Raw genomic sequence first — 221,874 nt, forward strand, 5'->3', positions numbered from 1 at the left:
GACCGGCAACTGCGAGCTGCCGGAAGGCGTCGAGATGGTAATGCCGGGTGACAACGTCAAGATGACCGTCACCCTGATCGCCCCGATCGCCATGGAAGACGGCCTGCGCTTCGCTATCCGCGAAGGCGGCCGTACCGTTGGCGCCGGCGTGGTTGCCAAGATCATCGAATAATCGATTGATCTTTCCCTCTCAGGCCGGCATAATGGTCGGCCTGACTTTGTTCTAGGCCAGTAGCTCAATTGGCAGAGCGGCGGTCTCCAAAACCGCAGGTTGGGGGTTCGATTCCCTCCTGGCCTGCCAAATTTCTCGACGAAATTTGGCATTTCTTCAACGGGATTCCCAGCAGATGAATGCGAAGGCAGAAGCCAACGAGTCGCGTTTTGACATCTTGAAGTGGCTCTTGGTCGCAGTGGTTGTCGTGGTCGGCGTCGTCGCCAACCAGTATTACTCCGCTCAACCGCTCCTCTATCGCGTGCTCGGTATCCTGGTTCTTGCGGCTGTAGCTGGCTTCGTGGCCCTGCAGACCGTCAAGGGTCGTGCCTTCTTCACCCTGGCGAAAGAGGCGCGTGCCGAGATTCGCAAGGTCGTATGGCCGACTCGCCAAGAAACGACTCAGACCACCATGATCGTGGTCGCTGTAGTGCTGGTTATGGCGCTGCTGCTGTGGGGGCTCGACTCCCTGCTGGGTTGGTTGGTTTCCATGATCGTAGGTTAAGGGTGTTCCGTGGCTAAGCGTTGGTACGTAGTGCATGCCTACTCGGGTTACGAGAAGCATGTCATGCGCTCGCTGATCGAGCGGGTCAAGCTGGCCGGCATGGAAGACGAGTTCGGCGAGATTCTGGTTCCCACGGAAGAAGTCGTGGAAATGCGTAACGGCCAGAAGCGCAAGAGCGAGCGCAAGTTCTTCCCCGGCTATGTGCTGGTCCAGATGGAAATGAACGAGGGTACCTGGCACCTGGTCAAGGACACTCCTCGCGTCATGGGCTTCATCGGCGGTACCGCCGACAAGCCGGCTCCGATCACCGACAAGGAGGCTGAGGCCATCCTGCGTCGTGTCGCCGACAGCGGCGACAAGCCCAAGCCGAAGACGCTCTTCGAGCCGGGTGAAACCGTTCGCGTCATCGACGGTCCCTTCGCGGACTTCAATGGCGTGGTTGAAGAGGTCAACTACGAAAAGAGCCGGATCCAGGTCGCAGTGCTCATTTTCGGTCGCTCTACCCCGGTAGAGCTGGAGTTCAGCCAAGTCGAGAAAGTCTGACTTGCACAATGCATCCCACACCCCGCAGCCATAGGCTGCGGGGTTTTGTCGTCCTTGGGATAAACGCGAAAGCAACCGGGGAGCCCTTGTGGCGCTAGAACCCGTAACTGGAGTAGCACATGGCTAAGAAAATTCAGGCTTACATCAAGCTGCAGGTAAAGGCTGGTCAAGCCAACCCGTCGCCGCCGGTCGGTCCCGCTCTGGGCCAGCACGGCGTGAACATCATGGAGTTCTGCAAGGCGTTCAACGCCAAGACCCAGGGCATGGAGCCCGGTCTGCCGACTCCGGTGATCATCACCGTTTACAGCGACCGCAGCTTCACCTTCGAAACCAAGAGCACCCCGGCTTCGGTACTGCTGAAGAAAGCTGCTGGCATCAGCAGCGGCTCCAGCCGTCCGAACAGCCAGAAAGTGGGCACCGTTACCCGTGCTCAGCTGGAAGAGATCGCCAAGACCAAGCAGGCCGATCTGACCGCAGCTGACATGGATGCGGCCGTGCGTACCATCGCCGGCTCCGCGCGTAGCATGGGCCTCAACGTGGAGGGTGTGTAATGGCTAAGCTGACCAAGCGCCAAAAGGCTATCGCCGAGAAAATCGAAGCCGGCAAGCAATACGGCTTCGAAGACGCCGCCAAACTGCTGGCCGAGCTGTCGACCATCAAGTTCAAGGAGTCCGTGGACATCGCCATCAACCTGGGCGTCGATCCGCGTAAATCCGACCAGGTCGTTCGTGGTGCCACCGTTCTGCCGAACGGCACCGGCAAGAGCGTCCGCGTTGCCGTCTTCACCCAGGGCCCGGCTGCCGAAGCCGCTCTGGCTGCAGGCGCCGACAAGGTCGGTATGGACGAGCTGGCTGCCGAGATGAAGGCCGGCGACCTGAACTACGACGTGGTCATCGCCTCCCCGGACGCGATGCGCGTTGTCGGTCAGCTGGGTCAGGTTCTCGGCCCGCGCGGCCTGATGCCGAACCCGAAAGTCGGTACCGTGACCCCGGACGTAGCCACTGCCGTGAAGAACGCCAAGGCTGGTCAGGTTCGCTTCCGTACCGACAAGAACGGCATCATCCACGCCTCCGTTGGCAAGATCGATTTCGAGCCGGTCAAGCTGAAGCAGAACGTCGAAGCTCTGCTGGCTGACCTGAAGCGCCTGAAGCCCGCCTCCTCGAAGGGCGTGTACGTTCAGCGCGTGACCCTGAGCACCACCATGGGCCCGGGTCTGCAGATCGATCAGGCTTCCCTGGAAGGCTGATAGGACAAAGTCGGGTGGTGGGCCTGGCCCATCACCCGCAGGTATTGGGGTCCCTGCCTGGCGGGGGCTGTCCAAGACCGTAGGCGGCGCAAGCCTTAAACCACAAGCCTACGCAGATGGTGCTCCCGATTCGTTAACCGGATCAGACACCAAAACGCCGTCCGGCTCCGGCTGGACGAAACGGTAACATCCAGGAGTAAACCCGTGGCAATTAAACTCGAAGACAAGAAGGCCATCGTCGCTGAAGTCAACGAGGCTGCCAAAGCCGGTCTGTCCGCTGTCGTGGCTGATGCCCGTGGCGTGACCGTCGGCGCAATGACCGGACTCCGTAAAGAGGCCCGCGCAGCTGGTGTGTACGTGAAAGTCGTACGTAACACCCTGCTCAAGCGCGCCGTTGAAGGCACTCAGTTCGAAGTGCTCAACGACACGTTCAAGGGCCCGACCCTGATTGCTTTCTCCAACGAACATCCGGGCGCTGCCGCCCGTATCTTCAAGGAGTTCGCCAAGGGTCAGGACAAGTTCGAGATCAAGGCGGCCGCGTTCGAGGGTCAATTCCTCGCAGCCAATCAGATCGACGTTCTGGCGACCCTGCCGACCTACAACGAAGCCGTTGCACAGCTGATGAGCGTGATCCAAGGCGCCACCAGCAAGCTGGCTCGTACTCTGGCGGCTATTCGCGACCAGAAAGAAGCCGCCGCTGCCTAAGGCAACCGGTACGCTTTCAAACCTTTTTTGTTTAATCGATGGCGCGAGCGCCGTCACCCAATACAGGAATTAGAGTCATGGCTCTGACCAACGAAGACATCATCAACGCCGTATCCGAAATGTCCGTCATGCAGATCGTTGAACTGATCAAGGCGATGGAAGAGAAGTTCGGCGTTACCGCTGCTGCCGCTGTTGCCGCTGGCCCGGCTGTTGCCGCTGCCGCTGCCGAAGAGCAGACCGAGTTCACCATCGTCCTGGCCGAAGCCGGCGACAAGAAAGTGAACGTGATCAAGGTCGTTCGTGAACTGACCGGCCTGGGCCTGAAAGAAGCCAAGGCTGTCGTTGACGGCGCCCCGGGCGTGGTCAAGGAAGGCGCTTCGAAAGAAGAGGCCGAAGCTGCCAAGAAAGCCCTGGAAGAAGCTGGCGCCAAGGTCGAGCTCAAGTAAGCTCGCCCCTTGCGTCTACAGCCCGAGCGTCAAGCGACAGGCTGATGGCTGGTGGCTTTTTGCCACCGGCCTTTTTCCGTTCTGGGTGAGGTGCCGACAGGCCCCTTCCCATAACGGAAAACTCCCACCCTCAGGGGTGGCGCAAACGCCAGGTTTGCACGATTTTTCGGCTGCTCCCGTGGGAGAGGCCAAACAAGCAGGTGACCAAGCTGGGGAACGCTGATGGCTTACTCATACACTGAGAAAAAACGTATCCGCAAGGACTTTAGCAAGTTGCCGGACGTCATGGATGTGCCGTATTTGCTGGCCATCCAGCTGGATTCCTATCGCGAATTCCTGCAGGCAGGTGCAAGCAAGGATCAGATCCGCGACATCGGTCTGCATGCGGCCTTCAAGTCCGTTTTCCCGATTATCAGCTATTCCGGCAACGCTGCCCTGGAATACGTCGGTTATCGCCTGGGTGAGCCGGCCTTCGACGTCAAGGAGTGCGTGCTGCGCGGCGTGACCTTCGCCGTCCCGCTGCGGGTGAAAGTGCGCCTGATCATCTTCGACAAAGAGTCGTCGAGCAAAGCGATCAAGGACATCAAGGAACAGGAAGTCTACATGGGGGAAATCCCCCTGATGACCGAGAACGGTACCTTCATCATCAACGGTACCGAGCGCGTCATCGTTTCCCAGCTGCACCGTTCCCCGGGTGTGTTCTTCGATCACGACCGTGGCAAGACCCACAGCTCCGGCAAGCTGCTGTACTCCGCGCGCATCATTCCTTACCGCGGTTCCTGGCTGGACTTCGAATTCGATCCGAAGGACTGCGTGTTCGTCCGTATCGACCGTCGCCGCAAGCTGCCGGCGTCCGTCCTGCTGCGCGCGCTGGGCTATAGCACCGAGGAGATCCTCGATGCCTTCTACGCGACCAACGTCTACCACATCAAGGGCGAAGGTCTGCGTCTGGAGCTGGTGCCGCACCGTCTGCGCGGCGAGATCGCCAGCTTCGACATCAAGGATGCCGCCGGCAAGGTCATCGTCGAAGCGGGCCGCCGTATCACCGCGCGCCACATCAACCAGCTGGAAAAGGCTGGCATCACCGAGCTGGAAGTGCCCTTCGACTACCTCATTGGCCGTACCGTGGCCAAGGCTGTCGTGCACCCGGCTACCGGCGAGATCATCGCCGAGTGCAACACCGAGCTGACCGTCGACGTACTGGCGAAGATCGCCAAGGCCCAGGTCGTGCGCCTGGAAACCCTGTACACCAACGACATCGACTGCGGTCCGTTCATCTCCGACACGCTGAAGATCGACTCCACCGGCAACCAGTTGGAAGCCCTGGTCGAGATCTACCGCATGATGCGTCCCGGCGAGCCGCCGACCAAGGAAGCCGCAGAGACCCTGTTCGGCAACCTGTTCTTCAGCGCCGAACGCTACGACCTGTCCGCCGTCGGCCGCATGAAGTTCAACCGCCGCATCGGCCGCAGCGAGATCGAAGGTCCGGGCGTGCTGAGCAAGGAAGACATCGTCGACGTACTGCGCACCCTGGTCGACATCCGTAACGGCAAGGGCATCGTCGACGACATCGACCACCTGGGCAACCGTCGCGTCCGCTGCGTCGGCGAGATGGCCGAGAACCAGTTCCGCGTTGGCCTGGTGCGCGTCGAGCGCGCGGTCAAGGAACGTCTGTCCATGGCCGAAAGCGAAGGCCTGATGCCGCAGGACCTGATCAACGCCAAGCCGGTGGCCGCCGCGATCAAGGAGTTCTTCGGTTCCAGCCAGCTGTCGCAGTTCATGGACCAGAACAACCCGCTCTCCGAGATCACCCACAAGCGCCGTGTCTCCGCACTCGGCCCGGGCGGTCTGACCCGTGAGCGCGCGGGCTTCGAGGTCCGTGACGTACACCCGACCCACTACGGCCGCGTGTGCCCGATCGAAACCCCCGAAGGTCCGAACATCGGTCTGATCAACTCCCTGGCGACCTACGCCCGCACCAACAAGTACGGCTTCCTGGAAAGCCCGTACCGCGTGGTGAAGGAAGGTCTGGTCAGCGACGAGATCGTGTTCCTCTCCGCCATCGAAGAGGCCGACCACGTGATCGCCCAGGCCTCCGCGACCCTGGACGCCAAGGGCCGCCTGATCGACGAGCTGGTCGCCGTACGTCACCTGAACGAATTCACCGTGAAGGCGCCGGAAGACGTCACCCTCATGGACGTATCGCCGAAGCAGGTCGTTTCCGTCGCTGCCTCGCTGATTCCGTTCCTCGAGCACGACGACGCCAACCGTGCGCTCATGGGTTCGAACATGCAGCGTCAGGCCGTTCCGACCCTGCGCGCCGACAAGCCGCTGGTGGGCACCGGCATGGAGCGCAACGTCGCCCGTGACTCCGGCGTCTGCGTGGTGGCTCGCCGCGGCGGTGTGATCGACTCGGTCGACGCCAGCCGTATCGTGGTGCGCGTGGCGGATGACGAGGTCGAGACCGGTGAAGCCGGCGTCGACATCTACAACCTGACCAAGTACACCCGTTCCAACCAGAACACCTGCATCAACCAGCGTCCGCTGGTCAGCAAGGGTGACGTGATCGCCCGCGGCGACATCCTCGCCGACGGTCCGTCCACCGACATGGGTGAACTGGCCCTGGGCCAGAACATGCGCGTCGCGTTCATGCCCTGGAACGGCTTCAACTTCGAAGACTCCATCTGCCTGTCCGAGCGCGTGGTCCAGGAGGATCGTTTCACCACGATCCACATCCAGGAGCTGACCTGCGTCGCCCGTGACACCAAGCTCGGCCCAGAAGAAATCACCGCGGACATCCCGAACGTGGGTGAGGCCGCGCTGAACAAGCTGGACGAAGCTGGCATCGTCTACGTCGGCGCCGAAGTGCAGGCCGGCGACATCCTGGTCGGCAAGGTCACCCCGAAAGGCGAGACCCAGCTGACTCCGGAAGAGAAGCTGCTGCGCGCGATCTTCGGTGAGAAGGCGTCCGACGTTAAGGACACCTCCCTGCGCGTGCCGACCGGCACCAAGGGCACCGTGATCGACGTCCAGGTCTTCACCCGCGACGGCGTGGAGCGCGACAGCCGCGCCCTGTCCATCGAGAAGATGCAGCTCGACGAGATCCGCAAGGACCTCAACGAGGAGTTCCGCATCGTCGAAGGCGCCACCTTCGAGCGTCTGCGTTCGGCCCTGGTCGGCGCCGTCGCCGATGGCGGCCCGGCGCTGAAGAAAGGCACCGAGATCACCGACGAGTACCTCGACGGTCTCGAGCGCGGCCAGTGGTTCAAGCTGCGCATGGCCGAAGACGCCCTGAACGAGCAGTTGGAGAAGGCCCAGGCCTACCTCAGCGACCGCCGTCAGATGCTCGACGACAAGTTCGAGGACAAGAAGCGCAAGCTGCAGCAGGGCGACGACCTGGCTCCGGGCGTGCTGAAGATCGTCAAGGTCTACCTCGCCATCAAGCGCCGCATCCAGCCGGGCGACAAGATGGCCGGCCGCCACGGTAACAAGGGCGTGGTCTCGGTGATCATGCCGGTCGAAGACATGCCGCACGACGCCAACGGCACGCCGGTGGACATCGTTCTGAACCCGCTGGGCGTACCCTCGCGTATGAACGTCGGTCAGATCCTCGAAACCCACCTGGGCCTCGCGGCCAAGGGCCTGGGCGAGAAGATCAACCGCATGCTCGAAGAGCAGCGCAAGATCGCCGAGCTGCGCCAGTTCCTGAACGAGATCTACAACGAGATCGGTGGCCGCCAGGAGAACCTGGAAGAGCTGTCCGATAACGAGATCGTCGCTCTGGCCAACAACCTCAAGGGCGGCGTGCCCATCGCTACCCCGGTGTTCGACGGTGCCAAGGAGCGCGAGATCAAGGCCATGCTGAAGCTGGCCGACCTGCCGGAGAGCGGCCAGATGCGCCTGTTCGACGGCCGCACCGGCAACCAGTTCGAGCGTCCGACCACCGTCGGCTACATGTACATGCTCAAACTGAACCACCTGGTCGATGACAAGATGCACGCACGTTCCACCGGCTCCTACAGCCTGGTCACCCAGCAGCCGCTGGGTGGCAAGGCGCAGTTCGGTGGCCAGCGTTTCGGGGAGATGGAGGTCTGGGCGCTGGAAGCCTACGGCGCCGCCTACACCCTGCAGGAAATGCTGACCGTGAAGTCGGACGACGTGAACGGCCGTACCAAGATGTACAAGAACATCGTGGACGGGGATCACCGCATGGAGGCCGGCATGCCCGAGTCCTTCAACGTGCTGATCAAAGAGATCCGCTCGCTCGGCATCGATATCGAACTGGAAACCGAATAACACGTGACGATAAACGGTGCGGCGGCTAGCCGCCGCACCGGGTCCGTGAGGAGGAAAGGCCTTGAAAGACTTGCTCAATCTGTTGAAAAACCAGGGTCAAATCGAGGAGTTCGATGCCATCCGTATTGGTCTGGCCTCGCCCGAGATGATTCGTTCCTGGTCGTTCGGCGAAGTTAAGAAGCCGGAGACCATCAACTACCGTACCTTCAAGCCGGAGCGCGATGGCCTGTTCTGCGCCAAGATCTTCGGCCCGGTGAAGGACTACGAGTGCCTGTGCGGTAAGTACAAGCGCCTGAAGCACCGCGGTGTGATCTGCGAGAAGTGCGGCGTCGAAGTCGCCCTGGCCAAGGTGCGCCGCGAGCGCATGGGCCACATCGAGCTGGCCTCGCCGGTCGCCCACATCTGGTTCCTGAAGTCCCTGCCGTCCCGTATCGGCCTGCTGCTGGACATGACCCTGCGTGACATCGAGCGCGTGCTCTATTTCGAGAGCTACGTGGTGATCGACCCGGGCATGACCACCCTGGAGAAGGGCCAGCTGCTGAACGACGAGCAGTACTTCGAAGCCCTCGAAGAGTTCGGTGACGACTTCGACGCGCGCATGGGCGCCGAGGCCGTTCGCGAGCTGCTCAACCAGATCGACCTGGAGCACGAGATCGGCCGCCTGCGCGAAGAGATTCCGCAGACCAACTCGGAAACCAAGATCAAGAAGCTGTCCAAGCGCCTGAAGCTGATGGAAGCCTTCCAGGGCTCCGGCAACCATCCGGAGTGGATGGTGCTGACCGTCCTGCCGGTGCTGCCGCCGGACCTGCGTCCGCTGGTTCCGCTGGATGGCGGCCGCTTCGCGACTTCGGATCTGAACGATCTGTACCGCCGGGTGATCAACCGTAACAACCGTCTGAAGCGCCTGCTCGACCTGGCCGCTCCGGACATCATCGTGCGCAACGAAAAGCGCATGCTGCAGGAAGCCGTCGACGCCCTGCTGGACAACGGCCGCCGCGGTCGCGCCATCACCGGCTCGAACAAGCGCCCGCTGAAGTCCCTGGCCGACATGATCAAGGGCAAGCAAGGTCGCTTCCGTCAGAACCTGCTCGGCAAGCGCGTGGACTATTCCGGTCGTTCGGTGATCACCGTCGGCCCGACCCTGCGCCTGCACCAGTGCGGCCTGCCGAAGAAGATGGCCCTCGAGCTGTTCAAGCCGTTCATCTTCGGCAAGCTCGAAGCCCGTGGCATGGCCACCACCATCAAGGCCGCGAAGAAGATGGTCGAGCGCGAACTGCCCGAGGTCTGGGACGTTCTCGCCGAAGTCATCCGCGAACACCCCGTGCTGCTGAACCGTGCGCCGACCCTGCACCGTCTGGGTATCCAGGCGTTCGAGCCGGTGCTCATCGAAGGCAAGGCGATCCAGCTGCACCCGCTGGTGTGCGCGGCGTACAACGCCGACTTCGACGGTGACCAGATGGCCGTCCACGTTCCGCTGACCCTCGAGGCCCAGCTGGAAGCGCGCGCGCTGATGATGTCGACCAACAACATCCTCTCGCCCGCCAACGGCGAGCCGATCATCGTGCCGTCGCAGGACGTGGTGATGGGTCTGTACTACATGACCCGTGAAGCCATCAACGCCAAGGGCGAGGGCATGGCCTTCGCTGACCTGCAGGAAGTCGACCGCGCGTACCGCAGCGGCCAGGTGTCCCTGCACGCCCGCGTGAAAGTACGGATCAACGAGAAGATCAAGAACGAAGACGGCAGCCTGACCGCCAACACCCGCATCGTCGACTCTACCGTCGGCCGTGCCCTGCTGTTCCAGGTCGTACCGGCAGGCCTGCCGTACGACGTGGTCAACCAGCCGATGAAGAAGAAGGCGATCTCCAAGCTGATCAACCACTGCTACCGCGTGGTGGGTCTGAAGGACACCGTCATCTTCGCCGACCAGCTGATGTACACCGGCTTCGCCTACTCGACCATCTCCGGCGTCTCGATCGGCGTGAACGACTTCGTCATCCCGGACGAGAAGGCGCGCATCATCAATGCCGCCACCGAGGAAGTGAAGGAGATCGAGACCCAGTACGCCTCCGGCCTGGTAACCCAGGGCGAGAAGTACAACAAGGTGATCGACCTCTGGTCCAAGGCCAACGACGAAGTGTCCAAGGCGATGATGGCCAACCTCTCGAAAGAGAAGGTCATCGACCGCGAGGGCAAGGAAGTCGACCAGGAGTCCTTCAACTCCATGTACATGATGGCGGACTCCGGTGCGCGGGGTTCCGCGGCCCAGATCCGTCAGTTGGCCGGTATGCGTGGCCTGATGGCCAAGCCGGACGGCTCGATCATCGAGACCCCCATCACCGCGAACTTCCGTGAAGGCCTGAACGTACTCCAGTACTTCATCTCCACCCACGGTGCTCGTAAAGGCCTGGCGGATACCGCACTGAAGACCGCGAACTCCGGTTACCTGACCCGTCGCCTGGTCGACGTGGCCCAGGACCTGGTGGTGACCGAGATCGACTGCGGCACCGAGCACGGCCTGCTGATGTCGCCGCACATCGAAGGCGGCGACGTGGTGGAACCGCTGGGCGAGCGCGTGCTCGGCCGTGTGGTCGCGCGCGACGTGTTCAAGCCCGGTGGCGACGACGTCATCGTGCCGGCCGGCACCCTGATCGACGAGAAGTGGGTCGATTTCCTCGAGCAGATGAGCGTCGACGAAGTCCTGGTCCGTTCGCCGATCACCTGCGAAACCCGTCACGGCATCTGCTCCAAGTGCTACGGCCGCGATCTGGCCCGTGGTCACCAGGTGAACATCGGTGAAGCGGTCGGCGTCATCGCCGCGCAGTCGATCGGTGAGCCGGGTACCCAGCTGACCATGCGTACCTTCCACATCGGTGGTGCGGCCAGCCGGACCTCCGCCGTGGACAACGTCCAGGTGAAGAACGGCGGTACCATCCGCCTGCACAACCTGAAGCACGTCGAGCGTGCCGACGGCGCGCTGGTGGCGGTTTCCCGTTCCGGCGAGCTGGCCGTGGCCGACGACTTCGGTCGCGAGCGCGAGCGCTACAAGCTGCCGTACGGCGCCGTGATCTCCGTGAAGGAAGGTGACAAGGTCGACCCGGGCGCCATCGTCGCCAAGTGGGACCCGCACACCCACCCGATCGTCACCGAAGTGGACGGTACCGTTGCCTTCGCCGGCATGGAAGAGAACATCACCGTCAAGCGCCAGACCGACGAACTCACCGGTCTGACCAACATCGAAGTGATGGATCCGAAAGACCGTCCGGCTTCCGGCAAGGACATCCGTCCGGCGGTGAAGCTGATCGACGCCGCAGGCAAGGACCTGCTGCTGCCGGGCACCGACGTGCCGGCGCAGTACTTCCTGCCCGCCAACGCCCTGGTCAACCTGACCGACGGCGCCAAGGTGCGCGTGGGTGACGTGGTTGCACGTATCCCGCAGGAAACCTCGAAGACCCGCGACATCACCGGTGGTCTGCCGCGCGTTGCCGACCTGTTCGAGGCTCGTCGTCCGAAAGAACCTTCGATCCTGGCGGAAATCAGCGGCACCATTTCCTTCGGCAAGGAAACCAAGGGCAAGCGCCGCCTGGTCATCACGCCGAACGATGGTAGCGATCCGTACGAGGAGCTGATTCCGAAGTGGCGTCACCTGAACGTGTTCGAAGGCGAACAGGTGAACCGCGGCGAAGTCATCTCCGACGGCCCGAGCAACCCGCACGACATCCTGCGTCTGCTGGGCGTCAGCTCGCTGGCCAAGTACATCGTCAACGAGATCCAGGACGTGTACCGCCTGCAGGGCGTGAAGATCAACGACAAGCACATCGAGACCATCCTGCGGCAGATGCTGCGCAAGGTCGAAGTGGCCGAGTCGGGCGACTCCTCCTTCATCAAGGGCGACCAGGTCGAACTGGTCCAGGTGCTGGAAGAGAACGAAGTACTGGCCACCGTGGACAAGTTCCCGGCCAAGTACGAGCGCGTCCTGCTGGGTATCACCAAGGCCTCGCTGTCGACCGAGTCGTTCATCTCCGCGGCATCCTTCCAGGAGACCACCCGCGTCCTCACCGAGGCGGCGGTCACCGGCAAGCGCGACTTCCTGCGCGGCCTGAAGGAAAACGTGGTGGTCGGTCGTCTGATCCCGGCGGGTACCGGCCTTGCCTATCACAGCGAGCGCAAGCGTCAGCGCGAGCTCGGCAAACCGCAGCGCGTGAGCGCCAGCGAAGCCGAAGCAGCACTGGCCGAAGCGCTCAACCTGAGTGGCAATTAAGCCTTGAGCGAAGCCCCGGCTGTCCTGACAGCCGGGGCTTTGTCTTGACGGGGTGCTGGAAGCTCTTTAGTATTTTGTACCCCGAAAATTGGCAGGGCGCATGCTCTGCCATTTCGTTTAAGTGTCGTAAGACAATCAGTGGAGCTATAGATGGCAACTATCAACCAGCTGGTGCGTAAGCCGCGCAAGCGCATGGTCGACAAGAGCGACGTGCCGGCGCTGCAGAACTGCCCGCAACGTCGTGGCGTATGCACCCGCGTATACACCACCACGCCGAAAAAGCCGAACTCGGCACTGCGTAAGGTATGCCGTGTTCGCCTGACCAACGGCTACGAAGTCACTTCGTACATCGGTGGTGAAGGTCACAACCTGCAAGAGCACAGCGTAGTGCTGATCCGTGGCGGTCGTGTAAAGGACCTTCCGGGTGTGCGTTACCACACCGTGCGCGGTTCGCTGGACACCTCGGGTGTCAAAGACCGTAAGCAGGGTCGTTCCAAGTACGGCGCCAAGCGTCCGAAGTAATCGTTTTTTCCTATTTGCTGAGTCGATAAGAGTAAGGTCGGGCGCGTAACCAAAGTGTTGCAGTCCCGGGCTAACCTGAAGACCGTTTGAGGGCTTATCAATGCCAAGACGTCGTGTAGCGGCCAAACGTGAGATCCTGGCCGATCCGAAATACGGAAGCCAGATTCTGGCCAAGTTCATGAACCACGTGATGGAAAGCGGCAAGAAAGCCGTTGCCGAGCGTATCGTTTACGGTGCTCTGGACAAGGTCAAAGAGCGCAGTAAAGGTGACCCCCTGGAACTCTTCGAGAAAGCTCTCGACGCCATCGCTCCGCTGGTCGAAGTGAAGTCCCGCCGTGTCGGCGGTGCTACCTACCAGGTTCCGGTCGAAGTACGTCCGTCCCGTCGTAATGCCCTGGCCATGCGCTGGCTGGTGGACTACGCCCGCAAGCGCGGCGAGAAGTCCATGGCCCTGCGCCTCGCCGGCGAACTGCTGGATGCCGCCGAAGGCAAAGGCGCCGCCGTCAAGAAGCGTGAAGACGTGCACCGTATGGCTGAAGCCAACAAGGCCTTCTCCCACTACCGCTTCTAATCGCGGCTTCCATTCTTTTGCGAGGGCTTTATGGCTCGTACTACAGCAATTAACCGCTACCGGAACATTGGTATCTGCGCCCACGTCGACGCGGGCAAGACCACCACTACCGAGCGGATCCTGTTCTACACAGGTCTCAGCCACAAGATGGGTGAGGTACACGACGGCGCTGCTACCACCGACTGGATGGTGCAGGAGCAGGAGCGTGGTATCACCATCACCTCCGCTGCGATCACGACCTTCTGGGAAGGTTCGCGCGGCCAGTACGACAAATACCGCGTAAACGTCATCGACACCCCCGGCCACGTAGACTTCACCATTGAAGTTGAGCGCTCTCTGCGCGTACTGGACGGTGCTGTCGTGGTGTTCTGCGGCACCTCCGGCGTTGAGCCGCAGTCCGAAACCGTATGGCGTCAGGCCAACAAGTACGGCGTTCCGCGTATCGTCTACGTGAACAAGATGGACCGCGCCGGCGCCAACTTCCTGCGCGTCGTCGGTCAGATCAAGAACCGCCTGGGCCACACCCCGGTCCCGGTTCAGCTGGCCATCGGTGCAGAAGATGACTTCCAGGGTCAGATCGACCTGATGAAGATGAAGGCCATCTACTGGAACGAAGACGACAAGGGCACCAGCTACCGCGAGGAAGAGATTCCCGCCGAGCTGCTGGACCTGGCCAACGAATGGCGCAACAACATGGTCGAGGCTGCTGCCGAGGCCAACGAAGAGCTGATGAACAAGTACCTGGAAGGCGGCGAGCTGTCGATCGAAGAGATCAAGGCCGGCCTGCGCCAGCGTACCATCGCCTGCGAAATCGTTCCGGCGGTCTGCGGTTCGTCCTTCAAGAACAAGGGCGTGCCCCTGGTTCTGGACGCCGTCATCGACTTCCTGCCTGCTCCGACCGAGATCCCGGCCATCCAGGGCGTCCACCCGGACAGCACCGATGACAACGAGATCCACGACGAGCGTCCGGCCGACGACAACGCTCCGTTCTCCGCTCTGGCGTTCAAGATCGCTACCGACCCGTTCGTCGGTACCCTGACTTTCGTCCGCGTCTACTCGGGCGTTCTGGAGTCCGGCCAGTCGGTCATCAACTCCGTGAAGGGCAAGAAAGAGCGCGTTGGTCGTATGGTGCAGATGCACGCCAACCAGCGTGACGAGATCAAGGAAGTGCGCGCTGGCGACATCGCGGCTCTGATCGGCATGAAGGACGTCACCACTGGTGACACCCTGTGCGACATCGAGAAGCCGATCATCCTCGAGCGCATGGACTTCCCGGAGCCGGTCATCTCGGTCGCTGTCGAGCCGAAGACCAAGGCTGACCAGGAGAAGATGGGCATCGCCCTCGGCAAGCTGGCCCAGGAAGACCCGTCGTTCCGCGTCAAGACCGACGAAGAAACCGGCCAGACCATCATCTCCGGTATGGGTGAGCTGCACCTGGACATCCTCGTCGACCGCATGAAGCGCGAGTTCGGCGTCGAGGCCAACATCGGCAAGCCGCAGGTTTCCTACCGCGAAACCATCTCCAAGGACAACGTCGAGATCGAAGGCAAGTTCGTTCGTCAGTCCGGTGGTCGCGGTCAGTTCGGTCACTGCTGGATCCGCTTCTCGACTCCGGATGTGGACGAGAAGGGCAACATCACCGAAGGCCTGGTGTTCACCAGCGAAGTCGTAGGTGGTGTGGTTCCGAAGGAATACATCCCGGCGATCCAGAAGGGCATCGAAGAGCAGATGAAGAACGGCGTCGTCGCCGGCTATCCGCTCATCGGCCTGAAGGCCACCGTGTTCGATGGTTCCTACCACGACGTCGACTCCAACGAGATGGCGTTCAAGATCGCTGCTTCCATGGCGACCAAGCAGCTGGCCCAGAAGGGCGGCGGCAAGGTGCTCGAGCCGATCATGAAAGTGGAAGTGGTGACTCCTGAGGACTACATGGGCGACGTGATGGGCGACCTGAACCGTCGTCGCGGTCTGATTCAGGGGATGGAAGACTCGGTTTCCGGTAAGGTTATCCGTGCCGAGGTTCCGCTGGGCGAGATGTTCGGTTATGCGACCGACGTACGTTCCATGTCCCAGGGTCGCGCGAGCTACTCCATGGAATTCTCCAAATACGCCGAAGCTCCGTCGAACATCGTCGAAGCGCTGGTTAAAAAACAAGCTTGATTCAGCCCTTTAAGTTAAGAGGTTACTGTCGTGGCTAAGGAAAAATTTGAACGTAACAAACCGCACGTCAACGTTGGCACCATCGGCCACGTTGACCACGGTAAGACCACTCTGACCGCTGCTCTGACCAAGGTCTGCTCCGAGACCTGGGGTGGCTCCGCTCGCGCCTTCGACCAGATCGACAACGCGCCGGAAGAGAAAGCCCGTGGTATCACCATCAACACTTCGCACGTCGAATACGACTCGCCGGTACGCCACTACGCTCACGTAGACTGCCCGGGCCACGCCGACTACGTGAAGAACATGATCACCGGTGCTGCCCAGATGGACGGCGCGATCCTGGTTTGCTCGGCTGCCGACGGCCCCATGCCGCAGACCCGCGAGCACATCCTGCTGTCCCGTCAGGTAGGCGTTCCCTACATCGTCGTGTTCCTGAACAAGGCCGACATGGTTGACGACGCCGAGCTGCTGGAACTGGTCGAGATGGAAGTTCGCGACCTGCTGAACACCTACGACTTCCCGGGCGACGACACTCCGATCGTGATCGGTTCCGCGCTGATGGCCCTGAACGGCCAGGATGACAACGAGATGGGCGTTTCCGCCGTGCGCAAGCTGGTGGAAACCCTGGACTCCTACATCCCCGAGCCGGTTCGTGCCATCGACCAGCCGTTCCTGATGCCGATCGAAGACGTGTTCTCGATCTCCGGCCGCGGCACCGTGGTAACCGGTCGTGTCGAGCGCGGTATCGTCAAGGTCCAGGAAGAAGTGGAAATCGTCGGTATCCGTCCGACCACCAAGACCACCTGCACCGGCGTTGAAATGTTCCGCAAGCTGCTCGACGAAGGTCGTGCTGGCGAGAACGTCGGCGTCCTGCTGCGCGGCACCAAGCGTGAAGACGTAGAGCGTGGCCAGGTTCTGGCCAAGCCGGGCACCATCAAGCCGCACACCAAGTTCGAGTGCGAAGTGTACGTGCTGTCCAAGGAAGAAGGCGGTCGTCACACCCCGTTCTTCAAGGGCTACCGTCCGCAGTTCTACTTCCGTACCACCGACGTGACCGGCAACTGCGAGCTGCCGGAAGGCGTCGAGATGGTAATGCCGGGTGACAACGTCAAGATGACCGTCACCCTGATCGCCCCGATCGCCATGGAAGACGGCCTGCGCTTCGCTATCCGCGAAGGCGGCCGTACCGTTGGCGCCGGCGTGGTTGCCAAGATCATCGAGTAATCGACTGATCTAGCGCATGAGGAAAAGGGGCCCTTCGGGGCCCCTTTTTCGTTGGATTGGTTAAATATTGACACCCTCCAGGGGCATCCGTACAATTGCGCCTCCTTTTAACGGGCGGAGTCCGCCCGTTGGGAATGGCAACTTGGAGTCTGAGGTCAAATGCAAAATCAACAAATCCGTATTCGGTTGAAGGCTTTTGACCATCGCCTGATCGACCAGTCTACCCAGGAAATCGTGGAAACCGCGAAACGTACTGGGGCTCAGGTGCGTGGTCCGATTCCTCTGCCGACCCGCAAGGAACGTTACACCGTGCTGATTTCCCCGCACGTCAACAAGGACGCTCGTGACCAGTACGAAATTCGTACCCACAAGCGTGTGCTCGACATCGTTCAGCCGACCGACAAGACCGTCGACGCGCTGATGAAGCTCGACCTTGCTGCTGGCGTCGAAGTACAGATCAGCCTCGGCTAATGCCTTCGGCATTGGTCGTGTAACGCTCTGAAATGGGCGGCCATAGCGGGTGAAAGCCCCGTACACTAAAGAGGTTCTTAAGATGACAATTGGTGTTGTCGGTCGTAAGTGCGGCATGACCCGCATTTTCACCGAAGATGGTGTCTCCATTCCGGTCACGGTCATTGAGGTCGAGCCGAATCGCGTCACCCAGTTCAAGAACGAAGAGACCGATGGCTATCGCGCTGTGCAGGTAACTGCCGGCGAGCGTCGTGCTTCTCGCGTGACCAAGGCTCAGGCCGGTCACTTTGCCAAGGCGAATGTCGCCGCCGGTCGCGGCGTGTGGGAATTCCGTCTGGGCGAAGAGGAGTTCAAGGCAGGCGATTCCATCTCCGTCGATCTGTTCCAGGCAGGCCAGCTGGTAGACGTTACCGGCGAGTCCAAGGGTAAAGGCTACGCCGGTACCATCAAGCGCTGGAACTTCCGTGGTCAGGACAATACCCACGGTAACTCCGTTTCCCACCGCGTCCCGGGTTCGATCGGCCAGTGCCAGACTCCTGGTCGAGTGTTCAAGGGCAAGAAAATGTCCGGTCACATGGGTGCTGAGCGTGTAACCGTTCAATCCCTTGAGGTCGTGCGTGTCGATGCCGAGCGTAATCTGCTGCTGGTCAAGGGTGCCGTTCCTGGCGCTACCGGCGGTGACGTGCTCGTGCGTCCGGCAGCCAAGGCTCGCGGTTAAGAGGGGAAGCTGAGATGCAACTTAATGTGAACGGCGCTCAGGCTATCGAAGTCTCCGAGCGTACCTTTGGCAGCGAATTCAACGAGACTCTGGTTCACCAGGCTGTCGTCGCCTACATGGCTGGCGGTCGTCAGGGCACCCGTGCTCAGAAAACTCGTTCCGAAGTCTCCGGTGGCGGCAAGAAGCCGTGGCGTCAGAAGGGCACCGGTCGTGCTCGCGCTGGTACCATCCGCAGCCCCATCTGGCGTGGGGGCGGCACCACTTTCGCCGCCAAACCGCAGGATCACTCCCAGAAGCTCAACAAGAAGATGTACCGCGCAGCCCTGCGCTCCATCCTCTCCGAGCTGGTCCGTCTGGACCGCCTGGTTGTCGTTGCCGACTTCGCCGTCGATGCACCGAAAACCAAAGGTCTGGTCAGCAAGCTGGACGGCCTGGGCCTGAAAGACGTGCTGATCGTCACCGATGGCGTTGATGAAAACCTGTACCTGGCTGCGCGCAACCTGGCGCACGTCGATGTACGCGACGTCCAGGGTTCCGACCCGGTCAGCCTGATCGCCTACGACAAGGTGCTCGTCACCGTGTCCGCCGTGAAGAAGTTCGAGGAGCTGCTGGCATGAACCAGGAACGCGTATTCAAAGTGCTGCTGGGCCCGCATATCTCCGAGAAAGCCACGGGGCTGGCGGACGGCAAGAGCCAATTCGTTTTCAAGGTTGCCACTGATGCAACCAAGCTGGAAATCAAGAAGGCCGTCGAAAGCCTGTTCGGCGTGAAAGTACGTCGCGTCACCACCCTGAACGTTCAGGGCAAGACCAAGCGTACCGTTCGCGGCCTGGGCAAGCGTAACGACTGGAAGAAGGCGTACATCGCCCTTCAGCCCGGCCAAGATCTCGATTTCGCAGCTGGCGCTGAGTAAAGGGGTGCATCATGGCAATCGTTAAATGCAAACCGACTTCCGCTGGTCGTCGCTTCGTCGTCAAGGTCGTGAACCAGAACCTGCACAAGGGTGCTCCGTTCGCTGGCCTGGTCGAGAAGAAGTCCAAGTCGGGCGGCCGTAACAACAACGGTCGTATCACCACCCGCCACATCGGCGGTGGTCACAAGCAGCACTACCGTCTGGTCGACTTCCGCCGCAACAAGGATGGCATCCCTGCCATCGTCGAGCGCGTGGAATATGACCCGAACCGCACTGCGCACATCGCTCTGCTGAAGTACGCGGACGGTGAGCGTCGTTACATCATCGCCCCCAAAGGCGTGGTGGCTGGCGATCAACTGATCTCCGGTATCGGCGCTCCGATCAAGCCCGGCAACAACATGCCGCTGCGCAACATCCCGGTTGGTAGCACCATCCACGGTATCGAGCTGAAGCCGGGCAAAGGCGCCCAGCTGGTTCGCTCCGCTGGCGCCTCGGCCCAGCTGGTAGCCCGTGAAGGCGCTTACGTAACCGTGCGTCTGCGTTCCGGTGAAATGCGTAAAGTCCTGGCTGACTGCCGTGCGACCCTGGGTGAAGTCTCGAACTCCGAGCACAGCCTGCGTTCGCTGGGTAAAGCTGGTGCCAAACGCTGGCGCGGCATTCGCCCGACCGTTCGTGGCGTCGCCATGAACCCGGTCGACCACCCGCATGGTGGTGGTGAAGGTCGTACCTCTGCTGGTCGTCATCCGGTATCGCCGTGGGGTCTTCAGACCAAGGGTAAGAAGACTCGCGCGAACAAGCGTACCGATAACATGATCGTCCGTCGCCGCAAGTAAATAGAGGGATACGACAGTGCCGCGTTCTCTGAAAAAAGGTCCTTTTATCGATCTTCACCTGCTGAAGAAGGTCGAAGTGGCGGTGGAAAAGAACGACCGTAAGCCGATCAAGACCTGGTCGCGTCGTTCGATGATTCTGCCGCATATGGTTGGTCTGACCATCGCTGTCCACAACGGCCGTCAACACGTGCCGGTCCTGGTCAACGAAGACATGGTCGGTCACAAACTCGGCGAGTTCGCTGCTACCCGCACTTATCGTGGGCATGCTGCGGACAAGAAAGCCAAGCGTTAAGGGGTAAGGAAGATGGAAGTAGCCGCTAAGCTGTCGGGCGCTCGTATCTCCGCCCAGAAAGCCCGCTTGGTCGCCGACCAGATCCGCGGGAAGAAGGTGGGCGAAGCGCTCAACCTCCTGGCTTTCAGCAGTAAGAAAGCCGCCGAGATCATGAAGAAAGTGCTGGAGTCGGCTGTTGCCAACGCTGAGCACAACGAAGGCGCCGATGTGGACGACCTGAAGGTCTCCACCGTCTTCGTCAACGAAGGTCGTTCGCTCAAGCGCATCATGCCGCGCGCCAAAGGCCGTGCTGATCGCATCGTCAAGCGGTCTTGCCATATCACTGTCAAGGTTGCGGACAAGTAACGGAGTCGATCAGATGGGTCAGAAAGTACATCCCAATGGCATCCGCCTGGGTATCGTCAAGGAGCACACCTCCGTTTGGTACGCAGATAAGCGCACTTACGCCGATTATCTGTTCGCCGACCTGAAGGTCCGTGAGTACCTCCAAGACAAACTAAAAAGCGCGTCCGTAAGCCGTATCGATATCCATCGCCCGGCTCAAACCGCACGTATCACCATCCACACCGCCCGTCCCGGTATCGTGATCGGCAAGAAAGGTGAAGATGTTGAGAAGCTGCGTCAGGACCTGACCAAGCAAATGGGTGTGCCCGTGCACATCAACATCGAGGAAATCCGCAAGCCGGAACTCGATAGCATGCTGGTTGCGCAGAGCGTAGCTCAGCAGCTGGAACGCCGCGTCATGTTCCGTCGCGCCATGAAGCGCGCCGTGCAGAACGCCATGCGTATTGGTGCCAAGGGCATCAAGATCCAGGTGAGCGGTCGTTTGGGCGGCGCTGAAATTGCTCGTACCGAATGGTATCGCGAAGGTCGTGTGCCCCTGCACACCCTGCGTGCCGATATCGACTATGCCACCTACGAAGCGCACACCACCTACGGTGTGATCGGTGTCAAGGTTTGGATCTTCAAAGGCGAGGTCATCGGTGGCCGCCAGGAAGAGCTCAAGCCGGTAGCGCCCGCTCCTCGTAAAAAAGCTGCTAAGTAAGGAGTACGCAAATGCTGCAACCTAAGCGTACGAAGTTCCGCAAGCAAATGACCGGTCACAACCGTGGCCTGGCTCATCGCGGTAGCAAAGTCAGCTTCGGCGAGTTCGCCCTCAAGGCGACCAGCCGTGGCCGTCTCACCGCGCGTCAGATCGAGTCCGCACGTCGTGCGCTGACCCGTCACGTAAAACGTGGCGGCAAGATCTGGATCCGCGTATTCCCCGACAAGCCGGTTACCAAGAAGCCCCTCGAAGTTCGTATGGGTAAAGGTAAGGGCGGCGTCGAGTACTGGGTAGCCCAGATTCAACCGGGCAAGGTCCTGTACGAGATCGAGGGTGTATCCGAAGAGCTGGCGCGTGAGGCATTCGCCCTGGCTGCTGCAAAGCTGCCGCTCGCCACCTCCTTTGTTAAGCGGACGGTGATGTGATGAAAGCGAATGAACTTCGTGAGAAATCCGTGGAGCAGCTGAACGAGCAACTGCTCGGCCTGCTGCGCGACCAGTTCAATCTGCGTATGCAGAAAGCAACTGGCCAGTTGGCGCAGTCCCACCTGCTCTCGCAGGTGAAGCGCGACATCGCTCGCGTCAAAACTGTGCTCAATCAGCAAGCAGGTAAGTGAACATGGCTGAAGCTCAGAAAACCGTCCGTACGCTGACCGGCCGCGTCGTCAGCGACAAGATGGACAAGACCGTCACCGTTCTGATCGAGCGTCGCGTCAAGCACCCGATCTACGGCAAATACGTGAAGCGTTCGACCAAGCTGCACGCCCACGACGAAACCAATCAGTGCCGCATTGGTGACCTGGTCACCATTCGCGAAACCCGTCCGCTGGCCAAGACCAAGGCCTGGACCCTGGTTGATATCGTCGAGCGCGCAGTGGAAGTCTAAGGGTCGGAGATAGATAATGATTCAGACTCAATCCATGCTCGATGTCGCTGATAACAGCGGCGCGCGTCGCGTAATGTGCATCAAGGTGCTCGGCGGTTCCCACCGTCGCTACGCCGGCATTGGCGACATCATCAAAGTCACCGTCAAGGAAGCGATTCCGCGCGGCAAGGTGAAGAAAGGCCAGGTCATGACTGCCGTGGTCGTTCGTACCAAGCACGGCGTTCGTCGCACCGACGGCTCCATCATCCGCTTCGACGGTAACGCCGCCGTCCTGCTGAACAACAAGCAGGAGCCGATCGGCACCCGTATCTTCGGGCCCGTGACTCGTGAACTTCGTACCGAGAAGTTCATGAAGATCGTCTCGCTCGCCCCTGAAGTGCTGTAAGGAGTAGCCGTCATGCAAAAAATTCGTCGTGACGACGAAGTCATCGTCATTGCCGGCAAGGACAAGGGCAAGCGTGGCAAGGTGCTGAAAGTTCTCGCTGACGACCGTCTGGTCGTCGGCGGTGTGAACCTGATCAAGCGCCACACCAAGCCCAACCCCATGCTCAACCAGCAAGGCGGGATCGTCGAGAAGGAGGCGCCTCTGCACGTCTCCAACGTCGCCATCTTCAACCCGGAAACCAGCAAGGCTGACCGCGTTGGCTTCAAGGTAGAAGACGGTAAGAAGGTTCGTGTCTTCAAGTCGACCCAGAAACCGGTCCAGGCTTGAGGGAGTAGGTAGATACCATGGCACGATTGAAAGAACTGTACCGGAAGGAAATCGCGCCCAAGCTGAAGCAAGAGCTTCAGCTGGCGAACGTGATGGAAGTTCCGCGCGTTACCAAAATCACCCTGAACATGGGTCTTGGCGAAGCTGTCGGTGACAAGAAAGTCATCGAGAGCGCCGTGGCCGATCTGGAAAAGATCGCAGGCCAGAAGCCGGTCGTGACTTACGCTCGTAAGTCCATCGCCGGCTTCAAGATCCGTGAAGGCTGGCCGATCGGCGTGAAGGTCACCCTGCGTGGCGACCGCATGTACGAATTCCTGGACCGCCTGCTCTCCATCTCCCTGCCGCGCGTGCGTGACTTCCGCGGCCTGAATGCCAAGTCCTTCGATGGCCGCGGCAACTACAGCATGGGCGTGAAAGAGCAGATCATCTTCCCGGAAATCGATTACGACAAGATCGATGCTCTGCGCGGCATGGACATCACTCTGACCACCACCGCCCGTACGGACGATGAAGGTCGCGCTCTGCTGCGCGCCTTCAACTTCCCGTTCCGCAACTGATTGGAGTAGGAACATGGCCAAAGAGAGCATGAAAAACCGTGAGCTGAAGCGTCAGCGCACGGTAGCCAAGTACGCCCAGAAGCGTGCCGAGCTGAAAGCGATCATCGCTAATCCGAACTCCTCCCAGGAAGAGCGTTGGAATGCGCAGGTCGCCCTGCAGAAGCAACCGCGTGACGCGAGCGCCAGCCGCCTGCGTAACCGTTGCCGCCTGACCGGTCGTCCGCACGGCTTCTACCGCAAGTTCGGCCTGAGCCGTAACAAGCTGCGTGAAGCCGCCATGCGCGGCGACGTACCGGGCCTGGTGAAAGCCAGCTGGTAAGTCGGTCGAGACGGGGCCGGCAACGGCTCCGTTGATCGCTTTGCGAAGCAAGCCCCCTCGTGGGGCTTGATTCGTTTTTGAGCGGTCTCTAGAATACCCGGCTCCCCTGAGCCTGGGTTTTTCTCACCCTGCGTTTTGAGGGTGAGTATCGTTGAAGGCTTATCTTTTGTATCAGGAGCATTAAGCCCATGAGTATGCAGGACCCGTTAGCAGACATGCTAACTCGCATCCGTAATGCCCAGATGGCTGAGAAGACCGTCGTGAGCATGCCGTCTTCCAAGCTGAAGGCGGCAGTAGCCAAAGTCCTCAAGGACGAAGGTTACATTGCGGACTATCAGGTCAGCGCCGAGGCCAAGCCTCAGCTGTCCATCGAGCTGAAGTACTTCGAAGGCAAGCCCGTCATCGAAGAAGTGAAGCGAATCAGCCGTCCTGGCCTGCGCCAGTACAAGTCCGTAGATCAGCTGCCGAAAGTTCGCGGTGGTCTGGGTGTGTCGATCGTCTCCACCAACAAAGGTGTGATGACCGACCGCGCAGCCCGTGCCGCTGGCGTTGGTGGCGAAGTGCTCTGCACTGTGTTCTAAGGGGAATCAGCATGTCTCGCGTTGCTAAGAACCCCGTCAAGCTGCCCGCCGGCGTCGAAATCAAGCTGGCTGGTCAGGAACTCTCGGTCAAGGGCTCCAAAGGCTCCCTCGAGCTGAAAGTCCACCCGTCCGTAGAAGTCATCCAGGACAACGGTGAGCTGCGTTTCGCCGCCCGTAACGGCGACCAGCAGACCCGTGCCATGGCCGGTACCACCCGCGCCCTGGTCAACAACATGGTGATCGGCGTCAGCCAGGGCTTCGAGCGCAAGCTCCAGCTGGTCGGCGTTGGTTACAAGGCGCAGGCCAAAGGCCAAGTGCTGTCCCTGGCCCTCGGCTTCTCCCACCCGGTCGATTACGAACTGCCCGCCGGCATCGTCGCCGAAACCCCCAGCCAGACCGATATCCTGATCAAGGGCATCGACAAGCAGCTGGTCGGCCAGGTTGCCGCGGAGATCCGCGATTTCCGTCCGCCGGAGCCGTACAAAGGCAAGGGCGTGCGGTATTCGGACGAAGTCGTACTTCGTAAAGAAGCCAAGAAGAAGTAGGGCATAGCAAATGAGCGTCAAGAAAGAAACCCGTCTGCGTCGCGCTCGCAAGGCACGCCTGAAGATGCGCGAGCTGGAAGCCGTACGCCTTTGCGTGTACCGCTCCTCCCAGCACATTTACGCCCAGGTCATCGCGGCCGACGGCGGCAAGGTCCTGGCCAGCGCCTCGACCCTGGACAAGGAACTGCGCGAAGGTGCCACCGGCAACGTCGACGCAGCCAAGAAAGTTGGTCAACTGGTCGCCGAACGCGCCAAGGCTGCCGGCGTCACTCAGGTGGCGTTCGACCGTTCTGGCTTCAAGTACCACGGCCGCATCAAGGCCCTGGCTGATGCCGCTCGCGAAGGCGGTCTGGAGTTCTAAGTTATGGCAAACAACGATCAAAAGCGCGACGAAGGCTACATCGAGAAGCTGGTTCAAGTTAACCGCGTCGCCAAAACCGTAAAAGGTGGCCGTATCTTCGCCTTCACCGCGCTGACCGTGGTTGGCGATGGCAAGGGCCGTGTTGGCTTCGGTCGTGGCAAGGCGCGTGAAGTGCCGGCCGCCATCCAGAAGGCCATGGAAGCTGCTCGCCGCAACATGATCCAGGTGGATCTGAACGGCACCACCCTGCAGTACCCGACCAAGTCCGCCCATGGCGCCTCCAAGGTGTACATGCAGCCGGCTTCCGAAGGTACCGGCATCATCGCCGGCGGCGCCATGCGTGCCGTCCTGGAAGTGGCCGGTGTGCAGAACGTTCTGGCCAAGTGCTACGGTTCGACCAACCCGGTCAACGTGGTATACGCCACCTTCAAGGGCCTGAAGAACATGCAGTCCCCTGAGTCGGTAGCGGCCAAGCGTGGCAAGAGCGTCGAGGAGATTCTCTAACCATGGCAACTGTCAAAGTTACCCTGATCAAAAGCCTGAACGGCCGTCTGGCCAATCACAAGGCCTGCGTCAAAGGCCTGGGCCTGCGTCGCATCAATCATACCGTCGAAGTTCAGGACACTCCTGAGAACCGCGGCATGATCAACAAGGCCTACTACCTGCTGCGTGTGGAGGGTTAATCCATGCAACTGAACGATCTGCGTTCCGCGCCGGGTGCCCGTCGCGAGAAGCTGCGTCCGGGCCGTGGCATCGGTAGCGGTCTGGGCAAGACCGGTGGCCGTGGTCACAAAGGTCAGACCTCGCGCTCCGGCGGCACCATCGCCCCGGGCTTCGAGGGTGGCCAGCAGCCGCTGCACCGTCGTCTGCCGAAGTTCGGCTTCAAGTCCCTGAAAGCCCTGGATCGCGCCGAGGTTCGTACCTCCGAGCTGGCCAAGGTCGAAGGCGAAGTCGTCACCGTGCAGGCCCTGAAGGATGCCAACGTGATCAACCGCAACGTACAGCGCGTCAAAGTCGTGCTGTCCGGTGAAGTTGCCCGCGCGGTCACCCTGAAAGGCATCGGCGCCACCAAGGGCGCTCGTGCGGCTATCGAAGCAGCTGGCGGCAAAATCGAGGACTAAATGGCTAAGCAAGGTGCTCTCTCTGCGCTGAGCAACGGTGGCGGTCTGTCCGAGCTCTGGGCACGTCTGCGTTTCCTGTTCCTGGCGATCATCGTCTATCGGATAGGTGCGCACATCCCGGTTCCGGGCATCAACCCCGATCGCTTGGCGGCACTGTTCCGGCAGAACGAGGGGACCATTCTTAGCCTCTTCAACATGTTTTCCGGCGGCGCGCTGGAGCGCATGAGTATCTTTGCACTGGGGATCATGCCGTACATCTCGGCGTCGATCATCATGCAGCTCATGACCGCTATCAGCCCGCAGCTGGAGCAGTTGAAGAAAGAGGGTGAGTCTGGGCGTCGCAAGATCAGCCAGTACACCCGCTACGCAACGCTCGTCCTGGCGCTCGTCCAGGCCATCGGCATGGCCGTTGGCCTGGGCAGCCAGGGCGTGGCCTTCTCCAATGACTTCGGCTTCTACTTCGTGGCAGTCACCACCTTCGTGGCGGGTGCGCTGTTCATGATGTGGCTGGGCGAGCAGATCACCGAGCGGGGCGTCGGCAATGGTATCTCCATGCTGATCTTCTCCGGGATCGTCGCCGGCCTGCCGCGCGCCATCGGGCAGTCCTTCGAGTCCGCCCGTCAAGGTGACATCAACATCTTCGCCCTGATCGCCGTAGGCCTGCTGGCCGTCGCGATCATCGCGTTCGTGGTGTTCATCGAGCGCGGTCAGCGCCGCATCGCCGTGCATTACGCCAAGCGCCAGCAAGGTCGCAAGGTGTTTGCCGCGCAGACCAGCCATCTGCCGCTGAAAGTGAACATGGCGGGCGTGATCCCGGCCATCTTCGCCAGCAGCATCCTGCTGTTCCCGGCGTCCCTGGGCGCCTGGTTCGGTCAGTCGGAGGGCCTGGGTTGGCTGCAGGACGTCGCGCAAGCGATCGCTCCGGGGCAGCCGCTGAACATTCTGCTGTTTAGTGCAGGGATCATCTTCTTCTGCTTCTTCTACACAGCGCTGATGTTCAATCCCAAGGACGTGGCGGAAAACCTCAAGAAGTCCGGTGCATTTATTCCGGGTATTCGTCCGGGCGAACAGTCCGCTCGCTACATCGATGGCGTGCTGACCCGTTTGACCATGTTCGGTGCCCTGTACATGACGGCGGTGTGCCTGTTGCCCCAGTTCCTGGTGGTGGCTGCCCACGTTCCGTTCTACCTCGGCGGGACCTCGTTGCTGATCGTGGTCGTGGTTGTGATGGACTTTATGGCCCAAGTACAATCGCACCTCGTTTCTCACCAGTACGAATCCCTCATGAAGAAAGCCAACCTGAAGGGTTATGGCGGCAGCAGCATGCTGCGCTGACCGGCCCGTAAGGTTAGTAGGAGTCACTGATGAAAGTTCGTGCATCGGTTAAGAAGCTGTGCCGCAACTGCAAGATCATCCGTCGCGAAGGCGTCGTTCGCGTGATCTGCAGCGCGGAGCCGCGTCACAAGCAGCGCCAAGGCTGAGTGTGATCCACGCGTTATAGCCCGGCAGCTAGTGCGCTGCCGGGTTGATTATTTGTTATTACAGCGCTAATATCCGCGCCCTTTCTTGGCTTCCTGGGCGCCGGGTAGCTGTCAATTGGAGTTTTTCTGAATGGCCCGTATTGCAGGCGTAAACATTCCGGATAACAAGCACACTGTTATCTCGCTGACCTACATCTATGGTGTAGGTCGCACCACCGCACAGAGCATCTGCGCTGCCACGGGCATCAGCCCGGTAGTGAAGATCAAGGACCTGAGCGAAGAGCAGATCGATTCGCTGCGCAACGAGGTGGCCAAGCTGACCACCGAAGGTGACCTGCGCCGCGAAATCAACATGAACATCAAGCGTCTGATGGACCTCGGTTGCTACCGCGGTCTGCGTCATCGTCGCGGTCTGCCGGTTCGCGGTCAGCGTACCAAGACCAACGCGCGCACCCGCAAGGGCCCGCGTAAGCCGATCCGCAAGTAATCGCTTAGGAATATAGTCATGGCAAAACCTGCTGCTCGTCCTCGCAAGAAAGTCAAAAAGACGGTGGTTGACGGGATCGCGCATATCCACGCGTCCTTCAACAACACCATCGTTACCATCACCGACCGTCAGGGCAACGCCCTGTCCTGGGCCACTTCCGGTGGTTCGGGCTTCCGCGGCTCGCGTAAGAGCACCCCGTTCGCTGCCCAGGTAGCGGCCGAGCGTGCCGGCCAGGCTGCTCTGGAATACGGTCTGAAGAACCTTGACGTCAACGTCAAAGGCCCGGGCCCGGGTCGCGAATCGGCTGTTCGTGCGCTGAATGCCTGCGGTTACAAGATCGCCAGCATCACCGACGTAACCCCGATCCCGCACAACGGCTGCCGCCCGCCGAAAAAGCGTCGCGTGTAATAGGAGACAGTGAGAAATGGCTCGTTACATTGGTCCCAAATGCAAACTGTCTCGCCGTGAAGGCACCGACCTGTTCCTGAAGAGCGGCGCTCGCGCGCTCGACTCCAAGTGCAAGGCCGAACAGGTTCCTGGCCAGCACGGCGCTCGCCGTGGCCGTCTGTCCGACTACGGTCTGCAGCTGCGTGAGAAGCAGAAAGTCCGCCGCATCTACGGCGTGCTGGAGCGTCAGTTCCGTGGCTACTACCAAGAGGCTTCCCGCCGCAAGGGCTCCACTGGTGAGAACCTGCTGCAACTGCTGGAATGCCGTCTGGACAACGTCGTCTATCGTATGGGCTTCGGTTCCACCCGTTCGGAATCCCGTCAGCTGGTGTCCCACAAGACCATCAGCGTGAACGGTCAGACCGTCAACATCCCGTCCTATCAGGTGAAGGCCGGCGACGTCGTTGCTGTTCGCGAGAAATCGAAGAACCAGCTGCGTATCGCTCAAGCCCTCGAACTGTGCGCCCAGCGCGGTCGCGTTGAGTGGGTCGAAGTGGACACCGACAAGAAGGCCGGTACCTTCAAGAGCGTTCCGGCTCGTGCCGACCTGTCCGCCGACATCAACGAAAACCTGATTGTCGAGCTCTACTCCAAGTAAGGGCTAGAAAATAGGTGCATCCATGCAGAGTTCGGTAAATGAGTTCCTGACCCCCCGCCACATCGATGTGCAGGTGGTCAGCCAAACCCGCGCCAAGATCACGCTCGAGCCTCTCGAGCGTGGCTTCGGCCATACCCTGGGCAACGCGCTGCGTCGCATCCTGTTGTCCTCCATGCCTGGCTGTGCAGTGGTCGAGGCCGAGATCGACGGCGTACTCCACGAGTACTCGGCGATCGAAGGTGTTCAGGAAGACGTCATCGAAATCCTGCTCAACCTGAAAGGTCTGGCCATCAAGCTGCACGGCCGTGACGAAGTGACGCTGACCCTGGCGAAAAAGGGCTCGGGTGTGGTGACCGCTGCCGATATTCAGCTGGATCATGATGTCGAGATCGTCAACGGTGACCATGTTATCGCCCACCTGGCCGATAACGGCGCGCTGAACATGAAGCTGAAAGTCGCTCGTGGCCGTGGCTACGAGCCGGCTGATGCCCGCTCGAGCGATGAAGACGAAAGCCGCAGCATCGGCCGTCTGCAGCTCGACGCCTCGTTCAGCCCCGTGCGTCGTGTTGCCTACGTGGTCGAGAACGCCCGTGTCGAACAGCGTACCAACCTGGACAAGCTGGTCCTCGATCTGGAAACCAACGGCACCCTGGACCCCGAAGAGGCTATCCGTCGCGCCGCTACCATCCTGCAACAGCAGCTGGCAGCGTTCGTGGACCTCAAGGGCGACAGCGAACCCGTCGTTGAAGAGCAGGAAGACGAGATCGATCCGATCCTGCTGCGTCCGGTCGATGACCTGGAGCTGACCGTTCGTTCGGCCAACTGCCTGAAGGCGGAGAACATCTACTACATCGGTGACCTGATCCAGCGCACCGAAGTAGAGCTGCTGAAAACTCCGAACCTGGGCAAGAAGTCCCTGACCGAAATCAAGGACGTTCTGGCCTCTCGCGGTCTGTCCCTCGGTATGCGCCTCGACAACTGGCCGCCGGCAAGTCTTAAGAAAGACGACAAGGCTACTGCCTGATCGTCGTAGCTACCGAACGTAAAGTTTGGAAAGGAATTGAACCATGCGCCATCGTAAAAGTGGTCGTCACCTGAGCCGCACCAGCGCGCACCGCAAGGCTATGTTCCAGAACATGGCTGTGTCGCTGTTCGAACACGAACTGATCAAAACCACCCTGCCGAAAGCCAAGGAACTGCGCCGCGTTGCCGAGCCGCTGATCACCCTGGCCAAGGAAGACAGCGTCGCCAACCGTCGTCTGGCTTTCGACCGTACCCGTTCGAAGGCTGCCGTAGGCAAGCTGTTCAACGAGCTGGGCAAGCGCTACGCCAACCGTCCGGGCGGCTACCTGCGCATCCTCAAGTGCGGTTTCCGCGCTGGCGACAACGCCCCCATGGCGTACGTCGAGCTGGTTGATCGTGCTGTCGGCGGCGAAGCGGTCGAAGCTGCTGAGTAAGGCGAACGCCACTCATGAAAAACCGGGCTCAGGCCCGGTTTTTTATTGCCCGCTGGAAATGTATCTCGTTCCCTTCGGCCCAGGATCCGCGCGTCTTGCAAGGCACTCTCGCGCCGGCGGGACTATCCTCGAATTGATGCGGGTCATGGTCGTCGAGGACCAAATTCTCTTCAATTATTCACCGGACTCATGGAGCTGACTGATGCAAGGCCATGCTGAAGTAATCGACTACCTCAATACCCTGCTGACCGGCGAGCTGGCCGCGCGCGACCAGTACTTCATCCACTCGCGCATGTACGAGGACTGGGGCTTCGCCAAGCTCTACGAGCGCCTCAACCACGAGATGGAAGAGGAAACCCAGCACGCCGACGCCCTGATCCGCCGCATCCTGTTGCTGGAGGGCACGCCGCGCATGCGTCCCGACGATATCCACCCGGGCCGTACCGTGCCGGAAATGCTCGAAGCCGACCTCAAGCTGGAGCGCCAGGTGCGTGCTGCCCTGGCCAAGGGCATCGCGCTGTGCGAGCAGCACAAGGACTTCGTCAGCCGCGACATGCTCAAGGCCCAGTTGGCCGACACCGAGGAAGACCACGCCTACTGGCTGGAGCAGCAACTCGGGCTGATTGCCAAGATGGGCCTGGAGAACTACCTGCAGTCGCAGATATGAGGTTTCGTCTGCAATGAAAGAAGCCCCTCGCGCCTATCGGTCGCAGGGGCTTTTTTGTTTCCACCAGGCGCTGCCAGGGGGAGGATTCCGGTGCTGTATTTCCGTTGTTCGGGAGGCTATCGCGCACGGTTCTGGTAAGAGGCAAAAACTATCGTGCCGTTGCTTTTCATAAATTGGTCCCCCCAGCGGAGCGGTACTAGTCTTAATCCACCGTCGGCAGCTGTCGACCAGACCGACCCGATGAGGACAAAGGAGAAAGCAATGTCGAATGAATCGAAATGCCCGTTCCATTATGTTGCTGGTGGCGGTACTACCAACGAGGACTGGTGGCCGAACCAACTGAAGTTGGACCTACTGAACCAGCATTCGGAAAGATCCAACCCGTTGGGTGAGAAGTTCAACTACCGCGACGAGTTCAAGAAACTCGACTACTCGGCCCTGAAGGCCGACCTGAAGCACCTGATGACCGACTCCCAGGAATGGTGGCCGGCCGACTGGGGCCACTACGGTGGCCTGATGATCCGCATGGCCTGGCACGCCGCCGGTACCTACCGTATCGCCGACGGCCGCGGCGGCGTGGGCCGTGCCCAACAGCGCTTCGCCCCGCTGAACTCCTGGCCGGACAACGTCAGCCTGGACAAGGCGCGGCGCCTGCTGTGGCCGATCAAGCAGAAATATGGCCAGAAGATTTCCTGGGGCGACCTGATGGTGCTCGCCGGCAACGTGGCCCTGGAAAGCATGGGGTTCCGTACCTTCGGCTTCGGCGCCGGCCGCGAAGACGTATGGGAGCCGGACAACGACGTCAACTGGGGCGACGAGAAGACCTGGCTTGTCCACCGCGACCCCGAGGCCCTGGCCAAGAACCCCCTGGCGGCCACCGAGATGGGCCTGATCTATGTGAACCCCGAAGGCCCCAATGCCAGCGGTGACCCGTTGTCGGCCGCGCCCGCCATCCGTGCGACCTTCGGCAATATGGCGATGAACGACGAAGAGATCGTCGCCCTGATCGCCGGTGGCCACACCCTCGGCAAGACCCACGGTGCCGGCTCGGCGGACCACGTCGGCGCTCCCCCGGAAGACGCTCCCCTCGAGCAGCAGGGCCTGGGCTGGGCCAGCAGCTATGGCTCCGGCGTCGGCGCCGACGCCATCACCTCCGGCATCGAGGTGGTATGGACGCAAACGCCCACCCAGTGGAGCAACTTCTTCTTCGAGAACCTGTTCAAGTACGAATGGGAACAGACCCGCTCGCCCGCCGGGGCCATCCAGTGGGTCGCCAAGGATTCGCCGGAGATCATCCCCGATCCCTTCGATCCGTCGAAGAAGCGCAAGCCCACCATGCTCACCACCGACCTGACGCTGCGCTTCGATCCGGAATTCGGGAAAATCTCCAAGCGCTTCCTCGATGACCCGCAGGCCTTCGCCGATGCGTTCGCCCGCGCCTGGTTCAAGCTGACCCACCGCGACATGGGGCCGAAGGCCCGCTACCTCGGCCCGGAAGTGCCGAAGGAAGACCTGATCTGGCAGGACCCGCTGCCGCCGGCCACGCACAACCCGAGCGCCGCGGACATCGCCGACCTGAAGGCGAAGATCGCCGAGTCCGGCCTGTCGATCGCCGAGCTGGTGTCCACCGCCTGGGCCTCGGCCTCCACCTTCCGCGGTGGCGACAAGCGCGGCGGCGCCAATGGCGCGCGCATTCGCCTGGCGCCGCAGAAGGACTGGGAGGTCAACAACCCGAAGCAGCTCGCCAAGGTATTGGCCAAGCTCGACGAGATCCAGCGGTTCTCCGGCAAGGCCTCGCTGGCCGACGTGATCGTGCTGGCCGGCAACGTGGGCGTCGAGCAGGCCGCCAAGGCTGCCGGCGTGAACATCGAGGTGCCCTTCGCTCCGGGCCGCGCGGATGCCCGCCAGGACCAGACCGACGTCGAGTCCTTCGAGGTGCTCGAACCCATCGCCGATGGCTTCCGCAACTACAAGAGCGCCAATCCCGGCGCGTCCACCGAGGCACTGCTGGTCGACAAGGCCCAGCTGCTGACCCTGACCGCTCCGGAAATGACCGTGCTCGTCGGCGGCCTGCGCATGCTGGGGGCCAACTACGACGGCAGCGCCCATGGCGTGTTCACCGACCGGCCCGGCGTGCTCAGCAACGACTTCTTCGTCAACCTGCTGGACATGGGCACCGTCTGGGCGCCGGTGGACGGCTCCGCGGAGGTCTTCGAGGGCCGGGCCCGCAAGGGCGGCGAGCTGAAGTGGACCGCTACCCGTGCCGACCTGATCTTCGGTTCGCACTCGGTGCTGCGGGCGCTGGCCGAGGTCTACGCCAGCAGCGATGCCAAGGAGAAGTTCGTGAAGGACTTCGTCGCCGCCTGGACCAAGGTGATGAACCTGGACCGCTTCGATCTGGCCTGATGTTCTTGGGCTGGGAAGAAAAGGCGCCGCTTTGGCGGTAGCAGTGGCTACTTGAAAGAAAATGCCGTTTCCCTTTTACGGGGAAGCGGCATTTTCATGTGGGTTGCCGGCTGCTTCGAGGTGCTTTTCGTAGGATGGGTTGAGCTTGCGAAACCCATGCGGCCATCGGTGATGGGTATCGCTTCGCTCAACGCCATCCTACGAAAAGCTACGCTCGCTCCTACGCCGCCCAGGCTATGACATTGCCACGTTGGACTCACCGGCCCCCGGACGCCCCGGGGGCACGGACAGCCCCTTTCAGCGGTCAGGCCCGATCGCGCTCCAGCAGCGGCTTGAGGAAGCGCCCGGTGTGCGAGGCCTCCATCTCCGCCACCTGCTCCGGCGTGCCGCTGGCGATGATCTGGCCGCCCTTGGAGCCGCCCTCGGGGCCGAGGTCGACCAGCCAGTCGGCGGTCTTGATCACGTCCAGGTTGTGCTCGATCACCACCACCGTGTTGCCGTGGTCGCGCAGGCGGTGCAGCACGTCGAGCAGTTGCTGGATGTCCGCGAAGTGCAGGCCGGTGGTCGGTTCGTCGAGGATGTACAGGGTCTTGCCGGTGTCGCGCTTGGACAGCTCGCGGGACAGCTTCACCCGCTGCGCCTCGCCGCCGGACAGGGTGGTCGCGCTCTGCCCCAGCTTGATGTACGACAGGCCCACGTCGATCAGCGTCTGCAGCTTGCGGGCGATGGCCGGCACGGCGTCGAAGAACGCGCGGGCGTCCTCGATGGTCATGTCCAGCACCTCGGTGATGCTCTTGCCCTTGTAGCGGATCTCCAGCGTTTCGCGGTTGTAGCGCTTGCCCTTGCAGACGTCGCAGGGCACGTAGATATCCGGCAGGAAGTGCATCTCCACCTTGATCACGCCGTCGCCCTGGCAGGCCTCGCAGCGGCCGCCCTTGACGTTGAACGAGAAGCGCCCCGGGCCGTAGCCGCGGGAGCGGGCTTCCGGTACGCCGGCGAACAGTTCGCGGATCGGGGTGAACAGGCCGGTGTAGGTCGCCGGGTTGGAGCGCGGCGTGCGGCCGATCGGGCTCTGATCGATGTCCACCACCTTGTCCAGGTGCTGCAGGCCGTCGAAGGAATCGTAGGGCGCGACTTCCAGGCTGGTGGCGCCGTTCAGCGCGGTGGCGGTGATCGGGAACAGGGTGTTGTTGATCAGCGTCGACTTGCCCGAGCCGGACACGCCGGTGACGCAGGTGAACAGGCCGACCGGGAGCTCCAGGTTGACGTTGCGCAGGTTGTTGCCGCGCGCGCCCTTGAGCTTGAGCAACTGCTTCTTGTTGCGCGGCGTGCGCTGCGCCGGCACCACGATCTTCTGGCGGCCGGAAAGGTACTTGCCGGTCACCGAGTCCGGATGGCTCATGACCTGCTCGGGCGTGCCCTCGGCGACGATCTGCCCGCCGTGCACGCCGGCGCCGGGGCCGATGTCCACCACGTAGTCGGCGAGGCGGATGGCGTCCTCGTCGTGCTCCACCACTATCACCGTGTTGCCCAGGTTGCGCAGGTGGGTGAGGGTGGCCAGCAGGCGTTCGTTGTCGCGCTGGTGCAGGCCGATGGAGGGCTCGTCGAGGATGTACATCACCCCCACCAGGCCGGCGCCGATCTGGCTGGCCAGGCGGATGCGCTGGGCCTCGCCACCGGACAGGGTGTCGGCGCTGCGGTCGAGGGTCAGGTAGTCGAGGCCGACGTTGACCAGGAACTGCAGGCGCTCGCGGATTTCCTTGAGGATCTTCGCCGCGATCTCGCCGCGGCGGCCGGTCAGGGTCAGGCCGGCGGCGTATTCGCTGGCCTCGCCCACCGGCATCGCGGTGACCGCCGGCAGCGTCTTGTCGCCCACCCAGACGTGGCGCGCCTCGCGGCGCAGGCGGGTGCCGTGGCAGTCCGGGCAGGGCTGGGTGCTGAGGAACTTGGCCAGCTCCTCGCGCACGGTCATGGACTCGGTCTCGCGGTAGCGGCGCTCCAGGTTCGGCAGGATGCCCTCGAAGGGGTGCGCGCGCTTGACGATGTCGCCGCGGTCGTTGAGGTAGCGGAACTCGACGTTCTCGCGCCCCGAGCCGCCGAGGATGAACTTCTGGTGCTCGGGCGAGAGTTCCTGGAAGGGCACCTCCAGGCTGAAGCCGAAATGCGCGGCCAGCGAGCCGAGCATCTGGAAGTAATAGACGTTGCGCCTGTCCCAGCCGCGGATGGCGCCCTCGGCCAGGGTCAGTTCGCCGTTGACCACCCGGCGCGCGTCGAAGAACTGCTTCACGCCCAGGCCGTCGCAGGTGGGGCAAGCGCCGGCGGGGTTGTTGAAGGAGAACAGCTTGGGTTCCAGCTCGCTGATGGAGTGGCCGCACACCGGGCAGGCGAAGCGCGCGGAGAAGATCATCTCCTCGCCTTCTTCGCCCTGCTTTTTGTCATCTTCGTCGGGAAGGGGGGCGACCAGGGCGATGCCGTCGGCCAGGTTGATGGCCGTCTCGAAGGATTCCGCCAGGCGCTGCTGCAGGTCGCCGCGGACCTTGAAGCGGTCCACCACCACGTCGATGGAGTGCTTCTGCTTCTTGTCCAGCTTGGGCAGCTCGTCCAGCTCGTAGAGCTTGCCGTCGACCCGCGCGCGGACGAAGCCCTGGGCGCGCATTTCGTCGAACACCGCCAGGTGCTCGCCCTTGCGCTCGCGGATCACCGGGGCCAGCAGCATCAGCCGGCGGCCTTCGGGCAGAGCGAGCACCTGGTCGACCATCTGGCTGACGGTCTGCGCCTCCAGCGGGATGTCATGGTCCGGGCAGCGCGGGATGCCGACGCGGGCGTAGAGCAGGCGCAGGTAGTCGTAGATCTCGGTGATGGTGCCCACGGTGGAGCGCGGGTTGTGCGAGGTGGACTTCTGCTCGATGGAAATCGCCGGCGACAGGCCCTCGATGGTGTCGACGTCGGGTTTTTCCATCATCGAGAGGAACTGCCGGGCGTAGGCCGACAGGGATTCCACGTAGCGGCGCTGGCCTTCGGCGTAGAGCGTGTCGAAGGCCAGGGACGACTTGCCGGAGCCGGACAGGCCGGTGATCACGATCAGCTTGTCGCGCGGCAGGGTCAGGTCGATGTTCTTCAGGTTGTGGGTACGTGCCCCACGGATGAGGATCTTGTCCACAGCGGCCTCGCATGGCGGGCGAAAACCGTTGAGTATACGTTTCCCCGGCAGTACGCGGCAAAGTGGCGCGTCTGTGCCTCCGGGCGGCTGGGCTGCTAGAATGCCCGGCTATTTTTCGGCGTCGGCGGCAGCCGGCCATCCGGGAACGGATGGGCACGCCATTGCGGGGGCAAGAAGCACAGCCCGCTCCAGTCATTCCCCTGAGGGACTTATGCACGACACCCACACTGAGCGCATGAGTGGCACCGAAACCCGCGCGGCCGTCGGCCTTTCCCTGGTCTTCGCGTTCCGCATGCTCGGCATGTTCATGGTCCTGCCGGTCCTGGCCACCTACGGCCAGGACCTGGCCGGCGCGACCCCGGCGCTGATCGGCCTGGCCATCGGCGCCTACGGCCTGACCCAGGCCATCCTGCAGATTCCCCTGGGCACCCTGTCCGACCGCATCGGCCGCCGGCCGATCATCGTCGTCGGCCTGCTGGTGTTCGCCCTCGGCGCGGCCGTGGCGGCCAACGCCGACAGCATCTGGGGCGTGATCGCCGGGCGGGTGATCCAGGGCGCCGGGGCGATCTCCGCGGCGGTGATGGCGATGCTCTCGGACCTGACCCGCGAGCAGCACCGCACCAAGGCCATGGCCACCATCGGCATGAGCATCGGCGTGTCCTTCGCCGTGGCCATGGTCGCCGGCCCCGTGCTGACGCACCTGTTCGGCCTGCACGGGCTGTTCTGGTTCACCGCCGGCATGGCCCTGGTCGGCCTGCTGATGATCCTGTTCTTCGTGCCGACCCCGGACCACCGCCTGCAGCACCGCGAGTCCAGCGTCGCCGGCCAGGCGCTGCTGCCGACCCTGAAGAACGCCGAGCTGCTGCGCCTGGACGCCGGCATCCTGGTGCTGCACGCGATCCTCATGGCCAGCTTCGTGGCCTTGCCGCTGGCCCTGGTGGAGCGCGCCGGGCTGCCCAAGGAAGAACACTGGTGGGTCTACCTGACCGCGCTGCTGGTGGGCTTCTTCGGCATGGTGCCGTTCATCATCTACGCCGAGAAGAAGCGCCAGATGAAGCGCGTGCTGGCCGGCGCGGTGGCCACCCTGATGCTCTGCGAGCTGTTCTTCTGGGAATTCGGCTACAGCCTGAAGGAACTGCTGTTCGGCATCGTCGTCTACTTCACCGCGTTCAACCTGCTGGAAGCCTCGCTGCCGTCGCTGGTGAGCAAGGTCTCGCCGGCCGGCGGCAAGGGCACGGCGATGGGCGTGTACTCCACCAGCCAGTTCCTCGGCGCCGCCGTGGGCGGCATCCTCGGCGGCTGGATGTTCCAGCACGGCGGGTTGGACGGGGTGTTCATCGGCTGCGCCGTGCTGGCTGCCATATGGCTGGCGATTGCTGTTACCATGCGCGAACCGCCGTATGTAACGAGCATCCGCCTGCCCCTGTCCGACGAGGCGCTGGGCGATGCCTCGTTGGCCGAGCGTTTCAAGGCATTGCCCGGTGTGAGCGATGTGATGGTGGTCGCCGAAGAGGCCGCCGCTTATGTCAAAGTAGATTCCCAACAAGTGGATCGCACGTCCCTCGAACGCCTGGCAGGCGTCGAGCCGGCGACGTGCTGAAGCCTTTAGGAGAGCGTCATGGCCCGTGGGGTTAACAAAGTCATTCTGGTTGGTAACGTCGGTGGCGATCCGGAAACCCGCTACCTGCCCAACGGCAACGCGGTGACCAACGTCACCCTGGCCACCAGCGAGAGCTGGAAGGACAAGCAGACCGGCCAGCAGCAGGAACGTACCGAATGGCACCGCGTGGTGTTCTTCGGCCGCCTGGCGGAGATCGTCGCCGAGTACGTGCGCAAGGGCTCGCAGATCTACGTCGAAGGTAGCCTGCGCACCCGCAAGTGGCAGGGCCAGGACGGTCAGGACCGCTACACCACCGAGATCGTGGTAGACATCAACGGCAACATGCAACTGCTCGGCGGCCGTCCGGGCGCCGGTGGCGACGACGCCCCGCGCGCGCCGCGCGAACCCCAGCAGCGCCCGCAACAGGCCCCGCGCCCGGCGCCGCAACAACAGGCCGCCCCGGCTCCACAACCGGCCGCCGACTACGACAGCTTCGACGACGACATTCCGTTCTAAGCGTCGGACAGGTCCGAAAAAGCCCGACATTCCCTTTGGGGGATGCCGGGTTTTTTCATGCCTGCAGAGCGTCGGCTGTCTTGCCGGCTCGGCCCGCGATCCGCGCCGGGGCGTCCGGCTATCGCGGACAAGGTCCTACGGGGGAGGCATACCGTGCCTGCCGGCAACCTGTAGGAGCGGGCCCTGCCCGCGATTTCGCGCGCAGGGCGCGCTCCTACATGGGAATGGCGCGGGTGGGGCAGCGTAGCGGATCTCATCCGCGAATCGCGCCGGGGCGTCCGGCTATCGCGGACAAGGTCCGCTCCTACGAGGAAACTCCATACCTCACAGCAAATTGTAGGAGCGGGCCCTGCCCGCGATTTCGCGCGCAGGGCGCGCTCCTACGGGGGAATGGCACGGGTGGGGCGGCGTAGGAGCGGATCTCATCCGCGATCCGCGCCGGATCGTCCGGCTATCGACACCTCGTAGGATGGCGTTGAGCGAAGCGATACCCATCGCCACCACCACATAGGTTTCGCAGGCTCGACCCATCCTACGAAAAGCGCCCCGGCGCGGTGGGTACGGCAATTGCCTCGCGTTCCCCACGTTTTTCGCAAAAAACCTTTGCTGACTCGGCTATTTCGTTAGCTGGCTAATTAAGTGATTCTGACTCCGCCTTGATGCAAGTCAAACAACGGAGAAGAACCCATGAGCGTAGTTGTCACTGAGCGCGACGAAGACCACAAATCCCGCGAATTCCGTGCCCTCGGCCGGCGCTGCTGGGACGTGCACCAGCAGGGCCTGCTGGTCGGCGTGTTCCACAGCGAGCAGGAGGCCCACGCCTACCGCGAGAGCCTGGAGCAGGACGAGACGCGGCGCCACGCCCAGGCGGCGGAGCGCTTCTGAAGACCGGCGGGGCCAGGCGCCGGCCTGGCCCCACCGCCCGGCTCAGAAGTAGTAGCCGATGTTCAGGTTGGTGCGGAAGTACCAGTCGTTGCTGCCCGAGGAGGTGGTCGAGGTCCAGCCCGTGCCATTCTCCGCGCCGCCCCAGGGGTTGGCGTTGCGCGCCCAGGTGAAGTCCAGCCAGGCCATCACCGGCAGGGCGAAGAACTGGATGCCGGCGGTGTACATCTGCGAGTCGTCCCAGCCGCTCTTGTCCTTCCACAGTCGGCTGTAGTCGTTGTACAGCTTCACCTTCTTCACCGGCCCCAGCCAGGGCGTGGCGAGGTCGTAGCCGACGTTGAGCCCGCCGATGCTGCCCTTGGCCGCGACCAGGAAGGCCGGGGTCAGGCCGTTGCCGCCCATGAGCACGGAATCGTCGCTGACGCCGCCGGGGTTCTTCGGGTCGTATTCGTAGCGGATCGCCTGGCTCGAGATCGTCCAGGGGCCGTTCTTGAACACCCCGTGGGCGCCGGCCGCCCAGAAGCTGCCGTTGTCGTCGGTGGTGGCGTTGTACAGCCGCGAGGCGGCCAGGGACGCGCCCAGCTCGTTGTTCCAGTCGCCGGCCTGGAAGCTGCGCGTCAGGCGCAGGTTGATCTGGTCGCGCTTCTCGTTGTCCTGGCGGCCGTGCAGCGCCGGGATGGCGTTGTCCTTGAGGTCCGCGTAGCGCCCGACTTCCGGGGCGTAGCGGATGCTCGACGGCAGCATGCGCGGGTAGTAGGCGGCCTGGAAGTCCCAGTCGTTGTCCTTGTAGCCGTACTTCAGGCCGGTGCCGGTATTCACGCCGAAGCCGAGGAAGAACGGGATGTGGTAGCTCCAGCCGAACTGCGGATAGGGCAGCAGGCCGAAGGGCCTGGCCGGCGCGCCCACCTGCAGTTCGGAACGCTCGTCGAAGCGGTAGCCGAGGTAGGCCCGGTCCACCGCGCGCTTGTTGCGGTCCTGGAACCAGTAGCCGGCGTCGAGGTTGAACTGCCGGTAGCGGCCCTGCACGTCCAGGCGGAAGGTGTCGAACAGCCAGCGCGCCGGGCGGTTGATGCTGCTGCCTATCAGTGCGCCACCAAGGGCGCGCGGCGGGAAGGAGAGGGGGACTTTGTAGGAGCGAGGGAATGGCCGCCCTCACCCCAGCCCTCTCCCGCGCGGCCGGTCCTGGGGAGGGCATGCGGCGGGCGCGGAAGAGGGCTGGGGTGAGGGGCCGCCCGCGGTGCGGGCGGCTTGGGTTCAGAACTGGTAGTTGACCGTGGCGGTGATGTTGCGTTTCTCGCCGAAGTAGCAGTAGTCGAGGTTGTAGCAGGAGGCCACGTAGTCCTTGTCCAGCAGGTTGTTGGCGTTGAGGCTGACGTCCAGGCCCTTCATGCCGAGCTTGCCGAGGTCGTAGCCGATGCGGGCGTCGACCAGGGTGTAGTCGGGCACGCGCAGGGTGTTTTCCTTGTCCGCCCAGGTTTCGCCGACGTAGCGGGCGCCGCCGCCGATGCTCAGGCCGTCCAGGGGGCCTGCGTCGAAGGCGTAGTCGGCCCAGACCGAGGCCATGTGCTTGGGCGCCTGGTTCGGGGTGTGGCCCTGGTTGCCGTCCAGCGCCTTGCTGTAGGTGATGTCGGTGTAGGTGTAGCTGCCCAGCAGCTTGAGGTTCTTGGTCGCCTGGATGTGCGCTTCCAGTTCCAGGCCCTGGGAGCGGATCTCGCCGACCGAGGTGTAGAAGTTGTCCTGCGGCTCCTTGGTGGCCACGTTTTCCTGGGTGATGTGGAACAGCGAGGCGGTGTACAGGCTGGCGCTGCCCGGCGGCTGGTACTTCAGGCCAAGCTCCCACTGCTTGCCTTCGGTGGGTTCCAGCGGGGTGCCGTTCTGGTCGGAGTAGGCGTTGGGGTTGAACGACTCGGAGTAGCTGACGTAGGGCGCTATGCCGTTGTCGAACAGGTAGAGCACGCCGGCGCGGCCGGTGAATTTCTTCCAGTCGTCGTCGGCCTTGCTGCCGCTGCTGCGGTTCTTGTCTTCCACCGTCACCCAGTCCTGGCGCATGCCCAGGGAGAAGCGCCAGTTGTCCACATCGATCAGGTCCTGGGCGTAGACGCCGGTCTGCTCCAGGCGTCGGGTGTGGTTGTCGTCGGGGTAGTAGCTGATGGCGGCGTTGCCGTAGACCGGGTCGAAGGCGTCGATGGGCGCCACCGAGCCGGAGGACCAGTCCACCGAGGTGTGCCGGCGCTGGTAGTCCAGGCCCATCAGCAGGGTGTGCTGCGCCGCGCCGGTGGCGAATTCGGCCTGGGCCATGTTGTCGATGATGTAGGCCTCCAGGCGCTCGCGGGCGCCGGAGAAGTAGCGCGTCAGCTCGTTGCTGTCCGCGGCGGTCCAGCCGTAGCCGTAGACCTGCGCCAGGCTCACGTCGGACTCCAGGTAGCGGAAGTTCTGCCGCGCCGACCAGACGTCGTCGATGCGGTGCTCCAGCTGGTAGCCGAACATGCGCTGGGTGCGGTCGAAGTCGTCGATGCTCGGTTCGCCGTCGAAGAAGTCGCGGTCGATCTTGCGGCCGTTGTGGTGGTACAGCGCGCCGTCGGCCGGCACGCCGCTGTGGTAGCCGCCGTTGGGGTCGTGCTGCAGGTAGCCCTGGAGGGTCAGGGTGGTGTCGTCGCTGAAGTCGATGGCCAGGCTCGGGGCGATGGCGTAGCGCTCTTCCTTGGTGTGGTCGAACTGGGTGTCGGCGCCCTTGCCCAGGCCGACCACGCGGTAGGCGATGCGTTTCTCCTCGTCCAGCGGGCCGCTGAAGTCGAAGCCCAGCTCGCGCTGCTGCATGTTGCCGACGCTGGCGGTGACCTGGTGGTAGTCCTCGTACAGCGGCTTCTTGCTGGTCAGCGCCACCAGGCCGCCGGGCAGGCTGCGGCCGTAGAGCACCGAGGACGGGCCCTTGAGCACGTCGATGCGTTCGAGGAAGTACGGGTCGACCTGCATCGAGCTGAAGGTGCCGCTGTCGCCCATGGCCTTGAGGCCGTCCAGGTAGATGTTGTCCACGCTGTTGTCGGCGAAGCCGCGCATGACGATGTAGTCGTAGCGGTTGGAGGCGCCGACCTGGCCGGTGAAGATGCCGGGGGTGTAGCGGATCGCCTGCTGCACGGTCTTCGAGCCCTGGTCCTGGATCTGCTCGCGGGTCACCACCGAGACGCTCTGGCTGGTTTCCAGCAGGGCCTTGGAGGTCTTGGTGGCGATCTGGCTGTGGGTGGCCAGGTAGCCGTCCTCGCTGCCCAGCGCGTTGCCCAGGGCGAACACGCTGGTGGCCGGCATGGCCAGGGCGTCCTGGGGCGCGACGCTGCGCAGCACGTAGCTGCCGTCGCCCTGGTCCTCGGCCTGCAGCGGGGTGTCGGCGAGCAGGCGGGCCAGGCCCTGGTCCACCGAGTAGGTGCCGTTGAGCCCTTCGGACTGCAGCCCGGCGGTCTGCTGCGGGGTGGCCGAGAGGGTGATGCCGGCTTCGCGGGCGAAGCTGTTGAGCACCTCGCCCAGGGGCCCGGCAGGAATGGCGTAGGTGCGGCTGCGGGTGACGCTAGCGGCGTCGGCGGCCCAGGCCGTCAGGGGCAGGGCGCTGCCCAGGGCGGCGCACAGCAGGGCGCCGCGCACGGCGATGGAGAGGCGGCTGGCGGGGGAGTTCGGGGCGGGAGATCGGGCCGGGACTGCGCGCATGGAGAGGTATCCGTCAGGGCGGGAAATGGGAGGGTTTATCTCCATGCCGGGCCAGTGGGGAAAACCCGACAAAAATAATTCTCATCCGCGAAAAGGTTTCCGATGGCGCCCATGCGGTTCTTCGTAGGAGCGAGCTTGTTCGAGAATGGAGTTCCCCGGTCGTGGCGGTGCCAGGCATGAGAGCGCCCTCTCCCTAACCCTCGGCTGCGCGCCCCGCCCTGAAGGGAGAGGGGACCGTTCGGTGTGAAGCGTGATTTCGGCGCTCGCCGGACACTCCGGTGTTGCCGGATGGCACGAAAATCACCGGTGGCACGGATAGCCCCCTCTCCCTTCAGGGAGAGGGCTGGGGAGAGGGGACGGAGTCAAACCAAAACACCTAAACCACCTGGAAACTCCATTCGCGAGCAAGCTCGCTCCCAGGTACAGGGGAGTCCGGTTCAGGTGCGGGCTTCGACGGTCACCCACCAATCGCTGCGGCGCATGACGCGTACCGGCAGGGTGCGCGGCAGCAGGTCGAGCAGTTTGTCGGTGTCGTCCAGGCGGAACACGCCGGACAGGCGCAGGTCGGCCACCCGCGGGTCGCAGCCGAGGTGGCCGTGGCGGTAGCGGGCGACTTCGGCGAGGAAGTCGGCCAGGCGCATGTCGCGGCTGACGATCAGGCCGTCGGCCCAGGCGCTGCTGTCCATGCCGCTGGCGGCCAGCGGAGTGGCGCCGTTGGCGTCGACCAGATAGCGCTGGCCGGCCTCGGCCACCGTGCTGGTCTGGCCCAGGCGGCGCGGGGCGATGGCCACGGCGCCCTGCTGCACGCTGAGCAGGGTGTCGCTCGCGTTCTGGCGCAGCACGAAGCGGGTGCCCAGGGCTTCGAACAGGCCGTCGCGGTTGCGCACGCGCAGCGGCCGGGCGGGGTCCCTGGCGGTGCTGACGAGGATTTCGCCGCGCTGCAGGACCAGCAGGCGCTGCTGCGGGGCGAAGAAGACGTCGACGGCGGTGTCGGTGTTCAGTTGCAACTTGCTGCCGTCGGCCAGGACGAAGCGCTTGCGTTCGCCGATGCCGCTGGCGTAGTCGGCGCTCCAGCGCTGCCAGGGGCCGAGGTCGCGGCTCAGCCACAGGGCGGAGCCGCCCAGGGCGACCACCGAGAGCAGTTTCAGGGCCTGGCGGCGTTGCAGGCGCTGGCTGCCTTTCTCCAGGGTTTCCAGGGCCACGCGGCTGCCCGGTACGCTCTGCAGGCCGCTGCGCAGTTCCTGGTTCAGCGACTGCACGCGTTGCCAGGCCAGTTCGTGCTCGGCGCGCTGGGCGCGCCAGCGGGCGCAGGCTTCCTGCGCGGCCGGGTCGGCGCCGCCGGACAGGCGCAGCATCCACTGGATGGCCTGCTTGACCACCCGGGCGTCGGGTTGTAGTTCGGCGCTGGCGTTCATTCGGCGTAGCGCGCCTGGTAGCAGTGGAACAGTGCCTCGGCCACATAGCGCTCCACCGAGCGCACGGAAACCCCGAGCCGTTCGGCGACCTGCGCGTGGGGCAGGCCCTCGCACTGGGCCAGCAGGAAGGCGCTGCGTACCTTGGGCTTCAGGCCGTCGAGCAGGCGGGCGATGCCTTCCAGCAGCTCCAGGAGCATTTCGCGGGTTTCCGCCGAGGGCGTTTCCGCCTCCGGCAGGTGGGCGATGGACTCCAGATAGGCGCGCTCCAGTTCCTCGCGGCGCCAGTGGTCGATCACCAGGCCGCGGGCGATGGTGCGCAGGAAGGCGCGCGGGGTGCGCAGCTCCAGCAGCTCCTGCTTGAGCAGCACGCGCAGGAAGGTGTCCTGGGCCAGGTCGGCGGCATCCGCGGCATTGCCCAGGCGGCTGCGCAGCCAACCGTGCAGCCAGCCGTGGTGGTCGCTGTACAGCTGGTCGATGTCGAGGGTGGAGGAGGCCATGGGCGCCGGGAAAGATGAAGAATGATAATTCGTCGCATTTTCATCAACGCAATGGCCATTTGCAAGCGGGCGCCGAACTTCCAGGGACGTAGGGCGAATAACCGTTCGCGGTTATCCGCCGATACACCGAAGCCACAGCCAACGCCCAGGTCAACCCCGGAGCCGCCGGGGACCAAGGCCAAACGGCGGATAACGCCGTAGGCGTTATGCGCCCTACGCCAGACCCGACCGTGACGTAGGGCGAATAACCGTTCGCGGTTATCCGCCGCCTGGCCTGCCTCAGCGATACCACCGCGGGGTGTACACCCAATCGCCGCCACCGGCCCGCGGGAATCGGCGGGTCAGCGACGAGCCGATGATCACCAGGGTGCGCATGTCCACCATCTCCGGCTGCAGTTCGCCGAGGGTGAGCGTGCGCAGCGCTTCGGCCGGGCGGCCGATGTCGCGGCCGAGCACCACCAGGGTTTGCGGCGCGCGGTGCCGGCGGACGATCTCCAGCGCTCGGCCCAGCTGCCAGGGGCGGGCCTTGGAGATGGGGTTGTAGAAGGCCATGGCCAGGTCGGCGGCGCCGGCGTGGTCCAGGCGCTTTTCGATGACTTCCCAGGGCTTGAGGTTGTCCGACAGCGAGATCAGGCAGAAGTCGTGGCCCAGCGGCGCGCCGGCCTTGGCCGCGGCGGCCAGGGCGGCGGAGACGCCGGGCAGCACTTCCAGTTCGACGTTGTGCCAGTCGGCGTCGCTGCTTTCATGCAGCGCCTCGACCACCGCCGCGGCCATGGCGAACACGCCCGGGTCGCCGGACGACACCACCACCACCCGCCGGCCGCTGGCGGCCAGTTCGAAGGCGTGGCGGGCGCGCTGCATCTCCTCGCGGTTGTCGCTGCAGTGGCGCACCTGGTCCGCGCACAGCGGTTCGGCCATCTTCACGTAGGTCTCGTAGCCGAGCAGGTCCTGGGCTTCGTCCAGGGCGCGGCGCACCGCCGGTGTCATGTGCTCGGCGGCGCCGGGGCCGAGGCCGATCACGCTCAGGCGCCCGCGTGGGCGACCGATGCCGGCGGCCTGTTCGGGGGAATCGGCGAGGCTCAGGTGGATGCCATCCCGCGTCGCCGGCAAGGCTTGCTCATCGATGAAGCGCAGCGGCACGTCGAGCGCTTTTGCGGCCTCGGCCAGGCCCGCATCGGCCATGTGCCGGCGCGGGGCGAGCAGGGCGGCCAGGGCTGCCTCCGCCAGCCCGGACGCGTGCAAGGCCTGGCGGACCCGCTCGGCGAGGTTGTCCACAGGCGCGGCGACTTCCGCCAGCACCCGCCGTGGGTGGATCAGCAGTTCGTCGCGCTGCGCCGGGCGTGCCTCGCAGGTCACCCGCACGCTGCGCCTGGCGTCCTCGGCCAGCGGCAGGCGCGCTGCGGCCAGCCAGGGGGCGTCGCCGTCAATGCGCAGGCTTTCTCCACCCAGCAGGTCGGCGACGAAGCGCTTGCCCTGCTCGATGTCGGCCAGGGCGTAGCCTGGCGGCGGCTCCAGCAGGCAGGTGCCGAAGCGCAGCTCGCCGCTGGTGGTGATGGCCGGCGCCACGTCCAGCGCGGCGGCGATTTCCCGGGCCAGGCGGTTGACCCCGGCCAGGCCGCCCAGCAGCGGCACCACCGCGCTGCCGTCCTCGGCTACGGCCAGCACCGGTGGCTCCGCACCTTTTTCCTGCAGCGCCGGGGCCAGGCTGCGGATGACGATGCCGGCGGCGCACAGGGCGATGATCGGGGTGTCATTACGATAGAGCGCGCGCAGGGTGTCGCCGAAGTCCTGGTAGCTTTCCTCGGCGCCGTCGACGCGGCCCTGCAGGCCGTGGATGCGCGCCTGTGGATAAAGCGCCTGCAGGCGCCGGGCGGTGGCCAGGGCGCTGGCGCCGAGAATGACGATGGCGGGGGAGGCGTTCATCAACCGCGCCACCTCTGCCCGGGGATCACCACCATGGAGAAGTAGGGCGAGGCCATCGGGTCCACCTCGTCCAGCGGCACGATGCGCTGCTCGCGCATGGTTGCCCGTTCCACGTAGTGCGCGCCGCCGTCGCGGCCCAGTTCACGGAGCACGCGGCGGACCTTGTCGAAGTTGCGCCCGAGCTTCATCACCACCGCCGCATCGGCGGCCGTCAGGCGCTGCTTCAGCTCGTCCTCCGGCAGCACGCCGGAGAGCACCGACAGGCTCTGGTTGCGGTACACCAGCGGCACGCCGAGCACCGCCGCGCTGCCCAGCATGGAGCACACGCCGGGCACCACTTCGGCCGGGTAGCGCTCGGCCAGGCGGTCGTGCAGGTACATGTAGGAGCCATAGAAGAACGGATCGCCCTCGCAGATCACCGCGACGTCGCGGCCGGCTTCCAGGTGGCCGGCGACCTGCTCGGCGGCGGTGTCGTAGAAGTCGCTGATGACGCCCTCGTAGGTCAGCGGCGGCTCCAGCTTCTCGGTGGTCACCGGGTACACCAGGGGCAGGCGCTGCTGGCTGTCGCCCAGGTGCTGCTCGATGATGCCGAAGGCGTTGCCGCCGTGGCCGGCGCGGTGCTTGGCCTTGGCCACGAAGTAGGCGACCACGGGCGCGGCTTGCAGCAGGCGCAGGGCCTTGAGGGTGATCAGCTCGGGGTCGCCGGGGCCGACGCCCAGGCCGAGCAGGCGGCCGGTCATCATTCCACCTCCGTGGCCAGGGCGTTCACCGCGGCGGCGGCCATGGCGCTGCCGCCGCGGCGGCCGCGGACGATGACGTAGGGCACGCCGCGGCTGTCGGCGGCGAGCAGGTCCTTGGATTCGGCGGCGCCGACGAAGCCCACCGGGAAGCCGAGGATCAGCGCCGGCTTCGGCGCGCCGGCGTCGAGCATTTCCAGCAGGTAGAACAGCGCGGTGGGGGCATTGCCGATCACCACCACGCTGCCTTCCAGGTGTTCGCGCCAGTGCTCCAGGGCTACCGCCGAGCGGGTGTTGCCCAGCTCGCGGGCCAGGGCCGGGACGTCCGCTTCGTTGAGCGTGCAGATCACCTCGTTGGCCGCCGGCAGGCGCGCGCGGGTGACGCCCTCGGCGACCATGCGCGCGTCGCAGAGGATCGGTGCGCCCGCCGCCAGGGCCGCGCGGCCGATGGCGCCGGCGCCGGGGGAGAAGCGCAGGTCCTGCACCACGTCGACCATGCCGCAGGCGTGGATCACCCGCACGGCGAGCTTTTCCAGGTCGGCGGGAATGGCCGAGAGGTCGGCCTCGGCGCGGATGGTGGCGAAGGACTGGCGGTAGATCGCCTGGCCGTCGCGGATGTAGTCAAGCATCGGGTAGGGCTCCGGGATCGCGCAGCCGGTCGGCCGCGGCGTCGAGGGTCAGGTCGCGCGCCAGCGGCTGGCCGAAGCCGGCGTGGCCGGGGGCGCGGCGGTAGAGGTCGTAGCGGCCGTCGGCGACTGCCAGCAGGGTCAGCGGCGCCACGTGGGCGGCGGCGCAGGAGCGCGGGCAGCCGCACAGGTGCACGCCGGCGGGCAGCGGCGCGCGCAGGCGTTCGGCCAGGCGCAGGGCGTCGGCCTTGGTGTCGGCCAGGCCGCGGGCGCAGCCGGCCGAGCCGCTGCAGGCCACGAGCCGGGACAGCGGCTGTGCGGCCGAGGTGATCAGGCCCAGGCTGTCGAGCGCGGCGAGCACGGCGCTGGCGCGCGCGGCCGGCACGTTGGGCAGCAGCAGGCCCTGCCAGGGCGTCAGGCGCAGGCTGCCGTCGCCTTCGCGTTCGGCGAGATCGGCCAGTTCGCGCAGCAGCCCGCTGTGCAGGCGGCCGAGGACGAAGCCTGCGCCGACGCTGCACAGGCCGCCCTGGCGCTGCGGGCGGATGCCCAGGTGGGCGAAGGGCTCGACGGCGGCGCGGCGCCAGTCGGCCACGTCCTGTTGCAGCGGCAGGTCGAGGCGCGCCAGCAGGTCCTCGGCGGGAAGGCTTGCCAGCAACTGGCGCATGCGCGAGACGCCTTCGCCGGCCAGGTCGAGGAACAGGTTCAGCAGGGCCTCGACCAGGGCCGGCAGCTGTTCGCTGGCGACGGCGGCGAGCGCGGGGCTGTCCTGCGCGCGCAGCGGCGGGCAGCCGGCCAGGCCGAAGGCGAAGCGCCCGGCGTCCATGGCCGACAGCCAGATGTCGTGGGGGTGTTCGAGCATCGCCAGGGATTCGCCGCCATCCAGTTGCAGGGCGAACTTGGGCGACAGGCCGTGGAAGCGCGGGTTGTCCTGCAACAGGTCGAGCAGCGTGGCGGCCAGTGGCGAGACGTCCAGGGCCTGGGCCGGGTCGACGCCGGCGGCGGGGCTGAGCAGCAGGTTGCGCACGTCGTCGGCGGCGGCCACCCGCGGGCCCAGCCCGGCCTGCAGCAGCTCGGCGGACAGCGCCGCGCCGGCGCCTTCGTGCACGCCGCGGATCTGCAGGTTGGCGCGGTTGGTCGCCTCCAGCACGCCGTCGGCATGGCGTTCGGCGGCGCGGGCGATGGCCCTGGCGCCACTGGCGTCGAGGCGCCCGCCGGGCAGCTTGATGCGGCAGATGCCGCCATCGCCGGAAGCGACCACGCGCAGCAGCCCCGGGCAGGGCGACGGGCGGATTTCGACAGGGGGAACGGGCGGCAGATTCGGCACAGGGTCACCATGGCTGGGTCGCGGTGACCTTGCGGATCGCCCCTGATTGGGAGGATCTACAACATCGATACACCCCGCTCGATGCTTGCACACGCGACTGGTCCCGTCGGCAGGTCTCCTGGCTGGCAGGTCTTTGCCCGACGCGGCCTTCCCGGTCTCCCAGTGGCCAATGACGCGTGGACTCGCTGCTTACAGTTGCGGGGGCAGCCGCGCTTGGATGGCTCCTGCGCGTTCCCTCTTCGGCCCTGATGGGCACCGACGAAGGCTGTATTATGCCCGCTTTGCCCGACCCCTTGAAAACCCTGCCCGTCGGAACGCCGGCGGCGCAGTGTCGCAACGCAGAGGAACCCCCATGACGCCCTGGCTGACCATCGTCGGCATCGGCGAGGACGGCTATGCCGGCCTCGGCAAGACCGCCCGCCGCGCCCTGCTGGCGGCCAGCGACGTGTTCGGCGGCGAGCGCCAGTTGGCCCTGCTGCCGCCGTGCATCGGCGCGCAGCGCAGGCGCTGGCCGAGCCCCTTCGACATGGCGCCGCTGCTGGCGCGGCGCGGCACCCCGACCTGCGTGCTGGCCAGCGGCGACCCGCTGTTCTTCGGCGTGGGCGCGAGCCTGGCGCGGCAACTGCCGGCGGCGGAAATGCGCGTGTTGCCGGCGCCGTCCTCGGTGAGCCTGGCGGCGGCGCGGCTGGGTTGGGCGCTGCAGGACGTGGAGCTGCTGTCGCTGGTGGGCCGCCCGCTGGCGGCGCTGAACGCGCGCCTGCATCCGGGGCGCCGCCTGCTGGTGCTGTGCGCCGATGGCCGCAGCCCGGCAGCGGTGGCTGCGTTGTTGCGCGAACGCGGCTTCGCGCCGAGCCGGCTGAGCGTGCTGGAATACCTGGGCGGCGAGCGCGAGCGACGCATCGACGGCCTGGCCGCCGACTGGTCGCTGGACGAGGCCGCTGCGCTCAACGTTCTGGCCATCGACTGCGTGGCCGGCGCCGATGCCCGGCGCCTGGCGCTGACCCCCGGCCTGCCCGACGACGCCTACCGCCACGACGGCCAACTGACCAAGCGCGACGTGCGCGCGGTGACCCTCGCGCGCCTGGCCCCGGAGCCGGGCGAACTGCTCTGGGACGTCGGCGCCGGCTGCGGCTCCATCGGCATCGAATGGATGCGCGCGCACCCCAGTTGCCGGGCCTTCGCCATCGAGGCCGAGGAAAGCCGCCTCGGACACATCGCCCACAACCGCGACGCCCTCGGCGTGCCCGGCCTGCAACTGGTGGCCGGGCGCGCACCGGAAGCCCTGGAAGGCCTGGAGGCGCCGGACGCCATCTTCATCGGCGGCGGCGTCACCGTGCCGGGCGTGCTGGAGTACTGCTGGGACTGCCTCAAGCCCGGCGGCCGGCTGCTGGCCAACGCGGTGACACTGCAGAGCGAGGCGGCCCTGGTCGGCTGGCGCGAACGTCACGGCGGCGAGCTGGTGCGCCTGCAGGTGGCCCAGGCGCAGCCCCTGGGCGGCTTCGACACTTGGCGCGCGGCCCTGCCGATCACCCTGCTGGCGATGCGCAAGCCGTGAGCGGCAAACGCATCCTGCTGCTGGGCGGCATCGGCGAGGCCCTGGCCATCGCCCGCCGCTTCGGCCCCGGCCACCTGTACAGCCTGGCCGGCCTGGGCAAGGTGCCCGACGACCTCAACTGCCAGGTGCGCGTCGGCGGCTATGGCGGCGCCGAGGGCCTGGCGGATTTCATCGTCGGGCAGGGCTACGACCTGCTGCTCGACGCCACCCATCCCTACGCCGCGCAGATCAGCCGCAACGCCGCCCGCGCCGCGCAGCTGGCCGGCGTGCCCTGCTGGGCCCTGCGCCGCCCCGGCTGGCAGCCCGGGCCCGGTGACGACTGGCGCGAAGTGGCAGGTTGGGCGCAGTTGATCGCCGCCCTGGCGCCGTTCTGCCGGCCGCTGTTCACCCTGGGGCGCGAGCCGCTGGAGCACCTCGGCGAGATTCCCGAACATCAGTTCTGGACCGTGCGCTGTTTGCAGAGCCTGCCGGGCAATGCGCGCGCCGAAGTGCTGGGCGCGCGCGGGCCCTTCAGCCTGGAGGGCGAGCGCGAGCTGTTCGCGCGCCTGGGCACCGACGTGCTGGTGAGCAAGAACAGCGGCAGCCAGGCCACCGAGCCGAAGCTGCAGGTGGCGCGCGAGCGGGGCGTGCCGGTGCTGATCCTGGCGCGGCCGGAGCTGCCCGAGGTGGATCGGTGGTTCGACAGCGTCGAGGCGTTGTGGATGGCGTTGGAGCCGCTTCTGTAGGGCCGGGTTCGCGAGCAAGAACTAGGCGTCCCCTCGCTCCTATGAAGAGCGTGTGTGCGCCGCCTATGGGAGCAACTGTCTTGCCCATCGCGCCGGGGTGCTTTCGTAGGATGGGTTGAGCATGCGAAACCCATGCTGCCATGGTGATGGGTATCGCTTCGCTCAACCCATCCTACGGGTGGGGAGGGTGCAGGGCTTGCTCGCGAACCGCCCGCCGACGCTCTAAGCTGCCCTTTTCGACAAGGAGCCGGCAGATGCTGCGGATTCTCGGCAAGGCCTCATCGATCAATGTGCGCAAGGTGCTGTGGACCTGCGCCGAGCTGCAGCTTCCCTACGCCAGGGAAGACTGGGGCAGCGGTTTCCGCGCCACCGACTCGGAGGAATTCCTCGCGCTCAATCCCAATGCGCTGGTGCCGGTGCTGGTGGACGGCGATTTCGTGCTCTGGGAGAGCAATGCCATTTGCAGTTACCTCGCCAGCCAGTACCCGCGCGACGAGCTGCTGCCGTCCGCGCCTCGCGAACGGGCGTTGGTGGAGCAGTGGATGGGCTGGCAGGCCACCGAGCTGAACAACGCCTGGCGCTACGTGTTCATGGCGCGGGTGCGCAACAGCCCGGCCCATGCCGATGCTGCTGCCATCGCGGCGAGCGAGCGGGAATGGGGCCGGCTGATGGCGCTGCTCGACCGCCAGCTGGAGCGCACCGGCGCCCATGTCGCCGGCGAGCGTTTCAGCCTGGCCGACGTCGCCATCGGCCTGTCGGTGCAGCGCTGGTTCATGACGCCGATGCAGCGCCCCGAACTGCCGGCCGTGGCCGCCTATTACCAGCGGCTGGGCCAGCGTCCGGGGTTCCGCGAGCACGGTTGCAACGGTCTGCCCTGAGCCTGCTTCAGCGCAGGGGCAGGTCGCCGATGGCGCGGTATTCGGCGCCGAGGTTCGCGGCCAACTGGCGGGCGCGGCCCAGGCGCACCGGGCCGCTCTCGATATCCACCAGCAGGCTGGCGCAGGGCAGCGGCGCCAGGGACGGGCAGTCGCTCAGGCGGCCGTCGGTGACGATCAGCAGGCGCTGGCGTTCGCCGGGCTTGTGGCGCTGGCGCTGCTGCAGCCAGTCGGCGGCCTGGGCCAGCGCCTCGGGCAGCGGTGTGCCGCCGCCAGCGCCCAGGTCATGCAGCCAGTCGCGCAACTGCGCCGAAGCCTTCTGCCCCTGCCACAGCCAGCGCGGCTGGCGCCCCGCGGCATGCAGCACGGCCAGGCGCGCGCGTTGCCGGTAGGCCTGCTCGAAGACTTCCGCCAGCAGGCCCTTGGCCTGGCCCAGGGCGCCGTGCCGGCGGGTGCTGGCCGAGGCGTCGACGATCACCAGCCAGAGTTCGCGGGGCTTGGCGCTGCGGGCGCGCAGCACCAGTTCGTCACGCTTCTTCGGGCGCCCGCGCAGGAAGGTTGCCGGCCAGTCGATGCGCGACAGCGCGCCGTGCCAGCGGGCGCCGCTGCGGCCGCCGGCGAGTTGGCCGGGTGGGGGGCTGGCATCCGCGCCTGGGGCCGGGCGCGGGCGGATGCTCAGGGCTTTTTTGGCCAGCCCGGCAGTTCGCGGGTGGCGCCGGTGGGCACGGCGCGGGGCGGCAGTTCGCCCCACTGGCCTTCGTTTTGCGCGCCTTGTTCGGGCTGGTTGGCGGCCGGGGCCTGGGGTGCCTGCGGCTGCGCTGGTGGTGGCGGCGCATGGCGGCGGCGGTGGGCGAGGGCGAAGGGCTCCAGGGCGTCGATATCTTCCTTCTCGATGCGCTCGGCGCCGCGCCAGGCGGCATGGGCGCGGGCGCCGCGCAGCCAGACCAGATCGGCGCGCAGGCCGTCCACCCCGGCGGCGTAGCAGCGCTCGGCGATGGCCTGCAGCGCGGCGTCGTCCAGGGGAATGCCGGGAAGACGCTGGCGGGCCTGGGCGCAGCGTTGGCGCAGGGCGTCCTGCTCGGCCTGCCAGTGGCCGAGGAAGGCCTGTGGGTTGGCGTCGAAGGCCAGGCGGCGGCGGACGATCTCGGCGCGCTCGGCCGGCGGCGGCGTGCCGCCCAGCCCGACCTTGAGGCCGAAGCGGTCCAGCAGCTGCGGGCGCAGTTCGCCTTCCTCGGGGTTCATGGTGCCGATCAGCACGAAGCGCGCCGGGTGGCTGTGGGACAGGCCGTCGCGCTCGATATGGTTGACGCCGCTGGCGGCCACGTCCAGCAGCAGGTCCACCAGGTGGTCGGGCAGCAGGTTCACCTCGTCGACGTAGAGCACGCCGCCGTCGGCATTGGCCAGGATGCCCGGGGAGAAGCGCGCGCGACCCTCGCCCAGGGCGGCGTCGAGGTCCAGGGTGCCGACGATGCGTTCCTCGCTGGCGCCCAGGGGCAGGGTGACGAAGCGCCCGCCGTCGAGCAGGTCGGCCACGCCGCGGGCCAGAGTCGACTTGGCCATGCCGCGCGGGCCCTCGATCAGCACCCCGCCGATGGCCGGGTCGATGGCGGCCAGGCACAGCGCCAGTTTCAGGTCGTCGGCGGCGACCACGGCGGCGAGGGGGAAGTGCGGTTGCATGGGCGTTACCTGCGGCGTGCCTGGGTGGGCTTGAAAGGCGAATGGTAGCGAAGCCGGCGCGGCCGGGCGAGGCGCCGTCGATGAAGGCGATAGGAAAGGATGATTGAAAGCCCCGCGCCGATGCGGTAGCTTGGCCGGCATCTTGTGGAGATAACCATGCCGTCCAGCCTGTCCATCCAGTCCCTCGCCCGCCCCGGTGCCCTCGGCTCCGCGGTCGCTCGCGCGCAGGTGCTGGCCGCTGCCGCCGGTTATTTCTTCTATGGGTATTGGTTTAGCCACAGGCGCGCCTGATACCCCACAGGCGCCCTAGCAAGCAGGGTCGCCAACCAGACAGTTTCAGCAAACCCCGGTCGGCAACCCGACCGGGGTTTTTGTTTTTCCGGCCCACAAGGCCAACGCAATTCCAACAGAGGATCGAAACATGACCGCCTACACCACCTACCGCTATTACCGCACCTCCGACTGGCGATTTAGCAGCCGTACCGCTGCCACACCCGAACTACTCAGTCGAACACTCAGATAGCGCCGCGCGCGGCCATGACCGCGCCGGCCAAGGATGCCAGTCCATGAACTCCTCCGTTTCCGCCCTGATCCGCAACGACCTGCCGCAGTCCGCTGAAGTCCTCGAACTGCCGCGCCCCTCCGCCCGCCGCCGCGAAAAGCCGCTGCCGAGCCCCGCCGAACTGCGCCAGCGCCTGCCGCTTTCCGCCGCCCTGGCCGAACGCGTACAGCACGACCGCCAGGCCATCCGCGCCATCCTCGACGGCCGCGACCCGCGCCTGCTGGTGGTGGTCGGCCCCTGTTCCCTGCACGACGCCGATTCCGCCCTCGACTACGCCGAACGCCTCGCCGCCCTGGCCCCCGAAGTGAGCGACCAGTTGCTGCTGGTGATGCGCGCCTACGTCGAGAAGCCGCGCACCACCGTCGGCTGGAAGGGCCTGGTGTACGACCCGCGCCTGGACGGCAGCGGCGACATGGCCGAGGGCCTGGCGCTGTCGCGCCGGCTGATGCTGGACATGCTCGAACGCGGCCTGCCGGTGGCCACCGAGCTGCTGCAGCCGCTGGTGGCCGGCTACCTCGACGACCTGTTGGGCTGGGCTGCCATCGGCGCGCGCACCAGCGAATCCCAGGTGCACCGCGAGTTGGTCAGCGGCCTGGACCTGCCGGTGGGCTTCAAGAACGGCACCGACGGCAGCCTCGGCATCGCCTGCGACGCCATGCGCTCGGCGGCGCACCCGCACCAGCACTTCGGCATCGACGGCCTGGGCCGCCCGGCGCTGGTGCAGACCCTCGGCAACCCGGACACCCACCTGGTGCTGCGCGGCGGCCACGGCGGGCCGAACTACGACGTGGCCAGCGTGCGCGCGGCCCGCGAGGGGCTGGAGAAGCAGGGCATCCCGGCGCGGATCATGGTCGATTGCAGCCACGCCAACAGCGCCAAGGACCCGCTGCGCCAGCCGGCGGTGCTGGCCAGCGTGCTCGACCAGCGCCTGGGCGGCGACGCCTCGCTGCGCGGGGTGATGCTGGAGAGCCACCTGTTCGACGGCTGCCAGCCGCTGAAGGGCGAGCTGCGTTATGGGGTTTCCATTACCGATGGGTGCCTGGGCTGGAGCGGGACCGAGGCATTGTTGCTGGATGCGGCGGGGCGGTTGCGGCGGGGGTAATGGGCTCGGCGTAGGGCGTATAACCGCGAACGGTTATACGCCCTACGTTACTGGATGCCTGTAGGAGCGAGCTTGCTCGCGAAGGGGGTTTCCCGGTCGTGTCGGTGCCAGGTATGAGAGCGCCCTCTCCCTAACCCTCGGCTGCGCGCCCCGCCCTGAAGGGAGAGGGGACCGTTCGGTGTGCTCGGGTATTTCGGAGTTAGCCGGCAGCGCCGAAGGTTTCCGGCTGAAACCACTCCTCATCTCGGCGCGGACTAGCCCCCTCTCCCTTCAGGGAGAGGGCTGGGGAGAGGGGGCGGACTCAGCCGAAAACACTGGAGTCGCCGGCGAGCCCCTGTTCGCGAGCAAGCTCGCTCCTACGAAGAGCCAGCACGCGCCTCACTGCTCCTCGCTATCCACCAGAATGTTCTCCAACGCCTCGCGATACTCCCCAGGCTCCTGCCAAAGCCCGCGCTGCTGCGCCTCCAGCAGGCGTTCGGCCATGTCGCGCAGGGCTTCGGGGTTGTGGCGCTGGATGAATTCGCGGGTGTCTTCGTCCAGCAGGTAGGCGTCGGCCAGTAGCTGGTACTGGTGGTCTTCCACCAGCTCGCTGGTGGCGTCGAAGGCGAACAGGTAGTCCACCGTGGCGGCCATTTCGAAGGCGCCCTTGTAGCCGTGGCGCTTCATCCCGGCGATCCATTTCGGGTTCACCGCGCGGGCGCGCAGCACGCGGCCGAGTTCTTCCTTCAGCGTGCGGATGCGCGGGTTGTCCGGCTGGCTGTGGTCGCCGTGGTAGCTGGCCACTCGGCGCTCCTGGATGACCTCGGCGGCGGCGAGCATGCCGCCCTGGAACTGGTAGTAGTCGTTGGAGTCGAGGATGTCGTGCTCGCGGTTGTCCTGGTTGTGCAACACCGCCTGCAGGCCGTCCAGGCGCTGGGCGAAGCGTTCGCGGGCCGGGGTGCCGTCGTCGCCGGCGCCATAGGCGTAGCCGCCCCAGTTGAGGTAGGCCGCGGCGAGGTCGGCGCGGTTCTCCCAGCTGCGTTCCTCGATCACCCCTTGCACGCCCGCGCCGTATGCGCCGGGCTGGGCGCCGAAGATGCGCCAGCCGGCCTGGCGCCGGGCTTCTTCCTCGGTCACGCCGCTGGCTTGCAGCTGCGTGCTTTCGGCGCGCATGCGGGCGGCCAGGGGGTTCATGTCTTCCGGCTCGTCCAGCGCGGCCACGGCTTGCACCGCGGCGTCGAACAGGCGGATGAGGTTGGCGAAGGCGTCGCGGAAGAAGCCGGAGACGCGCAGGGTCACGTCCACCCGCGGGCGGTCGAGCAGGCTCAGCGGCAGGATCTCGAAGTCTTCCACGCGCTGGCTGCCGGCCTGCCACACCGGGCGCACGCCGAGCAGCGCCAGGGCCTGGGCGATGTCGTCGCCGCCGCTGCGCATGGTCGCCGTGCCCCACACCGAAAGGCCGAGCTGGCGCAGGTGGTCGCCGTGGTCCTGCAGGTGGCGCTCCAGCAGGCGGCTGGCGGACTGGAAGCCGAGGCGGTAGGCGGTGGGCGTGGGCAGGTTGCGCACGTCCACGGTGAAGAAGTTGCGCCCGGTCGGCAGCACGTCCAGGCGCCCGCGGCTGGGCGCGCCGCTGGGGCCGGCGGGGACGAAGCGGCCGTTCAGCCCGGCGAGCAGTTGGCCGATCTCGTTGGCGCCGCAGGCATCCAGCAAGGGCGCGACGTTTTCCCGCAGTTGCCGGAGGACCAGCGCGCTGGCTTCGCCGGGGCCGTCGAGGTCCTGCTCGATCAATTGCAGGGCCAGCAGTTCCAGGCGCTCGCGGGTGTCGCCGTTGCTGCGCCAGGGTTCGTCGCTGACTTGCCGGAGCACCTCGGGGCGCGGGCCGTCCCAGGGTTCGGCGAAGTTGCTGTCCAGCGGGTCGCGGCCCAATTGCAGGTCCGCCGCCAGGGCGCGCAGCAGGCTGGCGTTGCCGCCCTTGCCGTCGCCCCGCGGGATGCGCACCAGCGACAGCAGGGTGTCGCGGCGCAGCTGGCCCACCGGCGATTCGCCGAACACGTGCAGGCCGTCGCGGATCTGCGATTCCTTGAGGTCGCAGAGGTAGGCGTCCAGTTGCGGCAGCCAGCTGTCTTCGTCGTCGTTGAGTTGCAGGCCCAGCTCGCGGTCCAGGGCGGCGGCGCGTACCGCGTCGAGGATTTCCCCGCGCAGCTGCACGGCGCGGCGCGGGTCCAGCAGCGAGGCGTCGTAGTACTCGTCGGCCAGGCGCTCCAGGTCGCGCAGCGGGCCGTAGTTCTCGGCGCGGGTCAGCGGCGGCATCAGGTGGTCGATGATCAGCGCCTGACTGCGGCGCTTGGCCTGGGCGCCTTCGCCGGGGTCGTTGACGATGAACGGGTAGAGGTTCGGCAGCGGGCCGAGGATCGCGTCCGGCCAGCATTCCTCGGACAGGCCCACGCCCTTGCCCGGTAGCCATTCGAGGTTGCCGTGCTTGCCGACGTGGATCACCGCGTCGGCGCCGAAGGCCTCGCGCAGCCAGAAGTAGAAGGCCAGGTAGCCGTGCGGCGGGACCAGCGCCGGGTCGTGGTAGATGGCCGCCGGGTCGAGCTGGTAGCCGCGCGCCGGCTGGATGCCGACGAAGGCCAGGCCCAGGCGCAGGCCGGCGACCATCATGCGCCCGTTGCGGTGCATCGGGTCCTGCTCGGGCTCGCCCCAGCGTTCGCGCACGGCGCGCCGGTTGGCCTCGGGCAGGCGCGCGAAGCAGGCCAGGTAGTCGGCCAGCGCCAGGCTCTGGGCGCAGGGGCGCAGGTCGAGGTTGTCGAGGTCGTTGCTCACCCCGCCGAGCAGGCTGTGGATAAGCGCATCGCCAGTCTCCGGCAGGCCGGCCACCGGGTAGCCCGAGGCTTCCATGGCGCGGAGGATGTTCAGCGCCGCGGCGGGCGTGTCCAGGCCGACGCCGTTGCCGATGCGCCCGTCGCGGGTCGGGTAGTTGGCCAGGATCAGCGCCACGCGCTTGTCGGCGTTGGCCTTGCGCGCCAGCAGCACCCAGCGCCGCGCCAGTTCGGCGACGAAGTCCATGCCCGGGCGGTGCGCCAGGTAGCAGACCACGTCGCTCTGGCTGCGCTCGCTGCGCCAGGCCAGGCCCTTGAAGCTGACGGGGCGGGTGATCAGGCGGCCGTCCAGCTCCGGCAGCGCCACGTGCATGGCCAGGTCGCGCGGGCCCAGGCCCTGGGCGTTGGCGCGCCACAGTTCGAGGTTGTCCAGCGAGCAGATGGCCTGCAGCACCGGCACGTCGCGGCGGAACGGGCGGGCCTGGGGCGCGTCCGGGTTGGACTGGGCGAAGCCGGTGGTGTTGATGATCAGCTCGGCGCAGGCCTCGTCCAGCAGCGCCTCGACCTGCTCCAGGCAGGCCGCTTCCTTGAGGCTGGCCACGGCGATCGGCAGCGGGTTGAGCTGCTGCGCGCGCAGGCTGGCGCAGAAGGTGTCGATGAAGCCGGTGTTCGCCGCCTGCAGGTGGGGGCGGTAGAACAGCAGCGCCGCCACCGGCCAGCCGGGGTTCCACTCGGCCTGCCAGTGGCCGAGTTCGGCTGCGGCATGGGTGGGGTGATGCAGGGCGACGCGGGGGAGGGTGCGCGGTTCGTTCCAGGGATAGGCACGGTCGAGGTACTGGCTGGCCAGGTTGGCGAAGAATTGCCGGGCGTTGTCCAGGCCGCCCTGGCGCAGGTACTGCCAGAGGCGTTCGGCTTCCCCGGGGGGCACGCTGCACAGCGCGCTGAGTTCGGGGTCGGGCTTGTCGTCGCCGGGCACCAGGATCAGCGTGGCGCCGCGCTCGGCAAGGGCCACCAGTTGCTCGATGCCGTAGCGCCAGTAGCCGACGCCGCCGTGCACCGAGATGAGGATGACCTTTGCGTGCCGCAGCACCTCGTCGACGTAGAGGTCCACCGAGGCGTGGTTCTGCAACTGCATGGGGTTGGCCAGGCGCAGGCTCGGGTAGTCGTCGGGCAGTGCGCGGGCGGCCTCGGCGAGCAGCGCCAGGTGCGAGTCGCCGCTGCAGAGGATGACCAGCTCGGCGGGCGTCTGGGCCAGGTGGGCGATGCCGTCGTCGGGGACGAAGCCGCCGGGTTGGGTGCGCAGCAGGTGCATGCGGGGGACCTCTTTCGCTCGGTCAGGAGCGCCCTCTCCCCAGCCCTCTCCCTGAAGGGAGAGGGGGCCGGTTCGGTGTGCGCGCGGACATTGTGCTTACCGATGGGCACGGCCCGTGCTCGTGCGCCGGCCTATCGGCGAAGCGCCGGATCAGCCCCCTCTCCCTCCGGGAGAGGGGTTGGGGGTGAGGGTGTTCATGCCAGCGCGGTGCGCAATTCGTTGGCGATGGCGGCCTGGTCCAGCTCCTGGCCGATCACCACCAGGCGGGTGGCGCGGGTTTCGTCGCTCAGCCACTTGCGGTCGAAGTGCTTGTCGAAGCGCTTGCCCACGCCTTGCACCAGCAGGCGCATGGGCTTGCCGGGGATGGCCGCGAAGCCCTTGACGCGCAGCACCGCGTGGCGCTCCACCAGTTGGCCGAGGGCGGCGAGCAGGGCGTGTTCCTGCACTTCCGGGAGGTCGACGTGGAAGGAGTCGAACTCGTCGTGGTCGTGGTCCTCATGGCCTTCGTGGTCGTGGTGGGTGGGGCGGCTGTCGATGTGCAGCTCGGCCTCGGCGTTGATCCCCAGCAGCACCGACAGCGGCAGTTGGCCGGCGCTGGCTTCGACTATCTTCACCGCCGGCGGCAGCTCTTCGGATACGTGCGCGTGCACTTGCGCGAGGACGTCGGCGTCGAGCAGGTCGGCCTTGTTCAGCACCACCAGGTCGGCGCTGGCCAACTGGTCTTCGAACAGTTCGTGCAGTGGCGATTCGTGGTCCAGGTTCGGGTCCTGCTTGCGCTGCTCGTCCACCTGCTCGGGATGGGCGGCGAAGGTGCCGGCGGCCACCGCCGGGCTGTCGACCACGGTGATCACCGCATCCACCGTGCAGGCGTTGCGGATTTCCGGCCACTGGAAGGCCTGCACCAGGGGCTTGGGCAGGGCCAGGCCGCTGGTCTCGATGAGGATCTGGTCCAGCTCGCCGCGACGCGCCACCAGTTCGCGCATTACCGGGAAGAATTCTTCCTGCACGGTGCAGCACAGGCAGCCGTTGGCCAGTTCGAAGACGCGGCCCACGGCTTCTTCTTCGCTGCAGCCGATGGAGCATTGCTTGAGGATTTCGCCGTCGATGCCCAGTTCGCCGAACTCGTTGACGATCACCGCGATGCGGCGACCTTCGGCGTTGTCGAGCATGTGCCGGAGCAGGGTGGTCTTCCCGGCGCCGAGGAAGCCGGTGACGATGGTGACGGGGAGCTTGGCCAGGGTTTGCATGGTCGCCTCTGCGCTGCGATGGCGGGAGGCAGAGGCGCGCGCACGGAGGTTCCGCGCGTCGGAAGCCGCCACCGGATCACCCCGCCCGGTTGTGGTAATGCTGGTTCGAGGCAGGTCTCCTGGCTCACGATCCGGCTTGCGCCTGGCCTTCGCCTTCCCGCCCGTGGGCAGTGGCATTCGAAGGGTTTTGGACCGTTCACAGTTGCGGGGGCAGCCGTGGCCTTGACCACGTTCCCTCTTAGCTCCGGCGCCGGGCCGGAGAACCTCGAAGCGGCAAAGGCTACGCAGTGCCCGGCGGGCGGTCAATCGCCGCCGGGCCGGTTGACGCCCCAGCGGGGCCGTGCTGTGCTGCCCGGCGATTGCCCGTGGAAGGATCGCCCGCGTGATACTGGTTGCCGGACTGGGGTGCCGCCGTGGCTGCGGCGCCGACGAACTGCTCGCCCTGCTGCGCGCCTGCCTGCGCGAGGCCGGCCTCGACGAGGCGGCGCTGAGCGCCCTGGCCAGCAGCGAGGCCAAGGCCCTGGAGGGCGGCCTGCGCGACCTGTCGCGGCAACTGCGCCTGCCCCTGGAACTGCTGGATGCGCAGCGCCTGGCGCCTTACGAGCAGCGCCTGACTTCCACTTCCGAGCAGGCCCGCCAGGTCACCGGCAGCGCTGGCGTGGCTGAGGCTGCTGCCCTGGCATTGGCCGAAGCGCTGGCCGAGGGCGCGGCGCGGCTGGTGGTGCCCAAGCGGCGCAGCGCCAATGCCACCTGCGCGCTGGCCATGGCGCCGGCTCTGATGGGATAGCGGGCTGGGGTAGACTGCGCCTTTCCCGATCCGAAGCGAAACGCCCATGACGGTCTATTTCATCGGCGCCGGCCCCGGCGATCCCGAGCTCATCACGGTCAAGGGCCAGCGTCTGCTGCGCAGCTGCCCGGTGATCCTCTACGCCGGCTCGCTGGTGCCCGAGGCGGTGCTCGAAGGGCACAGCGCCGAGGTGGTGGTGAACACCGCCGAGCTGCATCTGGAGCAGATAGTCGCGCTGCTGGCCGAGGCCCACGCGAAAGGCCAGGACGTGGCGCGCGTGCATTCCGGCGACCCTTCGCTGTACGGCGCCATCGGCGAGCAGATCCAGCACCTGCGCCGGCTCGGCATCCCCTACGAGATCGTCCCCGGCGTCACTGCAACTGCCGCCTGCGCCGCGCTGCTGGGCTGCGAGCTGACGCTGCCGGAGGTGTCGCAGACGCTGATCCTCACCCGCTACGCCAGCCGCACGAAGATGCCCGAGGGCGAGGCCCTGGGCGACCTGGCACGGCACCGGGCGAGCATGGCCATCCACCTGGGCGTGGGCCAGCTGGAAAAGATCGTCGCGGAGCTGTTGCCGCACTACGGCGCGGACTGCCCGATCGCGGTGATCCACCGCGCCAGCTGGCCGGACCAGGACCAGGTCAGCGGCACCCTTGGCGACATCCTGCCCAAGGCTCGGGCCAAGGGCTTCAAGCGGACTGCGCTGATTCTGGTCGGGCGGGTGCTGGCGGCGGAGGGGGGCGGCGAGTCGTCGTTGTATAGCGCGGGGCATGGGCATCTGTATCGGCCGGACTGACGGCAGATGGCTGGGTCTTGTTTGTAGGAGCGAGCTTGCTCGCGAATGGTGCCAACCGGATGCTCTGGTGCTGGGTGTGGCGCCTTTCCCTCTCCCCAGCCCTCTCCCTGAAGGGAGAGGGGGCTTGTCCGTGCCGAGAGGAGGAGTGGTTTCAGCCGGAAACCGTCGAGACAGCCGGCTAACTGCAGCACATCCAACTCTGCCCAACGGTCCCCTCTCCCTTCAGGGAGAGGGTTAGGGAGAGGGCGCTCTTAAACCCGGCCCCACAGCCCCCCGCCGTGGCGATGGGTATCGCTTCGCTCAACCCATCCTACGACGGCGTTTCTCCGCACCTTGCAGGAGCAACTGTCTTGCAGGCCGCGCCGGGATGCTCTTCGTAGGAGCGAGCTTGCTCGCGAACCGCATGGCACCGCGTTTGTTCGCGAGCAAGCTCGCTACGAGAAGCCGTGCCCACCGATATGTGGTAGGAGCGGATTCATCCGCGATTCCGCCGGCAGGGCGGACGACGCCCGGGCTAACCTTGGCGCCGCCGGGGCTTGCCCTACGCCATCCAATCATCCGGCCCACGCCCGGGCAGGCCGTGGCGGATGTACCAGCGCACGCCCAGGTGCAGGCCCAGGGCGGTGCCCACTGTCAGCAGGATCGTCAGGGTTTCCGCGTCCATGGTCGCTGTCCTTCGTCCGGGGTCTGGTCTGACAGCCTATGCCTGCGGCAATCTGTCGCACAGATACAGATCCTGTCCGAATGTACGGAGCAGCGCTACAGCGACTGGATGATCCGCCCGAGGGTCTCCATGGCCTTTTCGCTGCGCGGCGTCCAGGGGTGGCCGTAGTTCAGCCGCAGGCAGTGGCGGAAGCCGCGGGTGGCGGAGAAGATCGGCCCGGGGGCGATGCTGATGCCCTGGGCGTGGGCCAGCTGGAACAGTTTCAGCGCATCGACCCGTTCGGGCAGCTCCAGCCAGAGGAAGTAGCCGCCGCTGGGGCGGGTCACCCGCGTCGCTTCGGGGAAGTGCCGGGCCACCGCGGCGAGCATGGCGTGCTGCTGGCTTTCCAGGGCGTGGCGCAGCTTGCGCAGGTGGCGGTCGTAGCCGCCGTGTTGCAGGTAGTCGGCGATGGCCGCCTGGGCCGGCACCGAGGCCGACAGGCTGGTCATCAGCTTGAGCCGCTCGATCTGCTCGTGGAAGCGCCCGCCGGCCACCCAGCCGACGCGGTAGCCCGGCGCCAGGCTCTTGGAGAAGCTGCCGCAGTGCATCACCAGGCCTTCGGCGTCGTAGGCCTTCACCGGCTTGGGTGCCTGCTGGGCGAAGTACAGCTCGGCGTAGACGTCGTCCTCGATCAGCGGCACCTGGTGCTTGCCCAGCAGGCCGGCGAGGGCGCGCTTGCTGTCCTCGCCCATGCTCGCGCCCAGCGGGTTCTGGAAGTTGCTCATGAACCAGCAGGCCTTGATCGGCAGGCGCTCCAGGCTGTCGGCCAGCACCTGCAGGTCGATGCCCTCGCGCGGGTGCACGGGGATTTCCACGGCCTTGAGCTTGAGCCGCTCCAGCACCTGCAGGGTGGCGTAGAAGGCCGGCGCCTCGATGGCCACCAGGTCGCCGGGCTGGGTGACCACCTGCAGGCACAGGTTCAGCGCCTCCAGCGCGCCGTTGGTCACGACCAGTTCTTCCACCGGCAGCGGTGTGCCATTGACCATGTAGCGCAGGGCGATCTGCCGGCGCAGGGCGTGGCTGCCCGGGGTCATGTCGGCCACCGCGGCGCGTGGCTCCATGTCGCGCACGGCATGGGCCATGGAGCGCGCCAGGCGCGGCAGGGGGAACAGCTCCGGAGCGGGGAAGGCCGAGCCGAAGGGCACGGTGTCCGGGTCCTTGATCGAGCTGAGCACCGAGAACACCAGCTCGCTGACGTCCACCTCGGTGGTCTGCGCCTCGTGGCGGGCGATCTCCGGTTCGGCCAGGGCGCGGCGCACGTGCTCGCGGACGAAGTAGCCGGAGCGCGCGCGGGCCACGATCAGGCCGCGGTCCTCCAGCAGGTAGTAGGCCTGGAACACGGTGGAGGCGCTGACCCCGTAGGTGCGGCTGGCGTGCCGCACCGAGGGCACCTTCTGCCCGGGGGCGAGCACCCCGTTGCGGATCAGTTCGGCGATCTCGTCGGCGAATTTCTCGTAGCGCTTCATCTTGTCCCGGGGGCCGTTGGGGGGCTCCCACTCTAGGCGTTGCGCGGCGCCGCCGCCATGCCGCGGGGCCATCGCTCAGCGCCTCGGCGCGACGAAGGTGCTGGCCGCCTCGACCTGCTCGCCGTCCTGCGCGCTCACGCGGAAGTGCAGGGGCACCGGGCCGCCGCTGCCGCTCAGTTCGAGGCGCGCCACCGAGACGGCGAAGTCGCGGATTTCGCCCGGCTCCAGGCGCTGGTCGAGGGCGCCCTGCAGGCGGTAGCCGCTGGCCTCGGCCAGGCCCAGGCGGTAGCGCTGCGCCTGCTGGGTCTTGTTGATCAGCTTGAGGTTGTAGACGTTCTCGATCTCGCCGGCCGCGTTCTCGCGGAACAGGCCGCGGTCGCGGGCCACGTCCAGGGCGATCAGCGGGCGCGCCTGCAGGGCCCAGGCGAAGGCGCCGAACATGGCCAGCAGCACCGCCGCGTAGCCGACCAGGCGCGGCCGCAGCAGGTGGGTGCGGCCGCCTTCCAGGGCACGTTCTGAGGTGTAGCGCACCAGGCCGCGGGCGTAGCCCATGCGGTCCATCACCGAGTCGCAGGCGTCGACGCAGGCGGCGCAGCCGATGCAGGCGATCTGCAGGCCGTCGCGGATGTCGATGCCGGTGGGGCAGACCTGCACGCACTGCTGGCAGTCGATGCAGTCGCCCAGGCCGAGGGCCTTGGGCTCGGCGTCCTTGCGGCGCGCCCCGCGGGATTCGCCGCGGGCTGCATCGTAGGAAATGATCAGGGTGTCCTTGTCGAACATCACGCTCTGGAAGCGCGAGTAGGGGCACATGTGGATGCACACCTGCTCGCGCAGCCAGCCGGCGTTGGCGTAGGTGGCGGCGGCGAAGAAGGCCACCCAGAAGGCGCTTTCCAGGTCCAGCTTCAGGGTGAAGAGGTCCGCCACCAGCGGCCGCACCGGGGTGAAGTAGCCGACGAAGGTCAGCGCCGTGGCCAGGCTGACCAGCAGCCAGAGCCCGTGCTTGGCGCCCTTGCGCAGGTACTTGGTGGCGCTGGGCGGGGCCTTGTCCAGCTTCATGCGCTGGTTGCGGTCGCCCTCGGTGACCTGCTCGGCCCACATGAAGATCCAGGTCCACACGCTCTGCGGGCAGGTGTAGCCGCACCACACGCGGCCGGCCAGCACGGTGATGAAGAACAGGCCGAAGGCGGCGATGATCAGCAGCGCCGAGAGCAGGATCAGGTCCTGCGGCCAGAAGGTCGCGCCGAAGATGTAGAACTTGCGCTCGGGCAGGTCCCAGAGCACCGCCTGGCGGCCGTTCCACTGCAGCCACAGGGTGCCGAAGAACAGCAGGAACAGCAGCGCCCCGCCGAGCCGCCGCAGGTCGCGGAAGCGGCCGCGGAAGCGCTTGGTGTAGACCGCCGGAGTGACCGCCGAGAGCGGCTTGGGCGGCGGGGTGAAGCGTTGCGGGGCGGCGATCTCGACGATCTTCGCGGGGATTCTCTGGCTCATTGTCGTGGCCCATCAGGCTTGGGATGCGCCGCGACTATAGGAAGCGCCCTGGGCACGAAACAGATTCAGGTCTCCTGCAAAAAACCGGATCAGATGCGCCGCGCCAGGCATGGCCGCTCATCGCCATCGACCTCCCCAGCTTCCGCGACGGCCGCGGCTACAGCCTGGCCTACCTGCTGCGCCGGCGCCTGGGCTGGCGCGGCGAGCTGCGCGCGGTGGGCGAGGTGCTGCGCGATCAGCTGGCGCACCTGCGCCAGTGCGGTTTCGACGCCTTCGCGGTGCGCGCGGACAAGTCCGTGGAGGACGCGCTCAAGGGCCTGGCCGGGCTCAGCGTGCTCTACGGGCGCTCGGCAATCGAGCCGCGGCCGCTGTTCCGCCGGCGCTGAAAACCACCCGCTTTCAGGGACCCGCGCCGCGCCGCGCGTGGCGCCGCGCTTGACGCTGTTCCGGTGCGCAGGAAAAATGCCGGCAAAGCGTCGGCGAAACGCCGCCGGCCGTGGCCCACGATTCGAGTGACCCCCTGAAGATGCGTATGCGCCTGATGCTGTTGGGTGGCGGTAATGCCCTGGGACAGGCGCTGATCCGCCTGGGAGCCGAGGAAGACATCGGTTTCCTCGCCCCGCGCCCGCCCGAGCAGGGCTGGGATGCCTCCAGCCTGACCCTGCTGCTGGACGAGACCCGCCCCGACGCGGTGATCAACCTCGCCTACTACCACGACTGGTTCCAGGCCGAGCAGGTCGACGACGCCCGCCTGGCCGGCCAGGAACGCGCCGTGGAGCGCCTGGCCGAACTCTGCCAGCACTATGAAATCCTTCTGCTGCAGCCTTCCAGCTACCGCGTGTTCGACGGCGCCCGCGCCACCGCCTACAGCGAGAAGGACGAGCCGCTGCCCCTGGGCCGCCGCGGCCAGGCGCTGTGGCGCATGGAACAGTGGGTCCGCGCCACCTGCCCGCGCCACGTGCTGCTGCGCTTCGGCTGGCTGCTGGACGACAGCCCGGGCGGCAGCCTGGACCGCTTCCTCAGCCGCGCCCTGGGCGAGGACGAGCTGTACCTGGCGGACGACCGCCGCGGCAACCCCACCCCGGTGGACGACGCCGCGCGGGTGATCCTCTCGGTGCTCAAGCAGCTGGACTGCCAGGCGCCGCTGTGGGGCACCTACCACTATGGCGGCCTGGAGGCCACCACCACCCTGGCCCTGGGCCAGGTGATCATCGCCGAGGCCCGCACCCTCACCGGCCAGGCCCTGCGCGACCCCGTCGCCCAGGCCCACGCGGCGCGCCCGGACGCCAGCGAGGAACCGCAGCACGCGGTGCTCGCCTGCAAGAAAATCCTCCACACCTTCGGCATCAAGCCGCGCGCCTGGCGTGCAGCGCTGCCGACCCTGCTGGACCGTTACTACCGTCATGGCTGACATCTCCCCGGCATCCGCCGCCCCCATCCTCATCACCGGCGGCGCCGGCTTCATCGGCTCGCACCTGGCCGACGCGCTGCTGGCGCGCGGCTTCAAGGTCCGCGTGCTGGACAACCTGTCCACCGGCAAGCGCGAGAACCTCGCCGCGGAGGTGGAACTGCTGGTCGGCGACGTCGCCGATGCGGCCGTGGTCCGCCGCGCCCTGCAGGGCTGCCAGGCGGTGGCGCACCTGGCCGCGGTGGCCTCGGTGCAGGCCTCGGTGGACGACCCGGTGGCCACCCACCAGAGCAACTTCATCGGCACCCTGAACCTCTGCGAAGCCCTGCGCGAAGCCGGGGTGAAGCGTGTGCTGTATGCCTCCAGCGCTGCCGTCTACGGCCAAAACGGCCAGGGCACGGCGATAGTCGAGGACCTGCCCAAGGCGCCGCTGACGCCCTACGCGGCGGACAAGCTGGCCGGCGAGTACTACTTCGACTTCTACCGTCGCCAGCATGGCCTGGAGCCGGCGGTGTTCCGCTTCTTCAACGTCTACGGCCCGCGCCAGGACCCGTCCTCGCCCTATTCCGGGGTGATCAGCATCTTCACCCAGCGCGCCTTGAGCGGGCAGCCGATCACGGTATTCGGCGACGGCGAGCAGACCCGCGACTTCATCTACGTCGCCGACCTGGTGCAGTTGCTGGTGCAGGCGCTGGAGGCACCACAGGTGCCGGAAGGAGCGGTCAATGTCGGGCTGAACCAGGTGACCAGCCTGAACCAGCTGCTGGGCGAGATCGGCGCGCTGGTCGGCGGCCTGCCGCAGGTGACCCACGCCGAGGCGCGCCCCGGCGACATCCGCCATTCCCGCGCCGACAACGGCCGCCTGCTGGCGCACTACCGCCTGGAACGGCCGACGCCGATCGGCGAGGGCCTGGCGCGCCTGCTCGGGCGCTGATCACCACCAGGGCTTGTTCAGCGCCAGGTAGAAGATGCCGCCCAGGCAGGCCAGGGCCAGGGCGCTGAGCAGCGCCTTGGGCCCGCGCGCGGCGCTGCGCATGGCGAAGGCGGCGAGCACGATGTAGCCCACCAGCAGCCCCAGCTTGGCCTGCAGCCACAGCGGCAGCGGCCAGGGCATGGCCAGGTGCACCAGGCCCAGGGCGCTGAGCAGCAGCAGGCTGTCCACCAGGTGCGGCGCCCAGCGCTGCCAGCCGGCCAGGCGCCGGCCTCGCCAGCTCAGCCCCAGGCGCCAGAGGAAGAGCAGGCTGCTGAGGACTGCCAGGGTGATGTGCAGGTGCTTCAACCAGAGGTACATGGGGCGCTCACTTGTATTCGGTGGTGTAGAGCACGACGAACTCGAAGGGCCCCGGCCGGACCTCGGCGCCCGCCAGCAGCTCGGCCTCGAAGGCGGTGTCGAAGCTCAGCGAGCGCGGCGTGCGGACCACGTGCTCGACGGGCTGGTTGAAGACTACGTACCGCTCGTTCTGCAGGTCCTTGATCTTCAGCAGCAAACCGGCGGATTCGTGGAGCAGCGCGGTGTTGCCGTCGAGGAGCTGGCCGTTGGCCGGTGACAGCGTGGTGTGGATGACCGCGCCGCCGTCGCACTGCCAATGAAAGTCGAAACGCCGCTGCAGGGGCAACTGGTTCTTGCTGAAACTGCCGAAATCGACCCGCGTCGGCGCGTCGGTCATCTCGCAGGTGGTGGGCAGGAAGGTCAGGGCGACGCCCGGGAAGGGGTCGATGGGGTAGGCCGGCGGCGTGTTGTTCCAGCGCGAGCCGACGAACAGCGCCGGCTCGCGGAAGTTGATCGAGTACACCCCGGGGGTGTCGATCGGGCCGTTCTTCAGCACCTCGATGAAGCTGTTGGACAGCGAGCCGCTGACGCATTCGCTGGGGCCCAGGCTGCGGTCGCCGACGATGCCCAGCTGGATGCGCTCGGCCACCCCGCCCACCTGCTTGACGCCGACGCCGTCCTTGCCCGAGGGAATCACCCGGTAGACCAGGCCGTTGAGGTTGGTGGCGAAGTCGTTGCCCTGCATGTGGCTGGCCTCGCTGGCCACGCCCAGCACGATGTAGCGCCCGGCGTCCCCGGCCAGGTATTCCTGCAGGCGGCAGGCGTAGTCCAGAGACAGGTTCAGGGTGCCCAGCACGCTGCCCACCGGCAGGCCGGCGCTGATGTAGGTCTCGCCGTCGTAGGTGAACTGCTGGTTGGTGAAGTAGCACTGGTTCGGCTCGACCGGGCACTCGTCGGCGGCGGCCGGCAGCGCCTGCAGCAGGCAGGCGGCCAGGGCCAGGCAGTGGAACAGGGGGCGGCGGCGCGGGTGGATCATGGTCTTTCCTCGCTTGGCGGGCCGCCGGCGGCGGCCTGGCAGTCGACCGGGATGGCCCGGTAGCTGTCCTGCTTGTCCTTCTTCGCCGGCATGGCGTAAGTGAAGCTGCATTGCTGCTCGTCCGCCTCGCCCCAGGATACCCGGTAGCTGTCGCGGCCCTTTTCCAGGTACAGGTAGACCAGGTTGTCCTGGCCGACGTAGGCGAGGACTTCGCCGGCGCCGCCGACCTCGGCGCCGAAGGGCACCTCCTGGCCTCCGGGGCGGCGCAGTTCGAGCAGCACCGAGATGCCGCTGCGGGTGCGGTAGGGCACCCGCACGATGGCGCCGTAGCGCGGCGCGGTCTTCTGGATGTTTTCCTTGATCTCGACGTCGGCGGTGGCGCTCTTGGCGTCCAGCACTATCTCGTTGTGGCGGTAGGGCGTCAGCCCGGTGAGCAGGGCCTTGCCGTCGTCGTCGAGGCGCACGCGGCCGCGGGGCAGCAGGGCGCCCGCGGCGCCTTCGGCCTCGACTATCGCCATGGTCTCGCCCTGGCTCGGCGACAGCGCGATGCCGCCGGAATAGGCCACCAGGCTGCCGCGCGCCGACAGCGACTCGCGGCTGAAGCCGTCGCCGCGCGCCAGGCTGGCGCCCAGGGCGCTGGCGGAGGTGCGCAGGTTGAGGTTGCCGCCGTAGGACTGGGTGCTGGCGCTGTCGGCCTGGCTGTGGTTGCCGTACAGGTTGTAGTTCCACTGGCCGCGCTCGCCGGCGATGCCGCTGAGGCTGGTCTGCAGCGAGCGGTTGTGCGCGTCCTGCAGCGACAGGGTGCTGCTCAGGCGCGGCGCGCCGGCATCGCGGCCCAGCGGGATGCTGATGCTCAGCAGGTACTGGTTGTCGTAGCCGTCGACGCTCTGGAAGCGCGTCGCCGACAGGCCCAGGCTGCCCCAGTTGAAGGTGCGGCTGAAGCCGCTGCTGAAGGTCAGGCTGCGCCGCTCGCCGGTCCAGTAGCTCTGCCCCACGCCGGAAATGTACAGGCTGCCGCCGGCCAGCGCCTGGCTGAGGCTGAGCTGGACGCGGTCGCGCTCGCGGAACAGGCTGGCGTTGTCGGTGTCCAGGGCGTCGGCCGCGGCGGCCAGCCCCAGGTAGCCCTTGTCCGAGCGGCGGTAGGACAGCTGCAGGTTGGTGCCGCCGAACGACTTGTTGTAGGCCAGGCGGTAGCTTTCGCCGTTGTCGGGCATGCCCTGGCCCGCGGCGTCGGCGGGCAGGGCGTCGAAGCGCGACAGGGTGGCGTCCAGGGAGAAGGCGCCGTAGCGCGTGTTCAGCGCGGCGCCGATCAGCGAGGCCATGTAGCTGTCGGCGATCACCGCGCCGGAATAGGCGCTGAGGTTGTTGCTCAGGCCCCGGCGGTAGCCGCCCTGGACGAACTTCAGCGGGTTGTCGACGTCCTCGCCGCGGTAGCTGCCGGAGGCCACCTGGTAGCGCGAGGCGCCGGGCCTGAGCAGTTCGGCGGCATAGGAATAGGGCACGCTGAAGCTCTTCTCGCGGCCGTCGGCCTCGATCACCGTGACCAGCAGGTCCTCGGTGTAGCCGGTGTTGTACAGGTCGTCGATGACGAAGGGGCCGGGCGGCACGCTGACCTGGTGGATCAGTTGCTGGCCCTGGTGGATCTTCACGGTCGCGTTGCTGTCGGCGATGCCGCGCACCACCGGCGCGAAGCCGCGCTCGCTCTCGGGCAGCATGCGCTCGTCGCTCTCCAGCTGCACGCCGCTGAAGGGGATGCTGTCGAACAGGTCGCCGGCGGTGAAGTGCTGGCCGAGGGTCAGCTGCGAGGACAGCGCGGTGATGTCGCGCTGGGCGTAGTTGTTCAAGGTGCGGTAGTGGCTGCCCTGGCGGGTGGTGTCGCCGTGGCTGAAGGTGGCGTTGTGGCGCAGGCGCCAGTCCAGCAGGTTGAGGCCGCCGTTGAGGCCGAGGAACAGGTCGTTGCGGGTGTCCTGGCTGTTGCTGGAGCGGTCGAAGTTGCTGGTGTAGCTGACGAAGCCGGCGTTGATCCCCGAATCCCAGCTCTGCGGCGGCGCATAGTTGCGCGGGCGCTGCTTGACGTAGGCCTGGGGCAGGGTGAGGAGGATGGCCCCGCTGGCGCCGTCCAGTTCCACGCGGCTCTGCGGCACGCGTTCGGGCAGGTCGACGCAGTCGCCGCTGGCGGGCTTGGCGTCGGCGGCGGGCTCGGGCAGCAGCACGCCCCACTGTTCCAGTTGTTCCTGGGTGAAGCAGTAGACCTGGCGTTGCTCGGCGGTATGCACCACGCGCACTTCCTGCTGGCCGAAATACACCTTGTTCAGGGTCAGGTCGAGGGAGTAGGTGCCCGGCGGCAGCGCCGAGGGGTTCTTCTCGAACCCGGAAACGTCCGTGCTCATGCCCAGCGTCTCCAGCAGGCCGCGGTCGAAGTGCACCTCGCCGGTGCCTTCGGCGGCCACTGCCGGGGCCGGGAGCAGGGCGCAGAAGAGCCCTCCCAGGCACCCCAGACGCAGGAGGCGGGACAGTATCGAAGGGGACACGATGGACCTCGCGAGGGAGGGTTACTCGACGGTGGCTTCGGTTTCGATCAGGCCGCCGAAATCGTTGATCCAGGTGTAGCGGACCCGTGCGCCGGGCCTGGCCCAGGCCGCCGCGTCGCGGGGCAGGGCGATGCCGTAGCTGCCCTTGGCCGGGACCATGTCCAGGTCGTCGTTGTCGTATTGCCTGGCGCCCGAGCGCAGTTGCAGGCGGGCCAGGGACACCGAGTAGGGCAGGTCGTTGACCGCGCGCAGCGTGCTCTTGCCGCCCTCGGAAACGATGCGCCACTTCAGCTGCTGCGCCGCGTCGGCGGCCACGCCCTTGAGCTTGGCCGGGCGGTAGAACAGCTTGAGCTGCGAACGGAAGGCCACCTGCAGCTTGCCCGCGCTGTTGCTGCTGGCGGCCGCGTCGGCCTTGTCCGGGCTGCTCGAGGGCACCTCCAGGACGTTCAGCCAGAACACCGATTCGCGGTCCTGGGGCAGCGAGCGGTCGATGTTGGCGATGCGCAGCAGCAGGCCCTTGTCCGGGTCGACCCGCGAGACCGGCGGCGTGACGATGAAGGGCGAGCGCCCCTGCTTGTCTGCGCCGGGCGTGCCCTTGCCGTTGTCCACCCAGGCCTTGATCAGCGACGGCGTCTTGCCGGTGTTGCGGATGTTGACGGTGATGTCCCGCTCGGCGGCCGGGTAGACCACGCGGGTGCCGGTGATGACGATGCTGGCGTTGGCCTGGAACGCCAGCAGGCAAAGACCGAGCAGGAAGAACAAGTGGGTAGCGGGACGCATCGGGCAACCTCCTTCTCTGTAAAGAAGGACTTTGGGTGGAGTCTAGGCGGGGCCGGCATACTGGCAAGTTCCCGGGCGGTGAAGTTTTCCGGAGAACTTGTAAGTGCGTTTACTCATTCAGTCTGTGTATGAACTTTCGTCGATGTGTTCATGCGCGTGATGAATATTCCGAGTGCATCCCCCGATGGGGGAGGGGGATGCATCCGGGGCCGCTGTCAGTCGTAACGGATGGAATACAGCAGGGCGGTGTCGGCGGTACCGGGCGATACCAGTTCCGAGGTCTGCACGTAACGGGCGTAGTAGGCGAATTCCAGCGGGCCGGCTTCGTCCATGGGCTTACTGACGTTGTTGGCGTTGGTGCGCAGGTCGATGGCTTCCAGTTCTTCGTTGGCGATCTGCAGCTCGATGCCGGACATGCTCATGGCTTCGCCGTTGAAGGCGAGGTTGCCGGTGGTCGGGTTGACGTTGGCCGAGGCGAAGTCGACCTTGTAGGTCTGGCCGACGGTGCAGCCGTTCAGGGCGATGGTGAAGCGCTGCTCGCCGGCGGTGGAGCCCACGGTGTCGAAGTCGCTGGTGGAGATCGACGGCAGGTTGATGGAGGCATCGGCGCCGCCACCGTTCACGCTGACTTCGCAGGTGTCTTCCATAACGTGGCCGGTGAAGCTGATCTGGCCACCGGTCGCTGCCTGGGCGCCACCGGCCGCCAGGGCGAGGAGTACGGCTGCGGGGAGAGTGAGACTTTTCATGGAGTTTTTCCTTGCAGGTTTTTCGGTAGGTGAATTCTCCCTGCTTCCTGAAATTTCGAATATTAGGAAACTTCTGATGAGTCGTAGGTGTATTCCTATGAATGAGGTAGGCAACGGATATAAGTGGGTTACTTATTGAAAAGCAGGAAGTAAAACAAGTTACCTGGAATGTAGGGCGTATAACCGTTGGCGGGGACACCGGGGTCCTATGCAGGTGGGTTTAAGAGCGCCCTCTCCCCAGCCCTCTCCCGCAAGCGGGAGAGGGGGCTGTCCTGAGCGGGGGGCGAATCCTGAGTCATCCTGAAATGCCTATCTCCCCCCACGTCATTCCCGCGAACGCGGGACGCGGCTCCATCGCGAACAGCGCTTGCGCTGGCCCGAAGGGGAATAACCCAGTGACTGGCGGGTTCGCGAGCAAGCTTGCTCCTACGAAAAGCAAAAGCGCGTCCGCTCTTGCTCTGGCTTTTGGATTTCCAGAGAAACATCCGCGCGCACCGGAACGCCCCTTCAGCAGGCCGAGCGAAACCGGCGCTCAGGAGGTCATGCGACATGGATGTCGCGAGAGCCCCGATGGGCTACAGGGACGTACCCTCGGGGCGGGCCTCCGTGGCGGGGGAATTCGCGAGGGTAGCCCGGCTCCATCGGGCCCGTATGGCGGGGCAAGCCTTTTTGGTTCCTTTTGTGGCGACTGACAAAAGGGACTCGCCCGAGGGGGCGAAACGAGACGGTCGGGCAAACTCGGAGCGGCGCAGAAACACCCAAGCCAAGGCGGCTGGGTTATTCCCCTTCGGGCCAGCGCAAGCGCTGTTCGCGATGGAGCCGCGTCCCGTGTTCGCGTGAATGACGAGGTGGGGATCGGAGCGAGGAATCAGGATTCGTAAGCGAAACCACAGCCCCCCAAATGAAAAAATGCCGTTTCCCCAGACAGAGAAACGGCATCCCTTCTTAAGCACTACCGGCATTTGTCGACGGCTATCGCCGTTATGCCGACTCGCAACAGATCGTGGTCAGGCGCTTAGAACTTGTAACCGAAGCCGATCATGTACACCCACGGATCGACGTCCACGTCGACCTTGGTCTTCTGGATGCCCAGGGCGCCCGGGCCGTTGACGCTGGCCTTGGTGTCGATGTCCATGTACCACACGGCAACGTTGAACAGGGCGTGCTCGTTGAGCATGTAGTCGAAGCCCAGTTCGCCGGCCAGGCCCCAGGAGTCCTGCAGCTTCAGGTTGCTGAAGCCCTGGTCCTTGCGGAAGCCGGCCAGGTCTTCGTCGAAGAAGGTGGTGTAGTTCACGCCCAGGCCGCCGTAGGGCTGGAAGGCGGAGTTGGTGCCGCCCATGGGGTAGTACTGCAGCAGCACGGTCGGCGGCAGCTGCTTGATGTCGGCCAGCTTGCCGTCCAGGCCCGGGCCGAGGCCCTTGACGTCGACCTGGTGGTTGAACGGGGTGGCGGCGACCAGCTCGACACCGATCTTGTCGGTGATCAGGTAGCTGAAGGTCAGGCCCAGCTGGGTATCGCTGTCCACGGTGGCCTTGGTGCCGCCGACCTTGGCACCGTCGAGCTTGAGGTTGCCGCTGTCGTCGTTGGGGTCGACGGTGGCGAAGCCGCCGCGGACGATGAAGTCACCGGCCTTGTGGCCCTGGATGTCCGCAGCCTGGGCGGCGAACGGCGTGGATACGGCGGCGGCGAGCAGGGAGGCGGTGAGCCAGGACTTGCGCATGATGGTGATGCTCCATGATTTTGGAATAAGCGTTGGTGAGCATCATGGTAGACAGCGCTAAGCGATTCTTCTTGATTCAGCTCAATAAAGCCCTCCTACCTCGTAGGGGTAATGCCTGTGGCAGATGGTCGCAGGTCATTCGCCCTCGTATTCGTAGGGCGTGACCTCGTCGGCCTTGAGCTGGTAGCCGGCCTGGGCCAGGTCGCTGTCGATGTGCTTCACCTGCATGCGCCCGACCACCCAGTAGGGCTGGTACAGCTCGTCCATCTTCACCCCGTGGGCCTGGTGCACGTAGACGATCTGGTTGGACGGCGGCGGCGGCACGTGGATGCAGGCGCCGTAGTAGGGCACCAGGAGGAACTCGTTGACCTCGCCGTCCTGGCCGACGTCCAGCGGCACTATGTAGCCGGGCAGCTTCACCTGCTGGCCGTCCAGCGCCTGCACCACCGGGGCGGCCGGCGACTGCTGCCTGGCCGCCGGGCCGCTCTCGGCGTTGAGCGCGTCGCTGAGCTGGGAAATGTCGTGCAGCGGCACCGGCGGCGGGGGCGGCGGCGCGCCCTCGGGGATCAGCTGCGGCCAGGTCAGCGTCTGCGGCGTGGCGGCCCAGGCCGCGCTGGTAGCTAGCAGGCACAGGGCGAGGAGAGTGGAAGCGGTTGTTTTCATGGGGCTACTCAGATGCGGATCGACAGGCCGTCGGCCAGCGACTGGCGATAGGCGCGCCAGGCCGGCACGCAGCCGATCAGTAGGGCGGCCAGCAGTATGCCGCCGAGCAGCGACCACTCATAGGCGCTCGGCGCCGCCAGCGGCAGGAAGATGCCGTAGTTGGCCTGCACGTAGCCCTGGGCGGCGGCGATGCCGGCGTACAGCAGGCCCAGGCCGAGGGTGACGCCGGCCAGGGCCAGGGCGAAGGCCTCGGCCAGCAGCAGGCTGAACACGTGCCAGGGCCGCGCGCCCACCGAGCGCAGGATGGCCATTTCGCGGCGGCGTTCGTTGAGGCTGGTGAGGATGGCGGTGAGCATGCCGATCAGGCCGGTCAGCACCACGAACAGCGAGACCACGAACAGCGCCTTCTCCGCCGTGCCCATCAGCCCCCACAGCTCCTGCAGGGCCACGCCGGGGAGGATGGCCAGCAGCGGTTCGCCGTCGTATTCGTTGATCTGCCGCTGCAGGGCGAAGGTCGCCACCTTGCTCTTCAGGCCGAGCAGGAAGGCGGTGATGGCGGTCGGCTGCAGGTCCATGTGGCGTGCCTGGTCGGCGCTGATGCGCCCGGCGCCGCGGGCCGGCACGCCGTTCTTCCAGTCGACGTGCAGCGCCTCCATGCCGGCCAGGGAAATGTGCAGGGTGCGGTCCACCGGGGTGCCGGTACGCTTGAGGATGCCGACCACGGTGAATGGCTTGTCGTCGTGCTGCACCAGGCTGATGGTGCTCACCCCGTGGCTCAGCACTATGTGGTCGCCCAGCTTGTAGTGCAGCGCCTCGGCCACCTCGGCGCCGAGCACCACGTCGAACAGGTCCTGGCCGAATGGCCGGCCCTCGGCCAGTTGCAGCTGCTGGTCGCGGCCGTAGCGGTAGTGCTCGAAGTAGCCGGTGTCGGTGCCCATCACCCGGTAGCCGCGGTGCGAGTCGCCCAGGGAGATCGGGATGGCCCACTTCACCAGCGGGCTGGCCTTGACCGTCTCGAAGCTCTCCCAGCGAATGTTGTTGGTGGCATTGCCGATGCGGAACACCGAGTACAGCAGCAGGTTGATCGAGCCCGAGCGCGCGCCGACGATCAGGTCGGTGCCGGAAATGGTGCTGGCGAAGCTGGCGCGGGCCTCGCTGCGCACCCGCTCCACGGCCAGCAGCAGGCAGGCGGAGAGGGCGATGGCGAAGACCGTGAGCCACGCGGTGAAACGGCGGTTGGAAAGGCTGGCCAGGGCCAGGCGCAACAGGTACATGCTCAGATCCCGGGGACGGTGGCGGCGCGGTTGAGGTCGGCCAGCGACAGGCTGCGGTCGAACAGCGGCGCCAGGCTCTGGTCGTGGCTGACGAACAGCAGGCTGGCGCCGGCCGCGCGGCATTCGGCGAACAGCAGTTGGAGGAAGGCTTCGCGGGCGTCGGCGTCCAGCGCCGAGGTCGGCTCGTCGGCGATCACCAGTTCCGGCTGGCCGATCAGCGCGCGCGCCGCGGCGACGCGCTGCTGCTGGCCGATGGAGAGGTTGTCGGCGCGCCGCTGCAGCAGCGCCGCGTCGCCCAGGCCCAGGTGCGCGAGCAGGGTGCTGGCGGCTTCGCCGACGCTGCCGTGGCGCTCGCGGGCGCGGGCCGCGCGGCTGCGCGAGAAGTGGCAGGGCAGCTCGACGTTCTCCTGCACCGAGAGGAACGGCAGCAGGTTGAACTGCTGGAAGATGTAGCCGGTGTGGTCGACGCGGAAGTGGTCGCGGCGCGCGGCGGAGAGCTGCGCCAGGTCCTCGCCGAGCAGGCGGATGCTGCCGCGCCGGGGCTTCTGCACGCCGCCCAGCAGGCCGAGCAGGGTGGTCTTGCCGCTGCCGGAGGGGCCCTTGAGGAACAGCGTCTCGCCACGGCCGAGGGAAAACTGCGGGATGTCCAGCAGCTCCGCCTGGCCGGGCCAGGCGAAGCCGAGGTCGCGGAGTTCGAGCAGGGTGTCCATGGGGCGCGTCAGAACTTCAGCAGGCTGCTGGCCGGGGTCAGCTCGGCGCCCTGCTGGCCGTTCGGGCCGATCAACTGCACCACCAGCTTCTGGGTGCCGGGGAAGCGCTTGAACAGCGGGGCGAAATCGAGGCTGGTAAGGGCCTCGGGCGCGGCGCAGGTCATCTTGTAGTGGGCGTTGATGTCGCTGTGCTGGTGGCCTTCGTGCTCGTCGCCATCGTCGTCGTGGTCGTGGTCGTGGTCGTGGTCGTGCTCATGGGGCTTGGCATTGCCGAACAGCGGGCTTTCCAGTTCCACTTCGGCGACGCCGCACTTGGCCGCGGCCGGCGCCTGCACCAGCTCCAGCGGCTTGCCCAGTTGGGCGCGGGCGGCAGCCACGGTGGCCTGGTCGGCGGCGCTGCTGGCCGGGTGCTCGAAGCCGACGAAGTTCATCGCCGGGCTGTCCACTTCCAGCTCCAGGGTGTTGCCGTCCAGCGCGACGTTGAGCTGGGCCACGCCGTGCTCGTGCTTGCCGAGGCTGCCGTGCTCGTGTTCGTCATGGGCCTGGGCGGCGGCGAAGGGGATCAGGGCGAGGGCGAGCAGCAAGGGGCGCATGGACGGTCTCCGGGAGGGGAAAATCGAGGGTGCGTTACGTTATAACGAAATATTGCGGCTGGCTAGAGGCGCTCCGGGAGATTGGCGCGGCCGGGCAAGCGTGGGAGCATGCCGGCCATGCAGGAGGAAACCGACATGCGAATCCGTGGAAGCATCGGCGACTGGCCGGTGGATCTGAGCCTGGAACTGGACGAGGAAGAGTGGCAACGCCTGGGCGCGGCACTGCGCCATGCGCCCGCCGCACCGGTCGCCGCGCCGGCAGCGCCTGTGGATAACCCGCCGGTGGCGCCCAGCGGCGTTGATCGACTGTGGCAGGCGGCCCGCGACCTGTTGCGCCAGGCCGGCAGCTATGAAGGCCCGCAGTTGCTCGACGAACTGGCCGCCCTGGCCGGGAGCGCCGGCGCGGCCAAGGGCTTGTTGGTGCGCTTGCGGCATAGCGCGGATGTGAGGATCGAGGTGCGGGAGGGGACTCAGGTGTTTACCTGGGTTGGGGAGTAGGAGCTTTTTGATTTTTGCTTTTCGTAGGAGCGAGCTTGCTCGCGAACGGTGCCAACCGGATGCTCTGATGCTGGGTGTGGCGCCTTTCCCTCTCCCCAGCCCTCGGCTGCGCGCCCCGCCCTGAAGGGAGAGGGGGCTTGTCCGTGCCGAGAAAGGATTTGGAGTCAGTCGGAAGCTTCGTGGTAGCCGGCTAATGCCGAAATACCCGAGCACGCCCAACGGTCCCCTCTCCCTTCAGGGAGAGGGTTAGGGAGAGGGAGCGGAGTTGAACCCCGCGCCAGGTTCGCGAGCAAGCTCGCTCCTACACGAAACGAACCCCGCCACTCAATACAGCAGATTGGCCAACTTCCGCCGATAGGCGATCACCAGCGGATGCTCATTGCCCAGCAGGTCGAACACCTGCACCAGCGTCTTGCGCGGCAGGTCTTCGCCGTAGCTGCGGTTGCGCTGGAACAGGCGCAGCAGGCCATCCATCGCCGCTTCGTACTGCTGACGGGCGAGTTGCTGCACGGCCAGTTGGTAGGCGGCCTCGTCGTCGCCGGCGTCGGCCGCCAGGCGGGTCTTCAGGGTGGCGGCGTCGGGCAGGTCGGCGGCCTGGCGCAGGAAGGTCAACTGGGCGCGGGCGGCGGCCAGGGCGGACTTGTGCTCGTCGCTCTTCACCGCGTCCAGCACCGTCTCGGCTTCGCCCAGTTCGCCGCGCTCGGCCAGGCAGCGGGCATAGAGAATCAGCGCCGCGGCATTGGTGTTGTCTTCGCCCAGCAGGGCCTTGAGCTGGGCCTCGGCCTCGGCGAAGCGGCCTTCGGCGAAGGCCGCTTCGGCGGCGTCCAGCGGGTTGGCGGCGGGGGCCGCCGGCGGTTGTACGTGCTGCTCCAGCATCTGCCGCACCGCCGATTCCGGTTGTGCGCCGGCGAAGCCGTCGACCGGCTGGCCGTCCTTGAACAGCACCACGGTGGGCAGGCTGCGGATGCCGAAGCGCATGACGATGTCCTGCTCGACGTCGCAGTTGACCTTGGCCAGTAGCAGCTCGCCCTGGTAGGACTCGGCGACCTGCGCCAGCATCGGCATCAGCGCCTTGCAGGGCGCGCACCAGTCGGCCCAGAAGTCGACCAGCACCGGCTTGTGAAAGGAGTTCTGGATCACCAACTGGTCGAAGTCGGCGCTGGTGACGTCGAAGATGTAGGGCGTGTCGCTCATGGGGGCTCTCGTCGGGCGAAAGGGGCGAAAGGGGGCTGGTCACTATAAGTGGGGGCGCGGCGGACGGAAACAAGGCAATGCCGCGCCCTGGGTTCCTGTAGGAGCGCGCCCTGCGCGCGAATCGCGGGCAGGGCCCGCTTCCTACAGTTCCAGGAAAGCCCGTAGGATGGGTTGAGCGAAGCGATACCCATCACCATGGCCCGATGGGTTTCGCAAGCTCAACCCATCCTACGAAAAGCACCTCGACGCAGACGGTTGCTCCTACAGGGGACGGCTGGCGTGATACAGGCTGACCTTGCGGAATTCGTAGGGCTCGGCCAGGTCCGGCCAGGTGCAGGCGTCGAGGATGTCCAGGCGCCGGTACTGCGGGTGCTGGAAGTCGCGCACCCGCGAGTCGGCCACCAGGGCCTCGCGGCCCTTGCCGAGGAAGGCGTCGAGCAGCGGCAGGTTGGCGCGGTCGTAGAGCACGTCGGCGACTAGGATCAGGTCGTAGCGGTCCTCCTCGCCGAAGAAGTCTTCCGAATAGCTCAGCTGTACGCCGTTCAGCTCGGCATTGGCGCGGCTGGCGGCCAGGGCCAGCGGGTCGAGGTCGCAGGCCACCACTTCGGCGGCGCCGGCCTTGGCCGCGGCGATGGCGGCGATGCCGGAGCCGGCGCCGAAGTCCAGCACGCGCTTGCCGGCCACCCACTGCGGGCGCTCGGCCAGCCAGCGCGCCAGGGCCAGGCCGCTGGCCCAGCAGAAGCACCAGTAGGGCGGTTCTTCGAGGATGCGGCGGGTCTCGTCGGGGCTGAACTGGCGGTCCATGTTCTGCGCATCGATCAGCCACAGCGCGATGTCGGTGCCGGGCAGGCGCTCGGCGCCCAGGCGGGCGTCGCCGAGCAGCTCGCCCAGGGCCTGCTGCAGGTCCTGCGGGGCCTTCACGGCGCCGGCTCCAGGCGCAGCTCGCCGAGGGCCCGGGACTGCCCGGGAGCGATGGTCAGCGGGCGCAGGCGCCAGGCCAACTGGCCGTTCTGCGCCACCCGCGCATGCAGTTCGATGCGCCCGCCGCTGGGGAAGTCGCTGGGGTCGTAGCGCAGGCTGAAAGGCAGGGCGCCGCCGTTGCCCACCAGTACCAGGCTGGCCAGGGCGCGCTGCGGGCGGTCGCGTTCATCCATCAACAACAGGGCCAGTTCCACCTCGGCGCCATCGGGCAAGGCGCCGCGGCTGCTGGTGAGCACCCCGGACAATTCGCGCAGGTTGGCCGGCAGCGGCGTCGCGACGGCCTTGGCCGGGGCGCTGGCGGCGGGAGGCTGCGGAGCGGGTTGCTTGCTCGAACAGGCGGCCAGCAGGGCCAGGGCGAGCAGGCAGAGAAGGCGGTGCGGCATGGGCGATTTCCCTCGCGGCGGTTTCCAGGGCGGCGCCTGTATAGCGTAAAGCCTGCGGCTTGTCTCGGGGAGCGCGGCGCCGGATGTTTCGTCGAACGGCCGGTCGAAGGGCCCGGGCGGATGGGGTACCATGGGCCACCATTTCGTAGGGCCATTCTCTGCCATGCATTGTCCCTTCTGCGGTGCCCACGACACCAAAGTCATCGATTCCCGCCTGGTCGCCGAGGGCGACCAGGTCCGCCGCCGCCGCGAGTGCCTGGCCTGCGGCGAGCGCTTCACCACCTTCGAGACCGCCGAGCTGGTCATGCCGCGGCTGATCAAGCAGGACGGCAGCCGCCAGCCGTTCGACGAGGACAAGCTGCGCGCCGGCATGCAGCGCGCGCTGGAGAAGCGTCCGGTCAGCGTCGAGCGCCTGGAAGAGGCCATCGCCCACATCAAGCACAAGCTGCGCGCCACCGGCGAGCGCGAGGTGAAGTCGCGGGTGCTCGGCGAGCTGGTGATGGCCGAGCTGCAGAAGCTCGACGAGGTGGCCTACATCCGCTTCGCCTCGGTGTACCGGCGCTTCCAGGACCTCAACGAGTTCCGCGAGGAAATCGAGCGCCTGGCCCGGGAGCCGTCCAAGGAATGAGCGCCGTCGACCAGGCCTGGATGGCCCGCGCGCTGGAACTGGCGCGCAAGGGGCTGTATTCCACCCATCCCAACCCCCGCGTCGGCTGCGTGCTGGTCAAGGACGGCGTGGTGATCGGCGAAGGCTGGCACGTCCGCGCCGGCGAGCCCCATGCCGAGGTCCACGCCCTGCGCCAGGCCGGCGACAACGCCCGTGGCGCCACCGCCTACGTCACCCTGGAGCCCTGCAGCCACTTCGGCCGCACCCCGCCCTGCGCCGATGCCCTGGTGAAGGCCGGCGTCGCCCGCGTGGTGGCGGCCATGCAGGACCCCAACCCGCAGGTCGCCGGGCAGGGGCTGCGGCGCCTGGCCGAGGCCGGCATCGAGGTGGCCTGCGGCGTGCTGGAGGCCGAGGCCCGGGAAATCAACGCCGGCTTCATCAAGCGCATGGAGACCGGCCTGCCCTTCGTCCGCGTCAAGCTGGCGATGAGCCTGGACGGGCGCACCGCCATGGCCAGCGGCGAGAGCCAGTGGATCACCGGCCCCGCCGCGCGCCGCGCCGTGCAGCGCCTGCGGGCGCGCTCCAGCGTGGTGCTTTCCGGCGCCGACACGGTGCTGCTGGACGCTGCCCGCCTGACCGTGCGCCCCGACGAGCTGGGTCTGGACGCCGAGCAGACCGCCCTGGCCGCTGCGCGCCAGCCGCTGCGCGTGCTGGTGGACGGTCGCCTGCGGGTGCCGACCGACGCTGCTTTCTACCAGGCCGGCCCGGCGCTGGTGGCCAGCTGCGCCGAACGCGACGGTTTCGCCGCCGAGGGCCGCGAACTGCTGGTGCTGCCCGGCGCCGATGGCCACGTCGACCTGGCGAAGCTGCTCGCCGAACTGGGCGCGCGCGGCGCCAACGAAGTGCTGGTGGAAGCCGGCCCGCGCCTGGCCGGGGCCTTCGCCCGACTGGGGCTGGTGGACGAGTACCAAATATTCGTTGCGCCCAAGCTACTGGGCTCCAGCGCCCGCCCGCTGCTGGAGCTGCCGCTGGAGAAGATGGCCGAGGCGCGCGAACTGAAGATCGCCGACATCCGCGCCGTGGGCGACGACTGGCTGGTCACGGCGCGGCCGGTCTGACGGAATTGTCTGCGCTACCCCCTGCGAATGCGGGGGGAGAGCAAACTGAACCTTCCGACTTGCGCCGGCCTGTGGTAAAACGCCACACGCGGTCAACGCTGTAACGGCCGCGATTGACGTTCTCAGGGCGGGGTGCAAGTCCCCACCGGCGGTGATGGCGCGCAACGCGTCGAGCCCGCGAGCGCTTGCCACGACCGGCTTACCGCCGCAGCGGCAAGGTCAGCAGACCCGGTGCGATCCCGGGGCCGACGGTAACAGTCCGGATGAAGAGAGAACGGGATGAACCTGCGCAAGGTGCGTCTGCACGCCTGCGCGTCGTGTCCCTTCGATCGGTATGCCCTGTTTTTCCCAAAACAGGAGTTCCAACACCATGCACCACCCCTTCGTTTCCACTGCGCTGGCTCGCGCCGGCCGGCACGCCTGCGCGCAACCGCATTGCGCCGTCCGGGAGGCCCCATGTTCACCGGCATAATCGAAGCCATCGGCAGCATCCGCTCGATCACCCCCAAGGGCGGTGACGTGCGTCTCTACGTGCAGACCGGCAAGCTCGACCTCGCCGACGTCAAGCTCGGCGACAGCATCGCCGTCAACGGCATCTGCCTGACCGCCGTGGAGCTGCCCGGCGACGGCTTCTGGGCCGACGTCAGCCGCGAGACCCTGGCGCGCACCGCCTTCGCCCAGCTCAAGGTCGGCAGCCGCGTCAACCTGGAGAAGGCCCTGACCCCCACCACCCGCCTGGGCGGCCACCTGGTCAGCGGCCACGTCGACGGCGTCGGCGAGATCGTCAAGCGCGAGGATAACGCCCGCGCCATCCAGTTCACCGTGCGCGCCCCGCGCGAGCTGGCCAAGTACATCGCGCTGAAGGGCTCGATCACCGTCGACGGCACCAGCCTCACGGTCAACGCGGTGAATGGCGCCGAGTTCGAGCTGACCATAGTCCCGCACACCCTGCTCGAGACCATCATGGGCGACTACCGCCCCGGTCTTCAGGTGAACCTGGAAGTGGACCTGCTGGCGCGCTACCTGGAGCGCCTGCTGCTCGGCGACAAGGCCGCCGAGCCCGCCGCCAGCGGCATCACCGAAGCATTCCTGGCCGAAAACGGCTTCATGAAGCATTGATAGGAGCTGCCCAGATGGCACTCAACAGCATCGAAGAACTGGTCGAAGACATCCGCCAAGGCAAGATGGTCATCCTCATGGATGACGAGGACCGCGAGAACGAAGGCGACCTGATCATGGCCGCCGAGTGCGTGCGCACCGAAGACATCAACTTCATGGCCAAGTACGCCCGCGGCCTGATCTGCATGCCGATGACCCGCGAGCGCTGCGAGCGCCTGGGCCTGTCGCTGATGGTGCAGCGCAACGGCTCGGGCTTCGGCACCAAGTTCACCGTTTCCATCGAGGCCGCCGAAGGCGTCACCACCGGTATCTCCGCCGCCGACCGCGCTCGCACCGTGCAGGCCGCCGCCGCGAAGGAAGCGGTGGCCGCCGATATCGTCAGCCCCGGCCACATCTTCCCGCTGATGGCCCAGCCCGGCGGCGTGCTGGCCCGCGCCGGCCACACCGAGGCGGCCTGCGACCTGGCGCGCATGGGCGGCTTCGAGGCCTCCGGGGTGATCTGCGAGATCATGAACGACGACGGCAGCATGGCCCGCCGCCCGGAGCTGGAAGCCTTCGCCGAGCAGCACGGCATCAAGATCGGCACCATCGCCGACCTGATCCACTACCGCCTGATCCACGAGCGCACCGTCGAGCGCCTCGCCGAGCAGCCGCTGGACACCGAGCTGGGCCAGTTCAACCTGATCACCTACCGCGACTCGGTGGAGGGCGAGGTGCACCTGGCGCTGACCCTGGGCGAGATCTGCGCGGAAGAGCCGACCCTGGTGCGCGTGCACAACATGGACCCGCTGCGCGACCTGCTGATGGTCAACCAGGCCGGGCGCTGGAGCCTGCGCGCGGCCATGGCCAAGGTGGCCGAGGCCGGCAGCGGCGTGGTGCTGCTGCTGGGCCACCAGATCGGCGGCGAGGACCTGCTGGCCCACGTGCGCGAGATCGCCGCCAGCGCGCCGGCGCCCAAGCCCACCACCACCTACAGCACCGTCGGCGCCGGTTCGCAGATCCTCCGCGACCTGGGCGTGCGCAAGATGCGCCTGATGTCGGCGCCGATGCGCTTCAACGCGATATCCGGTTTCGACCTGGAAGTTGTAGAATACCTGCCCGCCGAATGAACCCGCGCCGCCGTGCCCTGGCACGGCGGCGCCGTTCTTCTAGCCTAATTTCGCGGAGCGTCGCCGACGCTCCTGCTCTTTAACGAAACGAGACCTGCCCATGACACTGAAGACCATCGAAGGTACCTTCATCGCCCCCAAAGGCCGCTTCGCCCTGGTGGTTGGCCGCTTCAACAGCTTCGTGGTGGAAAGCCTGGTGCAAGGCGCCATCGACGCGCTGGTGCGCCACGGCGTCGCCGAAGGCGACATCACCATCATCCGCGCCCCGGGTGCCTTCGAGATCCCCCTGGTGACCCAGAAAGTCGCTCAGCGCGGCGAGTTCGACGCCATCATCGCCCTCGGCGCGGTGATCCGCGGCGGCACCCCGCACTTCGAATACGTTGCCGGCGAGTGCACCAAGGGCCTGGCGCAGGTTTCCCTGCAGTTCGGCGTGCCGGTGGCCTTCGGCGTGCTGACCGTCGACTCCATCGAACAGGCCATCGAGCGCTCCGGCACCAAGGCCGGCAACAAGGGCGCCGAGGCCGCGCTGTCCGCCCTGGAAATGGTGAGCCTGCTGTCGCAGCTGGAGGCCAAGTGAGCAGCAACGACAACGGCGCTCCGTCCAAGCCGGCCAAGCCCAACAAGATCGCCATGCGCCGCAAGGCCCGCAGCCTCGCGGTGCAGGCCCTGTACTCCTGGCAGATGGCCGGCCAGCCGCTGAACGAGATCGAGGCGACCTTCCGCACCGACAACGACTTCAGCGACGTCGACGGCGCCTACTTCCACGAGATCCTCCACGGCGTGCCGCGCCTGAAGACCGAGCTGGACCAGGAATTCACCCCCTGCCTGGACCGCCCGCTGGAAGAGATCGACCCGGTCGAGCTGGCCATCCTGCGCCTGGCCACCTACGAGCTGCGCAACCGCCTGGACGTGCCCTACAAGGTGGTGATCAACGAAGGCATCGAGCTGGCCAAGACCTTCGGCGCCACCGACGGCCACAAGTTCGTCAACGGTGTGCTGGACAAGCTGGCGCCGCGTCTGCGCGCCGCCGAGCTGCGCGGCGCCAAGCGCTGAGTCCGCCGCAAGGCATGGGTGAGTTCGAACTGATCCGCCGCTATTTCGCCGCGGCCGCCTGTGCGGCCGCGGCCGATGGCGTGGCCCTGGGCATCGGCGACGACTGCGCCCTGCTGGCGCCGGCCGCCGGCCAGCAACTGGCGGTGTCCACCGACACCCTGGTGGCCGGCGTGCATTTCCCCGCGCTGTGCGATCCCTTCCTGCTCGGCCAGCGCGCCCTGGCGGTTTCCGCCAGCGACCTGGCGGCCATGGGTGCCGCGCCCCTGGCCTTCACCCTCGCCCTGACCCTGCCCGAAGCCGATCCGGCCTGGCTGGAAGCCTTCGCCCAGGGCCTGAACCGCATGGCCGCGGCCTGCGGCCTGGCGCTGGTCGGCGGCGACACCACCCGCGGCCCGCTGAGCATGACCCTCACGGTGTTCGGCCAGGTGCCCGTCGGCCAGGCGCTGACCCGCAGCGGCGCCCGCCCCGGCGACCTGCTCTGCGTCGGCGGCCCGGTCGGCGAGGCCGGCGCCGCCCTGGAGCTGGTGCTCGGCCGCCTTGCCGCCGAACCCGAAGTGGCCGAGCCGCTATTGGCGCGCTACTGGGCGCCGCAGCCGCAACTGGCCCTCGGCCTGGCCCTGCGCGGCCGCGCCACGGCGGCGCTGGACGTGTCCGACGGCCTGCTCGCCGACTGCGGCCACATTGCCCGCGCCTCCGGCGTGGCCTTGATCATCGAAGCCGAACGCCTGCCGGCCAGCGCGCCGCTGGAAAGCCTGCTGGGCGCCGAGCGCGCGCTGCAGGCCAAGCTCGGCGCCGGCGACGACTACGTCATCGCCTTCACCCTGCCGCCCGCGCAGTTGCCGGCCCTGCAGGCGCAGTGGCCGCAGCTGGCGGCCATCGGCCGCGTCGAGGCCGGCAGCGGGGTGCGCGTGCTGGAAGGCGCCGGCCACGACATCACGCCGCGCCAGGGCGGCTACCTGCATTTCACGGAGTGACCGCAGTGCCCGAACATCCCGACCAAGCTCCCGCCCAGCCCGTGCCGCCGTCGGTCTGGCGCAACCCCTGGCATTTCCTGGCCTTCGGCTTCGGCTCCGGGACCCTGCCCAAGGCGCCGGGCACCTGGGGCTCGCTGGTGGCCATCCCCTTCGTCCCGCTGTGGCAGCTGCTGCCGGACTGGGGCTACTGGCTGATGCTGGGGCTGACCATGCTGTTCGGCTTCTGGCTGTGCGGCCGGGTCGCCGATGACCTGCGCGTGCACGACCACGAGGGCATCGTCTGGGACGAGATGGTCGGCATGTGGATCACCCTCTGGCTGGTGCCCGAGGGCTGGTGGTGGCTGCTGGCGGGCTTCCTGGTGTTCCGCTTCTTCGACATCCTCAAGCCCTGGCCGATCCGCTGGGTCGACCGCCACGTGCACGGCGGCGTTGGCATCATGCTCGACGACGTCCTCGCCGGGGTCTTCGCCTGGCTGGCCATGCAGGGCCTGGTCTGGGCCTGGGCCACCTGGCTGCTCTGACGACAGCTGCCCTGACAACAGCCGACTTCATCACTGACGGCGCAGCGGCGCCGGTGTAACGTGGCGCCACCCTCGCGCCAGCCGACAAGGAGCCCCATCATGCTGCGCCTGCTGCCCGCCCTGAGCCTCGCCCTTGCCGCCAGCGCGGCCCTCGCCGCCCCGCAGGTGTGGGTGGTGGGGCTGTTCCCCAACGCCGCGGTGGTCAACATCGACGGCCAGCGCAAGTTCCTCCGCGTGGGCGAGACCGGGCCGCAGGGCGTGCAGGTGGTCAGCGCCGACGCGCACAAGGCGGTGCTGCGCGTCGAGGGCGTGGAACGCACCTACGAACTGAGCCGCGAATACAACGCCAGCGGCTACTCGGCCCCGGCGCCGGTACAGGAAATGAGCATCGCCCGCGGCACCGGCGGGCATTACTGGGTGTCCGGCTCGATCAACGGCCAGAACGCCCAGTTCCTGGTCGACACCGGCGCCACCACGGTGGCCATGAACGAAGCCCAGGCGCGCCGCCTGGGCATCGACTACCGGGTGGTCGGCAAGCCCATGGTCGCCTCCACCGCCAGCGGCACCGTCAAGGGCTGGCGCATCAGCCTGAACAGCGTGAAGCTCGGCGGCATCGAGGTGCTGGGCGTCGACGCCAGCGTGCTGGAAGGCGAGTTCCCCACCGAGATCCTGCTGGGCATGAGCTTCCTCAACCGCGTCGGTTGGCGGGAGGAGCAGGGGATGATGTATATCCAGTCCAAACACTGAGAGCCCCTCCACAGCCTGCTGCGCGTCGGCATAACTGCGTTGGGAACAGGTTCGAAATGCTCATTTAGCGGCCTGAACTGCGCTTCCGAACCTGTTCCCGCCTTGTTCTGCTCTAGCTCGCGAGGCCGTGAAGGGACTCTGCCAGATCGCCGATCCATCGATGGCTTCGATAGCCAAGTTGCGGATTTCGCAATGACGGCGGCCCCGGCACTGCTGTTACAATGCCGGCTCCTTACTACTGTCTGACTTTCAGGAGTTTCCGGTGTCCGTCGTGTTCGTCGCCGCCTCCAAGCTGCCCACTCCCTTCGGCGAATTCACCATGCATGGCTTCCTCGACGAGGAAACCGGCAAGGAACATGTCGCCCTGACCATGGGCACCCTCGACGACGGCCAGCCGGTGCTCGGTCGCCTGCATTCCGAATGCCTGACCGGCGATGCCCTGTTCAGCCTGCGCTGCGACTGCGGCTTCCAGCTCGAAGGCGCGCTCTCGGCCATCGCCCGCGAAGGCCGCGGCGTGCTGCTGTACCTGCGCCAGGAGGGCCGTGGCATCGGCCTGCTGAACAAGATCCGCGCCTACGCCCTGCAGGACGAAGGTGCGGACACGGTCGAAGCCAACCTCAGGCTGGGCTTCGGCGCCGACCAGCGCGATTACGCCATGTGCCTGCCGATGCTGCAGCACCTGGGCGTCTGCTCGCTGAAGCTGATGACCAACAACCCGCGCAAGGTCAAGGCGCTGGAAGGCTACGGCCTCACCGTGGCCGAGCGCGTGCCCCTGCAGAAGGGCCTGAACCCGCACAACAAGCGCTACCTGGCGACCAAGGCCGGCAAGCTCGGGCACATGCTCGGCGAGCTGCACCAGGGCGAGGCGGAGATCGAGGCGCAGTGAACCGCGCCGCCGAGTTCGGCCGCCTGGGGCGTCTGTGGTGGCTGCACCTGGTCCTGGCCCTCGGGCCGCTGCTGGCGCTGCTGCTGTGGGGCTTCGAGATCGACGCCCTGGCCGTGCTGGCCACCCCGCTGTACGTCGCCGCGCTGGTCTCGATGTACTTCACCCTGCCGCTGTTCCGCCGCTACAAGCTCGCCCTGATCGACGCCGGCAAGGCCCGTGACACGGCCGAAGAGCCCGCCGCCTGGGCGGAGCTGGCGCGCACCTGGCGCAACGGCGTCCTCGGCGCCAGCCTGCCGGCCTGGATCGGCGTGCTGGCGTGTTTCACCGACCTGTCCGGCGTGGCGCTGATCCTCCTCGTGCTGACCAGCCTGCTGATCCTCTGGCTGTACCGCCTGCCGCGCCAGTTGCTCTGATGCGCCTGCTCGTTGCCGTCCTGCTGCTATCGCTAGGCCTGCCGGCACTGGCGGCGCAGCGGGTGGTGAGCCTGTCGCCCTCGATGACCGACAGCGTCCTGGAACTGGGCGCCGGCGCGCGCCTGGTGGGTGTGCTCGACGGCGACGAACGCCCGGCGCAACTGGCGGCCCTGCCGTCGCTGGGGCGCTACGGGCAACTGAACCTGGAGCGCCTGCTGAGCCTGCGGCCGGACCTGGTGCTGGTCTGGCCCGGCAGCATTCCCGATGCGCAGATGGCGCGGCTGAAGGGCCTGGGCCTGAAGCTCTACGTCGCCGAGCCGCACCGGCTGGAGGATATCCCCAGCCAACTGGAAGAGCTGGGTGCGCTGCTCGACGCCCAGGACAAGGCCACGGCCCTGGCCGCCAGCTTCCGCCAGCGCATCGCCGAACTGCGCCGGCAGTACGCCCGCGAGCACCCGCTGCGGCTGTTCTACCAGGTATGGAACCGCCCGCTGTACACCCTGGGCGGACGCCAGGTGGTCAGCGACGCCCTGCAGGTCTGCGGCGCGCGCAACCTGTTCGACGACCTGCAGCAGCCGGCGCCGCAGGTGGGCATGGAAGCGGTGCTGGCCCGCGATCCGCAAGTGATATTGGCGCCCAATGCCGAACAGGCGGCGCAATGGCGGGCCATGAAGCAACTGAGCGCAACGCGCCTGAATCAGCTGTGGGTGCTGCCCGACCGCAACCTGGAGCGGCCGAGCTACGCCATGCTGGCCGCCACCGAAAAACTCTGCCGCCTGCTCGCCCAGGCCGAGCCGTAGGGCGAATAACCGTTCGCGGTTATCCGCCGGCCGGGATGCCGTACCTCCCCATAACCTGTAGGAGCGGGCCCTGCCCGCGAAATCGCGCGCAGGGCGCGCTCCTACGAAAAGCTGTGCTCGCCTGCAGCGTAGGACCTCATCCGCGAATTGCGTCGGTATGTCCGGCAATCGCGGACAAGGTCCGCTCCTACAGGAGAGGAATGCCGTGCCTCCCGGCGAACGGGCCCTGCCCGCGATTTCGCGCGCAGGGCGCGCTCCTACAAGGGAACGGTGCGGGTGGGGCAGCGTAGGAGCGGATCTTATCCGCGAATCGCGCCGAAACCTCCGGCTATCGCGGACAAGGTCCGCTCCTACGGGGGAGGAATGCCGTGCCTCCCGGCGGACTGTAGGAGCGGGCCCTGCCCGCGATTTCGCGCGCAGGGCGCGCTCCTACAAGGGAACGGTGCGGGTGGGGTTGCGTAGGAGCGGATCTTATCCGCGAATCGCGCCGAAACCTCCGGCTATCGCGGACAAGGTCCGCTCCTACGGGGGAGGAATGCCGTGCCTCACGGCGAACGGGCCCTGCCCGCGATTCGCGCGCAGGGCGTGCTCCTACATGGGGATGGCGTGGGGGCGGCGTACCGTGCCTCCCCGCCGCTCAGAACCCCTCCAGCACGATCTTGCCCTTGGCCTTGCCGCTCTCCAGCAGCGCGTGGGCGCGGCGCAGGTTGGCGGCGTCGATGCGGCCGAAGTGCTCGCCCAGGGTGGTGCGCAGCACGCCCTGGTCGACCAGGCTGGACACGCGCTGCAGCAGGCGGTGCTGCTCGATCATGTCGTCGGTCTGGAACATCGAGCGGGTGTACATGAACTCCCAGTGCAGCGACAGGCTCTTCTGCTTGAGCAGGCTCACGTTCAGGTTCGCCGGGTCGTCGATCAGGCCCAGGCGGCCCTGCGGGCGCAGGCTGGCGACTATCTGCTGCAGGTGGCTGTCGGTGTGCGTCAGGCTGGCCACGTGGCTCACCTGGCCGATGCCGATGCGCTGCAGTTCCTCGCTCAGCGGCTTGCCGTGGTCGATGACGTGGTGGGCGCCGAGGTCGCGGACCCATTCCCGGGTTTCCGCCCGCGAGGCCGTGCCGATCACGGTCACGCCGGTCAGGTGCCGGGCCAGTTGGACGAGGATGGAGCCCACGCCGCCGGCGGCGCCGACGATCAGCAGGCTCTGCCCGGCGCTGCCCGGGCCCTCGGCGATCTGCAGGCGTTCGAACAGCAGTTCCCAGGCGGTGATGCTGGTCAGCGGCAGGGCCGCGGCCTGGGCGAAGTCGAGTCTGGCCGGCTTGGCGCCGACGATGCGCTCGTCCACCAGCTGCAGTTCGGCGTTGCTGCCCGGGCGCGTCAGGTCGCCGGCGTAGAACACCTCGTCGCCGGGACGGAACAGGCTGACCTCGCTGCCCACTGCGCGGACCACGCCGGCGGCGTCCCAACCCAGCACCTTGTATTCGCCGGCCGCAGGCTCCGTGCGCTGGCGCACCTTGGTGTCCACCGGGTTGACGGAAATGGCGCGGACCTCCACCAGCAGGTCGCGCGGGCCGGGCGTCGGCTCCGGCAGCTGGATGTCGAGCAGGGCGTCGTCGGCGTCGATCGGGCGGCTGTGGGTGTAACCGATGGCTTTCATGGCGGCTCCTCAGTCGATGCGGTTCATCAGGCGGATGTCGAGTTCGTCCAGATCGTCCCGGCTGGCCGCGACGAAGGCCTGGAAGTGCTCGCTGGCCTCGTGCTCGGCGAGGGCCGCCTCGTCGCGCCATTGCTCGATCATGTAGATCAGGTCGGCGTCCTTGCGGTCGCGGTGCAGGTCGTACTGGATGCAGCCGGGCTCGGCCCGCGAGGGCACGCGCAGCTCGGCCAGGCGGGCCTGCAGGGCGTCGGCGCGGCCGGGCTTGGCGCGGATGATGGCGATCAGGGTAATGGGGCTGCTCATCGGGACTCTTCCTTGCGGCAGTGGGGGATGGGCGCATCCTCCGCTCTTTCGTTGTGAAGAAAAACCGCGTAGGAAGAAAGTCTCTTTCAAAGGAAAATTGAAAATGCTGCGTTTCGACGACCTCCAGCTGTTCGTCCGCACCGCCGAGCGCGGCAGCCTCTCCGCCGCGGCCCGCGAACTGGAGGTGTCGCCGGCGGTGGCCAGCGCCGCGCTCAAGCGCCTGGAGGGCGCCCTGCAGGCGCGCCTGTTCGCCCGTTCCACCCGCAGCCTGCGGCTGACCGCCGAGGGCGAGCTGTTCCTGGCCCATGCGCGGGCCTCGCTGCAGAGCCTGGAGGAGGGCCGCCAGCTGCTGGCCGGCGGGCGCAGCGAGATCGCCGGGCCGTTGCAGGTCTCGGCACCCTCGGACCTGGGGCGCAACGTGCTGTTGCCCTGGCTCGACGAGTTCCAGGCGCAGCACCCGCGGCTGGTCCTGCGCCTGCTGCTCAGCGACCGCCAGGCCGACCTCTACCGCCAGCCGGTGGACGTGGCCATCCGCCTCGGCCAGCCGCCGGATTCCAGCCTGGTGGCGCTGCCCCTGGCGCCGGACAACCGCCGCGTGCTGTGCGGCGCTCCGGCCTACTTCGCCCTGCATGGCCGGCCGCAGCGGCCGCAGGACCTGGCCCGGCACAACTGCCTGCTGTACATGCTCGGCGGCCGTGTGCACGAACGCTGGCGCTTCGGCGACGAGACGGTCGAGGTGGCCGGCGACCGCGTCAGCGACGACGCCGACGTGGTGCGGCGCTGGGCGGTGGCCGGGCGCGGGCTGGTCTACAAGTCCTGGCTGGACGTGGCCGCCGACGTGCGCGCCGGGCGCCTGGAAGTGGCCCTGGCCGACCACCGGGGCGAGGCGGCGCCGCTGAACCTGTTCTGCACCCACCGCGCGCAGCTGAGCCCGCCGGTGACGCTGTTGCGCGAGTTCGTCCAGCAGCGCTGCGCCGAGCATCTGCGCGGCGCGCCCTGGCGCTGAGCCTCAGCGCGGGGTGTAGCGCGCCACGGCGTGGCTGAGATCCCAGCCGACCGAGACCGAGAACACCAGCAGCAGGACCGGCACCAGGCACCACCAGATGCGCTTGGGCAGGGCCGGCAGCGGCTGGCGCAGTTGGCTGGCCCAGAGCGCGGCGGCGCAGACGGCGGCGGCGAGCAGGGCGCCGGCGATCACGTCGCTGGGCCAGTGCGCGCCCAGGTACAGGCGCGAGCCGGCAATCCACGCGGCCGGCAGCATGGCCAGCAGCAGCCAGGTCAGGCGCACCCGCGGCGAGCCCTCGCGGCTGGCCAGCACGCCGAGCACCAGGAAGCAGGCGAAGGACGCCGAGCTGTGCCCGCTGGGCATGCTGAAGGCGCTCAGCGGGTCGGCGATCACCTCCGGGCGGGCGCGGCCGAAGAAGTGCTTGAGGGTGGTGTTGAGCAGCGCCGTGGCCAGCAGGGTGCCGCCGGCGAACAGCGCGTGGCGCCATTTGCCCAGGCCCAGCAGCAGGCCGCTGACGACGATGCCGACGATCACCTGGGTGCGGAAGTCGCCCAGGCGCGTCACCGCCACCATGATGTGGTTCAGCAGCGGGCTGCGTTCCTGCTGGATCAGCGTCATCAGGCCGTGGTCGAGGGCATCCAGGTGCGGCCAGCCGATCAGGATACCCAGCAGCAGGGCGGTGCTCAGCCCGGCGGCGATCAGTGCGGTGCCGTGGCGCCGCTTCAGGCAGGCATGGATCAAGGCGCCGCCGAGCACGGCCAGGCCGCCGGCGACCACCGCCATCTCCGGCCAGAAGCCTTCCGGCAGTGGCAGGCGCAAGGCCGCGCCGGTGGTCCAGCCGGGCAGCAGGTAGGCCACCGACCAGCCGGCGGCGGCCAGGATGGAGACCGCCAGGAAGCGCCCGAAGGGCATGTCGAGCATGCCCGCCACCAGTGGCAGGAACGGCCGCAGGGCGCCGATGAAGCGGCCCACCAGCAGGCTGGTGACGCCGTAGCGGGCGACGAAGCCTTCGGCGCCGGCCAGCCATTCCGGATGGTGGCGCAGCAGCGGCAGGCGGCGGATGTCCTGGTGGAAGCGGCGGCCGAGGAAGTACGAGCAGAGGTCGCCCAGCAGGCCGCCGGCGAAGGCCAGCAGCAGCGTCTGCCCCAGGCCCAGGGCGCCGCCGCCGGCCAGCACGGCCACGGCGAAGAGCATCACCACGCCGGGCAGCACCAGGCCGACCACCGCCGCGCATTCGAGGAAGGCGATGAGGAAGACCACCAGCCCCAGCCACTGCGGGTGGCCGGCGATCCATTGGTTGAACAGGTCCAGGCTCATGTGCGGTGCGCTTCCGAGCTGTCCAGCAGGTAATAGTCGCGGCCTTCGACCTGGCCGCGGCGCAGTGGGTTTCGCGTGCAGAAGGGCGCGAAGGCAGCGTCGACGAAGCGGTACATCAGGTGCTCGTCGCGGCCGTGGGGGATGCCCAGGCGGGTGGTCTGGATGACCTGGGCCGGGGTGTCGCCGACGTCGTCGACGAACAGCCGCTGCACGTCGAACTGCCTGGCGTCCCAGTCCGGCACCTTGAGGCCCATGGCCTTGCACAGCAGGGTCTGGCCGGCGCAGAGCTTGCCCAGCGGGCGCTCGCTGCCATCGGCGGCGGGGTTGAGCTGGCGCATGCGGGCCAGGGCCTCGTCGCCGCTGACGCGGTCCATCCACGGGTGGCCGGACTTGATCAGCACGGCATTGCCGGCGCCGCCTGCGCTGAAGTTCAGCGAGTCGCCGCCGCGCGCGTAGTACATGTAGATGTGCCCGCCGTCGAGGAACAGCGCCTTGCGCTTCTCGGTGTAGCCGAGCGAGGCGTGGCTGCCTTTCTCGGCCAGGTAATAGGCTTCGGTCTCGATGATCCGCGTGGACAGCCAGAGCTCGCCGACGCGGTGACGGATCACCTTGCCCAGCAGCTGGCGCGCCACCAGCAGGGCGTCGCGGTCGAAGAAGGAATGGGGCAGCGGCCGCGCTTCGGGCCAGGGCAAACCAAGGATGGGATCGGCAGGCATGGGATTGTCGTGGGTACCAGGGCGCTCTTAGGCTGGCGGATGATAACAACAAGAGACTGAATCATGGCTGAACGCATCCGCGCCGACAGCGCGCACATCACCCCCAGTGCGCACTACACCGGCTATGTCTGGTTCCGCCACAAGCTCGCCGAGCCGGCCTTCGCCACCGCCTTCGGGCGCTGGGTGCACGGCTGCGTGGCGCCGATCGCCTGGGGCGCGCGCCTGGGCTTCGGGCTGAACATCGAGGACTTCCTGCTGCAGCGCCATCTGCTGATAGACGCGCGCCTGCGCCAGGCCATCGAGCAGCGCGGCGTCACCCAGGTGGTGGAGATCGCCTGCGGCCTGTCGCCGCGCGGCAGGCGCTTCCGCCAGCGTTACCCACAGCTGGACTACCTGGAGGCGGACCTGCCGCCCATGGCCGCGCGCAAGTCGGCCCTGCTGCAAGGGCAAGGCTGGCTGGACGAAAGGCACCGGGTGCACTCCGTGGACATTCTCGCCGAGACCGGCCCGCACACCCTGGCCGCGCTCTTCGCCCAGCTCGATCGCCAGCGCCCCGTGGTGGTGATCACCGAGGGCCTGGTGAACTACTTCCAGCGCCCGCTGATCGAGGGTTTCTGGACGCGCCTGGCGGCGGTCCTGGCCGACTTCCCGGCGGCCACCTACCTCACCGAACTCTACCCCGACCTGCGCGAACACCCGCGCTACCGGCAGATCCGCTGGGGCGTCGGCCTGATCGGCCGGCTCACCCGCGGCGGCTACCCGCTGCACTACCGCAGCGAGGCGGAAATAGCCGCGGCCTTCCGCGGCTGCGGCTTCGCCGGCGTGGAAGTGCTCGATCCACAGGTGCACGGCGCCGAGTTGTGCCTGCCGCGCGGGCGCATGCCGAGCCTGGTGCGCGTCATCGAAGCCCGCACCTGAAGCGCTTTTCGTAGGATGGGTTGAGTTTACGAAACCCATGCGGTCACGGTGATGGGTATCGCTTCGCTCCACCCATCCTACGGGGCGTTATGCGCCCTACGGGAGTTTGGGCGTAGGGCGTATAACCGTTCGCGGTTATACGCCGTTCCGTTGCCTCAGGCCGCGCAGGCCCCTTGCTGCAACGGCACCACCAGCTCCGCCAGGCTGGCGCTGGCGCGGGGATCGCCGTGGGGGAAGATGAAGGCGACGCCGTCCGTGGTGCGGCGCAGCGGGAGGATGTCCAGTTCTTCCACGCCGGGGATGGTCAGGCGCCAGCCGCGTTGCGGCAGTTCCGGCGGCAGGTCGGCGTGGGCCAGGCCGCCGAAGTAGCCGATTTCCACCAGTTCTGCGCGCCATTGCCCGCCGTCGGCGTGGCGCAGCAGGGCGCGGGGTTGCGGTGGCGCCAGGCGCGGTTCGAAGCGGCGCTCCAGGTGCGGCAGTTGCTGGCGCTGGAAGCGCGTGCTGCCGGCGGCGTTGCGCGGCAGCGGCTGGCCGTCGAGGAAGGGTGTGTACAGCCGGGCGCAGGCGCCGCGGCGTTCGAACTGGGCCAGGTGGTCGGCGTCGTGGATCAGGGCGAACTGCGCGTCGGCGCAGGCGAGGGCGAATTCGGCGTGTTCCCAGGGCTGGGTGAAGTGGTCGTATTCGCCGGCCAGCACCAGGGCCGGGCATTGCGGGTGGCGCTCGAAGCCGCCGAAGGCCAGCAGGCGCCGGCTGTTCTGCCGGTAGCGTTCGACTTCCGCCGGTGTCAGGCGCTGCAACTGGCGCAGCAGGGCCTTGCGGAACACCGGGGAGACGCCGGTATCGGCCAGGCGCAGCGGGTTGACCAGGCCGGTCAGCACGCCGTTGGCGAAGGGCTCGTGCTGGCCCAGGTCCAGGCGCGCCAGGGCTTCTTCCAGCAGGGCGCGGGCGCCGGGGCGGCCGAAGGCGGTGATGCCGGCCAGCAGCAGGCGCGCGCAGCGCCCGGGGTGGCGGGCGGCGAAGAGGGCGGCCAGGGCCGAGCCGTAGGACAGGCCGATGGGCATCAGCGGCGGCAGGCGCAATGCCTCGGCGAAGGTGGCGATCAGGTCGGCCAGGTCCTCCAGGCTCAGCTGCGGCGCCAGTTGCAGGTTGCCGCCCTGGCTGGGCAGGTCGAGGAGGATCACCGGGTGCTCGGCGAGCAGCTCGCTGACTTCGCCGGCGAAGGAGCGGAAGCTCTGGAAGGCGCCGCCGAGCAGCAGCACCGGCGGGCGCGGGTCGTCCGCGCGGTGGGCGAAGGCCTGGTAGTGGAGTTGCCAGCCGTCCAGTTCGAGCACCGCCGGGGCGGCGGTGAGGGCCTGGGCGCTGTAGTCGGTGCGGTAGCGCATGGCGAATCTCCGGCGGTGTTCCGCCTCTTGTTGTTCTTCCCTGGCGTGCCGGATGGCGAACGGCTGGCAGTGCGCGGCGGGGTGGCTCCAAGGTAGACAGAGGCCGGCCTTTTGTTTACCCAACCTTCGGGCGGGGGAAATCGCAACGCGCTGTTGCGGGTGTCACCGTTCCGCGGCCGGGGCGCGGCCCGCGGCGCCCGGGCGGCGTTACCGGCGCGCCGGTGGGACGCCCTGTCTACCGGCTGGCTGCTGTGGCTGGGCGGGCGCAGGCGGGGTCGCTATAATCGCGCATTTCCCTCACGCAGACGCGTACGAACCATGACCGAGTCCGTCCTCGACTATATGAGCCGCCTGGGCCGCGCCGCCCGTGAAGCCTCGCGCGTGCTCGCGCGGGCCTCCACCGCGCAGAAGAACGCCGCCCTGCTGGCTGCCGCCGATGCCCTGGACGCTGCCCGCGAGCAGCTCGCCCACGCCAACGAGCAGGACCTGGCCGCCGGCCGGGCCAATGGCCTGGAGCCAGCCATGCTCGACCGCCTGGCGCTGACCCCGGCGCGCATCGACGACATGATTGAGGGCCTGCGCCAGGTGGCCAAGCTGCCGGACCCCATCGGCGAGATCCGCGACATGCGCTTCGTGCCCTCGGGCATCCAGATCGGCAAGATGCGCGTGCCCCTGGGCGTGGTCGGGATCATCTACGAGTCGCGGCCGAACGTGACCATCGACGCCGCCAGCCTGTGCCTGAAATCGGGCAACGCCACCATCCTGCGCGGCGGCTCCGAGGCCATCCATTCCAACCAGGCCATCGCCCGTTGCATCCAGGCAGGCCTGGCCGCGGCCGGCCTGCCGGCGAGCGCCGTGCAGGTGGTCGAGACCACTGACCGCGCCGCCGTGGGCGCGCTGATCAGCATGCCCGAGTACGTCGACGTGATAGTCCCGCGCGGCGGCAAGGGGCTGATCGAGCGCATCAGCCGCGAGGCCAAGGTGCCGGTGATCAAGCACCTGGACGGCATCTGCCACGTGTTCATCGACGAGTCGGCCGACCTCGACAAGGCCATCCGCATCGCCGACAACGCCAAGACCCAGCGCTACGCGCCGTGCAACACCATGGAAACCCTGCTGGTGCACCAGGCCATCGCCGCGCGCGTGCTGCCGCCGCTGGCCGCCATCTACCGCGACAAGGGCGTGGAGCTGCGCGGCGACGCCGCCACCCGCGCGCTGCTGGGCAGCGACGTGCTGGAGGCGACCGAGGAAGACTGGCGCACCGAGTACAACGCGCCGATCCTGTCGATCCGCATCGTCGACGACCTGGACAGCGCCATCGAGCACATCAACACCTACGGCTCGCAGCACACCGACGCCATCGTCAGCGAGAGCTTCAGCAACGCCCGGCGCTTCCTCGCCGAGGTGGACTCGGCTTCGGTCATGGTCAACGCCTCGACGCGCTTCGCCGACGGCTTCGAGTATGGCCTGGGGGCGGAGATCGGCATTTCCACCGACAAGCTGCACGCCCGCGGCCCGGTCGGCCTGGAAGGCCTGACCAGTGAGAAGTACGTGGTCTTCGGCGACGGGCACGTGCGCACCTGATGGGCAAGCAACGCCCGCGGCGGATCGGCCTCTTCGGCGGCACCTTCGATCCGGTGCACATCGGGCACCTGCGCAGTGCGCTGGAGACCGCCGAACTGCTGGGGCTCGACGAGCTGCGCCTGTTGCCGGCGGCGCGCCCGCCGCACCGCGAGACGCCGCAGGTCTCGGCGCAGCAGCGCCTGGCCATGGTCGAGCTGGCGGTGGCCGGCGTCGCGCCCCTGACGGTGGATGCCCGCGAACTGGCCCGCGACAAGCCGTCCTACACCATCGACACCCTGGAATCGCTGCGCGCGGAGTTGGGGAGCGAGGCGCAGCTGTTCCTGATGGTCGGCTGGGACGCTTTCTGCGGCCTACCCACCTGGCACCGCTGGGACGAACTGCTGCAGCACTGCCACATGCTGGTGCTGCAGCGCCCGGATGCTGACGTGGAAGCGCCGGAAGCCCTGCGCGATCTGCTGGCGGCGCGTAGCATGGCCGACCCCAACGCCCTCGCCGGGCCGGCCGGGCAGGTCACTTTCATCTGGCAGACGCCCCTGGCGGTGTCGGCCACCCAGATCCGCGCCCTGCTGGCGCAGGGGCGCTCGCCGCGCTTCCTGGTGCCGGACGCGGTATTGAACTACATCGAGGCGCACGGGCTGTACCGCGCGTCCCTGGCAAACTAGAGAGTCATTCAATGCAAACCGAACAACTGGTCGAGCTGGCCGTCGCCGCTCTGGAAGACATGAAAGCGCAGGACATCACCGTCCTCGACGTACGCGACAAGACCAGCATCACCGACGTCATGGTCATCGCCTCCGGCTCCTCCAGCCGCCAGGTCAAGTCGCTGGCCGACAACGTCCTGGAGAAGGTCAAGGAACAGGGCGTCAAGCCGATCGGCAGCGAAGGCCAGGAAGGCGGCGAGTGGGTGCTGATCGACCTGGGCAACGTCGTGGTCCACGTCATGCAGCCGGCCACCCGCCAGTTCTACGACCTGGAGCGCCTCTGGCTCGGCGCCGAACAGAGCCGCGCCCATCACAGCGGCGAGTAAGCGCCCTTGCGCCTGCGTCTGATCGCGGTCGGCTCGCGCATGCCGCGCTGGGTCGAGGAGGGCTGGCAGGAGTACGTCAAGCGCCTGCCCTCGGAGCTGTCCCTGGAACTGGTGGAGATCCCGCTGAACACGCGCGGCAAGAACGCCGACGTGGCGCGGCTGATCCGCCAGGAAGGCGAAGCCATGCTGGCCAAGGTGCAGCCCGGTGAACGGGTGGTGACCCTGGAAGTCGAAGGCAAGCCCTGGAGCACCCCGCAACTGGCCGCCGAGCTGGATCGCTGGCGCCTGGACGCACGCACCGTCAACCTCATGGTCGGCGGCCCGGAAGGGCTGGCGCCGGAGGTCTGTGCGCGCAGCGAACAGCGCTGGTCGCTGTCGCCGCTGACGTTGCCGCACCCGCTGGTGCGCATCCTGGTGGGCGAGCAGATCTACCGCGCCTGGACGGTGCTGTCCGGGCACCCCTACCACAAGTAGTCGTAGCCGTACCCGATGCCGCAGCCGATACAACTCAAGGACCACGAGAAGGACGCCCGCCTGGTGCGTCGCCGGGTCGTCGTCGGCGCGGTGGCGATCTTCCTCCTGGCCCTGGTGCTGGTGGCGCGCATGTACCACCTGCAGGTCACCCAGTACGAGTACCACTCGACGCTGTCGGAGAACAACCGCGTCCACGTCCAGCCGATCCCGCCGAACCGCGGCCTGATCTACGACCGCAACGGCGTGCTGATCGCCGACAACCGCCCCAGCTTCAGCCTCACGGTCACCCGCGAGCGCACCGAGAACCTGCAGCAGGAGCTGCAGGCGCTGGTGGAGATCCTCGGCCTGACCGAGGAGGACAAGGCGATCTTCGAGAAGCGCATGAAGCAGGGCCGGCGGCCGTTCGAGCCGGTGCCGATCATGTTCGAGCTGTCCGAGGAGCAGATCGCCCGCATCGCCGTGAACCAGTACCGTCTGCCGGGTATCGACGTCACCGCGCAGTTCGTCCGCCACTATCCGCTGGGCGAGCACTTCGCCCATTCGGTGGGCTACGTCGGGCGGATCAACGAGGCCGAGCTGAAGGTGCTCGACCCGGTCAACTATTCCGGCACCCACCACATCGGCAAGACCGGCGTGGAGAAGTTCTACGAGGCCGAGCTGCACGGCACCGTGGGCTACGAGGAGGTCGAGACCAACGCCCGCGGCCGCGTGCTGCGCGTGCTCAAGCGCACCGACCCGGTGCCGGGCAAGGACATCGTCCTGAGCATCGACAGCAAGCTGCAGGCCAAGGCCGAGGAGGCCCTGGGCGGGCGCCGCGGCGCCATCGTGGCGATCCAGCCGGCCACCGGCGAGGTGCTGGCGATGGTCAGCCAGCCCAGCTACGACCCCAACCTGTTCGTCACCGGTATCAGCTTCAAGGACTACTCGGCGCTGCGTGATTCCATCGACCGCCCGCTGTACAACCGCGTGCTGCGCGGCCTGTACCCGCCGGGCTCGACGGTGAAGCCGGCGGTGGCCCTGGCCGGCCTCGACGCCGGAGTGGTCACGCCCAGCTCGCGGGTCTTCGACCCCGGCTACTACCAACTGCCCAACTACGACCACAAGTACCGCAACTGGAACCGCTCCGGCGAGGGCTGGGTGAACCTGGAGACGGCGATCATGCGTTCCAACGACACCTACTTCTACGACCTCGCCCACAAGCTCGGCATCGACAGGCTGCACGACTACATGAGCCGCTTCGGCTTCGGCCAGCGCGTGTCCCTGGACATGTACGGCGAGTCGCCGGGGCTGATGCCCTCGCGCGAGTGGAAGCGCGCCACCCGCCGCCAGGTCTGGTTCCCCGGCGAGACGCTGATCCTCGGCATCGGCCAGGGCTACATGCAGTCCACGCCGCTGCAGCTGGCGCAGATGACCGCGCTGATCGCCAACCACGGCAAGTGGATCCGCCCGCACCTGGCCAGGACCGTCGACGGCCAGCCGCCGGTCGACCCCGAGCCGATGCCCGACATCGAGCTGCGCGAGCCGGGCAACTGGGAACTGATCGACTCCGACATGCAGCAAGTGGTGCACAATGCCCGCGGCACCGCGCACAAGGTCGGCGCCGCCTCGGTCTACCGCATCGCCGGCAAGTCCGGTACCGCGCAGGTGGTGGCGATCAAGCAGAACGAGCGCTACGACCGTTCCAAGCTCAACGAGCGCAACCGCGACCACGCGCTGTTCATCGGCTTCGCCCCGGCGGACAACCCGCAGATCGCGGTGTCGGTGATGGTGGAGAACGGCGAGTCCGGCTCCGGCGTCGCCGCCCCCGTGCTCAAGCAGGTGATGGACGCCTGGCTGCTGGACGAGAGCGGCAAGCTCAAGCCCGAATTCGCGCCACAGGTGGCGGAGGCGCCGAAGCCATGAGCATGAACATGAACCCCAACTTCGACCGCACGCTGTCCAACGAGGACGTGATGAAGCGGCGCGCCAGCCTGCTGCAGCGGCTGCACATCGACGGCCTGCTGCTGCTGCTGTTGCTGGTGCTGGGCGCGGCCGGCCTGTTCGTCCTCTATTCGGCCAGCGGCAAGAGCTGGGACCTGCTGCTCAAGCAGGCCTCGTCCTTCGGCCTGGGCCTGGTGATGATGTTCGTCATCGCCCAGATCGAGCCGCGCTTCCTGGCGCGCTGGGTGCCGCTGGGCTACCTGATCGGGGTGCTGCTGCTGGTGGTGGTGGACGTCATGGGCCACAACGCCATGGGCGCCACGCGCTGGATCAACATCCCCGGGGTGATCCGCTTCCAGCCCGCCGAGTTCATGAAGCTGTTCATGCCCATGACGCTGGCCTGGTACATGTCCAAGCGCAACCTGCCGCCGAACCTCAAGCACCTGGCGATCAGCCTGGCGCTGATCGGCGTGCCCTTCGTACTGATCCTCAAGCAGCCGGACCTGGGCACCGCCATGCTGGTGCTGGCCTCCGGCGCCTTCGTGCTGTTCGTCGGCGGCCTGCAGTGGCGCTGGATCCTCGGCGCGGTGACCGCGGCGGTACCGGTGGCGGTGGCCATGTGGTTCTTCGTCATGCACGATTACCAGAAGCAGCGCGTGCTGACTTTCCTCGACCCGGAAAGCGACCCGCTGGGCACCGGCTGGAACATCATCCAGTCAAAAGCGGCCATCGGTTCCGGCGGCGTGTTCGGCAAGGGCTGGCTGCTGGGCACCCAGTCGCACCTGGATTTTTTGCCGGAAAGCCATACGGACTTTATCATTGCCGTGCTCGGCGAAGAGTTCGGCCTGGTGGGGGTATGCCTGCTGCTGGCCCTGTACCTGATGGTGATCTACCGCGGGCTGGTGATCACGGCGCAGGCCCAGACGCTGTATGGCAAGCTGCTGGCCGGCAGCATCACCATGACCTTCTTCGTGTACGTGTTCGTCAACATTGGTATGGTCAGCGGGTTGCTGCCGGTCGTGGGGGTTCCGCTTCCCTTCATCAGCTACGGCGGAACTTCGCTGGTGACGCTGATGTCAGGGTTCGGGGTTTTGATGTCGATTCATACGCACCGGAAATGGATCGCCCAGGTTTGAAGAAGAAACGTTGAGACCAGAGTGAAGAAAGGAATGCAGATACTGCGCGAGTGGGCCGTCAGGGGTGTCCATTGGGTGGGGCTGGCCGGGGCCATCGGCTTCGGCGGCGCCGCCCAGGCGGGCGACTACGACGGTTCGCCCCAGGTCGCCCAGTTCGTCGGCGAGATGACCCGCGATTACGGCTTCGCCGACGAGCAGCTGCTTTCGCTGTTCCAGGACGTCGAACGCAAGCAGTCGATCCTCGACGCCATTTCCCGGCCCGCCGAGCGCGTCAAGCCGTGGAAGGACTACCGGCCGATCTTCCTCACCGACGCGCGCATCAAGCGCGGCGTGGAGTTCTGGAACCAGAACGCCGAGGCCCTGGCCCGCGCGGAGAAGGACTACGGCGTGCCGGCCCAGTACATAGTGGCGATCATCGGCGTCGAGACCTTCTTCGGCCGCAACACCGGCAATTACCGGGTGATGGACGCGCTGTCCACCCTGGCCTTCGACTACCCGCCGCGCGCCGACTTCTTCCGCAAGGAACTCAAGCAGTTCCTCCTGCTGGCCCGCGAGCAGCAGGTCGACCCGCTCGGCCTGAACGGTTCCTACGCCGGCGCCATGGGCCTGCCGCAGTTCATGCCCAGCAGCTTCCGCGCCTACGCCGTGGACTTCGACGGCGACGGCCACATCAATATCTGGACCGACCCGACCGATGCCATCGGCAGCGTCGCCAGCTACTTCAAGCAGCATGGCTGGCAGGCCGGCGAGCCGGTGGTGTCGCAGGCCGAGCTGAGCATGGACAGCGCCCAGGACGCCATCACCCAGGGCCTGGAGCCGCAGATGAGCCTCGGCCAGCTGCGCGCCGCGGGCTGGCGCACCCATGACGTGCTGCGCGACGACCTCAAGGTCACCGCCATCCGCTTCGAAGGCGCCGACGGCCCCGAATACTGGGTCGGGCTGCCCAACTTCTACGTGATCACCCGCTACAACCGCAGCGCCATGTACGCCATGGCGGTCCATCAGCTGGCCGGCGAGATCGTCCGGGTGCGAGGTGTCCAGTGAACCAGCGACTGAAGCGACCGGGCTTCTGGTCGGCGGCGGCGTGCTTCGGCCTGAGCGCCGTGCTGCTCGCCAGCTGCACCAGCTCCCGGGCTCCGCAGCCGGCGAAAAGCGGCGGCCTTTCCGGGCCGATGGACTACAACCGGCCGCACCGCGACGGCGCCCCCTGGTGGGACGTCGACGTGTCGCGCATCCCCGATGCCGTGCCGATGCCGCACAACGGCCCGTTCAAGAACAACCCCTACACCGTGCTGGGCAAGACCTACTACCCGCTCAGCGACGCGCGCGCCTACAGCGTGACCGGCACGGCGTCCTGGTACGGCACCAAGTTCCACGGCCAGGCCACCGCCAACGGCGAGATGTACGACCTCTACGGCATGACCGCGGCGCACAAGACGCTGCCGCTGCCCAGCTACGTGCGGGTGACCAACCTGGACAACGGCAAGAGCGTCATCGTCCGCGTCAACGACCGCGGCCCGTTCTATTCCGACCGCGTCATCGACCTGTCCTTCGCCGCGGCCAAGAAGCTCGGCTACGCCGAGACCGGCACCGCGCGGGTCAAGGTCGAGGGCATCGATCCGCAGCGCTGGTGGGCCGCCCAGGGGCGCCCGGTGCCGATGGTCCTGGCGCACCCGAAGATGGCGCCGCTGCAGAGCGCCCCGGCGGCCGGCGCGCAGCCCCAGGCGCTGGCCATGGCCCAGCCGATCGAGGTCTACACCCCGCCGCCGGCGCAGCACGCCGCGCCCGTGGCGCCGGTGCAGGTCGACTCAAAAAAAAACGCTTCATTACCAGCCGCTGGCCTGTATCTCCAGGTGGGTGCCTTCGCCAACCCGGACGCTGCGGAACTGCTCAGGGACAAGATCAGCGGCATGACTTCCGCCCAGGTCTTTATCAGCTCGGTCGTGGTCAACAAGCAGACCCTGCACCGGGTACGCCTGGGGCCGATCGGAACGCAGGATGAAGCGGCGCGGATGCAGGACAGCATCCGCCTGGCCAACCTCGGCCAACCCAAGCTGGTGCGCCCGGACTGAACGCGGCGCACCGATCAAGCGGCACGCCAGAGGCCGCCCGGGAATTCCCCCAAGGGATTGTTTGACCATTAGTGAACCCAGAGAGACGGATGAATATCATCACCATCGCCAAACGCCTGTCCATGCTCGTGTTGCTCAGCGCCCCCGTGGCCGGCTGGGCGGCTGAATCCGTTGTCCCCGCCGCGCCGCAGCTGGCGGCCAAGGCCTGGGTGCTGATGGACGGCGCCAGCGGCCAGGTCCTGGTGGAGAACAACGCCGACGAGCGCCTGCCCCCGGCCAGCCTGACCAAGCTGATGACCGCCTACATCGCCACCAAGGAAATCGAGGGCGGGCGCATCGCCGAGAGCGACCAGGTCACCGTCAGCGAGCACGCCTGGCGCACCGGCGGCTCGCGCATGTTCATCAAGCTGGGCTCGCAGGTGTCGGTCAGCGACCTGCTGCACGGCATCATCATCCAGTCGGGCAACGACGCCTCCGTCGCCCTCGCCGAGCACATCGCCGGCAGCGAGGACGCCTTCGCCGACATGATGAACAACACCGCGCAGAAGCTGGGTATGACCAATTCCCACTTCATGGACGCCACCGGCCTGCCGAACCCGGAGCACTACTCCTCGGCCCGCGACATGGCGACCCTGGCCCGCGCCATCATCTACGGCGAGCCGACCCACTACGCCATCTACGCCCAGAAGGAATTCCTCTGGAACAACATCAAGCAGCCCAACCGCAACCTGCTGCTGTGGCGCGACAAGACCGTCGACGGCCTGAAGACCGGCCACACCGAGGAAGCCGGCTACTGCCTGGTGGCCTCCGCCGTGCGTGACGGCCAGCGCATGATCGCCGTGGTGTTCGGCACCAACAGCGAGCAGGCCCGCGCCGCCGAGACGCAGAAGCTGCTGACCTACGGCTTCCGCTTCTTCGAATCGCAGACCTTCTACAAGAAAGGCGCCGAGCTGACCAAGGCCATGGTCTGGAAGGGCTCCGAGCATGAAGTGAAGGCCGGCCTGTCCGAAGACCTGACCATGACCGTGCCGCGCGGCCAGCTCAAGCAGCTGCAGGCCAATATGGTGCTGCAGCCGCAGCTGATGGCTCCGATCCAGCAGGGCCAGGTGATCGGCAAGGTGGAAGTGAAGCTGGGCGACAAGGTCGTGCGCACCTCCGACCTGGTGGCCCTGAACGCCGTGGAGGAGGGTGGTATCTTCCGCCGCCTGTGGGATAGCATCCGCCTGTTCTTCTACGGCCTGTTCAACTGACCGACGGTCCCCCGGGCTCGTACTTTTGTATACAAGCCCGGGAATTTCTACGCATGCGCGCGCTCGACTCAGGTAAAATGCGCGCCTGCGCCTGATCGACCTCCCCCGTGGCGTCGGCAGCCGTCAGGTCCGATCCATCCGGAACCTCCCGACCCGGGAGCTTCGTGCGGAGGCGGGCTACCCGCCCGCGACAGCCATGACTGAAACCACTGATACCAGCACTCCTCCCGCGCCCAAGATCGAGTTCCCCTGCGAACGCTACCCGATCAAGGTGATCGGTGACGCCGGCGACGGCTTCGCCGACCTGGTCGTGGAGATCATCCAGCGCCACGCGCCGGACCTGGACGTCACCACCCTGGTGAGCCGCGACAGCCGCAACGGTCGCTTCCTCTCGGTGCAGGTGCTGATCACCGCCACCGGCGTCGACCAGTTGCAGAACATCCACAGCGACCTGCGCGCCAGCGGCCGCGTGCACATGGTGCTGTGATGCCCGAGGCCGGTTCTTCCCTGGGCTTCCGCGAACTCGGCGTGCTGCCCTACGAGCCGACCTGGCACGCCATGCAGCGCTTCACCGCCGAGCGCGACGAGGGCACGCCCGACGAAGTCTGGCTGCTGGAGCACGAGCGGGTGTTCACCCAGGGCCAGGCCGGCAAGGCCGAACACGTGCTGATGCCCGGCGACATCCCGGTGGTCAAGGTGGACCGCGGCGGCCAGGTGACCTACCACGGCCCCGGCCAACTGGTGGCCTACCTGCTGCTCGACGTGCGCCGCTCGCACCTGGGCGTGCGCGAGCTGGTCACGCGCATCGAACAGAGCCTGATCGGCCTGCTCGAGGGCTTCGGCGTCAGCGCCGTGTCCAAACCCGACGCCCCGGGCGTCTACGTGGACGGCGCGAAGATCGCCTCCCTCGGCCTGCGCATCCGCAACGGCCGGTCCTTCCATGGCCTGGCGCTGAACGTCGACATGGACCTGGAGCCTTTCCGTCGTATCAATCCCTGCGGCTACGCAGGCATGGCCATGACCCAGCTGCGCGAGCTGGCCGGCCCCATCACCCTGGCCGAGGTGCGCGAACGCCTGCGCGGCGAACTCACCGAGCGTCTTGGCTACGCTGAACAGAAGACCCTAACGGGCGGGATCGAACTGAGATGAGCACTGTTGTGGAGACCCCGGGCCAAGGCAAGCCGGGCAAGGTGGAAGTCGGCGTGAAACTGCGCGGCGCCGAGAAGGTGGCGCGCATTCCGGTGAAGATCATCCCCACCGAGGAACTGCCGAAGAAACCCGACTGGATCCGCGTGCGCATCCCGGTCTCGCCCGAGGTGGACCGCATCAAGCAACTGCTGCGCAAGCACAAGCTGCACAGCGTGTGCGAAGAGGCCTCCTGCCCGAACCTGGGCGAGTGCTTCTCCGGCGGCACCGCGACCTTCATGATCATGGGCGACATCTGCACCCGCCGCTGCCCGTTCTGCGACGTCGGCCACGGCCGGCCGAAGCCGCTGGACGTGGACGAGCCGACCAACCTGGCCATCGCCATCGCCGACCTGCGCCTGAAGTACGTGGTGATCACCTCGGTGGACCGCGACGATCTGCGCGACGGCGGCGCCCAGCACTTCGCCGACTGCCTGCGCGAAATCCGCAAGCTGTCCCCCGGCATCCAGCTGGAAACCCTGGTCCCGGACTACCGCGGACGCATGGACATCGCCCTGGAAATCACCGCCGCCGAGCCGCCGGACGTGTTCAACCACAACCTGGAAACCGTGCCGCGGCTGTACAAGTCCTCGCGCCCGGGTTCGGACTTCGAGTGGTCGCTGGACCTGCTGCAGAAGTTCAAGCAACTGGTGCCCCACGTGCCGACCAAGTCCGGCCTGATGCTCGGCCTGGGCGAGACCGACGACGAGGTCATCGAGGTCATGCAGCGCATGCGCGAGCACGACATCGACATGCTGACCCTCGGCCAGTACCTGCAGCCCTCGCGCAACCACCTGCCGGTGCAGCGCTTCGTCCACCCGGACACCTTCGCCTGGTTCGCCGAGGAAGGCGCGAAGATGGGCTTCAAGAACGTCGCTTCCGGCCCGCTGGTGCGCTCCTCGTACCACGCCGACCAGCAGGCCCACGGCGGCAAGATCGGCTGACCGGCGCCCGATACCCCGGCCGGCCCGCAAGGGGCCGGCCGTTCATCCTGCGAATTTTCCCCTCCCTGCGACACCTCTCTTTCCCCTCCGCGCCATACCCACGAACCGCGCTTGCCCCGGGCCTCTGTGCGGCCGGTCACAGATATGGCTTACGGGAATAGTGGCACATTGCCAGGAAATAAGTGGGGCTGAAGGCGCCTTTCCCTGACTGTATAGGGGAAAAGTTCGATTGGGCGTATAGGGCGTTTCCTACGTTTTTTGGGGGTTCCCTTACCTTAATTCATTTCCGAGTTTGTTCGACCATTTGTCCGGGCCTTTGAAGACGCCCTGACAACCAACGAGTCAGTGCCAGCCAAGCGCTGCCTGACGCCGTATCGACCTGGAGTTCGAACAAATGAGCAAGAAGCTAATCGCCGCCCTGGCGTGTCTTTCCGTGGCCGGCTTGTCCGGTGCGGCAACGGCTGCCGACGGTACCCTGACCTTCGAGGGCCTGGTCAACGCCAAGACCTGCACCCTCGAGCCTTCCAGCGCCAGCCAGCTCGTCACCCTGCAGCCGGTGAACGCCGACCTCCTGCAGGGCGCCGGGACGGTTGCCGGCTCGCAGACCTTCACCCTCAACACCACTGGCTGCGACGCCAATGCCATGGTCGCCGCGGTGTTCGCCACCGGCGGCAACGTCGACCCCGCCACCGGCAACCTGAACAACACCATCCCTCCCGCGAACGGCGGCACCAATGCGCAAGTCGCCCTGTTCCGCGCCGACGGCACCACCAAGATCGACCTGAGCGACATTTCCAGCTCCGGCGGCTACCAGGTGGAGTCCGGTGCCGACGGCAAGGCTTCCCTGGGGTTCGTCGCCAAGTATGCCGCGAGCAGTGCCACTACCACCCCTGGCGTACTGAAGACCAACCTGCAGTACACCATGAGCTACCAGTAAGTCCCGCTTCCCCCGGGAGGCGACTCCCGGGGCATCCACCGAGGTTTCCATGAGCATGCTGATTCGTGCTGTCGCAATGACGGCAGGGCTCGCCTTTGCCGCGTGCCTGAGCACTTCCGCCTGGGCCGCCGTCACCGTCCAGGGCACCCGCCTGGTCTACCCCGCCGGCGAGCGGGAAATCACCGTCCGCCTGAGCAACGACGGCAAGGTCCCGGCGCTGATGCAGATCTGGGTCGACGAAGGCGACATCCAGACGCAACCCCAGGATGCCGACGCGCCCTTCGTCATCACCCCGCCGATCTTCCGCCTCGACCCCGCCAAGGGCCAGTCGGTGCGCGTGGCCTTCAGCGGCGAGACGCTGCCGGACGACCGAGAGTCGCTGTTCTGGTTCAACGCCCTGGAGATCCCGCCGCTGCCGGACGCCAGCGAGCGCAGCTACATGCAGATCGCCGTGCGTTCGCGGCTGAAGCTGTTCTACCGCCCCTCGGGGCTGCCCGGCAGCGCCGCGGAGGCGGTGCGCAAGGTGCGCTGGCAGGTGCTGGAGCAGGCGGGCAAGCGCGTACTGCGCGGGGAAAATCCCACGCCTTACCACGTCTCCTACGCCAGCCTGGGGCTGAAGCAGGGCGGGCGCGGCCACGATCTCGGCCCGGGCATGCTCAAGCCGTTCTCCCACGAGGACTTCGCCCTGCCCGCCACCCTGCAGGCCGCCGGCGGCACCCTGGAGTACAGCTGGATGAGCGACTACGGCGTCGCCACCGACGACAAGGTCAAGCTGCCGTGACCGGCATGGGCTCCTGCACAGGCTTCATCCGGCGCTGGAGCGGGCGGCGCGGGACCACCGTCGCCCTGGGCTCGCTCGCCGCCGCCCTGGCCGGCCTGCCGAGCCTCGTCGGCTGGGCGGACGACCAGCCGGTGCGCTTCGACACCGACTTCCTGCGCAACGCGCCGGGCCAGACGGTCGACCTGACGCGCTTCGAGCAGGGCAGCCCGGTGCAGCCCGGCAGCTACACGCTGGACCTGTACCTCAACGACAACTGGCAGGGGCGGCAGCGCGTCGAGGTGCGCGAGGACGCCAGCGTGTGCTGGGCGCGCGAGCAACTGCCGCTGCTGGGGCTGGCCATCGACCGCCTGCCGGCCGAGGCCCGCGAGGCGCTGCAGGCCGCCGACCCGGCGTGCATCGACCTCCAGCGCCTGATCCCGGACAGCCGGGTTGCGCCCGACCTGGCCGACATGCGCCTGGAACTGAGCATTCCCCAGGCCTACCTGCGCCGCACCCGCGCCGACCACGTCGACCCGCGCGACTGGGACCGCGGCATCACCGCGGCCTTCGTCGACTACAACGCCAACGCCTACCGCAGCGACGTCGGCGGCAGCAGCTCCAGCCAGTACTACGCCGGGCTCAACAGCGGGGTGAACCTCGGCGACTGGCGCCTGCGCCACAACGGCAGCTACAGCCGTTCCGACGGCGTTTCCGAGTACGACGCCATCAGCAGCTACGCCCAGCGCGACATCACCGCGCTGAAGTCGCAGTTGACCCTGGGCGAGTACTACACCCCCGCCGACCTGTTCGACAGCGTGCCCTTCACCGGCGTCCAGCTGGCCTCGGACGAGCGCATGCTGCCCGACTCGCAGCGCGGCTTCGCCCCGGCCATCCGCGGCACCGCCGAGACCAACGCCAAGGTCACGGTGCGCCAGGGCGGCAACATCCTCTACGAAACCACGGTGGCGCCCGGCCCCTTCATCATCGACGAGCTCTACGGCACCGGCTATGCCGGCGACCTGGAAGTCACCGTGACCGAGGCCGACGGCCGCGAACGGCGCTTCACCGTGCCCTTCGCCAGCGTGGCGCAGCTGCTGCGTCCGGGCGTGTCGCGCTACAGCCTCAGCGCCGGCGAGTACCGCGACGAGCGCCTGGACGACGCGCCTAAGTTCCTCCAGGGCACCTACCAGCGCGGCCTGTCCAACCTGTGGACCGGCTACACCGGCGGCATAGTCGCGCAGAACTACCTGGCGCTGCAGGGCGGGGTAGCGCTGAGTACGCCGGTGGGCGCCTTCGCCTTCGACGTCACCCGCTCCAGCGCCTCCGGCCTGGACCCGGTCCACGGCCTGGGCGGCGATGCCAGCGGGGAGAGCTACCGGCTGAGCTACAGCAAGCTGGTGGAGTCGACGCGTACCAACTTCGCAGTCGCCGCCTACCGCTTTTCCAGCGAAGGCTACCTGGGGCTGGGCGAGTTCGCCGAACTGAGCGACGGCTCCGGCGGCACCGGGCGCTTCCGCCAGCGCAACCGTCTGCAGGCCAACATCAGCCAGCCCCTGGCGGACGGCTGGGGCAGCTTCTACCTCAGCGGCTCGGCGCAGAACTACTGGAACGTCGACGCCGGCAGCGACCTCAGCTACCAGGCCGGCTACAGCAACGGCTGGCGCTGGGGCAGCCTTAACCTGTCGGCCAGCCGCACCCGCTCGCAGTCCGGGCAGAGCCAGAACCAGTACATGCTCAGCCTGTCGCTGCCCCTGGGCCGCGCGCCCAGCTCGCCCTACCTGAGCAGTTCCTACAGCCGCACCGACAACGGCGCCAGCGATGCCCAGCTCGGCCTGTCCGGCTCCCTCGGCGAGCGCAGCGCCTTCAGCTACGGCGTCTACGCATCGCGCAGCCGCAACGACGGCGGCAGCAGCACCAGCAGCGGCGCCAACGCCCAGTATCGCGCCTCGGCCGCCTCGCTGTCGGCCAGCGTCAGCGATGGCGACGGCTACCGGCAACTGGGCGTGGGCCTGTCCGGCAGCCTGCTGGCCCATGCCGGCGGCATCAACTTCAGCCCCGACCAGGGCGAGACCAAGGTCCTGGTCGAGGCCCGCGGCGCCAGCGGCGCCGGCCTGGTCAACAGCACCGGCGCGCAGGTCGCCGGCAACGGCTTCGCCTTCACCAGCGGCCTCACCCCCTACCGGCGCAATCGCGTGGGGCTGGACCCCAAGGGCCTGGGCGAGGACGTCGAACTGCAACTGACCGAGCAGACGGTGGCCCCGCGCTTCGGCTCGGTGGCCCTGCTCAAGTACCCGACGCGCAACGGCCAGCCGCTGCTGCTGACGCTGCGGGACGAGGACGGCGGCAAGCTGCCGGTGGGCGCCGAGGTGCTGGATGCCGAGGGTACCAGCCTGACCCTGGTGGGGCAGGGCAGCCGCGTGTTCCTACGCGCCGAACAGGCGCAGGGCGAACTGCTGGTGCGCTGGGGAACCAGCCCCGACCGCCAGTGCGCGGCCGCCTACCAACTGCCGGAAGCGAAGGCCGAAGGCCAGCCGTTCTTCCGCCTCGAGGCGCTCTGCCGCCGATCCGCCAACTGACAGGTGGGCGCCCGGCGTCCACGGAGACTCCCCATGCTGAGAACAACCCTGCCGCTCTGCCTGCTGCTGTTCGCCACGCCCTCGGCCTGGGCTTCCTGCGCCTTCGTGCCGGGCTACATGACCTCGGTCTTCAGCGTGCCCATCGATAACGTCCTGGCCGTTCCGCGGGACGTGCCGGTCGGCACCGCGCTGTTCGACAGCGGCTGGCAGCGCGCGACCGGCGTGACCATCCGCTGCGACAGCAGCGGCCAAGCCCAGGGCCAACTGGGCGGCGGCTTCGGTGCGCCGCTGTCGGGCATTCCCGGGTTCGGCAATGGCGAGGTGCTGGATACCGACATTCCGGGTGTGGGCATCCAGGTGTTCTGGTGCAACTACGACTCCAAGTGCGGAAGCCCTCCCGTGCCGAACGAGAGCGTGTCGCTGGTACAGAAGCTGGACTGGCGGGTGTTTGCCGAGACCTATTCGCCCAGGAACAACTGGTGGGTGCGGCTGGTGAAGACCGGGCCGCTCCAGGCTGGCCTCCACAGCTTCGCTGGCACGGCGACGGTACGCTACATCGACCTGGACATCGGTACGCTCAGCGTCCAGGGCTCGTTGACAACCAGTGCACCGACCTGTCGGCTGGACACGCCCAACCTGGTGGTGCAGATGCCCACCGCGCCCCTGGATGCCTTCCAGGGCCCGGGGGTATTGCCGGAGCCCTGGCAGAAGCGCTTCGACATCAACCTGCAGTGCGACGCCGGCATCCGCCTCAGCTACCGGGTCGACCCGCTGTCGCTGTCGGCCGCGGCGGTGGGCGTCATGGCCAACCGCGAGGGGCCGCATATGGCCAGGAACGTCGGCATCCAGCTGTTCCACGGCGATGGCGACGACGCGCAGCCGCTGCCCATCATGACCAAGCTGCTGCACACCCCCTCGACCGCGGCCGGCCTGGTGCGCATCCCGCTGCTGGCCAGGTACTACCAGATCTCCCCGAAGGTCACCTCGGGGCTGGTGACCACCTCGGCCACGCTGACCCTGACCTACGAGTGAGGCCTTCCATGTTCAACAGAACCCTGGGTTGTGCCCTGTGCCTGCTGCTGTGCCTCGCCGCACCGGCGGCCTGGGCGAAATGCAGTTTCAAGCAGGGCTACATGAAGTCCGTCTACAAGGTCGAGCTGCCGGCGGACCTGGACTTCCCCCAGGACCTGGCGCCAGGCCGGATGCTGTATTCCAGCGCCTGGCAAAACGCCACCGGCGTGCGCATCGCCTGCAACGCCTCGGGCAGGGTGTCCGGGCGGGTGGCGGGGCACATCGGCCCGCTGCTCGAGGTGCCGGGCTGGTACAACGGCGGCGTGCATTCCACCAACGTGCCAGGCATGGGCGTCGCCGTGTACTGGTGCAACCGGGGCAACAGCTGCGAGCCCTCGCTGCCGGTCACCAGTCTGGACTGGGAGGTCGGGCCCTGGGACTACGATCCGGAGAACAACTGGCTGGTGCTGCTGGTCAAGACCGGGCCGATCGCCTCGGGCGTGCACGACTTCCTCGGCACCGCGACGGTGCGCTACGACAACCTGGACGTCGGCGAGCTGAGCATCCACGGGCGCTTGAAGGTGACCGCCCGGGGCTGCCGGCTCGACCCCGCCAGCAGCACCCAGACCATACGCCTGCCGACGGTCCCGGTGGATGCCTTCCAGGAGGGCGGCGTGTTGCCCGACCCCTGGCTGGGGCGGCCGTTCGACCTGCGCATGGAGTGCGATCCGGACATCCGCCTGAGCTACCGAATCGATCCGCTGTACCCCAGCAACTTCCCCGACGTCCTGGCCAACCGGCAGGGCGACGGCCTGGCGCGCAACGTCGGCATCCAGCTGTTCCGCGAGCTTGGCGGCAAGAGCGTGGTGCTGCCGCTGCGGATGACGGTGTTCGAGGGCTGGACCCAGGGCGGCGCGCAGCGTATCTCGCTGTTCGCCCGCTACTACCAGACCGGCGCGCGGGTCACGCCCGGCGCCCTCAACACCGCTGCGACCTTCAGCATGATCTACGAGTGACGCATTCGACATCCTGAGCCCTGGCGGCGGAACCCGTTTGCATTTGCGCGGACGGGCCGTTGAGCCAGGGCGGCGACACCCCGATCATGGTCCGACCCGGCAGGCGCCTGCCGCCGAGCCGGGGCACATTGCCACGGAGCGGGGGAGTCGTGTGCGGAGGTTCCGGGCACCGTTCGTCTGCCACTGGATGGAGAACGAGAAGTGTCACGGAAATGCTTGCGTGTCGGATCCTTGTCATTGCCCATGAAATCCCTGGGGTTGTCGATCGCCTCGGGCCTGGCGCTACTGTCGCCGGTGCTGGCCGAGGCCGACTGCTCCTGGAGCAACGGCGGCTCGGGGTATGCTGGCCCCGGCAAAGTCGATTGGCCTCTACCTGCCACGCTGTCGGTTCCGCGGGATAAACCGGTAGGCGCGGTGCTCTGGCGTTCGGGTTGGAAATGGGGGGCCACCGGCATGCTCAACCGCTGTTCGGCGGGGCGTATCAGCGGCCGCCTGAGCAGCGACATCGGCCAGCCCACCGGCAATCCTGCGGTCCATGCCACGAACGTTCCCGGTATCGGCATCGCGGTGTTCTGGTGCAACGTGGGCCAGTCTTCCTGTGTGCCCGATCCGTTTCCGCTCGGGGTGACCGACAATCGCACCTGGTCGGAAGTCTCGGCGCTGAACTGGAGCTACCGGGCCGGCACCTACGATCCTTTCACGCACTTCATCGTGTATCTGGTGAAGACCGGCGACGTCAGCCCCGGCGTGATACGGATCGGTGGCCTGTCACAAGTGTTCTACAACGCCATCGAGGTCTCCCAGCTGACCCTGTCGGGGCAGACCATCGTCAGCGCGCCCGCCTGCCAGATCACCTCGGGCACCGACGTGCGCGTGCGGATGCCCCAGGTGACGGTCACCGACTTCCCGCCAGGCATCGGGGTGATGACCGACGACAGCAAGGCCGCCCCGTTCAATATCGGCCTGCTGTGCAGCGGCAGCATGAAGGTCAGCTACAGGATCGATCCGCTGAACGCCGCGACCGTCGCCAACGTCATCGACAATGCGAAGGGCGCGGACTACGCGGCGGGCGTCGGCATCCAGCTGTTCCAGGGCGACGCGTCCAGTTCCACGGTGCTGCCGCTGTCCACCCGCCTGACCCAGGCGAACGTCTCGGGCTCCAATCTGCCGCTGTCGATCCCGCTGGTGGCCAGGTACTACAAGACTTCCAACCGCATCAGCGGCGGTGCGGTGCGGGCTTCGGCGATGTTCACGCTGTTCTACGAATGAGGCGGTCGGTGCGGGCCGGCGTTGCCGGCCCGCACTGGACCTTTCAGTCGCCTTGCTGCAGGCGCGCCAGCAGCGCCGGAGTGGGGTAGCCGTCGGCCGGCAGGCCCTGGCTCTGCTGGTAGGCGCGGATGGCCGTGCGGGTGTTGGCGCCGATGATGCCGTCCGGGTTGCCCGGCTGGTAGCCGCGGGCGGCCAGGCCCTGCTGCAGGGCGATGCGCTCGCTGCGGCTGAGCGGGCGGTCTTCCACCGGCCAGCCGGCCTCGATGCGGCCCAGGCCCTTGAAGCTGTCCGACAGCAGCCCGACGGCCAGCGCATAGGCGGTGGAGTTGTTGTACCTGAGGATGGCGCGGAAGTTGTCCAGCACCAGGAACGCCGGCCCGCGGTAGCCGGCCGGCAGCAACAGCGAGGCCGTGGCCTGGGGGTTGCCCGGCAGGCGCCCGCCCACCGGTTGCACGCCCAGGCGCAGCCATTCGCCGATCGGCTTGCGGATGCTCATGTCGGCCTGGGCGTAGTCGAAGCCCTGGGCCAGGCGCACCTCGAAACCCCAGCTCTGGCCGGGCTTCCAGCCGGAGGCCTGGAGGTAGTTGGCGGTGGAGGCGAGGGCGTCGTCGGCGGAGCGCCAGATGTCGCGGCGGCCGTCGCCGTCGAAGTCCACCGCGTACTGGTCGTAGGTGGTGGGGATGAACTGCGTCTGGCCCATGGCGCCAGCCCAGGAGCCGACCATGGCGCTGGCCGGCACGTCGCCGTGCTGGATGATCCGCAGGGCGCTCAGCAACTGGCCGTGGGCGTACTCCGGGCGGCGCCCTTCGTAGGCCAGGGTGGCCAGGGAGCGGATCACGTTGCGCTCGCCCATGTTGTTGCCGAAGTTGCTTTCCATGCCCCAGATCGCCACCACGGCCTCGGCATCCACCGCGTAGCGGCTGTCGATGCGCTGCAGCACGGCGGCGTTCTGCGTCAGCTTGCCCTGGCCATTGCGGATGCGCGCCGGCGACACGGCGCCGGCCAGGTATTCCCACACCGGCCGGGTGAACTCCGGCTGGCTGCGGTCGGCGGTGACCACCGCCGGGTCGGGCTCCAGGCCGGCGAAGGCCTGGTCGAAGGTCTGCGCGCTGATGCCGGCGGCCAGGGCCTGCTGGCGGAAGCCCTCGCGCCAGGTCTCGAAGCTGATGGACGGCAACGGCTGGCCATCGGCGTCGAGCAGCACGCTGGCCGTGGACGGCTGCGAATTCGCCGCCGGCGCGTCGGCGCAGGCGGAGAGCACGCAGGCACTGAGAAGGGTCAGGCAGAGGGGAAACAGACGGAAGGGTGAAGCGGGTGTGCGCATTGCGCTCCTCGGCGGGTTCTTCAGGCAGCGGCCACCTTAGCACGCGGACGCCGGAGCGTCTGCCGCCGGGCCGGGCGCCGCGATGACAGGTTGTTGCAGGTTCAGGGGGCTGGCTTGGCCTTGGCGGCGCTCTGGTCCAGCTCCTTGAGCATCTGGTCGTAGGCCGCGCAGTCGTCCGGGCGCTCCTTGCTGGAACGGCTCTTCTTCATGGCGGCGAGCTGGGCGTTGAGACGCTTGGCGGTTTCCGGGTCGCGCTGGGTGATGGCGGCGACCTTGTCCGCGACCTGGCGGCCCTTGGCCAGGGCCTGCTGGTCGGAACAGAAGGCCCAGGCCGAGCCGGCCATGGGCAGCAGGGCCAGCACCAGGCCGGCGGCGAGTGTCCTGGTGTTCATCGTGCTTCTCCGGGTGTCGTGCCTATTCCATGGAGGCTCGAACGGGCTGCCAAGTTCAATCGAACTGGCCGGGAAGCGCAGGGGGCGGGGAGGGACGAGGGCGGGGCGATGCGGAGGGACGTGCGGTTTTCAGGCTGCCAGAAAGAACGAAGCCTCCCAGTTGTGGGAGGCTTCGCGGCGGTAGCTGCCTTTGCCTTTCAGCGGTTTTTCCTGGCGGCTGCGGAACAGCGGTTGGGCTACCAGGGACTTGGCCTTGTTCGGCCGCTTGGCTTTCTTCGCCATGCTCTTCTCCTCGGGATGAACGCCCGCCCATTGCGGGCGCGGGCATCATCGGCGCTTTCGCCGGGAATGTCCATGCTCGGCTCAGGCCTTTGGTCGGTTGCGCCGGACCTCGCCGGGGGTGACGCCGAAGCGCTGCTTGAACAGGCGGCTGAAGTGGGCCTGGTCGGCGAAGCCCCAGCGGTAGGCCAGCTCGCCCAGCGGCAGGTTCGGCGGGCCGCTGCTCAGGGCTTCGTGGCAGGCCTGCAGACGCAATGCGCGAATCCACTCCTGCACGCTGCGGCCGCTGCCCTGGAACAGGCGGTGCAGGTAGCGCACCGAAATGCCGCAAGCCGCGGCGATGCTGGCTGGACTCAGGTCGTTGTCGCCGAGGTGGCGGTGGATGTGCCGCTCGATGCGCAGCAGGTGGGCGGCGCTCACCGCGCTTTCGCCGCTCTCGCCCGGGGCCTGGCGCTCCAGGGCCAGGCCCAGCAGTTCCATGAGCTGGCGGCCAAGGTGCGCTTCGTCGCCGGGGTGCAGTTCGCCGAGGCGCCGCACGCACAGCTCCAGGTAGTCGACGAAAAGGGCGCCGGCGCCCTGGCTGGCGTCGAAGGCCAGGGCGCAGAGGCGATCGGGTGCGGCCACGTGGCGGCGCAGGGTGGTCTCGGGCAGCTTGAGCACGCGCAGCAGGTTGTCCTGGGCGTAGTGGAACTCGTAGGGCTCGGCGCTGCGCTCGAGGACGAAGGACCCGGGCGCGCAGCGGGTGCTGCGGCCGCGCTGGGTAAATTCGAAACAGCTGTGCAGCGGCAGCGTCAGCAGGAACGACGCCTCGTCGCAGGCGCTCAGGTGGCGTGTCTGGCGGCGGTAGCACAGCGGCGTGGAGCGCAACTGGGAGAGCGACAGTTCGCCCAGGTCGAAGAGCTCCAGGCTGGCGCACAGGGGCTGGGGCCCGGTGTAGTCCAGTTCCAGCGGGAAATAGGCGCCGCTGACGCACTGGTTCCAGTAGGCCTGGCGCTGCTGTTCGGGCTGGCTGGCGGTGTCGAAGCGGGCGATGGCGGTCATGGCGGGCGCTGTGTGGCTGGCGTGCAGGGGCGTTTTCCAAGCAGGTCCCGTGCCGCATCCCGGGCAACGGCCGGGGCGGGGCCCCGGCCGTGCGGCTCAGCGCTGGCGCGTCAGGCGGTAGCAGCCGGACTCGTGCAGCTCGACGACCCAGCCGGGGCGGATGAGGATGTTGGTGGTGGCTTCCTCGATCACCGCCGGGCCGTGCAGGCGGTCGCCGGCCAGCAGCAGGGCGCCCTGGTACACCGGCGTGTCGGTGCGGATGCCGTCCTCGCCGAAAAGCATCGGCCGGCTGCCTGCCAGGGCCCGCTGGGCATGGCCGTCGCTGGCCGCCAGGCTGGGGAAGGGCGGGCGCGAGACGCGGCCGATCACCTGGCTTTCCAGGTTGACGATCTCCACCGGGTTGTCCGCCTCGGCGTAGGTGTAGAGCGCCTCGTGGCGGCGGTGGAAGGCTTCGACTATGGCCGGCAGGGTGTCGGCGTTGACCTGCAGGTCGCCGATTTCCACCGTGCATTCGTGGATCTGCCCGACGTAGCGCATCTCCAGGCTGCGCACCACGGCGATGTCCTCGTCGCGGAAGCCGTCGCCGCGCAGGGTGGCGCGGCCCTGCTGCTCCAGTTCGGCGAAGGCCGCTTCCAGGCCGGCAAGGTCGGCGTCCTCGCGGGCGAGGATGGGGTAGGTGGCCAGGTAGTTGTGCTTCACGTCGGAGAGGATCTGCCCGAGCGCGCACAGGCCGGAGGCGACCTTGGGGATCAGCACGGTGTCGATGCCCATGTCCTCGGCCAGCGCGGTCATGTGCACGCCCGCCGCGCCGCCGGCGCCGATCAGGGCGAAGTCGCGCGGGTCGTAGCCGCGCTCGATGGACACGCGGCGGATGCCGTTGACCATGTTGGCGTTGACGATGGCGTGGATGCCCCAGGCCGCCTTGTCCACGTCCATGCCCAGGGGCTCGGCGATCTTCCCGCGGATGGCCGCCAGCGCCGCCTCGCGGTCCAGGCTGATGCGCCCGCCCAGGCGCGCCTCGGGGTTGAGGTAGCCCAGGGCGAGGTTGGCGTCGGTCACCGTCGGCTGTTCGCCGCCCTGGCCGTAGGCCACCGGGCCGGGGCTGGAGCCGGCGCTCTGCGGACCGACTTCGAGCATGCCGTAGGGGTTGATGTGGGCGATGGAGCCGCCGCCGGCGCCGAGGGTCTCGACCTGGATCATCGGCACGCCGATGCGCTGGCGCAGGAAGTCGGCGTCGCGGCTGAGGTTGGTCTTGCCTTCACGGGTCAGGGTGATGTCGAAGGAGGTGCCGCCCATGTCCACGGTGATGACGTTGCGGATGCCGAACGGCTGGGCCACGAACAGCCCGGCCTGGGGCGCCGAGGCCGGGCCGGAGTTGATCGCGTTCACCGCGCGGCCGCGCATGTGCTCGCCGGTGGCCAGGCCGCCGTTGGACTGGAAGTAGCGCACCGGGCGCTGCGCGCCGAGCTGGCGGAAGTAGTCGTCGATCTTCGCCACGTAGCGCGCCATCACCGGGCTCAGGTAGGCGTTGACCAGGGTGGTGGAGGTGCGGGTGTACTCGCGGATTTGCGGGAACACCTCGGTGCCGGTGCAGACGAACACCCCCGGCAGCATTTCGCGGAGGATGGCCGCGGCGCGCTGCTCGTGAGCCGGGTTGCGCACCGACCAGAGGAAGGACACGGCGACCGCCTCCACGCCCTGCTCGGCGAACAGCCGCGCGGCCTCGCGCACGTCGTCCTCGTTCAGCGGCGTGTGCTCGCGGCCATCGGCGAGGATGCGCCCGCGCACCGGACGGCGCAGGAAGCGCGGGGCCAGCTGCGGCGCCGGCGGGTAGTCGGGGTCGTAGCGGTAGCCTTCTTCCTTGTGGCCCAGGCGGATTTCGATGCTGTCCTCGTGGCCGGCGCTGGCCAGCAGGCCGACCTTGACGCCCTTGAGTTCGATCAGCGCGTTGAGCGCCACGGTGGTGCCGTTGATGCAGAGGTCGCAGTTGGCGACGACCTCCTGCACCGGGCGGCCCAGCGCCTGGCTGATCTGGCGCAGGCCGTCGGCGATGGCCAGGGTGCCGTCCTGCGGGGTGGAAAGGGCCTTGAACAGGTGAACGCGGCCTTCGCGCTCGGCCAGGATGAAGTCGGTGAAGGTGCCGCCGGCGTCGACACCGAGGCGGTATTGGCTGTGCATGTCGGTTTCCTCAGGCGGTTTGGCGGCGTTGGGCGGTGGCGTCGTGGTCGACTTCGCCGGCGGGGCTCAGCACCACGCCGTAGTCGAGTTCGGCGCCCTGCGGCGAGACCAGGCCGTCGCGCACGTCGCGGGCGACCGCCTCGGGCAGGCGGCGGAAGGCCGGGCCGTAGCCGCCGCCACCCGGGGTGCGGTTGACCAGGCGTTCGCCGGGCTTGAGCACGGTCATGACGTTGCGGGTGTGCTTCTCGTGCTCGCCGGCGCGGACGATCTCCACGCCGCCCAGCTTGGGCGCGTCCAGGCCGTTGGCCGCGCCGGCGGCGCCCATGGTGGTGCGCTGGCGGCCTTCGCCGAAGGAGATCACGGTCATCTCGTGGTCCAGCGGCTCCACTTCCAGGCAGGTGCCCGAGCCGCCGCGCAGCTGGCCGGCGCCGGCGCTGTCGGCCATCAGGCCGTAGCGGTGGATGAGGATCGGGTAGCTGTACTCCAGCAGCTCGATGTCCCCGGAGTAGAGGGCGCCGAAGCAGCACAGCGGGCCGCAGGCGTGCCAGCCGTCCAGCTCCGAGGTGGCGCCGGCGCCGGAGATGATCGAGGCCAGCACCATGGTCACGTATTCCTCGCCGGTGCGCGGGTCGACGCCGGCGATGTTCACCCCGCTGGTGTGCCCCCAGGAGGCGGTGACGCGTTCCGGCGCGGCCTGTTCGAAGGCCTGGCGCACGGCGTCGGTGAGGGTTTCCATGGGCGTGGTGGTGCAGTTGACGTGGGGCGCCGGTTCCTCGGCGTTGCACAGGGTGCCTTTCGGCCCCAGGTCCACGGTCACGCAGCGGTACAGCCCGGCGTTATAGGGCGGCGGCACCTGGGCGAACATCATCAGCCCGAGGTAGATGCCCGACATCGAGTTGCCGGCGTAGGAGTTGATGAAGTAGGGCACCTGCGGCGGGCTCTGTACGGCGATGTGGCAACTGTCGTCCTCGATGGTGACGGTGGCGCTGATGGCCAGCTCGCCCAGGCCGTGGCCGGAGTCCTCCAGCACCGCGTGGCCGGTGTAGCTGCCGTCGGGCACCGAGCGGATCAGCTCGCGCATCTGCCGGTCGGCCATGTCCTTCAGCTCGGCGATGCACTCGCGCACCGTGGCCACGCCGTACTTGTCGAGCAGGGCGACCAGGTTGCGCTCGCCGACGCGGCAGGCGCCGTACTGGGCGTTGAGGTCGCCTTCCTGGTTGCGCCGGGCGCGCATGTTGGTGAGCAGCAGGTTGATCACGTCCTCGCGGCGGCGGCCCTTTTCCCACAGCTTCACCGGCGGGATGCGCAGGCCTTCGGCGTAGATTTCCTTGGCGTCGGGGTTGTAGCCGGCCGGCACCGGGCCGCCGATGTCGGTGAGGTGGCCCTTGCACACGGTCCAGAACACCAACTCGCCCTGGTAGAACACCGGCTTGTACATGCAGCAGTCGATGATGTGGCTGCCGGCGTAGGTGGGGTCGTTGTGGTAGATCACGTCGCCTTCGGCGATGTCGTCGCCGAAGTAGCCGGACACAGCCTTCATCGCCGGGATCAGCGAGCCCAGGTGGATGGGGATGTCCTGGCCCTGCAGGATCATTTCCGAGTGGTGGTCGAAGAGCGCGTTGGAATAGTCGTGGGCGAGGTTGAAGACGCTGGAACGGCTGGTTTTCTCCAGCGTCAGTGTCATCTCGCGCTGGGTCATCTCCAGCGCGCCGCGCACCACGGCCAGGGTAATAGGATCGGCCGGCATCGCTTTGTTCTCCTTATCGGCGGGTCGATGGGGCGACGATAGGGAGGCGCCGGCCGGGCGTATTGCGCGGCAGCGCAGTGGTTCTTGTCGTACAGCGCACAGGTGCCGAACGGCGGTTGTCCGGCATCAATCTGTAGGAGCGGGCCCTGCCCGCGATTCGCGCGCAGGGCGCGCTCCTACCAGGGAACGGCGCGGGTGAGCAGCGTAGGAGCGGATCTCATCCGCGAATCGCGCCGGGACGTCCGGCCATCGCGGACAAGGTCCGCTCCTACGGCTCCGGCAAACCCGACACCCCGTAGGATGGGTTGAGCGAAGCGATACCCATCACCTGGGTCTGTAGGAGCGGATTTATCCGCGATTCGCGCGCAGGGAGACGGCAGGGGGATCAGCCCGGCGGCAGCGGCAAACGCTGGCCGGCCAGCAGCAGCGCCAGGCGTGCCAGGCCGTTCCAGGCGTCGCCCTGGGCCTGGCCCTTGATCTGCGCGTCGATCAGCTGGGCGTCCTGCAGCAGCTGGTTCCAGCGGTTGCCGCTGTGGCGCTGCAGGGCGCGGGTGAGCAGGGGGCGGCGTTTGTCCCACACCGGCGGGCGGCATTGGGCGAAGGCCTTGTCCAGGGGCACGCCCTGGCCGAACTGCTGGGCGATGCCGGCCAGCTGGCGGATTTCCCGGGCCAGGGCCCAGAGGATCACCGGCGGTTCCACGCCTTCGCCGCGCAGGCCTTCGAGCATGCGCAGGCTGTGCGCGGCTTCGCCGGCCAGGGCCGCGTCGATCAGGCCGAACACGTCGAAGCGCGCGCTGTCGGCCACCGCCGCCTGCACGGTGGCGGCGTCGAGCTGGTTGCCGTCGGCCAGCAGCTTGAGCTTTTCGATCTCCTGCGCGGCGGCCAGCAGGTTGCCTTCCACCCTTGCGGCGATCAGGTCCACCGCGTCCTGGCTGGCGGCGAGGCCGGCCTGGGACAGGCGCTGGCGGATCCACTGCGGCAACTGGTGCACGTCCACCGGCCAGATCTGGATGAACTGCGCGGCCTCGCCGTCGATCAGCGCCTTGGCCCACTTGGTCTTCTGGGTGGCGCCGTCGAGCTTGGGCAGGGTGACCAGCAGCACCGTGTCTTCCGGCGGGCGCTGCAGGTATTCCTGGAGGGCGGCGGCGCCCTTGTCGCCGGGTTTGCCGGAGGGCAGGCGCAGCTCCAGCAGGCGCTTCTCGGCGAACAGCGAGAGGCTGGCGCCGGCTTCCAGCAGCAGGCCCCAGTCGAAGTTGGCTTCGGCGTTGAACACCTGGCGTTCGCTGAAATCACGCTGGCGGCAGGCGGCGCGGATGGCGTCGCAGGCTTCCTGGCAGAGCAGCGGTTCGTCGCCGCTGACCACGTAGACGGGGGCCAGGCTGCCCTGCAGGTGCTTGGCGAGTTGGGCGGGATTGAGCTTCATGAAAGTACTGGGGCCGGCATGGCCGGCCCCCTGGTCCTCTTACTGCGCCTTGGGCAGTTCGATCGGCGACTGCTGCGGCTGCTGCCTGGCCGCTTCGTCCGCGGCCTTGAGCGCGTCGGCTTCGGCCTTGGCCTTGGCTTCGGCCTGCTGCTGCAGGTATTCCAGGCGGGCCGGGGTGAGCATCTGCAGGCGCAGGGCGAGTTGCTGCACCAGGTCGCGGCGCATTTCCTTGCGCAGCTGGGCGGCTTCCTGGTCGGAGCCGATCAGGTTGTTCTCGTCGTGCAGGTAGACCTTCTGCACCTCGACCTTGTCGGTCATCAGCAGCAGGTTGTCGGCGCCGCGCACTTCGTAGTCGACCGTGGTGGTCAGCTCGTACTCGGCACTGCGCGCCGAGCTGCTGTAGCTGGCGGTGCGCTGGGTCTCGGCCTCGCTGGCGAGGAACAGGTGGTAGGGCGCGCTCTTGGTCACTTTCACGCCGCTGTTCTCCAGCAGGCGCTGCAGGTCCTTGACGGTGTCGCCATAGGCGTTGCGCGCGCTCAGGTCGACTTCCTTGAGCGCGAAGTTCGTATCGCCCAGGCCGCGCAGGTGGAAACCGCAGGCGGCCAGCACGGTGGTCAGGCCGATCAGCGCGATGCCGGTCAGGATACGTTTCATCAAGCTTCCCTCACTCCTGTTGATCCGGGTTGCCCGCGGCAAGCGCCGCGGGCGAATGCCATCAGTTGGCGACGATGTTGACCAGCTTGCCGGGGACCACGATCACCTTGCGGATGGTCAGGCCGTCGGTGAAGCGCAGCACGTTCTCGTTGGCGCGGGCGGTGGCCTCGACGTCCTCTCGGCTGGCCTCGGCCGGCACTTCGATGTGCCCGCGCAGCTTGCCGTTGACCTGCACCACCAGTTGCAGGGTGTCCTGCACCAGCGCGCTCTCGTCGACCTGCGGCCAGGGCGCGTCGATCACCGCGCCGGTGTGGCCCAGCTCGTGCCAGAGCACGTGGCAGATGTGCGGGGTGATCGGCGCCAGCAGCAGGGCAACGGTCTCCAGGCCTTCCTGCAGCAGGGCGCGGTTGCCGGCGCCTTCCTGCGGGACCTTCTCCAGCACGTTCATCAGCGTCATCACCGCGGCGATGGCGGTGTTGAACTTGTGGTTCTGGCCGATATCCTGGCTGGCCTGCTTGATGGCCAGGTGGATGGCGCGACGGATTTCCTTCTGCGCGTCGTCCAGCGTGTCCTGCGCCACGGCGGCGGCGAAGCCGGCGTTGACGTGGGCCTGGGCCAGGCGCCAGACGCGGCGCAGGAAGCGGCTCGCGCCCTCGACGCCGGAGTCGGACCACTCCAGGCTCATGTCCGGCGGCGAGGCGAACATCATGAACAGGCGGCAGGTATCGGCGCCGTAGGCGTCGATCATGGCCTGCGGGTCCACGCCGTTGTTCTTCGACTTGGACATCTTCTCGGTGCCGCCGATCTCCACCGGCAGGCCGTCGGTCTTCAGGCGCGCGCCTGTGACCTTGGCCTTGGCGTCACGCTCGACTTCCACGTCGGCCGGGTTGAACCAGTCCTTGCCGCCGTTGGCGGTGGTGCGGTAGTAGGTCTCGGCGACCACCATGCCCTGGGTCAGCAGGTCCTTGAACGGCTCGTCGGAGTCGATCAGGCCCTCGTCGCGCATCAGCTTGTGGAAGAAGCGCGCGTACAGCAGGTGCAGGATGGCGTGCTCGATGCCGCCGATGTACTGGTCCACCGGCAGCCAGTAGTTGGCGGCCTTCTTGTCCAGCATGCCGTCTTCGAACTGCGGGCAGGCGTAGCGGGCGAAGTACCAGGACGATTCGACGAAGGTGTCCATGGTGTCGGTTTCGCGCTTGGCCGGCTGGCCGCATTTCGGGCAGCTGCACTCGTAGAACTCGGGCATCTTGGCCAGGGGCGAACCGGCGCCGTCCGGCACTACGTTCTCCGGCAGCACCACCGGCAGCTGCTCGGCCGGCACCGGCACGTCGCCGCAGGCCTCGCAGTGGATGATCGGGATCGGGCAGCCCCAGTAGCGCTGGCGGCTGATGCCCCAGTCGCGCAGGCGGAACTGGGTGCGCGCCTGGCCCAGGCCCTTGGCGGCCAGGTCGGCGCCGATGGCGTCGAAGGCGGCCTGGTAGCCGAGGCCGTCGTACTTGCCGGAGTTGACGGTGCGGACGCTGTCGTCCTTGGCGCCGTACCACTCCTGCCAGGTGCTGGCGTCGTAGCCGTCGTCGCCGGCGGCCAGGGTGATCACCTGCCGGATCGGCAGCTGATATTTGTTGGCGAACTCGAAGTCGCGTTCGTCATGGGCCGGCACGGCCATCACCGCGCCTTCGCCGTAGGTCATCAGCACGTAGTTGGCGATCCACAGCGGCAGTTTCTCGCCGGTCAGCGGGTGCTCGACGAACAGGGAAGTGGCGACGCCCTTCTTCTCCTGGGTGGCGATGTCCGCCTCGGCGACGCCGCCGCGCTTGCACTCGTCGATGAACGCCTGCAGGGCCGGCTCGCGCTGGGCGGCCAGGGTCGCCAGCGGGTGCTCGGCTGCCACGGCCACGTAGGTGGCGCCCATCAGGGTGTCCGGACGGGTGGTGAAGACCTTCAGCTGGCCGGTCTCGCCGATGGAGGCCTGGTCGTAGGGGAAGGCGATCTCCATGCCGCGGGACTTGCCGATCCAGTTGCGCTGCATGGTCTTGACCTGCTCGGGCCAGCCCGGCAGGTGGTCGAGGCTTTCCAGCAGTTCTTCGGCGTAGGCGGTGATCTTGAAGTAGTACATCGGGATTTCGCGCTTCTCGATCAGCGCGCCCGAGCGCCAGCCGCGGCCGTCGATGACCTGCTCGTTGGCCAGCACGGTCTGGTCCACCGGGTCCCAGTTGACGGTGCCGTTCTTGCGGTAGATCACGCCCTTCTCGAACAGGCGGGTGAACAGCCACTGCTCCCAGCGGTAGTAGTCCGGCTTGCAGGTAGTGACTTCGCGCGACCAGTCGATGGCCAGGCCCAGGCTGTTGAGCTGGGCCTTCATGTAGGCGATGTTGTCGTAGGTCCAGGCGGCGGGGGCGACGTTGTTCTTCATCGCGGCGTTTTCCGCCGGCATGCCGAAGGCGTCCCAGCCCATCGGCTGCAGGACGTTCTTGCCCTGCATGCGCTGGTAGCGGCTGATCACGTCGCCGATGGTGTAGTTGCGCACGTGGCCCATGTGCAGCTTGCCGCTCGGATACGGGAACATCGACAGGCAGTAGAACTTCTCCTTGCCGGGGACTTCCTCGACGCGGAAGGAGTTGTGTTCGTTCCAGTACTTCTGGGCCTGGGATTCGATCTCGAGAGGCTGGTATTGCTCGTGCATGGCGCGACTTGGACCTGTACGGAATAGACGGCGCGGCCGTGGGAGCGGAGCGGGCGCTCCCGTCTTGCCGGGGCACCGCGGCGGCCGGTCGGCAAGGGGCTGCATAAAGCCTCGTAGCATACATGAGCCCTCCCCGAGCCGGTAGCCCGCGCCGTTTGTCGCGCGCTCGGTGGCCCGGGGGCCGGGGCGCTAAGCTTGGCCTGAGGGCGGGAGGTTTCCGCCTGCTTGAGGTGACTGATGGCTGAGCTGCATCGTGCAAGTTTGTCGGGTCCCGGTCTTTATGAGCGGTTGTTGCATCGACTTGAACTGGCCCTGGACGAGGCCGAGACCGCGGAACGCCTGCGCGATGAGCATCCCGAGGAATTGGAGTTGCGCGGCCTGAGCAGCGCCGAGATGCAGTTGATCCGCGCCTACCTCGACCAGGATGTCAACTGGCTGCGCGGCTGGCACGCCGCCGCCGAGGAACTGGCGCTGATCGAGCACGCTCCCGCCCGTTCCACGCGGGCGCGCCTGGGCGGCAGCGCCGGCAAGACGCGTCCGTCCCACCGCCACCTGCAATTGCTCTGCGCGCTGTGCGGCACGCCGGTGGTGTACAACCGCCAGCACGGGGTGATGCCCTGCGCTTCCTGTGGTTCGCAGTTGTTCCGCGGCTCCCGCGGGCGTTGATTCCGCGCGTTCATCCGCTAGGCTGTGGCGCTCCATGAAAGGAGCCGCCGATGCCGCTGCGCTATCTCATCAAGCAGATCCTGATGCCGCCGGGCATCCTGCTCATTCTCCTGTTGCTGGGCTTCGTCCTGCGCCGCCGCCGGCCGAGGCTGGCGTTGGCCTGCTTCGTCGCCGGGTTCGCCGGCTTCTGGCTGCTCAGCCTGCCGCTGACGGTGGAGTGGGGCGCGCGCCTGCTGGAGCGCCAGCCGGCCCTGACGCGTTCGGAGTGGGCGGGGCTGGCGCAGCGCGCCGAGGCCATCGTCATCCTCGGCGCGGGCCGCGAGCGCGGCGACCCGGCCTGGGGCGACGACCAGCCCGGGCTCATGGCCCGCGAGCGGCTGCGCTACGCCGCGCGCCTGGCCAAGGCCAGCGGCTTGCCGATCCTGACTTCCGGCGGCCTGCACTACGGCACGCCGCCCAGCGAGGCGCAGATCATGGCCACCAGCCTGGCGGACGACTATGGCGTGAGCGTGCGCTGGCAGGAAGGGCGCAGCCGCACCACCTGGGAGAACGCCGCCATGAGCGCGGAAATTCTCCGCCAGGCCGGCGTGCGCCGCGTGGTGCTGGTCACCCAGGCGCAGCACATGCCGCGTGCGCTCTGGAGTTTCGAGGCCAACGGCCTGGAGGTGGTGCCGGCGCCGATGGGCTTCATCGGCGTGGACAACGCCCGCCCGTTCGGCGGCTGGCTGCCGGAGGCCAAGGCGTTCTGGCAGAGCAACCAGTTGCTCAACGAGGCGCTGGGGTTGCTGGGGTACCGGTTGTTCTATCGCTGAGGGAATGCATCGCGGACCTTGTCCGCGATTCGCGCGCAGGGCGCGCTCCTACATGGGAATGGCGCGTGGCTGGCTATCGCGGATGAATCCGCTCCTACACTCAGCCGAACATCCGGCGCTGCTCGGGCGCGGTCTGGCGGCGCACCACGGCCCAGAGCGCCAGGACCACCGCCAGGGTGCCCAGCGGCCACAGGCGCCATTTCAGGTAGGGCGTCAGGCCCTGCATCGGGGTGACCTCGCCGCGCAGCACGCCCTGCTGGAACTGCGGGATCTCGTGGGCGATGCGGCCCTGCGGGTCGATCAGCGCGGTGACGCCGTTGTTGGTGCCGCGGACCATCCAGCGTCCGGCTTCCAGGGCGCGCATCTGCGCCATCTGCAGGTGTTGCAGCGGGCCGATGGAGGTGCCGAACCAGGCGTCGTTGCTGATGGTCAGCAGCAGCTGGCTCTGCGCCGCGAGGCCGGCGGCGAATTCCGGGTAGACCACTTCGTAGCAGATGTACGGCGCGACGGCGTAGCCCTTGGCCTTGAGCAGCGCCTGGTCGGCCGGGCCGCGGGCGAAGTCGGACATGGGCAGGTCGAAGAAGGTGATCAGGCCGCGCAGCAGGTCCTGCAGCGGCACGTATTCGCCGAAGGGCACCAGCTTCTGCTTGAGGTAGTCGCCGCTGCCGTCGCCGACCACGGTGATGCCGTTGTAGTAGTGCACGCCGTCGGCGTCGCGCTGGCGCATGGGCACGCCGGTGATGAGAGCGGCACGCTTCTGCCTGGCCATTTCGTCGAGCATGGCCAGGTAGCCGCCGGCCTGGTCCTTGAGCAGCGGCACGGCGGTTTCCGGCAGGACGATCAGGTCGACGTCGTGCTGCTCGGCGCTGAGGTCGCGGTACAGCTCCAGTTGCGCGGTGACGTGCTTGGGGTCCCACTTCATGTCCTGGGCGACGTTGCCCTGGATGGCGGCGACGGTCAGCGGCTCGCCGGCGGGGGCGGTCCAGGCGTGGCCCTTGAGGACGAGGCCGGCGATCCACGGTGCCAGCAGCAGGACCAGGCCGACGACCAGTTGCGCCGGGCGGAAGGTCAGCTGCGGCAGGTTGATCAGCAGCGCGGCGCACAGGGCGATGCTGAAGGAGATCAGCCACACGCCGCCGATCGGCGCCAGGCCGGCCAGCGGGCCCTGCAGCTGGCTGTAGCCGGTGAACAGCCAGGGGAAGCCGGTGAGGAACCAGCTGCGGAACACCTCCAGGCCCAGCCACAGCGCGGCGAAGGCCAGGGAGTCGCTGACCGGTGCGTTGTTGCGCCGCAGCAGGCGCGCCCAGGCCCAGGCCGGCAGGCCGAAGAAGAACGCCACCCCGGCGCTGAAGCCGACCACCAGGAAACCGGCCAGGGCCGGCGAGGCGCCGCCGAAGTCGTGGATGCTGTAATAGATCCAGCCGGTGCCGGCGAGGAAGGCGCCGAAGCCGTACCACCAGCCGCGCCACAGCGCCGAGCCCGGGGTGACGCCACGCAGCCCGAGGTAGAACAGGGCGACGGAGAGCAGCGCCAGCGGCCAGATGCCGTAGGGGGCCAGGGCCAGCGGGGTGATGGCGCCGGCGGCAAGGGCCAGCAGGTGGCCCGGCCAGCCGGGACGGGTGATCCAGCGCATCGGTATTCCTTGGAAGCGATTTGGCGATGCGCAAGAGTAATGGAGAGACGAACGGTCGGCTATGGGGACGAGGGCGAAAAGCCGCGAGGCGTCTGCGACGCTGTGTTGCAGGATGTCTGAACGGCCCGTAGGCGCGGAGCTTGTCCGCGGCGGGAGGCGCTCTTCGTAGGATGGGTTGAGCCTTGCGAAACCCATGCGGTTGCGGTGATGGGTATCGCAAGGCTCAACCCATCCTACGATGGTGCTTCCCTGGAACTGTAGGAGCGGGCCCTGCCCGTGATTCGCGCGCAGGGCGCGCTCCTACAGAGGAGCAGGCCCGCCTCAGTCGCGCAGCGGCGTCAGACGCAGCAGGTGCAGGCGGCGGCTGTCGGCGTTGAGCACGCGGAAGCGGAAGCCGCCCAGTTCGGTGGTCTCGTTGCGCTTGGGCAGGTGGCCGAAGGCGCTCATCACCAGGCCGCCGACGGTGTCGAATTCCTCGTCGGAGAATTCCGCGCCGAAGAAATCGTTGAAGGCTTCCACCGGGGTCAGCGCCTTGACGATGAAGTCGCCGCTGGGCAGCGGCTTGATGTAGCTGTCTTCCTCGACGTCGTGCTCGTCCTCGATGTCGCCGACGATCTGCTCCAGCACGTCCTCGATGGTCACCAGGCCCGCCACGCCGCCGTACTCGTCGATGACGATGGCCATGTGGTTGTGGTTGGCGCGGAACTCGCGCAGCAGCACGTTCAGGCGCTTGGACTCGGGCACGAAGGTGGCCGGGCGCAGCAGGTCCTTGATGTTGAAGGCGTGGCTGTCGTCGTGGAGGATCAGCGGCAGCAGGTCCTTGGCCAGCAGCACGCCCATCACGTCGTCGAGGCTCTCGCCCACCACCGGGTAGCGCGAGTGCGCCGCCTCGATGATCGCCGGGAGGAACTCGCGCGGGCTCTGGCTGGCCTTGATGCTGATCATCTGCGAACGCGGCACCATGATGTCGCGCACCTGCAGGTCGGCGACCTGGATGGCGCCCTCGACGATGGACAGCGCCTCGCTGTCCAGCAGCTTGTTGTCGTGGGCGTCGCGCAGCAGCTCGAGGAGCTCCTGGCGGTTTCTCGGCTCATGGGCAAAAGCCTGGGTGATCTTGTCCAGCCAGGACTTATGCCCGTTGCTCGATCGGTCTTCGCTCATCTTTCCTTTGCTCGTTGGCTTTTATTCTTCATCCGCCGCGTACGGGTCGGGGTAGCCCAGTTCGGCCAGCAATTGCCGTTCCAGGGCCTCCATTTCCTCGGCCTCGGCGTCTTCGATATGGTCGTAGCCCAAAAGGTGCAGGCAACCGTGGATCACCAGGTGGGCCCAGTGCGCCGCCGGCGCCTTGCCCTGTTCGGCGGCTTCGCGCTCGACCACCGGCACGCAGATCACCAGGTCGCCCAGCAGCGGGATGTCCAGCAGCTCGTCGGGTACGTCGGCGGGGAAGGACAGCACGTTGGTGGCGTAGTCCTTGTGCCGCCAGGTGCGGTTCAGCTCGCGGCCCTCGGCCTCGTCCACCAGGCGGATGGTCAGCTCGGAGTCGGCCTGGCGCTGGCGCAGGGCCAGTTCGCACCACTGGCGCAGCTGCGCCTCGGCGGGCAGGTCGGCGGCTTGGCTGGCGACCTGCAGGTCGAGTTCAAGCATCGCGGGTTTCCCCGGGGGCGCGCTCGCCGTCCTGGCGCAGCGGCTGGCGTGCCTCGAAGCGCTCGTAGGCCTCGACTATGCGTTGCACCAGCGGGTGGCGCACCACGTCCTTGGGCTTGAAGTGGGTGAAGCTGATGCCCGGCACGTCGCGCAGCACTTCCATCACGTGCTTGAGGCCCGAGCGGGTGCCGCGCGGCAGGTCGACCTGGGTGGCGTCGCCGGTGATCACCGCGGTGGAGCCGAAGCCGATGCGGGTGAGGAACATCTTCATCTGCTCGATGGTGGTGTTCTGGCTTTCGTCGAGGATGATGAAGCTGTTGTTCAGCGTGCGCCCGCGCATGTAGGCCAGCGGCGCGACCTCGATCACCTGGCGCTCGATCAGCTTGGCCACGGTCTCGAAGCCGAGCATCTCGTACAGGGCGTCGTACAGCGGGCGCAGGTAGGGGTCGATCTTCTGCGACAGGTCGCCGGGCAGGAAGCCGAGCTTCTCGCCGGCCTCCACCGCCGGGCGCACCAGCAGGATGCGGCGGATCTGCTCGCGCTCCAGGGCGTCCACCGCGCAGGCCACCGCCAGGTAGGTCTTGCCGGTGCCGGCCGGGCCGATGCCGAAGTTGATGTCGTGGTCGAGGATGGCCTTGACGTAGCGCTGCTGGTTGGCGCCGCGCGGGCGGATGTGCGCCTTGCGCGTCTTCAGCGTGATGCTGGGCGCCTCGCCGGAGCTGGCCAGGTCTTCCAGGCCGGATTCCTGGAGGAACAGGTGGACCATGTCCGGGGTCAGCTCGGTGCCGCTCTGCGCCTCGCGGTACAGGCGCTGCAGCAGGTGCTCGGCGGCCTGGGTGCGCGCGGCCTCGCCAACCAGTTCGAACTGGTTGCCGCGGTTGCGGATCTCGATGTCCAGGCGTTTCTCGATCTGGTGCAGGTGCTCGTCGAACTGCCCGCAGAGATTGGCGAAGCTGCGCGCGTCGAAGGGTTCCAGGGTGAAGCGATGAAGATCCAGGGGGGCGTTCAAGGTGCTGTCGGTATGACCGTTGGGAAATTAGGGATGACCGAAGAATAACCCCGGCGGCCCCTGTGGGAAAGTCGGGCGCCGGGATGCACTTCAGTGACGGGTGGGCTCGATGAGGCGGCCGCGCAGCGAGTTGGGCAGGGCCTCGTAGATCTCCACTTCGGCGAACTGGCCGATCAGGCGCGGATTGTCGCAGGCGAAGTTGACCACGCGGTTGTTCGCCGTGCGGCCCTGCAGCTGGCCCGGGTCGCGCTTGGAATAGTCGGTGACGAGGATGCGCTGGATGCTGCCGACCATGCGTCGGCTGATCTCGAAGCCCTGCTGCTGCAGGCGCGTGTTGAGAATCATCAGGCGCTGCTTCTTCACTTCTTCCGGGGTGTCGTCCGCCAGGTCCGACGCCGGGGTGCCCGGGCGCTGGCTGTAGATGAAGACGAAGGAGTAGTCGAAACCGACTTCTTCCACCAGCTTCATGGTCTGTTCGAAGTCCTTGTCGGTCTCGCCGGGGAAGCCGACGATGAAGTCCGAACTGATGCAGATGTCCGGCACCGCGGCCTTGAGCTTGCGGATGCGCGACTTGTATTCCAGCGCGGTGTGGTTGCGCTTCATGGCGGCCAGCACGCGGTCCGAGCCGGACTGCACCGGCAGGTGGACGAAGGGCACCAGCTGCGGCAGTTCGGCGTGGGCGGCGATCAGCGCGTCGCTGAACTCCAGCGGGTGCGAGGTGGTGTAGCGGATGCGCTCGATGCCGTCGACCTCGGCGACCACCCGCAGCAGTTCGGCGAAGTCGGCGATGCGCCCGTCATGGGTGGCGCCGCGGAAGCCGTTGACGTTCTGCCCCAGCAGGGTGACTTCCCTGACGCCGTTCTCGGCCAGGTGGATGACCTCGGCGAGCACGTCGTCGAACGGTCGGCTGACTTCCTCGCCGCGGGTGTAGGGCACCACGCAGAAGCTGCAGTACTTGCTGCAGCCTTCCATCACCGAGACGAAAGCGGTGGGGCCGTCAACCCGCGGTTCGGGCAGGCGGTCGAACTTCTCGATCTCCGGGAAGGACACGTCCACCTGCGGTTTGCGGGTGGTGCGCGCGGCGTCGATCATTTCCGGCAGGCGGTGCAGTGTCTGCGGGCCGAACACCACGTCGACGAACGGCGCGCGCTCGCGGATGGCGGCGCCTTCCTGGCTGGCCACGCAGCCGCCGACGCCGATCACCAGCTCCGGCTTGCGCTGCTTCAGGGCCCGCCAGGCGCCCAGTTCGGAGAACACCTTCTCCTGGGCCTTTTCGCGGATCGAGCAGGTATTGAGGAGGATCACGTCGGCTTCTTCGGCCTTCGCGGTCAGCTCCAGGGCATGTTCCTCGCCCAGCAGGTCGGCCATGCGCGAGCTGTCGTACTCGTTCATCTGGCAGCCGTGGGTCTGGATGAAAAGCTTCTTGGCCATGCGCGTTTCGTCGGGGAAATCCAAAATGACCGGGCATTATAGTGGCGCGCCGGGCCCGTTCCTAGGGTTGCGCGCCAGGCGGCTGTGCTATGATTCGCGCCCTCCTTTTCGCAGAACTGTCACCCGTCGTTCATGAACAAGCGCACTGCTGTCCGGCACGCCTCATGCTATTAACAGCTGCCCCTGACGCAGGTTGATCTCGCGTATTCGCTCCTGCCGTCGTCGGTAACGTTCGGCCTCCAGACCAGGACGCTGAAACAGCGTCGCCTGTACCGCCACCATCAGCATCCACAGGCTTTGCCGCGTTCCCGTCCTGCGTTGGTAAAGGTTCAGCAGCAAGTAGCTGATCAGCGCACAGAGAATCTGGATGCGCACGGCATTCTCGCTACGGCCCAGGAAACGCCTGACCTTCAGGTGTTGCTTGATCCATTTGAAAAACAGCTCGATCCGCCAGCGATCCCGGTAGCGCTCGGCGATTTCTGCCGCCGGGCTGCTCAGGTCGTTGGTCGCCAGGCTTAGAGGCGGCTCATCGCCTGGGCGGTTCACCAGGATCCGCCGCAGGGGCTGGGTGTAGTGATTACGCCGTCGGCCACCTGGGTTGCGGTTGGAGAAGTTCACCTCTTCGTCTCGCAGGATCGTTTCCCGGTCTTGCTGGGGAACCTCGCGCTGGGCCAGGACCTTGAGCCGCACATTGGACTTGAATCGTGTGACGAAGCGGGCCTTCTGGGCATCCAGGCTCGCCCACCAGTTGAAGTCGTAATAGCCCTTGTCGAATACGTAGGTGGCCTGTGGCTCGATACCCAGCGTCCGGCCTTCGTCGATGTCGTTGACGTTGGCTGCGCTGAAGCTGCAATGCACCGGTGCTGCCGCCTGCTCGGCATACAGCACATGGACTTTCAGCCCCTGGGAGCGGGTTCGATTGGACAGCGTCCATTCGTCGAAGCCAGGGCCCTTGAGGGTGATCGTGGTGGAGTCCAGCAGGTACAGCAGTTCCTTCCCGTCACGGCGTAACTGCCGGCAGACGCCCGCCATCAGGTAGTGCGCAACCTGGGCGAAGACCTCGGTATTACGGCGTTCGTTGGCATCGGCCAGGGTGGAACGCCGGATCGGGCCCGTCCCCAGGTGATAGTGCTGATGGGGATGGCTGTTGAAGCTGGTTTCAAGCGCCCGCAGGCTGCTCACGCCGGCCAGTTGGGCATACACCATGGCGACCAGGTGATCCCAGCTGCCAAAGCGCTTGCTGTGCTTGTCGGCGCCGTGTTCGGCGACCAGTCGATCGAAGACGCCGCGAGGCAGCGCTTTTAGTACATCGTGAAAACGGCTTATCCTGAACATCTTGCGGGGGCTGTGAGGTTGAGTTGGCGCTCAACGGTTTAACCCGTGCCTTCAGCCCCCGCAAGCCCTCCAGACGCCCCCTCGAAAATATTCCGGACAGTAGTGTGAACAAGCGCGAGAACCCGATCTACAAAGTCGTCTTCCTCAACCAGGGCCAGGTGTTCGAGATGTACGCCAAGCAGATCTACCAGAGCGATCTGTGGGGCTTCCTGGAAATCGAGGAGTTCGTCTTCGGCGAGCGCACCCAGGTGGTCGTGGACCCCAGCGAAGAGAAGCTCAAGGCCCAGTTCGAGGGCGTTATCCGCAGCTTCGTGCCGCTGCACGCGATCATCCGCATCGACGAAGTCGAGCGCCTGGGCACGCCGAAGATCAGCGAAGCCAAGGGCGGCGGCAACGTGATGCCGTTTCCGATGCCGATGCCGGATAAGAGCTAGAAGCTTGAAGCCATGAGCTGGAAGTGGCTGCATGCTTCCAGCTTCCAGCTTCCAGCTTCCAGCTTCCAGCTTCCAGCTTCTTTTTTTAGGGCAACGGCGAAAACGGCGTATTGCCCGCGGTCTGCAGTTCGATCAGGTAGTTGCGGAAGATCTGCCCCAGCACCTTGCTGGCGATGTCCAGTTCGTCCTTGCTCATCTGCTCGGCGACCAGGTCGGCGCTGTCCATGGCGTCTTCGGCGCCGTTCACCGCGGCCATCTTCAGCACTATGTAGGCCTGGATGTTGTTGGCCTTGACCCCTTCGCCGCGGAAGAACATGGTCCCCAGGCGCCACTGGGCCTGGGCGTGGCCCTGCAGCGAGGCTTTTTCGTACCAGCGCAGGGCGGCGGGGAAGTCGCGCGGGGCGCGTTCGCCGGTGTAGTAGTACTCGCCCAGTTCGAACTGCGCCTGGGCGTCGCCGCCATTGGCGATCTGCTGGCAGCTGGCCAGGGCCTGCTGCAGTTGCTCGGGCACCGTGTTCAGGCTGCAACGGCCGGTCGCCGGAACCAGCAGCGAGTTGCCTCCCGCCTGCGCGAACAGGGGCGAGATGAACAACAGGCTGCCCAGCAGCAGGGCGCGACCAGAACGGTACATGGGGAGAAACGGCCTCCGGCAACGGGGCGGGCACAATGCCCGGCCGGCGAAAACGTGCCGGCCTGCACATTATGAAATAAGCCGACGCTTCCTTACAAAGTCTTTACGGTGTTTTTCGCGGTTTCCGTCCGAATGGCCAAGAAACCGGCGTAGGGCTCGCCGGGAAAGCGTAACGACGGAAAATTGGCCGCGGCGAGCGCCGCGGCCGGAGGGGCTCACTTGAGGGCGGCGAAGGCGCGCTCGGCGGCGTCGAGGGTCAGCTTCAGCTCGGTGTCGCCGTGGGCGATGGAGGTGAAGCCGGCCTCGTAGGCGCTGGGCGCCAGGTACACGCCGCCGTCCAGCATCAGGTGGAAGAAGCGCTTGAAGCGCTCGGCGTCGCTGGCCATTACGTCGGCGAAGGTGACGATGTCGTCCGCGCCGCTGAAGTACAGGCCGAACATGGCGCCGGCCTGGGTGGTGACGAACGGGATGCCGGCGGCATCGGCGCGCTCCTGCAGGCCCTGCAGCATGCGGCTGGTGTAGTCGGTCAGCTCGTCGTGGAAGCCCGGGCGGCTGATCAGCTTCAGGGTGGTCAGGCCGGCGGCCATGGCCAGCGGGTTGCCCGACAGGGTGCCGGCCTGGTAGACCGGGCCCAGCGGGGAAATCTGCTGCATGATCTCGCGCTTGCCGCCGAAGGCGCCCACCGGCATGCCGCCGCCGATGATCTTGCCGAAGGTCGACAGGTCCGGGGTCACGCCGTACAGCGCCTGGGCGCTGCCGAGATGGACGCGGAAGCCGGTCATCACCTCGTCGAAGATCAGCACCACGCCGTGCTTGTCGCAGGCCTTGCGCAGGCCCTGGAGGAAGCCCGGGGCGGGCGGCACGCAGTTCATGTTGCCGGCCACCGGCTCGACGATGATGCAGGCGACGTTCTGGCCGCACTCGTCCAGGGCCTTGTCCACCGCTTCCAGGTCGTTGAACGGCAGCGTCAGGGTGTGCTTGGCGAAGTCCGCCGGCACGCCCGGGGAGTTCGGCACGCCGAAGGTCAGGGCGCCGGAGCCGGCCTTCACCAGCAGGCTGTCGGAGTGGCCGTGGTAGCAACCCTCGAACTTGATGATGTCGTCGCGGCCGGTGTAGCCGCGGGCCAGGCGGATGGCGCTCATGGTCGCCTCGGTGCCGGAGCTGACCATGCGCACCATGTCCATGGACGGCACCAGCGAGCAGACCAGGTCGGCCATTTCCACTTCCAGCGCAGTCGGTGCGCCGTAGGACAGGCCGTGTTCCAGCTGGCGGCGCACCGCGTCGAGCACTTCCGGGTGGGCGTGGCCGAGGATCATCGGGCCCCAGGAGCCGACGTAGTCGACGTAGCGCTTGTCGTCTTCGTCCACCACGTAGGCGCCTTCCGCGTGCTTGAAGAACAGCGGGGTGCCGCCGACGCTCTTGAAGGCGCGCACCGGCGAGTTGACGCCGCCGGGGATGTGCTTCTGGGCGTTGGCGAAGAGGAGTTCGGAACGGGACATGGCGACCTCTCGTTGGGATCCGTGAAAGCGGCGCGCAGCGGCGCCGCGGGAAAGGGTTAGAACAGCGCGGCGAAGGCGCGGGCGCGGCGCTCCACTTCGGCCGGGGTGTCGGCGGCGAAGAGCGCGTTGATCACCGCCAGCAGGTCGGCGCCGCGGCCGATCAGCTCGGGGGCGTTGTCCAGGCTCACGCCGCCGATGGCCACCAGCGGCACGTTGGCGAAGCGCGCGCGGGCCTGTTCCAGCAGCTCGGGGCTGGCCTCGGAGGCGCCGGGCTTGGTCAGCGACTGGAAGAAGCGGCCGAAGGCCACGTAGTCGGCGCCCTCGGCGACGGCCTGGTCGGCCAGTTGCAGGCTGCCGTGGCAGGTGGCGCCGATGATCGCCTGGCGGCCCAGCAGGGCGCGGGCGGCGGCCAGGGAGCCGTCGGTCTGGCCCAGGTGCACGCTCACGCCCAGGCGCGCGGCCAGCTCGGCGTCGTCGTTGATGATCAGGGTGGCGCCGTGGCGCTCGCAGAGTTCGCGCAGGGCCTCGGCCTCGCGCAGGCGGCGCGACTCGTCGGCGGACTTGTCGCGGTACTGCAGCAGGCGCGCGCCACCGCGCAGCGCGGCCTCGACGTAGGGCAGCAGGCGGCCGTCGGCGAGCAGCTTGCTATCGGTGATGGCGTAGAGTCCGCGGAGTTTCATGAAGGCCTCGGCAGGTGAATCAGGAGCAGAAGTCCAGCGGCAGCCGGCGCGGGACGTACTGGCCGTGGCCGGGAGCCTCGGCGTCGCGCAGGGTGCGCCAGGTGTAGTCGAGGGCGCTGCGCACGGCGCTGGCCAACTCCTCGCCCAGGGCCAGGCGGCCGGACAGGGCGCTGGCCAGGGTGCAGCCGGAGCCGTGGTAGCTGCCCGGCAGGCGCTGGCAGGTGAAGGTGTGCCGGCTGCCGTCGCGGCCGTACAGGCGGTTGTGCACCTCGGACTCGTCACCGTGGCCGCCGGTGATCAGCAGGTTGCGGATGTACGGCAGCAGCTTCTCGGCGCATTCCTCGGCGCTGCCTTCGGGCAGCTCGGCGAGGATGCGCGCCTCCGGCAGGTTCGGCGTGGCGATGGCGGCCACCGGGAACAGCCGCTCGCGGATCGCGTAGCCGACTTCGTCCTTGCCCAGGGCGCCGCCGCCGCCGGCGCGCAGCACCGGGTCGCAGACCAGCGGCACGCCGGGCAGCGACTGCATGATCTCGACCACGGTGTCGACCATCTCCACCGAGCCGAGCATGCCCAGCTTGACCGCGGCCACCGGCAGGTCGGCGATCACGGCTTTGGCCTGGGCCAGCACCCACTCGCGGTCGAGCACGCGGAAGTCGGAAACGTTGACGGTGTCCTGAACGGTCAGCGCGGTGACGGCGGGCGCCGCATGGCAGCCTTGGGCGATCAGGGCTTCGATGTCGGCCTGCAGGCCGGCGCCGCCACTGGGGTCGTGGCCGGACAGGCAGAGCACTACGGGACGGGAGGTTGGCGTTTTCATGGCGCGGGAGCTTACCACTAAACCCGGCAGGCGTCGTTTGCCCCGACCCCCGGCCCGGCGCTGCTTGATCGTCATGCCGGCGTGCTAAAGTTGGCCGATTCGAAAATCACGCCCACAGGGCGCGCCGATCGCGGGGGATGGGGCCCCTGGGCGCCGTCCGGAGGGGCACTGCGGGGTAGCATGCAGCGCTGGCTGATCCTCTTCCTTCTCCTTCTTTCGCCGCTGGCCGGCGCGGTCAGCTTCGACGAGCACACCAGCCGCCTGCCGCTGGGCCACTCGATTGATGTCTTCGAGGACGTGCGCGGCACCGCCGACATCGCCGACATCACCTCCGCGGCCCTGGCCGACAGCTTCCGCCGCCACGACCGCGACGTGCTCAACGCCGGCTACTCGCGCTCGGTGTTCTGGATCCGCCTGGACCTGGACTACCGCCCGCAGGAATCCCAGGACCCGGCGCCCTGGCTGCTGGAACTGGCCTACCCGCCGCTGGACCGCCTGGACCTCTACCTGCCCGGCGCCGACGGCAAGTACCAGCTGGCCCAGCGCACCGGCGACACCCTGCCGTTCGCCAGCCGGCCGATCAGCCTGACCAACTACCTGTTCGACCTCAAGCTCGCGCCCGGCAAGCCGCTGCGCGTCTACCTGCGCCTGGAGAGCCAGGGCTCGATCCAGGCGCCGCTGACGCTCTGGTCGCCCAAGGCCTACATGGAGAACCTGCCGGGCAACGTCTACGTGCTCGGCATCATCTACGGCGTGCTGCTGGTGATGCTGGTGTACAACCTGTTCATCTTCGTCAGCGTGCGCGACACCAGCTACCTCTATTACATCCTCTACATCGCCTCCTTCGGCCTCTACCAGGTCTCGGTCAACGGCGCCGGCATCGAGTACTTCTGGCCCAACAGCCCCTGGTGGGCCAACGCCGCCACGCCCTTCCTGATCGGCTCCGCCAGCCTGTTCGGCTGCCAGTTCGCGCGCAGCTTCCTGCACACCCGCGAACACAGCCCGTGGGTCGACCGCACCCTGCTGGCGCTGATGGCCGTGGGCGCGCTGGTGATGCTGCTGGCGTTCTCGGCCAGCTATGCGCTGTCGCTGCGCCTGGCCACCTACCTGGCGCTGGCCTTCGTGGTGGTGATCTTCAGCGCCGGCATCCTCGCCTGGCTGCGCGGCATGCGCGTGGCGCGCTACTTCATCTTCGCCTGGACCGCCTTCCTCCTCGGCGGGACCATCAACACTCTGATGGTGCTGGGCTTCCTGCCCAACGTGTTCTTCACCATGTACTCCGGGCAGATCGGCTCGGCGCTGGAGGTGGGCCTGCTGTCCCTGGCCCTGGCCGACCGCATCAACGCCATGAAGGAAGAGCGCACGCGCATCCTCCAGGAATCCAGTCGCAAGCTGGAGCAGCTCAACCTCGAACTGGCCAACAGCAACCGCCTGAAGGACGAGTTCCTGGCCACCGTCACCCACGAGCTGCGCACGCCCATGAGCGGGGTGATCGGCTCGCTGGAGCTGATGCAGACGGTGCCCATGGACGTGGAGCTGGCGCAGTACCAGAAGACCGCCACCGGCTCGGCGCGCGACATGATGCGCATGGTCAACGACATCCTCGCGCTGATCGAACTGCAGGCCGGCAAGCTCTACCCGCGGCGCGAGCCCTTCAGCCTGCGCGGCCTGTTCGACAGCCTGCGCGCCCAGTACGCGCCGCGCGCCGAGGCCAAGGGCCTGCGCTTCGACCTGCAGCTGGACGAGAACCTGCCCGACACCCTGGAAGGCGACGCCGGCAAGTTGGCCCAGACCCTCGGCTACCTGCTGGACAACGCCATCAAGTTCACCCATCAGGGCGGCGTGAGCCTGCGCGTGGACGGCCAGCGGCAGAGCGACGGCGTCGCCCTGCGGGTGACGGTGCAGGACTCCGGCATCGGCTTCGAGACGCCGGCCGACGATGCGCTGTACCAGCGCTTCCACCAACTCGACGGCTCGCTGACCCGCGAGTACGGCGGCCTGGGCATCGGCCTGGCGCTGTGCCGCCAGCTCACCGAGCTGCTCGGCGGGCAACTGCAGCACCATTCCAGCCCCGGGCGCGGCAGCCGTTTCGTCCTCGAACTGAACCTCGGCCAGCCGGCGCAGAGCTTCAGCGTGCCGCCACGCCGCGCCGGCGGCCAGGCCCTGCGCCGTCCGGAACAGTGCACGGTGCTGGTGGTGGAGGACAACGCCATCAACCAACTGGTGATCCGCGGCATGCTGCTCAAGCTGGGCTACCGGGTGCGCACCGCCGACAACGGCTCGGAAGCCATCGACCTGCTGCGCCGCGAAGGCGTCGATGCCGTGCTGCTGGACTGCCAGATGCCGATCATGGACGGCTTCGCCACCTGCCGGGCGATCCGCGCGCTGCCCCAGGGCGGCGAGCTGCCGGTGCTGGCCATCACCGCCCACAGCCACAGCGGCGACCGCGAGCGCTGCCTGGCGGCGGGGATGAGCGACTACCTGGCCAAGCCGGTGAAGTTCGAGGAACTGCAGACCCTGCTGCACGACTGGCTGCTGTGCCAGCCGGCGCTGCCCAGCCACGCCTGATCCGCCGCGCCCGTTGCTTCACGCGGCGCGCTCCGCTGGCCGGAACGCCCGCACCGCTGGCGCAATTCCCCCTATGGCCAAGCCCTGAACCGTGATTCACTGCTTGAAACAATGAATCCGGATTCAGAGCATGGTCTACCGTCTCACCGAAGCCCGCCTGCAGAAGGACGTGGAACTGCGCGAGCGTATCCTCCAGCTGGCCCTGGCGCGGGTCGCCGAGGGCGGCTTCGCGGCGCTGACCATGCAGGGCCTGGCCGAAGAGGCGGGCATCGCCACCGGCAGCCTGTACCGGCATTTCCGCGGCAAGGGCGAACTGGCCGCCGAAGTCTTCGCCCGCGCCAGCCAGCGCGAGGTGGACGCCCTGGCCGTCGTCCTGCGCGGCACCGGCGGGCCGGCCGGGTGCCTGGCCCGCGGCCTGCGCCAGTTCGCCCGGCGCGCCTGGGACAGCCGGCGCCTGGCCTTCGCGCTGATCGCCGAACCGGTCGACCCCGAGGTGGACGAACAGCGCCTGCTCTACCGCGAGGCCTATGCCGAACTCTTCATCGAACTGCTGGAAGAGGGCGTGCGCAGCGGCCACTTCCACTGCGGCCCCGCGCCGCTGATCGCCGCCTGCCTGGTGGGGGCGATCGCCGAATCCCTGGTCGGCCCGCTGTCGCCGCCGGCCCGAGCCGCCCGCGATGCCGGGCAACCCAGCCCTGGCCTGGAGCAAGTCAGCCAGGCCCTCGTCGATTTCTGCCTGCGCGCCGTCGGCGCGCCCCAGCCGGAGGAACAGCGATGAACCTGCACCAGTACGCCGAGACCCACGAAGTGACCAACCAGGTGCCGCCGCTGGACGGCGCCAACCTCTACCGCATCGACCTGCCCTTGCAGGAATGGGTGCGCCGCTACGACGGCGGCTGGGCCGAGCAGCGCCTGGGAGCCTACGGCGCTTTGGCCGGCGGGCCGCTGATGGCCGCCGGCTTCCTCGCCAACGAGAACAAGCCGGTGTTCAAGAGCCACGACCGCTACGGCCACCGCGTCGACCTGGTGGAATTCCACCCGGCCTACCACGAGCTGATGCGCACGGCCATCGAGCACGGCATCCCGTCCATGCCCTGGACCGACCCGCGCGCCGGCGCCCACGTCGCCCGCGCCGGCCTGAGCTACCTGCACAGCCAGGCTGAGGCCGGCACCGGCTGCCCGCTGACCATGACCTTCGCCAGCGTCCCGGCGATCCGCCTGCAGCCGGACATCGCCGAGAAATGGCTGCCGAAGATCCTCGCCAGCGAATACGACCCGCGCAACCTGCCGATCGAGCAGAAGGCCGGCGCCACCATCGGCATGGCCATGACCGAGAAGCAGGGCGGCACCGACGTGCGCGCCAACACCACCCGCGCCTACCCGGTGGGCATCCCCGGCCCGGGCCAGGCCTACGAGCTGGTCGGGCACAAGTGGTTCTGCTCGGCGCCGATGTGCGACGCCTTCCTCACCCTGGCCTACACCGACAAGGGCCTGACCTGCTTCCTGCTGCCGCGCCACCGCCCGGACGGCACGCGCAACGAGTTCTACGTGCAGCGCCTGAAGAACAAGCTGGGCAACTGGTCCAACGCCTCCAGCGAGGTGGAGTACCGCGGCGCCCTGGCCTGGATGGTGGGCGAGGAGGGCCGCGGCGTGCCGACCATCATCGAGATGGTGGCCATGACCCGCTTCGACTGCATGGTCGGCTCCAGCGCCCTGATGCGCCAGGCGCTGACCCAGGCCGCGCACCACTGCGCCTACCGCCAGGTCGGCGGCCGGGTGCTGGCCGAACAGCCGCTGATGCAGAACGTGCTGGCCGACCTGGCCCTGGAAAGCGAGGCCGCGCTGGCCCTGACCATGCGCATGGGCCGCGCCCTGGACCACCTGCACGACGAGCAGGAAGACAAGTTCGCCCGCCTGGTCACCGCCGTGGGCAAGTACTGGATCTGCAAACGCGCCCCGGCGATGATCAACGAAGCCGCCGAATGCCTGGGTGGCGCCGGCTACGTCGAAGACACCATCCTCCCGCGCCTGTACCGCGAGGCCCCGGTGAACTCCACCTGGGAAGGCTCGGGCAACGTCCAGTGCCTGGACGTGCTGCGCGCCCTGTCCAAGGAGCCGGGCGTACTCGACGCGCTGTTCCACGAACTCGGCGACGGCCACGGCGACGCCCGCCTGGCAGCCTTCATCGGCAACCTCAAGGCCTCCTTCGCCGACACCGCCGACATCCAGTTCCGCGCCCGCCAGCTCACCGAGGACGTGGCCGTGGCCCTGCAGGCCAAGCTGCTGCTGGAAGCCGGCAACGCCACCGTCTCCGACGCCTTCATCGGCAGCCGCCTGGGCGGCGGCGGCCGCGTCTACGGCACCCTGCCGCGCGGCACGGACGTCGAGGCGCTGGTGGCGCGGGCGACGCCGCATCTGGCCTGATGCCGCTGGCCGGGAGCCGCGAGGCTCCCGGCCTAGCCCAGCAGGCGCCGACTCAGCAGGTGTTGCAGGTCGCGGCGGCCGTCCACTACCAGATAGACGTGAATGTCCCGTTCACGCTGGCGATAGATGATGCGGTAGGGCTTGAAGAACAGCTGGCGGTATTCGCGGATGCCCAGGCTCAGCAGTTCCTTGGGGAAATTTCCGCGCTCCGGTGAGTGACTCAGCTCGCCGATGCATTCCAGCAGCATGCTCAGGACATGAACCGCATGTTGCGGCCCGTCGAATTCGGCAACGTAGTCGTGGATGGACTTCAAATCGCGTTCGGCGCCCTGCGTGATGAACACGCGATAGGGCGATTCTGCCCCCATCAGGCGTCCCCGCGCAGGCGTTTCGCCACTTCGTCCAGAGCAGCGAATCGGCCTTCCTCGATTTCCTGGTTGCCCAGTGCCAGTAGTTTCAGCAGGGCCAGGGTCTCCTGGGTTTCCTCATAGCTGCGGACGTCCTGAATCACCGCCTTGGCTTCGCCGTTCTGGGTGATGATGAGCGGCTCCTGCTGCTCGCCGAGCTGCTTGAGCACCTCTGCCGCATTGGCCTTGAGGTAACTGATGGGTTTGACCTGGGAGGAGTAGCGCATGGTGGCGGCACCTGGAAGAGTTAAGGACTGAATATAGTCTTTTAATGGTTGCCCGCACAGTGGGAGTCCTCCCGGCTGGATGGGGAACCAAGGACATGATTCAGTCATCCCCTTCCTGCAAATAAGCAGGCAAGATGGAGCTGATCGCTCAGACAGGAAGCCCACCATGAATGCCGAGCTCGGCGACGCTTTCGTCGTCGCCCATACCGCAGAAGAAGCGGTCGACCGCCTTGCCGCCTTGCACCAGCGCGCCACCGGGGCGCTCAGCCAGGCTCTGCGGCGCTACCTGAAGACCCGCGAGCAGCCGGGCGCCGAGGAGCGCGCGCTGTTCCGCTATCCGCAGCTTCGCCTGACCTACCTGTGCCAGGGCGAGGTGCCCTCGACCACCCGCGCCTACGCCAAGGTGCAGACGCCCGGCACCTATGCCGTCACCATCACCCACCCCGCGGCCTTCCGCAAATACCTGCTGGAGCAGTTGCGCCCGCTGATGGAAGACTTCACCGTGCGCATCGAGGTCGGCCCCAGCGAGCAGAACATTCCCTATCCCTACGTGGTGGAGCAGGGCGATGAGCTGGCCGGCTCGGGCGTGACCGCCGCCGAACTGGCGCGGGTGTTCCCCAGCACCGATCTGTCGGCCACTTCCGACGGCATCGCCGACGGCCTGTACCAGTGGGAAGGCGCCGACCCCATGCCGCTGGCGCTGTTCGACGCCGCGCGCACCGACTTCTCGCTGCGCCGCCTGGTGCACTACACCGGCAGCGACTGGCGCTGCGTGCAGCCGTGGATCCTGCTGACCAACTACCACCGCTACGTCGATCAGTTCATCCACATGGGCCTGGAGCGCCTGCACGAGGACCCGCGCTTCGTGCGCATGGTGCTGCCGGGCAACGTGGTGATCGAGCGCGACATGGATCGGGGCGAGGCCAACGCCATCATCGCCGGCGTCGAGTGGCACCGTTTCCAGATGCCGGCCTATCACCTGATCGCCAGCGACGGCGACGGCGTCACCCTGATCAACATCGGCGTCGGCCCGTCCAACGCCAAGAACATCACCGACCACCTGGCCGTGCTGCGCCCGCACTGCTGGCTGATGATCGGCCACTGCGGCGGCCTGCGGCAGTCGCAGACCATCGGCGACTACGTGCTGGCCCACGCCTACATGCGCCGCGACGGCATCCTCGACCGGGTGCTGCCGCCGCACATCCCGATCCCGGCGCTGGCCGAGGTGCAGGTGGCGCTGCAGGAGGCCGCGGCGCTGGTTACCGGCGAACGCGGCGAACAACTCAAGCGGCGCCTGCGCACCGGCACCGTGCTGACCTACGACGACCGCAACTGGGAGCTGCACTGGGCCCAGGAGCGTCCGCTGATCAACCTGGCGCGGGCCGTGGCGGTGGACATGGAGAGCGGCACCATCGCCGCCCAGGGCTACCGCCTGCGGGTGCCCTACGGCACGCTGCTGTGCGTGTCGGACAAGCCGCTGCACAGCGAGATCAAGTTGCCCGGCGCCGCCAGCGCCTTCTACCAGCGCGCGGTGAGCCAGCACCTGGCGATCGGCATCGCCGCCGTCGACCTGCTGCGCACCCAGCTCAACTCGCTGCACTCGCGCAAGCTGCGCAGTTTCGACGAGCCGCCGTTCCGTTGATCCGGCGCATGGCCACGGCCCTTTCCCGCCCGCGCGGGGAGGGCCCGTGGCAGGATGGCGCAAAGGCCGCAACCGGAGGACGCCATGGCTGAACCCCTGCAACCGACCCGCGCCGAACGCGCCACGCGGGTACTGTCGCTGCTCGACCTGACCTCGCTGAACGCCGACGACGACATGCCGCGCATCGTCCAGCTCTGCCGCCGGGCGTTGACGCCCTATGGCGAGGTGGCCGCGGTGTGCGTCTACCCGCGTTTCGTGCATGTGGCGCGGCGCACGCTCAATGGCTTTGGTGCGCGGGCGGTGAAGGTCGCCAGTGTGTGCAACTTTCCCGCCGGGGATGCGCCTTTGGCCGAGGTGGTGGAGGAGGTGCGGCGTACCCTTGCCGAAGGCGCCGACGAGATCGACCTGGTCTATCCCTGGCAGGCGCTCAAGGCTGGACGGGCCGATGGCGCGGTGGAGCTGATCCGGGCCTGCAAGGCGCTGTGCGGGCCCTACCATCGGCTCAAGGTGATCGTCGAAAGCGGCGAGTTGGGTGAGCCTGAGTTGATTCGTACGGCTTGTCGCGAGGCCATTGCTGGTGGCGCCGACTTTCTCAAGACCAGCACTGGCAAGGTGGCCGTGAATGCTACGCCGGAGGCTGCGCGGGTGATGCTGGAATGCATCGTGGAGTCGGGCGGCAAGGTGGGCTTCAAGGCTGCTGGTGGCATTCGTAGCCTGGACGATGCCGAGGTCTACCTGGCTATCGCGCAGGAGATGCTTGGGGATGATTGGATCACATCCGAGCATCTGCGCTTCGGGGCTTCGGCGTTGCTCGATGAGCTGTTGCGCGAAATGGAGGCGTGACTTTTGTAGGAGCGAGCTTGCTCGCGAACGGTGCCTCTCTGCGATGCCTCCAAAGAGCACCCTCTCCCCAGCCCTCTCCCCAGCCCTCTCCCCAGCCCTCTCCCTGAAGGGAGAGCACTGCTGTCCGGCACGCCTCATGCTATTAACAGCTGCCCCTGACGCAGGTTGATCTCGCGTATTCGCTCCTACCGTCGTCGGTAACGTTCGGCCTCCAGACCAGGACGCTGAAACAGCGTCGCCTGTACCGCCACCATCAGCATCCACAGGCTTTGCCGCGTTCCCGTCCTGCGTTGGTAAAGGTTCAGCAGCAAGTAGCTGATCAGCGCACAGAGAATCTGGATGCGCACGGCATTCTCGCTACGGCCCAGGAAACGCCTGACCTTCAGGTGTTGCTTGATCCATTTGAAAAACAGCTCGATCCGCCAGCGATCCCGGTAGCGCTCGGCGATTTCTGCCGCCGGGCTGCTCAGGTCGTTGGTCGCCAGGCTTAGAGGCGGCTCATCGCCTGGGCGGTTCACCAGGATCCGCCGCAGGGGCTGGGTGTAGTGATTACGCCGTCGGCCACCTGGGTTGCGGTTGGAGAAGTTCACCTCTTCGTCTCGCAGGATCGTTTCCCGGTCTTGCTGGGGAACCTCGCGCTGGGCCAGGACCTTGAGCCGCACATTGGACTTGAATCGTGTGACGAAGCGGGCCTTCTGGGCATCCAGGCTCGCCCACCAGTTGAAGTCGTAATAGCCCTTGTCGAATACGTAGGTGGCCTGTGGCTCGATACCCAGCGTCCGGCCTTCGTCGATGTCGTTGACGTTGGCTGCGCTGAAGCTGCAATGCACCGGTGCTGCCGCCTGCTCGGCATACAGCACATGGACTTTCAGCCCCTGGGAGCGGGTTCGATTGGACAGCGTCCATTCGTCGAAGCCAGGGCCCTTGAGGGTGATCGTGGTGGAGTCCAGCAGGTACAGCAGTTCCTTCCCGTCACGGCGTAACTGCCGGCAGACGCCCGCCATCAGGTAGTGCGCAACCTGGGCGAAGACCTCGGTATTACGGCGTTCGTTGGCATCGGCCAGGGTGGAACGCCGGATCGGGCCCGTCCCCAGGTGATAGTGCTGATGGGGATGGCTGTTGAAGCTGGTTTCAAGCGCCCGCAGGCTGCTCACGCCGGCCAGTTGGGCATACACCATGGCGACTAGGTGATCCCAACTGCCAAAGCGCTTGCTGTGTTTGTCGGCGACCAGTCGATCGAAGACGCCGCGAGGCAGCGCTTTTAGTACATCGTGAAAACGGCTTATCCTGAACATCTTGCGGGGGCTGTGAGGTTGAGTTGGCGCTCAACGGTTTAACCCGTGCCTTCAGCCCCCGCAAGCCCTCCAGACGCCCCCTCGAAAATATTCCGGACAGTAGTGGAAGGGAGAGGGAGCCGTTCGGCGTGCACTGGCACTTCAGCACTTCCTGATGCCTCGCATAGCGCCTGATATTTCCATGAGGCACGTCTTCCACGCCGACACGGACTAGCCCCCTCGCCCTGACGGGAGAGGGAGCTGTTCGGCGTGCGCTGGCACTTCAGCATTCCCAGATGCCTCGCATAGCGCCTGATCTCTCCATGAGGCACGTCCTCAACGTTGGCACGGACTAGCCCCCTCTCCCTTCAGGGAGAGGGTTGGGGAGAGGGGCTGCGTTCAGGTCGGCACCAATGGTTCCGGGAGACTCCCCTCGCGAACAAGCATTAGGCCCCTTCACCCACCCATCCGCCCCACCAACCACTGCTCCCCCGGCTTGGGCGCGCGGAACGCCTGGCTTTCCACGCCCTGTTCATCCAACGCCCGGGCCAGGTCGTGGACGGGGGCGAACTGGCCTTCGTCGCTGAGGCGGAAGGTGCCGAAGTGGATGGCCATGCTGCACTGCGATTCCAGCGTGCGGTGGGCCTGCACGGCGTCGTCCGGGTTCATGTGGTGGTGGCGCATGAACCAGCGCGGTTCGTAGGCGCCGATGGGCAGCGCGGCGAAGCGCATCGGACCGAAGCGTTCGCGGATCAGCGCGAATTCCGGGCCCAGGCCGGTGTCGCCGGGGAACAGCACGGGACCGTCCGCCGATTCCAGCACGAAGCCCAGCCACAGGGTGCGGTTGGTGTCGTAGCGCGAGCGCGCCGACCAGTGCTGCGCCGGCACGCCGGTGAGCAGCATGCCCTCGTGCAGCGGCAGGCTCTGCCACCAGTCCAGCTCGTGCACGTCGACGAAGCCGCAGGCGCGGATCAGCTCGGCGTTGCCCAGGCCGGTCACCACCTTGGCTTGCGGGAAGCGCCGGGCCAGTTCGCCCAGGCTGCCGACGTCCAGGTGGTCGTAGTGGTTGTGGCTGACCAGGATCAGGTTGATCGGCGGCAGTTCGTCCAGGGCCAGGCCCGGCGGGTGGTGGCGCTTGGGGCCGACGAAGCTGAAGGGGCTGGTGCGTTCGCACCACAGCGGGTCGGTGAGGATGTTCAGGCCGCGGTGCTGGATCAGCAGGGTGGCGTGGTTGATGTAGGTGACGCGCAGTTCCTCGCCGCTGACCTGCGCCGGGGTTTCCGGGCGGCGTTCGGCGCCGGGCTGTTCGATCCAGGCCAGTTGCCTGTCGCGCTCCAGCTGCCACTTGAGGAATTCACGGAAGCCGTGGTGCGGCTTGGCGTCCAGGTTGCGGAAGCGCAGGCCGTCGAAGTTCGGGCTTTGCGGCCCGCTGTAGCCGCCGCCGAGGCGGCCGGCGAGGTTGAGCAGGGTGATCAGCCAGGGGGAGCGACGGGCCTTGGGCATGGTGGGATGCTCTGCGTGCTCTTGCGGGGGAACGGTGGCACAACCTAGCATGCCGGCCCATCCTTGTGCTCCGCCGACTCGTTGCCGTTTCCTGCCCATGCCCCGTCCGCCTCGTCCCACCTCCCGCCGTCCCGCTCCCCGCCGCGTCGCCAAGGCTCCGCCGGAGCAGCCGCGGCTGATCCTGCTGAACAAGCCGTTCGACGTGCTGACGCAGTTCAGCGATGGCGAGGGCAGGGCGACGCTCAAGGACTACGTGCCGGTGCCCGGCGTCTATCCCGCCGGGCGCCTGGACCGCGACAGCGAGGGCCTGCTGCTGCTGACCAACGACGGCCGCCTGCAAGCGCGCATCGCCGACCCCAAGCACAAGCTGCCGAAGACCTATTGGGTGCAGGTGGAGGGCGAGCCGGACGAGGCGCAGTTGCAGCGCCTGCGCGAAGGCGTGCAGCTCAACGATGGCCCGACGTTGCCGGCCGAGGCGTGGCGCATCGACGAGCCGCAATTGTGGGAGCGGGTGCCGCCGGTGCGTTTCCGCAAGTCGGTGCCCACTGCCTGGCTGGAACTGGTGATCCGCGAGGGACGCAACCGCCAGGTGCGGCGTATGACGGCGGCCGTCGGCCTGCCGACCCTGCGCCTGGTGCGGGTGCGCATCGGCCCCTGGAGCCTGGACGGGCTGCAGCCGGGGGAGTGGCGCGAGGCGCAGCCCTAGGGCCGGATCAGAAACCGCCTTCCAGGCCGGCGACCACGAAGGATTTGACCAGGAAGCCGAAGACGCCGAGGCCGAGGGCGAAGAACAGCACCATGGTGCCCATGCGTCCGGCCTTGGACTTCTTGGCCAGGTCCCAGACGATGAAGGCCATGAACAGGACCAGGGCGCTGACCAGCCCGTACATCATCCAGTCTTCGAAACTCTCGTTCATTGCTGCTCCTGCCCGGCGCGGGCGCTTGAGTGGGGGCCGGAAGGTCCGGCGGTCGCGAGGACGGGCGGCATTATAAGGGCTTGGTCGTCGGTTGATCAGCGCCGTGCAGAAAGTGAGCAGAATTTCCCGCGCGGGGCCGGCAGCGGCCGAAGAAGTCCCGCCGCAGCGGCCCTGGCGGGAAATAGTCGAGCGCCGGGCGGCGCTGGCAGGACGCGGGGTGCGCGCATTTGTCGCAGCGGACCTCCTTCGTAGGAGCGAGCCGTGCCCGCCTGGACGGTAGGAGCAACTGTCTTGCCGGCTGCGCCAAGGCGCGCCTCAACGGATGGGGTGAGCCTTGGCGAAACCCATGCGGTCGTGGTGATGGGTATCGCTTCGCTCAACGCCATCCTACGGGTCTTGTGTTTGCCGGAGGTATCGGCGCGGATCGCGGATGAGATCCGCTACGCGGCCCCAGCCGCGCCGGTCCCCTGTAGGAGCGGGCCCTGCCCGCGATTCGCGCGCAGGGCGCGCTCCTACATTTGCCGGGTCAGCTGCGCAGGTGCTCCAGCGGCAGTTCGGTGCTGGCCATGATGTTGCGCAGCACGAAGCTCGACCGCACGCTGGTCACGCCTTCGATGCGCGTCAGGGTGCCGAGCAGGAAGTGCTGGTAGTGCTCCATGTCCGGCACCATCACCTTCAGCTGGTAGTCCGCATCCATCCCGGTGACCAGGCTGCACTCCAGCACCTCCGGGCACTGGGCGATGATCGACTGGAAGTGCTCGAAGCGCTCCGGGGTGTGCCTGTCCATGCCGATCAGGACGAAGGCGGTGAGGCTCAGGCCGAGCTTCTTGCTGTCCAGCAGGGCGACCTGGCGCAGGATGTAGCCGTCGTCTTCCAGTTGCTTGACGCGCCGCGAGCAGGGCGAGGGCGACAGGCCGATGCGTTCGGCCAGCTCCTGGTTGGAGATGCGCGCATCGCGCTGCAATTCGGCGAGGATTCGCAGGTCGTAGCGGTCCAGTTTGTTCATTGTGGCCTCGAAAATTTATCGACTTGCATGTTTTTATACATTCTTGGTGATTTATTGCGCAATTGGTAGTTCGATGCGCAATCTTCGCAATCCGCTGCCGCTTCGCTCCCCGTAACATGGCTCCAGAAATCACGGCCCGGACCCATACGTCCACGGCGATCCGCCCAATCAGGCGCATCGCGGCCTGTCGACCCGATCGGGTCGCCCAGGCCACCGGGCTACGCACCGCCCAGAAGGTGGAGCGAGGTGAGCCGGCGCCAGAAGCGACGAGCCAGGACGAATTCCCCGAGGGGAGGTCACCGACCTCCCTTTTTTCTTGCCTGCGATTTGCCCGCCGACCTTTACCTTGACTTTACCCTGGCCCCGGGGATGCGCGGTCTGCGCGGTTGTCTATCTGTCATGCAAACGAGTGAGATCGGCCGGCAGGCCGCTGCGAGGCATTCATGAAGTCGGGCATCTGGCGTCTGGCATCCGTTGGGTTGCTGTCACTGGCCATCGCTGGCCAGGCCTTCGCCGAAGGGCAGGGGCCCGGGCAGGGCGGCCATGGCGGACAGGGTGGGCATGGTGGCGGAAATGGGGGCGGCCAGTGGCAGGGCCGTCCGCAGGGCAACCAGGGCAACCAATGGCAGGGGCGTCCGCAGGGCAACCAAGGCAACCAATGGCAAGGCCGGCCGCAGGGCAACCAGGGCGGCCAGTGGCAGGGCCGGCCGCAAGGCAACCAGGGCGGCCAGTGGCAAGGCCGGCCGCAAGGCAGCCAGGGCAACCAATGGCAAGGCCGACCGCAGGGCAACCAGGGCGGTCAATGGCAAGGCCGGCCCCAGGGCAACCAGGCCAGCCAGGGACAAGGCCGACCCCAGAACGACTGGAACGGCCAATCGCCGGGCCGCCCCGCCACCGGTCATGACGACCGCGGCCCCGACCACCGTCCCGGGAACTGGACCACCCAGTGGTCCAGCCCCAACCAGGGTGGCGGCAATGGCCACGGCCCCGGCCGGCCTTCCGGCGGAGGCGGTTCCTGGCAGGGCCGGCCGCCGCCCGCGCCCGGCAATGCCTGGCATGGCCGCCCGGGCGGCAACTGGGGGCCGCATCCGTCGAACTGGCGGCCGGGCTATGTGGTGGACCGCGTGCCCTCGGGCTATTACCGGGTGCCCTGGCGCGGCAGCGACTATTTCTTCAACGACGGCTACTGGTACCGCCCCCATGGCGTGCGCTACGTGGTGGTGGCGCCGCCCTACGGCGTGCGGGTGCGCTACCTGCCGTCCTACGCCGAGCAACTGTGGTTCGGCAGCATGCTGTACTTCCTCGCTGCCGGCACCTACTACCTGTTCGACAATTCCTCGCAGACCTACGAAGTGGTGCCACCTCCGCCGCAGGTGGCGCAGGCCCCGCTGCCGACGGGCAATCCCTACGACGTGATCGCCTACCCGATGTACGGACAGAGCCCGCAGCAGCAGGCCCAGGACCGTTACGAGTGCCACACCTGGGCGGTCGGGCAGAGCGGCTTCGACCCGGCCATGGCCGGCTACGCGCCGTCGCAGCAGGCCGTGGATACCTACCGCGGCGCGCTGGGCAGTTGCCTGCAGGGGCGCGGCTACAGCATCAACTGATGGTTTCCCGGCCCACCACTTCCAGCGGGTCGGCGTGCACCAGCACCTCGGCCCGGGGGAACTCGGCGCGGATCGCCAGCACGGCCTGGTCGCACAGGGTGTGGGCCTGGGACAGGCGCATGTCGCCGGGCAGCTCCAGGTGCAGCTGGACGAACCAGCGATCGCCGGAAATCCGCGTGCGCAGGTCGTGGGCGCCGACCACTCCGGGCACCTGGCGCACCAGTTCGAGCATGCGCTCGCTGACGTCCGCCGGCAGTTCCTCGTCCATCAGCACCGCCACTGACTCGCGGGCGATGCGCACGGCGCTCCAGAGAATGTAGGCGGCGATGCCCAGGCCGAAGACCGCATCCATCCGCGGGAAGCCGTAGTGCGCCAGCAACAGGGCAACCAGGATGCTGCCGTTGAGCAGCAGGTCGGAGCGGTAGTGCAGCGAGTCGGCCTGCACCGCCAGCGAACCGGTGTGCTTGATGACGTAGCGCTGCACGCCCAGCAGCGCGGCGGTCAGCGCCAGCGACAACAGCATCACCAGGATGCCCCAGCCGGTGGCGCCCAGCGGTTCGGGGTGCTGCAGGCGGTCCAGCGCCTGGGATCCGATGAGCACCGCGCTGACCGAGATGAACAGCGCCTGGCCCATGCCCGACAGCGACTCCGCCTTGCCGTGGCCGTAGCGGTGGTCGTCGTCCGCCGGGCGTAGCGAATAGCGCACCGCCAGCAGGTTGAGCAGCGAGGCGGCGCCGTCGAGCAGGGAGTCGGTCAGGCCGGCCAGCAGGCTCACCGAGCCGCTGTGCCACCAGGCCAGGGCCTTGGCCACCACCAGGGTGACGGCCACCGCCAGCGAGGCGCTGGTGGCCAGGTGCAGCAGGCGGGCGCGTCGGTTGTCCAAGTTCAGCGGGTGTCCTGGCGCAGTGGCAGGAAGTAGATGTAGTCGAGCAGCGGCGCCGGCTGGCCGAGGGCGGTGAGCGCGGCGCTCATCTGCCCACGGTGGTGGGTGCCGTGGTTGACCAGGTGCTGGACGATGTCGGCCAGGCTCTGGCGGTGGTCCTGGCCGGCCATGTTGCGGTATTCCAGCAGCTTGCCGAGGTCGCGCTCGTCCTGCCGGGCCAGCCACTGCTTCCAGCCCTGCACGCCTTCGCGGAGGAAGTCGGCCAGGGCGGCGCGGTCCGGCGCGGCCTCGCTGTCCAGGCGGGTGAACTGCCAGGGCCGGCCCTCGACGCGATCGAGCCAGATGCGGTCGCCCACCGCGAGGTGGTTGAGGGTGCCGTGCAGGCTGCCGAAGAACAGCCCGCGCGGTTCGCGGTAGGCGGCCTCGTCCAGGGGCGCGACGGCCTCGAGGATGCGTTCGTGGGCCCACAGGTGGTAGTCGAGGAGTTTTTCCAGGTGGCGCCCCAGTGCCGCGTGCATGTCAGCCCTCCAGCTTGAGCCCCAGGCTGGCCAGCTGCTGCGGGTTGCCGACGCGCTGGATCAGGCGTGGGTCGTCCAGCGGCAGGGCCCGGCCGGTCTCGCGTTCGATGATTGCCTTGAGTTTAGTCCGGTCCACCTGGCCGTCGGCGCCGACCGCCTCGTGCAGTTTCTCGGGGGCGACGGAGTATTTCTCGTCCGGCAGGTAGATGGCTCCGGTGGCGAAGTCTACGCCGAAGGCGATCAGCCCCGGGATGATGTAGAACAACAGTCCGATGGCATCGAACACGGCGATGGCCGGGTCGATGCGGCCGTCGATCTGGCCGCGGCGGTCGGGGTAGAACAGGGTGCCGCAGGCGGCCAGCTGGCTCAGCAGGGCTGCGCTGAGAACCGCGCAGGAAACTCGGGTGGCAAGACGCATCTAGGACCTCCGGAATAGGCTTCGAGCAACTATATCAATGCGGCGCAGGGGCCTCTATCGTCGGCCGCTGCTCCTTGTTGCATAGGACTGCGGCGGGCCGGCCGTGGTTCGCCGTTATAATCGCCGGTTCGTTATTTCCGCGTGCTTAAGGGTGGATGAAATATAGCCATGAATGCCCTTCCCATCGATGCCATTCTGCCATCCCTGCGCCAGGCCCTGGGCGAGCGCGACGAGGCCGTGCTGGAGGCGCCGCCCGGCGCCGGCAAGACCACCCGGGTGCCGCTGGCGCTGCTCGACGAGCCCTGGCTGGCCGGGCAGGGCATCCTCATGCTCGAACCGCGCCGCCTGGCCGCCCGCGCCGCGGCCGAGCGCCTGGCCGCGGAGCTGGGGGAGAAGGTCGGCGACACGGTCGGCTACCGCATCCGCCTGGACAGCAGGGTAGGGCCGAAGACGCGCATCGAGGTGGTCACCGAGGGCATCCTCACCCGCCGCCTGCAGGACGACCCAGCGCTGGAAGGCGTGGGCCTGGTGATCTTCGACGAATTCCACGAGCGCAGCCTGGACGCCGACCTGGCCCTGGCGCTGACCTTGAACGGCCGCGAACTGCTGCGCGATACGCCGCTGAAGGTGCTGGTGATGTCCGCCACCCTGGAGGGCGAGCGGCTGTCCGCCTTGCTCGACGAGGCGCCGGTGGTGCGCAGCGAGGGGCGCATGTTCCCGGTGGAGCTGCGCTGGGGACGGCCCTGGCAGGCTGGCGAATTCGTCGAGCCGCGGGTGGTGCAGACGGTGCTCCAGGCCCTGGCCGACGAGCCCGGCAGCCTGCTGGTGTTCCTCCCGGGGCAGGCGGAGATTCGCCGCGTCGCCGAGCAACTGGGCGAGGCCCTGGCCGGGCGCGACGAGGTGCTGCTGTGCCCATTGCACGGCGAGCTGGAACTGTCCGCCCAGCGCGCCGCCATCGAGCCGGCGCCGCCCGGCAAGCGCAAGGTAGTGCTGGCCACCAACATCGCCGAGACCAGCCTGACCATCGACGGCGTGCGCGTGGTGGTCGACGCCGGGCTGGCGCGGGTGCCGCGCTTCGACCCGGGCAGCGGCATGACCCGCCTGGAGACCCAGCGCATCTCCCGCGCCTCGGCCACCCAGCGCGCCGGCCGCGCCGGGCGCCTGGAGCCGGGCGTGTGCTACCGCCTGTGGTCCGAGGCGCAGCACGAGCAACTGCCGGCCTACGGAACGGCGGAAATCCTCCAGGCCGACCTCGCCGGCCTGGCCCTGCAACTGGGCCGCTGGGGCGTGGCGCCGGAGGAACTGGCCTGGCTCGACGTGCCGCCGGCCGCGGCCTACGCCCAGGCCCGCGAGCTGCTCGCGCGTCTCGGCGCACTGAACGACAGCGGCGCGCTGAACGCCCACGGTCAGGCCATGGCCGAACTGCCGGCGCACCCGCGCATCGCCCACCTGCTGCTGCGCGGCCAGGCGCTGGGCCTGGGCAGCCTGGCCTGTGATGTCGCCGCCTTGCTGGGCGAGCGCGACATCCTGCGCGGCGCCGGCGCCGACCTGCACGAACGCACGGCGCTGCTCGCCGGTGAGTCGGCCGGCAACCGCGCCAGTCGCGGCGCAGTGCAACGGGCCAAGCAACTGGCCCGGCAGTTCCGCGGCTACCTGCGCGGCAAGCCGAGCGAAGCGGTGGCCGACACCGACCACCCGCGCTGGCTGGGCGCGCTGCTGGCCTTCGCCTATCCCGACCGCGTGGCCCGCCAGCGTCGCGAGGGCGGCGGCGAATACCGCCTGGCCAACGGCCGCGCCGCGCAGTTCGGCGAGCCGGACGCCTTGATGAAGGAACCCTGGCTGGTGGTCGCCGACCTCGGCAGCCGCCAGGGCCAGCGCGAAGAACGCATCTACCTGGCCGCCGCCCTGGACGCGGCGCTGTTCGATACTGTGCTGGCCGAGCAGGTGAAGGTGCATGACGAACTGGACTGGGACGAGCGCGAAGGCGTGCTGCGCGCCGAACGCCAGCGCAAGGTCGGCGAACTGGTGCTCAGCCGCGAGGCGCTGCCCGGCCTCGACGCCGAAGCCCGCAGCCGCGCGCTGCTCGGCCTGGTGCGGCGCAAGGGCCTGGAACTGCTGCCCTGGACCCCGGAACTGCGCCAGTGGCAGGCGCGGGTGAACCTGCTGCGCCGTCTCGACCTGGAAGACAAGGGCGAAAGCGAGTGGCCGGACGTCGGCGACGCGGCCCTGCTGGCCTCGCTGGAGGACTGGCTGCTGCCGTACCTGGGCAAGGTCTCGCGCCTGGCCCACTTCGCCAACCTGGAGCTGCCCGGCATCCTCCACGGCCTGCTGCCCTGGCCGCTGCCGCAGCGCCTGGACGAGCTGGCGCCGCGCACCCTGCAGGTGCCGTCCGGCTCGAACATCCGCCTGGACTACAGCGAATTCCCGCCGGTATTGGCGGTACGCCTGCAGGAACTGTTCGGCCTGGCCGACACCCCGCGCATCGCCGGCGGCCGCCTGGCGGTGAAACTGCACCTGCTGTCACCGGCGCAGCGCCCGGTGCAGGTGACCCAGGACCTGGCCAACTTCTGGCGCAGCACCTACGCCGAAGTGAAGAAGGACCTCAAGGGCCGCTACCCCAAGCACTATTGGCCGGACGATCCGCTGATCGCCGAACCCACCGCCCGGGCCAAGCCGCGCAAATGAATGTGAGTCGGAATTAAAATGCCGATTTATAGGGGGCGGAAGGGATGAACCGGAATTTTATTGCCGAAAAAGGCTGATGGGGCCTGCTATGAGGAACATCACCACCGAGGAGCGCCAGCGGCTGATCGACGACATTCTGCGGGCGAATGTGCAGGGGCGGGAGTCGCTCGGTGTTTCCATTCGCCGGTTGCGCGTCGAGGTCACCGGGCTCGACCAGGACACCTTCGCCGCCATGTGCAGGATATCGACGAAGGCGCTCTACCAGCTCGAGAGCGACAAGGGAAACCCCACCATCGGGACGCTCAATGGCATCCTCAACAAATTCGGCATGCGGATGACGCTGGGTGCGATCGTGGCTGATGCGGTACTCCCGGCGCGGCCCGCCAAGGCCGAGGGCCGGTTCCTTCCACGCGGCACCAGCCCCGCCATGGCAAAGCGCCGGGCGGCGGCAGGAGCCACTGGGAAACCCAGGGCCTGAAACACCGCCGATGGCAAGCCCCGCGAGCGGCTTTTCGGCCGATTCCGAGGCGCTGCGGGCGCAGCGCCGCGGGGGCCGCCTCGTCTACAATAGGCACAAACCATCCTGAGTCCCCCCATGTCCGAAACCGACAGCCGTGCGCTGCAAGACCTGCCGCTGGAGCAGCTGATCGCCTGCCATGAATGCGACCTGCTGATGCGCCGCGAGCCGGTCCCCACGGGCAACCGCTCGGTCTGCCCGCGCTGCGGCTACGAGCTGGAAATCCACCGGCCGCACATGGTGCGCCGCGCCATGGCGCTGGTGCTCACCGCGCTTTTCCTCTACATCCCGGCCAACTTCCTGCCGATCATGAAGATCGACATCCTCGGCCAGGTCGGTATCGACACCGTCTGGGGCGGGGTGCTTGGCCTGTACGCTTCGGGCATGCACGGAGTGGCCGTGCTGGTGTTCCTGTGCAGCATGGTGATTCCCCTGGCCAAGCTGCTGTGCCAGCTGTTCGTCCTCTGCAGCCTGCGCTTCGACGTGGCGCGCGCGCAGGCCATGCAACTGCTGCGCTGGTACCAGCACCTGCGCGAGTGGGGCATGCTGGAGGTCTACCTGATGGGCATCCTGGTGGCCATCGTCAAACTGATCGACATGGCCGAGCTGCACATCGGCGTGGGCCTGGCCTGCTTCATCGGCCTGCTGCTCAGCCAGATATGGCTGGAGGTGACCATGTCGCGCCACCAGGTGTGGGAATCGCTGGCCGGGGAGTTCGACGATGAGGGCCATTGACGCCGGCATCCTGACCTGCGGCGAATGCCACCAGCTCAACCGCGCCACCGACGAGGAGCCGCAGCACTGTTCGCGCTGTGGCTCGGTGCTGCATGCGCGGCGGCCGAACAGCCTCACCCGCACCTGGGCGCTGCTGATCACCGCGGCCATCCTCTATATCCCGGCGAACCTGCTGCCGATCATGACCGTCAACTTCCTCGGCAGCGGCACCCCGGCGACCATCATGGAAGGGGTGGTGGAGCTGATCCACGCGGACATGATCCCGGTGGCCGCGGTGGTGTTCGTCGCCAGCATCCTGGTGCCGACCTTCAAGCTGGTCGGCATCGCCCTGCTGCTTTATTCGGTGCAGCGCCACCAGCCGATGTCGGCGCGGCAACGCATCCTGATGTACCGCTTCATCGAGTGGATAGGTCGTTGGTCGATGCTCGATATCTTCGTCATCGCCATCCTCGTGACCCTGGTGAACTTCGGCAACCTGGCCAGCATCGAGGCGAACCTCGGTGCAGCCGCCTTCGCCACTGTGGTGGTGCTGACCATGCTGGCGGCAGTGACTTTCGATCCCAGGCTGATCTGGGATAACACGGACGCGGAAAACGACGATGAGTGAACTCCCCACCCCGAAACTGCGCAAGACCACCAACTGGTCGGCGATCTGGATCCTGCCGCTGATCGCCCTGGCCATCGGCGCCTGGCTGGCCTGGCGCGCCTACGACCAGGCCGGGGTGACCATCAACATCCAGTTCGAGAGCGGCGACGGCATCCAGCCGAACAAGACCGAGGTGATCTTCAAGGGCATCGCCGTGGGCAAGGTCGTCGATCTGCACGTGAACAAGCCTACCCTGGGCGTCACCGCGGTGGTCGAGATGCGCAAGGAAAGCATCGAGTACCTGAGCAAGCGCACGCGCTTCTGGCTGGTCAAGCCGCGCGTGTCCCTGGCCGGGGTGACCGGGCTGGAGACCCTGGTGTCGGGCAACTACATCGCCGTCGACCCGGTGAAGGGCGAGCTCAACCACGACTTCGTCGCGCTCAAGGAGCCGCCGCCGCTGTCCGACAGCCTGCCCGGCCTGCACCTGATGCTCAAGGCCGAGCGCCTGGGTTCGCTGGAGCAGGGCAGCCCCATCTACTACCGGCAGATCCAGGTCGGCCAGGTGAAGAGCTACCAGCTGGCCGACGACCAGAAGACCATCGAGGTGAAGATCCACATCGAGCCGGCCTACGCCAACCTGGTGCGCAAGCACACGCGCTTCTGGAACGCCAGCGGCATCACCCTGTCCGGCAGCCTCAGCGGCCTGAAGCTGCGCACCGAGTCGCTGGCCAGTATCGCCGCCGGCGGCATCGCCTTCGCCACCCCGGACAGCTACCCGGACAGCCCGCCCACCGACCCGACCAAGCCCTTCCGCCTCTACGAGGACTACGACGCCGCCCAGGCGGGCCTGGCGGTGCGCCTGAAGGTGGACGACGTCAGCGGCCTTTCCGCCGGCAGCACCCCGGTGATGTACAACGGCGTGCAGGTGGGCACGGTGAAGGCCATCGACATGAACAAGGACTTCAACGGCGCCACCGCCACCCTGTCCATGGACCCGCGCACCGAGGAGTTCCTCAACGCCAAGAGCGAGTTCTGGCTGGTCAAGCCGAGCATCTCGCTGGCCGGCATCACCGGGCTGGAGGCGCTGGTGAAGGGCAACTACATCGCCGTGCGCTTCTCCAAGGAGGGCGAGCCCACCCGTGAGTTCACCGTGCGCCCGAAGGCACCGCCGCTGAACCTCGACGCGCCCGGCCTGCACCTGGTGCTGACCAGCGACCGCCTGGGCTCGCTGGAGGTGGGCACGCCCATCCTCTACCGGCAGATGAAGGTCGGCACCGTGCAGAGCTACCAGCTGTCCCGCGATCGCCAACGGGTGGTGGTGGGCGTGCACATCGAGCCCGAATACGCGGCCCTGGTGAACACCTCGACGCGCTTCTGGAACGTCAGCGGCGTGACATTGAGCGGCGACCTCAACGGCATCAAGTTCAAGAGCGAATCGCTGCAGACGCTGATCAGCGGCGGCATCGCCTTCGACACTCCCGACCCCAAGGCCGCGCCCATCACCAAGGTGCGCCGCTTCGCCCTCTACGACAGCGAGGACAGCGCCCACGCCAAGGGCCAACTGATCGAGCTGCGCGCCGACTCGGCCGACGGCCTGCGCGAGGGCACGGTGATCCGCTACCGCGGCCTGGAAGTGGGCCGCGTGGAACAGGTGGACCTCAGCCGCGACCTCGGCGGCGTGGTGCTCAAGGCGCGCCTGATCAAGGCCCAGGACAGCATCGCCCGCCAGGGCAGCCGCTTCTGGGTGGTCTCGGCGCAGTTGGGCCTGGGCGGCGCGGAGAACCTCGGCACCCTGGTCAGCGGCCCGTATATCGAAGTGCTGCCGGCGGCCAAGCCGGGCCCGGCGCAGAACAGTTTCAACCTGCTGGCGCAGCAGCCCAACCGCCTGCTCGACGCCGACGGCCTGCGCCTGACCTTGAGCGCCGCCCGCCGCGGCTCGCTGAAGCCGGGCGTGCCGGTGACCTACCGCGAGGTGCAGGTGGGCAAGGTGACCTCCTTCGAACTGGGCGAGCAGGGCGACCGGGTGCTGATCCACATCCTCATCGAGCCGCGCTACGCGCCCCTGGTGCGCACCGGCAGCCGCTTCTGGAACACCAGCGGGGTGGGTGTGGATGCCGGGCTGTTCAAGGGGGTGAAGGTGCGTACCGAGTCCTTCGAGACCATCCTCGCCGGCGGCGTGGCCTTCGCTACGCCGGACAATGCGCAGATGGGCGCCGCGGCACGGCCGGGGCAGACCTTTGCATTGTTCGACGAATACCAGGATGAGTGGCTGCAGTGGGCGCCGAAGATTCCGTTGGGGAAGGCGGTGGGCGAGTAGGGCGTATAACCGTTCGCGGTTATACGCCGCTTATCCGAGACCAAGCGCCCCGCCGGGAGACCGGCGGGGCGTTTTTGCTTGGGATGTGCGGGGCTTTTGATTTTCGTAGGAGCGAGCTTGCTCGCGAACAACAGGCGGCTTGGTGTTTGGCTCAAAGAGCACCCTCTCCCCAGCCCTCTCCCTGAAGGGAGAGGGGGCTTGTCCGTGCCGAGAGAAGTGATGGTTTCAGCCGGTAGCTTTCGGTGTTGCCGGCTGACTCAGGAGCACCAGCGTCTGCCCAATGGTCCCCTCTCCCTTCAGGGAGAGGGTTAGGGAGAGGGAACAGAGTGTCCCACCGCGCCTATGTCACAAGGAGCTTGGTTCGCGAGCAAGCTCGCTCCTACGAAAGCGCTCCCGCTTCAGCGCCCACTCCGCGCCGCCCGCGTCGTCAGCAGGTACACCGGCACCCCGGAAATCAGAATCAGCAACGCCGCATAGGGCGCCGCCGCCGCGTACTCCAGCGTCGAGGTATGCACCCACACCGCCGTAGCCAGGGTCGTCAGCCCCGTGGGCCCGAGCACCAGGGTGGCGGTCAGCTCCTTCATGCTGTCGAGGAACACCAGCACGAACCCCGCGCCCATGGCCGGCGAGATGATCGGCAGGGTGATGCGCAGGAAGGCGCGCAGCGGTGTCTGGCCCAGCGTGCGGGCGGCTTCTTCCAGTTGCGGCGAGGCCTTTTCCAGGGCCACGCGGATCGGCGCCTGGGCCAGGGGCAGGAACAGCAGGGCGTAGGCGATCAGCAGCAGCGCGCTGGTCTGGTACAGGTCCGGCACGTAGTGCAGGGCGAAGTACACCAGCGACAGGGCGATCACCAGCCCCGGCAGGGCCTGCAGCAGGTAGGGCAGGCGTTGCGCCCAGCGCGCCAGCGGGCCGGGGTAGCGCACCACCAGGATGCTCACCGGCAGCGCCAGCAGGCAGCCGAGCAGGGCACCGCCGAAGGACAGCGACAGCGACGACAGCAGCGCCTGGCCGATCTCCAGCAGCGGGAAGGCCGCCGAGGCGCCGGTGAGCAGCCAGTAGCCGAGCATGGCCATGGGGATGCCGGTGCCGATCACCACCAGCGCCACCAGCAGCAGTTGCAGCGGCCATTTCCAGGCGTGCAGGTGAACGCGCTCGGCCTGCCGCGCGCTGCCCTGGCCGGTGCGCACCAGGCGGCCGCGGCCGCGCATGCGCAGTTCCAGCCACAGCAGCAGGAAGCACAGCGCCAGCAGCACCGAGGAGAGCATGGCCGCGGTGGCGTTGCTGAACTCCAGTTCGAACTCCTGGTAGATCGCCGTGGTGAAGGTCTGGAAGCGCAGGATCGACAGCGCGCCGAACTCCACCAGCATGTGCAGCGCCACCAGCAGGCTGGTGGCGGCCAGGGTCGGGCGCAGCAGCGGCAGGGTCACCCGCCAGAACACCTGGCGGCGCGACACGCCGAGCATGCGCGCGCTTTCCTCCAGCGACGGGTCGAGGTTGCGCAGGGTGGCGGCCAGCGGCAGGTACACCAGCGGGTACTTGGACATGGCCATGACCAGCACCGCGCCGCCCAGGCCCTCGTAGGCCGGGCTCAGGGATACCCAGGTGAAGCTGCTGACGAAGGAGGGGATGGCGAACGGCAGGCACAGCAGCACGTTCCAGTAGCGCCGCCCGGGCAGGTCGCTGCGCTCCACCAGCCAGGCACAGGCCAGGCCGAGCAGGGCGCTGAGCACGGTGACCAGCACCAGCAGCTTGAGGGTGTTGCCGAACAGGCGGAACACGTAGGGCCGCCAGAGCAGTTCCCAGGCCAGGTGCCAGCCCGAGTCCCAGGCCTTGGCCGCGACGTAGAACAGCGGCAGCGCCGCCAGCAGGGCGAGCAGGAGCACCGGCGGCAGCAGCCACAGCGGCGCCTTGCGCCCGTGGCCGCCGCGGGCCTGGACCACGGGCGCGGCGATGGACATCAGTTCAGGCCGACGTCGCGTTCGAGGTCCAGCGCGTCCTTGGCCTCACCCATGTCGGCGGGGCTGAGCTGCGGTGGGTTCAGCTCGGCGAACGGCTTGAGCTGCGGGTCGGCCTGCATGCCTTTGCGCAGCGGGTATTCGGCGGACTGGCTGAGGATGGCCTTCTGGCCCTCTTCGCTGAGCATGAAGGCGACGAACTGCTGGGCCTCCTGCGGATGCTGGCTGGACTTGAGCACGGCGGCGCCGGAGACGGTGACCAGCGCGCCCGGGTCCTGGTTGCCGAAGAAGTACAGGCGCGAGTTCAGCTCGCCCTTCTCCTTCTTCAGGGTGTACCAGTAGTAGTTGTTGATCAGCGCCATGTCGACCTCGCCGTTCTCCACGGCTTTCATGGCGGTGACGTTGTTGGTGTAGATGGAGCCGAAGGCCTTCAGCCCGGTGAGCCAGTCCTCGGCGGCGTCGCGGCCCTTGAGCTTGATCACCGCGGAAACCTGTTCGAGGAAGGCGCCGCTGGTAGGAACGAAGCCGAAGCGCCCGGACCACTGCGGGTCGGACAGGTCCATCAGGCTCTTGGGCAGGTCCTTCTCGTCGATCTTCTTCGGGTTGTAGGCCAGCACCCGGGCGCGGGCGGTGATGCCCACCCAGTCGCCCTTGCCGCCGGCGTTCTGCGCCTCGACCAGGGCCAGGGTACCGGCGTCCAGCGGGGCCAGCAGGCCGGCGCCGGACAGGCGCATCAGCGGCGGCGATTCCTCGGTGTAGATAACGTCGGCCGGCGAGCGCGCGCCTTCCTCGGTGATCTGGCTGGCCAACTGGCCGTCGCCGCCCTTGCGGATCTTGACCTGGATGCCGGTCTTGTCGGTGAAGGCCTTGGCGATGGCGATGCCGGTGGCGGCATGCTGGCCGTTGTACAGGGTGAGGGTGACCGGATCGGCAGCGGCGTGCAGAGACAGGCCGCCGAGCAGGCAGGCCAGGACAGCGCCCTTGACGCCGGCGAGCAGACGAACAGACATGGAAACTCCCGTGGTGTCGCCAATGAGAATGCAAGCCATTATATGTAACCTGGCCTTTCCGGCCAAACTCCATAGCCTGCTCATGAATGCCGCCGCCGGCTGCGCGCCGGCGGCGGGGGCGCTCAGGCCGGTTCCGCGGCCTCCTCGGCCGTGGCGGCGGGGTGGTCGACGGCCAGTTCGCGGCGGCGGATGAACTTCCAGTCGGCCTCGTCGATGTAGATGCCGTTGGGCCCGCTGCCACCTTCCAGGTCGATGGCCACCTGCGCCGATACCTGCGGCTTGACGCTCGCCAGGATCGGCACGAAGCCCAGCTGCAGGCTGGTTTCCAGCAGCGCGGCCTGGTTGCGTTCGTCGATGTCGGCGGCCTCGTCGAGGTAGTAGGGCAGGCGGATGCGCCCGGCCTGCTCGCGGTCCATCAGGTGCAGCAACAGGTACATGTTGGTCAGCGCCTTGATGGTCATGGTGGTGCCGTTGGAGGCGGCGCCGTCGATGTCGGTGTGGACGATCGGCTGGCCGCCGACCTTGGTGATCTCGAACGCCAGCTCGAACAGGTCCTTCAGGCCCAGCTGGTTGTTGTTCGCCGCCACCAGGCGCGACAGGTAGTCCTTGGCTTCCTCGTTCTTGGCATCCTGCTCGGCGCTCTGCGTCAGGTCGAACACCGAGAGGTTCTCGCCTTCCTCGTACTGGCCGGCGCTGTGGATGATCTGGTCTATGTGCTTGAGCGCTTCCTTGTTCGGCGCCAGCACGATGCGGAAGCTCTGCAGGTTCGACACCTGGCGCTTGTTGATCTCGCGGTTGAACAGCGCCAGCTGGTGTTCGAGGTTGTCGTAATCGCTGCGGATGTTGCGCAGCGTTCGGGCGATGTCGGTCACCGCCGCGCGGCGCGCCTTGGCCAGGGTCAGGGCCTCGTCGGTGCGGTGCGCGTAGGCGTTGATCAGCAGTTGCAGGCGGCGCTCGGGGTCGTCCTCGCTGTCGAACTTGGCCACGCCCTTCAGGCGCACCTGGGCGTACAGCGCCTCGATCTGGCCGTCGATGCGCTGTAGTTGCTGCCAGGTGTCCTGGTAGTCGTTGAGCAGCGGCAGCAGGTTGTCCAGGGAGTCGTCCACCGGTTCCATGAACGGCGTGCCGAACGGCAGGTCGGCGGGCAGCAGCTGGCGGCGGCGCAGGGCGTCGTCGAGGGTGCGCTGCTTGGCTTCCAGGTCGGCCAGCTGGCGGCCCACCAGTTGCAGCTTGGCGGAAAGCTGCTGGACGCGCTCGGTGAAGGCGTCGGCCGAGCGCTTGAGCTCGTCCTGGGTGGCTTCCAGTTGCGCGAGTTTTTCCAGCTTGGCCGGTTCCTCGGCGCTCAGCGTCTCGCTACGGCGGAAGTCTTCCAGGGCCTTCTGCGCGTCGAGTACGTCCTGGTACAGCTTGTCGGCCTGGGCCTTGCTGGCGTTGCGGTCGGCGGCCACGGCCTGTTGCGTCCTGAGCTGCTTGAGCTCCTTCTCCAGGCGCTCCTTCTGGTCGCGCAGGGCGGCGCGATCGGCCAGTGCCTGCAGCGCCGGCGGCTCGATGTGCGAGAGGTCGATGGACAGGCCGGGCACTTCGAAGCGCTCGCCCTTGAAGGCGTCGAGGATCTTCTCGACGCTGCCGACCCACTGGCCTTCCTCGTCCAGGCTCACGCCCTTGTCGCCCAGCGGCAGGCTGAACAGCGCGCCGTTGAACAGGCGCATCAGGCGCTCCACGTCCTGCTGCGAGAATTCCTCGCGCAGGCGCGCATAGCTGTTGTTGTCGGCGTGTTCGAGCTGCTGGCGCACGCTCTTCACGCGCTTCTCCAGATCGCGCACGCGCTCGTCGAGGTCTTCGCTGGAGAACTGCCGCGAGTGGGCCAGGGCGCCGGCCAGTTCGTCGTGGGCGTCCTTGGCGGCGAGCAGCTGCTGCTCCAGGACCTTGGCGTCGTCGACCAGGGCGAAGCGGTTCTTCAGCACCGCCAGCTCGCCCATCCAGCGCTGGATCTCGCTGATCTCGCGCTCCAGGCGCATCAGCTCGGCGGTGCCGCCGCGCTGTTCGTTCTGCAGGCCGTCCTGCTCGCTGCGGTAGTGCTCGGCCTGGATCACCAGCTCTTCCTTGCGCGCCCCGGCGTAGTCTTCCCAGGTGCCCAGCAGGTTGTCGAGCAGCGGCGAGAGGCGGTGCATCTTGCCGCGCAGGAATTCGCGCTGCTGCACGCCGTTGGCCAGGGCCTCGACCAGCGGGCCGGCGGCGACCAGGGCCTGGTAGTCGCCCTCCATGCGGCGCACGTCGCGGAAGGCTTCCTCGCAGGCGGCGATGTAGTCGACGCTGCCCGAGCGCAGGCTGTGCTCGAAGGCGTCGAGGAACAGCTGCTTGAGCTTGGCCGCGGTGATCTCGCGCATGTGCAGCAGGTTGATGAACAGCGAGCGGAAGGTCTTCAGGCTCTGTTCGCTGGTGGAGCGCAGCGGGATCAGCGTCAGGTCCAGCGGCACCGAGGTGTGGCCGCCGACCAGCAGCCGGCGCAGTTCGTCGGGCTTGAGTTCGTAGGCCTTCAGGCCGGCGCGCTCCAGGCTGGCATACAGCTCGCGCAGGCGCAGGCAGGTGCCGTTCTTCTGGTAGTGCTCAAGGTCCAGCTCGCCCTGGTAGGCGAAGAACTGGTGGCCGAAGCCGCCGCCCGGGCCGCGCCCGCCGCAGCCGATGACGTGGCGGCCGTGGGGCAGTTCCAGCTCGATGAGGATGTAGCTGGTGTCGGTGGCGAAGTAGAACTTGCGCGAGGCTTCCAGGCTGTACTTGCCGAAGCTCATGTCCGACATGCGCGCCAGGATCGGGAACTGCAGCGCGTTGATCGAGGCGGACTTGCCGAGGTTGTTGGCGCCGTACACCGACAGCGGCTGCTCCAGGGGGAACACGCCGAGGCTGTAGCCGGCGGTGTTGAGCAGGGCGAAGCGGCGAATGCCGTAGCGTTCCTGGGTCATGCCTGGGCCTCCATGTCGGCTTGTTCTTCGGCGATGGCGCGGGCGAGGGCGTCTTCCTCGCTTTCCGCTTCTTCAACCAGCGGCGCGGCCGGCTCGGCGGGTTCTTCCAGGCTGACGATCGGCTCCTCGTCCTCCTCGGCCAGGGCCGGGGCGACGTAGGCCAGGTCCTTGGCGTGCAGGCTGGCGGCCAGGTCGCGGTCCTGCTGCACCGACAGGCAGACGTCGAGGAAGCGGTGCACAGGCGGCAGGAAGCGGTACACGCCGTTGTCCTCGGCGGCGAAGCCGAGCTGGGTCATCCGGCGCATGACCTTCTCTTCCAGTTCTTCCTGGGTGGTCACCTCGGCCTGCAGGAACAGGTCGCGGTACTTCTCCAGCAGCGGCGGCAGCTCGTCGCGGCCGATGCTGCCGCCGTCGAGCACGGCCAGCGGGTCGCGGCCCTGGTCGGCCAGGTGTTCCACCAGGATGAAGGTGAACAGCGCCAGGCGCTGGGCGGTCTTGTTGACCTGGGCGCCGATCTGCTCGGGGACGAAGTAGTAGAAGCCGCGGGTGTCGCAGACCAGCTCGAAGCCCAGCGAGCGGAACAGTGCGCGGTACTGGTCCTGCTGGTTGGACAGCTGGCTGTACAGCTCGGGGTCGCGGCGGCTGATGTGGAAGCCCTTGAACAGCTCGCGGAAGATCGGCCCGAGCTGGGTCAGTTCGGAAAGATTAATTTGCATGGGGTTCGCTCGCTTTGTCGGCCTTGCCGCTCGGGGCGGCGAGCAGGGCGAAGGAGCACAGGCTGACGCTGTGCTGGGCGGTATCGTAGTCACGGCGCTCCAGGCGCTCGCGCTGGAAGCGGCCGTCGCGCGACAGGCGCGAGAACCAGTAGAGCAGCTCGTCGGTGGCGCCCTCGGGCTCCTGCTGCAGCAGCCAGACCATCAGGTCCGGCAGCGGCAGGGCGGCCTGGCAGCGCTCGAGCATCTCCCGCGCGGTGCGTGGCGCGTTGCGCGGGCCGTCGCCGCCGCGCTTGCCGGTCGCCTTGGGGAAGTGCGCGGGCTTGGGCTCGAAGCGGGCCAGGGCGAAGACGTAGCTTTCCACCTGCGAGGCGCTGCCGAGGAAGGTGCTCTGCGGCCGGGTGAACAGCGGCAGGGAGGCCTGGGGCACGGCGTCGATGCCCTTGCGGCGGATCACCGACAGGGCCAGGGCGGCGCCGCGGGTGATCGCGTTGTGCCGGCGGGCTTCCTCGCGCAGCGGCAGCAGCAGCTCGCGGGCGCGGCGCAGGGTGAGCTGGGCGGTGGTCTGCATCTCCAGGATGCGCGCGTGGGTGCGCAGCAACTGGTCGTCGTCCACCAACTGGCCGAGACGCTGCTGTTCGCCCAGCAGGCGCAGCAGCACCTGCTCGACGCGGCGCACGCCCTGCTCGAAGGCGCCGTCGGCGGAGACCAACTGGATCATCGGCTCGACGTACTCGTCCCAGGTCGCCAGGACCTCGGCGTAGCGCTGGCGCAGGGGAATCTGCCGGTCGCTGGTCTTGGCCCGCTCGGCCACGGCGATCAGCGCCTGTTCGTCGTTGGCCAGCTTCTTCAGCACGTCGCGCACGCGCATGTCGAGCAGGCGCAGCTGGCGCGCCAGGTCGTTGCCGTCGCGCACCTCGAAGGCGTCGCGGATGTAGCCGGCCAGGCGCTCCAGGTGGCGCAGGTAGGCCTCGATCTCCAGGCACAGGCCCAGGCGGTGCTCGTGGCGCAGGTAGGCGAGGAAGTCGTGGATCTGGGCGTTCAGCTCGAAGCGGTTGGGGCTCTTGGCCACCGGCACCAGGATGTCCAGGCGGATCCACTGGTCGAGCAGGGCGGTGACGTCCGCCGGGCTGCCTTCGGGCAGCTGCGCCGTGAGTTGCAGGCGCAGCTCCGCCAGGGCCAGGGTGCCGCTGTCGAAGCGCTCGCAGAGCGGTTCGAGCAGGGCCCAGTGTTCGGCGAGGGCGCGCAGTACGCGTCGGGGGTCGATCATCGGGTAGCCGCTGTTGACCGGTAAAGGGGGCGATTGTACTGCAAAGGTCCGCCCGCGGCGGAAGGGGTGACGAAACGCGGCAGTTTACGCCGTGCGGGATGTCGCCACGGCTCTGAAAAACGGCGTTAACCCCCTGAAATTCCTGGCATGTTTTCTGCCAGTTGGCTAACAGCCACTAGCCAATTGCCGCCATGACTTACGACGCCGCACTCGCCAAGGCCCGCTGGGCCGAACTGGAGCGCCAGGACGACCTGGACTGGGACCTGGACGCCATCACCGACCGCAGCGAGGCCATCGACTTCCTCAGGCGCTTCGAGAACCGCCTGTGCATCTATTCCTCCTACGTGGAGAAGCTCTACAGCAACTACAGCTTCGTGATCCCCGAGAGCCAGGAGGGCGGCATCACCATCCTGCCCAACGAGCAGGCCTGGTTCGACACCTTCCACGACATCCCCGCCGATGCCGTGGAGCCCACCGGCATCCACATCCTGCCCGGCGAGACCATGGGCCACAGCGGCCTGTACCTGAAGATCCCCGGCGAGCACCGCCTGGTGGGCTCCGCCGAACTGCCGTTCCAGGACGGCCTGAAGCTGCTGATCCGCCGCTACCGCATGCGCGACGAGCCCTTCCTGCCGGTGCTGGTCAAGGGCGACCTGCGCGAGTACGAGGCGCGCATGCCCTCGCTGCACCTGCACCGGCTCAACAGCGCGAAGCTGCAGGCGCAGTCGCGGCTGAACCTGGAGGCCATAAAAGGCGCCATCGCCGAGCACCTGATCGGGCTGTTCCGCCACGGCTGACGCGGCTGTTACGCCGGTGTGACCTTGGGTAACACGGCGGCCACCTGCCAGCAGGCGATTCTCGACTATGGGTCGGGCCGCAAGGGCCGGCGACTCCCTATAGTGGCAGACAGGGCTTTTGCCCCTTGGTCGGCGAACGAGAAAAGAACAAGAGGTGGCCATGGCCAGCAGCCGTATCAGCCTTCCGCGCCCCGCCCGCATTGCGCTGGCGACCGGCGCCTGCCTTGCCTGGATGGCCCTGGCGGCGCGCGCCGACATGGTCGCCCTGGACGACGAGCAGCTGTCCGACGTGCAGGGCGCCGGCATCGGCTTCGTGGTGGACAACGCCATGATCGACGGCAGCAAGGCCACCACCAACATCACCGGGCTGAAAGACCCCAACGGCAAGGACGTCTCCATCGCGGTGCGCAACCTCTACCTGGGCGCCACCGGCAGCAACCACGGCAGCAACCTGCAGCCGGTGACCATCGGCCGCCTGACCTATCCCTTCAAGCTCAACCTGGCCAAGGGCTCGCTGCTCACCACCCAGCTCGCCGACGGCCGCGTGGTCAACACCCTGCCCAGCGACGCCGACGTGCTCGAACTGGCCTTCCCGCCACTGATCGCCAACAATGCCGGGCAGCCCTGCATCAGCGGCTTCGCCGGCGCCGGCAGCGGTTGTTCGAGCCGCGCCAGCGAGAAGGTCGACCTGGGCGCGCGCTTCGACTTCACCGTGCCGGTCAGTGGCGGCACCCGCACCGACGTGCTGGCCCTGGACTTCCAGGACCTGGCGATGGACGGCAGCTACCTGCGCCTGTGGGGCTCCAGCGCGCGCAGCCAACTGGTCGGCGAACTGCGCCTGAACCTCTATGCCAAGACCCTCGACATCCTCTCCTGCGCCGCGGGCAACGCCAACTGCGCCAGCGCGGCGGAGAAGGCCGCGCGCAGCGTCTACCTGACCAACGCCTACGCCAGCGTCGCCCTGGGCTACGGCAAGTCCCAGCCGCTGCTGCTGTCGGTGACCGCCGACGGCAACTTCACCTTCGAGCTGCCCATGCTGACCGCGGCCAACGCCGCGGACTTCTACGCCAACGCGCCGCGCACCAGCCTGGTGATCGACAACCTGAACATCGGCGGCACCCGGGCCTCCTACGGTGCGGTGCCGACCGGCGGCGTCAACCTGGGGCGCAGCGAGCTGTCCGGGTTGAGCTTCAACTACCTCAAAGTCACTTCCCACAACCTCTGACGGAGCACGGCACGATGAGCTTTCCACCGCTGCTTCCGACCCGCCGCCGGCTCCGGGCCGCCGCCGTCGCCCTGCTGGCGATGCTGGCCGGCCCGCTCGCCCAGGCGGAACTGCGCACCCTGCCGGACGACGACCTCGGCCAGGTGGTCGGCCAGGACGGCCTGAGCCTGGGCGTCACGGTCAACATCCAGAAGACCCCCAGCATCACCCGCTGCCCGGGTGGCTGCGGCGCGCGGGTGGCGATCCAGCCGGCAGGCAGCGGCAACAACTTCCTGGTGCTGGACAACATCAGCGGGACCTTCAGCTTCGACGAGGTCACCGTGGACATCCTCTCCATCAACAGCGGCTTCGGCGGCGACGGCGCCGCCTTCAACCGCCAGGTCCTGCGGGTCGGCCTGAAGGACGTCAACTTCAACGGCGTCAGCCTGACCCTGGCCGGCGCCAACAAGGCCCGCAGCACCGATGCCGGCCTGGTGCAGACCGACCTGCTCAGCGCCCGCGTCGACGGCGTGCTGCACGTGCAGGGCAACCTCAACCTGTTCCAGGTCCCGGCCCGATGAGGGGAGCGCCCATGGCCGGGACCAAGCTCCAGGGGGAAAACCCATGACCTTCCTTTGCGTACGGCGCCTGCTGCTGGCCGGCGTGCTGCTGTGCCTGGCCGGCGGCGCGAACGCCGAGCTGCGGGCGCTGAGCGACAGCCAGCTGTCCGACGTCACCGGCCAGGCCTTCATCAACCTGGCCACCGACGCCGCCGCGGGCATCAACTACACCCGGCTGAACATCGGCGCCACGGTGGAAACGCAGCTGAACATGAACAAGCTGCAGCTCGGCCTCTACGACCGCGCCGGCGAAGCCGCCAACAGCGCGGACATCTCCATCAACAACTTCGCCCTGGGCACGGTCAACAACCAGACCGGGCAGATCAACCCCTTCACCATCGTCGATCCCTACGTCGAGTTCGCCTACGACGGCAACAAGATGGTCGGCGTGCGCATCGGCTTCAACCAGGCCAAGGGCGTGCTTTCCGGCGACATCCAGTCGCTGACCGGGAACATTCCGGTGCACATCAAGGGCACTGCCGACGCCATCTACAACAAGGCCACGGTAGGGCAGCAACTGCTGCTCGGCCTGGCGGGCATCTACCGCAGCAGCACGGTGGAGGCGGATGCCGGCCTGGTCACCTCCGGCGGCGCCAGCGACCCGGTGCGCGGCACCTACGCCGGCATGACCAACGGCTCGCGGCTGGACTGCACCAACGGCTGCGTGCCGCTGTGGACGGACATCGTCACCGGGCTGTTCACCTCCAACAGCTGCGCCATCCTTGGCATTACCACCTGCTTCAAGCTCAGCCAGTTCCAGTCGCTGCCGGTGGGCGACCTGAGCCAGGCCGGCCTGGCCGGCGCCGCCAAGGGCTTCTTCATCTCCCTGCAGAGCCAGGACGTGCAGTGGCGCGACATGGACTCCGGGCAGATGATCACCGCGCTCAAGGGCGCCTTCATGAACATGCCCAAGTACCGCGACGCCAACGGCAATCTGGTTTCGCCGATCAACATCGACTTCAACCAGGCCTTCAACGGCATCCCCCGCCAGGACACCTGCGTCGGCATGAACAAGGGCTGCTGAGCGGCCCATCCGCCGGCCGGCCTTTCCGTCGGGCGCGTTTCACGCGACAATTCCGCTCCGTTGCGTTTAGCCCTGCGCCCGCAGGATGCCCACAGGTACAGGACTCTTGATCGAAGAAGCCCGCCGCCGCGCCTATCTCGGCGCCATGCAGGTCGCCTCCTGGCTGCCCCGCGTGGTGCTGCCTTTCGCCGCGCCTTCGCGCCCGCAGCTGCTGGAAGCGCCGGAGCCCGTCCAGGCCCCGGTGCCGAACGCTGCGCCCGAAACCGCCCGCACGCCGGTCGCCGCGCCGGAGAAACCGACGCCGACGCCCGAGGCCCGGCCCTCGATCCCGGTGGTGGTGCCGCGCCCCGCCGCCCAGGCTCGCACGCCGGTGGCCGCCGAGGCGCCCGCCGAAGCTGAGGCGCCTGCACCGCGCGCGCCGGTCGAGCCGCCGCCGCGCTTCAGCCTGCAGTTGCTGCGCGCCGGCGCCTGTGCGCTGCTGGTCGAACTGCCTACTGGCGAGCCCCTGGCCAGCCGCGACCCGGCCTACCTGCTGCTCAAGGACCTGCTGCGCGCCGCCGGCCTGCCGGACAGCCCGCAACTGCTCGGCGAACCGGTGCGCTGGCCGCTGCTCTCCGGCGGCAACATGGACCAGGGCCCGCAGGCGGCCCGCGAGTTCGTCCAGGGCTTCGTCGCCGCGCGCCTGGAAGACAGCGGCCCGTGCCGCTGCCTGTGGCTGGTCGGCCGGCCCGCCGTGCGCTTCGCCGGCGAGGCGGACGACGAGGCGATGCTGCGCGAACTGCAGATCGAGGAACTGGGCGTGGCCTGGGCCATCCCCGGCCTGGAGCGGCTGAGCGACGAACCCGCCCTCAAGGGCGAGCTGTGGCGCGCCATGCGCCGGGTGCGCCAGCGCTGGCTGGACCAGGACGCAGAATGACCGACGCCATTTCCTTCCGCCCGATGACCGAGGCGGATCTCGACGCCGTGCTCAAGATCGAATACGCCGCCTTCAGCCACCCCTGGACCCGCGGCATCTTCACCGACGGCCTGAAGAGCTACGACTGCTGGCTGATGTTCGAAGGCACCCAGCAGGTCGGCCATGGCGTCATCCAGATCATCCTCGACGAGGCGCACCTGCTGAACATCACGGTGAAGCCGGAAAGCCAGGGCCGCGGCCTCGGCCTGCGCCTGCTCGAACACCTGATGGCGCGGGCCGGCGAGCTGGGCGCGCGGGAGTGCTTCCTGGAGGTGCGCGAGACCAACCAGAGCGCCTACCGCCTGTACGAGCGCTTCGGCTTCAACGAGATCGGCCGCCGGCGCGGCTACTACCCGGCGGTGGGCGGGCGCGAGGACGCCCTGGTGATGGCCTGCACCCTGCTCGACTGACCGTCATCCAGGCCATATCCGGCCGCCGCGCACAGGCGTAGGCTGGGCGATCAATAACAAGAACAAGGTCGCGACATGAAGCCAACCGCTGCAGCGGCGGCGCCTGCCCGTCGTCATCCGCTTCCCGCCTCACATGCCGCCGGCGCGCGGCAGGAGGGCGCCCATGTGTGACACCCTCGTCCTGCGCGCCGACGGCTGCACCTGGTTCGCCAAGAATAGCGACCGCGAACCCTCCGAACCCCAGCGCCTGCTGCGCCTGCCCGCGGTGCGTGGCGATACGGCCAGGCAGATGCGCGCCACCTACCTGGAGATTCCCCAGGTCGCCGACCGCCATGCCGTCATCCTCAGCCAGCCCGCTTGGCTGTGGGGCGCGGAAATGGGCGTGAACGAGCACGGCGTGGCCGTCGGCAACGAAGCGGTCTTCACTCGCCTGGTGGACCAGACCGGCGAGGCGCTGCTGGGCATGGATCTGGTGCGCCTGGGCCTGGAGCGCGGCGCCAGCGCGCGCGAAGCCCTGGAAGTGATCACCGGCCTGCTGGAACGCCACGGCCAGGGCGGGCCGGCGGGCTTTCGCAACAAGCGCCTGCGCTACGACAACAGCTTCGTCATCGCCGATGCCGGCGAGGCCTGGGTGCTGGAAACCGCCGGCCGCCTGTGGGCGGCGCGGCGGGTGGAGCGCTGCGCCATCTCCAACGCCCTGAGCATCGGCCACGAATACGACCTGTGCAGCCACGATCTGCCGGCCCACGCCCGGCGCCTGGGCTGCTGGAACGGCCGCGGCGACTTCCACTTCGCCCGCGCCTTCGACGGTCGCCTGCTGCCCTGGGTGGCCGGGGCGCACCAGCGCCGGCGGATGAACCAGGAGTTCCTCGCCAGTTGCCCGCGCCAGCCCGGCTGGGAGGCCCTGGTGGTCGCCCTGCGCAACCACGGCCGGCGCGACCACAACTTCACCCGCCACGACAACCGCCAGGTGTGCATGCACGCCGGCAGCTTCTGGCGCCCCTCGCAGACCACCGCCAGCCTCATCGCCCGCCTGGGCCCGGACGGCCCGCGCCTGGCCGCCACCGGCACCTCGGCGCCGTGCCTGTCGCTGTTCCAGCCGTTGGGCTTCGAGGCGGCCGCCGGCGCCAGCCTGCTCAGCAAGGCCGACGAGCCGCTGGAGCAGTCCCTTTGGTGCCGTTTCGAAGCGGTGCATCGCCGCGCCCTGGTGGATGCCGAATTCGCCGCCGCCCTGCGCGCCGGGCACGCCTGGCTGGAGGCTGAGCAACTCGCCGCGCTGGACCGCCGCAACCCCGACTGGGCGCACCTGGCCGCCGAAGCCGAGGCCTGGCACGCCGCCTGGCAGCAACTCGCCGGGCAACTGGAGCCGCGCCTGCCGCGCTGGTGGCGGCAGCACGCCACGCCTTGAGCCATAGTGCTTGTCAAAGGCCGTCGGCGTTACGTAAGGTGCGCCAGCCGCAGAGGAGGAGCCACCATGAGCGACCTGGAACAACTGTTCGAGAACAACGCCCGCTGGGCCGAAGCAATCAATCGCGAGGACCCTGACTTCTTCGCCAAGCTGGCCCGCCAGCAGGCACCGGAATACCTGTGGATCGGCTGCTCCGATGCACGGGTGCCGGCCAACGAGATCGTCGGCATGCTGCCCGGCGACCTGTTCGTCCACCGCAACGTCGCCAACGTGGTGCTGCACACCGACCTCAACTGCCTGTCGGTGATCCAGTACGCGGTGGACGTGCTCAAGGTGAAACACATCCTGGTCACCGGCCACTACGGCTGTGGCGGCGTGCGCGCCTCGCTGCAGGACCAGCAGTTCGGCCTGATCGACGGCTGGCTGCGGACCATCCGCGACCTCGCCTACGAGTACCGCGACCACCTGTCCCAGTTCGCCAGCGAGGAAGAGCGCGTCGACCGCCTGTGCGAGCTGAACGTCATCCAGCAGGTGGCCAACGTCAGCCACACCACCATCGTGCAGAACGCCTGGCACCGCGGCCAGCCGCTGTCGGTGCACGGCTGCATCTACGGCATCAAGGACGGCCGCTGGAAGAACCTCAACGTCACCGTCAGCGGCCTCGACCAACTGCCGCCGCAGTATCGCCTGCGCCCCATGGGCGAGGCCTGAGCCGCCCCGTGCCGGTCGTCCGGCCCGCCTCGCCGGGCGCGCCGGGCAGACCGAAGATAGGGCAAGGCCACTGACGAAGAGGCGAGCATGCGCGAACTCTGCGTGATCCCCGGCGACGGCATCGGCCGTGAGGTCGTGCCGCCGGCCGTGGCCGTACTGCAGAAACTGCTACCCGACCTGCGCCTGCGCGAAGCGGAGGCGGGTTGGGAGTGCTTCCAGCGCCACGGCACCTCGGTGCCCGAAGCCACCCTGGAAGCGCTGCGGGAATGCGGAGCCGGGCTGTTCGGCGCGGTGTCCTCGCCCAGCCACAAGGTAGAAGGCTACCGCAGCGCCATCCTGCGCCTGCGCCAGGAACTGGGCCTGTACCTCAACCTGCGCCCGGTGCGCACCTGGCCGGCGGTATCGCCCCACGCCGGCGTCGACCTATTGATCCTGCGCGAGAACAGCGAAGGGCTGTACAGCGGCCGCGAGCACTGGGAGGCCGATGGCGTGGCCATCGCCGAACGGGTGATCAGCCGCGCCGCCTGCGCGCGCCTGGCCCAGGCCGCATCAAGCATCGCCCGGCAACGCCAGGCGCGGCGCATCACCCTGGTGCACAAGGCCAACGTCCTGCCGCTGACCTGCGGTCTGTTCCGCGACACCTGCCGCGACCTGCTGGCTACCGAAGGCTGGGGCGACGTGCTCGACGAGCGCCTGGTGGACGTGGCGGCCCTGCAACTGGTGGAGCGCCCGGAAGCCTTCGACCTGATCGTCACCAGCAACCTGTTCGGCGACATCCTCTCCGACCTCGCCAGCCACTGGGGTGGCGGCCTGGCCCTGGCGCCCTCGCTCAACCTGGGCGAGCGACTGGCCCTGGCCGAGCCGGTCCACGGCAGCGCCCCCGATATCGCCGGCAGTGGTCGCGCCAACCCCCTGGCTGCCATCCTCAGCGCGGCCATGCTGTTGCGCTTCCACTGGCACGACGAAACTGGCGCTACACGCATCGAGCGCGCGGTGGAAAGCTTCCTGCGCGAAGAAGGCCACCTCGACCACGGCCTGGAAACCACTCGCGTGGTGGGCGAGGGCATTCTGCAGCGGCTCTAGGGCTAGCCTAGCTCGGGATGGTCGGCCAGCCAGGCCGCGCAGCCGCTGCCCACGGCCAACAAGGGCAGCACCGTCAGCATCGCGCGCAAGCCTCCGCCCATGGGCAACCCCTGGACGAACAACGTCCATTCCTGGGCCGCCAGCCCGAGCAGGAGGGAAAGACAGACCACGATCAGCGTGCGGACGAGATAACGCATACAAACGCCCTGAAAAGCGGGAAAAAAGAAGCCATCGCCCGCTCGGAGCGGGGGCGGGCAATGGCTATGGGAGGGCAGGAAATGGAAGAACCTGCGAAGGCAAAGGTAGCGCCCGGGGATAACATTAGCTAGCTAACGAATGCGCGAAGGAGTTTTTCCCGGGGTGAAACAATTCGGGTATCTGGAGTGGGAGCCGATGGGCGGGGCTGCGTCCTACGGCATGCCTTCGCCTGTCATTACAGGAGAGGGGGAGGGAGCATACCGCCGTTGCGGCGAATTCCGGGGCACTCTTCGATCATCATGGGATGCGCTATTGCCCCGGAACACTTGGAGTCCACCATGCATCCTTTCTCCATGCTGTCCAGCCAGGTGCCTGAGGCCGTCGACGCCCCTGAAGCGGCCGATGACGAGGACATGGAGCTACGCCAGCTAGTGGAGGAACGTCGCGATGAGCCTTCCAGGGAGATTTCGCTGGATGAGCTGTGAGTTCCGTCAGTGGACACCGGTATTTGAATGATCGCACTGGAGGCAGCCATGGCCAGCATCACCATCAGAAACCTGGACGACGACCTGGAGATCCGGCTCCGTGCGCGCGCCGACAGTCATGGTCGCTCTATGGAAGAGGAGGCCAGGGAGATCCTGGTGCGTGCACTCTCCAAGGATGAAAAGCGGGAAGGCTTGGGGAGCCGGATTCGTGCCCACTTCGCATCTGTAGGTGGAGCTGACATCGAGCTTCCAGTTCGCAGGAGCAAGGCTCGAGCGGTGGTCTTCGGAGAATGATCCTGTTCGATACCGGCCCGCTTTCGGAGCTGAACTTCGAGGTTTTCAGCGCTCGGCCTGTACGAGAAATACCCAGGAGGTGCCGTTATGCGTGTAGTCAACTTCTCCTATGCCCGCAACAACCTGAAGAAGCTCATCGAAGATGTTGTCGATGGCGAGGATTTCATCGTGATTTCTCGTCGAGACGCGCCGAATGCCGTGCTGCTTTCGCTCGATAGCTTCAACAGCCTGATGGAAACTGTTCATCTGCTGAAGTCCCCAGCTAATGCCGCCCGCCTGGCGCGTTCCTTGGCTCAAATGGAGCAGAGATAGTGGATTGCCACTGAGGGAGCTGGACCATGACAACCAACGGAATGCGCCCCATTCATCCTGGGGAAATCCTGCGTGAAGAGTTCCAGCAGGCGCTGGGGATAACTCCGGCCGCTCTGGCTCGCGCCTTGAATGTGTCGGTCCCGACTGTTAAAGACATTGTCCGCGAGCGCCGTGGCGTCACTGCGGATATGGCTATTCGGCTGGGCCGCTACTTCGACACCTCAGCCGGGTTCTGGATGAACCTGCAGAGCCAGTACGAGCTAGCGACTCACGGTTAGAACTGCTGGCTCGATGAAAGTATCAGGATGACTCCGAACTCCCAGCACCTAAGGCTCTCGGGAAATCCGTAGGACGCATAACGCCGATGGCGTTATCCACCGAATCGCGGACAGAGTCCGCTCCTACGGTTCAGGGAAGCATGGGCGTAGGAGCGGACTTCGTCCGCGATTGGACTTGCCGGCCACGCCAGCCGTCCAGATGGTACTACGTGTTCAGGATGACTCTGGAGTTTCCGGCAGCTCCAACGGCCCCCCTCTCCCTCCGGGAGAGGGGGGAGAGGAGCAGAGCCAGGATTAGGCACCTTCGCTGAACCAACGTATCGCTTACTTAAATGAACAGAGGGATGCGGGGGCTTGAGGGGCGCGAGAGGGAGGGCCAGGTTGCTGACGCTTTGTAATCGCCGCCCAAAAAGAAAAGGGGTTAGCTTTCGCTAACCCCTTGAAAATAATGGTGGCTACACCGGGACTTGAACCTGGGACATCAGCATTATGAATCGCATGGCGTGACCATCGCTCGGCCTCAAAACCACTTATTTCCGGGCTTTCAGAGCGGCTGTTAGCTGGTTCAACCTCACTGTTTCGCGCTAGCGCTATGATGTAGTCACCTATTGTCATGAATTTTAATGAAGTCAAACTATACGTTCGAGATAGCTTTGGTGTAGAGCTATATAATAGCTTATCTTGTGTATAACTTTGCCGTTTTCTTCGGTCATTTCAATTGTGATTGGGGTGTTTTTATATTTTATAGCTACGTTTACAGGGTGGTCTTGGCGAGATAGTTGGAAGTATTTGTTTTGGTCTATATTTATAAAGTGATATTTTGATTTGTATCTATTCTGTGGCCAGTGCAAGGAGTCTCCATGAAAACTGAATCCCATGTTTTCTAGCTCGCTTTTACCGTTTTTTGATATTAAGATTAATTCGCCGAACGGGGCTGGGGAAGAGGTTTCAATGGAGCTCGATGTTCTGAATAATATTTGGGCGCACATCCAGTCATGGTAGTTTGTTAGTGTTCTACCTAATCCATTAAATACATAATGGATGTCTGTGTTTTCTAAAAACGCCTCGCGTGGATATGGGACAGTAATCGAGTAGGGCTTAGGGTCTGCGAGGCGGATGTAGGCTAATAGTGGTACTTCTTGTTTATGAGTCTCAATGTCTTTAAAAAATTCAGACAGAAATCTATCTAGCTCATTTTTTGATAGGGGTTGTTTTGTAATGGCTCGTTCTACCGAAACTTCAAGTGAGTTTTTAAGCTCTACTGAAAAATCTTTGCATATGGCCTTTAGCTCTTCGACCTGGTCTTTCAGTAATCCTATTCTGTCAGTAAAGGCTTTGTTTGATAGTGTTTTATTGAAGGAGTTTTCTAGAGTGACTGCTCGTTTTGATGCCGCTTTAAGTTCTCTAATCTTTGCATTAGGAATTGGTATTGGCTGTGTTGTTGTTTCGCGAGCGCGCCCTGGAGCTTCGAATATTCTTGTTCGCCATAGCTCGTAGATGATTAACGCACCAATGGCATCTACAATTTTGAACTCTAGAGTATCGTTGCTATGGAATCGTTCGGCGAAATTTTTTTCATGAACTAGAGCCTTTACGCAAGATTCGATGGAAGAGGGGACTGGTGATCCACCTACGTTAATAGCGCCCGCTCCTGCGGGATTCTTTAACTCTCGACAATCAATAAAGATTTCTGGAGAAGTTGCCAGGATAACTCCCAGCATATTCAAGGTCTCAATCTCCATGCCGTTAGAAATCTCTTTAAGTCCCACCTCGTTCCAAAGGGATATTAGAGTGGATTCTAGTTTTTGCTGTTTTTCTAATAATTCGCTAGGGTGGCAGTTCTCTGCCAAATATACATTCATTTCTGGAACGTATATGGTGTCAAAATTCTCTTTGAGTTTCTCGTAAGTAATAATTCCGGAGTAATTATTGTCGACATCGCTGGCAAGTTCCCTTATTTTGGGGTAGCTCCATAGTTCGGGAACTGCTTGTGGTAAGTTCCAGCCTTGGCCTTGATCGCGAAACGACCAAGATACCATTTGATTGGCATGCTCGATGAGGGATGGAAAATCGTCTGGCATAGTATAGACAGCATTCCATGCAAGCGACTTGAAGTGTGCGAATAGGGCGCGGTAAACGAAAATACTTCCCTTGTCGAGGAAGCAGTTTAAGAATATTCGACCGTTTCTAAAGAACCGCCCATAGGGAGGTAATGCCTTCTCTCGATATCGCGCTATTCTTTCCGCTTCGAAGAAGTGCTGCGAAAACTTTTCGCACTTAAAGAGCGCGCGAGGGAGGATATATAGATATAGTCCTGCTGCTTCTTGATAAACGTCTAGTTCTCGAGTATTTTCAATCTCTGCCAAAAGTCTTGGCGTTGAATTCAGAAGTTGCGTTAGGAATAATTTTGATTCCTCGGCGGGAAGTCTTTTTAGGTGTTCATATGCGAGGCTCTGAATTCTCTGGTCTATTTGTATTTTGCTGTGATCACTTACTAGTTCATAGGCTTCAATTTCTAGAACTGTGGGTATGAGCGATTCGGGGGATTTTGACAGTCGCTTGATTTTTCTGATGTAAAAAAAATTTCTAGTTAATTTTATCGGATGCTTGAGTTCAGATTTTTTGTCTATGACAATAGACGGTGAGTTTGTTCCAAGGCATATTGCATCTATCAGTTCGCTTTTGATTTCTGAAATGTCCGACATCAATTTGTAAGTGAAGTGTAGATGGCGGAATAGATCGGATATGGTGCCTGTAAATAGCAGAGTTGCTGCCAGTAGAGGTGGGATTAAGTATTGTGTTTCTATGTAATTTGAAAGAAATATTAATTTGAAAAGAATTGCAAAGGAAAGGAACGAGAATAGTGATCTGTTAAGTTTTTGAGGGTCTACTTCAGATATTCGATGGTAGATCATCAATAGGGAAGGGCTTCGATATCTGTTTCGAGTTGCTTCGATTACGTTCAGAGATATTGGGAGTGCTAATGCGCCTAAAGCTGCCGATACTGCAATTATATCTGTCAGGATACTGGTCCAGTCGGTGTATGCAGTCTTAGTTGCTTTTTCTAATAGATAAGAAGAGCCACGGGAAATGGCTAGGAATAATTCATCGAACATTCAGCGCAAGCCCTTGCATGGAGTGTATTTAACTTTCGCATCTTTGTGTCCTTCGGATTATTTATACGGAAAGTATTCCTGAAAACCACAGGGTTCCCAAAGATAGGGCGGCGCCGGTAAAAAGGCCTAAAAGGAACGTTTTTCGCGTGCGCCTGCGAATTGCTAATTCATACCGCGCTGCCCATACCGCGTATTCGGGAGGTACAGGCATTTTTTTGATCCAGGGCTCTCGTTGTTTTGTCGTGATTTTTGGTTCTTGGCGACCATTCTGGGCAGATGCCGGTTGCTCGTCCTGTTCGCTACGAGCGCTCCTGAACCATTCCCTGTCGTATAGCCCCATTTGCTACTCCTTGCCTTATCTCGTTCGGGCGTACCAGCGCCTAGCTACTTCCTGTGTAATCGCTATCCCGCGTCTTGTCCGGCCAAGTTTCGATGAGCCTCATCGTATTCAGGACTGGTCTGGCCGCTATCGGGCGCGACTTCTCCCGTCACCAGCCAAAGGGCGTACTGAGGGAAAAGGGCTATCACAGCCTCGATCTCGGCATCCGTAATACGTGCTTTGCCGTTGCGCACGTTTCCCCACCGGTAACGATCAATACCGGTTTCCTTCTCGAACCAGACGCTTGTCCGCTCCTTGTTGAACAAGGTTATAAGGCGGTCTTTTATCATGCCCAAATATTCTACTTAGTAGCAATCTAGATGTATGGTTGACTTACTTAGTAAATGTTACTCAGTAGGTGTGATTTTTATTATAGGGCAAAACCATGGAAGAGTCTGGAATAGTGGGGTTCACTGTCACTGGAGCGGCTGAGAAGGTCGCCGATTTCCGCACGGCGCCGTTCTGCTCCCAGGTCGTATTCGCTCAGATGCTCGGCATGGAAGAAATCACCGAGGACGTGGTGCGGGGCTGGGTAGAGACCAAGACCGTTCCTACGGTGAAAATCGGCCGCCGCCGCGTCATTAACCTCCAACGCATCCGCCGCGACCTGGAGCGGGGCAAGTCGATCTTCTGCCAAGGGGACTACGACGATGAATAACGCCCGCACCTTCCCCCAGTTCAAGCTCCGCCTGCCGCCTGGGCTGCTGAGTAGAGCGAAGGTTGCCGCCAAGACCTCTCGCCGCTCCCTCAACGCTGAACTCGTTCTACGCCTTCAAGAGAGTTTCGACTGGGAGGTGCTTGTAGATGCTCGCCAATCAATATCGGCACCTGCCACACCCCGCCGACTGCGACTGCTCTGTGTGCTTTGTCGCAAGGATGGGACCCCAATCGTCCAGCCCGTCGCCGTGTCCCGACTGCCGGCCCCCTGGGCGCCCCTACAAGGAAAATGGCCGGTGGCTCTGCCGCCCCCGTTCTTTCTGCGCGAAACACGACCCACGCCGCCAACCGACACCGTATTGGCACGTTGTCTACGACAGCGGCAAGCCGACGCCCTTCGTGCCGATCCTCGAGCCCTTCGGAGCTGACCTTTCTCACCCTGGATCAAGTGACAAGGCTCCTTGAGGAGTGCCAAGCCAGCACCAATACACATACCTACCCGGTCGCACTGCTGTGTCTCGCCACAGGCGCCCGTTGGGATGAAGCCGAAAGCCTTTCCCGGGGGGGGCCGTACAAGGCGGCAAGGTTCACTACCACCGAACCAAGAACCGGCAGAGTAGGGCGGTGCCTATCCCCGCAGAACTGGAAAGACTGATCCTCGGCCGAGGTATGCCAGGCTCTGGCCGCTTGTTCATGTCCTGCCGTGCTGCTTTTCGATGTGCCTACCAGCGTTGCGGCTTCCATACACCTGGTCAGGTGACCCACATCCTACGGCACACCTTCGCGAGTCATTACATGATGGGGGGAGGGGACATACTCACGTTGCAGAGAATTCTCGGATACTCCTCGATCACCGTGACTATGCGTTATGCGCACCTGTCGCCGGAGCATCTGGAATCCGCTGTGCGTTACTCGCCACTTACTCAATCGGGCTACCAGTTGACCTCGACTGGACCTATGGTATTCTCTGACTGCGTTAATGCTTAACGTTAAGGATTAAAATTGATCCTGGGCTTCCGATGCGAAGGCACCCGCCAGTTGTTCGAGACGGGCTCTTCCAGGCGCTGGAGCGCGATTCTTACCGTCGCTACTCGCAAGCTGTTGATGCTTCACGCTGCCGTCGAGCTACGAGACTTGCGCTCTCCACCCGGTAACCGGTTGGAAGCGTTGCATGGCAACCGGTCGGGCCAGCACAGCATCAGAATCAACGACCAATGGCGTGTCTGCTTCGTGTGGACCGAGGCAGGCCCGGATCAAGTCGAGATAGTGGATTACCACTGAGGGAGGTGGACCATGACAACCAACGGAATGCGCCCCATCCATCCAGGGGAGATCCTGCGTGAAGAGTACCTACAAGAGCTGGGGATGACCCCGGCCGCACTAGCTCGTGCCTTGAACGTGTCGGCTCCGACCGTGAATGACATTGTCCGCGAGCGTCGTGGCGTCACTGCGGATATGGCTATCCGGCTGGGCCGCTACTTCGATACGTCCGCCGAGTTCTGGATGAACCTGCAAGGTGAGTACGCCCTGGCGACTGCTTACGCGGCGAATGGCGAACAGATCGAGCACGAAGTTGAGCCTTTGGCTGCTCACGGCTAGAGATGCTTGCTGATGAAAGGGCCTCGCAGATGCGGGGCTTTTTTTGTGCGTGATGATTGGTGCAGGGGAGGGGCGTAGACAGGATGTAGTCGGCTTGTAGTCTGCCGGCCCAAAAGAAAAGGGGCTAGCTTGCGCTAACCCCTTGAAAATAATGGTGGCTACACCGGGACTTGAACCTGGGACATCAGCATTATGAATGCTGCGCTCTAACCGACTGAGCTATGTAGCCGAGTGGCGCGCATTTTCCGGATCTTTCGGGGGGCTGTCAACCCCCTTTGGTTAGATATTTTTCTGTTCTTTCAAGCGTTTAGCGGGACGAGCGGTAGGGCGGGAACGAAAAAGGCCCCGCGGGGTGCGCGGGGGCCTTTTCGGCTTGCTGGCGGGCGCCCTGGGGCGCTGCCGGGGGCTTAGACGTTAGATTGGAAGTAAGGTTTTATAGGCCAGTAGTTTAAGGTGCTTCGTTGATTTTTTTATTTTTCGTACCCGGTTTTGTACCCGGATTAAAGGGCTCTACATGCTCTAATCGAGACGACCCTGGAACCGGTCGGAGTGGGAGAGAGGGTTGGAGCAAGCGCCCCCGGCACGGAGAGGGCCAAGTTAAGGCGCTGTTCAGTAATAGGGGGCGTGGTGCAAGCGCACAGTTGTTGCCGATCAGGGGCTTTGCTGAGCCTACGAGGGCTGCGGGAAGCTATCTGCCCTCGTCGCTGACTGCTGCTCAAAACTGTAGTTCAAGGTAGCCAATAGACTCCTGGGGGCACCCCAGATGCCCTGACCGTACCAGTTCACCCCAGTCCGGTGCTCCTGGTCGAGCAGGTTGTTGACGTTCAACTGCGCTGATATCTGGGGAGTGATGTCGTAATGGGCCATCAGGTTGGCGACCAGGTAGTCGGACTGCTCCTGGCGCTGGCCCAGGGGTCCCGCTCCTCGTAATAGGTACGGCTCTGCCAGTTGGCGCCGCCCCCACCGTCAACTGCTTCCACTCGCTCCAATTGGGGGCACTTCGTCGGACTCCTTGGAGCTATTGTGAGTGGCGAAGATTAAGGCATTCCAGTTCCCGGTGAGCGCTCCGGACAGCGCGAATTCCCCGTCCTTGTAGATGGTGCCGTCGGTGGCGTAGTAGGCCGGGCTGTCGGGGTTGGTTTGCACCGATTCCTGAGATGGGAGGCTTCAATTAGTGATACCTCCGGATCCACGTGATTGCTGAGGTCCCAGGCAATGTGTACTGCATGACAGAGTATGGTGAAAGGAAGGCCTATCACGTCCAATGGCTGTGGTCGCCGGCAAAAGTCTATGGCCGCACAACTGTGGGGCATGATTTTGCGATCTGCAATTGATCCACCAGTAACGCTATCTATACGCCAGTCTGGAAGGCCGTGCAGACATATTGCCAAGGAGCGGCAGTTGATCCGTATGGCAATGAGCACTAGAGCCAGTTAGATAGCGGGAAATTACCCTGTTACACTGGCGAGTGGAGTGCGTACTAAGTAGTACGTTGTGGAAATCGTTTAGTCAAATATCCCTGTTGAACTGTTTCTGGATAGGCGGTGGGTGTATGTTTTAATGCTTTTATATGTTTGATTTGGTTTGAGTATGGATGTTTGGTTTTCGTCTGGGTTTCTCTTTTATCACGATGCTTAGGGGGGTTGTTGATCTGGTTTGCGTGTTGGTGGACTCATGATTTTTGTGTGCTCGATGTACTGCTTGGGGCTGTTGTGGGGTTGTCTTTCTCTCTTTAGTTTTCTGTAAATAATTTGTTTATCTTCTCTGTTAGTTCAAAAATTGTTGTTGGTGTTTTCTTTTGAGGGGTATTTTGAATTTCTGTGGTTTCTGTGGTTTCTGTGGTTTCTGTGGTTTCTGTGGTTGGCCGTTTTTTATATCTGTTGATATCTGATTCTCTTATGGTGCGCTTTTGAGGGGGGAGTGGGTCTAGAATGTTTAATGTGTCTATAAGTAGTTCTTTGATCTCTTCATTGTCCTGTATGATTTTTTCTATTTCTGAGTTTTTTAGGGGGCTTTTCCGAAAGTTGTTCAGTGTTTTTGCTGCTTTTTTTGATTTATTGAGGGATTTTTGTGTGATTTTTTTAGATTTAGATATCCTCTCTTTTAATTCTTTTATCTGGTTCTCTGAGTGTTTTAGTTTTGCTTTAAACGCTTCTTCGTATTTTAATACTTCGGCGGCTAATTTTATTAGAGCCTTATGGTTTCTGTTTTGAGAAGAGAGGTTTTGCTCTGCGGGGCTGATGTTTCCTGTACTTGATCTTTCCTCCGCACTCCTGCTTTTCCTTGTCCTATAGGCTGCCTTTAACTGACTAAGGGAATTTCTTCCTGAGTCGGTTCTCTCTAGTTGTACTCCTACTTTAAGAAGTCGATCTAAATCTACAGGCCCATGGAGAGATATTTCCCCTTTTCCATGCAGGTAGTTTTGTGCCCAGGCGATATCGGAATTCGTTAGAAGTTTTTTTGATACCCATACTGCGAATGATTCAGATTCTCTAGCCATGCCTTCCATCCAATTTTGTTGCGTTACGGTAACGTTACGCTATGGATTTTTGGGGTTCAAGTGCGGTATAGGGGGTAAAAGCTCGAAAAAGGGGGGTATGGCATGGGGGAGGTGCTGCTGACTGCACCGATAGCTGGCGTTGGGGCTGAGGCGAAGTATTTCCTCATCGCGTTCATCTATCGTTTTGATGCTACCCAATGGAAGGAAATGTCTGTGAAGGAATTGGCTCGATCCTTGGAGGTGACCCCTGGAGTGGCATCCAGGGCCCGCGAGGCATTGATTGAACATCAATGCTTTGACTGCCGCAAGGTTGCTACTGCAGGAAGACCCACGCTCGGGCTGAAGGTGAGCCAGGGGCTGGCCTGCAAACTCGGCGACCTCAGCACTTCGGCATCCCATCATGGGCCCGTTCTGCGTCACCTTTTCAGTGGTGTGATCTATCGTGATTATGAGGCCAACCGGACGCCGGCATCATCGAATGAGCTTCTGAGACCGCAACTCCGCCTATTACTCGCAACGCTATTCGCCCATGCCAATGAACTGGGACTGGTAGATGGCCTCGGGCTCGCTCAACTCCGACAGTTATTGGGGGAGGGGGAGGAGAAGGTCGACAGGTGGCTGAAGGAACTCCTGCAGCTTGGCTTCATTCGCCGAAAGATAGCGGGGCTCTCGGACTCGCTCTATGCCGATACGAAAGTGACCAGCAGCTATATCCTGAACCTGAACCATCCAGGGCTTGCTTCGGCGGACTGCAGCAGCCCAGTTGTAGCTTTTTATGGTGAGGCAATGCGCTCTGAGGAGAGCCGCCATGGTTTTGCGGAGCGATTTTCGCGGGTGCAAGGGGCGTTTCAGGGCCTTGGCCGCACTTATGAAATGCTTGTCTGGAGGATCTATCAAGGCGTAAGCCTGCTTCTTTCGAATCACTGGAGCGTCTTGGGCGACTCTGTCCGTCTCCCCCAAATTGATGGCCTAGAGAAAATCATGACTGAAAGCCTCCACGCGTCGGGTAAAGATGATTCCTCACTTGAGGTCATGGTTGCTGACATGTGCTGGTGGGCTTTCCATTTGGCTTCGCGGGTTAAGAATCGAATAGCGGGGGATAGCGCTTTTGCGAGCTTGGTAGGGCGGAGGGTGCTTGCGTTCCCTGCCAAAAATAGAGACACGGATGATTCGATGACCTTGGTCTTTGCTCAAGAGCCCAGGGGAGATGGCCCTGAATGTGTAATTTCTTTAAGCAGCACCAAGGGACACATCGAGATCTGGACGAAAGAATCTGAGCTTTCTCAAGAGCAGCTTTCCAAGCATGGCTTGGTCTCTTTTGTGGAAGAGACTACAGCTAGTTAAATTTTATGAATGTTGCCCATCCTCTGGACCAATACAGGAGCACCGTCCATGTCCATGAGGATCATCAGTTTAAAAGAGGTCATGGACCTCACCAGTCTTGCTCGCTCGACCATCTATAAATACATCGCTCTCGGCACGTTCCCGCTTCCTTTATCTGTGGGGGAGCGTTGCGTTCGCTGGTTGGAGAGCGAAGTGCACGAGTGGATCCTTGATCGGATCGCTGAGCGTGATGAGAAAGTCCAGGTTGCAGGTAAACATTGATGCCGATAGAGCTACCCGATGACCAAGGCTCCCTGGTCATCGGGTAGCTCTGCCGTCTGCTTAGGCTGGTGCTATTTCTCAGATAACTCCCAGTGTCCTGTTCTGTTATTTCTTCCGGCTACGCTTGGTGTTCTTCGTCTAGATGCTCGATGGCGCTTGGTGTTTTGAAAATAGGGTCGTGGGGTTTATTGATATAGCTACTAACTCTCTCTAACTATGTATCCTCTCTCCCACTCCACCTAAATACCAGACACCTAGCTAGCTACCCACCTCACCAGTTTAAAAATACCCACTCCGTACTTGGTATGTCTTCCAACAACCAGGTACACACCATGACCAATCAAGCAGCCAAACACCTCTCCCAATCCGACATCGCTATCCAGATCGAACGACTCGTGAATGCAGTGATCCGTCACGATGGTCCTGCATTCAGGATCAGCTACGACGCACAGGGGGATGAGCTCATCAAGAGAACCAGGCTCTCTCGGTACTTCGATCACGTCCGGCAGATGTATCACCTGGTGCATGACGAGGCGTATGCCCTGAGTGAACACCTGCTTGCGTTCAAGGAAGCGTGCTACGACATCGGCATCGAGTTCGGGATGTTCGGGATGACGTGCATGGACGAGAGCGAGGGAGGGCTCCTATCAGAGGCCCAGACCTACAACTGGCTCGTGGAGAGGATCCGGGTGCACGTGCAGACCAAGTGGTTCAAGCGTGGGAAGCATGACCGTGTTTGCCGGGAGAAGCGTAATCGGCAAGCCGTCACCGAGTACGTAGAGCGGGTGATGGATAGCCGCTCTCGTACCGTAGTGGTGAGGGTGAATCTGTACTACCGGGAAGCAGCACGTGCTCGCTTGAAGGTAGAGGACGTCTTCGAGGACCTAGACAGGCTGATCCGGGCTCGGGAATACGATCCGGTCTTCCAGCACGCGACGGGCTACATCTGCGCTGTAGAACAAGGCGAGGACATGGGCTACCACATCCATGCGGCCTTCTTCTTCGATGGCCGGAAGGTGCTCATGGACATCGTTAAGGCTAAAGCTATTGGCAAACTGTGGGAGAGGATCACGGATGGCTGGGGGTACTTCCACAGCTGCAACCATGACAAGGCACGGTACAAGGAGCGGTGCGGGGTAGGGATGTTCAAGCATCGCGACGGTACAGGTAAGCAGAACGTCATCAACGCCTGCCACTACCTGATCGAGGACGGACAGTCTTTGCGAGTGAAGCCAGTGGGAGCCAGGTGTCTTCGCTTGGGGCGCCTGACCAGCTTGTCGGAACGTGCTGACCACGCTCTGACTCCATCTCGTTGGGCCCGTTAACGGTAGTGATGGATTGCGACCCAGAGCAGTCTCAATCCAGCGTTGATGGTCTTGACTGGTTGCCTGCGGTTCCGATGGCAACGTAGGCTGACCTTGTTTCCGATGCGCGGGAACAAGGCATCCATTCATTCCATAGTCGAACCTACTGAAGCAGCTCTCCATGACATCGATGCGACGTCCGCCTCCGCTTCAACTTCTTCCGGCATTCGAAGCCTCGGCCAGACTTCTGAGTTTCAGCAAGGCCGCCCAGGAACTGCACCTGACGACTTCGGCGATCAGCCAGCAGATCAAACAGCTGGAAAATCAGTTGGGGCTGCCACTGTTCCGGCGCCTGACTCGGCGCCTGGAACTCACGGACGCGGGCCACCAGTTTGCCCGGGTGGCCTCGCAGACGCTGGCGACATATCGACAGGGGCACGCCGAATTCGCCCATCGTTTCGACAGGCCGACGCTGCGGTTGAGCATGACGCCCCTCATTGCACATGAGTTCCTGCTTCCCCACGTCGAGGTTTTTCAGGCCCGCCATCCGGGGGTGAGCCTTTCGCTCGAAGCCAGCATGGAGTTGGTCGATTTCGAAAAGGAGCCGGTCGATGCTGCCATCCGTGTCGGCCACGGCCAATGGCCCGGACTGGAGTCCTGGCTGCTGTGCGGATGCGAGGCAGTGCTGCTCGCGGCCCCCTCTCTGCTGGCGCGGCATCCGGTGAACCGGCTGGAAGACCTGGAGCACCATACGTTGATCCGCCGCAGGCATGAGCAGTTCGGCTGGGAGTCTCTGGCGAGTCTCGCCAAGGTTTCCACCGTCCCGAGCAAAGGGGACCTGCTGGTGGATTCCGACCTGGCTGCCCTGCATGCGGCGGAACGGGGTCTGGGGATCGCGCTGGGCTTCCTGCCGGCGGGGACACCGTTTTCGAAACTCTGGCCGGACACCCGCCTGGTGGCAGTGCTGCCACCGCTGACGACGCCACTCAGCGCCTACTTCGTATTCCGTCCTGACAACGGAAAGGCTGAACTGCTCAGGGATGCCTTCGACTGGATTCGTTCCCAGGTGACACCGGTGCCCAGTCCTGATGGTTAAGCAGGGCTTAATCGTGCGACAGAAATCATCGTTCGTCATGCGCAGGGCCAGTCCTTAGAGTCGTCTGCACACGCAGGTTGCTGCAGCGAGGGCTCCCATGAACGCATTCCAGTCAGAAAAGCCATCGGTCGAATATCCCGAATCAGGCCTGGCCAAGCCACTGATCCTGAAGACCGGCACCATCATCCGCAATCGCATCGCCAAGGCGGCCATGCACGAATCCATGGGCGACAAGCATGGAGCCCCCAGCCACTGGCTGCTGCCGCTCTACGAGGCCTGGGCGCAGGGTGGTGTCGGCCTGAGCCTCACCGGCAATGTCATGATCGACGGCCGGGCTCGCAGCGAGCCTGACAACGTGGTGGTGGAGGACGAGCGACATCTGGAGTTCCTGCGCGAGTGGGCACGGCGAGGAAGCAGCGGCGGTACCCAGCTCTGGATGCAGATCAACCACCCCGGGAAGCAGGCGATGAACGGCCTCAATCGGGAGAACCTGGCGCCCTCCGCCATTCCCTTCAACGCGGAGCTGGCTCCCTATTTCCCGACACCCCGCGAAATCCGGCCTGACGAGATCAAGGAGGTCATCGATCGTTTCGCCAGCACTGCTCGTATCGCCAAGAAAGCTGGATTTGGTGGCGTCCAGATCCATGCCGCCCACGGCTATCTGATCAACCAGTTCCTGTCGCCGCACCATAACCGGCGCGAGGACGACTGGGGCGGTACGCCGGAGAAGCGTCGGCGTTTCCTCATGGCCGTCTATCACGCTATGCGAGATGCGGTGGGCCACGATTACCCGATAGGTATCAAGCTCAACTCGGCCGACTTCCAGAAAGGCGGTTACGATGAAGGTGAATCCATGGAGGCCGTGCTGGCCATCGCGGATGCTGGTATCGACATGATCGAGATTTCCGGCGGCACCTATGAGTCACCGGCGATGACCGGCACACAGCCGGTGCAGAAGGAAAGTACTCGTCAGCGCGAGGCCTATTTCCTCGCGTTCGCCGAGAAGGTGAGGGAACAGACGTCCGTGCCACTGATGGTGACCGGTGGCTTTCGTACCGTCGCGGGCATGAATGAGGCGTTGCAGAGTGGGGCTCTGGAGCTGGTCGGGCTGGCTCGCCTGCTCAGCCTCGACCCCGCCGTACCGCAACGTCTCCTTGCTGGCCTGGACCCTAGCCATGAAGTCAGCCCCAGGGTTTCCGGCGTGGAGGCCATCGACCGCTCGCGGATGATGGAAATCATCTGGTACACGCACCAGCTCATGCGCATAGCGCGCAAGGGGCAGGCCCGCCCGGACGAGTCCGTCCTGAAAGTCGCGCTCTGCTACATGCTGGGCAATTTTGTCCGCGGCGACATCGGCTTGCCCAAGTTCCGCGCCGGCTGAGCGCGTATGCCTGCCGGTGCGTAACCGGCCTTCCCTGAAGTGATTCCAGACCTGGCGCTTCGCTGTCCGCCGGTTAGCCCCTGTCGGATGGTTTCTGCCATCGAAAACGGAGAACACCCATGGTATTCGAACTCCCCCAGCTTCCTTTCGAACTGGACGCGCTCGCTCCCCATATTTCGAAAGAGACGCTCGAATATCACTACGGCAAGCATCACGCTGCCTACGTAGTGAAATTGAACGAGTTGATCCGAGGTGGCGAGTTCGAAGGCCGCACCCTGGAGGAAATCATCAGGACTTCCGAAGGGGCGACCTTCAACAACGCTGCGCAAATCTGGAACCACAGTTTCTATTGGAACTGCCTGAGCCCCAGCGGCGGCGGTCGGCCGGACGGCGCGCTGGGCGATGCCATCGACACCGGATTCGGCTCCTTCGAGGGTTTCCAGCAGGCGTTCAACGACAAAGCGGTCAGCAACTTCGGCTCTTCCTGGACCTGGCTGGTGAGAAAGCCCAGCGGCTCGCTCGCCATCGTGAACACCAGCAACGCGGAAACGCCGCTGACCTCTGCCGATAGGCCCCTGCTGACCTGCGACCTGTGGGAGCACGCCTACTACATCGATTATCGCAATGCCCGTCCCAAGTACCTCAATGCGTTCTGGCATCTGGTGAACTGGGATTTCGTAGCGGCCAATCTGGCCTGCTGAGTCATTGCATCGGCGATGTCCACCCACCAAGAGAGTCAATGTAATGAACAACGATCAAGACTCCCGTTGTCTATCCGCAATCGGTGAAGCGGGCAGGTCATCGCCATTGAGCAAACTCGAGTCGCTGGGAGTCCGTTACCCCGTGATGCAGGCCGGCATGACGTCCATCTCGGGGCCGGCTTTGGCCGGGGCGGTTTGTGCGGCAGGAGGAATCGGCACGCTAGGTCTGCATGATGTCTCGGTCTGGGAACAAACCATCGAGCAGACCCGGGCGAAGGCGGCCGGGCAACCGATCTGCGTCAACCTGCTGCTGCCCTACACGCGCATGAAGCATGTCGAAGTGGTCATCCGTCAGCAGGTACCGATGGTCACGCTGTTCTGGGGGGATGGAAAACCCTTGATCCAGCAGCTTCGCCGCGAGGGTGTGTTCGTCTTCCAGCAGGTGGGGTCAAGGCAGGAAGCGGAAAGGGCGCTCGATGCCGGGGTCGACGGGTTGGTTGTGCAGGGTGTCGAGGCTGGTGGCCATGTTAGGGCAACCCAGCGGCTCGATGCTGTTCTGCCGGAAATCGTTGCGCTGACGTCGACCATCCCCCTTTTCGCGGCCGGAGGTATTTACACGGCAGAGGATGCTGAGCGGGCTATTCGTCTGGGGGCACATGGCGTCTGCTCGGGAACACGCTTTGTGCTGACGCCCGAGAGCAACGCGCATGAGGCATATCGCCAGAGGCTGCTGGCAGCGCAGGATACCCTTGTCACTGAGCTGTTCGGATTGGGGTGGCCGGACGTTCATCGTGTGGTGCCCAACAAGGCGACCGATCGCTGGTGTCGGGCGGATGGTTCCATTCCCGCCTGGCTGCGGTGGTTCAATTCGAGCCTATCGTTCACACGTAGGCTGCTGCCGATGAAGGCCCATGCGGCCGTTTTCCAAAGACCGGGCCTGCCGGTCTTTTCGCCCGTTCCACTCGTCGACCAATTGCCCGCGGCCTTGCTCGAAGCTACAGCGCTATATGCCGGCGAGCAGGTGGGCCGTATTCGCAGCATTCTTCCCGCCGCCGAGATCGTCGAAGAGCTGGCTCAAGGAGTCACGCTGGGCGGTGTCGCAGCAAGAGCTCACGCGGGGAGTTAGCTTCAGCCTGAGGGCTAGGGGGACTTCAAGGGCCGTTTTGAGGGCTGAAGGGTGCTACACCATTACATAGAGGGTTGTATTGCTCGTGTCACTTTGACACTATCCAATCGTCATCATTGCAGCTGACCAGTCTGAACCCCATCTCCTGCTGAGCATCCACAATGATGGATTTTCCCTTTAAGGACCCGGCTTCGGCCGGGTTTCTTTTTTCAGGGCCGCGACAGGAAAGCTCTATTGAACTGCCTTGCCGGTTTGCTCCGGCATGCGCAATTCCCGTACCGGGAAGGCGAATTCGACGCCTAGCTCATCGAGCCCCGAAAGTAGCCGCAGGTTGATCGCCTGCTGGACGTCCATATAGCGGTTGTAGTCGGCGGTTTGCATGATGTAGACGACCTCGAACAGCAGCCGGCTTTCTTCGAAGGCGGCTAGATGGGCGCGGTCGAACTTCGCCTCTGTCTGGGCGTCGATGATTTCCTTTACGAGTCCCGTCACCGCCTTTGCCTTGTCGGCTGGGGTCCGGTAGCTGATTCCGAACTGGAACACGATCCGCCTCGTATTCATTCGTTTGTAGTTATGCAGCGTCTGCTTGAGCAGTTCGGTGTTGGAGCAGACGATCTGCTCGCCACTGAGGCTGCGGATGCGGGTGGTCTTCAAGCCTATGTGCTCGATGGTGCCCGCCACGTCACCGAACACCACGAAGTCATCGATCTCGAACGGCTTGTCGAAGCCAATCGAGAGTGATGCGAACACGTCGCTCAAGATGGTCTGCACTGCGAGTGCTACAGCGATGCCACCTACGCCCAGGCTGGCGATCAGGGCGGTGATGTCGACGCCCAGGTTGGCCAGGATGGAAAGCAGCATTACAGCCCAGACGACGATCAGCACTACCACCGAGATGATTGTCGCCATCACCGGGTTCTGGATGCCACCGAATCGCGAGAGGGCGAGGTCGCGGGTCCACAGGCGGGCGCAGGCATCGAGCCACAGTGCCACCTGCAGGGCCAGGACGACGAACCATCCATGGGCCAGCGCCATCTCCCAGTTGACGGGAAGGGTGACCAACTTGAGGGCCAGCATCAGCGCGAAGACGAACACCAGGGTGTTGCGGGTCCTGTTCGCGATGACCGATGCGTAGCGTGCCCAGTGGCTGGTCCTACCCTCCAGGCGCTTCCTTGTGGCGCCCAGCAGGAAACGAAACAGCCCATAGCCGATCACGGTCGTGGCCGCCACTAGCAGCAGATGACCGAGAAAGGCCAGATCGAGCCAGGTGTTGAGTTGCTCCATGGAAATCCTCCCGTTCGACTCGGTTTGAATAGTCTTGGTCGAGCCGGGTCGGGAGAAGTTCAGGAAAATGGCGAAAGGCGTTTCGAGGGCACCTCAGCCCGACGCCAGTGTCTGGCTGGCCGTTGCCGCCTCGCGCAAGGGCGGCTCCGGCAGATTGTCGGGTGGGACTTCCAGGATGCGCAGGGCGCCGCTCATCACGCGACTGAACACCGGCGCGGCGACCTTACCGCCGAAGTAGCCGTCGCGGCTGGGCTCGTCGATTACCACCGAGATGGCGATGCGCGGAGCGCTGATCGGGCCGAAGCCGACGAACATCGAGCGGTAGGCGTTTTCCCGGTAGCCGCGCGCACCGGTGGCGGCCTTGCGCGCTGTGCCGCTCTTGCCGGCCACGTGATAGCCGGGCACCCGGGCGCGATGGATGCCGCGGGGCGATTCGACCACCTGTTCGAGCATGGCCGTCACGGTGTGCGCGACCTTTTCCGGAATGACCTGCTCGGGGCGCGGTGCGCGCTCGCGGCGCACCAGCGATAGGGGTACCATGCGCCCGCCATTGGCCAGGGTGGCATAGGCGTGTGCCAGCTGCACGGCGGTTATCGACAGGCCGTAACCGTACGACAGCGTGGCCGTCTCCGCTGGCCGCCAGCGCGGGTAGGCCGGTAGGTTACCGACGCGCTCGCCGGGGAAGCCCAGACCGGTGTACTGGCCCAGGCCCATCCGTTGCATCACGTCGTGGATGGCTTGGCCGCCGATGTCGAACGCCACCTTGCTCATGCCGACGTTGCTGGAGTTGATGAGGATGCCGGTGAGGTCGAGTATGCGGCCCTCGCTGCGGGTCACGTCGCGAATGGTGTAGTGGCCGATGCGCAGGCTGCCGGGCCACACTTCGACCTGGTCGGACGGCCGCCAGCGGCCGCTTTCCAGGGCGGCGCACATGGAAATGGGCTTGACGGTGGAGCCTGGCTCGAACACGTCGGTCAGCGCGCGGTTGCGGATGGCCGCGGGGTCCAGGCCCTGGCGGTTGTTCGGGTTGAAGGTGGGCTGGTTGGCCATCGCCAGCAACTCACCGGTACGCACGTCGATCATCACCAGGCTGCCGGCCTTGGCGCCGAACTGGTCCAGCGCCCGCTTCAGTTCGCGGTTGGCGAGGTATTGCAGGCGCAGGTCCAGCGACAACGCCAGGTCCTTGCCGGGCTTGGCGTTGCGCACGACCTGCAGGTTCTTCACCACGCGCCCGTACAGGTCCTTGAGCACCAGGCGTCGGCCGGGCACCCCGGACAGCCAACTGTCGAAGGCATATTCCACGCCCTCCTGGCCGTGGCCGTCGATATCGGTGAAGCCGACCACCTGGGACGTCGTATCGCTGGCCGGGTAGAAGCGCCGATACTCTTCCCGCGCATAGACGCCCGGCACCTTGCGCGCCAGGATGGCCTGCCCGACCACCGGCGGCAGGCCCCGCTCCAGGTAGAAGAACTCGCGTTCGCTGTTGGCCTGCAGGCGCGCCGCGAAGGCCGCAGGCGTTTGGCCCAGGGCATTGGCGAGTTCCGCCCAGCGCTCGGGGGCCGCGGCCAGTTCCCTGCCGTTGGCCCAGAGGGTGAGCATCGGCGTGCTCACCGCCAGGGGCTCTCCCCGGCGGTCGGTGATCTCGCCGCGATGGGCGGGAATCTTCAGATAACGCAGGCTACGCGCATCGCCATGGGCCTGCAGGAACTCGCGCTGATGCAATTGCAGTTCGAGCAGGCGCCAGCAGAGCACGGCCGAAAGAAGGCCGAAGAGCAGGATGACCAGGCGCAGGCGCCAGGGGTGGCTGAGGCTGGGTGGAATGTTCATTGGGCGACGCTGTCCGGGCGTTTCACTGGGCTATCTGTCGACCTGGGGCGCTGAAAGGGGGGCAATGTACCACGTCATCCGGACTGGCCTGCTTCGGGCGTTCGGCCCGAGAGGCTGACGGTCGTTGTGCGCTGGGCCGAGCGCCGGCTGGCAGGCCCTGTCGTTACGCATGGTCACTCGGGCGGTCGGCCGAAATCCTGAACCCCTTTGTCAGACGTCGGTCGACCGGGTTGTCGCCTTGTGCAGAACGATCAAGCGCGGTCGTTTGGCGATTCCTTCAACCACGATAACGAAGCGAGGATCAACCCATGCAGACTCAAGACTACGAGGCCTGTTTGCAGGCGTGCACAGACTGCGCCGTTGCTTGTGAGCGATGTGCCAGTGCATGCCTGGGCGAAGAAAATGTGCGGTCGATGGCTCGATGCATCGAGCTGGATCGCGATTGTGCCGATACTTGCCGTCTCGCCGCATTGCTCATGGCCAGAAACAGCTCGTTGGCCAAAGACGCCTGCCGGCTTTGTGCATGGATTTGCAGGGCATGTGGCGAGGAGTGCGGCAAGCACGAGCATGAGCATTGCCGCCAGTGCGCGGCGGCTTGCCGACTCTGCGCCGAGGCTTGCGAGCGGATGGCAGCCTGAAGTCTCGGGCACCGGTAGCGGATGCAATCGGTGCCTTGGGGGCTCAGGCCTCGCGTTCGGTGCTGGCGATGAGTCGCGAGTCGGCCAGGGCGGCTGTGCGATGCACCGTTGCCGCACGATATTCGCTATCGGCCAGCATGCTCAGGAACGCTTCCCTCGAGGGGTAGCGCACCAGCAGAATTTCGTCCCATCGCTCGTCTTCCGGAGCGATGAGCGCCACATGGGCGTCTGCCAGCAGCCGAACCGAGCCGCCGACTGCGGCGACTTTCGCCCCGGCGACGCGGGCATAGCGGGCATAGGCCTCGCGGCCGGTGCAGGGGGGCGCTCCCGCATCCGGCGGATAGTCGGCTTCGGTCCGGTAACGCAGCAGATTGAGCATCAGTATCGGCTTGCCTGCCGGCATTTCCTCGGTGAACCGGGCAAGTTGTTCGCGGCTTGGATTCAGGCTGGGCATGGCGTCGCTCCGGAAGGGGTGGGGATGACGTTGCTGCCGAGCGAGTTGGGTGGTCAAGGCCTATTCATGTGCTGAATGGCGCCGGATGACCCTGAGGCGGATCCTGGATCGGATCGTTCACTTCGCGCGCGCAGGCTCCCTTCCCTTGTCCTGACGCATGACGAAAGCCCCCCAGGCCAGCCCCAGCGCCGCGGCGAAGGTGGAGCCGATCAGTACGCCGAGCTTCGCGGGGCCGAGCAGGCTGGGCTCGGAGAAGCCGAGCATGGCGATGAAGATCGACATGGTGAAGCCGATACCCGCGAGCAGCCCGATCAGGATGACGCCTCGCCAGGTGACCCCGCTCGGCAATGCACACCAGCCCAGGCGCACCATCAACCAGGTGATGCTGATGATGCCGAGTGGTTTCCCGACGATGAGCGCGGCGGCCACGCCCAGCAGGACCCAATGCGGTGCCTCGGCAGCCAGGTCGATGCCCTGGAGGCTGACCCCGGCATTGGCAAGGGCGAACAGGGGCATGATGCCGTAGGCGACCCAGGGATGCAGGGCCTGCTGAACGCGTACCACGGGCGGGACCAGTTCGCGCTGAGCATGGCGCAGGCTCTTCAGGGGCGGCATCAGGTCGCTTGCGTCCCGTTCCGGCGATTGGGCCCGGCCGATCAGTTCGCCGGTGATGCGCGAAACACGCTCCAGGGGGCGCTCCCGCATCGGCATGCTGTATACCGGTGTCATCAGGCCGAGCACCACGCCAGCCAGGCTGGGATGCGCCCCGGTCATGAGCAGGCCGGCCCAGGTCACCGCACCCGGAAGCACATAGGCGTAGGCGGTTCCGACGCCGATCTTCTGCAGGCCGAGCACGAGCAGGATGCCCACTGCCGTGATGGCGAAGCCACTGTAGTCGAGGCCTCCTGAGTAGAAGACGGCGATGATCAGGACCGCGATGATGTCGTCGATGACGGCCAGCGCCAGCAGGAACACCCTGACGTTGGCGGGGATGGATTTGCCCAGCAACGCCAGCACGCCCACCGCGAAGGCGATGTCGGTGGCCGTCGGTATGGCCCAGCCCGAGTGCGCGGCGGGGGTGTGGTTTATCGCCAGGTAGATCGCTGCCGGCGCCAGGACACCACCAACAGCCGCTATCATGGGTAATGCCGCCTGGCGCAGGTTGGCCAGGGCACCCTCATGGATTTCCCGGCGGATTTCCATGCCGACGACCAGGAAGAACACGGTCATCAACCCATCGTTTATCCAGAAGTGGAGCGAACGCGAGAACGTGAAGGAGCCGATTCCGATGGACAGCGGAGCGTGCCATAGGGCGTCGTAGCCATGGGCGGCCGGGGAGTTCGCCCACAGCAGGGCGATGACGGCGGCGACCAGCAGGACGGCGCCACTGACGGCTTCGATATGCAGGAAACGTTCAAGGTTGGCGAAGGCGCGTTCGGCCATTCGCTGGGCACGGGGCAGGGGATTCTGTTGCATGCGCACAAGCTCTCCGCGCGGCGGCCCGACCTACGCATTGACCTGTCTCGCCACCCTTGCAGCAGACACCCGGAGCGCAAGTCTACAGGACCCTTTCGCGGTGAGTGAAGTACCAGCGCCTCACGTTCGCACCGTTGCGTAAGCGTCATCACGCTGGCTGGAGAGCCAGGAATTACTCGGCGAAAAAAGCACCCATTTCCCATTTGCGGTAGGGATAGCAGGCCATGCTTGTTACCCTTGATAGGTTTTCCGCTGTGCTTCGGCACACAGATTCAAAGGAGAAAACCCGCAATGAATGCCCCATCCAAGCCAAGGAGTACCCTGAATCCACCGGTGTTCTACAGCAGTGCAGTGCTTATCTTGGTACTGGTGCTCTATGCCTCCGTTTTCCAGGAGCAGGCACAAGCGTTGTTCAACGACGTGCAGCAATGGATCATCACCAATGCCAGCTGGTTCTACATCCTCGCGGTGGCGCTGATCCTGATCAGCGTCGTGTTCCTGGCGGTCAGTCGCTATGGCGATATCAAGCTCGGCCCCGACCACAGCGAGCCGGAGTACCGCAGCAGCAGTTGGTTCGCCATGCTGTTTTCCGCCGGCATGGGCATCGGCCTGATGTTCTTCGGCGTCGCCGAGCCGGTCATGCATTTCACCACGCCGCCGGTGGGTGAGCCGGGCACGGTAGCCGCCGCGCGCGAAGCGATGAAGATCACCTTCTTCCACTGGGGCCTGCACGCCTGGGCGATCTATGCGATGGTCGGGCTGATCCTGGCCTACTTCAGCTTCCGCAAGGGCTTGCCGCTCACGCTGCGTTCGGCGCTCTATCCGCTGATCGGCGAGCGCATCCATGGGCCCATCGGCCATGCCGTGGACATTTTCGCCATCCTCGGCACCGTGTTCGGTGTCGCCACTTCGCTGGGCTATGGCGTGCTGCAGATCAACAGCGGTTTCCACCATCTGTTCGGTTTGCCGGTGAACCCCACCGTGCAGATCGTCCTGATCGCCATTACCTGCGGCCTGGCCACGCTTTCGGTGGCCAGCGGCCTGGATAAGGGCATCCGCATTCTTTCGGAGCTCAACCTGGGGCTGGCGGCGGTGCTGCTGCTCTTCGTGCTGTTGCTGGGCCCCACGGTCTTCCTTCTGCAGACCTACGTACAGAATACCGGCGCCTACCTGTCCGACATCGTCTACAAGACGTTCAATCTCTACGCCTACCAGCCCACGGACTGGATCGGTGGTTGGACCCTGCTGTACTGGGGCTGGTGGTTGTCCTGGTCGCCTTTCGTGGGTCTGTTCATCGCGCGCATCTCGCGTGGCCGGACGATTCGCGAGTTCGTCTGTGGCGTGCTGTTCGTACCGGCCGGTTTCACCCTGCTGTGGATGACGGTTTTCGGTGACTCTGCGATCCACATGATCCTCACCGATGGCGTGCAAGACCTGGCGGCGATAGTCGACCAGGACAGCTCGCTGGCGCTGTTCGCCTTCCTCGAGCATTTCCCGCTGTCGAGCGTGGTGTCCATGGTCGCGGTACTGATGGTGGTGGTGTTCTTCGTCACCTCCGCCGATTCCGGTGCTCTGGTGGTGGATATGCTGGCCTCGTCCGGGCATGACCACTCGCCGCTATGGCAGCGCATCTTCTGGTCGGTGAGCATTGGCGTGGTGGCGATCGCGCTACTGCTGGCCAACGGGCTGAAGGCACTGCAGACCGCGACCATCGCCAGTGCGCTGCCGTTCTCCATCATCCTCCTGGCTTCGATCTGGGGATTGTTCCGTGCGTTGCACCTGGACGCCACCCGCCGCGGCCTGCGCAACCAGACACTGCCGTCGCCGCGCCAGGCGCCCCATGCCCATGGCGGCTGGCAGCGGCGCCTGCGCAACATCGCCATGTTGCCGCGGCGTGCCCACGTGACGCGCTTCATCGCCGAGGTGGCGAGGCCGGCGTGCGAGGAGGTCGCCGCCGAATTGCGCAAGCAGGGCTACGAGGTAACGGTGAGCGAGCGCGAAGACGGCCGCGTGAGCCTGGAACTGGACCACGCCGGCGAAGGCCGCTTCCTCTACGAAGTGCGACCGCGCGCGTTCACCACACCCAGTTTCGTCATGCGTGACACCGAGGAGAGCAGCGATGCGCGCAAGTACTTCCGTGCCGAGGTGCATCTGCGCGAGGGTGGCCAAGACTACGACATCATGGGCTGGAGCCGCGATGACGTGATCAGCGACATTCTCGATCAGTATGAAAGGCACCTGCACTACCTGCACGTCGTCGGCTGAGCGAGCGCGATTCGCTGCGCTAGAGGGGCCGGGACGTTTCGGTGGTCGTCTCGCAGGCCCAGAAATCCACGGCCGGGGTCGCCGTCGTCGGTGGCCCCAGCCAGTGCGACAGCGCCTGGCAGCCGTGTTCGGTGCACAGCTGGTAGTCGCCGGCCTCGGGCGTGCGCCCGGCGTGCAGCGGTTGCAACGGTGGAAGGTGGCGCCGGTAGTGCCAGGCGCCGTCGCGCAGGACCGCACCGTCCGGAATTTCCATGCCGGCGCCGTTGCCGCGCACTCTCGCCTCGCCGAGCAGCAGGCCGGCAGAGGTCACCTGGTAGTCCTCTTCCCAGCGGATCTTCTCGATGCTGTGCTGCCAAGCCAGGGTGAAGTGCTGCAGCGGCAGGCTGGCCCAGACCACCCCGGCCAGCCCCAGGCACAGGCCGGTCATGCCGGCTGTCCGGCCGCGCCGCGATGGCGCCACAGGTGCCAGCCGAGCACAGCCGCGCCCAGGGCGAAGCCGGCCTCGTCGCTGATTGGCAGGGCGAGGATCAGCAGCAGGCCGGCGGCGAACGCCAGGCTGCGCTCCCACCAAGGCATGGGGGCACTGAGGTGGCCGATGGAGGCCATGCCCCAGAGCACCACTGCGAAGATCGCCTTGACCAGCATGTAGAGCGTGGCCGCCCAACTGTCGCCCTGCATCATCAGCGCCGGGTCGTAGACCGCCATGAAGGGCACGACGAAGCCGGCCAGGGCGATGCGCACCGCCCAGAAGCTGATCTTCAGCCCCCTCTCCTGGGCGATGGGGGCGGCGGCGAAGCAGGCCAGGGCCACCGGCGGGGTGAGGTCGGCGAGGATGCCGAAATAGAACACGAACATGTGCGAGACGATCAGCGGCACGCCCAGCTCCAGCAGGGCGGGGGCCGCGATGGAACTGGTGATGATGTAGTTGGGGATGGTCGGGATGCCCATGCCCAGCACCAGGCAGGTGAGCATGGTCAGCACCAGCGAGAGGAACAGGTTATCGCGGCCCAGGTCGAGGATGTAGCCGGCGAAGGTGGTGGCCACCCCGGTCAGCGAGATGACGCCGATGATCACCCCGACCAGGGTGCAGGCGATGCCCACCGGCACCGCGTGGCGGGCGCCTTCGGCCAGGGCCATGACGCAGGCCCGCAGGGTGGCGCGGCCGCCGCGGATGAAGAAGCAGGCCAGCGCCAGGGCGGCGATGACCAGGAAGACGATGCCGATACCCAGGCGGAAGAACCCCGAGCAGAGCACCCCTAGCGCCACCCAGAAGGCGATGCGCAGCCAGGTGTTGCCGGCGCGCAGGATGATCGCCGAGCCGAGGATGACAATGGCAGTCAGCGCTAGGCCGACCATGCCCGAGTACAGCGGGGTACGCCCGGAAAACAGCAGGGCGATCAGCACCAGCAGCGGGATCAGCAGGAACCAGCGCTGGCGCAGCGCGCCCCAGGCGCTTGGGCATTGCTCCGGCGGCAGGCCGTGCAAATGGCTGCGCCGGGCCTCCAGGTGGACCATCCAGTACACCGAGCCGAAATACAGCAGGGCCGGGATCAGCGCCGCCTTGGCCACCTCGGCGTAGGGCACGTTGATGGTCTCGGCCATGATGAAGGCCACCGCCCCCATCACCGGGGGCATGATCTGGCTGCCCATGCTGGAGGTGGCTTCGACGCCGCCAGCGAAGGCCGGCGAGTAACCGAAGCGTTTCATCAACGGAATGGTGAACTGCCCGGTGGTGACCACATTGGCCACCCCGGAGCCGGTGATGGTGCCCATCAGCGCCGAGGAGAACACCGAGACCTTGGCCGGTCCGCCGCTGCGGTGGCCGAACAGGCCCATGGCGAAGTCGGTGAACAGGCGGATCATCCCGGCCTGTTCGAGGAAGGCGCCGAATAGGATGAACAGGTAGATGTAGGTGGCCGACACGTAGGTGGGCGTGCCGTACAGGCCTTCCGTGCCGAAGGATAGCTGGTTGACGATTTGGTCGAAGCCATAGCCGCGGTGCGCCAGGTCGCCCGGCAGGTACTGGCCGAGCAGACCGTAGACGAGGAACAGGGCGCAGATGATCGGCAGGGCGATGCCCATGACGCGCCGGGCGGCCTCGAACACCAGCACGATCAGTACCAGGCCGATGAGCATGTCGCCGTGGGTCAGCTCGCCGGAGCGCTGGATCAGGTCGGCCTCGAAGAACCACTGGTAGGCCGCCGTGGCCATGCCGGCCAGGCCCAGCAGCCAGGCCAGCGGTTGCCAGGGGCGGCCATGGCCGCGCGCCGGGTAGCATAGGTAGACGACCAGCAGCAGGAAGCCCACGTGCACCGCGCGCAGGACCTGGGTGGAGATCAGCGGGAAGGCCGCGGTGGCGACCTGGAAGATCGAGAAGGCCAGGGCGACGGCGAACAGGCTGGCGGGCCAGCGCTCGGTGTCGGCATGCAGGCCGTGGGCGGTATCGCTCATTCGGGGTCTCCTGCGGTGGCCGGCCCCGGCGTGGGGCCGGCCCATGGCTCAGGGAAGCAGACCTTTTTCCTTGTAGAAGCGCTCGGCGCCGGGGTGCAGCGGAATCGGCAGGTTCTTAGCCGCCTTGTCCAGGCTGATGTCCTTGGCCGCCGCATGGGCGGTGACCAGGCGCGGCAGGTTATCGAACAACTGCTTGGTCATCTGGTAAGCCAACTCGTCGCTGACGCCCTCGCGGGTCACAAGGATGTTGACGATGGCCGCGGTGGGTACGTCGGCGTCCTGGCCGTCGTAGGTCTTGGCGGGGATGGTCGCCGGCAGGTAGGCGTTGTTGCCGATCTTCGCCACCACCTCGGCGGGGATCGCCACGAAGCTGACCGGCATGGTTGAGGCCAGGTCGCGGATCGATGCCTGGCCCAGGCCCGAGGACTGCAGGGTGGCGTCGAGTTGGCGGTTCTTGATCAGCTCCACCGATTCGGCGAAGGGCAGGTACTCCACCTTGCCCATGTCCTGGTAGCTCAGCCCGGCGGCCTTGAAGATCGCACGGGCGTTCAGCTCGGTGCCGGACTTGGGCGCGCCGACGGAGATGCGCTTGCCCTTGAGGTCGGCCAGGGAGGTGATCCCCGACTCCTTGCTGGCGACGATCTGGATGTAGTTGGGGTAAGTGCCGGCGATGGCCCGCAGCTTCTTCAGCGGCGTCTTGAAGCCGGCGTCGGCCTCGCCTTTCCAGGCGTCGGCCACCGAGTCGCCAAGAGCGAAGGCCAGTTCGCCGCGGCCGGCCTGCAGCAGGTTGAGGTTCTCCACCGAGGCCTTGGTGGCCTGCACCGAGGTCTTGCTGCCCTCGATGCCGTGGCTGTAGATCTGCGACAGGCCGACGCCCACGGGGTAGTACACCCCGCTGGTGCCGCCGGTGAGGATGTTGATGAAGACAGGGGCGGCCTGGGCGGTGGCGCAGACGGCGAGGAAAGCGGCGCCGGCCAGCGCCAGGCGGGTGCGTCGGATCATGGCTCGGTCTCCAGGTTCTTGTTCTTGTGCCTGAATGACTAACCGTAGAACGCTTGCGCCCGGCTTGCCCAGGTTTTTAGCCGAAAGTCTAAGAGCGCGCGACTGCTTTTAGCTCAGGGTCTATTTGGTGCCAGCTTGTCGAGGACCTGCCGCGCCAGAGCGTGGTACAGCGAGACCGGGGCTATCCAGCCGGAGACCGCCGTGGCCATGACCGTGGCTGCCAGCATGGGGATGACCAGGTCGGGGCTGTGGGAGAGTTCCAGGACGATCACCGAGGCGGTCAGCGGCGAGCGCGTCACCCCGGCGAGGTAGGCGCCCATGCCCAGTAGCGCGCAGGTCTGCGGGTTGACGTCGGGCAACTGGGCCAGCAGCGGGGCGAAGGCCGCGCCTATGCTCAGCGAAGGGGAAAATAATCCCCCAGGGATGCCCGCCAGATATGAGACTACGTTGGCTAGGAACTTCCACAGCAAGAAGCCCTGGTCGGTCACCGGGTGGCCTTCGAGCAGGGCGCGGGTTTCCTCGTAGCCGGTGCCGAACACGTGGTTGCCCGAGGCCTGCCCCAGCAGCGCCAGCAGCAGGCCGCAGGCGCCGGCGAAGCGCACCGGGAAGCGTTCTCGCAGGCGGCACATGCGACCGGCAGTACCAGCTTGACGTAGAGCCCGCCCAGCAGGCCGCCGAGCAGCGCGCAGGCCGGCACCTCGCTCCAGCCCCAGCCCGCCGGCAGATTGCCGCCGATCTCGCCGAAGTAGGAGTAGTTGCCCATCAGCCCGAGGGTGACGGCGCCGCCGATCAGCACCGCGGTCAGCACCAGGCCGCTGAAGCGCTGCTCGAAGGTGCGGCTGAGCTCCTCGATGGCGAACACGATGCCGGCCAGCGGCGTGTTGAAGGCCGCGGCGATGCCGGCCGCGCCACCGGCGAGGATCAGCCCGGCGATGGTGCGCCGGCCATGCAGCCCCAGGCGCCGGCCGAAGGCGTAGATGACCGCGGCGCCGACGTGCACCGTGGGCCCTTCGCGCCCCACCGAGCCGCCCACCAGCAGCGCACCCAGGGTGAAGAGCATGCGTACGGCGGCCACCGGCAGCGCCAGCACCTGGGCGCGGAAACGCCGCGAAGGCGACTCCAGCGCGGCGATCACCTGGGGAATGCCACTGCCCTTGGCCTCGACGAACCAGTGCTGGGTGATCCAGGCCAGCAGGGCGAAACCCGCGGGGGTGACAAGCAGCGGCAGCCAGGGGGAGACGCCGAGCATGCGCTTGAACAGGGCGAAGGACTGGTCCGCCAGCCAGGCGAAGGCCAGCGCCACCAGGCCCACCAGCAGCGCGCCGACCCAGAACGCCAGGCGCTGTCGCCATTCCAGCCAGCGGGGCCGGCGGAAGCGTCGGGGGCGGGCAGGGGAGGCTTGTTCTGCGTTGGCTGGGCTGGGTTGCTCGGACATCGACGGGGCCTGGATCGGGGGCAAGCGCCGATTATGGCCATCTTCTTCTGGTCCGCCTATGGGACTGGCATCGGGGAGGAAAGAGCGTTCAAGACGTCATTTGTACTCGACGGCGGACTCCAGTTGCGTGGAAACCGCCGTGTCTGACTTTCTGCAGCGCGCTGCAGAGCGTTCGTAATTTTCGAAGTTGCTAGGCAAGCGTCCGCTTCAAGGCGTCCTGACCTTGAGTGCGCCGGTCAACGGCGGGCTCTCGTAAGCCCACCGCAGCCGAACAGGTACATAGGCGGTGAGGGCCCATTGCTAGTGCCCCATCAATGAGTCAATCCCGTCAGGCTTGTCGTGAACTCCAAACCGATCAACCAGCGTTGCAGTTGCTTGGTTCATGCCGATGACATCCACCTGGACTCCAGCGCGACGCAGTTTGAGGACTACCTTATCCAGCGCCGCAACGGCTGTGATATCCCAGAAATGCGCCTCTCGCAGATCTACCGTCAGGGTTGCTAAGACGATCCATGGTCACCGGCGGCTTGTGGCTGTAGAACTCAATTGCTCTTGCAGTTTAGCTGCTGACCTCGCCAGGTTTTCCAGGCATTCTCCCAGCCTTGCTGGTGATCCGTAGCCGGAGAGATTACAACCTGACTGCAAGCGTATGGAGGTAGCCGTTCCAGGTAGGCCTTGGCTAGCGATGCGGGGATCACGTTGTCTGCGTCACCCTCCAGATGTCGCTGTGGTATTGAAGCCAGCCGATCCCGATAGTCCAACGGATCCAGCGAACCGTCGAGGGGCGAGAGCCCTTTCATTTGTGCCCAAAGCCTAGGGCTGAGGTTGCCGGCCAGAGTCTGGACCTGAGTAATGTCGTCTCGTTGAGCTGCCAGCAGCAGTGCCAGTGCTGCCCCGCCGGAATACCCCACCAGCTCGAACTCCCGATTGCCGTAACGTTGCTTCAACTGATCCAGCGTCTGGCTGAGGTTGGTGACCACCTCCTGGGAAAAGCGCCGATTAGTCCAGAGCGCAGGTTCGCAACTCGGTACCATCACGAATTGGCAAGGCCGCGCCAGGTAGGCATTCGGCGTCGGATCGTCCACGGCCAGCCGCGCCACCAGCAGGTTGTGCGGGCTCGGATCCAGGCTGGGTTGTGTCGCCGTGGCCCAGGCATGGCCATCGCCCTCCAGGTAGACGCGCAGGCGAGTGACTTTCGTGGCGCTCTGCGGTGGAAGCATGGCCAACGGGAACGGCTGCCCCGGCAGTATCTCCAGTTGTCGCCCACGCTCATCCGCCAACTGCTGCAGCGCTTCGCGGGGCGACTGGCAGCCGGCTAGCAGGACGCCCACCAGCAGCGCCAATAGGGTTCGAAGAAAACCGGCCCACAGAGGTGGGCCGGAAAGGTAGTGGCTCATCAGAAGTCGTAACGAACCTTGGCGGTTAAGGTGTCGGCATTGAAGTCAGTCTTGCCGGTGTAGTCGTAGCTGACTCCAACCGTGACCGCGCCCAGATGGTAGTCTGCACCGACACCCGCTTCGTAGCTGTTGCGTACGGCCTTGGCACCTTGGCTTACGAAGGGCGTGCCACTCAGCACAAAGGTCGACGTGCTCTGGGCTTCATCGGCAGCGAAGTCATGGTAGGCCATCAGCTTGGCCTGCGGCTGCAGGTTGCCATTGCCGACCGGGAAGTCGCCCGCCACTCGCACACCAGCCCCCAGTTCCGCCACCTCGTAGCGCTGGCTATCGACCTTGAGCGCCGCCGACGAACCCTTCTCGTGGTAGCCATCGATGTCGACGCGCGCATAGCGAGCGGCCAGACGCGGCTCGATGAGGATCTGCTCGTTCAGGTGATAGGTGTAGCCACCGACCACATTGGCGCCCAGCACCTGGCTGTCGTAATCGCCCTTGGCGGTGGTGCCGGCGACGTGGCGTTTGCTCTCGTTGTCGTTGATCCCGTAGCTCAAGTTGGCATCGACGAAGTAGTTGCCTTGTTCGAAGCCGCTGTACAGGGTGAGAGCATTGCCGTCGACATCGGTGGTGTTGCCGCTGTCGCTGTTCACGCTGGTGTGCAGGAAGCTGTAGGCCACGCCCAGGGTCAGCTGATCGGTGAGCTTGCCATCGGCGCCGATGGCGATGCCGCGGCTGTAGGCGTTGAAGCCGGCCACGCCGTCACGCAGATCCTGGTTGGCGTCGCTGTACAGCGCCTGGGCCCAGATGCCGGTGTTCTGCAGCACATCGCCCGAAGACGCACCGCGTAGGCTGCTGGTGCGATTGCCGGTGACGTTGCTCATCAGCGTCTGCCCACTGGTGGCAGCCTGGGTTGCGCCACCGTTCACCTCTGGGGCCAGCTGCTCAGCCAGTTGCTTCAGCGCCACCGGATCCTGCGAGGCATTCACGTAGGCCTGGAACACCGGATCGTCGGGATTGCTCTGCGCCAGTCCAGTAATCACCTGGCTAAAGGCCGCGCCTGCACGTTGGGCGTTGGCCGAGCCGCCAATCTGACCGATCACCTCACCGACTTCGTCCTGGCCCTTGGTGCTGACCTTGGCCAGGATCTGGTTGTCGCCACTGCTGACGGTGTCGACGTTCAGCAGGGCCGAGCGGCTGGTCACGCTCACGCCTTCATCCTGCAGGGTGCCGGCTTGGACCAAGGTATAGGTCGTGCCCTGGGCCTTGAAGTCATTGCCCTGGGCCGCCAGCTGGATCTGCGAGCCCTTGGCGAATTCCGCCGTGCCGGAGACCGCAACCACGGCCTTGTTCGGATCCGTGGCCGAACTCAGGTTAAGCCCCAGCGAGGAGTTGCCCGCCACATCCAGGTTGCCCTGGATCGTGGTGTGCGGCTGAGCGAATTCCAAGTGTGCCGGCGTGTTGGCAGCATCGCTACCAACATCCAGCCAACCGGCGTCCTTCAGGCGGATGTTCGCGCCATCGGTACTGGCGTCGGTACCGCTGAAGGTCACGTCGCCGTTCACTTCGATATTGGATAGGTCGATCAGGTTGCCGGTGATGCTGCCGGCGTTCCAGATCAGGTGCACGCCGCCGCTAGCCTGGGAGGCATCAATGGCTTCGTCTTTGGAAATCAAATTGCCGCTGTTCTGGATGACCAGGGTATTGCTGGCGTTCGCGCCGTCGATATCGAAGGCACCGACCTCGATGGCGGCATCGTCAGCCTGGATCGTGCCGGTGTTGAGCACCTGGACCGGCGCATTGGCAAAGCTCACGCCATCGAGACGTAGCGCGGTTGCATCATCGCCGCTGGCCAGGATGCTGCCATGGTTCTCGATCCCGCCGAGGTCCACCCGATCCGGACCACCGATGTCATCGTCATAGGTGGCGAGGATTGCCGTCGAACCGGCGCCGCTGACCTGGATCAGGCCATCGTTGATCAGCTTGCCAGCGATGGTGCCGCCCTTGAGCTGAATGCCCGTGGCCTCTTTGCCATCGGCGAGGATCTTGCCGCTCGCAGCGTTGACCAGGTCCCCCTGCAACACCGACTGGCCGGCGAACTTGAGGCCACGGATACCGTCGCCCTCGAGCACACCACCAGCCACCTGCAGGGTACCTTCATTGACCAGGTTGCCGTGGATGATGGCCGGATCGATCAGCAGGCCGGTAACGCCGGCGCCATTCACCGTGATGCTGCCCTTGTTTTGCAGGTTGCCGAACACCTCGGTCGGCGCGCCGATGGGCGAGGGAGCGTCATCATCGCCGGCGTAGGACAGGTCGACACCGTTGAGGTCATCGCCGGTGGCTTGGATCTGGGCATTGAGCACCAGGTCGTGGTTGAAGGTGTCGCTGTAGAGGCGAAGGGGCTGGTCGCTGCCAGTGAAGGCACCGGTGACTTCGGTGCTGTCGGTGTAGGTGTTGCCTTCGCTATCCAAGCCGCTGTTGGTCAACGTCAGGGCGTGTGCAGCGAGGGGCAGGGCACTGGCGGAAATCGCCAGGGCGAGCAGGGTTTTGCGGTACGTCGGGGTCATGGGTTCAGGTCCTTGAGTGTGTGTGGCTGTGGTGCTTTGCTCTTCTGGGATGTGTCTCGACGGGCAGTTCCTGGGTTTTCAAAAAACAAAAAGGTCCCCGCTCCGCCCACGGCCAAGCGAGGGCCGTGGGCGGAGTTGGGTATTCCGAGTGGGGGTTAAGAGAAGCTAGGGATTAGCTGTCGAAGCTGAAGTCGTAGTCGCCCTCGCTGGTGGAAATGGAAACCTCGACGACCTTCTGGCAGTAGCGCGAGTCGACCTTCAGCACTTCGCCGAAGGTCATCTTGTGCGGCAGGTCTTCCCAGACGTAGCGCTTACAGTTCCCTCGATTCACTTCCACACTGTTGATGGTGACCTCGTTCTTCTTGGAGGTGATTTGGAGCTGTGGGCTGCCCCACATTTCGTTCTGTCCCAGTTCAACGGTAATGGGCGGCTTGGAATCGCAACCGGTCAGCGCAGCGACGATCAGGAGCAGGGGGAGGTACTTCTTCATCGAAAAGATTCCTGTGAAAGAGCTCCGGGCTACCAGGCGGAGCGGCAGAGGTTTTTCTTGCTGGTCAGGGGTTGGAGAACCTGGGAAAGGTTCTGGGTCGGGAGCTTCACCGTCTGCCCTCCGGCGCTGAGCTGCAGGGTGCGGGCCTTGCGCAGCGCCGCCCAGAAGCCCGGGAAGCTGGAACTGCAGGCTTCACAGTCGGTGTAGAAGGGGTTGCTGAAGGTGGTGCCGTCGACGATGACGTCGAAGCCGTCATGTTCAGAGGAGTACCGCTTACCGGCGATGGTGGCGTAGGCGGAGACGGAGCTTTCGTCATCGTCCGGGCAGGCGATGTCCAATTGGTTGCCGTTGCCGTCGTCGACCAGGTGTTCTTCGACGCCTTGGGTGTAGCTGGAAGTCCATTCGTAGGTGCCGGCAAAAGCGGTGCTGGTGGCCAGCCAGCCAAGGAGAGAAGCCAGGAGCAGTTGCTTGTGCATGGGGACAATCCCTGTATCGAGTGAAGAAAGATCACCAATAAAGTCGAAAATCAACCTTTTGAGGTGATTTTCGACCTGTGGTGTTCTTCATGTCAATGAGGTGGTGCCCAACCATTCAGGTTGAATGGGAGAGGTATCATGTCTGGTACGGATCAGAAAGCACTGGCTGAAGCGGTAGGGCGGGCGATTGCTAAGCAGCGCATGCGCTGTGGGATGACGCAGGACGAAGTGGCGGAGATCCTGGGCGTGGGGAATGAGGCGGTGTCACGCATCGAGCGCGGAATCGTCATGCCCAACATTGCCCGGCTGTTCGAGTTCGCGACTATCTTCAATTGCAACGCGATGGAACTGCTGAGCGAGGCCAGCTTGCGCCCGGATGACCAGGCCACGCGGATCAGCGGATTGCTGAATGCCTTGGAGGAGAGCGACCGTCAGTTGGTCGTAGAGATGGTCGAACGGTTAAGTGAGCGACTTAGTCGCGGGTGAGGGGGGCCACTTCAGCCAGCAGAGTTGAGCTAGCGGCGCGGTATGGGCTCTTCGTTGTACTTCGCCCCGCAACGAAGACAGAGGCAGTCGTATTCCATGAACTGGAAGCGGCGCACGTCGCGAATGAAATCGCCGGTGCTGTTCCAGTTCGCCGCCGCGCCGCAGACGCCATCGAGCATCAGGTTGAACGCGCGCTCCAGCGGGCTTTCGCAATGCAGGTCCGAGGTAATCGGCTGCTGCTGGGCAGGTGACTGCTGGATGCCGCGCAAGAAACCGTCCAGCGTGCCCATCAGCCGAGCCAGTGCTTTGGCGGCATCCTTGGACAGCACCACGGAAGAGTTACAGATCAGACACCGTGTGATCATGGTGAGTGCTCCTGTTAGGCGGAAAGTTGAAATGAGAAATCGGCGAGTAGGAGCCCCGACGGCTCCTGCTTATGCCGCCAGGGGACTAGAGGGAAATGCGGAGCCTGACCCGTTGGAGGAGTCGGTGGAGCAGGACAAGCGCCAGCACAATTACTAGCGCCAGCGGCCAGAAACGAAACATGAGCACCAGCAACGCAACAGCCACCGTACAACTGGCCAGTACGCCGATGAACACGAACAGCAAACCAATGAAACGCACTAGGCTCATGGCGCGATCCTCCTCGTAGGTTGAAGGGTGGGGGATGCCGCGGACATCAGTCCGCGGCATGTTGGGCCCGAGCTTCGGCGCGGGCTTTCAGCAGCGTCGACAGGGTGGGTTTCGGCGTAGTGAGCGGTTCCGCTACTGGAGCGGCCGAAGGGGGCGACTCGGGGGCCGGCTCCGGGAAGAACTCTTCGGCGATGGCCCCGGTCTCCTCGTCGCTGTCCTCGAAAGCGCCGTTGGCAAAGCCCAGCCGCGCCGTGGCATCCAGCGCCACCTGGTCGAAGCCGGAGGCCTGGCGCGCTTCATCGAGTTCCCGGGCTTGTAGCAGCGCTTCCTCCATCGACAGGCCACTGCGCACCGTGATGTCGACGTAGAAGATCGGCGAGCCGTGGCTTTGCCGGGTGGACTTGCCGCGCAGACGCAGCTCCAGCGGCAGGCACGCCAGGCGGTTGCCGGAAATCGCCTGCAGGTACTGCAGTCGCGCTGCGAGGGTGCGGATGCTGTTGAAGCCGGTGGTGCGGAACACGAAGCTGCCCAGCGGATCCTCATCGCCGATGGCGACGTTGAGGCGACCGTAGGGCTTGCAGGCACCACCCTTGGCCAACGGACAGCCATCCGGCGAAGGGCAGGGCAGCGAGGCGATACCGTCCTGACCCCGGCGCTTACAGGTCTCACCGTTGCCGACACACAGCGGCCGCCCGGATTGCCGATCGAACAGGCAGTACTCGGCGCGGAAATTCAGCTCCGGCGCGTTGAACAACAGGCGGATCGGAATGCTGCGGATCTTGCCGCCCTGCGCTTTGCGCAGTTCCTCGTCCAGGGGATGGGCCAACCAGCCATCCAGCAGCTGGACCTGCGAAGTGAGGGTGAATTGATCGTCCTTCTCCGGCAGTCGCTTGCCGTTCTTCTCGACGACCTTGCCGATGGAAATCCGCCCGAGCACTGGCGGGGTAATGGCCAAGCCTTTGAGCATGGTGGTTCTCCAGTGGATGAATAAAAAAGACCACCCCGGCGCAGGGATGACGCCGAGGTGGTCAAGGGGGGAAGCGATATCAGATGATCAGGAAGCGCCGGCTGCCGAGCTTGGTGGCGGGGTAGCGCGCCAGTAGGTAGGGCTTTTCCTTGAGCAGCAGGGGCACATCGAGCACCACGCTGTCCTTGGCCTTGCGCCAGGACACGGCGCCATTGGCGAACAGCGCCCGGCTGGCATCGCCCATGGCCTGCTGCAGTTGCTGCTTCAACTCGGCCTCGCGCTTGCCCTGGGCCTCCAGGCTGGCGCGTACCATCTGCAGCTCATCGAAGGCGGCCGACAACACCGGATCCTGAGTGAAGTCCAGGGTGTGGCCGTGGTCCTCCGGGTACAGGCAGCGCAGGGCCTGCTCCGCCGAGTCGGAACCATCCGCCGGCGGTGGCGTATCGCGTTGCACGTAGCCCCAGAAGTCGCGCTCCAGCTCGATCAAGCGGCCGATGAGCTCCTCGTCGCGCTCAATGCGATGGATCTCCAGGTGCTGGCCACCGAGCAACACGGCTACGTCGGCTGCCTGCTTGCCGGTGACCGCCAACTGGTGCATCACCTGCAGTTGCACGTACACCGGTACACCGTCCTTCCACAGGCGAGCGCCATTGATACCGGCGGTCTTGCACTCAAGGATCTGCACGTCGCTGGCGCCGATCACCTCGCGGTCGATGTTGGCCAGCATCCAGTCCAGTTTCGGATCCGGATGCTGCAGCACGGCATTGATCCGCCGTACCCGGTTGCCGGTACGGCGGGCATAGTGGTTGGCGACGATGGGCTCCAAGATGTTGCCCCAGTAGGTTGGGCTTTCCTCGTCGTTCGGATCGCTCTTGGGCAGCCCAGCGTCGCGGCCGGTCTTTTCCAGCCACAGTTCCAGCTGCGACTTGTAGGGGTTGAGGCCGACCGCGGCCGCAGCGTCAGAACTGCCAATACCGTGTTTGCGTACCGCCAGCCAGTCATCGCGGGACAGATCCTTGGTACCGACCAGGCGCAGGGCAGGGCGCTGCCGTGCCCTGTTGGGTGTGGAATGGGCGTGAGTCATGAGGCTTTTTCTCCGGACATAAAAATGCCCGGCCGGCAGAGCCGGTCGGGCATCGTGGGAGGAATGAAGAGGGCCATGGCCGTCAGGCCATCAACGGGAGGACCGCATCCAGGTGGCGCTGCGATCACTCCCGCTTACTGGGCTACAGCGCCGGCTGTGGCGGTCGCCGACTGACGTCGCCGAGCATGATGGGCGCGAACCTTGTCGCGCCAGGCGGGAGAGAGTTCCTTGGCCAGGTCGAGATAGCGCAGCGGGCAACTGTAGTAGTACGGCGCCATGGACTCATCCATGGCCTTGTACCCCCACTCACCGCCACGGCGTTGCAGCAGATCACAGCGGATGTAGCGCATGGACTCGCCGGGAGCGAGGCCTGGGTGAACGCCTTCGGTTTTCGCTGTCACTTCGCTGACCGACCACAGCACATTGCCCCGCAGGGTGTGGGCAATGACTCGAACGTGGGCGCGAGCCTGGTCTTCAGGTCGGGTCAGATCTCGGATCAGCTCTGACCGGGTACGGGATGAGAACAGCCAGCCCATGAGAGAGGCCTCCAATGAAACACCGGAGTCCACTCCACAGGAGCGGAACCCCGGCGGGTGGAAGAGAGCGCCCAATGCTGTGGTACTTGCGAGCAATCGCTGTAGCCGCAGAACTGCTTGGGCGAAGATGAATAGCGAGAGGAGGGAACTGTCGTCAGGCTACCAGCTGCAGGGCCACATCCAGGGCACGTTGTTTGATCACTGCCCCTTGGCCGAACCAGGCCGAGTCCATGCGGTATTCGTTGCTGCGTGCGCGTCGCTCGTGGTCTACGTACTCGGTGACGGCATTGAGCAGACCCCAAGCGGTGCCGTTGGCAGCCTCCAACTGCGAACCACGACCGCGGCCTTCGTACAGGCTTTGCACTCGACGCAGCGCACGCTCGTTCGGCAGGGCATCCGGTAACGGATTGTTGGGCTGGGCGTCGCAGAGCACTTGCATGAAATAGCCCATAGCTTCGTGCCACTGCACTTTGCGCTCGGCGAGATGACGCATGCGGTACATGAACTCGTCCCATTGCGAGACGGCGATGCCCAGTTGCTTTTTCACCACCTGGGCATCGAAGCGGGTGCTGTGCGGCACCTTGATCGCCCGGGTAGCACCGTCGACGGCGATGGTCAGAGTGTTGTTGCAGACTACCCGTACGGTGGTCGGCGTCGCCGTGGTGGCCAGGGTGCCGTCGCAAGAGGTGGCCAGCAGCAGGTAGCCGTTGACCAGGTCGTTGCCCTTCAGCGAGGTGTTTTGCCCAGTGCGTGCCAGTGCCCAGAATTTGCGGCCGCCCTTGAGCACACCAGCGGTTTCCAACTCGTAGCCAGAGACCTGGGTCAGGTCGCGATAGAACTCCAACACCTCTCGCGGCTGCACCACCTGATAGCGCTGGGAGACTACCGAGAGCGGAGCCTTGGTATCGGAGCGGTAGAGCACCTTCTGTTCGGGGAAAGAATGGATGCTACCCAGGTGACCGACTGCGTCGGCTTTGAAATGGACCGGGCTTTCCTGGATTTGCCAGTCCATGCCAGCTTCTCGCTGCCAGGCTTCCAGCGGTTGTTTCGGGGAGAGGCGACTGCCCAGGCCATGCCAGGGAGCTTCGCCGACATAGGCCATACGTTCGATGAGATGAGCCATGATGAGTTTCCTGTGAGCAATAGCCGGCATAAAGCGCTGCGCGAAGCGCAGCACCGGCGGAAGGGATGAAAGGGAAGGGGAGCGAAGAACGAAGCCGATCAGGTCG

219 protein-coding genes, 2 tRNA genes, 6 pseudogenes and 3 riboswitches (1 of these 230 running past the window's edge) are annotated in these 221,874 nt (G+C 66.1%); of the genes and pseudogenes, 134 read left to right on the top strand and 93 right to left on the bottom strand.

Annotated features, from left to right (window positions below; all coding sequences use genetic code 11):
* The 44 genes from FG99_RS32995 to katG form a co-directional block, all read left to right on the top strand.
* A partial coding sequence (locus FG99_RS32995) for an EF-Tu C-terminal domain-related protein (protein WP_256205140.1) occupies nt 1-172 on the top strand: 172 nt, incomplete at its 5' end.
* A 53-nt stretch (nt 173-225) separates the two neighbouring features.
* Nucleotides 226-301, top strand: a tRNA-Trp gene (locus tag FG99_RS27455).
* 46 nt (nt 302-347) lie between these two features.
* Nucleotides 348-716, top strand: a complete 369-nt coding sequence (gene secE / locus FG99_RS27460; protein ID WP_009617115.1) for a preprotein translocase subunit SecE — start codon at nt 348-350, stop codon at nt 714-716.
* 9 nt (nt 717-725) lie between these two features.
* Entirely contained in the window at nt 726-1,259 is a 534-nt protein-coding gene (gene nusG, locus FG99_RS27465) for a transcription termination/antitermination protein NusG (RefSeq protein WP_009617117.1), read from the top strand.
* A gap of 119 nt (nt 1,260-1,378) precedes the next feature.
* Complete coding sequence (rplK, locus tag FG99_RS27470; protein WP_009617119.1) at nt 1,379-1,810, top strand: 50S ribosomal protein L11; 432 nt, start codon at nt 1,379-1,381, stop codon at nt 1,808-1,810.
* Nucleotides 1,810-2,505: a 50S ribosomal protein L1 gene (gene rplA, locus FG99_RS27475; RefSeq protein ID WP_009617121.1), complete on the top strand. Its 696-nt coding sequence runs from the start codon at nt 1,810-1,812 to the stop codon at nt 2,503-2,505. Before rplK ends, rplA begins: the two co-directional genes overlap by 1 nt.
* Before the next feature lie 204 nt (nt 2,506-2,709).
* The gene (rplJ, locus tag FG99_RS27480) at nt 2,710-3,210 is read left to right on the top strand and encodes a 50S ribosomal protein L10 (RefSeq protein WP_009617123.1); all 501 of its coding nucleotides are present in this window, start codon (nt 2,710-2,712) and stop codon (nt 3,208-3,210) included.
* A 77-nt stretch (nt 3,211-3,287) separates the two neighbouring features.
* A complete protein-coding gene (rplL, locus tag FG99_RS27485; protein ID WP_009617125.1) occupies nt 3,288-3,656 on the top strand; it encodes a 50S ribosomal protein L7/L12 in 369 nt (122 codons plus the stop codon).
* Between the two features lie 222 nt (nt 3,657-3,878).
* Nucleotides 3,879-7,952, top strand: a complete 4,074-nt coding sequence (rpoB, locus tag FG99_RS27490) for a DNA-directed RNA polymerase subunit beta (RefSeq protein WP_043273412.1) — start codon at nt 3,879-3,881, stop codon at nt 7,950-7,952.
* Nucleotides 7,953-8,013: 61 nt separating this feature from the next.
* Nucleotides 8,014-12,213, top strand: a complete 4,200-nt coding sequence (gene rpoC / locus FG99_RS27495) for a DNA-directed RNA polymerase subunit beta' (RefSeq protein ID WP_009617128.1) — start codon at nt 8,014-8,016, stop codon at nt 12,211-12,213.
* 150 nt (nt 12,214-12,363) lie between these two features.
* Nucleotides 12,364-12,735 (top strand): 30S ribosomal protein S12, encoded by a 372-nt coding sequence (rpsL, locus tag FG99_RS27500; protein WP_009617130.1) that lies wholly within the window; start codon nt 12,364-12,366, stop codon nt 12,733-12,735.
* A gap of 100 nt (nt 12,736-12,835) precedes the next feature.
* Nucleotides 12,836-13,306 carry a 30S ribosomal protein S7 gene (gene rpsG, locus FG99_RS27505; RefSeq protein ID WP_009617132.1) on the top strand — a complete coding sequence of 157 codons (471 nt, stop codon included), beginning with the start codon at nt 12,836-12,838 and terminating at the stop codon, nt 13,304-13,306.
* 30 nt (nt 13,307-13,336) lie between these two features.
* Nucleotides 13,337-15,466, top strand: coding sequence for an elongation factor G (gene fusA, locus FG99_RS27510; RefSeq protein ID WP_009617134.1), 2,130 nt, complete (start codon nt 13,337-13,339; stop codon nt 15,464-15,466).
* A gap of 30 nt (nt 15,467-15,496) precedes the next feature.
* Nucleotides 15,497-16,690 (top strand): elongation factor Tu, encoded by a 1,194-nt coding sequence (tuf, locus tag FG99_RS27515; RefSeq protein ID WP_009617114.1) that lies wholly within the window; start codon nt 15,497-15,499, stop codon nt 16,688-16,690.
* A 159-nt stretch (nt 16,691-16,849) separates the two neighbouring features.
* Nucleotides 16,850-17,161: a 30S ribosomal protein S10 gene (rpsJ, locus tag FG99_RS27520; RefSeq protein ID WP_003243886.1), complete on the top strand. Its 312-nt coding sequence runs from the start codon at nt 16,850-16,852 to the stop codon at nt 17,159-17,161.
* Between the two features lie 82 nt (nt 17,162-17,243).
* Nucleotides 17,244-17,879 carry a 50S ribosomal protein L3 gene (gene rplC / locus FG99_RS27525; protein WP_009617147.1) on the top strand — a complete coding sequence of 212 codons (636 nt, stop codon included), beginning with the start codon at nt 17,244-17,246 and terminating at the stop codon, nt 17,877-17,879.
* 14 nt (nt 17,880-17,893) lie between these two features.
* The gene (rplD, locus tag FG99_RS27530) at nt 17,894-18,496 is read left to right on the top strand and encodes a 50S ribosomal protein L4 (protein ID WP_009617148.1); all 603 of its coding nucleotides are present in this window, start codon (nt 17,894-17,896) and stop codon (nt 18,494-18,496) included.
* The gene (gene rplW / locus FG99_RS27535) at nt 18,493-18,792 is read left to right on the top strand and encodes a 50S ribosomal protein L23 (protein ID WP_043273414.1); all 300 of its coding nucleotides are present in this window, start codon (nt 18,493-18,495) and stop codon (nt 18,790-18,792) included. Before rplD ends, rplW begins: the two co-directional genes overlap by 4 nt.
* Nucleotides 18,793-18,803: 11 nt before the next feature.
* Nucleotides 18,804-19,625, top strand: a complete 822-nt coding sequence (rplB, locus tag FG99_RS27540) for a 50S ribosomal protein L2 (RefSeq protein ID WP_009617152.1) — start codon at nt 18,804-18,806, stop codon at nt 19,623-19,625.
* A 16-nt stretch (nt 19,626-19,641) separates the two neighbouring features.
* On the top strand, nt 19,642-19,917 hold the full coding sequence (gene rpsS, locus FG99_RS27545; RefSeq protein WP_003093734.1) for a 30S ribosomal protein S19: 276 nt from the start codon (nt 19,642-19,644) through the stop codon (nt 19,915-19,917).
* Nucleotides 19,918-19,929: 12 nt separating this feature from the next.
* A complete protein-coding gene (gene rplV, locus FG99_RS27550; protein WP_003103908.1) occupies nt 19,930-20,262 on the top strand; it encodes a 50S ribosomal protein L22 in 333 nt (110 codons plus the stop codon).
* Nucleotides 20,263-20,275: 13 nt separating this feature from the next.
* On the top strand, nt 20,276-20,962 hold the full coding sequence (gene rpsC, locus FG99_RS27555; protein ID WP_009617162.1) for a 30S ribosomal protein S3: 687 nt from the start codon (nt 20,276-20,278) through the stop codon (nt 20,960-20,962).
* Between the two features lie 11 nt (nt 20,963-20,973).
* A complete protein-coding gene (gene rplP, locus FG99_RS27560; protein ID WP_009617163.1) occupies nt 20,974-21,387 on the top strand; it encodes a 50S ribosomal protein L16 in 414 nt (137 codons plus the stop codon).
* Nucleotides 21,387-21,578 carry a 50S ribosomal protein L29 gene (rpmC, locus tag FG99_RS27565; RefSeq protein WP_009617164.1) on the top strand — a complete coding sequence of 64 codons (192 nt, stop codon included), beginning with the start codon at nt 21,387-21,389 and terminating at the stop codon, nt 21,576-21,578. The genes rplP and rpmC overlap by 1 nt, the downstream gene beginning before the upstream one ends.
* Before the next feature lie 2 nt (nt 21,579-21,580).
* Complete coding sequence (gene rpsQ / locus FG99_RS27570; RefSeq protein ID WP_009617165.1) at nt 21,581-21,847, top strand: 30S ribosomal protein S17; 267 nt, start codon at nt 21,581-21,583, stop codon at nt 21,845-21,847.
* A 16-nt stretch (nt 21,848-21,863) separates the two neighbouring features.
* On the top strand, nt 21,864-22,232 hold the full coding sequence (rplN, locus tag FG99_RS27575) for a 50S ribosomal protein L14 (RefSeq protein ID WP_003093714.1): 369 nt from the start codon (nt 21,864-21,866) through the stop codon (nt 22,230-22,232).
* A gap of 12 nt (nt 22,233-22,244) precedes the next feature.
* Nucleotides 22,245-22,559 (top strand): 50S ribosomal protein L24, encoded by a 315-nt coding sequence (gene rplX, locus FG99_RS27580; protein WP_009617167.1) that lies wholly within the window; start codon nt 22,245-22,247, stop codon nt 22,557-22,559.
* Nucleotides 22,560-22,576: 17 nt separating this feature from the next.
* The gene (gene rplE / locus FG99_RS27585) at nt 22,577-23,116 is read left to right on the top strand and encodes a 50S ribosomal protein L5 (protein ID WP_009617168.1); all 540 of its coding nucleotides are present in this window, start codon (nt 22,577-22,579) and stop codon (nt 23,114-23,116) included.
* Between the two features lie 13 nt (nt 23,117-23,129).
* Entirely contained in the window at nt 23,130-23,435 is a 306-nt protein-coding gene (gene rpsN, locus FG99_RS27590; RefSeq protein WP_009617169.1) for a 30S ribosomal protein S14, read from the top strand.
* 188 nt (nt 23,436-23,623) lie between these two features.
* Nucleotides 23,624-24,016, top strand: coding sequence for a 30S ribosomal protein S8 (gene rpsH / locus FG99_RS27595; protein ID WP_009617170.1), 393 nt, complete (start codon nt 23,624-23,626; stop codon nt 24,014-24,016).
* 11 nt (nt 24,017-24,027) lie between these two features.
* Nucleotides 24,028-24,561: a 50S ribosomal protein L6 gene (gene rplF / locus FG99_RS27600; protein WP_009617171.1), complete on the top strand. Its 534-nt coding sequence runs from the start codon at nt 24,028-24,030 to the stop codon at nt 24,559-24,561.
* Between the two features lie 10 nt (nt 24,562-24,571).
* Nucleotides 24,572-24,922 (top strand): 50S ribosomal protein L18, encoded by a 351-nt coding sequence (gene rplR / locus FG99_RS27605; RefSeq protein ID WP_009617172.1) that lies wholly within the window; start codon nt 24,572-24,574, stop codon nt 24,920-24,922.
* Nucleotides 24,923-24,925: 3 nt separating this feature from the next.
* Nucleotides 24,926-25,426 carry a 30S ribosomal protein S5 gene (rpsE, locus tag FG99_RS27610; protein WP_009617173.1) on the top strand — a complete coding sequence of 167 codons (501 nt, stop codon included), beginning with the start codon at nt 24,926-24,928 and terminating at the stop codon, nt 25,424-25,426.
* Between the two features lie 2 nt (nt 25,427-25,428).
* A complete protein-coding gene (gene rpmD / locus FG99_RS27615) occupies nt 25,429-25,605 on the top strand; it encodes a 50S ribosomal protein L30 (protein ID WP_009617174.1) in 177 nt (58 codons plus the stop codon).
* Nucleotides 25,606-25,608: 3 nt separating this feature from the next.
* Nucleotides 25,609-26,043: a 50S ribosomal protein L15 gene (rplO, locus tag FG99_RS27620; protein WP_009617175.1), complete on the top strand. Its 435-nt coding sequence runs from the start codon at nt 25,609-25,611 to the stop codon at nt 26,041-26,043.
* Nucleotides 26,044-27,378 carry a preprotein translocase subunit SecY gene (gene secY / locus FG99_RS27625; protein ID WP_009617177.1) on the top strand — a complete coding sequence of 445 codons (1,335 nt, stop codon included), beginning with the start codon at nt 26,044-26,046 and terminating at the stop codon, nt 27,376-27,378.
* A 29-nt stretch (nt 27,379-27,407) separates the two neighbouring features.
* Nucleotides 27,408-27,524, top strand: coding sequence for a 50S ribosomal protein L36 (rpmJ, locus tag FG99_RS31710; protein WP_002555468.1), 117 nt, complete (start codon nt 27,408-27,410; stop codon nt 27,522-27,524).
* 130 nt (nt 27,525-27,654) lie between these two features.
* Nucleotides 27,655-28,011, top strand: coding sequence for a 30S ribosomal protein S13 (gene rpsM / locus FG99_RS27630; protein ID WP_009617178.1), 357 nt, complete (start codon nt 27,655-27,657; stop codon nt 28,009-28,011).
* Nucleotides 28,012-28,029: 18 nt separating this feature from the next.
* A complete protein-coding gene (rpsK, locus tag FG99_RS27635; RefSeq protein WP_003093689.1) occupies nt 28,030-28,419 on the top strand; it encodes a 30S ribosomal protein S11 in 390 nt (129 codons plus the stop codon).
* Between the two features lie 16 nt (nt 28,420-28,435).
* Nucleotides 28,436-29,056: a 30S ribosomal protein S4 gene (gene rpsD / locus FG99_RS27640; protein WP_009617181.1), complete on the top strand. Its 621-nt coding sequence runs from the start codon at nt 28,436-28,438 to the stop codon at nt 29,054-29,056.
* Between the two features lie 22 nt (nt 29,057-29,078).
* The gene (gene rpoA, locus FG99_RS27645) at nt 29,079-30,080 is read left to right on the top strand and encodes a DNA-directed RNA polymerase subunit alpha (RefSeq protein ID WP_009617182.1); all 1,002 of its coding nucleotides are present in this window, start codon (nt 29,079-29,081) and stop codon (nt 30,078-30,080) included.
* 43 nt (nt 30,081-30,123) lie between these two features.
* The gene (gene rplQ, locus FG99_RS27650) at nt 30,124-30,513 is read left to right on the top strand and encodes a 50S ribosomal protein L17 (protein ID WP_009617183.1); all 390 of its coding nucleotides are present in this window, start codon (nt 30,124-30,126) and stop codon (nt 30,511-30,513) included.
* Between the two features lie 202 nt (nt 30,514-30,715).
* Entirely contained in the window at nt 30,716-31,180 is a 465-nt protein-coding gene (bfr, locus tag FG99_RS27655) for a bacterioferritin (RefSeq protein WP_043273417.1), read from the top strand.
* A gap of 261 nt (nt 31,181-31,441) precedes the next feature.
* Nucleotides 31,442-33,586, top strand: a complete 2,145-nt coding sequence (gene katG / locus FG99_RS27660) for a catalase/peroxidase HPI (protein WP_177330927.1) — start codon at nt 31,442-31,444, stop codon at nt 33,584-33,586.
* A gap of 304 nt (nt 33,587-33,890) precedes the next feature.
* Here katG and uvrA read toward each other — a convergent pair whose 3' ends face one another.
* Nucleotides 33,891-36,746 (bottom strand): excinuclease ABC subunit UvrA, encoded by a 2,856-nt coding sequence (gene uvrA / locus FG99_RS27665; RefSeq protein WP_009617186.1) that lies wholly within the window; start codon nt 36,744-36,746, stop codon nt 33,891-33,893.
* 211 nt (nt 36,747-36,957) lie between these two features.
* On the opposite strand from uvrA, the gene FG99_RS27670 reads away from it, so the two are divergent.
* The 3 genes from FG99_RS27670 (at nt 36,958) to FG99_RS27680 (ending at nt 39,747) form a co-directional block, all read left to right on the top strand.
* A complete protein-coding gene (locus FG99_RS27670) occupies nt 36,958-38,346 on the top strand; it encodes an MFS transporter (RefSeq protein ID WP_043273422.1) in 1,389 nt (462 codons plus the stop codon).
* An 18-nt stretch (nt 38,347-38,364) separates the two neighbouring features.
* Nucleotides 38,365-38,862: a single-stranded DNA-binding protein gene (ssb, locus tag FG99_RS27675; protein WP_009617188.1), complete on the top strand. Its 498-nt coding sequence runs from the start codon at nt 38,365-38,367 to the stop codon at nt 38,860-38,862.
* 687 nt (nt 38,863-39,549) lie between these two features.
* Entirely contained in the window at nt 39,550-39,747 is a 198-nt protein-coding gene (locus FG99_RS27680; RefSeq protein WP_043273424.1) for a hypothetical protein, read from the top strand.
* 42 nt (nt 39,748-39,789) lie between these two features.
* Here FG99_RS27680 and FG99_RS27685 read toward each other — a convergent pair.
* The 8 genes and pseudogenes from FG99_RS27685 to cobG all read right to left on the bottom strand — a co-directional run.
* Nucleotides 39,790-40,800 (bottom strand): annotated as a pseudogene (locus FG99_RS27685) (hypothetical protein); the annotation flags it as partial.
* Between the two features lie 198 nt (nt 40,801-40,998).
* Entirely contained in the window at nt 40,999-43,440 is a 2,442-nt protein-coding gene (locus FG99_RS27690) for a TonB-dependent siderophore receptor (protein ID WP_043273425.1), read from the bottom strand.
* A 437-nt stretch (nt 43,441-43,877) separates the two neighbouring features.
* Nucleotides 43,878-44,855 (bottom strand): FecR domain-containing protein, encoded by a 978-nt coding sequence (locus FG99_RS27695; protein ID WP_043273426.1) that lies wholly within the window; start codon nt 44,853-44,855, stop codon nt 43,878-43,880.
* Complete coding sequence (locus tag FG99_RS27700; protein ID WP_009617195.1) at nt 44,852-45,352, bottom strand: sigma-70 family RNA polymerase sigma factor; 501 nt, start codon at nt 45,350-45,352, stop codon at nt 44,852-44,854. The genes FG99_RS27695 and FG99_RS27700 overlap by 4 nt, the downstream gene beginning before the upstream one ends.
* A gap of 279 nt (nt 45,353-45,631) precedes the next feature.
* Entirely contained in the window at nt 45,632-47,275 is a 1,644-nt protein-coding gene (gene cobJ / locus FG99_RS27705; protein ID WP_043273427.1) for a precorrin-3B C(17)-methyltransferase, read from the bottom strand.
* Complete coding sequence (locus FG99_RS27710; RefSeq protein WP_168187713.1) at nt 47,275-48,018, bottom strand: precorrin-2 C(20)-methyltransferase; 744 nt, start codon at nt 48,016-48,018, stop codon at nt 47,275-47,277. Before FG99_RS27710 ends, cobJ begins: the two co-directional genes overlap by 1 nt.
* Nucleotides 48,015-48,641 (bottom strand): precorrin-8X methylmutase, encoded by a 627-nt coding sequence (locus tag FG99_RS27715; protein ID WP_043273429.1) that lies wholly within the window; start codon nt 48,639-48,641, stop codon nt 48,015-48,017. Before FG99_RS27715 ends, FG99_RS27710 begins: the two co-directional genes overlap by 4 nt.
* Nucleotides 48,634-49,962, bottom strand: coding sequence for a precorrin-3B synthase (cobG, locus tag FG99_RS27720; protein ID WP_043273430.1), 1,329 nt, complete (start codon nt 49,960-49,962; stop codon nt 48,634-48,636). Before cobG ends, FG99_RS27715 begins: the two co-directional genes overlap by 8 nt.
* Nucleotides 49,963-50,052: 90 nt before the next feature.
* Nucleotides 50,053-50,237, bottom strand: a riboswitch (cobalamin riboswitch).
* A gap of 77 nt (nt 50,238-50,314) precedes the next feature.
* Here cobG and FG99_RS27725 point away from each other — a divergent pair.
* The 3 genes from FG99_RS27725 to FG99_RS27735 all read left to right on the top strand — a co-directional run bounded on the left by FG99_RS27725 (nt 50,315) and on the right by FG99_RS27735 (nt 53,120).
* Nucleotides 50,315-51,517: a bifunctional cobalt-precorrin-7 (C(5))-methyltransferase/cobalt-precorrin-6B (C(15))-methyltransferase gene (locus tag FG99_RS27725; protein WP_043273431.1), complete on the top strand. Its 1,203-nt coding sequence runs from the start codon at nt 50,315-50,317 to the stop codon at nt 51,515-51,517.
* The gene (locus FG99_RS27730) at nt 51,514-52,242 is read left to right on the top strand and encodes a cobalt-precorrin-6A reductase (protein ID WP_043273432.1); all 729 of its coding nucleotides are present in this window, start codon (nt 51,514-51,516) and stop codon (nt 52,240-52,242) included. Before FG99_RS27725 ends, FG99_RS27730 begins: the two co-directional genes overlap by 4 nt.
* A gap of 254 nt (nt 52,243-52,496) precedes the next feature.
* Complete coding sequence (locus FG99_RS27735) at nt 52,497-53,120, top strand: glutathione S-transferase family protein (RefSeq protein ID WP_043273433.1); 624 nt, start codon at nt 52,497-52,499, stop codon at nt 53,118-53,120.
* Between the two features lie 7 nt (nt 53,121-53,127).
* On the opposite strand, the gene FG99_RS27740 is transcribed toward FG99_RS27735, so the two are convergent.
* Nucleotides 53,128-53,811, bottom strand: coding sequence for a vWA domain-containing protein (locus FG99_RS27740; RefSeq protein WP_256205141.1), 684 nt, complete (start codon nt 53,809-53,811; stop codon nt 53,128-53,130).
* On the bottom strand, nt 53,793-54,794 hold the full coding sequence (locus FG99_RS27745; RefSeq protein ID WP_043273436.1) for a magnesium chelatase ATPase subunit I: 1,002 nt from the start codon (nt 54,792-54,794) through the stop codon (nt 53,793-53,795). The genes FG99_RS27740 and FG99_RS27745 overlap by 19 nt, the downstream gene beginning before the upstream one ends.
* 156 nt (nt 54,795-54,950) lie before the next feature.
* Here FG99_RS27745 and FG99_RS33000 point away from each other — a divergent pair, with 156 nt between their 5' ends.
* Together FG99_RS33000 and FG99_RS27750 are read left to right on the top strand one after the other, a co-directional pair.
* Nucleotides 54,951-55,085 (top strand): hypothetical protein, encoded by a 135-nt coding sequence (locus tag FG99_RS33000; protein WP_256205109.1) that lies wholly within the window; start codon nt 54,951-54,953, stop codon nt 55,083-55,085.
* 275 nt (nt 55,086-55,360) lie between these two features.
* On the top strand, nt 55,361-56,458 hold the full coding sequence (locus tag FG99_RS27750) for a 3-deoxy-7-phosphoheptulonate synthase (RefSeq protein WP_043273437.1): 1,098 nt from the start codon (nt 55,361-55,363) through the stop codon (nt 56,456-56,458).
* A 378-nt stretch (nt 56,459-56,836) separates the two neighbouring features.
* Here the strand turns inward: FG99_RS27750 and cobN are convergent, their stop codons facing one another.
* Both cobN and cobW read right to left on the bottom strand, forming a co-directional pair.
* Entirely contained in the window at nt 56,837-60,568 is a 3,732-nt protein-coding gene (cobN, locus tag FG99_RS27755) for a cobaltochelatase subunit CobN (protein WP_043273438.1), read from the bottom strand.
* A 194-nt stretch (nt 60,569-60,762) separates the two neighbouring features.
* On the bottom strand, nt 60,763-61,815 hold the full coding sequence (cobW, locus tag FG99_RS27760; RefSeq protein ID WP_043273439.1) for a cobalamin biosynthesis protein CobW: 1,053 nt from the start codon (nt 61,813-61,815) through the stop codon (nt 60,763-60,765).
* Between the two features lie 91 nt (nt 61,816-61,906).
* Nucleotides 61,907-62,098, bottom strand: a riboswitch (cobalamin riboswitch).
* Between the two features lie 99 nt (nt 62,099-62,197).
* Here cobW and FG99_RS27765 point away from each other — a divergent pair.
* Together FG99_RS27765 and cobM are read left to right on the top strand one after the other, a co-directional pair.
* Nucleotides 62,198-62,602 carry a cobalamin biosynthesis protein gene (locus FG99_RS27765; protein ID WP_043273441.1) on the top strand — a complete coding sequence of 135 codons (405 nt, stop codon included), beginning with the start codon at nt 62,198-62,200 and terminating at the stop codon, nt 62,600-62,602.
* Nucleotides 62,603-62,648: 46 nt separating this feature from the next.
* On the top strand, nt 62,649-63,398 hold the full coding sequence (cobM, locus tag FG99_RS27770) for a precorrin-4 C(11)-methyltransferase (RefSeq protein WP_043273442.1): 750 nt from the start codon (nt 62,649-62,651) through the stop codon (nt 63,396-63,398).
* Nucleotides 63,399-63,939: 541 nt separating this feature from the next.
* Here cobM and FG99_RS33005 read toward each other — a convergent pair.
* From FG99_RS33005 to ccoG, 3 genes are all read right to left on the bottom strand, one after another.
* Nucleotides 63,940-64,062, bottom strand: coding sequence for a hypothetical protein (locus tag FG99_RS33005; protein ID WP_009617223.1), 123 nt, complete (start codon nt 64,060-64,062; stop codon nt 63,940-63,942).
* A 95-nt stretch (nt 64,063-64,157) separates the two neighbouring features.
* Nucleotides 64,158-65,567, bottom strand: a complete 1,410-nt coding sequence (gene mapR / locus FG99_RS27775) for a GntR family transcriptional regulator MpaR (RefSeq protein ID WP_043273444.1) — start codon at nt 65,565-65,567, stop codon at nt 64,158-64,160.
* Nucleotides 65,568-65,642: 75 nt separating this feature from the next.
* Nucleotides 65,643-67,055: a cytochrome c oxidase accessory protein CcoG gene (gene ccoG, locus FG99_RS27780; RefSeq protein WP_043273445.1), complete on the bottom strand. Its 1,413-nt coding sequence runs from the start codon at nt 67,053-67,055 to the stop codon at nt 65,643-65,645.
* Between the two features lie 113 nt (nt 67,056-67,168).
* Here ccoG and FG99_RS27785 point away from each other — a divergent pair.
* The 3 genes and pseudogenes from FG99_RS27785 to FG99_RS27795 all read left to right on the top strand — a co-directional run.
* Nucleotides 67,169-67,441, top strand: a pseudogene (locus FG99_RS27785) (DUF934 domain-containing protein); the annotation flags it as partial.
* A gap of 140 nt (nt 67,442-67,581) precedes the next feature.
* Entirely contained in the window at nt 67,582-68,466 is an 885-nt protein-coding gene (locus tag FG99_RS27790; RefSeq protein WP_009617230.1) for a sugar nucleotide-binding protein, read from the top strand.
* Nucleotides 68,459-69,397, top strand: coding sequence for an NAD-dependent epimerase/dehydratase family protein (locus FG99_RS27795; protein ID WP_043273446.1), 939 nt, complete (start codon nt 68,459-68,461; stop codon nt 69,395-69,397). Before FG99_RS27790 ends, FG99_RS27795 begins: the two co-directional genes overlap by 8 nt.
* Here the strand turns inward: FG99_RS27795 and FG99_RS27800 are convergent, their stop codons facing one another.
* The 10 genes from FG99_RS27800 to FG99_RS27850 form a co-directional block, all read right to left on the bottom strand.
* Complete coding sequence (locus FG99_RS27800; protein WP_009617233.1) at nt 69,398-69,754, bottom strand: SirB2 family protein; 357 nt, start codon at nt 69,752-69,754, stop codon at nt 69,398-69,400.
* 7 nt (nt 69,755-69,761) lie between these two features.
* Nucleotides 69,762-70,769, bottom strand: coding sequence for a hypothetical protein (locus FG99_RS27805; RefSeq protein WP_009617235.1), 1,008 nt, complete (start codon nt 70,767-70,769; stop codon nt 69,762-69,764).
* Nucleotides 70,766-73,300: a fimbria/pilus outer membrane usher protein gene (locus FG99_RS27810; RefSeq protein ID WP_141766130.1), complete on the bottom strand. Its 2,535-nt coding sequence runs from the start codon at nt 73,298-73,300 to the stop codon at nt 70,766-70,768. The genes FG99_RS27805 and FG99_RS27810 overlap by 4 nt, the downstream gene beginning before the upstream one ends.
* Before the next feature lie 21 nt (nt 73,301-73,321).
* The gene (locus tag FG99_RS27815) at nt 73,322-74,080 is read right to left on the bottom strand and encodes a fimbrial biogenesis chaperone (RefSeq protein ID WP_043273448.1); all 759 of its coding nucleotides are present in this window, start codon (nt 74,078-74,080) and stop codon (nt 73,322-73,324) included.
* 215 nt (nt 74,081-74,295) lie between these two features.
* The gene (locus tag FG99_RS30910; protein WP_009617242.1) at nt 74,296-74,826 is read right to left on the bottom strand and encodes a fimbrial protein; all 531 of its coding nucleotides are present in this window, start codon (nt 74,824-74,826) and stop codon (nt 74,296-74,298) included.
* Nucleotides 74,827-75,841: 1,015 nt separating this feature from the next.
* Nucleotides 75,842-76,546: an OmpW/AlkL family protein gene (locus FG99_RS27830; RefSeq protein WP_043273450.1), complete on the bottom strand. Its 705-nt coding sequence runs from the start codon at nt 76,544-76,546 to the stop codon at nt 75,842-75,844.
* A gap of 135 nt (nt 76,547-76,681) precedes the next feature.
* Complete coding sequence (locus tag FG99_RS27835; RefSeq protein ID WP_043273451.1) at nt 76,682-77,209, bottom strand: DUF3299 domain-containing protein; 528 nt, start codon at nt 77,207-77,209, stop codon at nt 76,682-76,684.
* A gap of 8 nt (nt 77,210-77,217) precedes the next feature.
* Entirely contained in the window at nt 77,218-78,483 is a 1,266-nt protein-coding gene (locus FG99_RS27840) for an ABC transporter permease (protein ID WP_009617248.1), read from the bottom strand.
* Between the two features lie 2 nt (nt 78,484-78,485).
* Entirely contained in the window at nt 78,486-79,193 is a 708-nt protein-coding gene (locus tag FG99_RS27845) for an ABC transporter ATP-binding protein (protein ID WP_043273452.1), read from the bottom strand.
* A gap of 8 nt (nt 79,194-79,201) precedes the next feature.
* The gene (locus FG99_RS27850; protein ID WP_043273453.1) at nt 79,202-79,786 is read right to left on the bottom strand and encodes a DUF2796 domain-containing protein; all 585 of its coding nucleotides are present in this window, start codon (nt 79,784-79,786) and stop codon (nt 79,202-79,204) included.
* A 117-nt stretch (nt 79,787-79,903) separates the two neighbouring features.
* Here FG99_RS27850 and FG99_RS27855 point away from each other — a divergent pair, with 117 nt between their 5' ends.
* The gene (locus FG99_RS27855) at nt 79,904-80,284 is read left to right on the top strand and encodes a hypothetical protein (RefSeq protein ID WP_081884752.1); all 381 of its coding nucleotides are present in this window, start codon (nt 79,904-79,906) and stop codon (nt 80,282-80,284) included.
* A gap of 324 nt (nt 80,285-80,608) precedes the next feature.
* Here the strand turns inward: FG99_RS27855 and trxA are convergent, their stop codons facing one another.
* The 3 genes from trxA to FG99_RS27870 all read right to left on the bottom strand — a co-directional run bounded on the left by trxA (nt 80,609) and on the right by FG99_RS27870 (nt 82,842).
* Nucleotides 80,609-81,478 (bottom strand): thioredoxin, encoded by an 870-nt coding sequence (gene trxA / locus FG99_RS27860; protein ID WP_043273454.1) that lies wholly within the window; start codon nt 81,476-81,478, stop codon nt 80,609-80,611.
* A 261-nt stretch (nt 81,479-81,739) separates the two neighbouring features.
* Nucleotides 81,740-82,399, bottom strand: coding sequence for a class I SAM-dependent methyltransferase (locus FG99_RS27865; protein WP_043273455.1), 660 nt, complete (start codon nt 82,397-82,399; stop codon nt 81,740-81,742).
* Nucleotides 82,396-82,842, bottom strand: coding sequence for a YbaY family lipoprotein (locus tag FG99_RS27870; protein WP_043273456.1), 447 nt, complete (start codon nt 82,840-82,842; stop codon nt 82,396-82,398). The genes FG99_RS27865 and FG99_RS27870 overlap by 4 nt, the downstream gene beginning before the upstream one ends.
* 163 nt (nt 82,843-83,005) lie before the next feature.
* On the opposite strand from FG99_RS27870, the gene nrdR reads away from it, so the two are divergent.
* The 12 genes from nrdR (at nt 83,006) to FG99_RS27930 (ending at nt 92,189) form a co-directional block, all read left to right on the top strand.
* Nucleotides 83,006-83,470 (top strand): transcriptional regulator NrdR, encoded by a 465-nt coding sequence (nrdR, locus tag FG99_RS27875; protein WP_024128042.1) that lies wholly within the window; start codon nt 83,006-83,008, stop codon nt 83,468-83,470.
* Nucleotides 83,467-84,567: a bifunctional diaminohydroxyphosphoribosylaminopyrimidine deaminase/5-amino-6-(5-phosphoribosylamino)uracil reductase RibD gene (gene ribD / locus FG99_RS27880; protein WP_043273457.1), complete on the top strand. Its 1,101-nt coding sequence runs from the start codon at nt 83,467-83,469 to the stop codon at nt 84,565-84,567. Before nrdR ends, ribD begins: the two co-directional genes overlap by 4 nt.
* A 114-nt stretch (nt 84,568-84,681) precedes the next feature.
* Nucleotides 84,682-84,847, top strand: a riboswitch (FMN riboswitch).
* A 176-nt stretch (nt 84,848-85,023) separates the two neighbouring features.
* A complete protein-coding gene (locus tag FG99_RS27885) occupies nt 85,024-85,686 on the top strand; it encodes a riboflavin synthase (RefSeq protein WP_043273458.1) in 663 nt (220 codons plus the stop codon).
* A 14-nt stretch (nt 85,687-85,700) separates the two neighbouring features.
* The gene (gene ribBA, locus FG99_RS27890) at nt 85,701-86,795 is read left to right on the top strand and encodes a bifunctional 3,4-dihydroxy-2-butanone-4-phosphate synthase/GTP cyclohydrolase II (RefSeq protein ID WP_009617266.1); all 1,095 of its coding nucleotides are present in this window, start codon (nt 85,701-85,703) and stop codon (nt 86,793-86,795) included.
* 100 nt (nt 86,796-86,895) lie between these two features.
* On the top strand, nt 86,896-87,372 hold the full coding sequence (ribE, locus tag FG99_RS27895) for a 6,7-dimethyl-8-ribityllumazine synthase (protein ID WP_043273459.1): 477 nt from the start codon (nt 86,896-86,898) through the stop codon (nt 87,370-87,372).
* A complete protein-coding gene (gene nusB / locus FG99_RS27900; RefSeq protein ID WP_043273460.1) occupies nt 87,369-87,848 on the top strand; it encodes a transcription antitermination factor NusB in 480 nt (159 codons plus the stop codon). Before ribE ends, nusB begins: the two co-directional genes overlap by 4 nt.
* Before the next feature lie 14 nt (nt 87,849-87,862).
* On the top strand, nt 87,863-88,822 hold the full coding sequence (gene thiL / locus FG99_RS27905) for a thiamine-phosphate kinase (protein ID WP_043273462.1): 960 nt from the start codon (nt 87,863-87,865) through the stop codon (nt 88,820-88,822).
* 5 nt (nt 88,823-88,827) lie between these two features.
* A complete protein-coding gene (locus FG99_RS27910; protein WP_043273464.1) occupies nt 88,828-89,343 on the top strand; it encodes a phosphatidylglycerophosphatase A family protein in 516 nt (171 codons plus the stop codon).
* Between the two features lie 99 nt (nt 89,344-89,442).
* Nucleotides 89,443-90,090 carry a retropepsin-like aspartic protease family protein gene (locus tag FG99_RS27915; RefSeq protein WP_009617275.1) on the top strand — a complete coding sequence of 216 codons (648 nt, stop codon included), beginning with the start codon at nt 89,443-89,445 and terminating at the stop codon, nt 90,088-90,090.
* 262 nt (nt 90,091-90,352) lie between these two features.
* Nucleotides 90,353-90,976: a GTP cyclohydrolase II gene (ribA, locus tag FG99_RS27920; protein ID WP_043273465.1), complete on the top strand. Its 624-nt coding sequence runs from the start codon at nt 90,353-90,355 to the stop codon at nt 90,974-90,976.
* Nucleotides 90,973-91,389 carry a hypothetical protein gene (locus tag FG99_RS27925; protein WP_043273466.1) on the top strand — a complete coding sequence of 139 codons (417 nt, stop codon included), beginning with the start codon at nt 90,973-90,975 and terminating at the stop codon, nt 91,387-91,389. The genes ribA and FG99_RS27925 overlap by 4 nt, the downstream gene beginning before the upstream one ends.
* Entirely contained in the window at nt 91,389-92,189 is an 801-nt protein-coding gene (locus FG99_RS27930; RefSeq protein ID WP_051879322.1) for a cobalamin-binding protein, read from the top strand. Before FG99_RS27925 ends, FG99_RS27930 begins: the two co-directional genes overlap by 1 nt.
* Before the next feature lie 637 nt (nt 92,190-92,826).
* On the opposite strand, the gene FG99_RS27935 is transcribed toward FG99_RS27930, so the two are convergent.
* Entirely contained in the window at nt 92,827-93,840 is a 1,014-nt protein-coding gene (locus tag FG99_RS27935) for a zinc-binding alcohol dehydrogenase family protein (RefSeq protein ID WP_043273467.1), read from the bottom strand.
* 9 nt (nt 93,841-93,849) lie between these two features.
* Nucleotides 93,850-94,143 carry a putative quinol monooxygenase gene (locus tag FG99_RS27940; RefSeq protein ID WP_043273468.1) on the bottom strand — a complete coding sequence of 98 codons (294 nt, stop codon included), beginning with the start codon at nt 94,141-94,143 and terminating at the stop codon, nt 93,850-93,852.
* A 103-nt stretch (nt 94,144-94,246) separates the two neighbouring features.
* On the opposite strand from FG99_RS27940, the gene FG99_RS27945 reads away from it, so the two are divergent.
* Entirely contained in the window at nt 94,247-95,149 is a 903-nt protein-coding gene (locus FG99_RS27945) for a LysR family transcriptional regulator (RefSeq protein WP_043273469.1), read from the top strand.
* Nucleotides 95,150-95,152: 3 nt separating this feature from the next.
* Here the strand turns inward: FG99_RS27945 and FG99_RS27950 are convergent, their stop codons facing one another.
* On the bottom strand, nt 95,153-96,466 hold the full coding sequence (locus tag FG99_RS27950) for a bifunctional DedA family/phosphatase PAP2 family protein (RefSeq protein ID WP_043273471.1): 1,314 nt from the start codon (nt 96,464-96,466) through the stop codon (nt 95,153-95,155).
* Nucleotides 96,463-97,182: a DNA-3-methyladenine glycosylase gene (locus FG99_RS27955; protein ID WP_043273473.1), complete on the bottom strand. Its 720-nt coding sequence runs from the start codon at nt 97,180-97,182 to the stop codon at nt 96,463-96,465. The genes FG99_RS27950 and FG99_RS27955 overlap by 4 nt, the downstream gene beginning before the upstream one ends.
* Nucleotides 97,183-97,245: 63 nt before the next feature.
* Between FG99_RS27955 and FG99_RS27960 the strand changes: the two genes are divergently transcribed.
* The gene (locus FG99_RS27960) at nt 97,246-98,100 is read left to right on the top strand and encodes a class I SAM-dependent methyltransferase (RefSeq protein WP_043273474.1); all 855 of its coding nucleotides are present in this window, start codon (nt 97,246-97,248) and stop codon (nt 98,098-98,100) included.
* Between the two features lie 155 nt (nt 98,101-98,255).
* Here FG99_RS27960 and FG99_RS27965 read toward each other — a convergent pair whose 3' ends face one another.
* On the bottom strand, nt 98,256-99,482 hold the full coding sequence (locus FG99_RS27965) for an alpha/beta fold hydrolase (RefSeq protein WP_043273476.1): 1,227 nt from the start codon (nt 99,480-99,482) through the stop codon (nt 98,256-98,258).
* A gap of 318 nt (nt 99,483-99,800) precedes the next feature.
* Here FG99_RS27965 and FG99_RS27970 point away from each other — a divergent pair, with 318 nt between their 5' ends.
* From FG99_RS27970 to FG99_RS28055, 18 genes are all read left to right on the top strand, one after another.
* Nucleotides 99,801-101,066 (top strand): glutamate-5-semialdehyde dehydrogenase, encoded by a 1,266-nt coding sequence (locus tag FG99_RS27970; RefSeq protein ID WP_043273478.1) that lies wholly within the window; start codon nt 99,801-99,803, stop codon nt 101,064-101,066.
* The gene (nadD, locus tag FG99_RS27975; protein ID WP_043273479.1) at nt 101,066-101,728 is read left to right on the top strand and encodes a nicotinate-nucleotide adenylyltransferase; all 663 of its coding nucleotides are present in this window, start codon (nt 101,066-101,068) and stop codon (nt 101,726-101,728) included. Before FG99_RS27970 ends, nadD begins: the two co-directional genes overlap by 1 nt.
* An 11-nt stretch (nt 101,729-101,739) precedes the next feature.
* The gene (gene rsfS / locus FG99_RS27980) at nt 101,740-102,093 is read left to right on the top strand and encodes a ribosome silencing factor (RefSeq protein ID WP_009617292.1); all 354 of its coding nucleotides are present in this window, start codon (nt 101,740-101,742) and stop codon (nt 102,091-102,093) included.
* 6 nt (nt 102,094-102,099) lie between these two features.
* A complete protein-coding gene (gene rlmH, locus FG99_RS27985; RefSeq protein ID WP_009617293.1) occupies nt 102,100-102,567 on the top strand; it encodes a 23S rRNA (pseudouridine(1915)-N(3))-methyltransferase RlmH in 468 nt (155 codons plus the stop codon).
* A 15-nt stretch (nt 102,568-102,582) separates the two neighbouring features.
* A complete protein-coding gene (gene mrdA / locus FG99_RS27990) occupies nt 102,583-104,469 on the top strand; it encodes a penicillin-binding protein 2 (RefSeq protein WP_009617294.1) in 1,887 nt (628 codons plus the stop codon).
* Nucleotides 104,470-104,519: 50 nt separating this feature from the next.
* Complete coding sequence (rodA, locus tag FG99_RS27995) at nt 104,520-105,623, top strand: rod shape-determining protein RodA (protein WP_099049098.1); 1,104 nt, start codon at nt 104,520-104,522, stop codon at nt 105,621-105,623.
* 21 nt (nt 105,624-105,644) lie between these two features.
* A complete protein-coding gene (gene mltB / locus FG99_RS28000) occupies nt 105,645-106,667 on the top strand; it encodes a lytic murein transglycosylase B (RefSeq protein WP_141766112.1) in 1,023 nt (340 codons plus the stop codon).
* A complete protein-coding gene (locus tag FG99_RS28005; protein WP_051879325.1) occupies nt 106,664-107,695 on the top strand; it encodes a septal ring lytic transglycosylase RlpA family protein in 1,032 nt (343 codons plus the stop codon). Before mltB ends, FG99_RS28005 begins: the two co-directional genes overlap by 4 nt.
* Nucleotides 107,696-107,784: 89 nt before the next feature.
* Nucleotides 107,785-108,945 (top strand): D-alanyl-D-alanine carboxypeptidase family protein, encoded by a 1,161-nt coding sequence (locus FG99_RS28010; protein WP_043273481.1) that lies wholly within the window; start codon nt 107,785-107,787, stop codon nt 108,943-108,945.
* Nucleotides 108,946-109,141: 196 nt separating this feature from the next.
* The gene (locus tag FG99_RS28015; RefSeq protein ID WP_009617299.1) at nt 109,142-109,432 is read left to right on the top strand and encodes a DUF493 domain-containing protein; all 291 of its coding nucleotides are present in this window, start codon (nt 109,142-109,144) and stop codon (nt 109,430-109,432) included.
* Nucleotides 109,432-110,094 (top strand): lipoyl(octanoyl) transferase LipB, encoded by a 663-nt coding sequence (lipB, locus tag FG99_RS28020; RefSeq protein ID WP_009617300.1) that lies wholly within the window; start codon nt 109,432-109,434, stop codon nt 110,092-110,094. Before FG99_RS28015 ends, lipB begins: the two co-directional genes overlap by 1 nt.
* Entirely contained in the window at nt 110,091-111,074 is a 984-nt protein-coding gene (gene lipA, locus FG99_RS28025) for a lipoyl synthase (protein WP_009617302.1), read from the top strand. Before lipB ends, lipA begins: the two co-directional genes overlap by 4 nt.
* 394 nt (nt 111,075-111,468) lie before the next feature.
* Nucleotides 111,469-112,011: a fimbrial protein gene (locus FG99_RS28030; RefSeq protein ID WP_009617304.1), complete on the top strand. Its 543-nt coding sequence runs from the start codon at nt 111,469-111,471 to the stop codon at nt 112,009-112,011.
* A gap of 49 nt (nt 112,012-112,060) precedes the next feature.
* Nucleotides 112,061-112,792 carry a fimbrial biogenesis chaperone gene (locus tag FG99_RS28035; RefSeq protein WP_009617306.1) on the top strand — a complete coding sequence of 244 codons (732 nt, stop codon included), beginning with the start codon at nt 112,061-112,063 and terminating at the stop codon, nt 112,790-112,792.
* Between the two features lie 5 nt (nt 112,793-112,797).
* The gene (locus FG99_RS28040) at nt 112,798-115,347 is read left to right on the top strand and encodes a fimbria/pilus outer membrane usher protein (protein ID WP_081884753.1); all 2,550 of its coding nucleotides are present in this window, start codon (nt 112,798-112,800) and stop codon (nt 115,345-115,347) included.
* A 33-nt stretch (nt 115,348-115,380) separates the two neighbouring features.
* Nucleotides 115,381-116,379, top strand: a complete 999-nt coding sequence (locus tag FG99_RS28045) for a fimbrial protein (RefSeq protein WP_043273483.1) — start codon at nt 115,381-115,383, stop codon at nt 116,377-116,379.
* Nucleotides 116,380-116,387: 8 nt separating this feature from the next.
* Nucleotides 116,388-117,374, top strand: coding sequence for a fimbrial protein (locus FG99_RS28050; protein WP_043273484.1), 987 nt, complete (start codon nt 116,388-116,390; stop codon nt 117,372-117,374).
* A gap of 243 nt (nt 117,375-117,617) precedes the next feature.
* Nucleotides 117,618-118,643 carry a fimbrial protein gene (locus FG99_RS28055; protein ID WP_081884749.1) on the top strand — a complete coding sequence of 342 codons (1,026 nt, stop codon included), beginning with the start codon at nt 117,618-117,620 and terminating at the stop codon, nt 118,641-118,643.
* Between the two features lie 43 nt (nt 118,644-118,686).
* Here FG99_RS28055 and FG99_RS28060 read toward each other — a convergent pair whose 3' ends face one another.
* The 9 genes from FG99_RS28060 to leuS form a co-directional block, all read right to left on the bottom strand.
* Nucleotides 118,687-119,991 carry a lytic murein transglycosylase gene (locus FG99_RS28060; RefSeq protein ID WP_371263889.1) on the bottom strand — a complete coding sequence of 435 codons (1,305 nt, stop codon included), beginning with the start codon at nt 119,989-119,991 and terminating at the stop codon, nt 118,687-118,689.
* 77 nt (nt 119,992-120,068) lie between these two features.
* Nucleotides 120,069-120,359, bottom strand: a complete 291-nt coding sequence (locus FG99_RS28065; protein ID WP_009617320.1) for a hypothetical protein — start codon at nt 120,357-120,359, stop codon at nt 120,069-120,071.
* 129 nt (nt 120,360-120,488) lie between these two features.
* Nucleotides 120,489-120,641, bottom strand: coding sequence for an alternative ribosome rescue factor ArfA (gene arfA / locus FG99_RS28070; protein WP_043273487.1), 153 nt, complete (start codon nt 120,639-120,641; stop codon nt 120,489-120,491).
* A gap of 81 nt (nt 120,642-120,722) precedes the next feature.
* Nucleotides 120,723-121,679, bottom strand: a complete 957-nt coding sequence (locus tag FG99_RS28075; protein WP_051879327.1) for a helix-turn-helix domain-containing protein — start codon at nt 121,677-121,679, stop codon at nt 120,723-120,725.
* A 96-nt stretch (nt 121,680-121,775) separates the two neighbouring features.
* Nucleotides 121,776-123,857, bottom strand: coding sequence for a caprolactamase subunit alpha (locus FG99_RS28080; RefSeq protein ID WP_043273489.1), 2,082 nt, complete (start codon nt 123,855-123,857; stop codon nt 121,776-121,778).
* A gap of 10 nt (nt 123,858-123,867) precedes the next feature.
* The gene (locus tag FG99_RS28085; RefSeq protein WP_043273490.1) at nt 123,868-125,604 is read right to left on the bottom strand and encodes a caprolactamase subunit beta; all 1,737 of its coding nucleotides are present in this window, start codon (nt 125,602-125,604) and stop codon (nt 123,868-123,870) included.
* 385 nt (nt 125,605-125,989) lie between these two features.
* On the bottom strand, nt 125,990-127,027 hold the full coding sequence (gene holA / locus FG99_RS28090) for a DNA polymerase III subunit delta (RefSeq protein ID WP_009617330.1): 1,038 nt from the start codon (nt 127,025-127,027) through the stop codon (nt 125,990-125,992).
* A 39-nt stretch (nt 127,028-127,066) separates the two neighbouring features.
* Nucleotides 127,067-127,681: an LPS-assembly lipoprotein LptE gene (lptE, locus tag FG99_RS28095; protein ID WP_043273491.1), complete on the bottom strand. Its 615-nt coding sequence runs from the start codon at nt 127,679-127,681 to the stop codon at nt 127,067-127,069.
* Between the two features lie 61 nt (nt 127,682-127,742).
* Nucleotides 127,743-130,364 carry a leucine--tRNA ligase gene (leuS, locus tag FG99_RS28100; RefSeq protein WP_043273492.1) on the bottom strand — a complete coding sequence of 874 codons (2,622 nt, stop codon included), beginning with the start codon at nt 130,362-130,364 and terminating at the stop codon, nt 127,743-127,745.
* A gap of 237 nt (nt 130,365-130,601) precedes the next feature.
* On the opposite strand from leuS, the gene FG99_RS28105 reads away from it, so the two are divergent.
* Nucleotides 130,602-131,030, top strand: coding sequence for a hypothetical protein (locus FG99_RS28105; RefSeq protein ID WP_009617334.1), 429 nt, complete (start codon nt 130,602-130,604; stop codon nt 131,028-131,030).
* A gap of 50 nt (nt 131,031-131,080) precedes the next feature.
* Nucleotides 131,081-131,842 carry a YdcF family protein gene (locus FG99_RS28110; protein ID WP_043273494.1) on the top strand — a complete coding sequence of 254 codons (762 nt, stop codon included), beginning with the start codon at nt 131,081-131,083 and terminating at the stop codon, nt 131,840-131,842.
* 100 nt (nt 131,843-131,942) lie between these two features.
* Here the strand turns inward: FG99_RS28110 and lnt are convergent, their stop codons facing one another.
* The 6 genes from lnt to FG99_RS28140 form a co-directional block, all read right to left on the bottom strand.
* Complete coding sequence (gene lnt, locus FG99_RS28115; protein ID WP_043273495.1) at nt 131,943-133,475, bottom strand: apolipoprotein N-acyltransferase; 1,533 nt, start codon at nt 133,473-133,475, stop codon at nt 131,943-131,945.
* Nucleotides 133,476-133,796: 321 nt separating this feature from the next.
* Nucleotides 133,797-134,636, bottom strand: a complete 840-nt coding sequence (locus FG99_RS28120; protein WP_009617338.1) for an HlyC/CorC family transporter — start codon at nt 134,634-134,636, stop codon at nt 133,797-133,799.
* 21 nt (nt 134,637-134,657) lie between these two features.
* Complete coding sequence (gene ybeY / locus FG99_RS28125) at nt 134,658-135,119, bottom strand: rRNA maturation RNase YbeY (RefSeq protein ID WP_009617340.1); 462 nt, start codon at nt 135,117-135,119, stop codon at nt 134,658-134,660.
* Entirely contained in the window at nt 135,112-136,128 is a 1,017-nt protein-coding gene (locus FG99_RS28130; protein ID WP_043273496.1) for a PhoH family protein, read from the bottom strand. Before FG99_RS28130 ends, ybeY begins: the two co-directional genes overlap by 8 nt.
* Nucleotides 136,129-136,218: 90 nt before the next feature.
* A complete protein-coding gene (gene miaB / locus FG99_RS28135) occupies nt 136,219-137,559 on the bottom strand; it encodes a tRNA (N6-isopentenyl adenosine(37)-C2)-methylthiotransferase MiaB (RefSeq protein ID WP_043273497.1) in 1,341 nt (446 codons plus the stop codon).
* A gap of 162 nt (nt 137,560-137,721) precedes the next feature.
* On the bottom strand, nt 137,722-138,894 hold the full coding sequence (locus FG99_RS28140) for an IS4 family transposase (RefSeq protein ID WP_043270464.1): 1,173 nt from the start codon (nt 138,892-138,894) through the stop codon (nt 137,722-137,724).
* 104 nt (nt 138,895-138,998) lie between these two features.
* Between FG99_RS28140 and FG99_RS28145 the strand changes: the two genes are divergently transcribed.
* Nucleotides 138,999-139,328 carry a DUF1820 family protein gene (locus FG99_RS28145; RefSeq protein WP_009617346.1) on the top strand — a complete coding sequence of 110 codons (330 nt, stop codon included), beginning with the start codon at nt 138,999-139,001 and terminating at the stop codon, nt 139,326-139,328.
* Nucleotides 139,329-139,413: 85 nt separating this feature from the next.
* Here the strand turns inward: FG99_RS28145 and FG99_RS28150 are convergent, their stop codons facing one another.
* The 4 genes from FG99_RS28150 to FG99_RS28165 form a co-directional block, all read right to left on the bottom strand.
* Complete coding sequence (locus FG99_RS28150) at nt 139,414-139,959, bottom strand: tetratricopeptide repeat protein (protein WP_043273499.1); 546 nt, start codon at nt 139,957-139,959, stop codon at nt 139,414-139,416.
* A gap of 215 nt (nt 139,960-140,174) precedes the next feature.
* Entirely contained in the window at nt 140,175-141,458 is a 1,284-nt protein-coding gene (gene hemL, locus FG99_RS28155; protein ID WP_043273501.1) for a glutamate-1-semialdehyde 2,1-aminomutase, read from the bottom strand.
* Between the two features lie 56 nt (nt 141,459-141,514).
* Nucleotides 141,515-142,138 (bottom strand): thiamine phosphate synthase, encoded by a 624-nt coding sequence (thiE, locus tag FG99_RS28160; protein ID WP_009617352.1) that lies wholly within the window; start codon nt 142,136-142,138, stop codon nt 141,515-141,517.
* Between the two features lie 19 nt (nt 142,139-142,157).
* The gene (locus FG99_RS28165) at nt 142,158-142,955 is read right to left on the bottom strand and encodes a hydroxymethylpyrimidine/phosphomethylpyrimidine kinase (RefSeq protein WP_043273503.1); all 798 of its coding nucleotides are present in this window, start codon (nt 142,953-142,955) and stop codon (nt 142,158-142,160) included.
* 180 nt (nt 142,956-143,135) lie between these two features.
* Between FG99_RS28165 and FG99_RS28170 the strand changes: the two genes are divergently transcribed.
* From FG99_RS28170 to FG99_RS28180, 3 genes are all read left to right on the top strand, one after another.
* Nucleotides 143,136-145,523, top strand: a complete 2,388-nt coding sequence (locus tag FG99_RS28170; RefSeq protein WP_043273505.1) for a hybrid sensor histidine kinase/response regulator — start codon at nt 143,136-143,138, stop codon at nt 145,521-145,523.
* Between the two features lie 130 nt (nt 145,524-145,653).
* Nucleotides 145,654-146,301 (top strand): TetR/AcrR family transcriptional regulator, encoded by a 648-nt coding sequence (locus FG99_RS28175; RefSeq protein ID WP_043273507.1) that lies wholly within the window; start codon nt 145,654-145,656, stop codon nt 146,299-146,301.
* Nucleotides 146,298-147,947 (top strand): acyl-CoA dehydrogenase family protein, encoded by a 1,650-nt coding sequence (locus tag FG99_RS28180; RefSeq protein WP_043273509.1) that lies wholly within the window; start codon nt 146,298-146,300, stop codon nt 147,945-147,947. The genes FG99_RS28175 and FG99_RS28180 overlap by 4 nt, the downstream gene beginning before the upstream one ends.
* 32 nt (nt 147,948-147,979) lie before the next feature.
* Here the strand turns inward: FG99_RS28180 and FG99_RS28185 are convergent, their stop codons facing one another.
* Entirely contained in the window at nt 147,980-148,315 is a 336-nt protein-coding gene (locus FG99_RS28185) for a type II toxin-antitoxin system RelE/ParE family toxin (protein ID WP_009617370.1), read from the bottom strand.
* Entirely contained in the window at nt 148,315-148,581 is a 267-nt protein-coding gene (locus tag FG99_RS28190) for a type II toxin-antitoxin system Phd/YefM family antitoxin (RefSeq protein WP_009617373.1), read from the bottom strand. Before FG99_RS28190 ends, FG99_RS28185 begins: the two co-directional genes overlap by 1 nt.
* A gap of 166 nt (nt 148,582-148,747) precedes the next feature.
* Between FG99_RS28190 and amn the strand changes: the two genes are divergently transcribed.
* Nucleotides 148,748-150,223, top strand: a complete 1,476-nt coding sequence (gene amn, locus FG99_RS28195) for an AMP nucleosidase (RefSeq protein ID WP_009617376.1) — start codon at nt 148,748-148,750, stop codon at nt 150,221-150,223.
* Nucleotides 150,224-150,307: 84 nt separating this feature from the next.
* Nucleotides 150,308-151,066: a deoxyribose-phosphate aldolase gene (gene deoC / locus FG99_RS28200; RefSeq protein ID WP_043273511.1), complete on the top strand. Its 759-nt coding sequence runs from the start codon at nt 150,308-150,310 to the stop codon at nt 151,064-151,066.
* Between the two features lie 185 nt (nt 151,067-151,251).
* On the opposite strand, the gene FG99_RS28205 is transcribed toward deoC, so the two are convergent.
* Both FG99_RS28205 and FG99_RS28210 read right to left on the bottom strand, forming a co-directional pair.
* The gene (locus FG99_RS28205) at nt 151,252-152,361 is read right to left on the bottom strand and encodes an IS4 family transposase (RefSeq protein ID WP_051879329.1); all 1,110 of its coding nucleotides are present in this window, start codon (nt 152,359-152,361) and stop codon (nt 151,252-151,254) included.
* A gap of 435 nt (nt 152,362-152,796) precedes the next feature.
* Nucleotides 152,797-153,843, bottom strand: a complete 1,047-nt coding sequence (locus tag FG99_RS28210; protein WP_043273512.1) for an MBL fold metallo-hydrolase — start codon at nt 153,841-153,843, stop codon at nt 152,797-152,799.
* 97 nt (nt 153,844-153,940) lie between these two features.
* Between FG99_RS28210 and FG99_RS28215 the strand changes: the two genes are divergently transcribed.
* Nucleotides 153,941-154,549: a pseudouridine synthase gene (locus FG99_RS28215; protein ID WP_043273513.1), complete on the top strand. Its 609-nt coding sequence runs from the start codon at nt 153,941-153,943 to the stop codon at nt 154,547-154,549.
* 7 nt (nt 154,550-154,556) lie between these two features.
* Here FG99_RS28215 and FG99_RS28220 read toward each other — a convergent pair whose 3' ends face one another.
* Both FG99_RS28220 and FG99_RS28225 read right to left on the bottom strand, forming a co-directional pair.
* Nucleotides 154,557-154,760: a DUF2788 domain-containing protein gene (locus FG99_RS28220; RefSeq protein ID WP_009617380.1), complete on the bottom strand. Its 204-nt coding sequence runs from the start codon at nt 154,758-154,760 to the stop codon at nt 154,557-154,559.
* Nucleotides 154,761-155,286: 526 nt separating this feature from the next.
* Complete coding sequence (locus FG99_RS28225) at nt 155,287-155,766, bottom strand: Lrp/AsnC family transcriptional regulator (RefSeq protein WP_009617381.1); 480 nt, start codon at nt 155,764-155,766, stop codon at nt 155,287-155,289.
* Nucleotides 155,767-156,209: 443 nt separating this feature from the next.
* Here FG99_RS28225 and FG99_RS28230 point away from each other — a divergent pair, with 443 nt between their 5' ends.
* Nucleotides 156,210-157,373 carry a DUF6515 family protein gene (locus tag FG99_RS28230; RefSeq protein ID WP_043273515.1) on the top strand — a complete coding sequence of 388 codons (1,164 nt, stop codon included), beginning with the start codon at nt 156,210-156,212 and terminating at the stop codon, nt 157,371-157,373.
* Here the strand turns inward: FG99_RS28230 and FG99_RS28235 are convergent.
* Genes FG99_RS28235 through FG99_RS28245 form a run of 3 tightly spaced genes read right to left on the bottom strand, consistent with a single transcriptional unit; the run spans nt 157,366 to nt 159,192 of the window.
* Nucleotides 157,366-158,256: a cation diffusion facilitator family transporter gene (locus FG99_RS28235; protein WP_371263888.1), complete on the bottom strand. Its 891-nt coding sequence runs from the start codon at nt 158,254-158,256 to the stop codon at nt 157,366-157,368. The genes FG99_RS28230 and FG99_RS28235 overlap by 8 nt on opposite strands.
* A gap of 2 nt (nt 158,257-158,258) precedes the next feature.
* Entirely contained in the window at nt 158,259-158,774 is a 516-nt protein-coding gene (locus FG99_RS28240) for a DinB family protein (protein ID WP_051879333.1), read from the bottom strand.
* Between the two features lies 1 nt (nt 158,775).
* Nucleotides 158,776-159,192 (bottom strand): hypothetical protein, encoded by a 417-nt coding sequence (locus tag FG99_RS28245; protein WP_009617385.1) that lies wholly within the window; start codon nt 159,190-159,192, stop codon nt 158,776-158,778.
* Between the two features lie 168 nt (nt 159,193-159,360).
* Here FG99_RS28245 and hrpB point away from each other — a divergent pair, with 168 nt between their 5' ends.
* From hrpB to FG99_RS28270, 5 genes are all read left to right on the top strand, one after another.
* The gene (gene hrpB / locus FG99_RS28250) at nt 159,361-161,877 is read left to right on the top strand and encodes an ATP-dependent helicase HrpB (RefSeq protein WP_043273516.1); all 2,517 of its coding nucleotides are present in this window, start codon (nt 159,361-159,363) and stop codon (nt 161,875-161,877) included.
* 88 nt (nt 161,878-161,965) lie between these two features.
* Nucleotides 161,966-162,355 (top strand): helix-turn-helix domain-containing protein, encoded by a 390-nt coding sequence (locus tag FG99_RS30915; protein WP_051879367.1) that lies wholly within the window; start codon nt 161,966-161,968, stop codon nt 162,353-162,355.
* Nucleotides 162,356-162,472: 117 nt separating this feature from the next.
* Nucleotides 162,473-163,129 (top strand): paraquat-inducible protein A, encoded by a 657-nt coding sequence (locus FG99_RS28260; protein ID WP_043273518.1) that lies wholly within the window; start codon nt 162,473-162,475, stop codon nt 163,127-163,129.
* Nucleotides 163,116-163,736 (top strand): paraquat-inducible protein A, encoded by a 621-nt coding sequence (locus tag FG99_RS28265; RefSeq protein ID WP_009617390.1) that lies wholly within the window; start codon nt 163,116-163,118, stop codon nt 163,734-163,736. The genes FG99_RS28260 and FG99_RS28265 overlap by 14 nt, the downstream gene beginning before the upstream one ends.
* Nucleotides 163,729-166,032 (top strand): PqiB family protein, encoded by a 2,304-nt coding sequence (locus FG99_RS28270; RefSeq protein WP_043273519.1) that lies wholly within the window; start codon nt 163,729-163,731, stop codon nt 166,030-166,032. The genes FG99_RS28265 and FG99_RS28270 overlap by 8 nt, the downstream gene beginning before the upstream one ends.
* A 398-nt stretch (nt 166,033-166,430) precedes the next feature.
* On the opposite strand, the gene FG99_RS28275 is transcribed toward FG99_RS28270, so the two are convergent.
* From FG99_RS28275 to mksB, 5 genes are all read right to left on the bottom strand, one after another.
* On the bottom strand, nt 166,431-167,990 hold the full coding sequence (locus FG99_RS28275) for an ABC transporter permease (protein ID WP_043273520.1): 1,560 nt from the start codon (nt 167,988-167,990) through the stop codon (nt 166,431-166,433).
* On the bottom strand, nt 167,990-168,997 hold the full coding sequence (locus tag FG99_RS28280) for an iron ABC transporter substrate-binding protein (protein WP_009617396.1): 1,008 nt from the start codon (nt 168,995-168,997) through the stop codon (nt 167,990-167,992). The genes FG99_RS28275 and FG99_RS28280 overlap by 1 nt, the downstream gene beginning before the upstream one ends.
* A 122-nt stretch (nt 168,998-169,119) precedes the next feature.
* The gene (mksF, locus tag FG99_RS28285; RefSeq protein ID WP_043273521.1) at nt 169,120-171,957 is read right to left on the bottom strand and encodes an Mks condensin complex protein MksF; all 2,838 of its coding nucleotides are present in this window, start codon (nt 171,955-171,957) and stop codon (nt 169,120-169,122) included.
* Nucleotides 171,954-172,673 carry an Mks condensin complex protein MksE gene (gene mksE / locus FG99_RS28290; protein ID WP_043273523.1) on the bottom strand — a complete coding sequence of 240 codons (720 nt, stop codon included), beginning with the start codon at nt 172,671-172,673 and terminating at the stop codon, nt 171,954-171,956. The genes mksF and mksE overlap by 4 nt, the downstream gene beginning before the upstream one ends.
* Nucleotides 172,663-173,940 carry an Mks condensin complex protein MksB gene (mksB, locus tag FG99_RS28295; protein WP_043273525.1) on the bottom strand — a complete coding sequence of 426 codons (1,278 nt, stop codon included), beginning with the start codon at nt 173,938-173,940 and terminating at the stop codon, nt 172,663-172,665. The genes mksE and mksB overlap by 11 nt, the downstream gene beginning before the upstream one ends.
* Nucleotides 173,941-174,131: 191 nt before the next feature.
* Between mksB and FG99_RS28300 the strand changes: the two genes are divergently transcribed.
* From FG99_RS28300 to FG99_RS28340, 9 genes are all read left to right on the top strand, one after another.
* A complete protein-coding gene (locus tag FG99_RS28300; RefSeq protein ID WP_009617406.1) occupies nt 174,132-174,737 on the top strand; it encodes a hypothetical protein in 606 nt (201 codons plus the stop codon).
* 160 nt (nt 174,738-174,897) lie between these two features.
* A complete protein-coding gene (locus FG99_RS28305) occupies nt 174,898-175,962 on the top strand; it encodes a hypothetical protein (RefSeq protein ID WP_051879335.1) in 1,065 nt (354 codons plus the stop codon).
* Nucleotides 175,963-175,976: 14 nt separating this feature from the next.
* Nucleotides 175,977-176,522, top strand: coding sequence for a DUF6160 family protein (locus tag FG99_RS28310; protein ID WP_043273526.1), 546 nt, complete (start codon nt 175,977-175,979; stop codon nt 176,520-176,522).
* Between the two features lie 43 nt (nt 176,523-176,565).
* Entirely contained in the window at nt 176,566-177,585 is a 1,020-nt protein-coding gene (locus tag FG99_RS28315; RefSeq protein WP_009617413.1) for a DUF6160 family protein, read from the top strand.
* A gap of 106 nt (nt 177,586-177,691) precedes the next feature.
* The gene (locus FG99_RS28320; RefSeq protein ID WP_043273528.1) at nt 177,692-178,501 is read left to right on the top strand and encodes a hypothetical protein; all 810 of its coding nucleotides are present in this window, start codon (nt 177,692-177,694) and stop codon (nt 178,499-178,501) included.
* The gene (gene rimI / locus FG99_RS28325) at nt 178,498-178,950 is read left to right on the top strand and encodes a ribosomal protein S18-alanine N-acetyltransferase (RefSeq protein ID WP_009617416.1); all 453 of its coding nucleotides are present in this window, start codon (nt 178,498-178,500) and stop codon (nt 178,948-178,950) included. The genes FG99_RS28320 and rimI overlap by 4 nt, the downstream gene beginning before the upstream one ends.
* Before the next feature lie 163 nt (nt 178,951-179,113).
* Nucleotides 179,114-180,358 carry a C69 family dipeptidase gene (locus FG99_RS28330; protein WP_043273530.1) on the top strand — a complete coding sequence of 415 codons (1,245 nt, stop codon included), beginning with the start codon at nt 179,114-179,116 and terminating at the stop codon, nt 180,356-180,358.
* Nucleotides 180,359-180,424: 66 nt separating this feature from the next.
* A complete protein-coding gene (gene can, locus FG99_RS28335; RefSeq protein ID WP_043273532.1) occupies nt 180,425-181,069 on the top strand; it encodes a carbonate dehydratase in 645 nt (214 codons plus the stop codon).
* Between the two features lie 87 nt (nt 181,070-181,156).
* Entirely contained in the window at nt 181,157-182,152 is a 996-nt protein-coding gene (locus FG99_RS28340) for an isocitrate/isopropylmalate dehydrogenase family protein (protein ID WP_043273533.1), read from the top strand.
* Nucleotides 182,153-182,154: 2 nt separating this feature from the next.
* On the opposite strand, the gene FG99_RS28345 is transcribed toward FG99_RS28340, so the two are convergent.
* Complete coding sequence (locus FG99_RS28345; RefSeq protein ID WP_009617424.1) at nt 182,155-182,349, bottom strand: hypothetical protein; 195 nt, start codon at nt 182,347-182,349, stop codon at nt 182,155-182,157.
* Between the two features lie 339 nt (nt 182,350-182,688).
* Between FG99_RS28345 and FG99_RS32325 the strand changes: the two genes are divergently transcribed.
* From FG99_RS32325 to FG99_RS28360, 4 genes are all read left to right on the top strand, one after another.
* A complete protein-coding gene (locus FG99_RS32325) occupies nt 182,689-182,835 on the top strand; it encodes a hypothetical protein (protein WP_156060104.1) in 147 nt (48 codons plus the stop codon).
* Between the two features lie 48 nt (nt 182,836-182,883).
* On the top strand, nt 182,884-183,129 hold the full coding sequence (locus tag FG99_RS28350) for a FitA-like ribbon-helix-helix domain-containing protein (RefSeq protein WP_043273534.1): 246 nt from the start codon (nt 182,884-182,886) through the stop codon (nt 183,127-183,129).
* 87 nt (nt 183,130-183,216) lie between these two features.
* Nucleotides 183,217-183,441, top strand: coding sequence for a type II toxin-antitoxin system Phd/YefM family antitoxin (locus tag FG99_RS28355; RefSeq protein WP_043273535.1), 225 nt, complete (start codon nt 183,217-183,219; stop codon nt 183,439-183,441).
* Nucleotides 183,442-183,467: 26 nt separating this feature from the next.
* Complete coding sequence (locus FG99_RS28360; protein WP_009617426.1) at nt 183,468-183,719, top strand: HigA family addiction module antitoxin; 252 nt, start codon at nt 183,468-183,470, stop codon at nt 183,717-183,719.
* Between the two features lie 629 nt (nt 183,720-184,348).
* Here the strand turns inward: FG99_RS28360 and FG99_RS32330 are convergent.
* Together FG99_RS32330 and FG99_RS28365 are read right to left on the bottom strand one after the other, a co-directional pair.
* Nucleotides 184,349-186,835, bottom strand: a complete 2,487-nt coding sequence (locus tag FG99_RS32330) for a hypothetical protein (RefSeq protein WP_141766123.1) — start codon at nt 186,833-186,835, stop codon at nt 184,349-184,351.
* Between the two features lie 402 nt (nt 186,836-187,237).
* Nucleotides 187,238-187,504 carry a hypothetical protein gene (locus FG99_RS28365; protein WP_043273537.1) on the bottom strand — a complete coding sequence of 89 codons (267 nt, stop codon included), beginning with the start codon at nt 187,502-187,504 and terminating at the stop codon, nt 187,238-187,240.
* A gap of 95 nt (nt 187,505-187,599) precedes the next feature.
* On the opposite strand from FG99_RS28365, the gene FG99_RS28370 reads away from it, so the two are divergent.
* The 6 genes and pseudogenes from FG99_RS28370 to FG99_RS28385 all read left to right on the top strand — a co-directional run bounded on the left by FG99_RS28370 (nt 187,600) and on the right by FG99_RS28385 (nt 189,470).
* Nucleotides 187,600-187,872 carry a hypothetical protein gene (locus FG99_RS28370; RefSeq protein ID WP_043273539.1) on the top strand — a complete coding sequence of 91 codons (273 nt, stop codon included), beginning with the start codon at nt 187,600-187,602 and terminating at the stop codon, nt 187,870-187,872.
* A pseudogene (locus tag FG99_RS32555) lies at nt 187,865-187,996 on the top strand (Arc family DNA-binding protein); the annotation flags it as partial. The gene FG99_RS28370 and the pseudogene FG99_RS32555, both read left to right, overlap by 8 nt.
* 22 nt (nt 187,997-188,018) lie before the next feature.
* Nucleotides 188,019-188,336: a lysogeny maintenance protein PflM gene (locus tag FG99_RS32560; RefSeq protein WP_168187673.1), complete on the top strand. Its 318-nt coding sequence runs from the start codon at nt 188,019-188,021 to the stop codon at nt 188,334-188,336.
* Nucleotides 188,293-188,858 (top strand): annotated as a pseudogene (locus tag FG99_RS31720) (tyrosine-type recombinase/integrase); the annotation flags it as partial. The gene FG99_RS32560 and the pseudogene FG99_RS31720, both read left to right, overlap by 44 nt.
* A gap of 15 nt (nt 188,859-188,873) precedes the next feature.
* Nucleotides 188,874-189,152, top strand: coding sequence for a type II toxin-antitoxin system RelE/ParE family toxin (locus FG99_RS28380; protein ID WP_043273541.1), 279 nt, complete (start codon nt 188,874-188,876; stop codon nt 189,150-189,152).
* A 12-nt stretch (nt 189,153-189,164) separates the two neighbouring features.
* Complete coding sequence (locus tag FG99_RS28385; RefSeq protein ID WP_043273543.1) at nt 189,165-189,470, top strand: HigA family addiction module antitoxin; 306 nt, start codon at nt 189,165-189,167, stop codon at nt 189,468-189,470.
* 152 nt (nt 189,471-189,622) lie between these two features.
* Here FG99_RS28385 and FG99_RS28390 read toward each other — a convergent pair.
* The 3 genes from FG99_RS28390 to FG99_RS32335 form a co-directional block, all read right to left on the bottom strand.
* Nucleotides 189,623-189,699, bottom strand: a tRNA-Met gene (locus tag FG99_RS28390).
* Nucleotides 189,700-190,436: 737 nt separating this feature from the next.
* Entirely contained in the window at nt 190,437-190,616 is a 180-nt protein-coding gene (locus FG99_RS32660; protein ID WP_023101144.1) for a hypothetical protein, read from the bottom strand.
* A 586-nt stretch (nt 190,617-191,202) separates the two neighbouring features.
* On the bottom strand, nt 191,203-191,970 hold the full coding sequence (locus FG99_RS32335) for a hypothetical protein (protein WP_156060105.1): 768 nt from the start codon (nt 191,968-191,970) through the stop codon (nt 191,203-191,205).
* Nucleotides 191,971-192,072: 102 nt separating this feature from the next.
* Between FG99_RS32335 and FG99_RS28405 the strand changes: the two genes are divergently transcribed.
* The 7 genes from FG99_RS28405 (at nt 192,073) to FG99_RS28435 (ending at nt 199,183) form a co-directional block, all read left to right on the top strand.
* Nucleotides 192,073-193,314 carry a hypothetical protein gene (locus FG99_RS28405; protein ID WP_172616480.1) on the top strand — a complete coding sequence of 414 codons (1,242 nt, stop codon included), beginning with the start codon at nt 192,073-192,075 and terminating at the stop codon, nt 193,312-193,314.
* A 54-nt stretch (nt 193,315-193,368) separates the two neighbouring features.
* Nucleotides 193,369-193,575: a helix-turn-helix transcriptional regulator gene (locus FG99_RS28410; protein ID WP_034076322.1), complete on the top strand. Its 207-nt coding sequence runs from the start codon at nt 193,369-193,371 to the stop codon at nt 193,573-193,575.
* Between the two features lie 332 nt (nt 193,576-193,907).
* On the top strand, nt 193,908-194,900 hold the full coding sequence (locus tag FG99_RS28415) for a YagK/YfjJ domain-containing protein (RefSeq protein WP_043273544.1): 993 nt from the start codon (nt 193,908-193,910) through the stop codon (nt 194,898-194,900).
* Between the two features lie 160 nt (nt 194,901-195,060).
* The gene (locus FG99_RS30920; protein WP_051879336.1) at nt 195,061-195,975 is read left to right on the top strand and encodes a LysR substrate-binding domain-containing protein; all 915 of its coding nucleotides are present in this window, start codon (nt 195,061-195,063) and stop codon (nt 195,973-195,975) included.
* Nucleotides 195,976-196,072: 97 nt separating this feature from the next.
* Nucleotides 196,073-197,356, top strand: coding sequence for an NADH:flavin oxidoreductase/NADH oxidase family protein (locus tag FG99_RS28425; protein WP_051879338.1), 1,284 nt, complete (start codon nt 196,073-196,075; stop codon nt 197,354-197,356).
* A 119-nt stretch (nt 197,357-197,475) separates the two neighbouring features.
* Nucleotides 197,476-198,057: a Fe-Mn family superoxide dismutase gene (locus FG99_RS28430; protein ID WP_042170940.1), complete on the top strand. Its 582-nt coding sequence runs from the start codon at nt 197,476-197,478 to the stop codon at nt 198,055-198,057.
* 43 nt (nt 198,058-198,100) lie between these two features.
* Nucleotides 198,101-199,183 (top strand): NAD(P)H-dependent flavin oxidoreductase, encoded by a 1,083-nt coding sequence (locus FG99_RS28435; RefSeq protein ID WP_079744065.1) that lies wholly within the window; start codon nt 198,101-198,103, stop codon nt 199,181-199,183.
* A 231-nt stretch (nt 199,184-199,414) separates the two neighbouring features.
* Here the strand turns inward: FG99_RS28435 and FG99_RS28440 are convergent, their stop codons facing one another.
* Both FG99_RS28440 and FG99_RS28445 read right to left on the bottom strand, forming a co-directional pair.
* The gene (locus FG99_RS28440) at nt 199,415-200,467 is read right to left on the bottom strand and encodes a mechanosensitive ion channel family protein (RefSeq protein WP_043273696.1); all 1,053 of its coding nucleotides are present in this window, start codon (nt 200,465-200,467) and stop codon (nt 199,415-199,417) included.
* A gap of 93 nt (nt 200,468-200,560) precedes the next feature.
* Entirely contained in the window at nt 200,561-202,294 is a 1,734-nt protein-coding gene (locus FG99_RS28445) for a peptidoglycan D,D-transpeptidase FtsI family protein (RefSeq protein ID WP_043273546.1), read from the bottom strand.
* 308 nt (nt 202,295-202,602) lie between these two features.
* Between FG99_RS28445 and FG99_RS31725 the strand changes: the two genes are divergently transcribed.
* Nucleotides 202,603-202,932: a four-helix bundle copper-binding protein gene (locus FG99_RS31725; protein WP_079378990.1), complete on the top strand. Its 330-nt coding sequence runs from the start codon at nt 202,603-202,605 to the stop codon at nt 202,930-202,932.
* Between the two features lie 43 nt (nt 202,933-202,975).
* On the opposite strand, the gene FG99_RS28450 is transcribed toward FG99_RS31725, so the two are convergent.
* On the bottom strand, nt 202,976-203,386 hold the full coding sequence (locus FG99_RS28450) for a DUF1330 domain-containing protein (protein WP_037011165.1): 411 nt from the start codon (nt 203,384-203,386) through the stop codon (nt 202,976-202,978).
* Between the two features lie 117 nt (nt 203,387-203,503).
* A complete protein-coding gene (nhaA, locus tag FG99_RS28455) occupies nt 203,504-204,862 on the bottom strand; it encodes a Na+/H+ antiporter NhaA (RefSeq protein WP_043273547.1) in 1,359 nt (452 codons plus the stop codon).
* A gap of 291 nt (nt 204,863-205,153) precedes the next feature.
* Here nhaA and FG99_RS28460 point away from each other — a divergent pair, with 291 nt between their 5' ends.
* Nucleotides 205,154-207,127 (top strand): BCCT family transporter, encoded by a 1,974-nt coding sequence (locus FG99_RS28460; protein ID WP_024767252.1) that lies wholly within the window; start codon nt 205,154-205,156, stop codon nt 207,125-207,127.
* Between the two features lie 19 nt (nt 207,128-207,146).
* On the opposite strand, the gene FG99_RS28465 is transcribed toward FG99_RS28460, so the two are convergent.
* From FG99_RS28465 to FG99_RS28500, 9 genes and pseudogenes are all read right to left on the bottom strand, one after another.
* A complete protein-coding gene (locus FG99_RS28465) occupies nt 207,147-207,554 on the bottom strand; it encodes a DUF1850 domain-containing protein (protein WP_024767251.1) in 408 nt (135 codons plus the stop codon).
* Nucleotides 207,551-209,578, bottom strand: coding sequence for a TRAP transporter permease (locus FG99_RS28470; RefSeq protein ID WP_043273548.1), 2,028 nt, complete (start codon nt 209,576-209,578; stop codon nt 207,551-207,553). The genes FG99_RS28465 and FG99_RS28470 overlap by 4 nt, the downstream gene beginning before the upstream one ends.
* A 48-nt stretch (nt 209,579-209,626) precedes the next feature.
* The gene (locus tag FG99_RS28475; RefSeq protein WP_043273549.1) at nt 209,627-210,580 is read right to left on the bottom strand and encodes a TAXI family TRAP transporter solute-binding subunit; all 954 of its coding nucleotides are present in this window, start codon (nt 210,578-210,580) and stop codon (nt 209,627-209,629) included.
* A gap of 113 nt (nt 210,581-210,693) precedes the next feature.
* A pseudogene (locus FG99_RS28480) lies at nt 210,694-212,015 on the bottom strand (chloride channel protein).
* Between the two features lie 300 nt (nt 212,016-212,315).
* Nucleotides 212,316-212,519 (bottom strand): annotated as a pseudogene (locus FG99_RS31730) (STAS domain-containing protein); the annotation flags it as partial.
* A 38-nt stretch (nt 212,520-212,557) separates the two neighbouring features.
* Nucleotides 212,558-213,412: an alpha/beta hydrolase gene (locus FG99_RS28485; protein WP_043273550.1), complete on the bottom strand. Its 855-nt coding sequence runs from the start codon at nt 213,410-213,412 to the stop codon at nt 212,558-212,560.
* Complete coding sequence (locus tag FG99_RS28490; protein ID WP_043273553.1) at nt 213,412-215,973, bottom strand: autotransporter family protein; 2,562 nt, start codon at nt 215,971-215,973, stop codon at nt 213,412-213,414. Before FG99_RS28490 ends, FG99_RS28485 begins: the two co-directional genes overlap by 1 nt.
* A gap of 172 nt (nt 215,974-216,145) precedes the next feature.
* Nucleotides 216,146-216,463 (bottom strand): lipoprotein, encoded by a 318-nt coding sequence (locus tag FG99_RS28495; protein WP_043273554.1) that lies wholly within the window; start codon nt 216,461-216,463, stop codon nt 216,146-216,148.
* A 29-nt stretch (nt 216,464-216,492) separates the two neighbouring features.
* Entirely contained in the window at nt 216,493-216,939 is a 447-nt protein-coding gene (locus FG99_RS28500) for a hypothetical protein (RefSeq protein ID WP_043273555.1), read from the bottom strand.
* A gap of 138 nt (nt 216,940-217,077) precedes the next feature.
* Here FG99_RS28500 and FG99_RS28505 point away from each other — a divergent pair, with 138 nt between their 5' ends.
* The gene (locus FG99_RS28505) at nt 217,078-217,425 is read left to right on the top strand and encodes a helix-turn-helix domain-containing protein (protein WP_043273556.1); all 348 of its coding nucleotides are present in this window, start codon (nt 217,078-217,080) and stop codon (nt 217,423-217,425) included.
* A gap of 29 nt (nt 217,426-217,454) precedes the next feature.
* Here the strand turns inward: FG99_RS28505 and FG99_RS28510 are convergent, their stop codons facing one another.
* From FG99_RS28510 to FG99_RS28540, 7 genes are all read right to left on the bottom strand, one after another.
* Nucleotides 217,455-217,790: a hypothetical protein gene (locus FG99_RS28510; RefSeq protein WP_034077538.1), complete on the bottom strand. Its 336-nt coding sequence runs from the start codon at nt 217,788-217,790 to the stop codon at nt 217,455-217,457.
* A gap of 85 nt (nt 217,791-217,875) precedes the next feature.
* A complete protein-coding gene (locus FG99_RS28515) occupies nt 217,876-218,058 on the bottom strand; it encodes a hypothetical protein (RefSeq protein ID WP_043273558.1) in 183 nt (60 codons plus the stop codon).
* 46 nt (nt 218,059-218,104) lie between these two features.
* Nucleotides 218,105-219,025 (bottom strand): recombination directionality factor, encoded by a 921-nt coding sequence (locus tag FG99_RS28520; protein ID WP_043273559.1) that lies wholly within the window; start codon nt 219,023-219,025, stop codon nt 218,105-218,107.
* Nucleotides 219,026-219,104: 79 nt separating this feature from the next.
* Complete coding sequence (locus tag FG99_RS28525; protein ID WP_043273560.1) at nt 219,105-220,109, bottom strand: YqaJ viral recombinase family nuclease; 1,005 nt, start codon at nt 220,107-220,109, stop codon at nt 219,105-219,107.
* 134 nt (nt 220,110-220,243) lie between these two features.
* Entirely contained in the window at nt 220,244-220,645 is a 402-nt protein-coding gene (locus tag FG99_RS28530; RefSeq protein ID WP_023101168.1) for a hypothetical protein, read from the bottom strand.
* Nucleotides 220,646-220,799: 154 nt separating this feature from the next.
* The gene (locus tag FG99_RS28535; protein ID WP_043273562.1) at nt 220,800-221,768 is read right to left on the bottom strand and encodes a DUF932 domain-containing protein; all 969 of its coding nucleotides are present in this window, start codon (nt 221,766-221,768) and stop codon (nt 220,800-220,802) included.
* A gap of 98 nt (nt 221,769-221,866) precedes the next feature.
* A protein-coding gene (locus FG99_RS28540) for a hypothetical protein (protein WP_172616479.1) crosses the window boundary here: on the bottom strand, nt 221,867-221,874 show its final stretch. The gene runs 265 nt beyond the window's last position; only the last 8 of its 273 coding nucleotides appear in the window; its start codon lies off the right edge, out of view; it ends in the stop codon at nt 221,867-221,869.

The organism is Pseudomonas sp. AAC (assembly GCF_000725445.1).
Lineage (GTDB): Bacteria > Pseudomonadota > Gammaproteobacteria > Pseudomonadales > Pseudomonadaceae > Pseudomonas > Pseudomonas citronellolis.

Coding starts and splice junctions, on each gene's coding strand:
- FG99_RS27690 (WP_043273425.1), bottom strand. CDS start 43,440: ATGCGCGCAGTCCCGGCCCGATCTCCCGCCCCGAACTCCCCCGCCAGC.
- rpmJ (WP_002555468.1), top strand. CDS start 27,408: ATGAAAGTTCGTGCATCGGTTAAGAAGCTGTGCCGCAACTGCAAGATC.
- FG99_RS28050 (WP_043273484.1), top strand. CDS start 116,388: ATGTTCAACAGAACCCTGGGTTGTGCCCTGTGCCTGCTGCTGTGCCTC.
- FG99_RS27790 (WP_009617230.1), top strand. CDS start 67,582: ATGCGTATGCGCCTGATGCTGTTGGGTGGCGGTAATGCCCTGGGACAG.
- FG99_RS28280 (WP_009617396.1), bottom strand. CDS start 168,997: ATGTCTGTTCGTCTGCTCGCCGGCGTCAAGGGCGCTGTCCTGGCCTGC.
- FG99_RS28350 (WP_043273534.1), top strand. CDS start 182,884: ATGGCCAGCATCACCATCAGAAACCTGGACGACGACCTGGAGATCCGG.
- rpsC (WP_009617162.1), top strand. CDS start 20,276: ATGGGTCAGAAAGTACATCCCAATGGCATCCGCCTGGGTATCGTCAAG.
- FG99_RS27870 (WP_043273456.1), bottom strand. CDS start 82,842: ATGCCGCACCGCCTTCTCTGCCTGCTCGCCCTGGCCCTGCTGGCCGCC.
- cobW (WP_043273439.1), bottom strand. CDS start 61,815: ATGCAAACCCTGGCCAAGCTCCCCGTCACCATCGTCACCGGCTTCCTC.
- rsfS (WP_009617292.1), top strand. CDS start 101,740: ATGCAAACCGAACAACTGGTCGAGCTGGCCGTCGCCGCTCTGGAAGAC.
- FG99_RS28470 (WP_043273548.1), bottom strand. CDS start 209,578: ATGAGCGATACCGCCCACGGCCTGCATGCCGACACCGAGCGCTGGCCC.
- FG99_RS28330 (WP_043273530.1), top strand. CDS start 179,114: ATGTGTGACACCCTCGTCCTGCGCGCCGACGGCTGCACCTGGTTCGCC.
- FG99_RS31725 (WP_079378990.1), top strand. CDS start 202,603: ATGCAGACTCAAGACTACGAGGCCTGTTTGCAGGCGTGCACAGACTGC.
- FG99_RS28110 (WP_043273494.1), top strand. CDS start 131,081: ATGCCGCTGCGCTATCTCATCAAGCAGATCCTGATGCCGCCGGGCATC.
- FG99_RS33005 (WP_009617223.1), bottom strand. CDS start 64,062: ATGGACGCGGAAACCCTGACGATCCTGCTGACAGTGGGCACCGCCCTG.
- FG99_RS27700 (WP_009617195.1), bottom strand. CDS start 45,352: ATGGCCTCCTCCACCCTCGACATCGACCAGCTGTACAGCGACCACCAC.
- fusA (WP_009617134.1), top strand. CDS start 13,337: ATGGCTCGTACTACAGCAATTAACCGCTACCGGAACATTGGTATCTGC.
- FG99_RS28040 (WP_081884753.1), top strand. CDS start 112,798: ATGGGCTCCTGCACAGGCTTCATCCGGCGCTGGAGCGGGCGGCGCGGG.
- secE (WP_009617115.1), top strand. CDS start 348: ATGAATGCGAAGGCAGAAGCCAACGAGTCGCGTTTTGACATCTTGAAG.
- FG99_RS28385 (WP_043273543.1), top strand. CDS start 189,165: ATGACAACCAACGGAATGCGCCCCATCCATCCAGGGGAGATCCTGCGT.
- FG99_RS28030 (WP_009617304.1), top strand. CDS start 111,469: ATGAGCAAGAAGCTAATCGCCGCCCTGGCGTGTCTTTCCGTGGCCGGC.
- rplN (WP_003093714.1), top strand. CDS start 21,864: ATGATTCAGACTCAATCCATGCTCGATGTCGCTGATAACAGCGGCGCG.
- ribE (WP_043273459.1), top strand. CDS start 86,896: ATGACACTGAAGACCATCGAAGGTACCTTCATCGCCCCCAAAGGCCGC.
- FG99_RS28430 (WP_042170940.1), top strand. CDS start 197,476: ATGGTATTCGAACTCCCCCAGCTTCCTTTCGAACTGGACGCGCTCGCT.
- FG99_RS28275 (WP_043273520.1), bottom strand. CDS start 167,990: ATGTCCATCGCCGCGCCCGTGGTCCAGGCCCGCGGCGGCCACGGGCGC.
- FG99_RS28260 (WP_043273518.1), top strand. CDS start 162,473: ATGTCCGAAACCGACAGCCGTGCGCTGCAAGACCTGCCGCTGGAGCAG.
- FG99_RS28520 (WP_043273559.1), bottom strand. CDS start 219,025: ATGCTCAAAGGCTTGGCCATTACCCCGCCAGTGCTCGGGCGGATTTCC.
- miaB (WP_043273497.1), bottom strand. CDS start 137,559: ATGGCCAAGAAGCTTTTCATCCAGACCCACGGCTGCCAGATGAACGAG.
- rplP (WP_009617163.1), top strand. CDS start 20,974: ATGCTGCAACCTAAGCGTACGAAGTTCCGCAAGCAAATGACCGGTCAC.
- rpmD (WP_009617174.1), top strand. CDS start 25,429: ATGGCAACTGTCAAAGTTACCCTGATCAAAAGCCTGAACGGCCGTCTG.
- FG99_RS30920 (WP_051879336.1), top strand. CDS start 195,061: ATGACATCGATGCGACGTCCGCCTCCGCTTCAACTTCTTCCGGCATTC.
- rpoB (WP_043273412.1), top strand. CDS start 3,879: ATGGCTTACTCATACACTGAGAAAAAACGTATCCGCAAGGACTTTAGC.
- FG99_RS27935 (WP_043273467.1), bottom strand. CDS start 93,840: ATGAAAGCCATCGGTTACACCCACAGCCGCCCGATCGACGCCGACGAC.
- arfA (WP_043273487.1), bottom strand. CDS start 120,641: ATGGCGAAGAAAGCCAAGCGGCCGAACAAGGCCAAGTCCCTGGTAGCC.
- FG99_RS28140 (WP_043270464.1), bottom strand. CDS start 138,894: ATGTTCAGGATAAGCCGTTTTCACGATGTACTAAAAGCGCTGCCTCGC.
- FG99_RS28075 (WP_051879327.1), bottom strand. CDS start 121,679: ATGACCGCCATCGCCCGCTTCGACACCGCCAGCCAGCCCGAACAGCAG.
- rplV (WP_003103908.1), top strand. CDS start 19,930: ATGGAAGTAGCCGCTAAGCTGTCGGGCGCTCGTATCTCCGCCCAGAAA.
- nhaA (WP_043273547.1), bottom strand. CDS start 204,862: ATGCAACAGAATCCCCTGCCCCGTGCCCAGCGAATGGCCGAACGCGCC.
- FG99_RS28230 (WP_043273515.1), top strand. CDS start 156,210: ATGAAGTCGGGCATCTGGCGTCTGGCATCCGTTGGGTTGCTGTCACTG.
- FG99_RS28440 (WP_043273696.1), bottom strand. CDS start 200,467: ATGGAGCAACTCAACACCTGGCTCGATCTGGCCTTTCTCGGTCATCTG.
- FG99_RS28475 (WP_043273549.1), bottom strand. CDS start 210,580: ATGATCCGACGCACCCGCCTGGCGCTGGCCGGCGCCGCTTTCCTCGCC.
- FG99_RS28205 (WP_051879329.1), bottom strand. CDS start 152,361: ATGTTCAGGATAAGCCGTTTTCACGATGTACTAAAAGCGCTGCCTCGC.
- rplO (WP_009617175.1), top strand. CDS start 25,609: ATGCAACTGAACGATCTGCGTTCCGCGCCGGGTGCCCGTCGCGAGAAG.
- rplF (WP_009617171.1), top strand. CDS start 24,028: ATGTCTCGCGTTGCTAAGAACCCCGTCAAGCTGCCCGCCGGCGTCGAA.
- FG99_RS27670 (WP_043273422.1), top strand. CDS start 36,958: ATGCACGACACCCACACTGAGCGCATGAGTGGCACCGAAACCCGCGCG.
- mksB (WP_043273525.1), bottom strand. CDS start 173,940: ATGATCGACCCCCGACGCGTACTGCGCGCCCTCGCCGAACACTGGGCC.
- FG99_RS28310 (WP_043273526.1), top strand. CDS start 175,977: ATGAGCTTTCCACCGCTGCTTCCGACCCGCCGCCGGCTCCGGGCCGCC.
- nrdR (WP_024128042.1), top strand. CDS start 83,006: ATGCATTGTCCCTTCTGCGGTGCCCACGACACCAAAGTCATCGATTCC.
- FG99_RS28220 (WP_009617380.1), bottom strand. CDS start 154,760: ATGAACGAGAGTTTCGAAGACTGGATGATGTACGGGCTGGTCAGCGCC.
- FG99_RS27945 (WP_043273469.1), top strand. CDS start 94,247: ATGCTGCGTTTCGACGACCTCCAGCTGTTCGTCCGCACCGCCGAGCGC.
- FG99_RS28225 (WP_009617381.1), bottom strand. CDS start 155,766: ATGAACAAACTGGACCGCTACGACCTGCGAATCCTCGCCGAATTGCAG.
- FG99_RS28105 (WP_009617334.1), top strand. CDS start 130,602: ATGGCTGAGCTGCATCGTGCAAGTTTGTCGGGTCCCGGTCTTTATGAG.
- rpsJ (WP_003243886.1), top strand. CDS start 16,850: ATGCAAAATCAACAAATCCGTATTCGGTTGAAGGCTTTTGACCATCGC.
- deoC (WP_043273511.1), top strand. CDS start 150,308: ATGGCTGAACCCCTGCAACCGACCCGCGCCGAACGCGCCACGCGGGTA.
- FG99_RS27855 (WP_081884752.1), top strand. CDS start 79,904: ATGCAGGAGGAAACCGACATGCGAATCCGTGGAAGCATCGGCGACTGG.
- FG99_RS28485 (WP_043273550.1), bottom strand. CDS start 213,412: ATGAGCCACTACCTTTCCGGCCCACCTCTGTGGGCCGGTTTTCTTCGA.
- FG99_RS28510 (WP_034077538.1), bottom strand. CDS start 217,790: ATGATCACACGGTGTCTGATCTGTAACTCTTCCGTGGTGCTGTCCAAG.
- FG99_RS28185 (WP_009617370.1), bottom strand. CDS start 148,315: ATGGGGGCAGAATCGCCCTATCGCGTGTTCATCACGCAGGGCGCCGAA.
- FG99_RS28015 (WP_009617299.1), top strand. CDS start 109,142: ATGACTGAAACCACTGATACCAGCACTCCTCCCGCGCCCAAGATCGAG.
- FG99_RS28085 (WP_043273490.1), bottom strand. CDS start 125,604: ATGCCGGCCGATCCTATTACCCTGGCCGTGGTGCGCGGCGCGCTGGAG.
- FG99_RS30915 (WP_051879367.1), top strand. CDS start 161,966: ATGAGGAACATCACCACCGAGGAGCGCCAGCGGCTGATCGACGACATT.
- FG99_RS28365 (WP_043273537.1), bottom strand. CDS start 187,504: ATGATAAAAGACCGCCTTATAACCTTGTTCAACAAGGAGCGGACAAGC.
- FG99_RS27960 (WP_043273474.1), top strand. CDS start 97,246: ATGGCTGAACGCATCCGCGCCGACAGCGCGCACATCACCCCCAGTGCG.
- katG (WP_177330927.1), top strand. CDS start 31,442: ATGTCGAATGAATCGAAATGCCCGTTCCATTATGTTGCTGGTGGCGGT.
- FG99_RS28165 (WP_043273503.1), bottom strand. CDS start 142,955: ATGAAAACGCCAACCTCCCGTCCCGTAGTGCTCTGCCTGTCCGGCCAC.
- rodA (WP_099049098.1), top strand. CDS start 104,520: ATGAAGCGGCGCGCCAGCCTGCTGCAGCGGCTGCACATCGACGGCCTG.
- rpsL (WP_009617130.1), top strand. CDS start 12,364: ATGGCAACTATCAACCAGCTGGTGCGTAAGCCGCGCAAGCGCATGGTC.
- FG99_RS27950 (WP_043273471.1), bottom strand. CDS start 96,466: ATGAGCCTGGACCTGTTCAACCAATGGATCGCCGGCCACCCGCAGTGG.
- rpoA (WP_009617182.1), top strand. CDS start 29,079: ATGCAGAGTTCGGTAAATGAGTTCCTGACCCCCCGCCACATCGATGTG.
- cobJ (WP_043273427.1), bottom strand. CDS start 47,275: ATGAACGCCTCCCCCGCCATCGTCATTCTCGGCGCCAGCGCCCTGGCC.
- FG99_RS27885 (WP_043273458.1), top strand. CDS start 85,024: ATGTTCACCGGCATAATCGAAGCCATCGGCAGCATCCGCTCGATCACC.
- rplW (WP_043273414.1), top strand. CDS start 18,493: ATGAACCAGGAACGCGTATTCAAAGTGCTGCTGGGCCCGCATATCTCC.
- lipB (WP_009617300.1), top strand. CDS start 109,432: ATGCCCGAGGCCGGTTCTTCCCTGGGCTTCCGCGAACTCGGCGTGCTG.
- FG99_RS28305 (WP_051879335.1), top strand. CDS start 174,898: ATGGCCAGCAGCCGTATCAGCCTTCCGCGCCCCGCCCGCATTGCGCTG.
- FG99_RS32335 (WP_156060105.1), bottom strand. CDS start 191,970: ATGGCTAGAGAATCTGAATCATTCGCAGTATGGGTATCAAAAAAACTT.
- FG99_RS28175 (WP_043273507.1), top strand. CDS start 145,654: ATGGTCTACCGTCTCACCGAAGCCCGCCTGCAGAAGGACGTGGAACTG.
- FG99_RS28045 (WP_043273483.1), top strand. CDS start 115,381: ATGCTGAGAACAACCCTGCCGCTCTGCCTGCTGCTGTTCGCCACGCCC.
- secY (WP_009617177.1), top strand. CDS start 26,044: ATGGCTAAGCAAGGTGCTCTCTCTGCGCTGAGCAACGGTGGCGGTCTG.
- rpsK (WP_003093689.1), top strand. CDS start 28,030: ATGGCAAAACCTGCTGCTCGTCCTCGCAAGAAAGTCAAAAAGACGGTG.
- FG99_RS30910 (WP_009617242.1), bottom strand. CDS start 74,826: ATGAAAAGTCTCACTCTCCCCGCAGCCGTACTCCTCGCCCTGGCGGCC.
- FG99_RS28180 (WP_043273509.1), top strand. CDS start 146,298: ATGAACCTGCACCAGTACGCCGAGACCCACGAAGTGACCAACCAGGTG.
- FG99_RS27965 (WP_043273476.1), bottom strand. CDS start 99,482: ATGCGCTACCGCACCGACTACAGCGCCCAGGCCCTCACCGCCGCCCCG.
- FG99_RS27805 (WP_009617235.1), bottom strand. CDS start 70,769: ATGATCCACCCGCGCCGCCGCCCCCTGTTCCACTGCCTGGCCCTGGCC.
- lptE (WP_043273491.1), bottom strand. CDS start 127,681: ATGAAACGTATCCTGACCGGCATCGCGCTGATCGGCCTGACCACCGTG.
- FG99_RS27735 (WP_043273433.1), top strand. CDS start 52,497: ATGCTGCGGATTCTCGGCAAGGCCTCATCGATCAATGTGCGCAAGGTG.
- FG99_RS33000 (WP_256205109.1), top strand. CDS start 54,951: ATGCCGTCCAGCCTGTCCATCCAGTCCCTCGCCCGCCCCGGTGCCCTC.
- rplQ (WP_009617183.1), top strand. CDS start 30,124: ATGCGCCATCGTAAAAGTGGTCGTCACCTGAGCCGCACCAGCGCGCAC.
- rpsN (WP_009617169.1), top strand. CDS start 23,130: ATGGCCAAAGAGAGCATGAAAAACCGTGAGCTGAAGCGTCAGCGCACG.
- FG99_RS27725 (WP_043273431.1), top strand. CDS start 50,315: ATGACGCCCTGGCTGACCATCGTCGGCATCGGCGAGGACGGCTATGCC.
- FG99_RS28405 (WP_172616480.1), top strand. CDS start 192,073: ATGGGGGAGGTGCTGCTGACTGCACCGATAGCTGGCGTTGGGGCTGAG.
- FG99_RS28535 (WP_043273562.1), bottom strand. CDS start 221,768: ATGGCTCATCTCATCGAACGTATGGCCTATGTCGGCGAAGCTCCCTGG.
- FG99_RS28215 (WP_043273513.1), top strand. CDS start 153,941: ATGCCCCGTCCGCCTCGTCCCACCTCCCGCCGTCCCGCTCCCCGCCGC.
- FG99_RS28150 (WP_043273499.1), bottom strand. CDS start 139,959: ATGTACCGTTCTGGTCGCGCCCTGCTGCTGGGCAGCCTGTTGTTCATC.
- FG99_RS27800 (WP_009617233.1), bottom strand. CDS start 69,754: ATGTACCTCTGGTTGAAGCACCTGCACATCACCCTGGCAGTCCTCAGC.
- FG99_RS28035 (WP_009617306.1), top strand. CDS start 112,061: ATGAGCATGCTGATTCGTGCTGTCGCAATGACGGCAGGGCTCGCCTTT.
- rimI (WP_009617416.1), top strand. CDS start 178,498: ATGACCGACGCCATTTCCTTCCGCCCGATGACCGAGGCGGATCTCGAC.
- mapR (WP_043273444.1), bottom strand. CDS start 65,567: ATGAAGCGCTACGAGAAATTCGCCGACGAGATCGCCGAACTGATCCGC.
- FG99_RS28495 (WP_043273554.1), bottom strand. CDS start 216,463: ATGAAGAAGTACCTCCCCCTGCTCCTGATCGTCGCTGCGCTGACCGGT.
- FG99_RS32560 (WP_168187673.1), top strand. CDS start 188,019: ATGCTCGCCAATCAATATCGGCACCTGCCACACCCCGCCGACTGCGAC.
- mrdA (WP_009617294.1), top strand. CDS start 102,583: ATGCCGCAGCCGATACAACTCAAGGACCACGAGAAGGACGCCCGCCTG.
- FG99_RS27695 (WP_043273426.1), bottom strand. CDS start 44,855: ATGAACGCCAGCGCCGAACTACAACCCGACGCCCGGGTGGTCAAGCAG.
- rpsQ (WP_009617165.1), top strand. CDS start 21,581: ATGGCTGAAGCTCAGAAAACCGTCCGTACGCTGACCGGCCGCGTCGTC.
- ssb (WP_009617188.1), top strand. CDS start 38,365: ATGGCCCGTGGGGTTAACAAAGTCATTCTGGTTGGTAACGTCGGTGGC.
- mksE (WP_043273523.1), bottom strand. CDS start 172,673: ATGCAAATTAATCTTTCCGAACTGACCCAGCTCGGGCCGATCTTCCGC.
- rplE (WP_009617168.1), top strand. CDS start 22,577: ATGGCACGATTGAAAGAACTGTACCGGAAGGAAATCGCGCCCAAGCTG.
- FG99_RS27850 (WP_043273453.1), bottom strand. CDS start 79,786: ATGCGCCCCTTGCTGCTCGCCCTCGCCCTGATCCCCTTCGCCGCCGCC.
- nadD (WP_043273479.1), top strand. CDS start 101,066: ATGGGCAAGCAACGCCCGCGGCGGATCGGCCTCTTCGGCGGCACCTTC.
- rpsH (WP_009617170.1), top strand. CDS start 23,624: ATGAGTATGCAGGACCCGTTAGCAGACATGCTAACTCGCATCCGTAAT.
- rplR (WP_009617172.1), top strand. CDS start 24,572: ATGAGCGTCAAGAAAGAAACCCGTCTGCGTCGCGCTCGCAAGGCACGC.
- FG99_RS28315 (WP_009617413.1), top strand. CDS start 176,566: ATGACCTTCCTTTGCGTACGGCGCCTGCTGCTGGCCGGCGTGCTGCTG.
- rpsD (WP_009617181.1), top strand. CDS start 28,436: ATGGCTCGTTACATTGGTCCCAAATGCAAACTGTCTCGCCGTGAAGGC.
- FG99_RS28500 (WP_043273555.1), bottom strand. CDS start 216,939: ATGCACAAGCAACTGCTCCTGGCTTCTCTCCTTGGCTGGCTGGCCACC.
- FG99_RS28425 (WP_051879338.1), top strand. CDS start 196,073: ATGAACGCATTCCAGTCAGAAAAGCCATCGGTCGAATATCCCGAATCA.
- FG99_RS27970 (WP_043273478.1), top strand. CDS start 99,801: ATGACCGAGTCCGTCCTCGACTATATGAGCCGCCTGGGCCGCGCCGCC.
- FG99_RS28245 (WP_009617385.1), bottom strand. CDS start 159,192: ATGCGTCTTGCCACCCGAGTTTCCTGCGCGGTTCTCAGCGCAGCCCTG.
- rpmC (WP_009617164.1), top strand. CDS start 21,387: ATGAAAGCGAATGAACTTCGTGAGAAATCCGTGGAGCAGCTGAACGAG.
- FG99_RS28190 (WP_009617373.1), bottom strand. CDS start 148,581: ATGCGCTACTCCTCCCAGGTCAAACCCATCAGTTACCTCAAGGCCAAT.
- FG99_RS28490 (WP_043273553.1), bottom strand. CDS start 215,973: ATGACCCCGACGTACCGCAAAACCCTGCTCGCCCTGGCGATTTCCGCC.
- FG99_RS28355 (WP_043273535.1), top strand. CDS start 183,217: ATGCGTGTAGTCAACTTCTCCTATGCCCGCAACAACCTGAAGAAGCTC.
- FG99_RS32330 (WP_141766123.1), bottom strand. CDS start 186,835: ATGTTCGATGAATTATTCCTAGCCATTTCCCGTGGCTCTTCTTATCTA.
- FG99_RS27940 (WP_043273468.1), bottom strand. CDS start 94,143: ATGAGCAGCCCCATTACCCTGATCGCCATCATCCGCGCCAAGCCCGGC.
- ybeY (WP_009617340.1), bottom strand. CDS start 135,119: ATGCTTGAACTCGACCTGCAGGTCGCCAGCCAAGCCGCCGACCTGCCC.
- FG99_RS27830 (WP_043273450.1), bottom strand. CDS start 76,546: ATGCGCAAGTCCTGGCTCACCGCCTCCCTGCTCGCCGCCGCCGTATCC.
- FG99_RS27955 (WP_043273473.1), bottom strand. CDS start 97,182: ATGCCTGCCGATCCCATCCTTGGTTTGCCCTGGCCCGAAGCGCGGCCG.
- FG99_RS28270 (WP_043273519.1), top strand. CDS start 163,729: ATGAGTGAACTCCCCACCCCGAAACTGCGCAAGACCACCAACTGGTCG.
- rplA (WP_009617121.1), top strand. CDS start 1,810: ATGGCTAAGCTGACCAAGCGCCAAAAGGCTATCGCCGAGAAAATCGAA.
- FG99_RS28370 (WP_043273539.1), top strand. CDS start 187,600: ATGGAAGAGTCTGGAATAGTGGGGTTCACTGTCACTGGAGCGGCTGAG.
- FG99_RS27680 (WP_043273424.1), top strand. CDS start 39,550: ATGAGCGTAGTTGTCACTGAGCGCGACGAAGACCACAAATCCCGCGAA.
- FG99_RS28265 (WP_009617390.1), top strand. CDS start 163,116: ATGAGGGCCATTGACGCCGGCATCCTGACCTGCGGCGAATGCCACCAG.
- FG99_RS28345 (WP_009617424.1), bottom strand. CDS start 182,349: ATGCGTTATCTCGTCCGCACGCTGATCGTGGTCTGTCTTTCCCTCCTG.
- ribD (WP_043273457.1), top strand. CDS start 83,467: ATGAGCGCCGTCGACCAGGCCTGGATGGCCCGCGCGCTGGAACTGGCG.
- rpsM (WP_009617178.1), top strand. CDS start 27,655: ATGGCCCGTATTGCAGGCGTAAACATTCCGGATAACAAGCACACTGTT.
- thiL (WP_043273462.1), top strand. CDS start 87,863: ATGGGTGAGTTCGAACTGATCCGCCGCTATTTCGCCGCGGCCGCCTGT.
- FG99_RS27795 (WP_043273446.1), top strand. CDS start 68,459: ATGGCTGACATCTCCCCGGCATCCGCCGCCCCCATCCTCATCACCGGC.
- FG99_RS28360 (WP_009617426.1), top strand. CDS start 183,468: ATGACAACCAACGGAATGCGCCCCATTCATCCTGGGGAAATCCTGCGT.
- lnt (WP_043273495.1), bottom strand. CDS start 133,475: ATGCGCTGGATCACCCGTCCCGGCTGGCCGGGCCACCTGCTGGCCCTT.
- lipA (WP_009617302.1), top strand. CDS start 110,091: ATGAGCACTGTTGTGGAGACCCCGGGCCAAGGCAAGCCGGGCAAGGTG.
- holA (WP_009617330.1), bottom strand. CDS start 127,027: ATGAAGCTCAATCCCGCCCAACTCGCCAAGCACCTGCAGGGCAGCCTG.
- FG99_RS28010 (WP_043273481.1), top strand. CDS start 107,785: ATGAATATCATCACCATCGCCAAACGCCTGTCCATGCTCGTGTTGCTC.
- FG99_RS32325 (WP_156060104.1), top strand. CDS start 182,689: ATGCATCCTTTCTCCATGCTGTCCAGCCAGGTGCCTGAGGCCGTCGAC.
- rplD (WP_009617148.1), top strand. CDS start 17,894: ATGCAACTTAATGTGAACGGCGCTCAGGCTATCGAAGTCTCCGAGCGT.
- FG99_RS28065 (WP_009617320.1), bottom strand. CDS start 120,359: ATGAACACCAGGACACTCGCCGCCGGCCTGGTGCTGGCCCTGCTGCCC.
- rpsG (WP_009617132.1), top strand. CDS start 12,836: ATGCCAAGACGTCGTGTAGCGGCCAAACGTGAGATCCTGGCCGATCCG.
- FG99_RS27745 (WP_043273436.1), bottom strand. CDS start 54,794: ATGCAACCGCACTTCCCCCTCGCCGCCGTGGTCGCCGCCGACGACCTG.
- FG99_RS27915 (WP_009617275.1), top strand. CDS start 89,443: ATGCTGCGCCTGCTGCCCGCCCTGAGCCTCGCCCTTGCCGCCAGCGCG.
- FG99_RS28120 (WP_009617338.1), bottom strand. CDS start 134,636: ATGAGCGAAGACCGATCGAGCAACGGGCATAAGTCCTGGCTGGACAAG.
- FG99_RS28340 (WP_043273533.1), top strand. CDS start 181,157: ATGCGCGAACTCTGCGTGATCCCCGGCGACGGCATCGGCCGTGAGGTC.
- leuS (WP_043273492.1), bottom strand. CDS start 130,364: ATGCACGAGCAATACCAGCCTCTCGAGATCGAATCCCAGGCCCAGAAG.
- rpsE (WP_009617173.1), top strand. CDS start 24,926: ATGGCAAACAACGATCAAAAGCGCGACGAAGGCTACATCGAGAAGCTG.
- ccoG (WP_043273445.1), bottom strand. CDS start 67,055: ATGAGCCAGAGAATCCCCGCGAAGATCGTCGAGATCGCCGCCCCGCAA.
- FG99_RS27815 (WP_043273448.1), bottom strand. CDS start 74,080: ATGCGTCCCGCTACCCACTTGTTCTTCCTGCTCGGTCTTTGCCTGCTG.
- FG99_RS27715 (WP_043273429.1), bottom strand. CDS start 48,641: ATGCTTGACTACATCCGCGACGGCCAGGCGATCTACCGCCAGTCCTTC.
- rplB (WP_009617152.1), top strand. CDS start 18,804: ATGGCAATCGTTAAATGCAAACCGACTTCCGCTGGTCGTCGCTTCGTC.
- FG99_RS28300 (WP_009617406.1), top strand. CDS start 174,132: ATGACTTACGACGCCGCACTCGCCAAGGCCCGCTGGGCCGAACTGGAG.
- thiE (WP_009617352.1), bottom strand. CDS start 142,138: ATGAAACTCCGCGGACTCTACGCCATCACCGATAGCAAGCTGCTCGCC.
- FG99_RS28530 (WP_023101168.1), bottom strand. CDS start 220,645: ATGGGCTGGCTGTTCTCATCCCGTACCCGGTCAGAGCTGATCCGAGAT.
- cobM (WP_043273442.1), top strand. CDS start 62,649: ATGACGGTCTATTTCATCGGCGCCGGCCCCGGCGATCCCGAGCTCATC.
- FG99_RS28445 (WP_043273546.1), bottom strand. CDS start 202,294: ATGAACATTCCACCCAGCCTCAGCCACCCCTGGCGCCTGCGCCTGGTC.
- FG99_RS28410 (WP_034076322.1), top strand. CDS start 193,369: ATGAGGATCATCAGTTTAAAAGAGGTCATGGACCTCACCAGTCTTGCT.
- FG99_RS28505 (WP_043273556.1), top strand. CDS start 217,078: ATGTCTGGTACGGATCAGAAAGCACTGGCTGAAGCGGTAGGGCGGGCG.
- can (WP_043273532.1), top strand. CDS start 180,425: ATGAGCGACCTGGAACAACTGTTCGAGAACAACGCCCGCTGGGCCGAA.
- FG99_RS27750 (WP_043273437.1), top strand. CDS start 55,361: ATGAACTCCTCCGTTTCCGCCCTGATCCGCAACGACCTGCCGCAGTCC.
- FG99_RS28240 (WP_051879333.1), bottom strand. CDS start 158,774: ATGCACGCGGCACTGGGGCGCCACCTGGAAAAACTCCTCGACTACCAC.
- mksF (WP_043273521.1), bottom strand. CDS start 171,957: ATGACCCAGGAACGCTACGGCATTCGCCGCTTCGCCCTGCTCAACACC.
- cobN (WP_043273438.1), bottom strand. CDS start 60,568: ATGCACCTGCTGCGCACCCAACCCGGCGGCTTCGTCCCCGACGACGGC.
- rplL (WP_009617125.1), top strand. CDS start 3,288: ATGGCTCTGACCAACGAAGACATCATCAACGCCGTATCCGAAATGTCC.
- FG99_RS28080 (WP_043273489.1), bottom strand. CDS start 123,857: ATGCACAGCCAATACCGCCTCGGTGTCGACGCCGGCGGCACCTTCACC.
- FG99_RS28515 (WP_043273558.1), bottom strand. CDS start 218,058: ATGAGCCTAGTGCGTTTCATTGGTTTGCTGTTCGTGTTCATCGGCGTA.
- FG99_RS28210 (WP_043273512.1), bottom strand. CDS start 153,843: ATGCCCAAGGCCCGTCGCTCCCCCTGGCTGATCACCCTGCTCAACCTC.
- rplK (WP_009617119.1), top strand. CDS start 1,379: ATGGCTAAGAAAATTCAGGCTTACATCAAGCTGCAGGTAAAGGCTGGT.
- ribBA (WP_009617266.1), top strand. CDS start 85,701: ATGGCACTCAACAGCATCGAAGAACTGGTCGAAGACATCCGCCAAGGC.
- FG99_RS27845 (WP_043273452.1), bottom strand. CDS start 79,193: ATGGACACCCTGCTCGAACTCCGCGACCTCGGCTTCGCCTGGCCCGGC.
- FG99_RS28465 (WP_024767251.1), bottom strand. CDS start 207,554: ATGACCGGCCTGTGCCTGGGGCTGGCCGGGGTGGTCTGGGCCAGCCTG.
- FG99_RS27930 (WP_051879322.1), top strand. CDS start 91,389: ATGCGCCTGCTCGTTGCCGTCCTGCTGCTATCGCTAGGCCTGCCGGCA.
- trxA (WP_043273454.1), bottom strand. CDS start 81,478: ATGAGCGACACGCCCTACATCTTCGACGTCACCAGCGCCGACTTCGAC.
- FG99_RS28450 (WP_037011165.1), bottom strand. CDS start 203,386: ATGCCCAGCCTGAATCCAAGCCGCGAACAACTTGCCCGGTTCACCGAG.
- FG99_RS27840 (WP_009617248.1), bottom strand. CDS start 78,483: ATGTACCTGTTGCGCCTGGCCCTGGCCAGCCTTTCCAACCGCCGTTTC.
- rplC (WP_009617147.1), top strand. CDS start 17,244: ATGACAATTGGTGTTGTCGGTCGTAAGTGCGGCATGACCCGCATTTTC.
- FG99_RS28460 (WP_024767252.1), top strand. CDS start 205,154: ATGAATGCCCCATCCAAGCCAAGGAGTACCCTGAATCCACCGGTGTTC.
- FG99_RS28055 (WP_081884749.1), top strand. CDS start 117,618: ATGAAATCCCTGGGGTTGTCGATCGCCTCGGGCCTGGCGCTACTGTCG.
- hrpB (WP_043273516.1), top strand. CDS start 159,361: ATGAATGCCCTTCCCATCGATGCCATTCTGCCATCCCTGCGCCAGGCC.
- hemL (WP_043273501.1), bottom strand. CDS start 141,458: ATGTCCCGTTCCGAACTCCTCTTCGCCAACGCCCAGAAGCACATCCCC.
- FG99_RS28415 (WP_043273544.1), top strand. CDS start 193,908: ATGACCAATCAAGCAGCCAAACACCTCTCCCAATCCGACATCGCTATC.
- FG99_RS28525 (WP_043273560.1), bottom strand. CDS start 220,109: ATGACTCACGCCCATTCCACACCCAACAGGGCACGGCAGCGCCCTGCC.
- FG99_RS28435 (WP_079744065.1), top strand. CDS start 198,101: ATGAACAACGATCAAGACTCCCGTTGTCTATCCGCAATCGGTGAAGCG.
- FG99_RS27710 (WP_168187713.1), bottom strand. CDS start 48,018: ATGATGACCGGCCGCCTGCTCGGCCTGGGCGTCGGCCCCGGCGACCCC.
- FG99_RS27835 (WP_043273451.1), bottom strand. CDS start 77,209: ATGAAAACAACCGCTTCCACTCTCCTCGCCCTGTGCCTGCTAGCTACC.
- FG99_RS28170 (WP_043273505.1), top strand. CDS start 143,136: ATGCAGCGCTGGCTGATCCTCTTCCTTCTCCTTCTTTCGCCGCTGGCC.
- bfr (WP_043273417.1), top strand. CDS start 30,716: ATGCAAGGCCATGCTGAAGTAATCGACTACCTCAATACCCTGCTGACC.
- amn (WP_009617376.1), top strand. CDS start 148,748: ATGAATGCCGAGCTCGGCGACGCTTTCGTCGTCGCCCATACCGCAGAA.
- rplX (WP_009617167.1), top strand. CDS start 22,245: ATGCAAAAAATTCGTCGTGACGACGAAGTCATCGTCATTGCCGGCAAG.